Origin of the sequence: Geotalea daltonii FRC-32 (genome assembly GCF_000022265.1) — a bacterium.
In the GTDB taxonomy this organism is placed as follows: domain Bacteria; phylum Desulfobacterota; class Desulfuromonadia; order Geobacterales; family Geobacteraceae; genus Geotalea; species Geotalea daltonii.
On sequence record NC_011979.1, the window covers coordinates 230,686 to 461,371 of the forward strand.

At 56.6% G+C, this 230,686-nt stretch carries 199 protein-coding genes, 2 tRNA genes, 1 other RNA gene, 1 pseudogene and 3 riboswitches (2 of these 206 running past the window's edge); of the genes and pseudogenes, 112 read left to right on the forward strand and 91 right to left on the reverse strand.

Features of this window, described 5'->3' with window-relative positions; all coding sequences use genetic code 11:
• From GEOB_RS00935 to GEOB_RS00985, 11 genes are all read right to left on the reverse strand, one after another.
• Positions 1 to 673 carry the 5' portion of a type II toxin-antitoxin system HipA family toxin gene (locus tag GEOB_RS00935; RefSeq protein ID WP_012645292.1) on the reverse strand. The gene continues 575 nt to the left of window position 1, outside the view, so the window shows 673 of its 1,248 coding nt (coding positions 1-673); the start codon lies at positions 671 to 673; its stop codon lies off the left edge, out of view.
• A complete protein-coding gene (locus tag GEOB_RS00940) occupies positions 670 to 906 on the reverse strand; it encodes a helix-turn-helix domain-containing protein (protein WP_012645293.1) in 237 nt (78 codons plus the stop codon). The genes GEOB_RS00935 and GEOB_RS00940 overlap by 4 nt, the downstream gene beginning before the upstream one ends.
• Positions 907 to 1,124: 218 nt before the next feature.
• The gene (locus GEOB_RS00945) at positions 1,125 to 1,571 is read right to left on the reverse strand and encodes an acyl-CoA thioesterase (RefSeq protein ID WP_012645294.1); all 447 of its coding nucleotides are present in this window, start codon (positions 1,569 to 1,571) and stop codon (positions 1,125 to 1,127) included.
• Entirely contained in the window at positions 1,568 to 2,779 is a 1,212-nt protein-coding gene (locus GEOB_RS00950) for an MFS transporter (protein WP_012645295.1), read from the reverse strand. Before GEOB_RS00950 ends, GEOB_RS00945 begins: the two co-directional genes overlap by 4 nt.
• Positions 2,780 to 2,811: 32 nt before the next feature.
• Entirely contained in the window at positions 2,812 to 4,071 is a 1,260-nt protein-coding gene (locus tag GEOB_RS00955; protein ID WP_012645296.1) for a putative nucleotidyltransferase substrate binding domain-containing protein, read from the reverse strand.
• Positions 4,072 to 4,273: 202 nt separating this feature from the next.
• Positions 4,274 to 5,314: a TRAP transporter substrate-binding protein gene (locus tag GEOB_RS00960; protein WP_012645297.1), complete on the reverse strand. Its 1,041-nt coding sequence runs from the start codon at positions 5,312 to 5,314 to the stop codon at positions 4,274 to 4,276.
• Positions 5,315 to 5,334: 20 nt separating this feature from the next.
• Positions 5,335 to 6,666, reverse strand: a complete 1,332-nt coding sequence (locus tag GEOB_RS00965) for a TRAP transporter large permease (protein ID WP_012645298.1) — start codon at positions 6,664 to 6,666, stop codon at positions 5,335 to 5,337.
• A complete protein-coding gene (locus GEOB_RS00970; RefSeq protein ID WP_012645299.1) occupies positions 6,663 to 7,205 on the reverse strand; it encodes a TRAP transporter small permease in 543 nt (180 codons plus the stop codon). The genes GEOB_RS00965 and GEOB_RS00970 overlap by 4 nt, the downstream gene beginning before the upstream one ends.
• A gap of 281 nt (positions 7,206 to 7,486) precedes the next feature.
• Positions 7,487 to 8,836 (reverse strand): hypothetical protein, encoded by a 1,350-nt coding sequence (locus tag GEOB_RS00975; protein WP_012645300.1) that lies wholly within the window; start codon positions 8,834 to 8,836, stop codon positions 7,487 to 7,489.
• Between the two features lie 88 nt (positions 8,837 to 8,924).
• The gene (locus GEOB_RS00980) at positions 8,925 to 9,473 is read right to left on the reverse strand and encodes a hypothetical protein (RefSeq protein WP_012645301.1); all 549 of its coding nucleotides are present in this window, start codon (positions 9,471 to 9,473) and stop codon (positions 8,925 to 8,927) included.
• 36 nt (positions 9,474 to 9,509) lie between these two features.
• Positions 9,510 to 11,069, reverse strand: a complete 1,560-nt coding sequence (locus GEOB_RS00985; protein WP_012645302.1) for a benzoate-CoA ligase family protein — start codon at positions 11,067 to 11,069, stop codon at positions 9,510 to 9,512.
• Between the two features lie 541 nt (positions 11,070 to 11,610).
• Between GEOB_RS00985 and GEOB_RS00990 the strand changes: the two genes are divergently transcribed.
• Positions 11,611 to 13,470 (forward strand): bifunctional acetyl-CoA hydrolase/transferase family protein/GNAT family N-acetyltransferase, encoded by a 1,860-nt coding sequence (locus GEOB_RS00990; protein ID WP_012645303.1) that lies wholly within the window; start codon positions 11,611 to 11,613, stop codon positions 13,468 to 13,470.
• Between the two features lie 59 nt (positions 13,471 to 13,529).
• Here the strand turns inward: GEOB_RS00990 and GEOB_RS00995 are convergent, their stop codons facing one another.
• The 8 genes from GEOB_RS00995 to GEOB_RS01035 form a co-directional block, all read right to left on the reverse strand.
• Positions 13,530 to 13,733 carry a heavy-metal-associated domain-containing protein gene (locus GEOB_RS00995; protein WP_012645304.1) on the reverse strand — a complete coding sequence of 68 codons (204 nt, stop codon included), beginning with the start codon at positions 13,731 to 13,733 and terminating at the stop codon, positions 13,530 to 13,532.
• 155 nt (positions 13,734 to 13,888) lie between these two features.
• Entirely contained in the window at positions 13,889 to 16,966 is a 3,078-nt protein-coding gene (locus GEOB_RS01000) for an efflux RND transporter permease subunit (protein WP_012645305.1), read from the reverse strand.
• 20 nt (positions 16,967 to 16,986) lie between these two features.
• A complete protein-coding gene (locus GEOB_RS01005; RefSeq protein ID WP_012645306.1) occupies positions 16,987 to 18,366 on the reverse strand; it encodes an efflux RND transporter periplasmic adaptor subunit in 1,380 nt (459 codons plus the stop codon).
• Between the two features lies 1 nt (position 18,367).
• A complete protein-coding gene (locus GEOB_RS01010) occupies positions 18,368 to 18,664 on the reverse strand; it encodes a hypothetical protein (protein ID WP_012645307.1) in 297 nt (98 codons plus the stop codon).
• A gap of 91 nt (positions 18,665 to 18,755) precedes the next feature.
• Positions 18,756 to 19,991 (reverse strand): TolC family protein, encoded by a 1,236-nt coding sequence (locus GEOB_RS01015; protein WP_012645308.1) that lies wholly within the window; start codon positions 19,989 to 19,991, stop codon positions 18,756 to 18,758.
• 907 nt (positions 19,992 to 20,898) lie between these two features.
• Positions 20,899 to 21,129 carry a recombinase family protein gene (locus tag GEOB_RS19605; protein ID WP_456152152.1) on the reverse strand — a complete coding sequence of 77 codons (231 nt, stop codon included), beginning with the start codon at positions 21,127 to 21,129 and terminating at the stop codon, positions 20,899 to 20,901.
• Positions 21,130 to 21,146: 17 nt separating this feature from the next.
• Complete coding sequence (locus GEOB_RS01030; RefSeq protein ID WP_012645310.1) at positions 21,147 to 21,587, reverse strand: Rrf2 family transcriptional regulator; 441 nt, start codon at positions 21,585 to 21,587, stop codon at positions 21,147 to 21,149.
• 42 nt (positions 21,588 to 21,629) lie between these two features.
• Positions 21,630 to 22,076: a GNAT family N-acetyltransferase gene (locus tag GEOB_RS01035; protein ID WP_012645311.1), complete on the reverse strand. Its 447-nt coding sequence runs from the start codon at positions 22,074 to 22,076 to the stop codon at positions 21,630 to 21,632.
• A 389-nt stretch (positions 22,077 to 22,465) separates the two neighbouring features.
• Here GEOB_RS01035 and oah point away from each other — a divergent pair, with 389 nt between their 5' ends.
• The 9 genes from oah to GEOB_RS01080 all read left to right on the forward strand — a co-directional run bounded on the left by oah (position 22,466) and on the right by GEOB_RS01080 (position 34,560).
• A complete protein-coding gene (gene oah / locus GEOB_RS01040; RefSeq protein ID WP_012645312.1) occupies positions 22,466 to 23,611 on the forward strand; it encodes a 6-oxocyclohex-1-ene-1-carbonyl-CoA hydratase in 1,146 nt (381 codons plus the stop codon).
• 208 nt (positions 23,612 to 23,819) lie between these two features.
• Entirely contained in the window at positions 23,820 to 25,778 is a 1,959-nt protein-coding gene (locus GEOB_RS01045; protein ID WP_012645313.1) for an aldehyde ferredoxin oxidoreductase family protein, read from the forward strand.
• 47 nt (positions 25,779 to 25,825) lie between these two features.
• A complete protein-coding gene (locus GEOB_RS01050) occupies positions 25,826 to 26,368 on the forward strand; it encodes a 4Fe-4S dicluster domain-containing protein (protein WP_012645314.1) in 543 nt (180 codons plus the stop codon).
• 10 nt (positions 26,369 to 26,378) lie between these two features.
• Complete coding sequence (locus GEOB_RS01055) at positions 26,379 to 27,542, forward strand: (Fe-S)-binding protein (protein ID WP_012645315.1); 1,164 nt, start codon at positions 26,379 to 26,381, stop codon at positions 27,540 to 27,542.
• Positions 27,543 to 27,641: 99 nt separating this feature from the next.
• A complete protein-coding gene (locus GEOB_RS01060; RefSeq protein ID WP_012645316.1) occupies positions 27,642 to 30,701 on the forward strand; it encodes an FAD-dependent oxidoreductase in 3,060 nt (1,019 codons plus the stop codon).
• Between the two features lie 33 nt (positions 30,702 to 30,734).
• The gene (locus GEOB_RS01065) at positions 30,735 to 31,508 is read left to right on the forward strand and encodes a hydrogenase iron-sulfur subunit (protein ID WP_012645317.1); all 774 of its coding nucleotides are present in this window, start codon (positions 30,735 to 30,737) and stop codon (positions 31,506 to 31,508) included.
• 39 nt (positions 31,509 to 31,547) lie between these two features.
• Positions 31,548 to 32,000 carry a complex I 24 kDa subunit family protein gene (locus GEOB_RS01070; RefSeq protein WP_012645318.1) on the forward strand — a complete coding sequence of 151 codons (453 nt, stop codon included), beginning with the start codon at positions 31,548 to 31,550 and terminating at the stop codon, positions 31,998 to 32,000.
• Positions 32,001 to 32,010: 10 nt separating this feature from the next.
• Positions 32,011 to 33,915 carry an NADH-ubiquinone oxidoreductase-F iron-sulfur binding region domain-containing protein gene (locus GEOB_RS01075; RefSeq protein ID WP_012645319.1) on the forward strand — a complete coding sequence of 635 codons (1,905 nt, stop codon included), beginning with the start codon at positions 32,011 to 32,013 and terminating at the stop codon, positions 33,913 to 33,915.
• A 9-nt stretch (positions 33,916 to 33,924) separates the two neighbouring features.
• A complete protein-coding gene (locus tag GEOB_RS01080; RefSeq protein WP_012645320.1) occupies positions 33,925 to 34,560 on the forward strand; it encodes a 2Fe-2S iron-sulfur cluster-binding protein in 636 nt (211 codons plus the stop codon).
• A 365-nt stretch (positions 34,561 to 34,925) separates the two neighbouring features.
• Here the strand turns inward: GEOB_RS01080 and GEOB_RS01085 are convergent, their stop codons facing one another.
• The 4 genes from GEOB_RS01085 to GEOB_RS01100 form a co-directional block, all read right to left on the reverse strand.
• On the reverse strand, positions 34,926 to 35,501 hold the full coding sequence (locus tag GEOB_RS01085) for an acyltransferase (RefSeq protein WP_041267239.1): 576 nt from the start codon (positions 35,499 to 35,501) through the stop codon (positions 34,926 to 34,928).
• 214 nt (positions 35,502 to 35,715) lie between these two features.
• Positions 35,716 to 36,651, reverse strand: coding sequence for a 3-hydroxyacyl-CoA dehydrogenase family protein (locus GEOB_RS01090; protein ID WP_012645322.1), 936 nt, complete (start codon positions 36,649 to 36,651; stop codon positions 35,716 to 35,718).
• Between the two features lie 324 nt (positions 36,652 to 36,975).
• Positions 36,976 to 38,334, reverse strand: a complete 1,359-nt coding sequence (locus GEOB_RS01095; RefSeq protein WP_012645323.1) for a sigma-54-dependent transcriptional regulator — start codon at positions 38,332 to 38,334, stop codon at positions 36,976 to 36,978.
• Positions 38,335 to 38,336: 2 nt separating this feature from the next.
• Positions 38,337 to 39,839 (reverse strand): two-component system sensor histidine kinase NtrB, encoded by a 1,503-nt coding sequence (locus tag GEOB_RS01100; protein WP_012645324.1) that lies wholly within the window; start codon positions 39,837 to 39,839, stop codon positions 38,337 to 38,339.
• A gap of 303 nt (positions 39,840 to 40,142) precedes the next feature.
• On the opposite strand from GEOB_RS01100, the gene GEOB_RS01105 reads away from it, so the two are divergent.
• The 12 genes from GEOB_RS01105 (at position 40,143) to GEOB_RS01160 (ending at position 57,910) form a co-directional block, all read left to right on the forward strand.
• On the forward strand, positions 40,143 to 41,795 hold the full coding sequence (locus tag GEOB_RS01105; RefSeq protein ID WP_012645325.1) for a (2,3-dihydroxybenzoyl)adenylate synthase: 1,653 nt from the start codon (positions 40,143 to 40,145) through the stop codon (positions 41,793 to 41,795).
• A gap of 152 nt (positions 41,796 to 41,947) precedes the next feature.
• Complete coding sequence (locus GEOB_RS01110) at positions 41,948 to 43,324, forward strand: MFS transporter (RefSeq protein WP_012645326.1); 1,377 nt, start codon at positions 41,948 to 41,950, stop codon at positions 43,322 to 43,324.
• 156 nt (positions 43,325 to 43,480) lie between these two features.
• Positions 43,481 to 44,338 carry an IclR family transcriptional regulator gene (locus tag GEOB_RS01115; protein ID WP_154650437.1) on the forward strand — a complete coding sequence of 286 codons (858 nt, stop codon included), beginning with the start codon at positions 43,481 to 43,483 and terminating at the stop codon, positions 44,336 to 44,338.
• A gap of 413 nt (positions 44,339 to 44,751) precedes the next feature.
• Entirely contained in the window at positions 44,752 to 46,734 is a 1,983-nt protein-coding gene (locus tag GEOB_RS01120) for an aldehyde ferredoxin oxidoreductase N-terminal domain-containing protein (protein ID WP_012645328.1), read from the forward strand.
• A gap of 118 nt (positions 46,735 to 46,852) precedes the next feature.
• Complete coding sequence (locus GEOB_RS01125; protein ID WP_012645329.1) at positions 46,853 to 48,766, forward strand: aldehyde ferredoxin oxidoreductase N-terminal domain-containing protein; 1,914 nt, start codon at positions 46,853 to 46,855, stop codon at positions 48,764 to 48,766.
• A 56-nt stretch (positions 48,767 to 48,822) separates the two neighbouring features.
• The gene (locus tag GEOB_RS01130; RefSeq protein ID WP_012645330.1) at positions 48,823 to 49,359 is read left to right on the forward strand and encodes a 4Fe-4S binding protein; all 537 of its coding nucleotides are present in this window, start codon (positions 48,823 to 48,825) and stop codon (positions 49,357 to 49,359) included.
• On the forward strand, positions 49,359 to 50,531 hold the full coding sequence (locus GEOB_RS01135; protein WP_012645331.1) for a (Fe-S)-binding protein: 1,173 nt from the start codon (positions 49,359 to 49,361) through the stop codon (positions 50,529 to 50,531). Before GEOB_RS01130 ends, GEOB_RS01135 begins: the two co-directional genes overlap by 1 nt.
• A gap of 388 nt (positions 50,532 to 50,919) precedes the next feature.
• Positions 50,920 to 53,976, forward strand: coding sequence for a CoB--CoM heterodisulfide reductase iron-sulfur subunit A family protein (locus tag GEOB_RS01140; RefSeq protein ID WP_041267243.1), 3,057 nt, complete (start codon positions 50,920 to 50,922; stop codon positions 53,974 to 53,976).
• Positions 53,977 to 54,107: 131 nt separating this feature from the next.
• Positions 54,108 to 54,875, forward strand: coding sequence for a hydrogenase iron-sulfur subunit (locus GEOB_RS01145; protein ID WP_012645333.1), 768 nt, complete (start codon positions 54,108 to 54,110; stop codon positions 54,873 to 54,875).
• Between the two features lie 21 nt (positions 54,876 to 54,896).
• The gene (locus GEOB_RS01150) at positions 54,897 to 55,370 is read left to right on the forward strand and encodes a complex I 24 kDa subunit family protein (RefSeq protein ID WP_230199001.1); all 474 of its coding nucleotides are present in this window, start codon (positions 54,897 to 54,899) and stop codon (positions 55,368 to 55,370) included.
• 9 nt (positions 55,371 to 55,379) lie between these two features.
• Positions 55,380 to 57,293 (forward strand): NADH-quinone oxidoreductase subunit NuoF, encoded by a 1,914-nt coding sequence (locus GEOB_RS01155; RefSeq protein ID WP_012645335.1) that lies wholly within the window; start codon positions 55,380 to 55,382, stop codon positions 57,291 to 57,293.
• A gap of 2 nt (positions 57,294 to 57,295) precedes the next feature.
• Complete coding sequence (locus tag GEOB_RS01160) at positions 57,296 to 57,910, forward strand: 2Fe-2S iron-sulfur cluster-binding protein (RefSeq protein ID WP_012645336.1); 615 nt, start codon at positions 57,296 to 57,298, stop codon at positions 57,908 to 57,910.
• 115 nt (positions 57,911 to 58,025) lie between these two features.
• On the opposite strand, the gene GEOB_RS01165 is transcribed toward GEOB_RS01160, so the two are convergent.
• Positions 58,026 to 58,823 carry an IclR family transcriptional regulator gene (locus GEOB_RS01165; RefSeq protein WP_012645337.1) on the reverse strand — a complete coding sequence of 266 codons (798 nt, stop codon included), beginning with the start codon at positions 58,821 to 58,823 and terminating at the stop codon, positions 58,026 to 58,028.
• Positions 58,824 to 59,426: 603 nt separating this feature from the next.
• On the opposite strand from GEOB_RS01165, the gene GEOB_RS01170 reads away from it, so the two are divergent.
• From GEOB_RS01170 to GEOB_RS01265, 20 genes are all read left to right on the forward strand, one after another.
• Positions 59,427 to 60,584, forward strand: coding sequence for an acyl-CoA dehydrogenase family protein (locus tag GEOB_RS01170; protein ID WP_012645338.1), 1,158 nt, complete (start codon positions 59,427 to 59,429; stop codon positions 60,582 to 60,584).
• Positions 60,585 to 60,671: 87 nt separating this feature from the next.
• Complete coding sequence (locus GEOB_RS01175) at positions 60,672 to 62,429, forward strand: acyl-CoA carboxylase subunit beta (protein ID WP_012645339.1); 1,758 nt, start codon at positions 60,672 to 60,674, stop codon at positions 62,427 to 62,429.
• Positions 62,430 to 62,543: 114 nt separating this feature from the next.
• Positions 62,544 to 64,619 carry a sodium-extruding oxaloacetate decarboxylase subunit alpha gene (gene oadA, locus GEOB_RS01180; protein WP_012645340.1) on the forward strand — a complete coding sequence of 692 codons (2,076 nt, stop codon included), beginning with the start codon at positions 62,544 to 62,546 and terminating at the stop codon, positions 64,617 to 64,619.
• A 128-nt stretch (positions 64,620 to 64,747) separates the two neighbouring features.
• Positions 64,748 to 67,015 carry an NADP-dependent malic enzyme gene (locus GEOB_RS01185; RefSeq protein ID WP_012645341.1) on the forward strand — a complete coding sequence of 756 codons (2,268 nt, stop codon included), beginning with the start codon at positions 64,748 to 64,750 and terminating at the stop codon, positions 67,013 to 67,015.
• A 69-nt stretch (positions 67,016 to 67,084) separates the two neighbouring features.
• On the forward strand, positions 67,085 to 67,930 hold the full coding sequence (locus tag GEOB_RS01190) for a class I SAM-dependent methyltransferase (RefSeq protein ID WP_012645342.1): 846 nt from the start codon (positions 67,085 to 67,087) through the stop codon (positions 67,928 to 67,930).
• Positions 67,931 to 68,090: 160 nt separating this feature from the next.
• Complete coding sequence (locus tag GEOB_RS01195; protein ID WP_154650531.1) at positions 68,091 to 68,903, forward strand: enoyl-CoA hydratase-related protein; 813 nt, start codon at positions 68,091 to 68,093, stop codon at positions 68,901 to 68,903.
• Positions 68,904 to 69,149: 246 nt separating this feature from the next.
• On the forward strand, positions 69,150 to 70,325 hold the full coding sequence (locus tag GEOB_RS01200; RefSeq protein WP_012645344.1) for a thiolase family protein: 1,176 nt from the start codon (positions 69,150 to 69,152) through the stop codon (positions 70,323 to 70,325).
• A gap of 120 nt (positions 70,326 to 70,445) precedes the next feature.
• The gene (locus tag GEOB_RS01205; protein ID WP_012645345.1) at positions 70,446 to 71,291 is read left to right on the forward strand and encodes a 3-hydroxybutyryl-CoA dehydrogenase; all 846 of its coding nucleotides are present in this window, start codon (positions 70,446 to 70,448) and stop codon (positions 71,289 to 71,291) included.
• Between the two features lie 154 nt (positions 71,292 to 71,445).
• A complete protein-coding gene (locus GEOB_RS01210) occupies positions 71,446 to 72,228 on the forward strand; it encodes an enoyl-CoA hydratase/isomerase family protein (protein ID WP_012645346.1) in 783 nt (260 codons plus the stop codon).
• Between the two features lie 33 nt (positions 72,229 to 72,261).
• Positions 72,262 to 74,250, forward strand: a complete 1,989-nt coding sequence (locus GEOB_RS01215; RefSeq protein ID WP_012645347.1) for a heterodisulfide reductase-related iron-sulfur binding cluster — start codon at positions 72,262 to 72,264, stop codon at positions 74,248 to 74,250.
• A gap of 215 nt (positions 74,251 to 74,465) precedes the next feature.
• Positions 74,466 to 75,632 carry an ADP-forming succinate--CoA ligase subunit beta gene (gene sucC / locus GEOB_RS01220; protein WP_012645348.1) on the forward strand — a complete coding sequence of 389 codons (1,167 nt, stop codon included), beginning with the start codon at positions 74,466 to 74,468 and terminating at the stop codon, positions 75,630 to 75,632.
• A gap of 13 nt (positions 75,633 to 75,645) precedes the next feature.
• Positions 75,646 to 76,518, forward strand: a complete 873-nt coding sequence (sucD, locus tag GEOB_RS01225) for a succinate--CoA ligase subunit alpha (protein ID WP_012645349.1) — start codon at positions 75,646 to 75,648, stop codon at positions 76,516 to 76,518.
• Positions 76,519 to 76,663: 145 nt separating this feature from the next.
• The gene (locus GEOB_RS01230; RefSeq protein WP_012645350.1) at positions 76,664 to 76,852 is read left to right on the forward strand and encodes a hypothetical protein; all 189 of its coding nucleotides are present in this window, start codon (positions 76,664 to 76,666) and stop codon (positions 76,850 to 76,852) included.
• A 191-nt stretch (positions 76,853 to 77,043) separates the two neighbouring features.
• Positions 77,044 to 77,856 (forward strand): electron transfer flavoprotein subunit beta/FixA family protein, encoded by an 813-nt coding sequence (locus GEOB_RS01235; RefSeq protein ID WP_012645351.1) that lies wholly within the window; start codon positions 77,044 to 77,046, stop codon positions 77,854 to 77,856.
• Positions 77,857 to 77,910: 54 nt separating this feature from the next.
• On the forward strand, positions 77,911 to 79,260 hold the full coding sequence (locus GEOB_RS01240; RefSeq protein WP_012645352.1) for an FAD-binding protein: 1,350 nt from the start codon (positions 77,911 to 77,913) through the stop codon (positions 79,258 to 79,260).
• Between the two features lie 36 nt (positions 79,261 to 79,296).
• Complete coding sequence (locus GEOB_RS01245) at positions 79,297 to 81,279, forward strand: (Fe-S)-binding protein (RefSeq protein ID WP_012645353.1); 1,983 nt, start codon at positions 79,297 to 79,299, stop codon at positions 81,277 to 81,279.
• 118 nt (positions 81,280 to 81,397) lie between these two features.
• On the forward strand, positions 81,398 to 82,231 hold the full coding sequence (locus GEOB_RS01250; protein ID WP_012645354.1) for an IclR family transcriptional regulator: 834 nt from the start codon (positions 81,398 to 81,400) through the stop codon (positions 82,229 to 82,231).
• A gap of 186 nt (positions 82,232 to 82,417) precedes the next feature.
• Positions 82,418 to 82,549: a hypothetical protein gene (locus GEOB_RS20545; RefSeq protein WP_012645355.1), complete on the forward strand. Its 132-nt coding sequence runs from the start codon at positions 82,418 to 82,420 to the stop codon at positions 82,547 to 82,549.
• Positions 82,550 to 82,983: 434 nt separating this feature from the next.
• On the forward strand, positions 82,984 to 83,388 hold the full coding sequence (locus GEOB_RS01260) for a GNAT family N-acetyltransferase (RefSeq protein WP_012645356.1): 405 nt from the start codon (positions 82,984 to 82,986) through the stop codon (positions 83,386 to 83,388).
• A 61-nt stretch (positions 83,389 to 83,449) separates the two neighbouring features.
• Positions 83,450 to 84,292 carry a transposase gene (locus GEOB_RS01265; protein ID WP_195892559.1) on the forward strand — a complete coding sequence of 281 codons (843 nt, stop codon included), beginning with the start codon at positions 83,450 to 83,452 and terminating at the stop codon, positions 84,290 to 84,292.
• Between the two features lie 90 nt (positions 84,293 to 84,382).
• Here GEOB_RS01265 and GEOB_RS01270 read toward each other — a convergent pair whose 3' ends face one another.
• Positions 84,383 to 85,093, reverse strand: a complete 711-nt coding sequence (locus tag GEOB_RS01270; RefSeq protein ID WP_012645357.1) for a PilZ domain-containing protein — start codon at positions 85,091 to 85,093, stop codon at positions 84,383 to 84,385.
• Between the two features lie 549 nt (positions 85,094 to 85,642).
• Between GEOB_RS01270 and GEOB_RS19155 the strand changes: the two genes are divergently transcribed.
• Positions 85,643 to 88,483 carry a PAS domain S-box protein gene (locus GEOB_RS19155; RefSeq protein ID WP_012645358.1) on the forward strand — a complete coding sequence of 947 codons (2,841 nt, stop codon included), beginning with the start codon at positions 85,643 to 85,645 and terminating at the stop codon, positions 88,481 to 88,483.
• Between the two features lie 4 nt (positions 88,484 to 88,487).
• Here GEOB_RS19155 and GEOB_RS01280 read toward each other — a convergent pair whose 3' ends face one another.
• Positions 88,488 to 89,663, reverse strand: coding sequence for a hypothetical protein (locus tag GEOB_RS01280; protein WP_012645359.1), 1,176 nt, complete (start codon positions 89,661 to 89,663; stop codon positions 88,488 to 88,490).
• Positions 89,664 to 89,865: 202 nt separating this feature from the next.
• Here GEOB_RS01280 and GEOB_RS01285 point away from each other — a divergent pair, with 202 nt between their 5' ends.
• Entirely contained in the window at positions 89,866 to 92,070 is a 2,205-nt protein-coding gene (locus GEOB_RS01285; RefSeq protein WP_012645360.1) for an aldehyde ferredoxin oxidoreductase C-terminal domain-containing protein, read from the forward strand.
• A 66-nt stretch (positions 92,071 to 92,136) separates the two neighbouring features.
• Positions 92,137 to 92,601: a hypothetical protein gene (locus GEOB_RS01290; protein ID WP_012645361.1), complete on the forward strand. Its 465-nt coding sequence runs from the start codon at positions 92,137 to 92,139 to the stop codon at positions 92,599 to 92,601.
• Between the two features lie 81 nt (positions 92,602 to 92,682).
• Here the strand turns inward: GEOB_RS01290 and GEOB_RS01295 are convergent, their stop codons facing one another.
• The gene (locus GEOB_RS01295; RefSeq protein ID WP_012645362.1) at positions 92,683 to 94,644 is read right to left on the reverse strand and encodes a sigma-54-dependent Fis family transcriptional regulator; all 1,962 of its coding nucleotides are present in this window, start codon (positions 94,642 to 94,644) and stop codon (positions 92,683 to 92,685) included.
• 237 nt (positions 94,645 to 94,881) lie between these two features.
• On the opposite strand from GEOB_RS01295, the gene ercA reads away from it, so the two are divergent.
• On the forward strand, positions 94,882 to 96,045 hold the full coding sequence (gene ercA, locus GEOB_RS01300) for an alcohol dehydrogenase-like regulatory protein ErcA (protein ID WP_012645363.1): 1,164 nt from the start codon (positions 94,882 to 94,884) through the stop codon (positions 96,043 to 96,045).
• Positions 96,029 to 97,261: a PP2C family protein-serine/threonine phosphatase gene (locus tag GEOB_RS01305; RefSeq protein ID WP_012645364.1), complete on the forward strand. Its 1,233-nt coding sequence runs from the start codon at positions 96,029 to 96,031 to the stop codon at positions 97,259 to 97,261. Before ercA ends, GEOB_RS01305 begins: the two co-directional genes overlap by 17 nt.
• Here the strand turns inward: GEOB_RS01305 and GEOB_RS01310 are convergent.
• The 3 genes from GEOB_RS01310 to GEOB_RS01320 all read right to left on the reverse strand — a co-directional run bounded on the left by GEOB_RS01310 (position 97,245) and on the right by GEOB_RS01320 (position 100,097).
• Positions 97,245 to 98,387 carry an AAA family ATPase gene (locus GEOB_RS01310; RefSeq protein ID WP_012645365.1) on the reverse strand — a complete coding sequence of 381 codons (1,143 nt, stop codon included), beginning with the start codon at positions 98,385 to 98,387 and terminating at the stop codon, positions 97,245 to 97,247. The genes GEOB_RS01305 and GEOB_RS01310 overlap by 17 nt on opposite strands.
• 50 nt (positions 98,388 to 98,437) lie before the next feature.
• A complete protein-coding gene (locus tag GEOB_RS01315) occupies positions 98,438 to 99,778 on the reverse strand; it encodes a radical SAM/SPASM domain-containing protein (RefSeq protein WP_012645366.1) in 1,341 nt (446 codons plus the stop codon).
• A gap of 124 nt (positions 99,779 to 99,902) precedes the next feature.
• Positions 99,903 to 100,097: a hypothetical protein gene (locus GEOB_RS01320; RefSeq protein WP_012645367.1), complete on the reverse strand. Its 195-nt coding sequence runs from the start codon at positions 100,095 to 100,097 to the stop codon at positions 99,903 to 99,905.
• A 504-nt stretch (positions 100,098 to 100,601) separates the two neighbouring features.
• On the opposite strand from GEOB_RS01320, the gene mdh reads away from it, so the two are divergent.
• The 8 genes from mdh (at position 100,602) to GEOB_RS01360 (ending at position 108,902) form a co-directional block, all read left to right on the forward strand.
• The gene (gene mdh / locus GEOB_RS01325; RefSeq protein WP_012645368.1) at positions 100,602 to 101,765 is read left to right on the forward strand and encodes an iron-dependent methanol dehydrogenase; all 1,164 of its coding nucleotides are present in this window, start codon (positions 100,602 to 100,604) and stop codon (positions 101,763 to 101,765) included.
• Positions 101,766 to 101,979: 214 nt separating this feature from the next.
• Positions 101,980 to 102,094, forward strand: a riboswitch (molybdenum cofactor riboswitch).
• Positions 102,095 to 102,128: 34 nt separating this feature from the next.
• Positions 102,129 to 103,859, forward strand: coding sequence for an aldehyde ferredoxin oxidoreductase family protein (locus GEOB_RS01330; protein ID WP_012645369.1), 1,731 nt, complete (start codon positions 102,129 to 102,131; stop codon positions 103,857 to 103,859).
• A gap of 68 nt (positions 103,860 to 103,927) precedes the next feature.
• Positions 103,928 to 104,152 (forward strand): MoaD/ThiS family protein, encoded by a 225-nt coding sequence (locus GEOB_RS01335; protein WP_012645370.1) that lies wholly within the window; start codon positions 103,928 to 103,930, stop codon positions 104,150 to 104,152.
• 1 nt (position 104,153) lies between these two features.
• Entirely contained in the window at positions 104,154 to 105,002 is an 849-nt protein-coding gene (locus tag GEOB_RS01340) for a HesA/MoeB/ThiF family protein (RefSeq protein WP_012645371.1), read from the forward strand.
• A 74-nt stretch (positions 105,003 to 105,076) separates the two neighbouring features.
• Positions 105,077 to 105,505 (forward strand): TOBE domain-containing protein, encoded by a 429-nt coding sequence (locus tag GEOB_RS01345; RefSeq protein ID WP_012645372.1) that lies wholly within the window; start codon positions 105,077 to 105,079, stop codon positions 105,503 to 105,505.
• 58 nt (positions 105,506 to 105,563) lie between these two features.
• Positions 105,564 to 105,682, forward strand: a riboswitch (molybdenum cofactor riboswitch).
• 92 nt (positions 105,683 to 105,774) lie between these two features.
• Positions 105,775 to 105,892, forward strand: a riboswitch (molybdenum cofactor riboswitch).
• Positions 105,893 to 105,993: 101 nt separating this feature from the next.
• Positions 105,994 to 107,235, forward strand: coding sequence for a porin (locus tag GEOB_RS01350; protein WP_012645373.1), 1,242 nt, complete (start codon positions 105,994 to 105,996; stop codon positions 107,233 to 107,235).
• A gap of 122 nt (positions 107,236 to 107,357) precedes the next feature.
• Positions 107,358 to 108,170 carry a substrate-binding domain-containing protein gene (locus GEOB_RS01355; protein ID WP_012645374.1) on the forward strand — a complete coding sequence of 271 codons (813 nt, stop codon included), beginning with the start codon at positions 107,358 to 107,360 and terminating at the stop codon, positions 108,168 to 108,170.
• Between the two features lie 18 nt (positions 108,171 to 108,188).
• Positions 108,189 to 108,902, forward strand: coding sequence for an ATP-binding cassette domain-containing protein (locus GEOB_RS01360; RefSeq protein ID WP_012645375.1), 714 nt, complete (start codon positions 108,189 to 108,191; stop codon positions 108,900 to 108,902).
• 65 nt (positions 108,903 to 108,967) lie between these two features.
• On the opposite strand, the gene GEOB_RS01365 is transcribed toward GEOB_RS01360, so the two are convergent.
• Positions 108,968 to 110,191: a zinc-dependent alcohol dehydrogenase gene (locus tag GEOB_RS01365; RefSeq protein ID WP_012645376.1), complete on the reverse strand. Its 1,224-nt coding sequence runs from the start codon at positions 110,189 to 110,191 to the stop codon at positions 108,968 to 108,970.
• A 181-nt stretch (positions 110,192 to 110,372) separates the two neighbouring features.
• Here GEOB_RS01365 and GEOB_RS01370 point away from each other — a divergent pair, with 181 nt between their 5' ends.
• Complete coding sequence (locus GEOB_RS01370; protein WP_012645377.1) at positions 110,373 to 110,648, forward strand: DUF2795 domain-containing protein; 276 nt, start codon at positions 110,373 to 110,375, stop codon at positions 110,646 to 110,648.
• A gap of 76 nt (positions 110,649 to 110,724) precedes the next feature.
• Here GEOB_RS01370 and GEOB_RS01375 read toward each other — a convergent pair whose 3' ends face one another.
• From GEOB_RS01375 to galE, 7 genes are all read right to left on the reverse strand, one after another.
• Positions 110,725 to 111,183: a ferritin-like domain-containing protein gene (locus tag GEOB_RS01375; protein WP_230199002.1), complete on the reverse strand. Its 459-nt coding sequence runs from the start codon at positions 111,181 to 111,183 to the stop codon at positions 110,725 to 110,727.
• A gap of 19 nt (positions 111,184 to 111,202) precedes the next feature.
• Positions 111,203 to 111,712, reverse strand: coding sequence for a hemerythrin domain-containing protein (locus tag GEOB_RS01380; protein ID WP_012645379.1), 510 nt, complete (start codon positions 111,710 to 111,712; stop codon positions 111,203 to 111,205).
• A gap of 114 nt (positions 111,713 to 111,826) precedes the next feature.
• Complete coding sequence (locus GEOB_RS01385; protein ID WP_012645380.1) at positions 111,827 to 113,575, reverse strand: DUF4382 domain-containing protein; 1,749 nt, start codon at positions 113,573 to 113,575, stop codon at positions 111,827 to 111,829.
• Positions 113,576 to 113,595: 20 nt separating this feature from the next.
• Complete coding sequence (locus GEOB_RS01390) at positions 113,596 to 114,111, reverse strand: hemerythrin domain-containing protein (protein WP_012645381.1); 516 nt, start codon at positions 114,109 to 114,111, stop codon at positions 113,596 to 113,598.
• Positions 114,112 to 114,158: 47 nt separating this feature from the next.
• Positions 114,159 to 115,352: a zinc-dependent alcohol dehydrogenase gene (locus GEOB_RS01395; RefSeq protein ID WP_012645382.1), complete on the reverse strand. Its 1,194-nt coding sequence runs from the start codon at positions 115,350 to 115,352 to the stop codon at positions 114,159 to 114,161.
• Positions 115,353 to 115,386: 34 nt separating this feature from the next.
• Positions 115,387 to 116,139 (reverse strand): SRPBCC family protein, encoded by a 753-nt coding sequence (locus tag GEOB_RS01400; RefSeq protein ID WP_012645383.1) that lies wholly within the window; start codon positions 116,137 to 116,139, stop codon positions 115,387 to 115,389.
• Positions 116,140 to 116,350: 211 nt separating this feature from the next.
• The gene (galE, locus tag GEOB_RS01405) at positions 116,351 to 117,340 is read right to left on the reverse strand and encodes a UDP-glucose 4-epimerase GalE (protein WP_012645384.1); all 990 of its coding nucleotides are present in this window, start codon (positions 117,338 to 117,340) and stop codon (positions 116,351 to 116,353) included.
• Between the two features lie 278 nt (positions 117,341 to 117,618).
• On the opposite strand from galE, the gene GEOB_RS01410 reads away from it, so the two are divergent.
• The 10 genes from GEOB_RS01410 to GEOB_RS20025 all read left to right on the forward strand — a co-directional run bounded on the left by GEOB_RS01410 (position 117,619) and on the right by GEOB_RS20025 (position 126,485).
• Entirely contained in the window at positions 117,619 to 119,280 is a 1,662-nt protein-coding gene (locus GEOB_RS01410) for an N-acyl-D-amino-acid deacylase family protein (RefSeq protein ID WP_012645385.1), read from the forward strand.
• Positions 119,270 to 120,580 (forward strand): permease, encoded by a 1,311-nt coding sequence (locus tag GEOB_RS01415; RefSeq protein WP_012645386.1) that lies wholly within the window; start codon positions 119,270 to 119,272, stop codon positions 120,578 to 120,580. The genes GEOB_RS01410 and GEOB_RS01415 overlap by 11 nt, the downstream gene beginning before the upstream one ends.
• A gap of 31 nt (positions 120,581 to 120,611) precedes the next feature.
• Complete coding sequence (locus GEOB_RS01420) at positions 120,612 to 121,379, forward strand: tetratricopeptide repeat protein (RefSeq protein WP_012645387.1); 768 nt, start codon at positions 120,612 to 120,614, stop codon at positions 121,377 to 121,379.
• Positions 121,380 to 121,584: 205 nt separating this feature from the next.
• A complete protein-coding gene (locus tag GEOB_RS01425; protein ID WP_012645388.1) occupies positions 121,585 to 121,788 on the forward strand; it encodes a hypothetical protein in 204 nt (67 codons plus the stop codon).
• A 271-nt stretch (positions 121,789 to 122,059) separates the two neighbouring features.
• Positions 122,060 to 122,593, forward strand: a complete 534-nt coding sequence (locus tag GEOB_RS01430; protein WP_012645389.1) for a DUF4142 domain-containing protein — start codon at positions 122,060 to 122,062, stop codon at positions 122,591 to 122,593.
• A 330-nt stretch (positions 122,594 to 122,923) separates the two neighbouring features.
• Complete coding sequence (locus GEOB_RS01435; protein ID WP_012645390.1) at positions 122,924 to 123,703, forward strand: DNA-formamidopyrimidine glycosylase family protein; 780 nt, start codon at positions 122,924 to 122,926, stop codon at positions 123,701 to 123,703.
• 213 nt (positions 123,704 to 123,916) lie between these two features.
• Positions 123,917 to 125,071, forward strand: a complete 1,155-nt coding sequence (locus GEOB_RS01440) for a hypothetical protein (RefSeq protein WP_012645391.1) — start codon at positions 123,917 to 123,919, stop codon at positions 125,069 to 125,071.
• Between the two features lie 193 nt (positions 125,072 to 125,264).
• A complete protein-coding gene (locus GEOB_RS01445; RefSeq protein WP_012645392.1) occupies positions 125,265 to 125,591 on the forward strand; it encodes a hypothetical protein in 327 nt (108 codons plus the stop codon).
• Positions 125,592 to 125,727: 136 nt separating this feature from the next.
• Positions 125,728 to 126,321 carry a DUF1003 domain-containing protein gene (locus GEOB_RS01450; protein WP_012645393.1) on the forward strand — a complete coding sequence of 198 codons (594 nt, stop codon included), beginning with the start codon at positions 125,728 to 125,730 and terminating at the stop codon, positions 126,319 to 126,321.
• A 5-nt stretch (positions 126,322 to 126,326) separates the two neighbouring features.
• The gene (locus tag GEOB_RS20025; RefSeq protein ID WP_012645394.1) at positions 126,327 to 126,485 is read left to right on the forward strand and encodes a hypothetical protein; all 159 of its coding nucleotides are present in this window, start codon (positions 126,327 to 126,329) and stop codon (positions 126,483 to 126,485) included.
• A gap of 78 nt (positions 126,486 to 126,563) precedes the next feature.
• Here GEOB_RS20025 and GEOB_RS20030 read toward each other — a convergent pair whose 3' ends face one another.
• A complete protein-coding gene (locus GEOB_RS20030; protein ID WP_012645395.1) occupies positions 126,564 to 126,701 on the reverse strand; it encodes a hypothetical protein in 138 nt (45 codons plus the stop codon).
• Positions 126,702 to 126,866: 165 nt separating this feature from the next.
• On the opposite strand from GEOB_RS20030, the gene GEOB_RS19160 reads away from it, so the two are divergent.
• A complete protein-coding gene (locus GEOB_RS19160; protein WP_012645396.1) occupies positions 126,867 to 128,069 on the forward strand; it encodes a GGDEF domain-containing protein in 1,203 nt (400 codons plus the stop codon).
• Positions 128,070 to 128,093: 24 nt separating this feature from the next.
• Here the strand turns inward: GEOB_RS19160 and otsB are convergent, their stop codons facing one another.
• A complete protein-coding gene (otsB, locus tag GEOB_RS01460; RefSeq protein ID WP_012645397.1) occupies positions 128,094 to 128,924 on the reverse strand; it encodes a trehalose-phosphatase in 831 nt (276 codons plus the stop codon).
• 391 nt (positions 128,925 to 129,315) lie between these two features.
• Here otsB and GEOB_RS01465 point away from each other — a divergent pair, with 391 nt between their 5' ends.
• The 12 genes from GEOB_RS01465 (at position 129,316) to GEOB_RS01520 (ending at position 141,241) form a co-directional block, all read left to right on the forward strand.
• On the forward strand, positions 129,316 to 130,206 hold the full coding sequence (locus GEOB_RS01465) for a peptidylprolyl isomerase (RefSeq protein ID WP_012645398.1): 891 nt from the start codon (positions 129,316 to 129,318) through the stop codon (positions 130,204 to 130,206).
• 210 nt (positions 130,207 to 130,416) lie between these two features.
• On the forward strand, positions 130,417 to 130,659 hold the full coding sequence (locus GEOB_RS01470; protein WP_012645399.1) for a hypothetical protein: 243 nt from the start codon (positions 130,417 to 130,419) through the stop codon (positions 130,657 to 130,659).
• A 32-nt stretch (positions 130,660 to 130,691) separates the two neighbouring features.
• Positions 130,692 to 132,149 carry a PQQ-dependent sugar dehydrogenase gene (locus tag GEOB_RS01475; protein WP_012645400.1) on the forward strand — a complete coding sequence of 486 codons (1,458 nt, stop codon included), beginning with the start codon at positions 130,692 to 130,694 and terminating at the stop codon, positions 132,147 to 132,149.
• A 41-nt stretch (positions 132,150 to 132,190) separates the two neighbouring features.
• Positions 132,191 to 132,523, forward strand: coding sequence for a c-type cytochrome (locus tag GEOB_RS01480; protein ID WP_012645401.1), 333 nt, complete (start codon positions 132,191 to 132,193; stop codon positions 132,521 to 132,523).
• Positions 132,524 to 132,528: 5 nt separating this feature from the next.
• Positions 132,529 to 133,695, forward strand: a complete 1,167-nt coding sequence (locus GEOB_RS01485; RefSeq protein ID WP_012645402.1) for a 3-dehydroquinate synthase — start codon at positions 132,529 to 132,531, stop codon at positions 133,693 to 133,695.
• A 2-nt stretch (positions 133,696 to 133,697) separates the two neighbouring features.
• Positions 133,698 to 134,006: a hypothetical protein gene (locus GEOB_RS01490; protein ID WP_012645403.1), complete on the forward strand. Its 309-nt coding sequence runs from the start codon at positions 133,698 to 133,700 to the stop codon at positions 134,004 to 134,006.
• Positions 133,987 to 134,799: a TatD family hydrolase gene (locus GEOB_RS01495; RefSeq protein WP_230199003.1), complete on the forward strand. Its 813-nt coding sequence runs from the start codon at positions 133,987 to 133,989 to the stop codon at positions 134,797 to 134,799. Before GEOB_RS01490 ends, GEOB_RS01495 begins: the two co-directional genes overlap by 20 nt.
• A 44-nt stretch (positions 134,800 to 134,843) precedes the next feature.
• On the forward strand, positions 134,844 to 135,869 hold the full coding sequence (gene eboE / locus GEOB_RS01500; protein WP_230199004.1) for a metabolite traffic protein EboE: 1,026 nt from the start codon (positions 134,844 to 134,846) through the stop codon (positions 135,867 to 135,869).
• Positions 135,866 to 137,233, forward strand: a complete 1,368-nt coding sequence (locus GEOB_RS01505) for a nucleotide pyrophosphatase/phosphodiesterase family protein (RefSeq protein ID WP_012645406.1) — start codon at positions 135,866 to 135,868, stop codon at positions 137,231 to 137,233. The genes eboE and GEOB_RS01505 overlap by 4 nt, the downstream gene beginning before the upstream one ends.
• 4 nt (positions 137,234 to 137,237) lie before the next feature.
• On the forward strand, positions 137,238 to 137,936 hold the full coding sequence (locus GEOB_RS01510) for a UbiA family prenyltransferase (RefSeq protein WP_012645407.1): 699 nt from the start codon (positions 137,238 to 137,240) through the stop codon (positions 137,934 to 137,936).
• 102 nt (positions 137,937 to 138,038) lie between these two features.
• Positions 138,039 to 139,694: a hydroxylamine reductase gene (hcp, locus tag GEOB_RS01515; protein WP_012645408.1), complete on the forward strand. Its 1,656-nt coding sequence runs from the start codon at positions 138,039 to 138,041 to the stop codon at positions 139,692 to 139,694.
• A gap of 86 nt (positions 139,695 to 139,780) precedes the next feature.
• Positions 139,781 to 141,241 (forward strand): multiheme c-type cytochrome, encoded by a 1,461-nt coding sequence (locus GEOB_RS01520; RefSeq protein WP_012645409.1) that lies wholly within the window; start codon positions 139,781 to 139,783, stop codon positions 141,239 to 141,241.
• 2 nt (positions 141,242 to 141,243) lie between these two features.
• On the opposite strand, the gene GEOB_RS01525 is transcribed toward GEOB_RS01520, so the two are convergent.
• Entirely contained in the window at positions 141,244 to 141,645 is a 402-nt protein-coding gene (locus GEOB_RS01525; protein WP_012645410.1) for a phage tail protein, read from the reverse strand.
• Positions 141,646 to 141,810: 165 nt separating this feature from the next.
• On the opposite strand from GEOB_RS01525, the gene GEOB_RS01530 reads away from it, so the two are divergent.
• Complete coding sequence (locus GEOB_RS01530) at positions 141,811 to 142,116, forward strand: cytochrome c3 family protein (protein ID WP_012645411.1); 306 nt, start codon at positions 141,811 to 141,813, stop codon at positions 142,114 to 142,116.
• 81 nt (positions 142,117 to 142,197) lie between these two features.
• On the opposite strand, the gene GEOB_RS01535 is transcribed toward GEOB_RS01530, so the two are convergent.
• Together GEOB_RS01535 and GEOB_RS01540 are read right to left on the reverse strand one after the other, a co-directional pair.
• On the reverse strand, positions 142,198 to 142,581 hold the full coding sequence (locus tag GEOB_RS01535; RefSeq protein ID WP_012645412.1) for a DUF2267 domain-containing protein: 384 nt from the start codon (positions 142,579 to 142,581) through the stop codon (positions 142,198 to 142,200).
• A 19-nt stretch (positions 142,582 to 142,600) separates the two neighbouring features.
• Complete coding sequence (locus GEOB_RS01540; protein ID WP_012645413.1) at positions 142,601 to 144,052, reverse strand: lipase maturation factor family protein; 1,452 nt, start codon at positions 144,050 to 144,052, stop codon at positions 142,601 to 142,603.
• A gap of 320 nt (positions 144,053 to 144,372) precedes the next feature.
• On the opposite strand from GEOB_RS01540, the gene GEOB_RS01545 reads away from it, so the two are divergent.
• The 4 genes from GEOB_RS01545 (at position 144,373) to GEOB_RS01560 (ending at position 149,140) form a co-directional block, all read left to right on the forward strand.
• Entirely contained in the window at positions 144,373 to 144,708 is a 336-nt protein-coding gene (locus GEOB_RS01545; RefSeq protein ID WP_012645414.1) for a c-type cytochrome, read from the forward strand.
• 77 nt (positions 144,709 to 144,785) lie between these two features.
• Complete coding sequence (locus tag GEOB_RS01550) at positions 144,786 to 146,366, forward strand: TolC family protein (protein WP_012645415.1); 1,581 nt, start codon at positions 144,786 to 144,788, stop codon at positions 146,364 to 146,366.
• 14 nt (positions 146,367 to 146,380) lie between these two features.
• Entirely contained in the window at positions 146,381 to 148,162 is a 1,782-nt protein-coding gene (locus GEOB_RS01555; RefSeq protein WP_012645416.1) for a phospholipid carrier-dependent glycosyltransferase, read from the forward strand.
• Positions 148,163 to 148,177: 15 nt separating this feature from the next.
• Positions 148,178 to 149,140, forward strand: a complete 963-nt coding sequence (locus GEOB_RS01560; RefSeq protein ID WP_012645417.1) for a glycosyltransferase family 2 protein — start codon at positions 148,178 to 148,180, stop codon at positions 149,138 to 149,140.
• A gap of 8 nt (positions 149,141 to 149,148) precedes the next feature.
• Here GEOB_RS01560 and GEOB_RS01565 read toward each other — a convergent pair whose 3' ends face one another.
• Complete coding sequence (locus GEOB_RS01565; RefSeq protein ID WP_012645418.1) at positions 149,149 to 150,483, reverse strand: glycosyltransferase family 39 protein; 1,335 nt, start codon at positions 150,481 to 150,483, stop codon at positions 149,149 to 149,151.
• A 9-nt stretch (positions 150,484 to 150,492) separates the two neighbouring features.
• Positions 150,493 to 150,870: a GtrA family protein gene (locus GEOB_RS01570; protein ID WP_230199005.1), complete on the reverse strand. Its 378-nt coding sequence runs from the start codon at positions 150,868 to 150,870 to the stop codon at positions 150,493 to 150,495.
• 260 nt (positions 150,871 to 151,130) lie between these two features.
• Between GEOB_RS01570 and GEOB_RS20035 the strand changes: the two genes are divergently transcribed.
• Positions 151,131 to 151,772 carry a c-type cytochrome gene (locus GEOB_RS20035; RefSeq protein WP_012645420.1) on the forward strand — a complete coding sequence of 214 codons (642 nt, stop codon included), beginning with the start codon at positions 151,131 to 151,133 and terminating at the stop codon, positions 151,770 to 151,772.
• A gap of 128 nt (positions 151,773 to 151,900) precedes the next feature.
• On the opposite strand, the gene GEOB_RS01580 is transcribed toward GEOB_RS20035, so the two are convergent.
• A complete protein-coding gene (locus GEOB_RS01580; protein ID WP_012645421.1) occupies positions 151,901 to 153,292 on the reverse strand; it encodes a beta-galactosidase in 1,392 nt (463 codons plus the stop codon).
• A 132-nt stretch (positions 153,293 to 153,424) separates the two neighbouring features.
• On the opposite strand from GEOB_RS01580, the gene GEOB_RS01585 reads away from it, so the two are divergent.
• A complete protein-coding gene (locus tag GEOB_RS01585; RefSeq protein ID WP_012645422.1) occupies positions 153,425 to 155,239 on the forward strand; it encodes an ABC transporter ATP-binding protein in 1,815 nt (604 codons plus the stop codon).
• A gap of 207 nt (positions 155,240 to 155,446) precedes the next feature.
• Here GEOB_RS01585 and GEOB_RS01590 read toward each other — a convergent pair whose 3' ends face one another.
• Together GEOB_RS01590 and GEOB_RS01595 are read right to left on the reverse strand one after the other, a co-directional pair.
• A complete protein-coding gene (locus tag GEOB_RS01590; RefSeq protein ID WP_012645423.1) occupies positions 155,447 to 155,758 on the reverse strand; it encodes a type II toxin-antitoxin system RelE family toxin in 312 nt (103 codons plus the stop codon).
• Complete coding sequence (locus tag GEOB_RS01595) at positions 155,755 to 156,009, reverse strand: DUF6364 family protein (protein WP_012645424.1); 255 nt, start codon at positions 156,007 to 156,009, stop codon at positions 155,755 to 155,757. Before GEOB_RS01595 ends, GEOB_RS01590 begins: the two co-directional genes overlap by 4 nt.
• Positions 156,010 to 156,286: 277 nt before the next feature.
• Between GEOB_RS01595 and GEOB_RS01600 the strand changes: the two genes are divergently transcribed.
• The 4 genes from GEOB_RS01600 to GEOB_RS01615 all read left to right on the forward strand — a co-directional run bounded on the left by GEOB_RS01600 (position 156,287) and on the right by GEOB_RS01615 (position 159,082).
• Positions 156,287 to 156,529 carry a helix-turn-helix domain-containing protein gene (locus GEOB_RS01600; RefSeq protein WP_230199006.1) on the forward strand — a complete coding sequence of 81 codons (243 nt, stop codon included), beginning with the start codon at positions 156,287 to 156,289 and terminating at the stop codon, positions 156,527 to 156,529.
• A complete protein-coding gene (locus tag GEOB_RS01605) occupies positions 156,526 to 157,824 on the forward strand; it encodes a HipA domain-containing protein (RefSeq protein WP_012645426.1) in 1,299 nt (432 codons plus the stop codon). Before GEOB_RS01600 ends, GEOB_RS01605 begins: the two co-directional genes overlap by 4 nt.
• Positions 157,825 to 157,956: 132 nt before the next feature.
• Entirely contained in the window at positions 157,957 to 158,547 is a 591-nt protein-coding gene (locus GEOB_RS01610) for a DUF2059 domain-containing protein (RefSeq protein WP_012645427.1), read from the forward strand.
• 115 nt (positions 158,548 to 158,662) lie between these two features.
• A complete protein-coding gene (locus tag GEOB_RS01615) occupies positions 158,663 to 159,082 on the forward strand; it encodes a VOC family protein (RefSeq protein ID WP_012645428.1) in 420 nt (139 codons plus the stop codon).
• A 119-nt stretch (positions 159,083 to 159,201) separates the two neighbouring features.
• Here GEOB_RS01615 and GEOB_RS01620 read toward each other — a convergent pair whose 3' ends face one another.
• From GEOB_RS01620 to ku, 9 genes are all read right to left on the reverse strand, one after another.
• On the reverse strand, positions 159,202 to 160,401 hold the full coding sequence (locus GEOB_RS01620; RefSeq protein ID WP_041267035.1) for a mannosyltransferase family protein: 1,200 nt from the start codon (positions 160,399 to 160,401) through the stop codon (positions 159,202 to 159,204).
• Positions 160,402 to 160,673: 272 nt separating this feature from the next.
• Complete coding sequence (locus tag GEOB_RS01625) at positions 160,674 to 162,041, reverse strand: OmpA family protein (protein WP_012645430.1); 1,368 nt, start codon at positions 162,039 to 162,041, stop codon at positions 160,674 to 160,676.
• A gap of 35 nt (positions 162,042 to 162,076) precedes the next feature.
• Entirely contained in the window at positions 162,077 to 162,520 is a 444-nt protein-coding gene (gene mscL, locus GEOB_RS01630; RefSeq protein ID WP_012645431.1) for a large conductance mechanosensitive channel protein MscL, read from the reverse strand.
• A gap of 178 nt (positions 162,521 to 162,698) precedes the next feature.
• A complete protein-coding gene (locus GEOB_RS01635) occupies positions 162,699 to 163,226 on the reverse strand; it encodes a YbhB/YbcL family Raf kinase inhibitor-like protein (protein ID WP_012645432.1) in 528 nt (175 codons plus the stop codon).
• 10 nt (positions 163,227 to 163,236) lie between these two features.
• The gene (locus tag GEOB_RS19165; protein ID WP_012645433.1) at positions 163,237 to 163,893 is read right to left on the reverse strand and encodes a haloacid dehalogenase type II; all 657 of its coding nucleotides are present in this window, start codon (positions 163,891 to 163,893) and stop codon (positions 163,237 to 163,239) included.
• Positions 163,894 to 163,916: 23 nt separating this feature from the next.
• Positions 163,917 to 164,327 carry an FKBP-type peptidyl-prolyl cis-trans isomerase gene (locus tag GEOB_RS19170; RefSeq protein WP_012645434.1) on the reverse strand — a complete coding sequence of 137 codons (411 nt, stop codon included), beginning with the start codon at positions 164,325 to 164,327 and terminating at the stop codon, positions 163,917 to 163,919.
• Between the two features lie 233 nt (positions 164,328 to 164,560).
• Positions 164,561 to 165,400 carry a hypothetical protein gene (locus GEOB_RS01650; RefSeq protein WP_012645435.1) on the reverse strand — a complete coding sequence of 280 codons (840 nt, stop codon included), beginning with the start codon at positions 165,398 to 165,400 and terminating at the stop codon, positions 164,561 to 164,563.
• A 172-nt stretch (positions 165,401 to 165,572) separates the two neighbouring features.
• Complete coding sequence (ligD, locus tag GEOB_RS01655; protein ID WP_012645436.1) at positions 165,573 to 168,062, reverse strand: DNA ligase D; 2,490 nt, start codon at positions 168,060 to 168,062, stop codon at positions 165,573 to 165,575.
• Positions 168,063 to 168,268: 206 nt separating this feature from the next.
• Positions 168,269 to 169,048 carry a non-homologous end joining protein Ku gene (ku, locus tag GEOB_RS01660; protein WP_012645437.1) on the reverse strand — a complete coding sequence of 260 codons (780 nt, stop codon included), beginning with the start codon at positions 169,046 to 169,048 and terminating at the stop codon, positions 168,269 to 168,271.
• 84 nt (positions 169,049 to 169,132) lie between these two features.
• Between ku and GEOB_RS01665 the strand changes: the two genes are divergently transcribed.
• Both GEOB_RS01665 and GEOB_RS01670 read left to right on the forward strand, forming a co-directional pair.
• Positions 169,133 to 170,326 carry a glycoside hydrolase 100 family protein gene (locus GEOB_RS01665; protein ID WP_012645438.1) on the forward strand — a complete coding sequence of 398 codons (1,194 nt, stop codon included), beginning with the start codon at positions 169,133 to 169,135 and terminating at the stop codon, positions 170,324 to 170,326.
• A gap of 95 nt (positions 170,327 to 170,421) precedes the next feature.
• Positions 170,422 to 170,814 carry a rhodanese-like domain-containing protein gene (locus GEOB_RS01670; RefSeq protein WP_012645439.1) on the forward strand — a complete coding sequence of 131 codons (393 nt, stop codon included), beginning with the start codon at positions 170,422 to 170,424 and terminating at the stop codon, positions 170,812 to 170,814.
• 19 nt (positions 170,815 to 170,833) lie between these two features.
• Here the strand turns inward: GEOB_RS01670 and GEOB_RS01675 are convergent, their stop codons facing one another.
• From GEOB_RS01675 to GEOB_RS01685, 3 genes are read right to left on the reverse strand one after another with little or no spacing between them, the layout of a single operon-like run.
• On the reverse strand, positions 170,834 to 171,595 hold the full coding sequence (locus tag GEOB_RS01675) for a hypothetical protein (RefSeq protein ID WP_012645440.1): 762 nt from the start codon (positions 171,593 to 171,595) through the stop codon (positions 170,834 to 170,836).
• Positions 171,595 to 172,131: a hypothetical protein gene (locus GEOB_RS01680; protein ID WP_012645441.1), complete on the reverse strand. Its 537-nt coding sequence runs from the start codon at positions 172,129 to 172,131 to the stop codon at positions 171,595 to 171,597. The genes GEOB_RS01675 and GEOB_RS01680 overlap by 1 nt, the downstream gene beginning before the upstream one ends.
• Positions 172,098 to 172,496, reverse strand: coding sequence for a phage holin family protein (locus tag GEOB_RS01685; RefSeq protein WP_012645442.1), 399 nt, complete (start codon positions 172,494 to 172,496; stop codon positions 172,098 to 172,100). The genes GEOB_RS01680 and GEOB_RS01685 overlap by 34 nt, the downstream gene beginning before the upstream one ends.
• 253 nt (positions 172,497 to 172,749) lie before the next feature.
• Here GEOB_RS01685 and GEOB_RS01690 point away from each other — a divergent pair, with 253 nt between their 5' ends.
• Positions 172,750 to 173,157 carry a hypothetical protein gene (locus GEOB_RS01690; protein WP_012645443.1) on the forward strand — a complete coding sequence of 136 codons (408 nt, stop codon included), beginning with the start codon at positions 172,750 to 172,752 and terminating at the stop codon, positions 173,155 to 173,157.
• Positions 173,158 to 173,411: 254 nt separating this feature from the next.
• On the opposite strand, the gene GEOB_RS01695 is transcribed toward GEOB_RS01690, so the two are convergent.
• Complete coding sequence (locus GEOB_RS01695) at positions 173,412 to 173,591, reverse strand: DUF1328 domain-containing protein (protein WP_012645444.1); 180 nt, start codon at positions 173,589 to 173,591, stop codon at positions 173,412 to 173,414.
• Between the two features lie 192 nt (positions 173,592 to 173,783).
• Positions 173,784 to 174,077, reverse strand: a complete 294-nt coding sequence (locus GEOB_RS19175) for a hypothetical protein (RefSeq protein ID WP_012645445.1) — start codon at positions 174,075 to 174,077, stop codon at positions 173,784 to 173,786.
• A gap of 161 nt (positions 174,078 to 174,238) precedes the next feature.
• On the opposite strand from GEOB_RS19175, the gene GEOB_RS01705 reads away from it, so the two are divergent.
• The 3 genes from GEOB_RS01705 to GEOB_RS01715 are packed head-to-tail and all read left to right on the forward strand — an operon-like array spanning position 174,239 to position 181,082.
• Positions 174,239 to 175,321 carry an AI-2E family transporter gene (locus tag GEOB_RS01705; protein WP_012645446.1) on the forward strand — a complete coding sequence of 361 codons (1,083 nt, stop codon included), beginning with the start codon at positions 174,239 to 174,241 and terminating at the stop codon, positions 175,319 to 175,321.
• Between the two features lie 20 nt (positions 175,322 to 175,341).
• A complete protein-coding gene (locus tag GEOB_RS01710; protein WP_012645447.1) occupies positions 175,342 to 177,099 on the forward strand; it encodes an autotransporter assembly complex protein TamA in 1,758 nt (585 codons plus the stop codon).
• Entirely contained in the window at positions 177,096 to 181,082 is a 3,987-nt protein-coding gene (locus GEOB_RS01715) for a translocation/assembly module TamB domain-containing protein (protein WP_012645448.1), read from the forward strand. Before GEOB_RS01710 ends, GEOB_RS01715 begins: the two co-directional genes overlap by 4 nt.
• On the opposite strand, the gene hemG is transcribed toward GEOB_RS01715, so the two are convergent.
• Both hemG and GEOB_RS01725 read right to left on the reverse strand, forming a co-directional pair.
• The gene (gene hemG / locus GEOB_RS01720) at positions 181,079 to 181,606 is read right to left on the reverse strand and encodes a menaquinone-dependent protoporphyrinogen IX dehydrogenase (RefSeq protein ID WP_012645449.1); all 528 of its coding nucleotides are present in this window, start codon (positions 181,604 to 181,606) and stop codon (positions 181,079 to 181,081) included. The two genes, GEOB_RS01715 and hemG, sit on opposite strands and share 4 nt — an antisense overlap.
• Before the next feature lie 53 nt (positions 181,607 to 181,659).
• Positions 181,660 to 182,343, reverse strand: a complete 684-nt coding sequence (locus GEOB_RS01725; protein ID WP_012645450.1) for a WG repeat-containing protein — start codon at positions 182,341 to 182,343, stop codon at positions 181,660 to 181,662.
• A 247-nt stretch (positions 182,344 to 182,590) separates the two neighbouring features.
• Between GEOB_RS01725 and GEOB_RS01730 the strand changes: the two are divergent.
• Together GEOB_RS01730 and GEOB_RS01735 are read left to right on the forward strand one after the other, a co-directional pair.
• Positions 182,591 to 182,869, forward strand: a pseudogene (locus GEOB_RS01730) (type II toxin-antitoxin system RelE/ParE family toxin); the annotation flags it as partial.
• On the forward strand, positions 182,859 to 183,173 hold the full coding sequence (locus GEOB_RS01735; RefSeq protein ID WP_012645451.1) for a helix-turn-helix transcriptional regulator: 315 nt from the start codon (positions 182,859 to 182,861) through the stop codon (positions 183,171 to 183,173). The pseudogene GEOB_RS01730 and the gene GEOB_RS01735, both read left to right, overlap by 11 nt.
• A gap of 72 nt (positions 183,174 to 183,245) precedes the next feature.
• On the opposite strand, the gene GEOB_RS01740 is transcribed toward GEOB_RS01735, so the two are convergent.
• The gene (locus tag GEOB_RS01740; protein ID WP_012645452.1) at positions 183,246 to 184,412 is read right to left on the reverse strand and encodes a phosphoribosylaminoimidazolecarboxamide formyltransferase; all 1,167 of its coding nucleotides are present in this window, start codon (positions 184,410 to 184,412) and stop codon (positions 183,246 to 183,248) included.
• A 342-nt stretch (positions 184,413 to 184,754) separates the two neighbouring features.
• Positions 184,755 to 184,952, reverse strand: coding sequence for a hypothetical protein (locus GEOB_RS20380; RefSeq protein ID WP_041267036.1), 198 nt, complete (start codon positions 184,950 to 184,952; stop codon positions 184,755 to 184,757).
• Between the two features lie 294 nt (positions 184,953 to 185,246).
• Here GEOB_RS20380 and GEOB_RS01750 point away from each other — a divergent pair, with 294 nt between their 5' ends.
• Entirely contained in the window at positions 185,247 to 185,741 is a 495-nt protein-coding gene (locus GEOB_RS01750; protein ID WP_012645453.1) for a Slp family lipoprotein, read from the forward strand.
• Positions 185,742 to 185,869: 128 nt separating this feature from the next.
• On the opposite strand, the gene GEOB_RS01755 is transcribed toward GEOB_RS01750, so the two are convergent.
• The 15 genes from GEOB_RS01755 to GEOB_RS20040 form a co-directional block, all read right to left on the reverse strand.
• Complete coding sequence (locus GEOB_RS01755; RefSeq protein WP_230199008.1) at positions 185,870 to 186,511, reverse strand: NUDIX hydrolase; 642 nt, start codon at positions 186,509 to 186,511, stop codon at positions 185,870 to 185,872.
• Positions 186,512 to 186,832: 321 nt separating this feature from the next.
• Complete coding sequence (locus GEOB_RS01760; RefSeq protein WP_012645455.1) at positions 186,833 to 187,051, reverse strand: CDGSH iron-sulfur domain-containing protein; 219 nt, start codon at positions 187,049 to 187,051, stop codon at positions 186,833 to 186,835.
• A 21-nt stretch (positions 187,052 to 187,072) separates the two neighbouring features.
• Positions 187,073 to 187,663 (reverse strand): YceI family protein, encoded by a 591-nt coding sequence (locus tag GEOB_RS01765; RefSeq protein ID WP_012645456.1) that lies wholly within the window; start codon positions 187,661 to 187,663, stop codon positions 187,073 to 187,075.
• A gap of 660 nt (positions 187,664 to 188,323) precedes the next feature.
• Entirely contained in the window at positions 188,324 to 189,127 is an 804-nt protein-coding gene (locus GEOB_RS01770; protein WP_012645457.1) for an ABC transporter ATP-binding protein, read from the reverse strand.
• Positions 189,124 to 189,891 carry an ABC transporter permease gene (locus GEOB_RS01775; RefSeq protein WP_012645458.1) on the reverse strand — a complete coding sequence of 256 codons (768 nt, stop codon included), beginning with the start codon at positions 189,889 to 189,891 and terminating at the stop codon, positions 189,124 to 189,126. The genes GEOB_RS01770 and GEOB_RS01775 overlap by 4 nt, the downstream gene beginning before the upstream one ends.
• A gap of 31 nt (positions 189,892 to 189,922) precedes the next feature.
• Positions 189,923 to 190,876, reverse strand: a complete 954-nt coding sequence (locus GEOB_RS01780) for an ABC transporter substrate-binding protein (protein WP_012645459.1) — start codon at positions 190,874 to 190,876, stop codon at positions 189,923 to 189,925.
• Entirely contained in the window at positions 190,869 to 192,896 is a 2,028-nt protein-coding gene (cooS, locus tag GEOB_RS01785) for an anaerobic carbon-monoxide dehydrogenase catalytic subunit (protein ID WP_012645460.1), read from the reverse strand. Before cooS ends, GEOB_RS01780 begins: the two co-directional genes overlap by 8 nt.
• A gap of 158 nt (positions 192,897 to 193,054) precedes the next feature.
• The gene (locus GEOB_RS01790) at positions 193,055 to 194,572 is read right to left on the reverse strand and encodes a S10 family peptidase (RefSeq protein ID WP_012645461.1); all 1,518 of its coding nucleotides are present in this window, start codon (positions 194,570 to 194,572) and stop codon (positions 193,055 to 193,057) included.
• A gap of 112 nt (positions 194,573 to 194,684) precedes the next feature.
• Entirely contained in the window at positions 194,685 to 195,860 is a 1,176-nt protein-coding gene (locus GEOB_RS01795) for an HlyD family type I secretion periplasmic adaptor subunit (RefSeq protein ID WP_012645462.1), read from the reverse strand.
• Between the two features lie 3 nt (positions 195,861 to 195,863).
• Positions 195,864 to 198,011, reverse strand: a complete 2,148-nt coding sequence (locus tag GEOB_RS01800) for an ATP-binding cassette domain-containing protein (RefSeq protein ID WP_012645463.1) — start codon at positions 198,009 to 198,011, stop codon at positions 195,864 to 195,866.
• Between the two features lie 14 nt (positions 198,012 to 198,025).
• Entirely contained in the window at positions 198,026 to 199,285 is a 1,260-nt protein-coding gene (locus GEOB_RS01805; protein ID WP_012645464.1) for a TolC family protein, read from the reverse strand.
• Positions 199,285 to 201,864 carry a tetratricopeptide repeat-containing sulfotransferase family protein gene (locus tag GEOB_RS01810; RefSeq protein WP_012645465.1) on the reverse strand — a complete coding sequence of 860 codons (2,580 nt, stop codon included), beginning with the start codon at positions 201,862 to 201,864 and terminating at the stop codon, positions 199,285 to 199,287. The genes GEOB_RS01805 and GEOB_RS01810 overlap by 1 nt, the downstream gene beginning before the upstream one ends.
• Positions 201,864 to 205,253 (reverse strand): cadherin repeat domain-containing protein, encoded by a 3,390-nt coding sequence (locus GEOB_RS01815; protein WP_012645466.1) that lies wholly within the window; start codon positions 205,251 to 205,253, stop codon positions 201,864 to 201,866. The genes GEOB_RS01810 and GEOB_RS01815 overlap by 1 nt, the downstream gene beginning before the upstream one ends.
• Positions 205,254 to 205,607: 354 nt before the next feature.
• A complete protein-coding gene (locus GEOB_RS01820; RefSeq protein WP_012645467.1) occupies positions 205,608 to 206,642 on the reverse strand; it encodes a hypothetical protein in 1,035 nt (344 codons plus the stop codon).
• A gap of 8 nt (positions 206,643 to 206,650) precedes the next feature.
• Positions 206,651 to 206,803 carry a hypothetical protein gene (locus GEOB_RS20040; RefSeq protein WP_154650444.1) on the reverse strand — a complete coding sequence of 51 codons (153 nt, stop codon included), beginning with the start codon at positions 206,801 to 206,803 and terminating at the stop codon, positions 206,651 to 206,653.
• Between the two features lie 269 nt (positions 206,804 to 207,072).
• Between GEOB_RS20040 and GEOB_RS01825 the strand changes: the two genes are divergently transcribed.
• Complete coding sequence (locus GEOB_RS01825; RefSeq protein ID WP_012645469.1) at positions 207,073 to 208,371, forward strand: putative DNA modification/repair radical SAM protein; 1,299 nt, start codon at positions 207,073 to 207,075, stop codon at positions 208,369 to 208,371.
• Positions 208,368 to 209,117 (forward strand): TIGR03915 family putative DNA repair protein, encoded by a 750-nt coding sequence (locus tag GEOB_RS01830; protein ID WP_012645470.1) that lies wholly within the window; start codon positions 208,368 to 208,370, stop codon positions 209,115 to 209,117. Before GEOB_RS01825 ends, GEOB_RS01830 begins: the two co-directional genes overlap by 4 nt.
• A gap of 166 nt (positions 209,118 to 209,283) precedes the next feature.
• Here GEOB_RS01830 and GEOB_RS01835 read toward each other — a convergent pair.
• The 9 genes from GEOB_RS01835 to GEOB_RS01870 form a co-directional block, all read right to left on the reverse strand.
• Positions 209,284 to 209,359: transfer RNA gene (locus GEOB_RS01835), tRNA-Asn, on the reverse strand.
• Positions 209,360 to 209,410: 51 nt separating this feature from the next.
• Positions 209,411 to 209,998, reverse strand: a complete 588-nt coding sequence (locus GEOB_RS01840) for a GTP-binding protein (RefSeq protein WP_012645471.1) — start codon at positions 209,996 to 209,998, stop codon at positions 209,411 to 209,413.
• A 20-nt stretch (positions 209,999 to 210,018) separates the two neighbouring features.
• Entirely contained in the window at positions 210,019 to 210,510 is a 492-nt protein-coding gene (locus GEOB_RS01845; RefSeq protein WP_012645472.1) for a roadblock/LC7 domain-containing protein, read from the reverse strand.
• Between the two features lie 151 nt (positions 210,511 to 210,661).
• The gene (gene nifJ / locus GEOB_RS01850; RefSeq protein ID WP_012645473.1) at positions 210,662 to 214,243 is read right to left on the reverse strand and encodes a pyruvate:ferredoxin (flavodoxin) oxidoreductase; all 3,582 of its coding nucleotides are present in this window, start codon (positions 214,241 to 214,243) and stop codon (positions 210,662 to 210,664) included.
• Between the two features lie 54 nt (positions 214,244 to 214,297).
• The gene (gene recR, locus GEOB_RS01855) at positions 214,298 to 214,891 is read right to left on the reverse strand and encodes a recombination mediator RecR (protein ID WP_012645474.1); all 594 of its coding nucleotides are present in this window, start codon (positions 214,889 to 214,891) and stop codon (positions 214,298 to 214,300) included.
• Positions 214,892 to 215,065: 174 nt separating this feature from the next.
• Positions 215,066 to 215,380 (reverse strand): YbaB/EbfC family nucleoid-associated protein, encoded by a 315-nt coding sequence (locus GEOB_RS01860; RefSeq protein WP_012645475.1) that lies wholly within the window; start codon positions 215,378 to 215,380, stop codon positions 215,066 to 215,068.
• 68 nt (positions 215,381 to 215,448) lie between these two features.
• Positions 215,449 to 217,179 (reverse strand): DNA polymerase III subunit gamma/tau, encoded by a 1,731-nt coding sequence (gene dnaX / locus GEOB_RS01865; RefSeq protein ID WP_012645476.1) that lies wholly within the window; start codon positions 217,177 to 217,179, stop codon positions 215,449 to 215,451.
• Between the two features lie 83 nt (positions 217,180 to 217,262).
• An RNA gene (gene ffs / locus GEOB_RS19585) (signal recognition particle sRNA small type) lies at positions 217,263 to 217,361 on the reverse strand.
• Positions 217,362 to 217,415: 54 nt separating this feature from the next.
• A tRNA-Ser gene (locus GEOB_RS01870) sits at positions 217,416 to 217,506 on the reverse strand.
• A 163-nt stretch (positions 217,507 to 217,669) separates the two neighbouring features.
• On the opposite strand from GEOB_RS01870, the gene GEOB_RS01875 reads away from it, so the two are divergent.
• From GEOB_RS01875 to rdgC, 11 genes are all read left to right on the forward strand, one after another.
• On the forward strand, positions 217,670 to 219,910 hold the full coding sequence (locus GEOB_RS01875; protein WP_012645477.1) for an ATP-dependent helicase: 2,241 nt from the start codon (positions 217,670 to 217,672) through the stop codon (positions 219,908 to 219,910).
• Between the two features lie 155 nt (positions 219,911 to 220,065).
• Positions 220,066 to 220,353: an Asp-tRNA(Asn)/Glu-tRNA(Gln) amidotransferase subunit GatC gene (gatC, locus tag GEOB_RS01880; protein ID WP_012645478.1), complete on the forward strand. Its 288-nt coding sequence runs from the start codon at positions 220,066 to 220,068 to the stop codon at positions 220,351 to 220,353.
• A 53-nt stretch (positions 220,354 to 220,406) separates the two neighbouring features.
• The gene (gene gatA / locus GEOB_RS01885; protein WP_012645479.1) at positions 220,407 to 221,864 is read left to right on the forward strand and encodes an Asp-tRNA(Asn)/Glu-tRNA(Gln) amidotransferase subunit GatA; all 1,458 of its coding nucleotides are present in this window, start codon (positions 220,407 to 220,409) and stop codon (positions 221,862 to 221,864) included.
• Positions 221,865 to 221,886: 22 nt separating this feature from the next.
• The gene (gatB, locus tag GEOB_RS01890; protein WP_012645480.1) at positions 221,887 to 223,326 is read left to right on the forward strand and encodes an Asp-tRNA(Asn)/Glu-tRNA(Gln) amidotransferase subunit GatB; all 1,440 of its coding nucleotides are present in this window, start codon (positions 221,887 to 221,889) and stop codon (positions 223,324 to 223,326) included.
• 225 nt (positions 223,327 to 223,551) lie between these two features.
• Complete coding sequence (mtnA, locus tag GEOB_RS01895; RefSeq protein ID WP_012645481.1) at positions 223,552 to 224,592, forward strand: S-methyl-5-thioribose-1-phosphate isomerase; 1,041 nt, start codon at positions 223,552 to 223,554, stop codon at positions 224,590 to 224,592.
• Positions 224,589 to 227,762, forward strand: a complete 3,174-nt coding sequence (glnE, locus tag GEOB_RS01900; protein WP_012645482.1) for a bifunctional [glutamate--ammonia ligase]-adenylyl-L-tyrosine phosphorylase/[glutamate--ammonia-ligase] adenylyltransferase — start codon at positions 224,589 to 224,591, stop codon at positions 227,760 to 227,762. Before mtnA ends, glnE begins: the two co-directional genes overlap by 4 nt.
• Before the next feature lies 1 nt (position 227,763).
• The gene (locus GEOB_RS01905) at positions 227,764 to 228,150 is read left to right on the forward strand and encodes a YbgC/FadM family acyl-CoA thioesterase (protein WP_012645483.1); all 387 of its coding nucleotides are present in this window, start codon (positions 227,764 to 227,766) and stop codon (positions 228,148 to 228,150) included.
• A gap of 37 nt (positions 228,151 to 228,187) precedes the next feature.
• Complete coding sequence (locus tag GEOB_RS01910; RefSeq protein ID WP_012645484.1) at positions 228,188 to 228,436, forward strand: hypothetical protein; 249 nt, start codon at positions 228,188 to 228,190, stop codon at positions 228,434 to 228,436.
• A gap of 165 nt (positions 228,437 to 228,601) precedes the next feature.
• Entirely contained in the window at positions 228,602 to 228,877 is a 276-nt protein-coding gene (locus tag GEOB_RS01915; RefSeq protein WP_012645485.1) for a type II toxin-antitoxin system RelE family toxin, read from the forward strand.
• On the forward strand, positions 228,846 to 229,196 hold the full coding sequence (locus GEOB_RS01920; protein WP_012645486.1) for a helix-turn-helix transcriptional regulator: 351 nt from the start codon (positions 228,846 to 228,848) through the stop codon (positions 229,194 to 229,196). Before GEOB_RS01915 ends, GEOB_RS01920 begins: the two co-directional genes overlap by 32 nt.
• 126 nt (positions 229,197 to 229,322) lie before the next feature.
• Positions 229,323 to 230,498, forward strand: a complete 1,176-nt coding sequence (gene rdgC / locus GEOB_RS01925; protein ID WP_012645487.1) for a recombination-associated protein RdgC — start codon at positions 229,323 to 229,325, stop codon at positions 230,496 to 230,498.
• A gap of 12 nt (positions 230,499 to 230,510) precedes the next feature.
• On the opposite strand, the gene GEOB_RS01930 is transcribed toward rdgC, so the two are convergent.
• Positions 230,511 to 230,686, reverse strand: the 3' portion of a protein-coding gene (locus GEOB_RS01930) for a hypothetical protein (protein WP_012645488.1). 25 nt of this gene lie beyond the right edge of the window; only the last 176 of its 201 coding nucleotides appear in the window; its start codon lies off the right edge, out of view; its stop codon occupies positions 230,511 to 230,513.

The window sequence follows — 230,686 nt, forward strand, 5'->3', positions numbered from 1 at the left end:
GGTCATAGCGTTTGACTACGAATACGCAAGTCTCGCCATGCCGATGAATGAATGACTCGGGCACATCGAGGCCGACCGCCCGGGCCAGGGCCATGCAGAATGCCTCGTTTTCAACTGTGCCGTCCAGTCCTTCAATGGGAGGTTTGATAATATAGTTGCTGGGAGCGTCGCCAAGCCCAAGATGAAAGTGCTGCTCGTCATAGTAGACGGGAAGCTTCTTCTGGGCGCCGGCCAGAGACAGGCGAACACCTTTCTCACCGGCCAACAGAGGCCGTCTGGGAAGTTCTTCGATAATGGCATCCAGTTCATCCAGAGAAAGTTGTCGGTAAGCTGCAGGTTCCGGTTGAAATTCGTCGGTTGCAGGATAGAGCGAGACTGCGCCGGCACAGTCGCCACCGATTTTTTCCAGAAGGCCGTAATCGTTGTTCGGGGAAACGCTGAGGTTTCGGGAGATAACCGCCCGCATTCTTTCTTCGGGAAGGAGGTTGGCAAAAAAGGGGTGTGACTCATCGTCGAGATATGGTTCCCGGCGTAGTGGCAGGGAAAGGGATAACGGCATGTGTGATGTGGCGAGCCACCGCTTATCGTACTGAAAACAGAATCGTTTCCTGTCGTCCAGCCACAAGCTGCCGACAACAACTCCATCGACCCTTACCTGAAGAGCATTGCTCATGTTTCCTTCCCCGGTCCGCTCCAGGTGCGGAGATTGGCCTCAAGTTCGATGCTGAGGCAGCTAAGCACCTGCAGCACCTTGTTCAGACGCACGGTTTCCTTGCCGTTCTCCAGTGCCGAGAGAAAGGCGTAGCTCACCCCACAGACCGCTGCCGCCTCCTCCAGGGTTAGTCCGTCAGTTTTACGTTTCTGCTTGATGATGCCGCCCAGGTTTTTCACAGTTAAGATTTTCACTCTGCCCTCATTTATCTGCGTTCGTATATATATAACAGGTTTGGGGGGAATTGACAGGGGAAAATATAAGATCGCATATATTTAGCAGCCGACTGCTGGGATGAGCGAAAATTATATACGATATTATATGATTGACTAGGAAGCTGATGTTTTTGGCATGCTCACCCCTTCTTTGCGTCTCCTCTGGAAAAGAAAATGCTGCAGAAACTGTGCGATGATTAACGCTGCAGGTACCCGGCATGATCGACGACGGTATCGGGGGCTCCGTTGATGAGGGCCTGGCGGTGGCGCTCCAAAAGTGGGCTCTTCTCCATGGTCCGCTCGTCGATGAGTACGAGGACCGACTCAACCGTGGCGAGCAGTTTGTCTTCGCCGGCAAGGCGAAATTCTGTGGCGAGGGTGAAGGAGGTGGTCCCCACGTGAGTGGTGCGGACGGAGGCTTCGATGACGTCGTCGAAGCGGGCCGGCGCTTTCCATTCTGTGGTCTGCTTGACCCATTGAATGCCGTAGGTGCCGTCGGCAAATTCCCGGCGCAGGCCGATGGCGCGCATGAATTCAGAGATGGCTACGGCGGTGTAGTCACCGTAGCGGGCGTTGAAAACTACCCGCTGCATGTCGCACTCGGCGTAGCGGACGCGCAGGTAGTAGCGAAACGGTCTGTTCATGGTAATTCCTTTTCTGTGATTTCTTCGAGGGCATAGGTTTTTTCGGCCCTTGCCCGGCGGCGCATGGCGTAGTAAAAGCATGTGCAGGCCAGGGTCAGGAGCCCCAAGGCAAGATACACATTCGCGTAGCCGAAGGCAAGGATACTCCCGCCGAGGAGGTAGGCCCCCAGACCGACTCCCCCGTCCAGGCAGGTAAAGACGGTGGCTGTTACCTCACTGGCCCGGTGCGGGGGTGAGATTTGTATCGCCAGGGTCTGGATGCTGGGCACGGCCATGCCGTAGCCTACGCCGATCAGGGCTGCCGCCGAAAGCAGTCCTGCAGCGGAATGGATGCAGCCCATGAGCAACAGGCCGGCTGCCATGAGGACAATGGCCGGATAGATGGCGGCATCGGGACCGAAGCGGTCGTACATGCGCCCGGTCGTCACCCGGGCGGCGACGGAGGCCGCTGCCATAACCACAAAGAAGTAGTTGGCCGCAGCCGTCAGGCGCAGTTCCGCAGCATAGACGGCAACGAAGGTCAGTACTCCGCCATAGGCAATGGCAATTACCAGAATGATCAGCGATACCGGAACCGCCTTCCATTCATAAAGATCGTGAAAGGAAAATCCTCGCTTGATTTGCGGCCTTTCGTCGGGAATGGTCATGGCACAAAGAATCAACATGCCCAACAGGCTCACCAGAGCACTGAGGATGAAGACTGCCCGGTAGCCCAGTGTCTGTGACAGGGTCAGGCCGAGATAGGGACCTATGGCGCCACCGGCCAGAACCATGGTGGTAATGTAGGCCAGTCCTTCGCCCACTCTGGACCTGGGGATCAGGCGGCTGCCCATGGCCTGGATGCCGGTATTTGCCACGGCAAAGCAGGCTCCGCTGAAAAATCTGATCAGCATGACACCTGCCACCGTTGTGGCCGAAAGATAAAGGAGGTTGGTCGCCACGAAGAGAAATCCACTTGCCAGAAGCACGCGGCGGCTGCCGAATCGTCCTTCGAGCCGGGCCGTCTGGGCACGGAAGAGGACAGCGGCAATAAGAAAAATGCCGTTGACGGCACCGGCAGCCTCCATTGAGCTGTGCAGCTCTTTCAGCAGGTAGACCGGCATGACCGGAAGGTACAGGGCAAAGGGGATGAAGAGAAAAAACATCCCCAGCGTCGTCAGGGTGAAGGTTCGCGACCAAAGGATTTCTTTTGTACCGGTGTGTGCCATAAGTCCCGCACTTCAGCCTGTCTGGATGCTGGTCAGCGGCTGCGATTGATAAAACGGTCAGCCGAAGTCGCCATGGAAAACTCGCTGCGGATCATGTTCTGCAGGTCGTCGATGGAGCCGATGGCCTTTCTCAACCGTTCCCGTTCAGGTCCCGGGAGTTCGTGGGGATTGATGTAACAGGCGTCATCGATGATTCTTTTGCGCAGCCTGTTTTGCTGCAGAAGTCGATGGCCGGTGATGACATGATAGGCGTCGGCCAGCTCGCTTGCCATCTGGTCCGTCAGGCGGCCTGCGTCCCTCAGCCGGTCGATTCTGGCCGGGGTGGAGGTCTCCTCTATACCCACGTGGACCGCCAGCAGCCGGACGCACATCACGAGCGGCATCCAGGCCATGACCTTGATATTGAATTCTCCCCGGTGCAGCCCGTCGGCCTCGACGACAAATCGCCTGAGGAACCCTTTGGACAGCCGCATGGAACTGACGACTCTGGCCATGTGCCTGATGGCCTGGGGATTCTCTCTCACCCGTGACCGGACCGACTTGCCGAAGCCAAGGCCCAGGTCCCGGTCGCCGCAGATGAAGCGGACGTCCATCAGGGCGATGAGATTGACGATACTCTTTTCCCAGTCGCTCCTTTCCAGGCGGAGCATGTGGGAAAGTCGGCTCTCCCATTGCTGCACTGATCCACGCCATGCCTCATTGACCGGCATGATGCCGCCGCTGCATCTGCTGATGCCGACCGCCTCGAGTTTATTCACGAATACCGAGCCGAGGCTGGCGAAGTAATCGCCTGGCTCCTCCCCCATTTGCACGGATATGACTTCGCCAGAGCCATGTAGAAAGAGGTAATCCTGGTCCGAAAACAGCAGTTCTTCCCTTCGGCCGGCGCTGCCGACTGCGAAAAGCGATAGGGGTGCCTCGCAGTAGGACCCGGCGAAATAGAGCTCCCGGCGGGCCAACTCCAGCACCCGTTCTACAATCGCTTCCCTGGCGGCCGTACAGATCTCCTGAACCATCGGTGTCGAGCCTGTGGCGAGGAAAAGATCACTGGCCACGCCGACCAGCCGTTCATTGATGGAACGCAGGACAGCCAACTCTTCAGCAGCGGTAGCCATGGCAACCAGTGACCGAAGCTCGCTGCGGGCTGTAGCTATACTGCCCTGCAGCGGTTCCAGTGCCCCCCTGACCAGGGCCAGGAACTCCTCCCCCGGGGAGATATCCAGTCGCGCCAACCGTTCGCGCACTATCCGGTCCACCTGGGACAGGGACAGCTCCGTTGGGAGTCGGTCCACATTCACCTCATCGTTTTTTCACCAGGCTGTCTGTAACGTAAGTGTCACAGCCTCAATTTGAAGACATTGGTGACAGCGTCTGCAAGAGAGCCGATCATGGCCGGGTCTTGAACGGCAGGAGATGTGGTCATACGAATACGGGCGGGGCTTGAGCCGCCGCCCGTAGACAGACAAAATCAAATGCCCGTTCCCAGGCAGACAATCAATCATGATACTTTTTGAGCAGCGCCCTGGCATCCTTCAACAGGGCCACGCCGTTGCCCCCTTTGGCATTGACCTCCTTGATCCAGTCATTATCCACGTTTTCGCAGGCTTTCACCCAGCGCTTGTACTCGGCATCGGTCAAGACATTGAAGGTGTTGCGGCGCTCGACAGCGATCTTTCTCGCCGCCACCGTAAAGCTGTCGAAGGTCTTGCCTGCCCACTTGGATGCTGCAAGGCCACTGTTGTTGTCGATTACCTTCTTTAATTCGGGAGACAGACGGTTGTACTTGGCCGGGTTCATGGCGAAGGTGAAGATGGAGTAGGCATGCTTGGCCTGCCCGGGAGCGGTCTCCGTGTGGGTCTTGCAGATTTCCTGCAGCTTGAAGGCCGTGGTCACTTCCCAGGGGATACTGGCCCCGTCAACCACGCTCTTGGAGATGGATTCGGGAACGGCCGGCGCCGGCATCTGCACAGGCACTGCGCCGAGCGCCGTCAGGGTCTTGGAACCGATGCGGCTTGGTGCACGAAGTTTCAGCCCCTTCAGGTCTTCCAGGGTCTTGACCGACTTCTTGCCGAAGTGCATCTGGTTGCCGTCATGCAAATGGGTGAAGAGCAGTTTGGTGCCTTTGAATTCATCCTGGGCATTTTTCTGGACATATTCCCATAAGGCCTGACTCCCGCCTTCGGAACTCTTGGCCATGAACGGCAGTTCGAAGACCTCGGCCTTGGTGAAGCGTCCCGCCTGATAGGTGGGCAAGGTCCAGACGATGTCGGCTACCCCGTCACGGACCTGGTCCAGGAGTTGTGCCGGGGTACCCCCCAGCTGCATGGAAGGATAGATCTGGCACTTGAGCTTGCCACCTGACTCCTTGCTTATTTTCTCGCACCAGGGGAGTAGTATTTTTTGATGGAAATTGGAGCTGGTCGGCAGGAAGTGGGATACCTTCAGGGTAACCACGTCCGATGCGGCACCGGCCGGGACGGATACAAGCAACGTGGCGGCAATGGACAACATGATCAATTTTTTCAGCTGTTTCATGACAGGCCTCCTCTTTGGGGTCAGGGTTGGAACGTATGTACCAGGTACAGGGATATGATGGGGAAAAAGAGCAGCAGGGCAATGCGAACGAAATCGGAGAACAGGAACGGCATCACTCCCTTGAAGGTTTCCGTAAGGGGAACGTCCTTGGCCAGGCGGTTGATGATGTAGACGTTCATTCCCACCGGCGGGTGCACCAGGCCGATCTCCACTACCATAAGGGCCAGAATGCCGAACCAGATGGATTTGTCTTCCGGTGCCAGACCCCAGTAATTCAATCCCATGACGATGGGATAGAAGATGGGAATGGTGAGCAGGATCATGGCCAGGGAGTCCATGACGCAGCCCAGGAAGATGTAGATCAAAAGGATCATGATCATGATGAGAAGGGGAGACAGGCCGCAGTTCTGCACCCAGGTCGCCAGTTCGGTCGGCATCTGCGAGACGGCAAGCCCGGTGTTGAGCATGTCGGCGCCGAGCAGCACCAGGAAAATCATCGCCGTGGCCTGGGCGGTGCCGACCGCGCTTTCGATCACCCCCTGCAGACGCATGCCCCCGGTGATGACGGCGAGAATGCCGCAGGCAGCAGCGCCGATGGCAGCTGCCTCTGTGGGATTGGTCCAGCCGCCGTAGATGCCGACGATGACCACGACAAAAACAATCAGCACCGGCGTTACCAGCATCAGGCTGCGCAGGCGCTCCGACCAGGGGACGCTGGGACCGGCCGGACCGGCGGCAGGATTGATGGTGGTGAGAATCCTGACGACGATCATATAGCCGAGCATGGCGATGATGCCCGGCAGGACCGCGGCCATGAACAACTTACCGATGGACTCCTGGGTGAGGATGGCGTAGATGACTAGCGGCACCGAGGGGGGGATCATGATGCCCAGTGTCCCGCCGGCCGCCAGGCAGCCGGTGGCGAGCGAACCTGAATAGCCGTAGCGGCGGAGTTCCGGAAGGGCAACCTGCCCCATGGTGGCGGCGGTGGCCAGTGATGAGCCGCAGATGGCGCCGAATCCGGCACATGCGCCTATGGCAGCCATGGCGATCCCCCCCTTGCGGTGCCCCATAAAAGCGCTGACGCAGCGGAAGAGGGCGTTGCTGAGGCCGCCATGGGTGGCAAATTGCCCCATCAGCAGAAACAACGGGATCACCACCAGGTCGTAATTGGATAGCCTGGCATAGGCGAGATTCTTGAGAGTGGCCATGAGCGGCTGAAGCTCGCAGCCCGAAAGAAAGAAATAACCGCCTGCACCTACGGTGAACATGGCGATGCCGATGGGAATGCGGATGACCAGAAGGCCCATCATCACCGCGAACATGAGGAAACCGATCTGTGTGCCGCTCATAAGGACCTCCAGACGGCCAGGCGCAGCTGGTGGATGCTCATGTAAAAGCCGGCCACGGCCAGCAGCACGAAACCGGGTACCATGAGTGCCTGAGGGATCCAGACGGGCCAGCTGAGGATGGCCGAAGTTTCCCCAACCTCTTTCAGTGCCAGGGCTCCGGCGGCAGTCCGCCAGGCGATCAAGGCGCCGAACAGGCCTACCATCAGCGAACCCAGGCAATCGAGAAGCGCCACCTTGTGCGGCGCCATTTTATGGGTGAAAAAATCAACTTTGATGTCACCATGGATCAGGTGACAGTAAGCAAAAAAGGTCGACAGGGCCAGTGCTGCACACATTTGCAGGACTTCCACGTCTCCGGGTACAGCAAAGCTGAAGAGCTTGCGGCCGACAACGGAGACCAGAGACATTATCACCAGTCCCATGAAAATCAGTCCACCACCAAGGGCGAGGGCGCGAGACAGCTTCAACAGCAGGTTGCCGAAAGGCCCGAAACTGTCGGAAGTGGTGAAAGGGGCGTAAGATAGAGGTTCTTCCCGCATGGATTTATTCCTCCTAGTGTTGAACTGTTCCGATTACGTCTTGCACAGACCAGAGGGGTCTCAGTGTTCTGCATCGGCATTTTTAAGAATCCCCGACCAGTCGTATTGTTGCTCTTTCATTTGTAGCTCCTTTAGCTTTCGGATCAGCCTTGAATAAGGGTGTGCAGTCACAGTTGGATGAAGACGAACTTCTGGCGTTCCTTTCACAGGGAGGAGTCCGTGAAAGTGGGGGCACCCTGTGCAGAGTGCCCATGGTCATCACATTTCAAGCATTAAGGGTTTTAAAAGAAATAATAGGCAGCGAAACGGACAATATTGTTCTGGCCGCTGGCGGTGGTAGCTGCGCCGGTGGTTGTGGCCATATACTGGGTTTTATTGTGCTCGAATTCGGTGGCCAGCCTGATTGCCGCATTCAGATCATAGGTGATGTTGGCGTAGACAAGCTCGTTATACCGTTCGACTCCGTTTACGGCGCCCTGGCTGAGACCTATGGTGGCAGCGGAAAGGCCGTTGTAGTTATCGGAATTAAGCACACTACGGCGATTGTAGCCACCGGTGATCCCCATATCCTGGGTCGGATAGAATTTGAGCTGGCCATAATAGCCGTATCCCTTGGCGCCGGTCAGGTCAGGTTTAGATCCGACAACCGACAGGGCAGTTGCCCCCTGCATGTCCATCCCTGAGGCGATGTAGGCCTGGGTCTCAAGGGACATGGTCATGGCCCGGTTTTTACCGTCCTTGGACTTGAGGAGCGGGACAAAGCCGTAGACGCCGTAGCCGTACACATCAACCTGGTGGTTCCCTGCGATTTTTTGCCTGCCACCAAGGCCGAACAGCCCTGCCTGAAGCGGACTCATGCCGAGGCCCATGAATCCGGGCGAAACACCGAGCGCTTTGCTGGAGAACATGATTTGTCCTGCTGCATTAACCAGACTGCCGTAACCGCCAGTTTTGGAGAATGAGGCGGCAGCGCCAGAAGCGCTGTCCTGGCCCGGGTTCTGGAGGGAGAGGACCAGCTTCAGGGAGTTGTCTGCGTTCAGATTGTATTTCTGGGTCAGGCGGATCTGGGGTACCCGTGGATTGTTGGGAGCGCCGGTTGAGCTACCCTGGGAGAAATCGATGGTATCGGCTGCGGCCGGGCCGAAGACGTCCCAGAACTGACCGAATAGCACCTGGGTATTGGCCCAGTCAAGGCTGCCGTAAGCATGGCGCAGCCTGAAGTTGGGATTTTCGTTCGTTGTGGCGGCTGAACCTCCACCATAAAAGTCTGCCTCGACAAGGGCGTTGGTTTTTGCCCCCAGAAAGGTCGGACCCGCTACCTTGAACCAGAGCCGGGACTGCTTTGCGGTAAAGATCGATTCATCCTTGCTGCCGTTGATGGGGAGGTTTTGAAAAGCTACCGGGCTGCGGGGACCGACGGCATTGGTGTTATGGGCATAGTCGAGTTTGACATAGCCGCCGAGGGAAAGATTGAACTTGCTCTTTACCGGCGAAGCCATGGCGCCGTAGACACCTGGAGCCACTTCGCATGATGGTGAATAATCACAGTTGTACGGGGCTGTTTCTTCCGCCATGGCGGGTGCTGCAAAGAGCAAGAGTGTTGCTGCCGACAAACCTAATCTTTTAATCACAGTTGCCTCCTTCATTGCATCAGTGTCCAAACGTCACTGTGGTTAATAAACTGCCTCACCAAATTTCTTCTACTGCTCCCCCTTCGTGTCAATCTCCGCCAACCAGGTCGTTCATCTGTGCAGGGCCTCCCTGCTTCATGACTCCATAACCTCCTTTGCTACCGACAAAGCCAAGGACTTCAATCGTGCCCACCGCTTCACCCGGGGCCAGTCCAAGCCCTTCAACGACAGTTCCCCCACGGAATACCTTCAGTTTCTGCCCGATGTTAATTCCTGCCTCCCGGCCCAGGTTGAAGTAGACCTTGTCCTTATCCACCGCTACTACCATGCCGAAGCGTGGAATTAGTGCGGCCGGCTTGCCGCCCGGTGCAACTATGCCTGTCTCCCCGGCTGGTACAGGCGTCGAGCCCTTGATGGCCTCATAGCCTTGTTTAGCCAGCTCGCCCCCCCGGGGTACGCCGCTGTCCACATAGCTCCGCGGAACCCAGATGGTTTCGGGGGCATTGGGGGACATGGTGAAGGCAGGATTGGCAACCTCAACGTAGTCACGCCTGCTGGAGGAACCGGTGTTAGTGCCGGCACAGCCGGCCAGAAACAGCAGGCCGAGAGTGATCACTATCTTGTTCAAAGTCCGCATATCTTTCTCCTGTTAGCGCGAGTCGACATCAATCGGTCAGGCTGCCTGGCTATAGACCATGTTGCGTAGCTCAAAACGCTTGATTTTTCCGGTGGCGGTCTTGGGGAGCTCATCGAGAAAGCGGACCCACCGTGGATATTTATAGAGGGCGAGGGAGGATTTGACGAAATCCTGCAGTTCCGCTTCCATGTGCGTTGCGGATTGATCGGGCTTTTTCAGCACCACGAACGCCATGGGTTTGATCAGGTTGTTTTCGTCTGGGGCGCCGATGACAGCACATTCAAGAACGGCAGGATGCTTGATCAGGCAAGATTCCACTTCGTTGGGCGATACCCAGATCCCACCCACCTTGAGCATGTCGTCGGAACGGCCGGCACAGTAGAAATAGCCCTGTTCGTCCTGGTAATACTTGTCACCGGTGTTGACCCAGTGTCCCATCATGGTCTGGCGGGTCTTCTGGTGCTTGTTCCAGTAAAAGGCGGCGGCGCTGTCCCCCTTGACCAGCAGGGTGCCGATCTCTCCCGGCGCCACGTCGGTCATCTCCTCGGAAACGATGCGGGCTTCATAGCCGGGAACTACCTTGCCGGAACTGCCGGCATGGATGTCGCCGGGAAGATTGGAGATGAAGATGTGGGCCATTTCGGTAGAGCCGATGCCGTCGAGAATGTCCAGGTCAAAACGGTCTTTCCAGCGATTGATATAATCTCCGGGAAGTGCTTCTCCTGCCGAAACGCACAGCCTGACATTGTCCATGCTTCCTTCTGCTTCCAGCATCTGGCCATAGAGGGTCGGCACGCCGAAGAAGAGGGTGGGGCGATGGCGATGGATGGTGCCGTAAACCTGATCGGGGGTCGGCCTTTTCGGCAGGTAGATTGCTGTGGCGCCGACGCCGAAGGGAAAATAGAGGCCGTTACCCAGGCCATAGGCGAAGAACAGTTTTGCAGCGGAAAAGCAGTAGTCGTCTTCTTTGATGCCTAGCACCTGCTTGCCGTAGGTTTCGGTGGCATAGACCATGTCGTGCTGGAGGTGGACCGTGCCCTTGGGCGCGCCGGTGGAGCCGGAGCTGTAGAGCCAGAAACAGGCGTCATCGCTGCAGGTGGATGCTGCTTCCAGGTGAGTGGACTGATCGGCGGTCAGCTCGTCCAGGGAGAGATCACCGGCTGGCGCTTCACCATTGGCGACGATGATCTGTCTGACAAAGAGCAGGTTGTTGCGGATCGGCTCGATCAGTTCCAGCAGGGAGGCATCCACAACCAGCACCCGTGCCCGGCTGTCATTGAGATAATATTCGAAATCCTTGGGGCGGTTCATGGTATTGAGACAGATGGGTACGGCGCCGATTTTGATGGCGCCGAAAAAGGCCTGGGGATAAATTTCCGTGTCCAGGAGGAGCAGGGCGACCCGCTCTTCCATGCGGACGTCCAGGGATTTGAGGGCGTTGCCGAAGCGGTTGACATTTTCCTGAAGCTGCCCGTAGGTGAAAGCCCGCTCCTCACAGAGCACTGCCGTTTTATTGGCGCGTCCTTCGCGGACATTGCGGTCAATGAAATAGTCGGCGGCATTGAATTGTTCCGGCAGATTCAGGTTGTAAGGCATGATGCACCTCCTCGGATGTTGTTGCTGTTTTAGTAAAATAATGTTTTGCAAATTAGGAACCCAATAAATAAAAACAGGGAAGTAATTATTGTAACTTTGCGTAATAAAAGAATAATATGAGATATTATTTTTCTGTTACCTTGTTTTACTAAGCTGTAAATAACGGCGATATGTAAAATTTTGATCGAGGGATGTAAAGAAATGATCAGGTTGAAAAGGACGGGTGGATATGCAGGTACCTGATTGCAGAGGGGAGCAAAAGCTGCTTGGCTTTGGCTTACTAGGGTTTTACCCGAATCAGGGGGTGTGGAAGAACATTGTTTTATCTGCGCGGCGCTAATCAGGTTGTTTTTAAGATACGATGATAATGTGGCGACAGGCAGGGGCGGTCTGCTGTACAATCACAGGAGCACTGGTTGATTGTTAACGGGGGAACTTGTGCTATATAGTTTCCATCCGGAAACTCCGGATGAGAAACTATATAAGGATATAAGGATGTTGCCGTTACACAAGGGCTGGATGGAGTACAGCGGGGGGGCTGATGAATGGCGATATTTTGACGAAGTACGGACGCAGGGCGATAACTCCCGATGAGGCGGTTGCTCATATTCGATCGGGCTGGCGGGTATTCGTGGGGTCGGGCTGTGCTGCGCCCCAGGAACTGGTAGCGGCCCTCTGCCGTGCGGCTGACCGGTTGAATGATGTGGAACTCATCCAGCTGCTCACTTATGGTGATGCTGCCTATCTCCAGGAGGAATTTGCCGGCCATTTCCGGTATAATTCTTTTTTTATCAGCAAAAAAGTGCGGCAGACGGTCTGCGAGGGGAGAGCCGATTACACCCCGATTTTCCTCAGCGAGATCCCCGAACTTATCAGGAGCGGCCAGCGGGGAAATCAGGCCATGCTGCTGCAGGTCTCGCCTCCGGACAGGCATGGCTACTGCAGCATGGGGGTCAGCGTGGATATCCAGCGCGCCGCCCTGGATCGGGCACAACTGGTCATCGCCCAGATCAATCCCCGCATGCCCCGCACCCACGGCGACGCCCAGGTGCATCTGAGCCAACTTCACCACCTGGTGGCAGTGGACAGCCCCATTCTGGAATTGGAAATCCCCGAACCGGACGAGGTGGCCCTGCAGATCGGCTACCACATCTCCCGGCTGGTGGAGAACGGCAGTTGCCTGCAGATGGGCATCGGTACCAGCCCCGGCTCCGTCCTGAAATTCCTTCACGACAAGCATAATCTGGGCATCCACACGGAAATGTTCACCGATGAGCTCATTCCGCTCCTGGAAAACGGCAACATCACCAACAAGGCAAAGGCGGTGCTGCCGGGGAAAACCGTCACCAGTTTTGTCACCGGCACCCGCAGGCTCTACGATTTCATCGATGACAACACCTCGATCGCCTTCCATCCTTCTGACTTTGTCAATGATCCCCGGGTCATCGCCCAAAACGACAAGGTGGTGGCGATCAATGCGGCTCTGCAGGTGGACCTGACCGGCCAGGTCTGTGCCGACAGTCTGGGATACCGGTTTTACAGCGGCATTGGCGGCCAGGTGGATTTCATCCGCGGGGCGGCCATGAGCCGGGGGGGCAAGCCGATCGTCGCCGTGCGCAGCACTGCTGCAAACGGCACTGTCAGCCGGATTGTCCATTGCCTCGATGAGGGGGCGGGGGTGGTTACCAGTCGAGGCGATGTGCATTACGTGGTCACCGAGTACGGCATTGCCTATCTGCACGGCAAGACCATCCGGGAACGGGCACTGGCGCTGATTTCCATCGCCCATCCCGATTTTCGCCGGGAACTGCTGGAGTTCGTCAAAAAGAAACAGTATGTCTACGAGGATGAGCAGGTGTGGCAGCAGGCACTGGACCGTTACCCGAAGGAGCTGGAAGAACAGAGGCTGTTCGGCAAGAAGCGTCTCTTGGTGCGGCCGCTCAAGGCTACGGACGAACGGGCACTGCAGGAATTTTTCTACAGCCATTCGCCGGAGACCATCTACAACCGCTACTTTGGGCCAAAGCAGCAGCTTGCACATCTGGAGGCGGCAAAATTGTGCTGCGTCGATTACCAGAGCCGAATGGCACTAGCCGTTTTTGAGCAGGAAGATGAAAATGTGGAGAAGATTGTCGCCGTGGCTCGTTATGCGGCAAATCCGCGCAGCAATATGGCGGAAACGGCAGTGGTGGTCCATGAGGGCTTCCGCAGGCTGGGAATTGCGCGCTATCTGCTGGCACAGTTGCAGCGACACGCGGCGGGGCAAGGGATCAAGGGTTTCTGCTCGGAGATCCTCTCGGGCAATGAGGCAATGCTGGCTTACCACCGGCGGCTGGGGCATCCGCTCATCTATTGCCGGGACTCGGACACCTATGCAGTGCAGTTCGAATTCGAATCTTAGCCATTTGAGTTAAACGAAAGAATGAACAAGGTAAAGGTTCCGTAACCACAACCACTCTACTAGATCATGTACCCATCCGCAGGGCCGGCTTTTGCCGGATCAAAACTAAGGACCGCCTTTTGCGCAGAGAACAGGACTTCCGCTTCAGCCACACCGGGGACCGACTCTACGGCGCTCTTTATATGCCGTGCACAATCGGCACAGTCCATTTCTTTGATACCGATCTCGATTTTTTCCAAGTGGCCATTAATGTCTACGTTCATCTTTATTCCTTACGGTGCTGCCATCCCTTGTCACATCTTTCCGACGACTTGTTTCGACATTTCTATTATACCTGGCCCATGAACTGACTACTAATTGCCCTCATCTCAACATTAACCTTTTAATTACGTTACAGGATATTTTTCAAAAAATAGCCTCACTCTTCCCCCTCGTCCGGGGCCTTTGCCCTGCCGAATACTGCGTACAGCACGGGCAGTACAAGCAGAGTAAGCAGCGTCGATGAAACAACGCCGCCGATCACGACGGTGGCGAGCGGCCTTTGCACCTCGGCGCCAATGCCGGTGTTCAACGCCATGGGAATGAAGCCGAAACTGGCGACCAGCGCGGTCATAAGCACCGGGCGAAGCCGTTGTTCGGCGGCCTGCTTGATCGCGTCGATCAGCGGCGTTCCCTTGGCGAGCAGGTCCCGTACTGCGGAAACCAGCACCATGTCGCCGAGGACGGCAACACCCGAAAGGGCCACAAAACCGACCCCGGCCGAGATGCTGAATGGTATGTCCCGAAACCAGAGGGCAACGATGCCGCCGACTGCGGCGAAGGGGACTCCGGTGAAAACCCGGGCCGCATCCAGAACCCGCCCGTAGGTGAAATACAATAGGGTAAAGATCAGGGCCAGAGCTACCGGGACGACGATCATCAGCCGCTGCTGGGCACGTTGGAGGTTCTCGAACTGGCCGCCGTAGCGGACGTAGTAGCCGCTGGGTAGCTTGACCTCACGTTCGATGGACTTTTGGACATCGGCGACGAAGCTTCCCACGTCACGGCCACGCACGTTTGCCTGGACAACGACCCGCCGCTTGCCCCACTCACGATTGATGGTTGATGGCCCTTCGGACGATTTGATCTTCGTGAGCAGCGACAGCGGGATGCGCTCCCCACTACCTGCAGTGACCAGAATGCGGCCAAGATCTTCCGTTTCCGCACGATACTTGTCGGCAATGCGCACCGCGATGGGAAAGCGCCGGTCTCCTTCCTGGAGCATGCCAACATCCCGGCCGCCAAGGGCTTCAATGACTTCCAGCACCTCCCTGGCGGGAATACCGTAGCGGGCGGTAGCGTTGCGATCCACCTCCACCTGCACCAGCGGCTGGCCGGTCACCTGCTCGACGCTCACGTCTGCGGCTCCGGCTACTTTCTTGACGGCATTTTCGATTTCCTTGGCCTTGGCTTTCATGGTTTCAAAGTCATCCCCGAAGATCTTGATCCCCACATCGGAGCGGATGCCGGCAATCATTTCGTTGACCCTCATCTCAATCGGCTGGGTGAAGACCATTCTCATCCCCGGCATGTTTTTCAGTTCCTTCTCCATGACCATCACCAGTTCACCCTGGGTACGGGCACGCTTCCACTTATCCCGAGGCTTCAAGGTTAGAAAAATATCGGAGAGCTCCACACCCATGGGGTCGGTGGCGATTTCGGCGCTCCCGGTCCGGGTCCAGATCCTCTCAATCTCGTTGGGAAACTTTTCCAGCAAGGTCCGCTCAAGGTGACTACCGTAGCGCACCGACTCGTCCAGTGACACACTGGCAAGGCGAACGGTGTTGATGACGATGGACCCTTCCATCAGGCGTGGTACGAATTCCGAGCCGAGCCGGGTCGAGAGAATACCGGCAATACAGAGACAGCCGACAGCAATGGCAAGCACGGCTTTACGCCGACGCAGGGCAAAGCCCAGAACCGGGCGGTAGAGCTCTTTGAGCCTGCAGACGAGCCAGGGTTCCTTATGTTCTTTTTTGCGCTTGAGGCTGAAGCTGGCCAGCACCGGCATGAGCGTCAGCGACATGGCCATGGAGCCCAGCAGCGCGAAAATCACGGTCAGCGCCATAGGGCGGAAAAGCTTTCCCTCTACCCCCTCAAGGGCCAGAATCGGCAGGTAGACGATCATAATGATCAGCTCGCCGAACATGGTCGGTTTACGAACCTCGATGGCCGCTTCACGCACTACGTCGATGATGCTCCGGTCACTCTTGCCTTCGGCGAGACGGCGTTCCGCGTTCTCGATCATGATGACCGAACTGTCCACGATCAGGCCGAAGTCGATGGCCCCGAGACTCATCAAACTTCCGGCAATGCCGAAGCGAAGCATCAGGTCGAAGGCAAACAGCATGGAAAGAGGAATGGCCAGAGCAACGATCAGACCTGCGCGGAAATTCCCCAAAAAAACGAAGATAACGGCTATAACCAGGATCGCCCCCTCGAAGAGGTTCTTCTCCACGGTATGGAGGACCTTGTCCACCAGCGAAGTCCGTTCATAGGCAACGGCAACTTCCACGCCTTTGGGCAGAGTCTTCTTGACCTCTTCCAAACGGGCCTTGAGCCGAGTCGTGACATCGTGGCTGTTCTCGCCCATCAGCATGAAGCCGAGCCCGAGGACTGCCTCACCCTTGCCGTCGGCCGTTACTGCGCCACGGCGAATTTCGCGCCCCTCAACCACCCGTGCCACATCCGCCACCCGGACTGGAACCCCTTCCTTGGCGGTGATAACGATACCTTCAATATCCTGAGGCGTCGTGACAATGGCGACCCCCTGCACCAGACTCGATTCGCCAGCCTGGTCAATGGTGCCGCCCCCCACGTTGGCGTTATTCCGCTCCACCGCCGCGATCAGCCGATCCATGGTCAGGCCGCGCTTGGCCAGTTCCTCCGGATCGACGACGATCTCGAAGCGACGCTCGTCACCGCCCCAGGTATTCACCTCAGCCACACCGGGCACCGAGCGCATCTGGGGCTTCACCACCCAGTCGTGCAGCGTGCGGAGTTCGGCCAGCGACTTGTCCTTGGCGGTAAGCAGATAGTGGAAGACCTCACCCAGTCCTGTAGCCACAGGGCCGAGTTGCGGCTTTTCGATACCTGCAGGAAGCGCGACACCTTGGACCCGTTCCATGACCACCTGACGGGAGAGATAGATATTGGTCCCATCCTCGAAGATCACCGTTACCTGGGACATGCCGAAGCGGGAGGTAGAGCGCACTTCCTTGAGTTTCGGCAGCCCGGATATGGCCTGCTCCAGTGGTGCCGAGACCTGACGCTCGATCTCCAGCGGCGAAAGGGCCGGGGCCACCGTGTTCACCTGAACCTGGACCGGGGTCGTATCCGGGAAGGCGTCCAGGGGCAGCCTTAAGAAGGCAAGTATCCCGAGAACTGCAACCACGGACCAGGCCACGATGACCACCAGGCGGTGGTTAAGGGACCAGTTAATTATTTTATTCAGCATCGTATCTCCCTGTCTGATTGCTATTTAGTGTCCACTTCACAGCAGCCCGCGCCGATGGAGTCCTTGAGCGTTTCCGTCTTGAGCAGGAAGCTGCCGGCGACGACGATTTCTTCGCCGACCTCGACACCGGAGGCGATCTCCACCAAGTCACCGCTGCCATGGTTGGATGCCACCTGCACCCGCCTGGCCTCAAATTCATTGGGCGCCAGGCGGACGAAGGCGAGTTTTACTGATTTGGCCCTCTGGACGGCGCCTCGCGGCACGGCGGACGACGAACGGGAACCGCCGGCCGAGATACGGGCCTGACCATACATGTTGGCCCGCAGCAGCCCGCCCGGATTTGCGAGTTTGACCCGAGCCTTGGCGGTTCGGGTCTGAGGATCGATCACGGGAGCGATATGGGAAATGCTGCCGCGAAACTCGCGTCCGGACAATCCATCCATGGTGACAACAACGCTTGCTCCAGCCTTCACGGTGCCCAGTTCCGCTTCGGGCAGGGCAACCTCCGCCCACATGGATGAGGTGTCCACGATCTCGAAGAGTGGCGTCTGGGAGTCCACGTAGCGATCCAGTGAGACGGTGCGCTGAGTGACAACTCCGGAGACAGGGGCCTTCACTGTGTAGCGCCCGCCACTGCCGTTATGGGCGCCAACTCCGCGGAGGGTTGCCTGCAGCGACTCCAGTTCGGCGGTTGCTTCACGAAGGAATTGCTGTGCTGCCTGGACTTCCTTCTTGGCCGAAATCCCTTTTTTCTCCAGTTCCGCTTCGCGTCGGTAGCTCGCTTCTGCAGTCTGTACCCGTGAACGTGCCGCGGCAAGGCGCGACTGGTCACCGCTTACAGCAGAACTTTCAATAACGGCCAGCGGAGCACCCGCTGACACCCGGTCGCCGATGTCCGCCGATACGCGTTTGACCACACCGGTCGCGCGGGCACTCACCTGGGCAACCCTGGTGGCGTCGTAGTTGATGATGACCGGAGCGATGATCGCCGCGGTACCCCGACCGGCTACCGCCTTGGTGGTCTCGATCCCGGCCAGACGAGCGGTGTCATTTCCCTTGAGGATCACCTTGGTTCCGTCGGGTGGGGCGTCGTCACCGGCAACGTCCATAGCCGGTTTGCCACCCCGTTCAGGGTGACAGATCGGACAAACGGACTCAGGGAAACCGTGTTCGGCGCACCAGTCTCCCTTGGCTTGGAAGATTGGAGCAAGCTTCGGGTTGCATTTGGTGCAGAGGGCTTCGAGCACCCCGTGTTCCTTGCAGAGGCCCGCTTCAGCTTCCTTCTTTGGCTCGGCAGCAGCCTGCTTGGCCGCCTCCGGTGCTTTGGCAGCTTCCTTCTTGCCGCAGCCGGAGGCCACGGCAAGAGGAATGAGTATTACCAGGATGAGAAGACGGCGCATATCATTTGCTCCCTTTGGGCGGACGAACGATTTTCAATTTCGGGTTGCACTTCTTGCACTGGGACTTGGGCAGGCCGTGCTTCTCGTCCCAGTCGCCGGTAGCCTTGAAGGCCGGGATTAGAGATTTGTCGCAGCGGGTGTCAAGCGACTCCGGCACTCCGTGTTCACTGCACCAGTCTTCATAGGACCCGGGCTTAGCGCCCTTGGCACCATGGGCATCCTTGGCGGACTCGGCAGCGAAAGCGGAAACAGAGAGAGATACGAGCAGGGCAAGTGACAGCAGGATTGAACGTTTCATGATGTTTCTCCTTTTTAATAAGTTAGAAATTGTTTTCTGTGGATATAGTTCCGTGAACCCACGTATCCCGTTTAGCGGGCTTGTGGTGTGGTTAGTTTGTTGACCATCTTCCGTTGGCCGAGGCCAGCTCAACACCGGCATCGGCAGCTTCAAGCAGGCGCTCCAGATATTCCCGCCGTGTTTCCAGCGCATCGCGCCGGACCTGCAGCAGGGTTGAGAGATTGATCTTTCCGGCCCGGTAGCTTTCACCGGCCAAGGTTTCGTTTTCTTGCTGCAGAGCAAGTCCATCCGTTTCTACCCGACGCACTGCCTCAACTGCTGCATCATAGGTGTTGCGTGCTCCCTCTATCTCGGCGGAGATGGCAGACTGTCGGACTTCGGCAGCAATTTGCGCCCGCTGATTCTGCACACGGGCTTCCTGGATTGGGCCAGGACGTGGATTCAGGAAAGGAAGACTGACAGTGATGCCGCCGAGGGCAATGTTGTCATTCCCCTCACGTTTGTAGCTTACACGGAAAGCAAGATCGGGCAGCCGTTCCGCTTCGGCAAGGGAGATTGCGGCCCGGGAGGCCTCGACCTCGGCCCGGGCTGCCTGGAGATCGTCACGCTCCCTGGCTGTTTGGGCAGAGCGGATGGTGTCGAACAGGCTGCGCTCTTTGAGATCGCCGACAATCTGTATGTCGGCTCCTGAAGAAAGGCCAAGTGTTTTTGCCAGCGTTGTCCGTACCTGTGCAATACGTCCCCGGGCAGCGGAGATATCGCTCTCTGCCCTGGAGACCTCGGTCTGGGCGAGATTGACTTCGAATCTAGCCGCGTCACCAACGAGGAGCCGTTCTTTTGCAATACGGAGAAATTCCTCAGCCATTGTTTTGCGATCTGTGGCAAGCCGCAGCCGTTCCTCTGCCTGGAGAACCCGGTAGTAGGCGCCGACAGCCGCAGCCACCGACTGGCGCCGGACATCACCGGTTGCGTACTTCTCCCGCTGGATGCCAGCCTGGGCTACAGCTATCCGCTTGCTTCGTCTGCTTCCCAGTTCAAAGGGGATCTCAAACCCCGCCTCGACATCAACACTGCTCTCTGTTCCGTTTCGTGGACCTGTCGCCAAGTCCAGTTTAGGATTTTCCAGCGTTCGTATCTGTGCGCCGGCAAGTCTTGCTTCACCTTCGGCAATGCGGGTAGTTGACAGTCGAACTTCCGGCGCATTATCCGCTGCAAGCTCGATCACGCGAACCAGTGTAAGAGTCCCCTTAGCCTCATCCGCAGCAATTGCAAACACTGGTAGAGCGAGCGTTGTTAGTACGGCAAAGACATACTTCTTCATTTGCATGAATTTCTCCGTTAATCGTGGTCATAGAGACGACTGCTGCCAACAGGATCGCAATATACCTGGTAAACGCAATAGCTCTAAGGCTGCACGTTATTGCATAGATGCATGTATCCAGATATCCAATATCAACAAGACTCGATCTTGAATACACACAGGGTCAGACTGGCTGGCCGGCGTTATTTTTCAGATGAAGGTAATAGGATGGTTAAGCGAGGTTTTGCGGGGGAATGAATATGGGGATATGGACATCAGGCAGTTTTGTGAATTCTTCCAGAAAAATCAGTGGAGATACGGATGGGTCATAGTGGGTGGAGATCAGCGGGGCTAACGGCGCATAGTACGTGCAATAGCTACAGGTGGAACAAGTATCGATATTTGAATCGGACTTGTTCTCATCGGGGCAACAGGGGCATTCATTGTGATCAGCGTCAACCGCCCCCGAGGTTAGGCTGATGCCGGATTTTTCATGGTCTGATTCCAATTCATAACAGCAGACCGGCACCGCAAGCATCACCATTACTAAAAGCTGAACCAAAGCGACGGCCCTGCGACATGGAGGTCGGGATATGATGTTGTGGAGGCGGTTAAAAGCAAACATGTCAAAATAGAAGCACAAATGTCCTGAAAATGTCAAATCAAATAACCCCTGAGATGCGAAACATATGCAGACTTTCTTTTTTTGACGAACTCCCTCAACTTCGGACATGAATGTACCGCAAAGACCAGAAGGGCGGAAAATACCGGCCAAAACGTTAAGCCCGGCCGGATATCGGTTGCAGTATCGATATCAAGTTTGTCCGCAGGTCGCATTCCAGTCAGGATCATCGAATCAATTCATTACAGAGATCGACCACTTTAGTCTCTGGCTTACCCATTGCCGCCATGGCAAGTCGCAGTTTTGCTGCCGTCATTTTATAGGGCGCTCCACCTGTCCTTCCACAGGCACGAGCTGAGGCCAGTCCTGCTTTGTGCGTTCAGAAATTAGCTCCCGTTCAAACTCTGCGAGTGCTGCAAATATGCCGAACACTAACTTGCCAGCAGGTGTCGTAGTGTCAATCGATGCCCCATGCCCGGAAAGGACTTTAAATCCTATAACTCTATTGGCCAGGTCATGGATGGTGTTTGCCAGATGAGTTATGCTCCCAGGAGGTGCCGTTACTTGCCGTTACCAGCCTTTTGCGCTGCTTCACTACGCAGATGCATGTTTTTAAGGGCGGCGGACAGGGTGATGGTTTCCAGTATCGCCTTGGTCACATCATCGATCTCGTTGGTGATGCTTTGCAGCTCAGAAATAATAGGGTCGGCTGCCTTGCTCCAGTGGGGGAGATCAAGCTCTGATTCCATGGTCTCAAAGAGTTGGATTATATCGAGCAGGGTGGTGCGGTTCGGATTGCCGGCGAACCGGTAGCCGCCGCCAACGCCGCGCATTGCCTGTACCACTCCCTTATGCACGAGGTTCCGCATGACCTTTGCCAGGTGATGGGTGGAAATATCGTACTTCTCGGCGATGTCGGTAGTAGAAAGCTGTTGTTCCGGGTCATCGGCCAGTTCAAGCACGGCTATGAGCCCCAGTAGGCTTGCTTTATTCAGTTTCATACCAACTTTGCTCCTGTTCCGGCAGAGGTTAGTGCACTATCTTCAGTCAAGCTGCTTTTCCAGTTCGATGTAGCGGCCGGTACGCAATCCCATACTCCGAAGAAAAGACAGGGTCAGTTTCTGGTCCAGATTTGCCATGGTCCGGACCGTAGAGACACCTGTCTTTTCCAGGCGACTGCATATCTCATCGAACATCTGCTTACCCGTTCCTTGCTCTCGCGCATCGGGAGATACTGCAAGGGCAAAAACCCAGCCGCACGGTGGCGATCCGAACTCCCAAGCCCGTACCTCGCCGACTATGAACCCAATGACCGTGCCGGCCTTTTCGGCCACGAGAAAAATACGGTCGGCTCTTCCTTTTACCACATAGTGCTCGAAAATCCCCTGCCAGTAATCGGCCTTGTCTTTATCGGGGGTGGTCCGATCCAAAGAGATGATGGCTTCGAGATCGGTTGGCAGGGCATTTCTGATCAATAGCTTGTTGCTCATATAATCGCTCACTTCTGCAATGTTTGACAGGCTGTTAAAGCATTGGTCGCACCCTTCGAAGGGAGGGTGCCGACTTTAGAAAATTGTTAAACGTCCGGTAACAGGCATTTCATGTAACTTGGTAATTAGGTACCATAATTACCATTGGATGGCAAGCGGTTTGAGAAAATATCTGAGCAAGGGTAACAGGAACAATGGTCTAAACAAGAAAGGGAGCCGGTTTAATCCCGCTCGCTTCAGTCGGTGTGGAGCGCTGTTCGGGAAAAATAAAAAGCGCAAGAAAAAATGCTTGACAGTAAAATGGTATTGTAGTACCAATTTACATAAATAATGTAACGTTGTTTTGTAAATCGATGTTGCAAGCAACATAAAAATAAGGGGGAAAGATAATGGCCACAACAGATGAGATAATTGCCAGAACCGCACCGGGACACCTGATCGATCATAACCTGATCGACCGTGATGTGGAGAGCCTCTGCGACGGCATGGTCCGTTACGAGAAACGTCCGGCCAAGCGCCACGACGGCAGCGTCGCTGAAGGAATCTACAATGCCTGGATCATCTTCAACAACCCGAAGCAATACAACTCCTACACGACGGAAATGGTCAAGGCCACCATCCTCGCCTTCCGCAGAGCTTCCGCCGACCGTGAGGTAAATGCTGTCGTGTTTACCGGAGTTGGCGACAAGGCATTCTGTACCGGCGGCAACACCAAAGAGTACGCCGAGTACTATGCCGGCAACCCCCAGGAGTACCGTCAGTACATGCGGCTCTTTAACGACATGGTTTCCGCCATCCTCGGTTGTGACAGGCCGGTGGTCTGCCGGGTCAACGGCATGCGCATCGGCGGTGGCCAGGAAATCGGCATGGCCTGCGACTTCAGTATCGCCCAGGACTTGGCCAATTTCGGCCAGGCTGGCCCCAAACACGGTTCAGCCGCCATCGGCGGCGCTACCGATTTCCTCCCGCTGATGATCGGCTGCGAACAAGCAATGGTCTCCGGTACGCTGTGTGAGCCATTTTCCGCCCATAAGGCAGCACGGCTCGGCATCATCGCCGATGTGGTTCCCGCTCTCAAAGTGGGGGGCAAGCTGGTTGCCAACCCGACCGTTGTCACCGACCGCTTTCTTGATGAGTACGGCCGCATCGTCCATGGTGAGTTCAAGACCGGCGCCGATTTCAAGGCCGGGCAGGCCCAGATCAAGGAAGGAGAGGTTGATCTCACCCTCCTCGATCAGAAGGTCGACGAGCTGTGCGCCAAGCTGCTGGAAACCTTCCCGGAATGCATGACCAAGAGTCTGGAAGAGCTGCGCAAGCCGAAGCTTCAGGCGTGGAATCTCAACAAGGAAAATTCCCGCGCCTGGCTGGCATTGAACATGATGAACGAAGCACGAACCGGCTTCAGAGCTTTCAATGAAGGCACCAAGGAGACCGGCCGTGAGATCGACTTTGTCAAGCTGCGCCAGGGATTGGCCAAGGGCACTCCTTGGACCGAGGAATTGATTGAGAGCCTGATGCCGGCGGTGAAAAAATAACAGCGATATATGCGCCCGGTACCCTCTTTCACAGATTGGTCGCGGTGCCGGGCGCAAAGATAGAAACAGATCTTCTAAAAAAACAGCTCAAAATAAAATAACGTTTGACTTAAAATAAGCATTGTGGTACTAAATTACTTAAAGAACGTAAACGAGGCATCCTTCCTAGTCGGAGCCCGTATCAAGGTAACCTGCGAGGGGTAACAATATGAGGTATGCAGAAACAGGGTATGTATTAGAAGTTGATCTGACCAAGGGAAGCATCGAGAGAGTGGCGACAGATCCGAAAGACACCGAGCTGTATCTGGGCGGATTGGGCACCAATGCCAAACTGCTCTGGGACCGAGTCCCTCCTGAAGTTGATCCTTTTTCGCCCGACAATCTTCTCATATTCGCTGCGGGCCTTCTGTGCGGCACGCCGGCTACTGGGTGCAACCGGACCATCGTGTCCACCATTTCCCCCCAGACCCGGCTGATGGCTTTTTCCATGATGGGTGGGTTCTGGGCCCCGGAACTGAAATATGCCGGTTATGATAAAGTGATCCTCCGTGGCAAGTCCCCCGACCTGGTCTATCTTTACATCAACAACGACAAGGTGGAGATTCGCGACGCCTCCCACCTCAAGGGCAAAGGGGCTATCGAAACGGCGGAGATCATCAAGAAGGAGCTGGATGAGCCGCGGGCCCAGGTGGCGGCCATCGGTCTGGCCGGTGAAAACCGGGTGTACTATGCTTCCATCGAGCAGGGTCGCTCCAGTGCCAGCCGTGGCGGCATCGGCGCCGTCATGGGGGACAAAGGGGTCAAGGCGGTGGTCGTTCGCGGCACCAAGGATCTTTGTGTCGCCAAGCCACAGGAGTATATGGACCTTTGCAACGAGGTGCTCGATTACATCAAGCACCGGGAGGAGAACCCGATCCCGGACGTCATGCCGATTCTGGCCGGGCTGGGTTCGCCCCAGGAGATGAAGGTCCACGACGAGAAGTGGCATACGGAGAACTTCAACTGGGGCAACGCCCGTACCCGCCGCAAGGATTTCTGGACCGAAGAGGTCGATCATGCCTGGGCGGAGACCATGGAGAAGGCCCGGACTCGCCTGATCAGCTGCTATAACTGCCCCATGAAGTGCGGCGCGACCATTTCCATGGAGGGGCTTCCCACCTACATGATGAAATGCTTCACCAAGCTCACCTACACCATGGCTGCCTATTCGGACCTGGATTTCGGTTTGAGGATCGCCCAGAAGGCCACGGAGTACGGGCTGGACGGTTTCTCCGCTCCCCAGGTCATGGCCTTTGCCTTTGAACTGTTGGAAAAGGGCATCCTGACAGAAAAAGACTTCCCTGGTCTGCCCGAGGATAACGAAGAGAAGTTCTTCTACCTCTTGGACAAGATCGTCCGGCGGGATGGGATTGGCGATGTGCTGGCCAACGGCACCTATTGGGCGGCACAGGAGATCGGCAAGGGGGCGGAAGAATACGCCCACAACAATATCAAGAAGCATGAGCAGCTGCCGCTCAAGCTTTCCATGCTGAACCCCATCTACTACCTCATGTATTGCACCGGGGAGAAGATCAACATCACCCAGATCGAGGGGCAGTTTCCCCAGGCGCCTTATCCGAAGAGAGAACAGCGGGAAGAGTTCGTCAAGGATTGGTTCCAGGTGCCCGATGACAAATTCAAGCAGATCTTCCTGGACTGGGAGCCGCGCGGCGAAAAGTCCATGCCCCACTATCCGACCGTGGACATGTGCTGCGACATCGTCGACTGGCAGGAGCGGATGCATTACATCGACGACGCCCTGGGACAGTGCGCGGGTCTCTCTTCGTTCCCCCTCAAGCCCCCGTACCATATCCACAACTATCCCAAGTTCATTGAGGCTGGGGCAGGGATCGAAATGGATGAAGAGAAGCTGACCCTGGCGGCCAAGAGATACCGGACCCTGGTCAGGGCCATCAACATCAGAAGGGGCATGAGAAGGATCGATGAGACGCCGCCGGCGAACCACTGGAAGAACCGGTTCCCCGAGCTGGAAAAGGAGTTGCTGGATTCGTACTACAAGCTCAAGGGGTGGAATGACGACGGCATCCCCACCAAGGAAACCCTGGATGAACTGGGGCTGGGTTTTGTCAGCGAGGAATTCGTCAAGCGGGGCATCCTGACCGATTGACAGCCGGTTCTGCGGCAACAGAGATCTTAACGTGGAGGGCGAGAACCTTGAACAATGATACGAAAACAAGAACAGTCAAAACAATAAATATCGATGCGGATAAATGCAACGGCTGCCGGGCCTGCGAGGTCATCTGCTCGGCCTTCCATGCCATGCCCAAATACAGCAGCAACAATCCGGCACGGTCGCGGGTCCGGGTGGTCCGTGATCCGCTCAGAGACATCTATGTCCCATTGTATGCGGGCGAGTATACGGAATCCGAATGCATCGGCCGGGACAAATACATAATCGACGGCAAGGAGTACGATGAGTGCGGCTTTTGCCGGGCCTCCTGTCCGTCCCGGGACCTGTTCCGGGAACCAGATTCGGGACTGCCGCTCAAATGCGACCTCTGTGACGGCGAAGACGAGCCCCTCTGTGTCAAGTGGTGTCTGGTCGGCGCCCTCTCCGTCACCGAAAGGGAAGTGGCCGTAATACCGGAAGAAGAGAAACTGGGCGAGATGGAAATCGGCCTGGAATCGTTGATAAGCAGGTTCGGCATCGACAAGGTCGCCGATACGGTTGCGCAGAAATCCAAAGAGAAACGCTAACCAGAACAGGATGGGTGCTATCGTGGAAACCGTAACTCCATATAAAGAGATCATCGATGTCATAAAAGAAAAGGGTGGCGATTCGCTCAAGTACTGTTATCAGTGCGGTTTGTGCGATTCGGTCTGCCCCTGGAACCGGGTACGCAAGTTCAGTATGCGCAAGATCGTCCGTCAGGGAACATTCGGCCTGACAGAGATCGAGCAGGAAGATATCTGGCGCTGCAGTACCTGCGGCACCTGTCCCAGTCGCTGCCCCAGAGGGGTAAATCAGATCGAGGCCGGCGTTGCAATGCGCAAGATCGGTGCTGAATACGATGTCTATCCAGGCCATGCAGGTACCATCCGCAACGTGGTGGCCAGCCTGACCTCCGAGGGGAACTCGCTGGGGGGGGAACGGACCAAACGGGCTGAATGGGCAAACGATCTGCCCGTCAAAACCTATAAGGATGGGATGGAAGTTCTCTACTTTACCGGCTGTTACTTGAGTTACGACCCGAGAATGAGAAAGGTGGCTGCCGCGACGGCCCAAATTCTCAACAAGGCGGGGGTGGAGTTCGGCATTCTCGGTGAAAAGGAAAGCTGCTGCGGGGAAAGCATCCGCAAGACCGGCAATGAGGACCTCTTTAAGAAGCTGGCCAAGGAAAACATCAAGGCCTTCATCGACAACGGGGTGAAAAAGGTCCTGGTTTCCTCGCCCCACTGCTACCACACTTTCAAAAACGAGTATCCCGAGTTCATGGTCAACTTCGAGGTGGTCTTCATCTCCCAGTTCATCGCCCAACTCATCAACGAGGGACGGCTTACCATCAGCAAGGAATTTGCAAAGAAGGTCACCTATCACGACCCTTGCTACCTGGGACGCCACAACGGCATCTACGACGAGCCACGGGAGGTGCTGCAGAAGGTCCCTGGCCTGGAACTGCTGGAGATGGCCGATTCACGGGAAGCTAGCCTCTGCTGTGGTGGCGGCGGCGGAAGGATCTGGATGGAGACACCGAAGGAAGAACGATTCGCAGACCTGAGGCTCAGGCAGGCGGTCGATGTGGGGGCCGAGGTCCTGGCAACTTCATGCCCTTACTGCATCACCAACTTTACAGACAGCAGCCTGGATCTGGCGGAGCATGAGGCAGTCGAGATCAAGGATCTTACGGAAATCATCCTGGAAGTGATCTAACCCCCTCAGTCTCCCCTGACAAGGGGTTTGCGACGAAAGAAGTAGACTGGTCTGAACAACCGAGCATTGAAAAGCACTCAAGTCGAAGGATAAACTTCTATGAATACTGAAGACAGAAATATTGGCGATGTACTGATTGTCGGTGGAGGGATCAGCGGTATCCAAGCCTCGCTGGATCTGGCCAATTCAGGGTTCCGGGTTTTTCTGGTCGACAAATCGCCGGCCCTTGGGGGAAAGATGTCCCAGCTGGACAAGACCTTCCCCACCAACGACTGTTCCATGTGCATCGAGTCTCCAAAGTTCATCGAATGCGCCAGGAACCCGAACATCGAGATCATAACCTACACTGAAGTGGACCGGGTCGAAGGTGAGGCCGGCGACTTCAAGGTGACCCTGACCAAGAAGCCCCGCTATATCTCGGAAGAGAAATGCACCGGCTGCAACATCTGCGTCGACTACTGCCCGGTGAAGATTTCCGACCCGTTCAACCAGCACCTGTCAGAAAACAAGGCCGTGCATATCTACTTCTCCCAAGCAGTGCCCCTGGTCACATACGTTGACCCGGAAACCTGCTTATATCTCAAGGAAGGGAAGTGTCAGATCTGCGTTGGCGCCTGTAAGACGAATGCCATTGATCTCCATCAGAAACCGGAGACCATGGTGCTTGAAGTGGGGGCAATCATTCTTTCCCCCGGCTACGAAACCTTCAATCCCAAGCTGCGTGGAGACTTCGGCTATGGGCAGATGAAGAACGTGGTCACCAGCCTCGATTTCGAGCGCATCCTCTGCGCCACCGGTCCCTATGAGGGGGAGATCCTGCGCCCTTCGGACGGCAAGCACCCCCACAAGATCGCCTGGATCCAGTGCGTCGGCTCCCGCCAGGTAACCCCAGGCGGCAACAACTACTGCTCGGCGGTCTGCTGCGCCTACAGCCAAAAACAGGTGATCCTGGCCAAGGACCACGACGCCGACCTGCAGGCGACCATCTTTCATAACGACGTCCGCGCCTACGGCAAGGACTTCGAGCGTTTCCATCAGCGGGCGGAGCGGCTGTCTGACGTGCGCTTCATCCGCAGCTACGTGACGGTGGGACGGGAGATCGAGAGCAGCAAAAACGTCACCATCCGCTATTCCACCCTGGATGATGGGGTGAAAGAAGAGGAATTCGATATGGTCGTCCTCTCGGTGGGGCTCAATCCGCCCAAGGACGTGGAGATGCTGGCCCAGAAAATTGGAATCGAGCTCAGCGACCAAAAGTTTTGTAAAAATAACCCCTACAACCCCATCGAGACTTCACGCAAGGGGGTCTTCGTCAGCGGCGCTTTCCAGGGACCGCTGGACATACCGGAATCGGTCGTCACCGCCAGCGGTGCGGGTGCCCTCTGCGGACAACTCCTCTCCTACCGGCGCCACAGGTTGGAGCGGGAGAGGGTCTATCCGCCGGAGAAGGATGTCTCCAAAGAGGAACTGAAGATCGGGGTTGTCGTCTGTTACTGCGGCGCCAACATCGGCAGGGTCGTTGATATCCCAGCCGTCATTGAATACGCGGCCACATTGCCCAACGTTTCCTGGGCCGGTGAGAACCTCTTCGCCTGTTCCACGGAAAACGCCAAGCAGATTTCCGACGCTATCGTCGAGAAGGGGCTGAACAGGGTGGTGCTTGCGGCCTGTACACCCAGGACCCACGAGCCGCTCTTCCGGGATACCTGCCGTGAGGCGGGACTGAACCAGTACTTCTTTGAATTTGCCAATATCCGCGAGCACTGCTCCTGGGTCCACTCACGGGAAAAGGAGAGCGCCACCCAGAAGGCAAAAGAGATCGTCCGGATGTCGGTGGCCAGGGCCGCCCATCTGGAGCCGCTCCAGGAGTTCCAGCTGCCGGTGGATCACACCGGGCTCGTTGTCGGCGGCGGGGTAGCCGGCATGACCGCGGCGCTGAATATGGCAGAGCAGGGCTTCGAGGTTTATCTCATCGAAAAGGATGATGATCTGGGAGGGATGGCGCGCAGGCTCCACTATACCCTGGAGGGGCTGGACGTCCAGTCCTACCTGAAGGAACTGGTGAAGAAGGTCTACCGGCACCCGCAGATCCATGTCTGGACCGATGCCACCATCACCGAGGTTACCGGCTACGTGGGTAATTTCAACACCAAGGTTGTTTCCGAAGGGCGGACCAGGGAAGTGAAGCACGGGGTGGCGGTGATCGCCACCGGCGCCCAGGAATACAAACCGACCGAATACTTGTATGGCACCAGCGACCGGGTCCTGACCCAGCTGGAACTGGAAGGGGAGATCGTCGACAAGACAGACAAGGTGACCGGCGCCCAGAGCGTGGTGATGATCCAGTGCGTGGGTTGCCGCCAGGCGGACAGGAACTACTGCAGCCGCGTCTGCTGCAGCCAGGCCATCAAGAATGCCCACAAGCTGAAGGAGATCAATCCGGAGATGGAGATCCAGATCCTCTTCCGGGATATGCGCACCTACGGACTCAAGGAGACCTACTACCGCGAGGCTTCGGAGAAGAACGTCAAGTTCATCCGCTATGAGGCCGATACCAAGCCGGTGGTGGAAGCTGCCGGAAATGGGTTCAAAGTGACGGTGCCCGATCCGGTCCTGGGGCAGATGATGGAGCTTGAAGCGGACCTGGTGGTCCTGGCTGCAGCGGTCATTCCTTCCCCATCCAGCGCCGATGCCGGGAAATTCTTCAAAGTCTCTAACAACCCGGACGGTTTCTTCCAGGAGGCCCACGTGAAGCTCAGACCGGTGGATTTTGCCGCCGACGGGGTCTTCCTGGCAGGTACGGCCCATTATCCCAAGCATCTCACGGAGACCATCAGCCAGGCATACGGCGCTGCCGGACGGGCCGTGGGGATCCTCTCCCGTGAGACCGTCACCGCTTCCGGGGCCGTCTGCGATGTGACCGAGAGCGATTGCGTATCCTGCGGGGCCTGTATCACCGCCTGTAAATATGGCGCCATATCGTTCCACGATACACCGCAAGGGAAAAAGGCCAGGGTTGAGCCGATCCTCTGCAAAGGAGATGGCCTCTGCAATGCCAAGTGCCCGACCGGAGCCATTTATTTGAAGCACTACACCGATGACGAAATTTTTGCCCAGATCGATGCGGCCCTTCCGGCCCATCAGGAAGACCATTTATGAAAGGCAGGGACTACTGCCTGAAAGGAGGAAACAATGGCTGCCGGATTTGAAGATAAACCCAGAGTTGTCGGCTTTCTTTGCACTTGGTGAGCGTACGGCGCTGCCGACCTGGCTGGAGTTTCCAGACTGCAATATACAACTGAAACAAAGATTATCCGTGTAATGTGCACCGGCAGAGTCGACCTGGCCTTCGTGATCCGGGCTTTCTCCAAGGGAGCGGATGGGGTATTTATCGGTGGGTGCTGGCCTGGTGAGTGTCATTATGTCACCGAAGGAAACTTCGATGTATTGAAGAATGTACATATCGCCAAGAAGCTTTTGGAACAGATCGGGATCAATCCCGACCGGCTGAGGCTTGAATGGATTTCTGCCTCGGAGGGGATGCGTTATGCCGAGGTGATGAATGATTTCGGCAAAAAGCTGAAGGAAATGGGACCACTGGGCAAGGGGGAAGGAATAGAGGAAAGTGTCCTGAAGCTCAAGCTGGAAGCCGTCACCAAACTTGTTCCCTACATAAAGCTGGTGGAACGGGAACGGCTGCGGCAGCGGTTTGATACGGAGGAAGCGTACAGCCGGTTTTTTGCCAGTGATGAACTGAATAGGCTCTTTGCCGAGCTGGTGGGTAATAAGCTGGCGGTAAGTCAGATCACCCTGTTGCTGCAGGATAAGCCGCTTTCTACCGGCGAAATCGCCCAGGCTCTCGGTCTCAACGCATCTGAAGTGTCACGGCACCTGAAGACCTCCACCATGCACGGGTTGATAAGGTTCGACGAAGGGCTGAAGCGCTACGCCCTGGCTCAAGTGTAACGGTGGATCAAACGTAGGAACAATAAGAGGAATGGGACCATGGATATCGCCAAAATAGATCAGATCATTGACAAGCACAACGGTGAGGAGAGTTCCCTGATCCAGATCCTGCTGGATATTCAGAGCGAACATCACTGGCTCCCCAAGGAGGCGCTCAACCGGGTAGCCGAGAAGCTGCAGGTTCCCATGAGCCGCATCCAGCACATAGCCACATTTTACAAAGCCTTCAGCCTGGTACCCAAGGGGCGCCATGAGGTTCATGTCTGCATGGGCACCGCCTGTCATGTTCGAGGCGCCCAGCGTGTCCTGGATACGGTTCAGGACGCGACCGGCATCAAACCGGGGGAAACCGACGCAGAACTGAAGTTCAGCCTGGAGACAGTCAACTGCCTCGGCTGCTGCGCCTTGGGCCCGGTAATGGAAGTGGACGGCAAGCACCATGGCAATATCGCACCGTCCCAGATCGCATCCGTGTTGAATAACTGTGATTAAGGGTCAAATTATGACAAGGTTAAGCTCACCAGAAAAATTGGAATGCGCCAGGAAGGAAATAATCTCCAAGATAGACCCGGCCAAGCCTTGTATCTCAGTCTGCGCCGGTGCCGGCTGTCTTGCCTCGGGGGCGGCAGATGTCATTGCCGCTTTCAAGACGGAGCTTGAATTCCATAACCTGACGACGGAAGTGAACACCAAGGGAACAGGCTGCCCAGGCTTTTGCGAGCGGGGACCGATCGTGATGATCTATCCGGAGGAGATCTGCTATCTCCAGGTAAAGCCCGAAGACGTCCCCGAGATCGTCTCCCACACCATTAAGGAGAAGAAGGTGGTGGAGCGCCTCCTCTACGTGGACCCTGCGACGGGGAACAAGGCGACCAAAGAATCGGATATTCCGTTCTACAAGAATCAGCAGCGCAATATCCTCAGCGAAAACATCAGGATCGATTCCAAGAGCATCGATGACTACCTGGCCATCGGCGGCTACTCCGCACTCTCCAAGGTTCTTTTCAAGATGACCCCCGAAGAGGTGATGGGGGAAGTGAAGAAGTCGAACCTGCGGGGCAGGGGGGGCGGCGGCTTTCCCGCCTGGCGCAAGTGGGAGGAGTCCCGCAATGCTCCTGACCCGATCAAGTATGTGATCGTCAATGCCGACGAGGGGGACCCCGGGGCATTCATGGACCGGGCGCTTATTGAAGGTAATCCCCACTCGATCCTGGAGGGACTGATCATCGGTGCCTATGCTGTAGGCGCCCATGAGGGATTCATCTACGTCCGCCAGGAATATCCCCTGGCCGTGGTGAACATCAACCTGGCCATCAGGCAGGCTGAGGAGCGCGGTCTTGTGGGCAAGAATATTCTCGGCTCCAATTTCGATTTCACCGTCAAGGTCCACATGGGGGCCGGCGCCTTCGTCTGCGGCGAATCGTCGGCACTGATGACCGCCCTTGAGGGGCGGGCAGGCGAGCCAAGGCCCAAATACATCCACACCGCCGTCAAGGGGGTCTGGGACCATCCGAGCGTACTCAACAACGTGGAAACCTGGGCTAACGTGACACAGATTATCAACAAAGGGGCTGACTGGTTTACACAGTTCGGAACCGAGGGGAGCAAGGGGACGAAGATCTTCTCCCTGGTGGGCAAGATCACCAATACCGGCCTCGTTGAAGTTCCCATGGGCGTGACCCTTAAGGACATCATCCAGAACATCGGCGGCGGTATTCCCGGCGGCAAGAAGTTCAAGGCCGTGCAGACCGGCGGTCCTTCCGGCGGCTGCATCCCCGAGGCTCAGCTGGATCTGGTGGTCGACTTCGATCAGCTCACGAAAGCGGGCTCGATGATGGGCTCCGGCGGTATGATCGTCATGGATGAAGATACTTGCATGGTGGATATTGCCCGGTACTTCATCGACTTCCTCAAGGATGAATCCTGCGGCAAATGTACCCCGTGCCGGGAGGGGATCAGGCAGATGCTCAAGGTCCTGACCAACATTACCACCGGCAAGGGTAAGGAAGGGGACATCGAGCTCTTGGAGGAACTGGCAGAGTCCACGGGTGCAGCTCTGTGCGCACTGGGCAAAAGCGCCCCCAACCCGGTCTTGAGCACCATCCGCTATTTCCGGGAAGAGTACGAGGCACATATCCGGCACAAGAAGTGCCCTGCACTTTCATGCAAGGAACTGATCGCCTTTCATATCCAGCCGGACAAGTGCAAGGCCTGCGGCACCTGTTTCAAGCAGTGCCCCGCCGAGGCCATCGAGGGGGGCAAGAAGCGGATTCACATTATCGACCAGGATAAGTGTACCAAGTGCGGAACCTGTCTTGACGTCTGCCCGAAACAATTCGGTGCGGTGCGAAAAATTTCCGGGGAACCGGTTCCGGCCCCAGTCCCTGAAGAAAAAAGAGCCCTGTGAGAGAAAACTATGAGCGAAATCCACTTGCAGATCGATGGAAAAGAAGTTGTCGCCAGTGAAGGAATGACAATTCTGGAGGCGGCGAAGACGGTGGGCATCTCCATCCCTACCCTTTGCCACTCTGAAAAGCTGGAGCCTTACGGCGGATGCCGGATTTGTACCGTGGAAGTTGAAGTCCGCGGCTGGCCGAAGTTGGTCGCCGGCTGCATCTATCCGGTTGAGAAGGACCTGGTGGTAAGGACCAAGTCGGAGAAGGTGAACAAAATCCGCAAGGTGCTGATAGAAGAGATGCTGGCCCACGCTCCCGACGCCGAAGTATTGAAAGAGCTGGCCACGGAGTACGGAGCGGACAAGGATCGCTTCGAAAAACATCCCTCCTTCTGTATTCACTGTGGCCTGTGTGTCAGGTACTGCGCCGAGATCAAGAAAAAGAACGCTGTCGGCTTCGTCGACCGGGGTTCCAACCGGGAGATCAGCTTCATTCCCGAGATTGCAGCCAAGGAATGCTGGGACTGCAAGGAGTGTTTCCCCCTCTGCCCCACCTCTGCTCTGCAGGCGGCGTACGTGCTGGCCGAGTCGCTGATGACTCCGCCGGAGAGTGCAAGTGGATGTGGCTGCTCCTGCAGTAGCGGGAAAAAGGGATAGCCGGACCCGCTGAACCCTTGCAGTTGACCGGCAATATATTGGTCAGGCCTTGAGAGGAGCCGAATCGTCCGGTCTTCTTTCAAGGCCTTTTTTTGTGTTCTTCAGGCTTTACCGGGGAAGGCCGTCGTGGCGTCGGGAGTGAGCGACGAGCTACAGCGGCGAGCGGACGCCCGCCCCATGTTGAGCGGAGTTGATTCGTCACTTCAAGCATCAAGCGTCATGGTATGGGTGGCACTGCAAGGGCCGCAGCTGTGGCGACGGAGCGAACGGACGATGTCGCGACGGCCTTTTCCTGGAACTCCCGGATGAATCTTTTTTAGCCCCTGCTCACTGGCGTTCGCTTCCCCCGTATGGAATTGAGGAGATTAAGGGGGTGGACTTACCCTCCCGCGGTCGGGCTCTGCCTCCGTGAGCGGCTCTGCTTCCCTCATGGAGACCTTGGACTGGGCCGCCAGCCACTGATAGAGCAGGGTTCCTTGCGCTTTCCTGGTGATCTCTTCTTTTTCCAGTGGACGGATTTCCCTGGCGGGCATTCCCCCGATCAGCATGTTCGCCCCGGTCGTCATGCCCGACTTGACGAAAGCCATGGCGGCAACGAAGGAATTCTCACCAATGACTGCGTGGTCCATCACGACGGCGTTCATGCCGATCAGCGCATTCCTGCCGATGGTGCAGCCGTGCAGTATGGCCCCGTGGCCCACATGGCCGTTTTCCCCGACGATGACATCCACCTCCGGAAATGAATGAATGACACAGGTGTCCTGAATGTTCGCTCCGGCGCTGATGACGATACGGCCCAGATCGCCCCGCAGGCATGCGCATGCCCCGATGTAGCTGTTCGGCCCGATGATCACGTCGCCGATGATGACCGCATCGGGATGGACGAAAGAGGTCGGGTCGATAACCGGGATCACTCCACCCATTTCATATACTTTTGCCATGGTTATTATCCTCCGAAAAGCCATTAACCCCATTCCTCCTGTGCGAAGAAATGGGGCTGTTTAGGGGTTACTTGAGATGTAATCGTTACCCAATTCGCAACGAGGGATTTTTCGTCCTGGCAAGGAAATCGAGGGCTTGCGCGGAGGCGTACATCGGTACGCCGCACAAGCAAGCCTGAAGATTGACACCGCCAGGGCGGAAAAGCACCGTTGCCTAAGCTAAGGGCTGCAGCATCTCCTCGGCGGTGCCTATGACATACTTGGACATGTCCAGGGGCTTAGGGTTGCGGGGGTCGCTCCAGTCGTAGAATCCCTTGCCGCTGCTGGCACCGTACTCTCCGTTCTTCACCATCCGCATAAGCGTCAGGGGCGGATACATGCGGGGATCGTTGGACGCCTGATACATTTGCAGGGCCACCCGCAGCATGGTGGGGGCCGTGACGAAATCGTGCAGCTTGAAGGTCCCCTGGGGGTGCCCCAGACTGGTGTACAAGCCGGTATCCCCGTCCTCCACCGTAATCTTTCCCTGCTCCAGCAAGCGCACTGCATCCAGCATTTGGGGCACGAGCAGACGATTGACCCAGAACCCCGGAATGTTCGGCGCCAGGAATGGTGCCTTTTTCATGTTCAGCAGGGTCTGGCGGGTGAATTCAATGGTCTCGCTGCTGGTCTTGGCTCCCGGTACCACCTCGACCCCCGGCATCAGGGGCACAGGATTCATGCCGTGGGTGACGATGGAGCGATCCGGCCGGCCGCCGGCCTGGGCCATGGGGTCGATGTCGAGGCTGCTGCTGTTGGACCAGAACACCACCGATGGTGGAAGCTGGGGCAGGTAGTCGGCAAGCACTGAACATTTCAGCTTCAGATCTTCGAAGATCACCTCCAGAAATACGTCGCAACCCTTGGCTGCATCGATAAACGCTCCCTTTTCGTTGTGGACGCGTATCTTTCCCATGGCATTCGAGACAAAATTCGGGTCGTCGTGCTTGAACTTCTTGGCAGCTGTGGCAGCAAGCTTCTCACAGCCGGCGACCGTCCCGGCCAGTGTCTGTGGGCTGGCGTCGTGACAATGTACTTCATGTCCGCTCATGGCGCATTGGGTAATCCAGCCGCGTCCCATAATTCCCGTACCCAGAATGGCAAATTTCATAATCTTCCTCCTCCAGTGGATTTACAAATCGGCAACCTGATTGGAACATAGTGTGCCGCATCTAAATCGGTAATTAAGCACCATAATACATATTTTGTGCCAATATGGCCATCTGCCAGATGACGAAAGGCTGCAATCTTGTAACATGCAGGAATCAGAAGGTTATTTTGATGGCTGGGGGCGGGTTGGACGCTGGGGGAGAGGCAATCGGAAGGGCAACCAGAGGCGCTCATGTGAAACAAGTTTGCCTGCTGAAGGAAGATAAGGGGTAATCTGCAGCGTTTTCTTTCACTTTGTCCGTGGGGATGGAAAGATATTTTCACATCAGCTGTTTTTTCCCAGCCCATAGGTTCTTATCTTTGCGCGCAGGGTCGGACGGGAGATCTGCAGGGCCTGACAGGTTTTACCCAGACTCCATTCGTAGGATTCCAGGGCGAACAGGATATGGTCACGCTCGGCATCGGCCAGGCTCTTTACCGAGCGTTCAGTGGCCGGCTGGTAGCGGTCTCCGTCGAGAGCCGCTGCCAATTCTTCCTCGGACAACACCGTCGATTTGGTCATCAGGGCGGCACGCGTCAGGCTGTTTTCCAGCTCACGCACATTGCCCGGCCAATCACGCTTCATCAGCTCGCCGATCGCCCCCTCCGACAACATCCTGGGACGCAGGGCGGTGCGTGCGGCAATTTTTTCCAGGAGAAACCGGGCCAGGTCGGGAATATCGGAACGCCTGTCCCGCAGGGGGGGCATATGAATAGTAACGACCTTGAGCCGGAAGTAGAGGTCCTCGCGGAATGTTCCTTCGGCGACCATGGCCAGCAAGTCGCGATTGGTGGCGGCGATGATCCTGGCGTTGGACTGGATGGGTGCTACTCCCCCCACGCGCACGAATTGCCCCTCCTGCAGGAAGCGTAGCAGACGGCTCTGCAGGTGCAGTGGCAGTTCACCGATCTCGTCGAAAAACACCGTCCCGTCGCCGGTCAGTTCGATACGCCCGGCGCGGGTCCGGTCGGCCCCGGTGAATGCCCCTTTTTCGTAACCGAACAACTCGCTTTCCACCAGTGACGGCGCAAGGGTGGAGCAGTCCATGACGGTAAAGGGTTTGTTGTTCCACGGGCTGTTGCGGTGGATCGCCTGGGCGACCATGTCCTTGCCGGTGCCGCTCTCACCCTGCACCAGCATCGTAACCCGCGCCCCGGAAGCCAGGGCGATCTTCTTGAATACTTCCTTCATCGCCTTGCTTTTGCCGATCAGGTGCAGCGTGTCCAACCCCCCCAGCGGCTGGTTTGCCGACTCATCGTCAGCTGCCACCGGAGCGGCAGACATCATCGCACGCAGTCGCTTGAGGACGCTATCCATCTCGTCGATGTCAATGGGCTTGTGCAGGTAGTCGAATGCACCCGCCTTGATGGCCTTGATGGTACTCTCCATATCCTGGTGGGCGGTGATCATGATCACTTCGGCATTGGGCACCCGTGAGCGGAGTTCCTTCAGGACCTCCAGACCGTCCATGTCGGGCAGCCTGATGTCCAGAACCACCAGATCGGGTTGTACCCTCCTGGCCAGTGAAATCCCTTTTTTCCCATCGGGAGCGGTATGGACTTTCCATGACCGCAACTGGAAGAAGACCTCCATGGATTGGAGGATGGAGGGCTGATCGTCGATAACGAGAACAATATATGCCATGGTCACTGCTCCTGGGGCAACCGCAGGCAGACCCGGAGTCCCCGCGGCCGACGGATGCCGACTTCCACTACCCCGCCGTGCGCTTCAATGACTTTCTTCACATTATCCAATCCCAGGCCGATGCGCCGTTTCTGCTTCTCGTCGAAGTAGTAGGGCAGGAGTTCCGCGGGGATGCCGGGCCCGTTGTCGGCGACGCAGATAGTTCCCCACTGGCTCCCCTGGTGCTCAACCCGCCCTGAGGTGACGAAGATATGCCCCCCTCGTGGCACTGCCTCGATGGCATTGAAAAGAAGATTCACCAGGGTCTGCTCGATACGGTGGGGGTCGATTCGCAATCGGTCCAGCTTCGGGCTCAGCCGCAGGGAGGCCTTTACCCCCTTATGCTCCATGCGCGTCCGGAGCGCGTCCACGCAGTCCTGGATGAAGGGTCGCAGGAGCACGATTTCCCGGTTCAGGCGGAATGGCCGGGCGAGATGCATCATCTCCAGCACCGAACGTTCAATGCTCTCCACCTCTTTGCGGGAGATCTCCAGCAGACGATGATGGGTGGGATTGCCATCGAGTTCCGCTGCCAGCATCTGCACATTCATCTTGATGGCGGTCAATGGATTGCGGATGTCGTGGGCCAGGGAGGCTGCCTGCTGGGCGAGGGCATTGAGCGTCTCCGCCTCCCTTGTTTTCTGCTCCAGTTCCTTGCGCTCGCTGATATCACGGCAGATCCCCAGGCTGGCCGCCTTCCCCTCGTAGGAGGAAATCTTGGCGAGCGCCTCGGTCGGCAGTTTCCTGCCGTTCGACTGCAGGCGGAAATACTCCACAAGACTGGTCGACTGGCTGGTACGTGATTGTTCGGAGGAACGCTCCACATCCCCCCTCGATTCCGGGGCGACCAGCTCAAGAAACGGTATTCCCACGATTTCCTTCATGGGACGGCCATGCATGGCGCAAAAGGCACTGTTGGCGAAGACCACCACCCCGTCGTGGAGAACGTAATAGCCGTCACGGATGTCCTCCACCAGGGCCTTGTACTTGCTCTCCGATTCCGACAGTTCCCGTGTCCTTTTGGCTACTTCCTTTTCCAGCACGACGGTCTGCTGCCGCATATACTCTTCATGGAGCCCCTGGAAAAAATCGCTGAATTTTCCCACCGTCTGGGAAATACAACTCCCCAACCGGGCGATGGCCTCGTCCCGCTCGTCATCCCGGGCATTCCTGATGATAAAGGGCGTCACCACCTGCTGATAGAGCATGAAAGCCTTTTGCACGTCGGACAGTTTGTATCCCTGGGCAAGCCTCCTGCGCGCGATAAAGGTGATGAAGGCATCGAGCTCGTCCCAGCCCCCTCCGTCGAGAACCAGGCTATACGCAGCAGTCGCCTGACTGACCAACGGCCGGAGATTCGCCTCCGCTTCGCGATGATAGGGCGCTGACCGGTCGGAAAGCATCCTGCCGACCCACACATCGACGATCTCCCCGTGGTATTTCCCCAGTGTTTTGAAAACGTCCATTACGCCTCCCTGCTGTGGAACTCTTCTGCGACAATGGCGTGCATTGACTGTGGTGAAAATAATTTTCCCTGTCCCCTGGTGCAATCTCTTCTCATGAAGTCAATAACAGTGTTATTGAAAAAAATCATCACGCTCCCACTGTACCATTGAAAAATTCTTTCCACAACCATTTAAGAAAACCGCAAACAAACACTGTTTTTGTGTGGCATGATGCTTGCTGAATGGCACATATACCGCAAAAAACGGATGAATGACGATCCGGTAACGGTTTTAATAGACAATACTGAAAGGAGGATTAATGGCATGATAAAAAATGGTTTTACTGAATGGCCGGAGGATTTCGCGCAAGCGTACCGGGATGCCGGTTACTGGCGAGACCAGACAATCGGCGAGGTGCTTGCAGAACGCTTCGCACGTTTCGCGGACAGAACCGCACTTATCGCTGAAGACGGGGCACACTATACCTATGCCGATCTGGACCGGCTTTCCACCCGCCTTGCCCTGCATTTCAAAAACCTGGGACTCCAACCATACGATCGGGTCATCCACCAGATCCCCAACGGCCCGGTAAGCGTCCTGACTTTTCTCGGGCTGCTCAAGGCGGGCGCCGTACCGGTGATGACACTGCCCCCCCACCGGGAAGCGGAGATCGGCCACTTTGCCCGGCTTTCCGGGGCGCGTGGCTACGCCATAGCCAGCCAGGTGCGTGAGTTCGACTTCCAGGCCCTGGCCGGCACGGTGCAGGAACAGAATCCGTCCCTGGAATTTGTACTGGTAACCGGCGGCATGCCCGGTCCCGGCTATCAGTCCATCGATGCCATGCTGCTCGACCCCATCGAGGAACGGGCAGGCAGTACCAGCCTGCCGCGACCCGATCCGGATTTTCCTGCCGTGCTGCTCCTGTCCGGTGGGACCACCGGCATTCCAAAGCTCATACCGAGAACCCACAACGACTATGCGTACAACTTTCTTCGCTGCGCCGAAGTATGCGGGCTTGACGGGGAGACCTCCGTACTCGTCGCCGTGCCGCAGGCACACAATTTTGCCCTTGCCTGCCCGGGGCTGTTGGGCACCCTTGCCACCGGCGGCTGCGAACTGCTGTCGGCAAACACCGCTACCGAACAGCTCATGAAGCTGATAGAGACGCACCGGTTGACCCATTTCATTGCCGTGCCGACGATGATTCTCGGCCTCCTCGACCATCCCGAGCGTGGCAAGTACGACCTCTCCTCCCTGCGGATGATCCTCACCGGCGGCTCGAAACTCAACCCGGAAGTGGCCCTGCGTCTGCGTCCGGAACTGGGATGTGACGTCCTGCAGGTCCTGGGCATGGCAGAAGGACCTCTCTATTGGACACGTCTGGAAGACCCGGACGACGTGCGGCTGCATACCCAGGGCCGCCCCCAGTCCCCCGGCGACGAATTCCGTATCGTTGACCCGGAGAGCGGCAAAGAGGTGGCGCCGGGAGAAGTGGGAGAGCTCTGGTGCCGAGGACCCCACACGATCCGTGGCTATTATCGCGCCGACGAGCACAATACGCGGGCCTTCAGCTCCGACGGATTCTACAAGTCGGGAGACCTGGTGCGGCTGCACGAAAGCGGCAACATCGTTGTCGAGGGACGGAACAAGGACTGCATCAACCGGGGAGGGGAAAAGATCAGCGCCGAAGAGATCGAAAACCATCTCATCGCCCATGGGTCGGTGCTCAATTGTGCGGTCGTCGCCATGCCGGATGCCATTTTCGGTGAAAAATGCTGTGCCTTTGTCGTCCCCGCTCCGGGCGCTTCCCTGACCCTGGAGGGTCTGTGCGACTTTCTCATCAAGGAAAGAAAGATCGCCCGGTTCAAGCTTCCGGAGCGGTTGGAAACCTTGGACGCCCTTCCCCTGACAAACGTGGGCAAGATCAATAAAAAAGCCCTGCGTGAGATCATCGTGCAACTTCAGCAGGCTGCGTGATCATCTGCTGGCATGCCCGCAAAGAGGGCATGGCCGGACGTTGCAGCATTTTTTGTACATAGATCGCTTTCCGGCGATTCGGACCACCTTCAGACCATGGGGCGGTCGGCACATGAAAAAACCGATGCCGCCCGGAATTTGAGAGGATTAACATGACAACAAACGCGCAGACAAAACCCTCCGTAAGCTTTACCCAATGGTGCGACAGCTTGTCGTTCAACAGGTTTCACGCCATGGTCATGGCACTCGCCGCCCTGATCCTGGTCTTCGACGGTTACGACGCCCAGATCATCGCCTATGTCATGCCGCAACTGGTCAAGGAATGGCACCTGACCCCGGTGGAGGCTGGTTCCATGGCCTCCTACGGTTTCATCGGTCTCATGATCGGCGCGGCCGGCTTCGGCACCTTCGCCGACAGGCTTGGCCGCAAGAAGGGAGTGATGATCGCCTTGGTCGTATTCTCCGTCTTCAGCGGGGCGGCTTACTGGGCGCCCAATTTCAAGGTGTTCTGTCTCCTTCGTTTTCTCGCCGGCATCGGCATGGGGGGCGCGATGCCCCTGACCATTACGCTGGTGACGGAATTCGCCCCTGCCAAGGCACGGGCCAAGGCGGTAAGCGCCATGTTTGCCGGATTTACCCTGGGATGGGGCGTTGCGGCACTGGTGGCCATGGTCGGCATACCTGCCTTGGGATGGCGGATGGTGCTTCTTTTCGGTTTTCTGCCGGTGCTTATTCTTCCCCTTCTGCAGAAGGCCCTGCCGGAGTCGGTGCGCTTCCTGGCATCGAAAGGGCGTCACGAGGAGGCGATACTTGAAATACAGCGGATGGAAAAAGCCGCAGGACTGCCACCGGCTGCGTGGACCAAGGAGTCGTTTCAAACCGGACCGGTGGAGCCAGGCAGCAGCCTGACCCAGCTTTTCTCTCCCGGATTTTCATTCATGACACCGCTCATCTGGGCAACTTACTTCCTGAACCTCCTGGTGGTCTACGGGCTGGCTACCTGGCTCCCATCGCTTCTCGTCAAGGCAGGGTTTTCCCTGGTCAAGAGTTACAGTTTCGGCATGGTCCAGGCAATAGGCGCTTCCCTCGGCGGCTTTCTTCTCGGCTGGATGATGGACCGATTCGGCCGGAAGAGCGCTCTGATCTTTGCCTACATGGCCGGAGGGGTTGTCGTAGCCCTGTTCGGCACAGTATCGAGCAATACGGCCTTGTATATCATCGGCGCAGCAACGGGTGTCTTCGTCATCGGAGCGCAAATAGCCCAACATGTGGTGACCGGCGAACTCTATCCGACCAGCATCCGTTCCACCGGGGTTGGCTATGCCCTCACCGCGGGCCGTCTCGGTTCGATTGCAGGCCCCTTGCTGGGCGGAGCGCTCCAGATGGCCGGCGTTACCTTCAGCCAATACTTCCTGATCTTCGCGGTTCCCAGCTTCCTGTGCGCCGGACTGGTCTATTTGTATCGGGTCAATGTGAAAGACGAAGGACTTGAAACAGTCCATGAAAGACTGGTATCCGTTGAGGAGTAGGTAATCGCTTCATTGCCACCTGTCCTCGGCTGTGCCGGGGGCAGGTGCACCTGTCGCGGAAACAGCGGCGGCCCCGCCTGGGCTGCTATAGTGGCCTGTAATTCTTGCCCTCCTGCTGTTGTGTTCCACAAAAACAGTGGCGTTTCATGTGACGAAATGCTATTACAAGGGGAAACGCCGGGTGACTGGCAGGAAGGTCGACAGGTGCCGATGACCGAAAACAACTCCCCCACCAAGATCAAGGAAGACGAAAAATACAACATTCGCGCCATCGAGCGCGCCCTTTCAGTGCTGGAAGCCTTTTCCATCGAGCGCCGCAAGCTCTCCCTCGATGAACTCACCAAGCTGATCGGGCTTTCCAAACCCACCGTCTTTCGCATCCTTTCTACATTGCAGAGCAGGAAATTTATTTATCTGGACAAAGGCGACGGGCGCTATCGGCTGGGCTCTGTTTTTCTCACCCTCGCCTCTGCGGTCCACGGTTCATCCGGTCTCGGCGCCATTGCCCGCCCGCATCTGACCACATTGCGCAATTCCACACAGGCGACGGTCCTTCTTGGCGCCCTCCTGGAGGATCACCTTGTCTATCTGGACAAGACCGAGGGACGCGGGCCGGTCCGCCTGGCCAACGACATCGGCTGGCGGCGCGATCCTGCCCATTACGGCATGCTGGGCATGACGCTCATGGCCTTCCTTGATCCCGCCGAGGCCGAACGTCTGCTGGATGAGTTTCCCCTTGCTCCGTATACCGAAAAATCCCTGAATGATCGGCTGCTCTTCCTTAAACGCCTTGATGACATACGGCGGCTCGGTTATGCCCTGGAGTTCGAGGAGGCGATAGATGGCGTCTGGGGCGTCGCCGCTCCGGTTTTGAATGCGGCAGGAGAGATCATCGCTGCCGTCGGGGCTGCCCTGTCCATGTCTGCCTGCAGCGACGAACGCATTGCCGATACCATTAACAGCGTCACCGCCTGTGCCGGGGCTATTTCTTCGGATCTTGGCCACAGGCGATAAGGCCTCCCCTCACAGCGGTGTCCCGGCAGAGACTGCCTCACCCCTTCCCCTTATTTCTCACTTGTATCCCAGTTGCAAAAAGTATTGAACAGCTCTTGCCCTTTGTTGTGCACGTGGATTTGCCCCCCTGTTCTTCCCCTCCACCAAAAATATTCAATAGAACATTATTTTATTGACAACTTCGTGGCAGCGTGGATAATAATATCAAAAAATAAAATATAATTTCACACAGTGAAATAATGTGGTGCGGCAGTACCGGGAAGATGATGGTAACGATATTGGAGAAAAAGAAATCGCTGTTTTACCGCAGGAAGTACTGACGCAAGAACAGTTTTTTTGCCGAAATAATCGTATTGAAGTACCGGGTTGCATATTTAGATGGAGAAACTGGAAACCCGGGAAGGGGTAAGCTAATGAAGTACGCAGAGACAGGCTTTGCATTGGAAGTCGATCTGACTAGAGGAAATATCGAAAAAGTCCCCACCGACCCGAAGATGACCGGGCTCCATTTGGGTGGGGACGGTGTTGCCGCTGCCATTCTTTGGGAACGGGTGCCACCTGAGGTTGCCCCACAATCACCCGCCAACCTGCTCATTTTCAGCGCCGGTCTTCTGGCAGGCACACCGATCCCCGGCGCCAATCGTACCTGTGTCAGCAGCATCAGCCTTCAATCGAACCTCCTCGTAAATGCGAACTTTGAAGGGTTTTTCGCGCCGGAGCTGAAACATGCGGGCTATGACAGGGTCGTCATCCGCGGCAAGTCGACCAGCTTAGTTTATTTGTGGATTCACGACGACAAGGTGGAGATCTGTGATGCCAGCCATCTCCAGGGGAAGAGCGCCATGGAGACCACAGCCATTCTCCGCAAAGAGTTGAAGGACCCCAACGTCCAGGTGGCCACCATTGGCGTGGCCGGGGAAAACAAGGTCTCCCAGGCGAGCATTGAACATGCCAACAGCAGTGCTTCCCAAGGGCTTGGCGTGATAATGGGGGATAAGGGCCTGAAGGCCATAGCGGTCCGCGGCACAAAGGATCTGGGCATTGCCCGGCCGGATGAGCTTTTCGCACGTTGCAACGCGCTCTATGGGGAGATCTACGATAACCCGTCCTGTGGCGATCTCCTGTTGAGCGAGCACGATAATGCCTGGCATGTGGCCAACCTCCCCTGGACCGCAGCAGGCGAACGGGTCAAGGGGTTCTGGACGCCGGAGCTTGGACAGGAATGGGGAGTGCGTGTCGAACGGGAAGAGATCGGCTACCAGTGGGAAAACTATAGTCAGGAAATGGAAGAGGTACGAGAGACGGTTGTCGAGGAAAGCAAGCTAGTGCGCGGCACCGGCTGCTACAACTGCCCCAAGAATTGCCATAAGGTCCTGTCCCTGCCGGGCGAGCGCCAGTATTTTCTCAAGTCCTACAGCAGGCATGTTTACGCCATGGCTGCCTATGGAGACCTGAAGCTCAACTACGACGTTCTTTACGCCATGCAGGATTTTGGTCTGGATGAAAACGCCATGGTACAACTGTTCGCCTTCGTCCAGGACCTGCATCAAGCCGGCATTTTCACAGACAGTGATTTGCCCGATTTTCCGGCCGATCCTATTGGCCGATACCTCTACATACTGGAAAAGGTAGCAAACCGTCAGGGTATCGGAGCTATTCTTGCCGAGGGTCTTTGCCAAGCAGCAGGCCAGATTGGCAAGGGTGCGGAAGCATATGTCCGGGGAGTGAAAAAGACAGCACAGCTCCCCCTTAGGTGGAAAACTGCCAATTACGCATCTTTCCTCATGTATGCCGCCGGGGACAAGATGGATATCAGCCAGGTTGAAGGCTCCTTCCCTCAATTGCCGATACCCGACAGGAAAGAGAGGGAGGCGTTTGTCAAGGTCTGGGATGCAGCTCCCCAAAGGTTCAAGGAGTGGTTCCTGGATTGGGAGCCGGAGCAGCAGTTTTCTATTGAGGCCGCGGCAGAGATTGTTGGCTGGAATGAGGCCATGCATTATGCGGATGACATCCTGGGGATCTGTCCCCTGCTGTCGTCCTTCAGGGGCCAGTTTGGCGGCAAGCCTCCCTATCACCTGAACAACCTGCCGCAGCTCGTTTCGCTGGCGACCGGCATCGAGTTGGATGTGGCCGGCCTGCTGGAAATATCCCGCCGAAACCGGCAGCTGATCAGGGCCTTAAATGCCGGAAGAGGTCAGAGACGGGCCGATGACGAATTCCCTGCAGAACTCTGGGAGAACAGGGATACCGCAATGGAGCAGCAACACCTTGACGCGTATTACTCATTCATGGGATGGACTGCCGAAGGGATCCCGACCCGAGAGACATTGACCGGTGCGGGACTGGACCACGTAAGCAAGGTTTTGATGGCACGAGGGCTCCTGACGGGAGAATAGGGGCAGACCCATGTGTTTGCCCAACCCATGGCGCACACGCGGGTGCGCCCCTACACGACAAAAGGACATTCTGAACGCGGCGTCGAGTGCAGACATCAACAAACGGAAGAGGTAGACAATGAGGTACGCAGAGACTGGGTTTAATTTAGAGGTTGATCTGTCACAGGGAACCGTGAAGAGGGTGCCGACCGACCGGAAATTGTCCGAGCTCCACCTGGGGGGACAGGGAACGGCCGCAAGGATACTATGGGATCGCGTTCCGCCGGAAACCGATCCTCTTTCCCCCGAAAATATACTCATCTTCAGCACGGGGCTCCTCCATGGCACCCCGGTGCCCGGTGCCAACCGCACCTCCGTCAGCACCTTTTCCCCCCTGACCGGGCTTTATGTCAATTCGCTGATGGGGGGGTGGTTCGGGCCGGAACTGAAATTTGCCGGCTATGACAAAATCATCATCAGCGGCGAATCACCCAGTCTGGTCTATCTCTACATCAACAACGACACGGTCGAGATCCGAGATGCAGGCCATCTTCAGGGCAAGGGTTGCCAGGAGGTCGCAACCCTGCTGCAGAAAGAACTGAAGGAGCCGAAGCTACAGGTCGCAGCCATCGGGCTGGCAGGTGAAAACAAAGTGTTTCAGGCCACCATCGAACATGCCAACTCCAGCGCATCCCGTCACGGGGTGGGCGCGGTCATGGGGGCCAAACGGCTGAAGGCGATTGCGGTACGCGGGACAAAGGATGTGTATGTTTCCGGTGCGGCAGAGCTCTGGGAATTGTGTCGCGGCAAGTATCAGGAAATTTATGATAACAAGAACTGCGGCGACCCCATGGCCCATGACCACAATGAAAGTTTCCATGTGGACAACTTTGCCTGGGGCAATGCACGCACCCGGAGAAAAGACTATTGGAACAAAGAGCGCGAGGAACAGTGGGTGGGGCTCTGGAAAGAGGTCCGCACCCGTGATTCCGGCTGCTACAACTGTCCGAAGGATTGCCACTACACCATCTCCTATCCGGGGCGCCATACCTATTTTCTCAAGTGCTTCAACAAGCTTACCTACAGCATGGCAGCCTTCGAGGAGATCGACTTCAATTACAACATCCTGGGGCTGACCAGCGCCTATGGCATGGATGGGTTTTCAACGCCTCAGGTGCTTGCCTTTGCCATTGAGCTCTACGAGGCGGGCATACTGACCGAGAAGGATCTTCCTGATTTCCCTGCCGACGGTGCGGGAAGGTTCTTCTATCTCCTGGACAAAGTCGTGCATCGTGAAGGGATCGGCGACGTGCTGGCCAATGGCGTCTATCAGGCCGCCCGTATAATAGGCAAAGGTGCCGAGGCATACGACCACAACACTACGAAAAAGGTTGAGCAGGTGCCGCTCAAGCTGGGTGTGGTCAATTACCCTTTCTTCCTCATGTACTGCACCGGCGAAAAGATGAACATCACCCAGATCGAAGGCTCCTTTCCCCAGGCCCCCATTGCCAATCCGGAAAAGCGCAGGAAATTTGTCGAGAATTGGTCCGCCGCGCCGGAGCGGTTCAAGAAATGGCTGCTGGAGTGGGAGCCAAAGCAGCACATGCCCATTGAGGCCTCGGTTAATGTCTGTGACTGGAACGAGGCGATGCACTACGTGGACGATGCCATCGGCACCTGTGCGTGGCTGTCGTCCTTCCGCGGGCAGTTCGGCGGGTCCCCTCCATATCATCTGTTCAACCTCCCCCAGATCATCGGGCTGGCGGCCGGTATCGAGCTCGATTCCGACGGGCTCCTGGAAATATCCAGAAGGAATCGCAACCTGGTGCGGGCACTCAACATCAGAAGAGGACTGAGGCGGAATGTGGAGAAGCCGCCGGAGGACCATTGGAAGATACGGGACCCCGAGATGGAACAGAAGCACCTGGACGCCTATTACGAGTTCAAGGGGTGGACCAGTGACGGTATCCCCACCAGGGAGACGCTGGACCGATTGCAGCTTCAGTATGTGAGCGAAGACTTCATCGCTCGGGGAATCCTGCCGGCCGCCTGAGGGGCAGGGAGATCCCGGCAGTAAAATGTAGAACTACAGTCAAGAGGATAGCAGCCATGAGCGATCAGCCAAAGAAGAAGATGGTCAAGGAAGTAAAGGTGGATCTTGATAAATGCATCGGGTGCCGTGCCTGCGAGGTGGCATGCTCCGGGTTTCATGCCAGCCCCAAATACAGCAGCTTCAACCCGGCCCGGTCCCGCATCCGGGTGGTCCAGGATCTGGTCAATGATGTCTATGTGCCGCTACGGGCCGCTGAATATACGCCGGCCGAGTGCACGGGCAGACAGACCTTCAAGATCCATGGCAAGCAATACAGCGAGTGCAACTTCTGCCCGGCTTCCTGCCCTTCGCGGGACCTGTTCAAGGAGCCCGATTCCGGCCTCCCCCTGAAATGCGACATGTGTGAGGAGGAAGAAACGCCCCTGTGTGTCCAGGTTTGCCGACCCGGCGCCTTGACCTATGAAGTGCGTGAAGAGGAACGGGCTGAGGAAGAACCTGCATTGGGTGAGGTGGAGGTAGGACTGAAATCCCTGCTCCACAAGCATGGAGCCCAAAAGGTGCTGGATACCATCGCCCGCCTGCAGAATGACTGATGCACAAAAAGGAACTGAAAGTGGAAACTGTTGCTCCATTTAAAGAGATCATCGATGTCATCAAGGAAGAAGGCGGAGATCCCTTCAAGTTCTGTTACCAGTGCGGCAAGTGCGATTCCGTCTGCCCATGGAATCGAGTTCGCACCTTCAGTATGCGCAAACTGGTCCGTCAGGCCAGTCTGGGACTGACGGAGATCGAAAGCGAAGACATCTGGCGCTGCAGTACCTGCGGCAGGTGTCCCCAGAACTGCCCGAGGGGTGTGAAACAGATCGAATCGGGGGTAGCTTTACGCAGGATCGCCACCCAGAACGAGGTGTTTCCTGCCGCCGTGGAGCCGCTGCGCACGGTGAGCGTGGGGCTGATGGGAGAAGGAAACCCTTTCAATGACGAGCGGAAGAACAGGGGGGACTGGGCGCAGGGATTGTCGGTCAAACCCTTTACCAAGGAGATGGAGGTCCTTTATTTCTCCTGTTGCTACCTGAGCTATGCCCCCAGGTTGAAAAAGGTGGCTGCTGCCACGGCGAACGTCCTCAACAAGGCCGGGGTGAAATTCGGCATTCTCGGCGAAAGAGAGAACTGCTGCGGGGAAAGCATCCGCAAGACCGGCAACGAGGAGCTTTTCACCAAGCTGGCCAAGGAGAACATCCAGAACTTCATCGATAACGGCGTCAAAAAGATCCTCGTTTCCTCCCCCCACAGCTACCATACCTTCAAAAACGAGTATCCCGAATTCATGGTTAACTTCGAAGTCGTCTACGTCACCGATTACCTGAACCAGTTGATCAAGGACGGCAGGCTGAAACTCAGCAAGGAATGCCCAAAGAAGGTCACCTATCACGATCCCTGTTACCTTGGGCGCCACAACGGCATCTATGACCAGCCGCGGGAGATCCTGAAGCGGATAGCCGGGTTGGAGCTGGTGGAGATGGCCGATTCACGGGAAAACAGCCTCTGCTGCGGCGGGGGAGGCGGCAGAATATGGGTGGAAACGCCGAAAGAAGAGCGTTTTTCAGACCTGCGCGTGGGACAGGCGGTCAGTGTGGGGGCCGAGGTGCTCGCCACCTCCTGCCCCTATTGCATTACCAATTTTGAGGACAGCAGGCTCTCCCTCGATGAGGGGGTGGTCCTGGAAATCAAGGATATCACGGAGATTCTCGAGGAGCTGATGTAGAAAAATTCATGGAGGCTGACTTTTCCCCCTCACCCTCTCCCACTAGGAGGAAAGGGGATTTGAGCCCCTCTTTCTTCGATGGGAGTGGCCGGGGGAGGGTGTACGGTGTGGCTTCTAAACCCAAATAGCAAATTAAGGTTCTTCAGACATTTTCAGGGAAAGCAGTCGTGGCATCGGGAGAGAGTGACGAGCTACAGCGGCGAGCGGACACCCGCCGCATGTGGAACGGAGGCAGCCTATCAAATTTCAGCATCGTGTGCCCTCATGAGGACGGCACCGCAAGGTCCGCAGCTGTGGCGACAGAGCGAACGGACGATGTCGCGACTGCCTTTTTTCACAGAATTACCGGATGAACCAAACTAAAGGGATGCTTACGGTGGGAAATGACATGGCACAAAAAAAATTCATAGACGTTCTCGTGGTCGGCGGCGGTATCAGCGGTATCCAGGCTGCACTCGATCTTGCCAATAGCGGCTTCAAGGTCTATCTGGTCGATAAGGCGCCGGCCATCGGCGGCAAGATGTCGCAGCTGGACAAGACCTTCCCCTCCAACGACTGCTCCATGTGCATCGAATCTCCCAAGTTCAACGAATGCAGCAGGCATCCCAACATCGAGATCCTGACCTATACGGCGGTGGAGAGCGTCAAGGGAAAGGCGGGGAACTTCAAGGTCACCCTGGTGAAGAAGCCGCGCTACGTTGTGGAGGAGAAGTGCACGGGGTGCAACCTCTGCGTGGAATACTGCCCGGCCAAGGTCCCTGACAGGTACAACCAGAATATTTCCGACAACAAGGCCATCCATATCCATTTTTCCCAGGCACTGCCGCTGATTCCGTATGTGGACCCGGAGGCATGTCTTTATCTTAAAGACGGCTCGTGCACCATTTGCGTGGGGGTTTGCAAACCAAACGCCATCGACCTCCATCAGGAAGAAGAGCTGATGGAAGTGAACGCAGGGGCCATCGTCCTCGCTCCCGGCTTCGAGACCTTTGACCCCAAGCTCAGGAGCGACTACGGTTACGGTGTCTTCGAGAATGTGGTGACCAGCCTGGACTACGAGCGGATTCTCAGTTCCACCGGTCCCTACGAGGGGACGATCAGCCGTCCCTCGGACAAGAAACATCCCCACAAAATCGCCTGGATCCAGTGTGTCGGCTCTCGCCAGGTGAATCCAGAGGGGGGGAACAGCTACTGCTCGGCGGTCTGCTGTGCCTATACCCAGAAGCAGGTGATTCTCACCAAAGATCATGACCCCGGCATGGAAGCCACCATCTTCCACAACGACATCCGCGCCTTCGGCAAGGAATTCGAGCGTTTCTACCAGCGGGCCGAAAAGCTCTCCGACGTGCGCTTCATCAGAAGCTACGTCTCCATCGGCAGGGAGAACCCGGAAACCAGGAACGTCAGCATCCGCTATTCCACCTTCGACCAGGGGGTGAAGGAAGAAGAATTCGATATGGTGGTCCTCTCGGTTGGCCTCAACCCGCCGGCCGACGTCCAGACCATGGCCACCACCTTCGGTATCGAGCTCAACGAGTACGGCTTCTGCAAAACCAGGCCCGGCAACGCCATTGAAACCACCCGTCCCGGCATTTATGTGAGCGGCGCCTTTACCGGCCCGGCCGATATTCCAGAATCGGTGGTGACTGCCGGCGGCGCCAATGCCCTGTGCAGCGAACTCCTCTCCTATCGGCGCGGCGACCTTTCCCGGGAGCGGGTATATCCACCGGAGAAAGATGTAGCTAAAGAAGAGATCAGGATCGGCGTGGTCGTCTGCCTGTGCGGCGCCAACATCGGCCGGGTGGTGGATACCCCCGCCGTGGTCGAATATGCCGCCGGTCTCCCCAACGTGGTCTACGCCGAGCGCAACATGTTTGCCTGTTCCACGGAAAACGCCCAGCTCATAGCGGATGCCATCGTCGAGCACAACCTGAACCGCGTGGTGCTGGCAGCCTGCACCCCCCGGACCCACGAACCGCTCTTTCGGGATACCTGCCGGGAAGCGGGGTTGAACCAGTACTATTTCGAATTCGCCAACATCCGGGAGCACTGCTCCTGGGTCCACTCCAAGGACAAGGAAGGCGCCACCGAAAAGGCCAAGGACATCGTCCGCATGGCCGTGGCCAGGGCAGCCCACCTGGAGCCGCTGCAGGAGTTCCAGCTGCCGGTGAACAAGACTGCCCTGGTGGTTGGGGGTGGCATTGCCGGCATGACCAGCGCCCTGAGCATGGCCAACATCGGTTTCCAGGTGCATCTGGTTGAGAAGGAATCCGACTTGGGGGGAATGGCCCGCCGGCTCCACTACACTTTGGACGGGCTTGAGGTTCAGCCCCTTTTGGACGACCTGGTCCGCAAGGTATACCGCCACCCGCTGATTCACATCTCCCTTGACGCCACCATCACTGACGTATCCGGCTATGTGGGAAACTTTGTCACCACTGTCATCTCCGAAGGACGTCGCCGGGAGATCGCCCATGGCGCCGCCATCCTCGCCACCGGCGCCGATGAATACAAGCCCACGGAATACCTCTACGGGCAGAACGACCAGGTTCTTACGTCCCTTGAACTGGAGGAGCGGATCGCCAAGGGGGACGAACAGACCCTGGGTGCCCAGACCCTGGTCATGATCCAGTGTGTCGGCTGCCGGGAAGAATGGAAGAACTACTGCAGCCGTGTCTGCTGCAGCCAGTCCATCAAGAACGCCCTGAAGCTCAAGGAACTCAACCCGGAGATGGAGATCTACGTCATCTACCGGGACATGAGGACCTACGGATTCAGGGAAGACTACTACCGGGAAGCCGCCAACAAAGACGTGAAATTCATCCGCTATGAGCCCGCCGGCAAACCCCTGGTTGAAGCAGCCACGGAGGGGGGGCGCCCCATCATTCGGGTAACCGTACCGGACCCGGTTCTCGGCCAGAAGCTGGCCATAGATGCCAATCTGCTGGTCCTTGCCGCTGCCGTTGTCCCGTCGGCCGCGAGCCAGGAGATGGCCAAGCTGTTCAAGGTGGCCATGAACACGGACGGCTTCTTTCAGGAGGCCCATGTCAAGCTGCGGCCGGTCGATTTCGGCGCCGACGGCATCTTCCTCTGCGGCCTTGCCCACTATCCGAAACATATCACGGAGACCATCAGCCAGGCATACGGTGCTGCCGGCCGCACGGTCAACCTGCTCACCCGCGACTCGGTCACCGCCTCCGGTGCGGTCTGCGATGTGACCAGGAGCAACTGCGTGGCGTGCGCGGCCTGCATTACCGCCTGTAAATATGATGCCATAGAACTGGTCGACACACCTTTTGGCAAGGAGGCCACGGTGAATCCGGCCCTGTGCAAGGGAGACGGCTTGTGCAACACCAAGTGCCCGACCGGTGCCATCTACCTGAAGCACTACACGAACCAGGAGATTTGGTCCCAGATCGATGCGGCGACGCCGGGGTGGGAGTGAGAACAAATAACCAAGATGTAAAGTCCCCCTTTGAGAAAGGGGGATTTAGGGGGATTTGATTCATATTGCCCAAATCCCCCCAACCCCCCTTTTATAAAGGGGGGAGCTATTGTTTAGAAAGGAGAACGAGCATGACAGCAGCCCTTGAATTTAAACCGCGGGTCGTCGGTTTTTTGTGCACGTGGTGAGCGTACGGCGCTGCCGACCTGGCTGGAGTTTCCAGACTGCAATATACAACTGAAACAAAGATCATCCGCGTGATGTGCTCGGGCAGGGTCGACCTGGACTTTGTGCTGCGCGCCTTTTCCCGGGGTGCCGACGGGGTATTCATTGGTGGCTGCTGGCTTGGCGAGTGCCATTATGTCACCGAAGGCAATTACGATGCCCTGAGCATGATGCACCTGGCCAAGAGAGTCCTCGAAGAGGTAGGAATCAATCCCGACCGGCTGCGTCTCGAATGGGTTTCCGCCTCAGAGGGGATGCGCTACGCCGAGGTGATGAACGACTTCGGTCGCAGACTGAAGGAACTGGGGCCGATCGGTTCCAGCGAGGGCATAGAAAAAGAGGCCCTGAAGCTGAAATTTGCCGCAGTGAAGAAGATACTCCCCTTCCTCAAGCTGGTTGAACGGGAGCGGTTGCGGGTACGGTTTAAGACGGAAGAAGAATATACGAAATTCTTCAGTAGCCCGGAGGTGGATGCCCTGATCCGTGGGGTGATCGCCGAAAATCTGGCCATCAGCCAGATTCTCACGCTCCTGGGGAGAAAACCGCTGACGACCAGGCAAATTGCCGAGGTGTTGAGGCTGGAGCCGGCGGAGGTGGCAAGATGCCTCAATGTTTCATCGCAACAGGGCTTGATCCGCTACAACGAAACCGAGAAACGCTATGCCGTCGCCTGATCCGACCGGTGACGGGGCTAAATGAGAAAAGAGGGCACGACTATGGACAGGGACAGGATTGACCAGATTATCGACACCCATGGCTGCAAAGCCAGTTCGCTCATTCAGATATTGATTGCCATCCAGAGTGAAAACCACTGGCTCCCCAAGGAAGTTCTGGAACGGGTCAGCGAGCGACTGAACGTACCCATGAATCAGATCCAGCATATCACCACCTTTTACAAGTCGTTCAGCCTGGTCCCCAAGGGGCGTCACGAGGTCCATGTCTGCATGGGAACCGCTTGCCATGTCCGTGGTGCCCAGGGTGTTCTCGATACCGTTGAAGATGTGACCGGTATCAAGCCGGGAGAGACCGACGTCGATCTCAAGTTCAGCCTGGAAACCGTCAACTGCATCGGCTGCTGTGCCCTCGGACCGGTAATGGTGGTGGATGGCGATTACCACGGTAACCTGGCCGCAACCCAGGTGGAAGACGTGTTGAAAACCTACGAGTAAGGGAAGGCCATGGCAAAGATAAATTCGACTGTCGAGTTCGAAGCATTGAGGAAGGAAATCCTGTCGTCCAGGGATCCGAACCGCCCCTGCATTGCCGTATGCACCGGCTCCGGTTGCCTTGCCCTCGGCGCCGCCAAACTGGTGGCCGCCTTGAAAAGCGAAATCAAGGAGCAGGGGCTGGAACAGAGGATCGAAGTAAGGGAAACCGGTTGTCCCGGCTTCTGCGAGCGGGGTCCCCTGATCGTCATCTACCCGGAGGAGACCTGCTATCTCAAGGTGCAGCCGACTGACGCCAAAGAGGTCATCGCCAGCGTCATGGAGAAGAAGATCATCGACCGGCTGCTCTATGTGGATCAGGTGACCGGTGAGCGGGTCGTCCATGAGATGGATATCCCCTTTTACAAGAATCAGTTGCGGCTTTTGATCGGCAACAACATCAAGCTCGACCCGACCAGCATCGACGACTACATCGCCATCGGCGGTTACACTGCCTTGGAAAAAGCTGTCTGCCAGATGAAGCCGGAGCAGGTGGTGGGGCTGGTGAAGGAATCGGGGCTTCGGGGGCGCGGTGGTGGCGGCTTTCCCTCGGGGAACAAGTGGGAATTCACCCGCAATGCACCTGATCCGGTGAAATACGTGGTTGTCAACGCCGACGAGGGTGACCCCGGGGCATTCATGGACCGGGCGCTGTTGGAGGGGAGCCCCCATGCGGTCCTGGAAGGGCTCATTATCGGCGCCTATGCCATCGGCGCCCATGAAGGTTTTCTCTACGTGCGTCAGGAATACCCCCTGGCCGTGCACAATATCACCCTCGCCATCCAGAAGGCTGAGGAATATGGCTTCCTGGGGAAAAATATCCTGGGATCGGGCTTCGATTTCACGGTGGAGGTGGCCCAAGGGGCAGGCGCCTTTGTCTGCGGCGAAGAAACAGCCTTGATCCGCTCCCTGGAGGGGAAGACGGGGGAGCCGAAACCGAGACCCCCTTTTCCTGCCGTGAGGGGGCTGTGGAACAAACCGACCAACATCAACAACGTGGAGACCTGGGCCAATATTCCTCTTATTATCAACAAGGGCCCGGCCGCCTTCGCTTCCGTAGGCACCGGGGGGAGCAAAGGCACCAAAATATTCTCCCTGGTGGGCAAGGTCAAGAACACCGGGCTGGTTGAAGTGCCCATGGGGATAACCCTGCGGGACATCGTCTACAAGATCGGCGGCGGCATTCCCGGAGAGAAGAAGTTCAAGGCGGTGCAGACCGGTGGCCCGGCGGGGGGGTGCATGCCCGAATCGCTCCTGGACATGGAGGTCGATTTCGACCAGCTCACCAAGGCCGGCTCCATGATGGGGTCCGGCGGCATGATCGTCCTCGATGAAGAGACCTGCATGGTGGATTTCGCCAGGTTTTTCCTCTCCTTTCTGGCAGAAGAGTCATGCGGCAAATGTGTCCCCTGCCGCGAAGGCATTCAACAGATGCTTGCCATCCTGAATGACCTGACCCATGGGAAAGGGAAAAAGGGTGACCTGGAGCTTCTGGAGCAGCTTACCGAGGTTTCCAGCGCCTCGTTGTGTGCCCTGGGCAAGGGTGCACCGAACCCGGTGCTGAGCACCCTGAAACATTTCCGGGATGAATATCAGGCCCACATGGAGGGGAAATGCCCTGCCTTCACCTGCAAGAGCCTCTTCTCCTACTATATTGAGCCGGAGAAGTGCCAGGCATGCACGAGCTGCGGCAAAAAATGCCCGGCAGGGGCGATTGAAGGGGGAAAGAACCAGATCCACATGGTCGACCAGGCAAAATGCACCAAGTGCGGGGCCTGCCTGCAGGCCTGCCCCCCCCGCTTCGCAGCGGTGACGCGGATACTGGGCGAGGTAGTCCCACCCCCATTGCCGGAAGAGGCGAGAACAATAGTCAGGGGGAGCAAATAGCCATGAGCGAACTGGTCTTACAAATAGATGGCAGAGAGGTTACGGTAAAGGAAGGTGCGACCATTCTCGAAGCAGCCGAGAGCGTGGGAATAGCCATTCCCACCCTTTGTCACCACCACAAGCTGGAACCCTATGGGGGGTGCCGGGTCTGCTCAGTGGAGGTGGAAGCCAACGGCAGGACGATGGTCGTTGCCGCCTGCACCTATCCGGCCGAAAAAAATGTCGTCGTGCGCACCCGGAGCGAAAAGCTTTCCAGGATTCGCCAGGCGCTGGTGGAGATGATGCTGGCCCATGCACCCGATTCGGAAAAACTGGTGGCGTTGGCTGAGGAGTATGGCGCAGACCGGGATCGGTTCAAAAGAAACCAGTCCTTCTGCATTCATTGCGGCCTTTGTGTACGCTACTGCACCGAGGTGAAGAAGAAAAATGCCCTGGGGTTCATCGACCGGGGCGCCAAAAAGAGGATCTGCTTCATTCCGAAAATAGCGGCCGCCGAATGCTGGAAGTGCAGGGAATGTTTTCCCCTCTGCCCCACCTCTGCGCTCCAGGCTGCCTTCGTTCTCACTGAAGGGATGACCGCGGCTGTACCGACTGAAGCGGCCGAATCCGGACGGTAAGCAATTCCAAGTTTTGTAGCGCTGATCACAAAAAAACAGGCCTTGAAGGTGAGATTTCATCACCTATCAAGGCCTGTTGCATTTACGGTAGTACAGGCGAGGACTGGCCGGAAGTTCAGTTACGGGCAAAGGAGAGGGCGGTCCGCACGTTGCCAACGAGATTAATGAGCCGCGGACCGATGTCGCTTTCGATCAGCTGCCGCGACAGCTGAAAGGAGGCGCCGCTGCAGCTGAATCCCATGATGGTGCCGTCCTCGAGAACCAGGGGGACGGCAACGGCGTGCACTTCGGTGCGCCAGTTGCCGAGGCTGGTGCAGTAGCCGAACTGCCGGTACTCTGCCATTGCCTGGTCGAACCCTGCCTTTACCGTTGGCCAGTTCTGCTCGTCGCTGACCTTGATCTCTTCCAGCAGCTCGTTCCGCTCATCCTCGGGCATGACGCAGAGGTAGGCCCTCCCCATGGAGGTGGTGGCGATGGGAATCTGCGAACCCACATCCAGCTGCACCGTGAGAGTCGAAGTATTGCGATAGGTATCGATGTAGATCAAGTTCAGATGGTCGCGGATGCCCAGGTTGACCGACGCTTGGGTGTGCTCGGCCAGGGCCTGCATCAGGGGGCGGGAAATGCGGCGAATATCCATCTGCCCCAGTTTTGCGTAGCCGAGGGCAATGACCGCGTTCCCCAGTGAGTATTTGTTGGCGGATTTGCAGTAATTGAGATAGCCCAGCTCCGAGAGGGTGTAGGTCAGCCGGGAAACGGTCGATTTGGGGAGCTTCGTTCTCTTGGCAATGTCCTGGTTTCCCAGATAACGGTCGCTGGGATTAAAGCAGCTGAGCACTTCAAGCCCCCGTGCCAGCGCCTCCACAAACTTGCGCGCTTCCGCCGGGTCTCTGGTTTTCCGGTCCATGGTCATGCCGATTGTCTCCCTTGCTTGCAGATTTTGTGGTGCCGAAGCATCTGGTTCATAGAGTTGCATAATGGGGGGATGGTGTCAACAGCAATCAATGTAAAATGGTAGAAGAATTCCGCACAACGAAATTGCTGTTAGTGGTGAAACTGTCTCAGCGGATGGCCCCAATGGCCGAGTGACTGCCCAATTTCAGGGAATATTCAAGGCATCTGGTAAGGAAAAAGCCGACAAAAAAATTTTACTTGCAATTTATATTTTTTGGAATATCATAAATTTCAGAACAATTGTTCCGCATAGTGGAATTCGAATTTGCGGAAAAACCCCGCACTTTTGGAAAATGCAGGGGCATGGGCAGAAAAACATTTAATAAAACATAAGTTTGTACAAGGCAAGTAGCTGAAGGCAGCAGTTCATTTTCATTTACGTTAGATACTACGCCATATTAGCTCGATTTCTTAATAGCGCTTGACAAAAAATAAGCATTGCGGTACTTCTTTACCAAAAGAACAAACTGAGACTGTGTTTTAAAATAGCCACAAGGCCAGGCAAGATGGGCAGGTGGTGCAGGTTCTAAACCGGTAACTAACCATAGGCAAGGAGATTACCATGAGATTCGGACTTACTGACGAGCAGAAGATGATGCAGGACATGGCGCGGGATTTTGCCCAGAAGGAAATCTTGCCCACACTCAAGGAAGACGAGGCGAACCACACCTTTCGCCCGGAGCTGGTGAAGAAGATGGCCGATCTCGGCTTCTTCGGCTGTGCGCTCCCCGAGGAATACGGCGGTAACGGCTGCGGGTTCCTGGAGTCGGTCATCATCGCCGAACAGCTTGCCACGATTAGCGGGTCATCTCGCCTGCCTCTCAACATGCAGAACATCGGTCCATCCATCACCGTTAACCAGTTCGGCACCAAGGAGCAGAAAGAGCGCTTCATTCCTAAATGGGTCAGTGGTGAATATTTCGGCTTTTTCGCCATCACCGAGCCCAATTCCGGCTCCGACGTCATCAGCATGGGAACCACTGCCATCGATCGTGGCGATCATTGGGAACTGAACGGCCAGAAGATGTGGATTTCCAACGCCCATCTGGGTGACTACGGCCTGGTCTATGCCATGACCGACAAGAGCGCCAAGTACAAGGGAATGACCTGCTTCATCGTCAACCTGAAAGGGAATGAGGGGATCATCACCGCCCCCATCGAAACCAAGCTGGGGCTCCACTGCGCCCCCACCGGCGAGATATCCTTCAGCCAGGCGAAGATTCCCAAGGACTCGGTCCTGGGTGAAGTGGGCCAAGGTTTTCAGATCTGCATGTACCAGTTGAACAACACCCGCATCAGCTGCGCCGCCGGAGCGCTGGGCATCGGTGGCGGCGCCATCGAGGCTGCCATCGGTTACGCCAATGAGCGGACCCAGTTCGGTAAGAAGATCGGCTCCTATCAGATGATTCAGGCCTCCATCGCCGAAATGGTGGCGGAGCACGAGGCGGCCAAGCTCCTCGTCTACCAGGCGGCCTGGCTCAAAGACCAGGGACTGCCCAACCAGTACCAGACCTCCATGGCTAAGCTTTTTGCCTCCGAGGCGGCGGTGCATGCGGCAACCGAGACCATGAAAATCTTCGGCAGCTACGGCTTCTCCACCGAGTACCCGGCAGAGCGCTGGCTGCGTGATTCCATGTCGCTCCGGACGGTGGAAGGGACGAGCAACATCCAGAAGACGATTATCGCCGGCATGGCCCTCGGGGATACGGTCAATCGCTAGTAAGACAGGCAGAAGGCTGAAGGTGATTCATATCCTCAGCCTTCAGAACAGATATTTATTACCTGATTCATTGAAAGGGGTTTTGTTATGTCACGCAAGCAAACGCCGCTTCGTCCCTACTTCGAGAAAATGCCGGAGATTGGCAAGGCGCTCACTGAGGCAGAAATAAAGCGCGCTCAGGAAAACATCGATCTGGTTCGGGAGCAGGAGAAAATTCTCGCCCAGGAGGCGGAGCGGGTGAAAAACGCGGGAATCCCCGCCAAGAAGGTCCACGAGCGTGGTGGGATGACCATCTACGACCGCCTGGAATACCTGGTGGATCCCGGCACCTGGTCTCCATTGCACTCCCTTTACAATCCCCGTGACAACGAAGAGGGATGTACCGGGGTGGTAAACGGCATCGGCAAGATCGAGGGGAAGTGGGCGGTCATTATCGGTTTTGACAACAAGGTTATGGCCGGCGCCTGGATTGCCGGGCAGTCGGAGAATATCCTCATGGTCACTGACATGGCCAAGCGGCTCAACGTGCCGCTGGTCTGGCTGACCAACTGCAGCGGCGTCAAGCTCATGGAGCAGGAGACGGTCTACGCTGGCCGTCGTTCCAGCGGGGCACCGTTCTACCGCCATGCGGACCTGAACCATCTGGGAATTCCCATCCTGAACGCCATCTACGGCACCAATCCGGCCGGAGGCGGCTACCAGGGGATCAGCCCCACCATCCTGCTGGCCCATGAGGGAGCCAACATCGCTGTCGGCGGCGCCGGCATCGTCGGGGGGATGAATCCCAAGGGGTATATCGACGCCGAAGCGGCACGGGCGTTGATCGACGGAACCAAGAGCTTCAAGGCCAAGGATCCGGGGCGGGTTGAGACCCACTTCGACCATACCGGCTATTTCCGTGAGGTTCACGACAGTGAAACGGGGGTGTTGGACGGCATCAAGGATTATATGCGCATGATGCCCGCTTACGATCCGGCCATGTTCCGCGTTGCCCAGCCTGCTCCGCCGAAGTTTCCGGTGGAGGATCTGAACATGATCCTCCCGGCGAACCAGAAGCGCCCTTACGACGCTATTCAGATTCTGTCCCGGCTCACCGATAACAGCGAGTTCATGGAATATCGCCCCGATTACGGGCGTGAAGTCTTTACCGGCATTGCCAAGATCGACGGCTACCCGGTCGCCTTCATCGGCAACCGCCAAGGGGTTTTCCCCGGTTATCCGGAATATGCCAACGGCGCCTATCCGGCCGTGGGGGGCAAGCACTACCGCCAGGGGCTCATCAAGCAGGGAGAATTCGTCACCCTCTGCGGCCGTGATAACCTGCCCATCGTCTGGCTGCAGGACACCACAGGTATCGACGTGGGCGATCTGGCCGAAGAGGCGGAGCTGCTGGCCCTTGGCCAGTCCCTGGTCTACTCCATCGAGCAGACCGAGCTTTCCATGATGTGCATCGTCCTGCGGAAGGGTACGGCGGCGGCTCACTACATCATGTGCGGCCCCCAGGCCAACAACAACAATGCCTTCACCCTTGGTACGCCTCTCACCGAGATCTACGTCATGCACGGCGAGACCGCTGCCGCTGCTTCCTACGCCCGGCGGCTGGTCAAGGAAGATGAGGCGGGCAACGACCTGACCCCGACCCTGGACAAGATGAACCAGATGATCCAGGATTACGTGGACAAGTCACGGCCGGCATATTGCGCCAAGACAGGCTTCGTTGACGAGATCGTCTCGCTGCCCGACCTGCGCAAATACATACAGGCCTTTACCGGGGCCAACTACCAGAACCCACGATCGATAACGCCGGTGCATCAAATGCTTTTGCCGCGCATCATCAAGGGATAATTCATGCACCAGGAAAGCCCCGGACGACACTGCCGGGGCTTTTTGCCCATCGCCTGCTGAACGGTCATTTTTGAGTTGTTATTACTTTTAAACATATTGTGAAAGGAGCTGCACATGAGTAAAGGAAAGAACCCACTCGGTATTACCGAAGTCGTCCTCAGGGACGCCCATCAGTCCCTCTTCGCCACTCGTCTGCGTCTGGACGACATGCTTCCCATCTGTGAAAAACTGGATAAGGTGGGCTACTGGTCCATCGAGATGTGGGGGGGAGCCACCTTTGACTCCTGCATCCGTTTTCTCGGCGAGGACCCCTGGGAGCGCCTCCGCAAACTGAAGCAGGCCATGCCGAATACTCCGCAGCAGATGTTGTTCCGTGGCCAGAACATCCTTGGTTATCGCCATTATGCCGATGACGTGGTGGAGAAGTTCGTGGAGCGGGCGGCCTTCAACGGTATCGACGTTTTTCGCGTCTTCGATGCCATGAATGACCCCCGCAACCTGGATACGGCCATCAAGGCGGTCATCAAGCAGGGTAAACATGCCCAGGGGACCATGTCCTATACGGTCAGCCCGGTGGATACCATCCCCAAATGGGTAGATCTGGCCAAGCGCATCGAAGACATGGGCTCCCATTCACTCTGCATCAAGGACATGGCCGGTCTGCTCTCCCCCTATACCGCCTATGAGCTGGTGAAGAAGCTGAAGAAATCGATCAACATCCCGATCCACATGCAGTGCCACGCCACCACCGGCATGTCCACCGCCACCTATGTCAAGGCCATTGAAGCCGGCGTTGAAAATGTCGATACCTCCATTTCTTCCATGAGCATGACCTACGGCCACTCCGCTACCGAGGCTCTGGTGGCCATCATGTCCGAGACGGACCAAGCGACCGGCCTCGACATGTCGCTTCTGCAGGAGATTGCCGACTACTTCACCGTGGTGCGGAAGAAATATGCAAAATTCGAAGGGTCCCTCAAGGGTATCGATGCCAGGATCATCATGGCACAGGTGCCGGGGGGCATGTTGACCAATATGGAGAGTCAGCTCAAAGACCAGAATGCCGGCCACAAGATGGATCAGGTGCTGGCCGAGATCCCCAAGGTACGCGAGGATCTGGGCATGATCCCGCTGGTCACCCCCACTTCGCAGATCGTCGGCACCCAGGCGGTCATCAACGTCCTGACCGGCGAGCGCTACAAATCCATGACCAAGGAGACCGCTGCAGTTCTCAAGGGTGAGTACGGCGCCACCTCCGCACCGGTCAATAAGGAGCTGCAAGCGAAGGTCCTGGCCGGGGCCGAGCCGATCACCTGCCGTCCGGCAGACCTGCTTGACCACGAGATGGACAAGCTTACCGCCGAGCTGCGTGAACTGGCGAAGGGCAAAAACCTCAAGTTCGGGGATCATGAGGTGGAGGATGTCCTCACCTATGCCCTTTTTCAGCAGGTGGGGCTCAAGTTCCTGGAGCATCGTGATAACCCAGACATGTTTGAGCCGGTTCCCACCGGGGAAGAGGCCGCTCCGGCAGCCAAGGCCGCAGCTCCTGCGGTTGCAGGTGGAGAAACTTTCACCGTCACCGGCGGCGGTCAGACCTTTGTCGTGCAGGTTGCCAAGGCCACCGGCGCCGCAGCAGCCGCCGCGGCAGCTGCCGCCAATGCCGCAGCAGGGGCCGCAGCCGCAGCCCCGGCCGCTTCAGCCGGCGGATTCGATATCGTCTCTCCCCTGGCGGGCAATGTCTGGAAGATCGAGGTCGACCCCGGCCAGGAGGTCAAGGAAGGGGATCTGCTGCTGATCCTTGAGGCAATGAAGATGGAGAACGAGATTTTTGCCGACCGGGACGGCATCGTCGGCACGATCCACATCCAGGAGGGCAATGCCGTGGATATCGGCCAGCCCCTGGTGACCCTGATCAGCGACGCTGCCGCACTGGTTGCAACCGCTGCAGCTCCGGCCGCTGCAGGCGCGGCAGCACCCAAAAACGGCGTCACCGCTCCCCTTGCTGGCAATGTCTGGAAAATCGAGGTCAAACCGGGGCAGAAGGTGCAGGAAGGGGATCTCCTCCTCATTCTCGAAGCTATGAAGATGGAGAATGAAATATTTGCCGACAAGGACGGCATCGTCGGTCAGCTCCTCATTCAGGAAGGGCATGCCGTTGACATAGGACAGGTCCTGCTGACTCTGGACTAAGCTTTTGACCGATCTTCATTCGTTTCACAAATCCAAACTGAATCACCCCCTGATCCGTCGGGTCAGGGGGTGAGAAGCCCGACATTGACTCCATAAATATGCAGCAGTAAGGGCTGAGGAAGATAACGATGAGCAAAAAATCCGCAGCACTTGAATACCACTCGACCGGCCGCAAAGGGAAGATCGAAGTCATTGCCACCAAACCTTGCCAGACCGCACAGGACCTGTCTCTTGCCTATTCACCCGGAGTGGCTGAGCCCTGTCTGGCCATTGAGCAGACGCCTGAAGATGCATATCAGTACACGGCCAAAGGTAACCTGGTTGCGGTCGTCTCCAACGGTACCGCGGTCCTGGGCCTGGGCAACATCGGGGCTCTTGCCGGAAAACCGGTCATGGAAGGGAAAGGGGTGCTCTTCAAGCGCTTTGCGGACGTGGACGTCTTCGACATCGAGCTGAACAGCGAAAATCCGGATGAGATCATCCGCGCCGTGCAACTGCTCGAACCGACCTTTGGCGGGATCAACCTGGAGGACATCAAGGCTCCCGAATGCTTTTACATCGAGGAAGAACTGAAGAAGACCATGAATATCCCGGTCTTCCATGATGATCAGCACGGTACGGCGATCATCTCCGCAGCCGGTCTCATCAATGCCCTGGAACTGGTTGGGAAAAAGATAGAGGATATTCGCCTCGTGGTCAATGGAGCCGGTGCCGCAGCTATTGCCTGTGCAAACCTGGTAGTCTCCCTTGGGGTCAAGCGGGAAAACATAATCATGTGCGACACCAAGGGGGTCATCTACAAAGGCCGCACCGAAGGGATGAACAAATACAAGGAGCATTTCGCCGTCGATACGCCGCTGCGCACCCTTGAAGAGGCCGCCGTTAATTGTGATGTCATGTTCGGACTTTCCTCCAAGGGAGCCTTTACCCCCGAGATGGTGCGCACCATGGCGGTCAATCCCATCATCTTCGCCATGGCTAATCCCGATCCGGAGATCACCCCCGAGGAGGCCCGTAAGGTGCGCGGTGATGTACTGATCGCCACTGGCCGCTCCGACTACCCAAACCAGGTCAACAATGTGCTCGGCTTTCCCTTCATCTTCCGCGGGGCACTGGACGTGCGGGCTACGACCATCAATGAAGAGATGAAAAAAGCTGCCGTCTTCGCCCTGGCGGAGCTGGCCCGCGAGGAGTGCCCCGATTCGGTCTGCCGTGCCTACGGCAACGTCAAGTTCAGCTTCGGCCGGGACTATATCATTCCCAAACCCTTCGATCCGCGGGCGCTGATGCGTGTTGCACCGGCCATTGCCAAGGCGGCCATGGATTCAGGGGTGGCCCGGCAGCCGATCCCGGATATGGACAAGTACGTGGAGGCGCTGGAATCCCTGCAGGGAAAAGCAAAAGAAACCTTGCGCATGATCATCAACAAGGCGAAGTGCGATCCCAAGAGCATCGTCTTCCCAGAGGGCGAGAACGAGAAAATCCTCCGTGCCGCACAGGTGCTGGTGGAACAGGGGATTGCACGGCCGATTCTTCTGGGGAGTGAAAAGAAAATCCGTGCGACCCTGCAGGAGCTGGGGATTGACCTGAACGGCGGGGTGACGATCATCGACCCGGCCAACTCCGACAAGGCCAATGGCTATGCGGACGAATTTTACCGCTTGCGGCAGCGCAAGGGGCTCACCCTCTCCGAATCCCAGCGCCTCATGTCCCGCAAGTCCCGTACCCATTTCGGGTGCATGATGGTGCGTCAGGGTGATGCCGACACGCTCCTGGCGGGTATTGACGCCAACTACGCTGAGACCATCCGCCCCGCCTTGCAGGTGATCGGCAAGCAGGAGGGGCTCTCCAGTGTCCATGGCCTCTACATCATGGTCTTCAAAAAAGGACTCTACTTCCTGGCCGACACCACCGTCTGCATCGACCCAAATGCCCAGGAACTGGCGGAAACGGCCATTCTGACTGCTGAAATGGCACGCATGCTTGAGGTTGAGCCGAGTGTCGCCATGCTTTCCATGTCCAACTTCGGTTCCGTGCGCCATCCCCAGGCAGACAAGGTGAGACTGGCGGTTGAACTGGTCAAGGAAAAGGAGCCCGGGCTGATCATTGACGGTGAGATGCAGGCGGATACGGCGGTGGTTACGGAAATTCTGCAGTCGAGCTTTCCCTTCTCCACCCTGAAGAAAGCGGCGAATATCCTCATCTTTCCCGACCTGACTTCAGGAAACATCGCCTATAAGCTGCTCAATAAACTGGGAGAGGCAGAAGCCATCGGCCCGATCCTGATGGGGATGAACAAGCCGGTCCATATCCTGCAGCGTGGTGATGACGTCATGGATATCGTCAATATGGCTGCCATCGCAGTAGTGGATGCCCAGAACAATGGCAGACCATAGATCCCCTGCTCACCAAGGTTCGCTTTCCCCCTACTTATAGGGGGGATTGATGAAGAGGAGCGTGAAGCCATGCATTCGACAGCCGCATATTTCGATACCGTAGAAGCCCATTACGGACATAACGACCTTGAAACCACAATCTTGAACGCACTGGTTGCAGCCGGAAAAGATCCCGATCGTCTCAAGGCTGAAGACCTGGCCCCGATCGATCAGTTTCATGTTCGTGGTTTGAAGGCGACCTCTCAGCTTGCAATGGATATCAAGCTTGACAGGGATATGCAGGTGCTGGATCTGGGGAGTGGCCTTGGTGGGGCTTCCCGTTATCTTGCAAAGGAGTTTGGCTGCAGTGTCGTGGGCCTGGATTTGAATGCCCAGTATTGTCAGGTTGCCACCACTCTCACCCGGCGTCTCGGGCTTGACTCGCGGGTAACATTCATCCAGGGAAACGCCCTTGAGATTCCTTTTCCAGACGGGTCGTTCGACCTTGTCTGGACCCAGCACATGACCATGAACATCCCGGACAAATCCAGCTTTTATCGGGAAGTTTATCGTGTGCTTAAGCCGGGGGGGCGACTCGCCATGTATGATATTCTTGCCGGTCCGGGGGGAGAGGTGCTGTTTCCGGTTCCTTGGGCGAGGGATACCGCCACCAGTTTTCTGGTTGCTTCCCAGGTACTGGTGGACACGATAACCGAGACAGGGTTCGATATACATATCTGGCGAGACGTGACGGAAGCGGCCCGTCTATGGACCCGGGCAACGCAGGAAAGACTCTACCTCAATCCCGGCTTGTTGGGTCTGCAACTCTTGCTGGGCACGGACTTTCGCAAAATGGTGCACAATCAGTTTCTTAACCTGCAACAGGAGCGTATTGCCCTGGTTGAAGCTGTCGTCCGCCGCCCGCTGCTGGCATAATCATGGGGGTGTGCTATGATGTCAGGCAGCCAATGCAGACTCAGGGGGGAGTATGAATAAATCAGCAGCGAAAATGGTCCTGCTGCCCACGCTGAACGATCTGCCTGGTGAAATTGCCCAAGCAGACTCAGGGGGAAGTATGCAGACAACAGCCGAAAAAATGGTCTTGCCGACGCTGAAGGATTCATCCATTGCTGTGGAGAAGCGGATCGCCGTATTGACGTTGCAGCGCCATGACGTGCGCAATGCACTGACCGGCACGGCCCTGATCGACGATATCGTGCAGACGGTGAACTGGGTGAATAATGAACCAGAGGTCTCGGTCCTGGTTATCACTGGGGAAGGGACGGCGTTTTCTTCAGGCGGTAACGTCAAGGAGATGCAGTCGCAAAGCGGGAGCTTTGCCGGATCGCCCATGGAGATTCAGGACCACTACCGGCGTGGAATACAGCAGATTCCACTCGCCCTGCATAAGGCGGAGGTGGCGGTTATTGCCGCCGTCAATGGCCCGGCCATCGGTGCCGGGTTCGACCTGGCCTGCATGTGTGACATCCGCATCGCTTCAACAAAGGCCCAGGTGGGAGAGGCCTTCATCAATCTCGGTATCACTCCGGGAGATGGTGGCGCATGGTTCATGCAGCGGCTGATTGGCTATCAGCGGGCTGCCGAGCTGACTTTTACCGGAAGAATCGTCAAGGCCGACGAGGCGCTGCAACTTGGGATATTCCTCGAAGTGGTGGAGCCGGAGGAACTGATGCCGCGAGCAATGGAACTGGCCGGGCAGATTGCCGCCAAGCCACCCCTTACGCTGCGGTTGACCAAACGGATGATGAAACTGGCCCAGCGCAGCGAGCTACCGGATTTTCTCGATTTATGCGCCTGCTTCCAGACAATGGCCCATCACACGGAGGATCATCTGGAAGCGGTCAACGCTTTCCTGGAAAAGAGACCACCTTCCTACAGGGGGCGATAATGAGCCGATTTGCGGGAGAAACAAGGGCGGACAGTATCTCGGACCCGACGGCGATATTCTCTGGTGCAGAATTTTTTAGAATAGTGTTATACAAAGCAGATTTTTTCTTGACCGAAAATTAGTATTGTGGTACCTATTTACTTAATAGTTTGTATACTAAATTTAAGAACAACGTTACAAAAGGCATGGATATTTTAGTGGGGACTCTGGACCGGGAACCTCACCTACATAGCTGAGGAGGCTGATATGAGTGAAGTTTTTATCGTTGAGTCATTGCGTACGCCGCTGGGATCGTTTGGTGGTGCGCTTGCCGACGTGGATGCGCCGCGTCTGGCTGCTGCAGTCATCAAGGAGCTGCTGGAGAGAGCGGCTCTCAGTCCCGAAGCTGTGGATGAGGTGATTATCGGTCAGGTGCTTTCCGGGGGAAGCGGTCAGGCTCCCGCCAGGCAGGCTCTGCGTTATGGCGGCCTCCCCGACTCGGTACCGGCAATGACCATCAACAAGGTGTGCGGCAGCGGCCTGAAAGCGATTATGCTCGGGGCCGATGCAATACGTCTGGGAGACGCCCACGTTGTGCTGGCCGGCGGCATGGAGAACATGTCCCAGGCACCCTATGCCCTGCCCAAGGCGAGGAATGGTTTCCGTATGGGGAACGGTGAAGTGGTTGACCTGATGGTCAATGACGGCCTGTTGGATCCATACAGCGGCAACCATATGGGGGTCATTGCCGAGGCCAATGCTGCCAAAAACGGCCTGAGCCGTGCCGAGCAGGATGAATTTGCCGTCGCTTCCTATAAAAAAGCTCAAGCAGCGGTTAAAGATGGCGTGTTCAAAGATGAGATAGTGCCAGTGGTGAAAAAGGGGCGCCAGGGGGAGGTGGTGATTGCCGAGGATGAAGAGCCGCTCAAGGGTGATATCGGCAAGCTGCCCGGGCTGCGTGCCGCATTTGCCAAAGAGGGAACCATCACCGCTGGTAACGCATCCACCATCAACGACGGCGCCGGGATAGCCCTGCTGGCATCCGGCGAAGCGGTTAAGAAATACAACCTGAAGCCGAAGGCCCGTTTGCTAGCCTATGCCACCAACAGTATTCATCCCGACCTCTTTACCGAGGCGCCGGTGGGAGCCATTGAAAAAGCATTGGTCAAGGCAGGGCTCAAGGTGGGTGACATCGATCTCTTCGAGCTCAATGAGGCCTTTGCCACCGTGCCGCTTTTGGCTATCAAGAAGCTGGGCATCGATCCTGCCCGGGTCAACGTCAACGGTGGAGCGGTCGCCATCGGCCACCCCCTCGGAGCGAGCGGCGCACGCCTGGCAGCTACCCTTATAAGGGAACTGCACAAGAGGAATGCCCGTTATGGCCTTGCCACCCTTTGCATTGGCGGAGGAGAAGCGGTCGCAGCGATTTTTGAGCGGGTATAGCCCCAGCGCCCGGTTGTGGACAATTGACCCCCTCTCAATCCCCCCTGTTTTTTATAGGGGGGAAGCGAGCTACGGCGAGCAGGGGGGTGACCATTCTGACTATTGCAGAGGGAGACGAACATGATCAAGAAAGTAGGCGTTTTGGGTGCGGGGCAGATGGGGAGCGGTATCGCCCATGTCCTTGCGGTACAGGAGATAGAGGTAGTCCTTTTCGATATCGCAGAGGATCAACTTGCCAAGGCAGTTGCCGGCATCGAGAAGAACCTGGAACGCCAGGCAAAAAAAGGGGAAGTGGACAGCGCTTCCATCCCGGCCATTCTCAAACGGATCCATACCACCAAGGTCATGGGAGACCTGTCCGACTGCGACATGGCCATTGAAGCGGTGACCGAGCGGGAAACCCTCAAGCTGGATATCTTCCGCCAGCTGGACGGCATTGTCAAAAAGGGGGCGATCCTTGCTTCCAACACCTCCTCCATTCCCATTACCCGTATCGCTGCCGTTACCGGCCGTCCCGACAAAGTGATCGGCATGCATTTCATGAACCCGGTACCGGTGATGAAACTGGTGGAGGTGATCCGCGGCCTGGCCACCAGCGACGAGACTTTCGATGCTACCGCCGCCCTGGTAGCCAAACTGGGTAAAGAAATGGCGGTTTCAGCCGATTACCCCGGGTTCATCGTCAACCGCATCCTCATTCCCATGATCAACGAGGCAGCCTTTGCCCTTTTCGAGGGAGTCGCCACCGTCGAAGATATCGACAAGGCCATGAAGCTCGGCACCAATCAGCCCATGGGCCCCCTGACCCTGGCCGATTTCATCGGCCTCGACACCTGTCTGGCCATCATGAATGTGCTCTATGAAGGTTTTAAGGATACGAAATATCGCCCCTGTCCACTGCTGGTGAAAATGGTTGAAGCCGGCTACCTGGGCAAGAAGGCGGGGCGCGGCTTTTACACATATTGATAGAATCGCATGGGCGAAAATCGCTATTTGCCGGATCGTAGGGGCGAATCTTGTATTCGCCCGAACCAAGGCGGGTTACATTCGCCCAATCCCAAGGCGATCATGATCGGATAAACCTAGGGCGATCACAAGGATCGCCCCTACGGGGGAATTCATGGAATACAGAAATCTGCTTATTGAAAAACATGGCGCAGTAGCGGCCCTGACAGTCAACCGGCCAACGGTGCTCAACAGCCTGAACAGCGCCGTGCTGGATGAACTGCTCGCTGCCTTTAGCTCACTGGGCCAGGATGAGGGTGTCAGGGCGATAGTCCTTACCGGCAGCGGTGAGAAGGCCTTTGTTGCAGGGGCAGACATCGCGGAAATGGCTGATCTGTCCGCCATGCAGGCACAGGAATTCTCCCGGAAGGGGCAGCAGCTGGTCAACCTGATCGGCCGGCTGGCCAAGCCGGTCATAGCAGCCGTCAACGGCTTTGCCTTGGGTGGCGGGCTGGAGATGGTACTGGCCTGCGACTTTGCCTATGCCTCGGAAAATGCCAAGCTTGGCCTTCCTGAGGTGACGCTTGGCATCATCCCCGGATTTGGTGGCACCCAAAAGCTCGCCCGGCTCATCGGCCGCAGCCGTGCCAACGAGCTGATCTTCACCGGCAGGATGCTCACCGCAGCCGAGGCAAAGGACTGGGGCGTTGTCAATGCAGTGTTTCCGGGCGGGGAACTGGTTGCCAAGGCCATGGAAACTGCCGCCAAAATAGCGGCCAACGGTCAGCTCGGTGTGGCCCATGCCAAGGATGCCGTCAAAAGCGGCCTGGATATGGCAGAAGCAGACGGAATGAATTACGAATCGGTTCACTTCGGCGCACTTTTCTCTACTGCAGACCAAAGGGAAGGGATGCGGGCGTTTCTTGAGAAGAGAAAGCCGGTGTTTTCCGGCAGATGAGCAGCATAGACAGGAACTAATTGGGGAAAAGCTATGGAAGCGACACGCGAATTATACTGGAATATAGGCCATGGGGCACTTGTACTGTTGCCCATGTACCTCTTTACTTTTGTTGCCCTGGGACTTTTGGTCAAAAGCGGCCTGAAGCGGCTTGATATCTATCGTCAGGGAAAACCCCTGGATCGATTCGGCAACAGGGGCGAGCGCATCGCCAATCTCCTGAAGAATGTCTTTCTGCAGAGCCGGGTGCTGATGGTCAAGGGACCCGGTTATGCCCACGGTCTTTTCTTCTGGGGCTTCTTCGTCCTCTTTGTCGGCACCATACTCGTGGCCCTCCAGGCCGATTTCACCGACCTCCTCTTTGGCTTCAGGTTCCTGGACGGTGAGTTCTACAAACTCTTTTCCCTGGCGCTGGATCTGGCCGGTCTTGCCGCCGTCGTCATGCTGGCCGGTCTCTTTGTCCGCCGTTACCTGGTGCGCCCCAAAGGGCTTGAAACCAGCCGCGACGACGCCATCATGCACGGACTGCTCTTTGCCATCCTCATCACCGGCTTTGTCATCGAAGGGGCGCGGATGGCCGTCAACGAGCTGCCCAACGACCCGGCCCTGGCGGCATGGTCGCCGGTGGGACTAATGATCGCCAAAGCGCTTGCCGGCATGGGTGAACCATCCCTGCGTGCCCTGCACCAGGGGCTGTGGTGGGTCCATTTCTTCCTGGTCATCGGTTTCATCTGCGCCATCCCCTTTACCAAATTCCGGCACATTTTCACCACCGCCGCCAATTACTTCTTTGCCGACCTTGGTCCCAAGGGGGCGCTGGTGACCCTGGATATGGAAGGTGATGCCGAAAGCTTCGGCACCGCCAACCTTAAAGACCTCACCTGGAAAGACATCTTCGACACCGATGCCTGCACCAAATGCAAGCGCTGCCAGGACCGCTGCCCAGCCCACAACACTGACAAGCCCCTTTCCCCCATGAAAGTCATCAATCAGCTGGGAGAAGTGGCTTGCACCAACCCGGAAGCCAACCTTATCGAAACGGTGAGCAAGGATGCCCTCTGGTCCTGCACCACCTGCCGCGCCTGTCAGGAGATCTGTCCTGCCGCCATAGAGCACGTGGGCAAGGTAGTCGACATGCGTCGCAACATGGTGCTCATGGAAGGTGAATTCCCCGGCGAAGAAGTCATGGCCGCCATGGACAACACCGAAGTCAACGGCAACCCCCTGGGGATGGCCATGGCTTCCAGGGGCGACTGGGCCGAAGGGCTGCCGGTTAAAAAGATGGCCGAAGATGCCGACGTGGATATTCTCTATTTCGTCGGCTGCTACGCCTCCTTCGACAAGCGCAATATCAAGATCGCCACCAGCTTTATTCATCTCTGCGCCGCTGCCGGCATCAAGGTGGGCATTCTCGGCAAAGAAGAGAAGTGCTGTGGTGAACCCATGCGCAAGATGGGCAATGAATACCTGTACCAGTCCATGGCCGCCGAAAACATCGAGACTATCAAGGGCTATGGGGTGAAAAAGGTGGTAACCGCCTGTCCCCACTGCTTCAACACCCTGGCCAAGGACTATCGGGATTTGGGCTTCGATGTGGAGACCGAGCATTACACCGTCTTCCTCAATCGGCTGGTGGAAGAGGGCAAACTGAAGCTCAAAGCAGAAACCTTCGACTGCACCTACCATGACTCATGCTATATCGGCCGTTACAACGACCTGTATAAGGAACCGCGGGCGCTCATATCGGCGGCAGGCGGCACCATCCGGGAAATGGACAAAAGCGGCGCCGAGAGTTTCTGCTGCGGCGCCGGTGGCGGACGGATCATGGCCGAGGAGAAACTGGGGAGCCGGATCAGCGTCAGCAGGGCGAAAATGGCAGCCGGGACCGGAGCAGGAATGCTGGTATCCAACTGTCCCTTCTGCATGACCATGTTCGAGGACGGTATCAAAGGGGCAGAGCTGGAAGGGCAGCTGGTACCGCGGGATATCGGCGAGATACTACTGGAACGGCTGACCCTGTGAAATGAAGCAGTTGTCGTGAAGGACGGAGGGTATCATGTCCATGCGGGAATATGTGAAGCAGTTTCTTAAGATTGGCGGTACCGTGTGCCATTGTGCTCACGTCCTGTTGCACATTCCGCCATGAAAGATCGCCATGCTGGTTACTGGTCCTACTGTAATGATTAAAAGCGGGATGCCGCTGATGATGCGAGTTTTACTCGCGGGGAGAGGATTGCATGAATATACATGAGTATCAGGCAAAGGCAATACTGAGGGAATTCGGGGTGCCCGTTCCGGATGGGCACGTCTGCTACAACGGCGCCAGCGCCCGTGAATGGGCGAAGCGGCTGAGTGAGGGACCCTGGGTAGTCAAGGCCCAGATCCATGCAGGTGGCCGTGGCAAGGGGGGCGGTGTCAAGCTGGCCCGCACCGCCGACGAGGTACGAAACACCGCCCGGGACATGCTCGGCATGATCCTGCGCACCCACCAGACCGGACCGGAAGGGAAGGTGGTTACCCGGGTCCTGGTGGAAAACGGCTGCAATATCGGTACTGAACTGTACATCAGCCTTCTGGTGGATCGTGCTACCTCCAAGGTGACGGTCATGGCCTCCACCGAAGGGGGAATGGACATCGAAGAGGTTGCCGCCAAGACACCAGAGAAAATCTTCCGCGAGGCCATCGCCCCGCTGGTGGGACTTACCCCCTTCCAGTGCCGCAATCTGGCCTTCAGTCTGGGACTTACCGGCAAGCTGACCAACAAGGCGGTCAAGCTGCTGCAGGGGCTCTACGAAACCTTTATCGGCTGCGACTGCTCTCTGTTGGAGATCAACCCCCTGGTCGTGACCAAGGAAGGGGACCTGCTCTGTCTTGATGCCAAGTTCGGCTTCGACGACAACGCCGTCTTCAGGCATCCCAAGATCGGCGATATGCGGGATTATGACGAAGAAGACCCCAACGAGGTGGAAGCATCACAGCACGACCTCTCCTATGTCTCCCTGGCCGGCAACATCGGCTGCCTGGTCAACGGCGCCGGTCTGGCCATGGCCACCATGGACATTATCAAGCATTCCGGCGGCAATCCGGCCAACTTCCTGGACGTTGGGGGCGGGGCGACCATCGAGCGCGTTACCGAAGCCTTCAAGATCATCCTTTCCGACAAGAACGTCAAAGGCATCCTGGTCAACATCTTCGGCGGCATCATGAAATGCGATGTCATTGCCACCGGGGTTATCGAGGCCGCCAAGCAGGTTTCCCTCAAGGTGCCGCTGGTCGTTCGTCTGGAAGGTACCAATGTGGACAAAGGCAAAGAAATCCTTTCCGCCAGTGGTCTGAATATCATCGCCGCCGACGGCATGGCCGACGCCGCAAATAAAATCGTCCAGGCCGTGGCAGCTGCCTGAGGGGGGGAGAGCAATGAGCATACTTATCGATAAAAACACCAAGGTAATCACCCAGGGGCTCGGTGCAACCGGACTCTTTCACGCCAACGGCGCCAGGGATTACGGCACCCAGATGGTCGGGGGAGTCACCCCCGGCAAAGGCGGGACCACCATCGAAGGCTTTCCCGTATTCGACACGGTTAAAGAAGCCGTCTACAAAACCGGTGCAACCGCTTCGGTGATCTACGTACCGCCGCCATTTGCCGCAGACGCAATCATGGAAGCGGTCGATGCCGGCATAGATCTGGTCTGCTGCATCACCGAAGGTATCCCGGTGCTGGACATGGTCAAGGTCAAGCAGTACATGCAGGGGAAAAGGACCAGGCTGGTAGGGCCAAACTGCCCTGGCGTCATTACCCCCGGCCAGTGCAAGATCGGCATCATGCCAGGCTACATTCACAAGCCCGGTAAGATCGGCGTCGTTTCCCGCAGCGGCACCCTCACCTACGAGGCTGTCTGGCAGCTGACCAATGTGGGGCTTGGCCAGTCCACCTGCGTCGGTATCGGCGGCGATCCGGTCAATGGCTCCAGCCATCTGGATGTGCTGAAGATGTTCGAAGAGGATCCGGGCACCGAGGCGGTGATCATGATCGGCGAAATCGGCGGCACCTCCGAGGAAGAAGGAGCCTACTTCGTCAAGGAGCATATGACCAAACCGGTTGCCGCCTACATCGCCGGTGTTACCGCTCCGCCGGGCAAACGTATGGGGCATGCGGGGGCCATCATTTCCGGCGGCAAGGGTACGGCAGCCGAGAAGGTGGCAGTACTGGAAGACTGCGGTATCGCCGTAGCGGCCAGCCCGGCAGATATGGCCCAGGCACTGCTGAAGGTTTATAAACCGAAGTAATTGAGAAGACAGATAGTTTGTTACAGCATTGCCGAGGAAATGCCGTTTTTCGGGGTGAGGACTGCATTGTTTTGCTGCTGTAACAGGGTCATTGGCCATCCCTTGCGGGGTGGCCAGTGGCTCGCAGGTAAAGGAGGTACTTAAAATGGGTCTTTATAAGGAAAATCCGCGGTACAAATGTGTGTCGGCACGGTTGAGCGATGATGAATGGGAAGACTTGATGATCGTCTGCGGGCAAAAGAGAACAAGCATGTCCGAGTGCATCAGAGAAGCTTTAACAGCACTGTTGATGGAAAACGGTTTGAGAGGGGAAAGGGCGGAAACCGCAGGATGAGATGGCAATTTGCAGCAAAATCCGGTCAGGGAAATATGCAGAAAAGCAGGAAAACTTTTTCTTGCTTATAAAATAGTATTATGGTACGAATTTACACATAACGTTGTTTGGTTTTTAAAATCATGCCCGGTCATTAGCGGCTCCGTGACTGCTCGGGCGACGCTGTTCAATACCAGACTAGGAGTAGCCACATGCTTGTCATCTCCTGCATCAAACAGGTGCCTGATACTACCCAGGTAAAAATCGATCCGGTGACCAATACTCTGGTCCGGGAGGGGATTCCCTTCATCATCAACCCTTACGATACCCATGCCCTGGAAGAGAGTCTCAATCTCAAGGATCGTTTTGGTCTTCGTGCCGTGGCGCTCTCCATGGGACCGCCAAACACCGAGGCTACCCTGAGAAAGGCAGCCGCCCTGGGAGTCGATGAAGCTATTCTCCTTTCCGACCGCGCCTTTGGCGGAGCTGATACCCTGGCCACCAGCAAGGTTCTTTCTGCGGCCATCGAACGGCTCAATGACCAGGAAGAGGTGGGCATCGTCTTCTGCGGCAAGCAAACCATCGATGGCGACACAGCCCAGGTCGGGCCCGGCATCGCCACCCGTCTCGGCTTTACCCAGCTGACGCTGGTCGATCGCATCGAGAGTCTGGACCTGGTGAAGAAAAAAATCCGGGTGCGGCGCAAGCTGGAAGGGCGCCACGAGATCGTGGAAGCTCCCCTGCCGGTGATGATCACCGTGGTCCGAGAGCTGAATCGTCCCCGTTACCCGACTGTTCCCATGCGGCTCATGGCCCAGGAGACTGAAGTCAAGGTCTGGGACAACTCGATCCTCAAGCTGGATGCAACCACTGTCGGCCTCAAGGGCTCTCCCACCTGGGTAAGCAAGATCTTCTCCCCGGAACGGGACCAGGGGGAGATCATCGGCGATGGGATAAACGATCCGGTGGGAACGGCGAATCTGCTCATCGACAAGATGGTGGACAAGGACATGCTGGCGGTCTGAGAGTGAGGAGTGAGGAGTGAGGAGTGAGGGGAACAGCAAAGGAGGAGTCGGCAAATGACTGAGGCAAAGAAACCGATGAAGAAACCACGGGGCAAGGCGCGGGTCGTCGAGGGCAAATGCATTGCCTGTGGCGCCCGGTGCGAAAGCTCCTGCCCGGTAAACTCCATAGAGATGAGCGACGGAGGCGAACCTGCGGTTCTTGCCGAGAAATGCATCGGCTGCGAAAAGTGCATCAAGGTCTGCCCTGCCTCCGCCCTGGAGATGTTCTATTCGCCGGAGGATCTGGAGCTGCTCAAGCAGTGGGATAAGGAGCATGGGCCCGCCGGTGAAGAGATCAGTGACGAGGAGAAGCAGCTCAGGGAAATGCTGGCACGTTACCGGGGCGTCTGGGTTTTCATCGAGCAATACGATGGAGAAGCGGCCAAGGTTTCATGGGAACTCCTGGGGACAGGGGCCGGCCTGGCAAAGACCCTCGGTGTTGAACTTTCTGCGGTGGTTATTGGTGATCATGTGGGACATATCTGCGGCGAAGCCTTCGCCTACGGTGCCGATCAGGCCATTCTGCTCGATTCACCGGTCTATGCCAACTACCGCACCCAGCCCTATGCCGATGCCATCTGCCATTTGGTGGAGAAGCACCGGCCGGAAGTGATTCTCATGGGAGCGACCGGACAGGGGCGCGACCTGGCAGGGGCGGTGGCGACCGTGGTCAAGACCGGCCTGACTGCAGACTGCACCGGGCTCGGCATCGACGACAAGCGGAACCTGATGCAGACCAGGCCGGCTTTCGGCGGCAACATCATGGCCACCATCATGTGCGACAAGTTCAGACCGCAGATGGCCACCGTCCGTCCACACGTGATGCAGATGCCGGAACGGAAGGAAGGCAGGATCGGCAGGGTTGTCCGCGAGACATTTGCACCCCGGGAAGAGGATGTGCTGGTCAAGGTCATCGAGGTCCTGAATGACAAGGACGGCAAGGATCAGGTGGATGTGGCTGCTGCCGAGATCATCGTTTCCGGCGGTCGCGGCCTGATGAACAAGGAAAACTTCTCCATGCTCCAGCAACTGGCTGACGAACTCGGCGGGGTGGTGGGCGCTTCGCGTAGCGCAGTAGATGCTGGCTGGATGCCCCACGGCCGCCAGGTTGGGCAGACCGGCAAGACGGTGAGGCCGAAGATCTATATTGCCTGCGGCATCTCCGGTGCCATCCAGCACATGGTCGGCATGCAGGATTCCGATGTGATCATCGCCATCAATCGCGACCCCGAGGCTCCCATTTTCCAGATTGCCACCTACGGCATCGTCGGCGATCTGTTCCAGGTTGTCCCGGCATTGATCGGCAGAGTGCGCAGTATGAAGTCCCAGCGCGGCGGTACAGAGCCCGAGCGGGTCGCCGTCTGATTTCCCTGTTACCGGAAGAGATTTAGCGAGGTTACCATGTCAAACACCACAATATTCATACCGCTCTTCATCGTTGCCAGCCTCACCTTCATCTACAGCTGCTATCAAAGGCTGCAGCTGGTCGCCGTCGGCAGCGCCGAAGAGCGCTTAGATAACCCCTTGTCCAGGTTGGCAGGCACCTTTGCCTATGCTTTCGGACAGAAAAGGGTGCTGGCTCGCCCCTATGGGGTCAATCATTTCTTTCTTTTCTGGGCATTCATGTTCCTGCTCGTTGCCAACGTGGAGTTCCTGCTGGAAGGGCTCTTTCCCGGGATAAGTCTGTCGGCTCTGCCCGCCCCCCTCTACCACGTTCTGGAGCTGATCTTCGATCTGGTGTCGCTGGTTGCCCTGGCGTGCGTGGCTGTGGCCTTTATTCGCCGGTTATTTTTCGCTCCGGCCTACCTGGAGAATGATTACACCAAGGCGAGAAGCGGTGAAGCGCTGCTGATCCTGGCCATGATCGCCACCCTGATGCTGGCCTTCTTCTTCATGAATGGAGCAAAGCTCGTTCAAGGGGGAGATGGGATCTGGCAGCCGGTATCGGCCTTCTTCGGCAGCCTGCTCGTCGGTCTTCCCCCTTCGGCCCTGGAGAGTGTGGCCGGCGCAGCCTGGTGGGTGCATGCGGTAGTGCTGCTGGTTTTCCTCAACCTGTTACCGCGCAGCAAGCATATGCACATTCTCACCGCCATCCCCAACTGCTATTTCCGCAGCCTGGAAAAGCCCAATGTCCAGCCGCGGGAGACCTTCAAAAAAGGTGAACGTTACGGGGTCAGCCAAGTGGAGCAATTCACCTGGAAAGATCTCTTCGACAGCATGACCTGTACCGAATGCGGCCGCTGCCAGGATCTCTGCCCGGCCCATAACACCGGCAAGCCCCTCAATCCCAGGCGCATCGTCCACGATATCAAGCTGAACCTTTTCGGCAATGCTTCTGCCCTGAAAGAGGCGCAGCAAGGCAAAACTCCTTTGATAGGCGAGGCCGGGGAGGGAACCATCTCCGAGGAAGCCCTCTGGTCGTGTACCACATGCGGGGCCTGTCTCTCGGTCTGTCCGGTGCTCATCGAGCATATGCCGAAAATCGTCAAGATGCGCCGCCACCTGGTGGAAGAGAAGGCGAAGTTTCCCGAGGAACTGCTCAACCTTTTCGAAAATATGGAGCAGCGCAGCAACCCCTGGGGCATTGCACCGTCCGAGCGGACCAAATGGAGCACCCAGCTGGGTGAACGCCCCTTCAAAGCGGGTGAAACCGAATATCTTTTCTTTGTCGGCTGTGCCGGCGCCTTTGACAGCCGCAACAAGCACGTCACAGTAGCTCTGGCGACACTGCTCGACGCAGCCGGGGTCACCTGGGGCATCCTGGGCAAGGACGAAAAATGTTGCGGCGACAGTGTGCGGCGTCTCGGCAATGAGTTCGTCTTTGACAGGATGGCCAGCGAGAATGTGGCTACCTTCAAGGAACGGGGGGTAACGAAGATTGTCACCCAGTGCCCCCACTGCTTTAGCACCCTGAAAAACGACTATCGGCAGTATGGGCTTGAGGTGGAAGTGCTGCACCACAGCCAGCTCATAGCGCAGTTGGTCCGGGACGGAAAACTGAAGGCCGCCAAAGCAGCAAATATGGGCAAGGTGGTATTCCACGACTCCTGTTACCTGGGTCGCCACAATGACACCTTCGAGGCGCCCCGTCAGGTTATCGCCGCCGCCACCGGCCAAGCTCCGGGAGAATTCGGCCGCAATCGGGAAAGTGCCTTCTGCTGCGGCGCCGGTGGCGGGCGCATGTGGATGGAAGAGCAGACCGGCACCAGGATCAATCTTGAGCGGGTCAAGGAAGCCCTGCAACAGCAACCGGACACCCTTTGCGTCAGTTGTCCATACTGCATGACCATGCTGGAGGACGGCCTGAAGGACGAGGGGGCAAACCAGGTAAGGGTGAAGGATATTGCAGAGGTCATGGCCGAAAGCCTGAGACCGAATGCATAGCAGGGACACCTGTGGCACAGCCTCTGCTGCGCCTTGCCCGGTGGCCTCAATCAAACGAAAAAAAAGACCATCCATGAGTTATCCATCCTCAGGCAAAAATGGATAGAGGGATATGACCATGGCCAAGAATGTGAAAAAAAAGAATTATACCATTCGCTCAGTGTCCAACGCCTTCGATCTCCTCGAACAGTTCCACGGCGATGTGTCCGAGATGGGCCTCACCGATCTCAGCCAAAATCTGCAGCTGACAAAGAACAATGTCTTCCGATTGCTGGCAACCCTGCAGTCGCGCCATTACGTGGAACATGATTCCCACACGGAAAAATACCGCCTGGGTTTCAAGACGGTAGAGTTGGGACAGACGGTGATCCGCCAGCGGGGACGACTTAACAACTCCAGGGAAATCATCGAGGAACTGGTCAAGGAATGTAATGAGACCGTCTGCGTCTCGGTAATGAAAGACTTCTGCAGCGTCAACCTGGACGTGGTGGAGTGCGATCATCCACTGCGGGTCATCCCCCGCATCGGTGTGCGGCTTCCTGCCTATTGCACTGCGGCAGGCAAATCCCAGATCGCCTATTTTGCCGACGACATCCTCAAGAAGTATCTCAGCGAAAATCAGCTACAGCCCCATACCGAAAACACCATCATCATTCCCGAGCAATTGAAGAGGCACCTGCGGGAAGTGGCCAGTCAGGGCTATGCCATCGAGAATGAGGAGCTGGACATCGGCGTGGTCAGTGTCGCAGCCCCCATCCGCGATTACATGTCCAGGATCATCGGCGCGGTCACCCTGCTTGGCCCGTCCCAAAGGCTTTCCACAAAGCTCATGGAAAGCACCTTCATTCCGCTGGTCATGAAAGGCGCCGGGGAAATCTCCGCCAAGCTGGGCTACTGCGGCGGCCAGGCCGAGGAAATCCATCCGGTACTTCTGGGAAGGGCGCAGGGCTGATCACTGCGCCCCCAGAGCTCCATTTATCCTTTTCACACACAGTAGTTCCTTCCTGATAAGTCTATACAAACAAATTCATTTTAATAGTCGGACGTGGTATAACAGCCACAAGCTCTGACCCTGTGAAGACGGTGTCAATACGTACAGCGCGGCCAATATTCCTGAATTCTTTAGGGGGTAATCTCCATGCTCAAAGATATGAAAACGCAGACGCACCTGAAACCGGGGCAGAAGGGTACGAAGCGTCTTGTGGAGAAATATGGCGAATCGCTCCTTTGCATCGGTATCAGTACGATGAAAAGCGAGGGATTCGTTTAAAGACCGTCGAGATCATTGTGGAGGAAAGCCCCGGCAAGCGTTCCTCACGGCATCATGATGAAGATGTCGTCCCCGTAATCGTCGCATATACGGAGAAAGCACTTGAAGACAGCAGGTGGCAGGTGGGACCCACAGGGAAAGGTCTGGCTTGTCCAATATGGCCTAATTCGCGGCACAGAGTTGGAAGAGAGAATGTTGAAGGATTGAAAAGAATGCATTACCGATATAGGGAACAGGTTACCTATACAAGGAACAAATGGACAACAGGCAGAATGGTCAAAAGATGCCTATATAGGGAACTATGGCGGTTGCCTATATAGGTTACAAACTCCTTATATAGGGAACCGGTTGCTTATATAAGTAACTTACTCTAACTGGTCAATAACTAGTTGAAACATTAAACCAACTGACAAATCAAAAATCAGGAGGGGTTTATGAACATTGAGTACAAATACACACAAGATTTTGAACAGAGCCAATTACAAGACCTTTTTCTTTCTGTCCAATGGTCATCTGGACAGTACCCAGACAAGTTGCAAATCGCCATGAAGAACTCGGACTGCGTTATTTCAGCTTGGCATGGAGACACCTTGGTCGGACTCATAAATGCACTTTCAGATGGTGTGATGACAGCCTACTTTCACTATCTCCTTGTGCGTCCAGAGTATCAATCCCAAGGCGTCGGAAAACAGCTCGCCTCCCTCGCTCTGAGCAAGTATAACGACTACGCTCGGAAAGTACTCATTGCATATGATAAAGAAGTTGGATTCTACCAAGGATTAGGATTCGAGATCGGCACAGGAAAAACTCCTATGTTTGTCACGTACTTGACAACATAATCCGACAAAATTAACGGTGTAGACGGATCGTGAGCTATTTGTTAACCGGCTTGTCGGTTTGTTGAAATCTACCGGAACCGAATGTCTTGCATGGGCGCTTATCCCCAACCATTTCCATCTTCTGCTCCGTGCCGGCAATAGCGGCCTGCCAAATTTTATGAGACGGCTATTGACCGGCTATGCGATCACCTTCAATAAACGACATAACCGTGTCGGACATCTTTTTCAGAACCGCTACAAATCGATAGTTTGTGAAGAAGACCCATACCTTCTCGAACTGGTTCGTTACATACATCTGAACCAGCTGCGGGCGCGGATCGTAAAGAGTCTGGCCGAGCTAGACCGATATCCGTGGAGCGGTCACGCCGTAATCATTGGAAATCAGCAGTTGGAAGGAGAGCAAACGGAAGAGATTCTTGCTTATTTCGGCAAGCGCAAGAAAACGGCAATGAGCAAATATCGACAATTCGTTGCAGACGGCATAGGGCAGGGACGGCGTTCAGACCTGATTGGCGGCGGGTTGCGGCGCAGTCGGGGAAACACCATTGCGAGAGAACAAGTGGAAAGTTTCGACGAGCGGGTGCTAGGAAGCAGTGAATTTGTCGAATACCTGAGAAAAGAAAAGAACATGCATGAGCGCTTGTCTTCAGGCTTGTCACTGGAACGCGTTGCCGAAAGCTTTGGCCTGACAGCAGATTCGCTGAGGAGAAGTGGTCGCATGCCACAGGTAGTAGAAGCGCGAGGAATGGTCTGCTATTTTGCGGTGCGAGAATTGGGCAAGAGTGGGACAGAGGTAGGTTCAGTTCTTAACATGAAGAGATCTGGAGTGTGTCTGGCGGCAAGGCGTGGTGAGAAGATAGTAGAGGAAAAACCGGAGATAAGGGAAAGGGTATTGGGGTGCTAGCAAACCTTACTTCGCCCTTTACTTCCCCGTCCCCTTTACTTCAATGACAATGATCAAAGGTGGTAAGGCAGATTTGAGCCTCCATCAATGTCAACCTTCCCTGGCGCCGGGGCATTTACTCTGCAGGAGTTTTGACAGTTCCGTCATTTGCATTGGGGTTGTCTCTTCAACCTTGACTCCTATACCTGGAATAGTCAGCTGTTCTCCCCAAGCCAACTTCCAGCATATGACAGCCTTGATGGGAGTCTGATCTGAAAACTCGTGAATTTTCAGCCAAACCGTTTGGCCGTTTTCCAAGGGCCCTACCGTATGCAGGAAGCAGCCCCCTTTTGAGACGTTGACGGTAAATGTTTTTTCCGTCAGGCCTTCAGGGAAAGATGGGTCCGGCGACAAGAGTATATTCAAAATCAGCTCTTTGCGGGGATACATCCGCAATCTTCTCGACCTGAATGGCCTGCATTTTTCTTCAATGAATGTCCTGAGCGCTGCGACTGATTCGGTCTCGGACATCTGCCCAAGCAGGGAAAGGCTGATCGACTTATGCCGCGTGTCCCATTTGACGTGCGTGGCGGGAAAAAAATTCATCAGTTCATAGGCAATCCTCTTTTCGTCTTTCCCGGCGCGAACCAGGGTCAGCATGTCAACAATCATGCCATTGTATGCTTCTTTACGTACCATGGATGAAAGGTGGCGAAACGAGGAAGCAACGTCATAATTCACGCCGATCTGTTCCAGTGCCAGCCCATAAGCGTCCATGGCTTCCCCCTCCCTTGAGACGACCAGGACTTTGAGTGACTCCATCTTTGATACTCCGTTGATTACCCTGCAGTTTTGGAATATGAACGGCTTTCCCCCGCCTGCTATTGCAGCCATTATGCCAGCTGCGAAAGCAGAGGAGCACCTTCTACTCTGCCGCGTTTGATAACAGATATTCCTATGGTATCGGTAAGAAGATTGGAAACTTGAACGTTTTGTCACGCCTTTTCACATGTTCATGCCACTGAGAAGAAACTGTTAATATTGCCGAAGTCCCATTTCATCTGCTTATCCCTTTCCGTTCTCAGAGTAAAAGTCAGTTAAAAGGCGAATTTATTAGCATTGATCTTCCGCTTTGACTTTATACCAAGTTCCCTCTCTATGAGGGATAGGGGTAGGGTGAGGGGGGAATCACTTGGATTCATCGAGTTTCTGCGCCCCCTCAGTCATCCCGGCAGGATATCTGACTGTTGCAGGGGGCAAGGTCGTGGTATGGGACTTCCGCTTTTTGGTATTCAAGTAATCTCATTTGTTGCCGATAAATTAATGAGTTTTACGTTGAAACAGCACTGCCTGTGGAGGTAAGCTGTCGCCATGAATGCCAAAATATCTCCGGGAACTTTGACCCTTCCCGCCCCATCGCCGCTCAGATCCATTCTCGTCCTGCTGCTGGTTCTCTTTTTCGTAGAGATGCTGCTGATGTTTTCTTTCTCCCATCTGTTGCCGTCAAGAAGCATCATAATTACCAATATTACCGACGCGGCCCTGTTAACCCTCTTTTGCTCACCTTTTATCTATTGGCTTATCTTCCAGCCCTTTAAAAAAATGGCTCTCATGCAGGAAGCGCTGGCAGAAAATGTGTTGGGCCAGGTGGTTGACGGCGTGGTGCTTTTCGATGAAGAGAAGACTATCCGTTCATTCAATCCCGCTGCGGAAAAGATATTCGGTTACTTGGCGCAGGAAGTCCTTGGTTGCAACCTGCAACTGCTGTTCGAATCGGCATGTGGATCAGGTGGGAGCGAGGGCATAGGTGCCGCCATCTCTAAAGATACTTCCATTAACCGGGAATATACAGGCAAGCGCCGGGACGGCTCCCACTGCCACCTGGATATTTCCATCAGCAAGGTACGGGTGGGAGATTCCTGGATGCACATGGGGATTGTCCGTGACCTCTCCGAGCAGAAAAGGGCTGAAGCGGAATACCAGGCAATTTTGCGTACGGCCATGGATGGGTTCTGGATCACCGATGAAAAAGGCGGATTTCTCGACGTGAACGATACCTACTGCCAGATGACCGGCTACAGCCGGCAAGAGCTGCTGGCCATGCAGATAGGTGACGTGGAAGCCGTCCTGACGGCCGAAGAGATAAAGGCACGCATGGAAAGTATCAGGAACCCGGGAAGGATTCGCTTTGAGACCAGGCATCGGCGCAAGGACGGCAGCTCATTCGATGTGGAGGTCAGCGCCAATTACTTGCCGGCCGGGGGAGGGCGTTTTTTCGCCTTTCTGCGAGACATCACCTGTCGCAATGAGATGCTGGGAACTCTGGCCAAATCCGAGGAGAAATACCGGACCCTTGCCGACAATGTTACTGTCGGCGTCACCCTGATCAGTCCAAAAATGGAGATTATTTCGGCAAACAGGCAGAGCCGCCAGTGGTATCCGGAGCTGGATGAGAAATATTCTCCAATTTGCTACAAAACGTTCAACAATCCGCCGCGCGACAGCATCTGCCCGGACTGTCCCACCGTAAAAACCCTGGCCGATGGAGGAATCCACGAGGCAGTGGTGACAAATCCCTGGAAGGGTGTGGCGCGCCACTTTCGCATTGTCTCTTCACCCATTAAGGACAATGCCGGCAATATCACCGGGGTGATCGAATCGGTGGAAGAGGTGACTGCCTTAAAGCGGAGCGAAGATGAATACAGCGAGGCACTTTCCAGGCTCACCGCCACCCTGGAGGCAACAGCCGACGGCATCCTGGCTGTCGACCTGAATGGCCGGATCGTCAGCTATAATCAGAAATTAGTCCAGATGCTGAAAATACCAGGCCATATCCTGGAAACCGATGATTTCTACCTGCTGATTGCCAACATTTACTCTCAGTTGAAGGGCCACGACAAACTGGTCCGGGCAGAGTTCGAGGGTGATGCGGACAGGGATTTTCACGACCTGCTTGAGTTCAAGGACGGGAGGGTCTTCGAAAGGTTCTGCCGTCCCCAGCGTATCGGCGATACCATTGTCGGCAGGGTATCCAGTTTTCGCGATATTACCGGCGAAAGAAAAATGGAGGCGCAGCTCCGCCATGCCCAGAAAATGGAGGCAATCGGCACCCTGACCGGCAAGGTAGCCCATGATTTCAATAACATGCTGACGGCAATAATCGGCTACTGTCACCTTTCCCAGATGCAGATTCACAGCAACGATCCATTGATGCAAAACATCCGGCAGATAATAACGGCGGCGGAAAGGGCTGCGGGGCTGACCCAAAGCCTGCTGGAGTACAGTCGGAAAACACCGAGCAATCCCCAGGCCATGGAACTGAATCAGGTGGTGAGACAGGTGAATGGATTCCTCTCTCGCCTCATCGGGGAAGATATCGAACTTGTCACCTCCCCTGCCGACGAGCCGCTGGTCATCATCGCCGATGCAGGACAGATCGAACAGGTATTGATGAATCTGGCCACCAATGCCAGGGATGCCATGTCGGGCAAAGGAAGGCTGATAATCGGCACGGCAACCACAAGAATCGGCGAGGATTTCCTCCAGAGTCACGGCTTTGGCAATCCGGGTACCTATGCCCTGGTGTCGGTGTCCGATACCGGTTCGGGCATGGATGAAGATACATGCGACAAGATATTCGAGCCATTCTTTACCACCAAGCCTGTGGGGAACGGCACCGGCCTGGGTTTGTCCATCGTTTACGGCATCGTCAAGCAGCATAACGGTTATGTAACCGTTGAAAGCAAAAAAGGCTGCGGCACAACCTTCCGGGTTTATCTGCCCCTTACCGGCCAGGCTCCCCATGAAAAAGTGGAGAAACCGACTCTTCCGGCGAAAATGGGGGGGGAAACGGTTCTTGTCGCCGAGGATAACTCGGAAGTAAAGGCTTTGCTGGAGGATGTGCTGCAGGGTTATGGCTACAGTGTCGTCACGGCTCTGGATGGCCATGACTGCGTTGAATCCTTCAGAAAAAAACGGGACGACATCGACCTGATAATCATGGACGTGATGATGCCGAGGAAGAACGGCAAAGAGGCCTATGCCGAGATCGAAAAACTCAAGCCGGGCATGAAGGTGATTTTCATCAGCGGCTACACCGGGGATATTCTGCACAGTGCCGACCTTGCTGAAGAAAACCTCAACTTTCTTGCCAAACCATTGTCACCCAACCGGTTGTTGACCAAGGTGCGGGAGGTATTGGACAGGGACTAGCCGGTCACATTTTCCATTCAAACATCACATTGATCTGATGCCCTCCGAACCCGCCATGGCGCGGCCCATCGACGCCGTAACCATACCCCATGACGAGGGTGATATCATCCGGAAACCGGAGGATGATATCCGCTCCAAGCCCATTAAGGCTGCTGCGCGGCAGGTCATGTCCGGGCAGATAGCCGATCAGGGCGTAATCATAGTTCAATTGCAGCTGGAGGCGCTCCATGGCGGGAATGGGAGCGAACCTGTAGGAAGTGTTGAGCAGGAAAAAGCTGCGGGCGAAGATCTCCCGGAAGTAATACCCATGCAGGATTAAAGGCACTTCGTCCTGAAAACGGAGACCACTCCCCATGCGGTAGCAGGAGAACTCATCGGTCCTGCCCGAAGTGCCGGCGCTCATCATCACCGATCCGCTCTGCTCCCGCCACAGCGGCATGGTGCCGCCAAGGCTTCCCCAGGTTTGCTGGGTCAGGTGCTCAGTCTCCTGCCGCTGCCCGGGCAGTCCGTGAAGGCCGGTTTTTACCCGATAATCAACCTGATGCCAGAGTGAGACCTCCAGTGCCTTTTCAGGCAACAGTTCAGGCGGAACGCCACCCACTCGCACCCCCACCTTCACCGAATGAACGAAGCTGTCAGCCGGCAGCAGATAAGCCGGATCGGTGTCCCCACTGCGCTGGTAGATTGCATAGCGGGAGGCGAAACGCAAAATGCCGTCAACCGGCAATTCACCACCGATGGGGGGAGGCCGCAGGTAATAGGAGAAGGCGGTATCGGCACCATGTCCCCGGAACGATTCACGCCGCACGTAGCTGCCGTCACGGACCTGGTCGAAGTCGTTGATGAGAAAACCGCCGCCGATGCTGAAGCCAAGGGCATGCCCCTCTGCCGGCCACTTGTCGCGTATCACCTCGGCGAACAGATACGGGGAAAGGATGGCCAGGAGGTATGTGTCCTGGTCGCGAAAATGGGGCCGGTTGAAAAGCACCATGCCGTAACCGCCCAATGGGCCGTTGTTGTACAGCGGCCCGGCAAAACCCACTTCCATGTTGGTCCGGCGTTCCGGGTCAATCTCGCCGATTGCTTCCGTTGGCAAAATGAAGAAACAGAGGAGCAGAATAATAAAATGGCATTTATATACGCTTTTTCTCGTCGTAGGGGGCAGGTGGTCGGCCGACATGGAAAAGCTTCCTCCCTGGGAGCTGTATCCAGAAATATGAATCAGATCTAATTATTACCGCTGTCGACCATAAAGCAACTTTGCCATCCATGGCTGACCGCAAAAACATGGACTCATGGAAGAGGGATATGCTATATATCCAGTGTTCGCCGGTGCATCCCATTGATTCGCCGACTATATTTCCAGAGGCAGGAAAACAGCCATGCATTACGAAGCAACTAAGCTCAACCACGGCTATGCCGGCCGCATTCTTACCATCGATCTCCCGTCCCGTGCCATTGAGGCGCCGATGCTTGATGAGCACGTCAGGGATTACTTTCTTGGCGGCCGGGGCCTCGGTTTGTACCTGTTACACCAGAGTGTGACTTCAACCACCAGGGCCACTGATCCGGAAAACCCGTTGATTCTCGCCAACGGTCCTCTTGGGGGTATTCCCCAGTTTCCGGGCACGGCCAAGGCCATGGCGGTCTCCCTTTCCCCAATCACCGGCGTGCCCGGCGTTTCCAACTTTGGCGGCTATTTTGGCGCCTTCCTCAAATATGCGGGCTTCGATGCCCTCAAGGTTACCGGCAAGGCGGGGCGCGACGTGATGATCATCATCGATGGCCTGAAACATCAGGTGGCTGTTGAAGAAATCGCCCATCTGGATGAGGCCTTCGATCTGGAGCGGATGATCGATGAACGCTATACCGGCCTGGGGATTGACCGCCGCCACATTGCCTTCATGTCTACCGGTATCGGCGCCGACCATACCACCTTCGGCTGCATCAACAGCCATTATTTCGATATGACCAAGCCGACGCCGAACGGGCGAGGCATATACCGCACCAAACAGGCGGGGCGTACCGGCATCGGCTCGGTGATGAGCGGCAAGGGCATCAGGGCCATAGTCGTGCTGGCTGCTTACCCCCAGGGTGAAAACCCCTATGGGGCGGCAGACTGGGAGCGGGCAAAGGATGCGGGTAAACGGCTGCACCAGGTGGTCAAGGAGGTGGATCCCACTTCCCTGCGCATGTCGCGCAAGGGGAGCGCCGGACTGATCACCTTCATGAGCAAGGATGAGTATCAATCGCTCCCGGTCAACAATTTTCAGGCAGGTTCCGACCCGCGAGCGCCGCAGATCTGCGGCTCCCATTACGAGGAGCATCTTTTCGAGCATCGTGGCATGGATGGCTGTTTTCCCGGATGCAACCTGCAGTGCAACAAGGGGGGATGGGTGACGTTGGTTTCCGGAGCCCACAAGGGGAGTCGGGTCTGGGTTGACGGCCCGGAGTATGAGACGGCCGCCGGCTTCGGCTCCAACCTGGGCATCTGGAATCCCGAGTTCATCCTGGAAGCCAACTGGCACTGCGATAATTACGGCATCGACACCATCAGCACCGCCACCATCCTGGCCTTTGTCATGGAGTGCTTCCAGCGCGGGTTCCTGACCAGCGCCGCAGCCGATGGCCTTGAGCTTGCCTGGGGCAATGAGGGGGCAGCGCTGGAGTTTATCCACCGCCTGGCCCGCGGGCAGGGTGAGCTGTACAAGCAGGCAGGAGGGGGGATGCTTCCCCTGGTGGATTGGGTCGCCGCCGGTTGCAAGGCGAAAACCGGCAGGGATGTCAGGGGTGAACTGGACCTCTTCGCCATGCAGACCAAGGGCCTCCCCTTTTCCTTTTACCGCACCCATCGTTCCCTCTCCATGCAGGGATCCTACGCTGCCGCCAGCGACATCGGCGCCCACCACGCCGCTGCCTGGCTGATCAAGGCCGACCTGCTCGGCGCTTTTCCCACTTTCGAAGAAAAGGCCTGGGCTTTGATTTCCTATCCGCGGGTCAGGCTGGGGAACGACAACCTGGGACTGTGCAAGCTCCCATGGGTGGATGTCTTCAATCCCGAGTCGGCCAGGCGCACCGATACCGACATCCATATCAATCCTGCATCCCAGGAAATCTATGCCGACTTCTTCAACAGCATGCTGGGCACCGACATGAGCTGGGAGGAAATTTTCGCCCAAACCGACCGGGACATCAACCTGCAGCGGGTGATGAACGTGGTGCGCTTCGGCGACAAGACCAGAGCGTACGACTGGATTCCCGACCGGGCCATCGGGCCTACCGATGATGCCCTTTATGAAGGGGAAGGGGATTACAATGACGGCGAAGTGGCCGGTATACTCGGCGTATCCAGTGAGGAAGTGGCCGCCATGGCCACGTCCCGCAAGCGTATAGTCCTCATGGATTACCGCAAGCAGGAGCTGCAGCGGCTGATTGATGTTTATTACGCGGAGCGTGGCTGGAACCGTGCCGGCATCCCCTTCATCGACACTCTGCAGGAACTGGGGCTCTGGAGCTACCTGACGGCCGAGACCCAGGCAAAAATAGCCGGACTGCAGGAGATTGTCGAGATTGTCGCGCCGGCTTGACTATGGTCCTTGAAATGGTAAGCTATGCCCGGTTTGCTGTTATCAATTTTTTGAGAGGGAGGATTTATGAAGAAAATAGTTGCCGTTACAGCCGGTTTGGCCCTTCTGGCCTTTGCCGGGGTTGCCTCTGCTGCGGAGATTAATGCCGATTTTTCTCCAACTGATGCAATTATGAAAAAAGAACAGGCGCTGAAAGAGCAAGCTGCCAAAAAAGAAGCGGACCTGAAGGCAAAACAGACAGAGGCAGCGGAAAAGGCCAAGAAACAAGAAGCGGACCTGAAAGCCAAAAAGACCGAGCTGACCGATAAGGCGAAGAAGAAAGAAACAGAGCTGAAGGACGCCAAGAAGAAGCAGGATGAAAAATCTGCCGAGTCGAAGAAAAAGCGGCAGGAGCAGATCGATGCTGCCAAAAAGAAGAAGCAGGAGCGGATCGACGCACTGAAAAAGAAAAAAGAGCAGACGGTGAAGGATGTCAAGGATGCGAAGGAGCAGACCAGAAAGGATATCAATGAGCTGAAGGAAGTAAAATAGGCAAAGCTCACTGGATAGGATGAAAAAAAGAGCCCGTCGGCATTGTCGGCGGGCTCTTTTTTGCGGGATAGCAAAGACGCTTCAGAAAGAAATGCCGAATTCTCTCATTTTCCGATAAAGAGTATTGCGGCCGATACCAAGCTTGGCCGCGGCTTTCTGGATATTGCCCTGGTAGAAGGCCAGTGCATCGACAATCATATCGCATTCCACTTCGCGTAACGACCTGATTTCCTTCACCACCGGTGCGGCAATTACCGGCTTCACGGCCTGGGCTGCCTGCATCTCAAGCAGCTCTGCTGTCAGAACGCCGCCAATTCCCGCTCTAATGACAGCCCGCTCAATGGCATTTTCCAGCTCCCTGATGTTGCCGGGCCAGCCATGGGACACCACCTTTTCCATGAAGCTGTTGCCGACCGCCGGCACGTCCCGGCCAAGTTTTGCCGCCATTTTCTCTATCAGGTGTGCGGTAATCACGGGCAGGTCTTCTCTCCGCTCACGCAAAGGCGGAATATTGATTTCCAGTACGTTGAGCCGGTAGTAGAGGTCCTGCCGGAATCTGCCGCCACGGACCTCCTCCGCCAAATCCTTGTGGGTGGCGGCGATTACCCTAATGTCCACCGGCCGCTCGTTGGCGGAACCGATGCGGGAGACCTTCTTTTCCTGAATTACCCGTAAAAGCTTGGCCTGCACATTGGCGGACATGTCACCGATCTCATCGAGGAACAGCGTGCCGCCATCGGCGACCTCGAATTTACCGGCCTGGCCTCCCTTGCGGGCACCGGTGAAGGTGCCTTCCTCGTAGCCGAACAGCTCGCTCTCGATGAGACTTTCCGGCAGGGCGGCGCAATTAAGTGCGATGAACTGACGGTCACCCCTTGGGCTGGCATGGTGTATGGCCTGGGCAAATAATTCCTTGCCCGTACCGCTTTCTCCCCTGATGAGGACGGTGGAGAGGCTGGCGGCGGCAAGTTTTGCCCACTCCTTGACAGCAGTAATGGCCGGGCTGGCGCCGATGATGTTGTCGAAGGTGTAGCAGTGGGACTGGAGGATGGTGGGGCGCCTGACCGGCTGCCTGTTGTTCATTTCGCGAAAGACGGCAACGGCGCCGATGGTGCCACCGGTATCATCCCGCAGCAGCGTCGCCGAGCTGTAAATCTTCCGTCCCAGCTTCTCGATGATGATCTCGCGGTCCTCGTATTCGGTTCCCTCGGAGAGCACCTGCAGAAGGGTGTTCCGGGCATTATAGATCTGCTCCACGTGGCGGCCTTTGGCCAGTGTCGGATTGCAGCCGAGAATCTCGCCAGCCTTGGCGTTCATTTCCGTGATGATGCCGTTGTTGTTGATGGAGATAAGGCCGTCGGACATGTTTTCCAGCAGGGTATTGGAATAGCGGTAGGCCATGTAGAGCTTGTCGGTGGCCTTCTGCAGGCGGAGCTGGTTTTCGATGGCGTTGACCGCGGCCACAACCATGCCCAGGGTATGGGCATTGGCGACGCGATAATCGCCGCTGATGTCGAGGATGCCGATCGCCTCTCCTTCGGGATTGAAGATGGGGGCGGCGGAGCAGGTTAGGAAATGGTTGGATTTGCAGTAATGTTCCCAGGCATAGATCTGCACCGGCTTCTTCTCGACGATGGCGGTGCCGATGGCGTTGGTCCCCTGCTGGGACTCACTCCAGTTGCCCCCCGGGCAGAGCAGGACCTGGCGGGTGCGGTTGACTATTTCATTGTCCCCCAGTACCTCCAGCAGGTATCCGAGCTCGTCGGTGAGCACGACCTGGAAACCGGACCCCTTGACGAAATTGTAGAGGTTGTCCATGAACGGGCGGGCGACCTTGAGGAGATGCTGTTTGTGGTAGATCCGCTCCCTCAGTTCCAGTTGATTGACGTGGCCATCAGCTTCCTGGAAAGGATTGACGTTGAGATGGCGGCAACGCTGCCATGAACTGGCCACCTCCGGGCGCAACAGTTGAACGTCGAGCTCGTGAGTCTCAACGTAGCGATGCCAGGTTTTCTGCATTGTCAACAGTTTTTTTGGTGCCATCTGCTCCGGTTTCCTAATTATGCAGAAAGTCGCATGTTTTAATTAAATTATCGGCTTTTGCCGGTGAATTTGTCAACCGGATTCTTTTCTGGTTTTCTTCAGACTTTTGACGCTATTACAGTTAGTTATGCGTTACGACATTCCTTGTGCCTGCCCGGCCAGCTTTTTCCCTCACATTTGCTAAACTATAATTGTTTTCAGGCAATCTGTCCCAAGCGGGGGGGAACTTTAACCGTGATGGAACCAAGTGAGTTTCAGTTACGAAAGTTTGTGGCGCCCGAATTCATATTCGGCATCGATGCTCGAAAGCTGGCCGGCAGATACGCCAGAAATTTCGGCGCCCGCAAGGTGCTGGTAGTGACTGACCCCGGGGTTATTGCTGCGGGTTGGACGGAAGAGATCCTGGCCTCCCTTAGATCTGTGGACCTCGACTACACGCTGTTTTCAGCAGTGACATCGAATCCCAAAGCTGAAGAGGTAATGGTCGGAGCCGAACTATACCGCTCTTCGGGCTGCAATGCCATACTGGCCGTCGGCGGCGGCAGCCCCATGGACTGCGCCAAGGGGATCGGCATCGTCAGCTCCAATCGCCGCCACGTGCTGGAATTCGAGGGCGTAGACAAAGTGGATATTCCAACTCCTCCGCTTATCTGCATCCCCACCACTGCCGGGTCAGGCGCCGATGTCTCCCAGTTTGCCATCATTACCGACACGGGAAAAAAGGTTAAGATCGCCATCATCAGCAAGACCCTGGTGCCGGATGTGGCCCTCATCGATCCGGTGGTTACTACCACAATGCCCGCCGCGCTTACGGCCTTTACCGCCCTTGATGCCCTCTGCCATTCCATAGAGGCGTTTGTCTCCACCGCCCATTCTCCCATCACCGACGTGCATGCGCTCCATGCTATGCAACTGGTGACAGCCAATCTCCTGCCGACTTTGAAGGAGCCTGATAACATGGTGCGCCGAGGCAGGATGGTGCTGGGCAGCCTTCAGGCAGGGTTGGCCTTTTCCAATGCCAGCCTTGGGGCGGTGCATGCCATGGCCCACAGTCTGGGAGGATTCCTTGGTTGCGCCCACGGCGAATGCAACGCCATTCTTCTTCCCCACGTCATCGACTACAATTTCGAGAGTATGTCCGAACGCTATCTGGAAGTAGCTAAATCCATAGGACTCAACGTCGAAGGTATGCCCCCCGCCAATGGCAAAAATGCCCTGACCTCTTTTCTCCAGCAGCTGATCAGGGAGGCGGGCGTTCCCTATTGCCTTGGACAGCTGGGGATCAGCCGTGATGATATTCCCGAGCTGGCGAAAAAAGCGATGAATGACCCATGCATCTTCACCAACCCCCGGCAAATGAGACAGAGGGACATCGAGGCGATTTATGACAAAGCCTTCTGATGCGGGGGAGGACTGGGATGCCCAGCGGGAGAAGATCATCGGCCTGGGGGAACGTTCCCTGCGCAAGACCTATTACCCGGAGCTTCAGCAGAAGCTTGACGAGCTGGAAAGATTCCGCTCGCTCCTGGATGAGAGCAATGACTGCATCTTTCTTTTCCAGGTACCGTCCTTCGCTTTTGTCGATGTCAACGAATCCGCCTGTCGGCAACTGGACTGTCCCCGGGAAAAATTCCTCTCCCTCAGCCTCGAAAATCTCGTTCCCGTAGAAGACCTGCTGCGTATCAGGCAGCTGGCCACGGCTGCTATCACTGACGGTAGAGACAAAGGCACCATCATGACCCAGCTGAACAAGTGTTCCGGTGGCGAGTTTCCGGCAGAGATCACTATCAGAATCGTCAACCTGAATAAGGCCTGCTACGGCGTGGCGGTGGCTCGCGACATAACAGAGCGGCTGCAGGCCCAGAAGGTGCTGCTGGAGAATTCCCGCATGCTGCGCGACATGGAACTGGCCCGGCAGATCCAACTATCCCTGCTGCCCGGCGCTCCTCCCCGGGTGCCAGGAGTGCGGCTCGCAGGATGCTGTGTTCCGGCGACCCACGTGGGGGGAGACTATTACGATTACTACATACGGGAAAAAGGCACCCTCGATCTGGTCGTTGCCGATGTGTCAGGACACAGCATCGGTGCCGCGCTGATGACGGCAGAAGCCAGGTCCGTCCTTCGCGCCCAGTTTCATTCATCCCCTAGCGCCGGCAAGCTTCTGGCCTATCTTAACGACGTCCTCTATGACGACCTGAACCGGGCGGGGCTTTTCATCACACTCTTTTATGTGAAGTACGATCCGGAAAGCCGCATGCTTGCCTATGCAAATGCCGGTCATGTCTCACCGTTGCTGTTGCGTCCCCCGGAGGTTTCCTGCCGCAAGCTGGATGCGGAAGGGCTGATCATCGGTGTCAGGGAGGATGAGACTTACGAAGAAAAAGAGCTGCAGATGCAGCCGGGAGATCTGCTTGTGCTTTATACGGACGGTATCACCGAAGCACAGAACAGTGCAGGTGAAATGTTCGGGTTCAGCCGGCTGTGCAGTATCGTTTCTGCCATCAGCTCCAACCCCCCGGAGGATGTGGTATCCATCGTACTGGAGCAATTAGCCGGTTTTACCGGCACTACGGCCCTGGAGGACGATGTGACCATGATCGTCATGAAAGTGATCTGAGTCTCCTCGCCCCTTCATTTGCCCCAAGTCCTTCCTCTGCAATCCGGTCGATCCCATCGAAATCAATGACTTTCTCTGCCGAAGAACAGATCAGCTCGATTTTTTCCTCATCCTCAACGCTGATCTTGGAGATATGCCCGGTAATGGTGGAAAAAACATCGGCCGTGGACTGGAAAATTCGGATATAGGGGATGCCGCTGGCATCGAGGATGCGCTGGGTTATGGCCGATACCGGAGCCTGTCCGGGAATGACCAGGCCGGCGATCTTTTCCCGGTAGGCTGGGATGTGATAGAGGGATGACAGGGTAACGATCAGTTCATCCCTGGAGCTGGTGGTGATGAGAAGGGTCGATTGGGCCAGAAGATCAATGACCTTCTGGGAAGAGGCGGCGCCGAGCTGGACATGGTGGACGATGCGGCTGCGTGCCGCACCGTCACCGCAAAGTGGGTGATCGAGGAGCCTGGCGATGTGGTTGAGGGTCGGGTTAGCCAGGATCGGTGAGTAATCGAAAGCAGCCGTCACCGGCAGGTGAAGAGGGGCGAAGGCCTTGGTCAAATAGCCGAGGGAAATCTCCCTTTTTTCCGGCAGCAGCTTGTTGACCATGAGTAGCCTGACCGGGCTTGCCTCCGCCCGGTAGAGGGGGAGATTGAGCAGGACCGAATCGATGACGTTGCCGATGCCGCCGCCGCTCACCATCAGCACCGGCGCATTGCACAGACTGGCCACCCGGCCGTTGCTGAGTCCCACCACCGAGCCGACTCCGCCGTGCCCGGCCCCCTCGATTACCAGAAAATCGTACTTCCTTTCCATTTCCCGACAGGCAGCAAGTAGTCTCCCTTCAAGTTCGGCGGTGGTAAGTTGGCCGTCGAGAAAACGCTTGGTGGAGCCTCTGCCAAGGACAACCGGGGACATGAGGCGGATATCTTCCTCCATGTCGAACACCCGGGCCATCAGCGCCGCGTCCTTGTCAACGATACAGCCGTTGAATTCCTGGCACTTGGGCCCGATGGCCTTGATGAAGCCGACCCGCTTGTACCGCTGCCGTGCCAGGTGGACCAGCGAGAGGCTGATGGTGGTCTTACCGGTATTCTGGCCGGTTGCGGCAATAAAGATTTTTCTGCACATGGCTTCAGTGATTCTCCCTCTGACCGCAGACGGTTAAAATGTCGCCATCCTCAGTCCAAACATCTGAATACCCCCGAGCTCCATAGACAGCTCCCGCAGGGTTCCGTATTCACGTAGCAATCCCGCTCGAACTCGTCCTTCTGCACCAGGTCGCAGGGGGAACAGTTGCAGCCGGAGCACGAAGGGTAGTCATGGTGCAGGACGTTTTCCCGGAAGGTGCGGAACTCGCAGCTATTCCATATTTCCAGGATGCCCCGCTGGCTGACATTGCCGAACGACCTGGGCTTGATTGGATGCAGCCAGCCGTTGGCAAAGGACTGGCACCGGTGCCAGAGGTGATAGCACGGGTGCATCTTACCGTCCCAGGAGACGAAAGCTCCTCCCTGCTCAACAAAAGCGCAGCCTCTTTTTTCACGCCGCACCACTTCAGGAAGCCTCAGGTCCAGGCCGACCCTCCTGGCCACCCTCATCGCCTCATCAAAGACGGCCATGGTCACGCCGATCTGGCTATAATCCATGGCAAAAAGCCTTTTCAGATCAAGGGTAATGCCCCGGTCGCCGGCATCGGTCTTCATGGCGTCGACAAAATCAACGACCTGCTGCTCATCGGCAGTCTTGGCGTATTTCCAGAGAATTCTGAAATAGCTGAGCATGTCCACGCCGATGGTATCGGCCTTGGATTTCCAGGTCTGGAAGATCTGGATCGCCTCATCGGTGCAGGTGTCATAGGCACACTGCTCAAGGTGAGGCTCATGGAACGGGTGAAGGTGGGAGACAATGGCGAAACTTGCCCCACGTGCCGCAGCCCATTCCAGTGCCGGCGGAAGTTCCCGGATGTTGTCCCTCATGACAACGAATTCCACGCCAATTTCCAGGTCGTGGCGCCCGCAGACAGTCCTGGCTGCGGCAAGGGCCTCGAATGCCCACTGCAGGTCCAGCAGCTGACTGCCGGTGCGGATGCTGCCGAAGGTGGTACTGTCCACTCCGTCCATGGAGAGACAGATCCTGTCGAGACCGGCATCGAGCAGGGTCATGGCCCTCATGTTGGTTAGCAGAAGGCCATTGCTCTGGAAACCGATCCAGCCGTGGGACGGCATCAACTTTTTCGCCCGGGTGATGAACTGTTCCAGGCGGGAGTTGAGCAGAGGCTCACCTACACCATTGAGTACCAGGGCATTCAGATTGGGCAGGGCCGGTTCCAGGGCAGAAAAGGTGCCCATGTCCAGATCGCCATCCCCCGTGCCACCATCATTTTGTTTCATGCACATGACGCAGCTCAGGTTGCAGCGGCTGGTGGTCTCGACGAAAAGCCTGGACGGGTAAGGCAGCAGGGCCGAATCGACCGCCGGGTACCGTTGTTCAAGTGTCATGGCGGCAGTGCAGTTTTGCATGGTCATCCTTATGTCGATCGGGCAGAAACCTCCGGCCACTGTTTAGGCGATCATGGCCATGCAGTTGGGGCAGCTCACGCAAGTGGCGCCGGGTTCTCTTTGGAGGGCCTTGGGTAAGCAGCCCTCAGATGTGCAGCGACATGTCCGTGCCGTGGGACAACTCCCACTGCTGCCGCAGGAGGGTGAAAGCATCCCGCATGAGGTCCGCTGCGGACAGATTGGTCATTTCCATGATCTGGCGGAACTTGTCCATCTCCTCATCTGTGACGCGCATGGAAACGATATAGGGCTTTCTCGGGTTGTTGTACTTCCTTGCCATCTCTTCTTCCTCCTTCTCAGACAACCAGCAACCTTAAAATTGAAGATTGCTGCTGGAAATGGGCAGAGGCAATTTCGGTACCAACACCCATTACGCACGCAGACCGGGTGGCCGCCCAGATGGGTCGAGCCGTTGAATACAGGGGAATGGGACGCTTTTCCCGGGAGTGTTGAAAAGAAGGTAGGGGGAGTTTTTACCGCCGGCAAGAGTGAATGGGAGCGTTCCAGACTATGACATGTGCTCCATTATGGAACAGTCCACGTGTGCCATTTCAGAACAAAGTTCATTAAACAAAGATTGCCAGGGGGCAGTCGTTGAGGTCCAACCGCCTATTTTTACAGCTGCTTGCCCCATATGTTTCCAGAAATATGGTGGCTGGTAAAATTGTTGGTATAGGGTTTGCGGTATAGTAAAAAAACGTTTTAGAAAACCGTATGCAGGAGATGGTTCAAGGCACAAAAAACCAATGTGGTTGATTCCACAAAATACAAAGGAGGAGCAACAATGGCATTAGCAGAACAGACGTACGGATTTTTCATTCCAACAGTTTCATTGATGGGGATAGGTTGCTCCAAGGAAACGGGGGCCCAGGCCAAGGCGCTGGGTGCGACGAACCTGCTCATTGTCACTGACGCCGGTCTGTCCAAGATGGGGGTCGCCGACAAGATCAAGGCCCAGCTGGTGGAAGCCGGTCTGAAAGCGGTAATTTTCGACGGCGCCGAGCCCAACCCCACCGACAAGAACGTCCATGATGGCGTCAAGGTCTACCTGGACAGCAAGTGTGACGGGATCGTTTCCCTGGGTGGCGGCAGCTCCCATGACTGCGGCAAGGGGATCGGCCTGGTCATCGGCAATGGCGGCAACATCCGCGACTTCGAAGGGGTCAACAAGTCCACCAAGCCCATGCCCCCGTTCCTGGCCATCAATACCACCGCCGGCACCGCTTCCGAGATGACCCGCTTCTGCATCATCACCAACACCGATACCCATGTGAAGATGGCCATCGTCGACTGGCGCTGCACACCGAACATTGCCATTAACGATCCGGTCCTCATGGTGGGCAAACCCCCCGCACTCACCGCTGCCACCGGTATGGACGCCCTGACCCATGCCGTTGAGGCCTACGTCTCCACCATCGCCACCCCCATTACCGATGCCTGCGCCATCAAGGCAATTGAGCTGGTCGCCGCCAATCTGAGCGTGGCCGTAGCCAACGGCGACAACCTGGAAGCCCGCGATGCCATGGCCTATGCCGAATATCTTGCCGGCATGGCCTTCAACAACGCCAGCCTGGGCTATGTCCATTCCATGGCCCACCAGCTGGGGGGGTTCTACAATCTGCCCCACGGCGTCTGCAACGCCATCCTGCTGCCCGCCGTCAGCCAGTTCAACCTGATTGCCTGCCCGAAACGCTTTGCCGACATCGCCGTTGCCCTGGGTGAGAACATCGCCGGTCTTTCCGTGACCGAGGCGGCAGAAAAAGCCATCAGCGCCATCCGCAAGCTCTCCGCCTCCATCGGTATTCCTGCCGGTCTGAAAGAGCTGAACGTCAAGGAAGAAGATTTGAAGATCATGGCCGAGAACGCCAAGAAAGACGCCTGCCAGCTGACCAATCCACGCAAAGCGACGTTGGAGCAGGTGATCGACATCTATAAGGCAGCGATGTAAGCGGAGGCACAGAGGAAACCAAACCTCAATGCACCACTAAGGCACGAAGGACACGAAGAAAGGCAACAATTAAATAACAACCTAATGTTACGGTTTTTGATTCTCTTAGTGGCTCTTAGTGTCTAGTGGTGAATAAAAGATTCCGTATGTTCATGGTGAATTGGGTTTAGACCTTCCTTCGTGCTCTTCGTGTCTTCGTGGTAGGCGATTTTAATTCATGTATCATCTCCGAGCCGTGCAGCCTAACAGGTTCCCTCATGGTGCCCGGCCTACGGGTTTCGCTGGAAACGGCGGGGCCTCCCTTTCGGAAAGGAGTAAGCAAGCCCTTGCGGGTAAACACTATGATTGGGAGAAGATAAAGAAATGGACAAGATTTTACGCGTCAACATGACCGACCTCACCACCAGGACCGAGCCGGTACCGGCCGCCTGGGCCGGTTTGGGGGGCCGTGCCCTTACCTCCACCATTGTTGCGGCCGAAGTGCCTGCCACCTGCCATGCCCTGGGTGAGAACAACAAGCTGGTCTTTGCCCCCGGGCTTCTCACCGGTACCCCTGCCGCCAACTCAGGCCGCCTCTCTGCAGGGGCCAAGAGCCCGCTTACGGGCACCATCAAAGAATCGAACGCCGGCGGCACTGCGGCCCAGATGCTGGCCCGCCTTGGGGTCAAGGCCCTGATCATCGAGGGGCTGCCCAAAGCGGACAAGTGGTACAGCCTCCATGTCTCCAAGGACGGCGTCACTGTGCAGGAGGAGAGCGAGCTGATCGGCAAGGGCAACTTCGCCGTCATCGAGGCACTGGAAGCCCGCCTCGGCAAGAAGACCGGCATCCTCACCATCGGTCCGGCAGGTGAGCTGAAGATGACCGCCGCCAACATCTCGGTCAAGGACCCGGACAGCAAGATCCGCAGCCATGGCCGTGGCGGGCTGGGGGCCGTCATGGGTTCCAAGAAGATCAAGTTCATCACCATCAATGACGAAGGGGCACCGGGCGTGAAGATTGCCGACCCGGAGAAATTCAAGGTGGCCGCCCGCACCTTTGCCAAGGCGCTCCTGGATCATCCGGTCAGCGGCGAGGGGCTCCCCACTTACGGCACCAACGTTCTCGTCAACATCCTCAACGAGGCGGGGGGGCTGCCGACGAAAAACTTCACCCTCGGCCAGTTCGAGGGGCACGACAAGATCTCGGGTGAGACCTTGCACGATACCATCGTTGCCCGCGGTGGCAAGCCGAAGCACGGCTGTCACGCCGGCTGCATCATCCAGTGCTCCCAGGTCTACCACGACAAGGATGGCAAGTACGTTACCTCCGGTTTCGAATACGAGACCATCTGGGGGCTCGGCGCCGACTGCTGCATCGACAACCTGGATGACATCGCCCTGGCGGACAACATCATGGACGATATCGGCGTCGATTCCATCGAGACGGCGGTCATGTTCGGCGTGGCCATGGAGGCAGGCATTCTTTCCTTTGGCGACAGCAAGGAGATGCTGCGCCTGCTCAGGGACGAAATCGGCACAGGCACACCCCTCGGCCGCATCCTGGGTGGCGGCGCCGCCAGCGTCGGCAAGGCCTACGGCGTTACAAGGGTCCCGGTGGTGAAGAACCAGGCGATTCCCGCCTATGACCCCCGTTCGGTCAAGGGGATCGGCATCACCTACGCCACTTCCACCATGGGAGCGGACCACACCTCCGGTTACACCATCGCCACCAACATCCTTAATGTGGGAGGTTTCGTCGATCCGTTGAAGAAGGACGGCCAAGTCGAGCTTTCCCGCAACCTGCAGATTGCCACCGCAGCCGTCGATTCCACCGGCATGTGCATCTTCGTCGCCTTCCCGGCCCTGGATATTCCCGAATGCCTTCCCGCCCTGATCGACATGATCAATGCCCGCTTCGGCATCTCGCTTACCGGGGACGATGTCACCGACCTGGGAAAACAGGTGCTGAAGACCGAGCGCCAATTCAATATCGAGGCGGGCTTCACCAAGGAGCACGACCGTCTGCCCGAGTTCTTCAAGACGGAGCCGGTGGCGCCTCACAATGCGGTCTGGGACTTCAGCGATGAGGAAATCGACGAGTTCTGGAACTTCTAAACAATGGTAAAACCCCTGTCCCCCGGCGTCATCGATGATGCCGGGGGACACCAGTATGTGAGGCTATCGTGAATATTACCGTCAAACTATTTGCCACCTTCAGAAACGGCCGGTTCAAGATCGACAACCAGGAGTGGCCTGAAGGGACGGATTGCCGCAGGATCGTTGCCAGCCTGGGGCTTACGGAAGAGGAGATCGGCATCGTCCTGATCAATGGCCGGCATGTTCCCCTGGAGCAGCAGTTGGCGCAGGCCGATACTCTTTCACTTTTCCCGCTGGTAGGAGGGGGTTGATATGGATGCAGTGCTGCAGTACCTGTGGAGCAAGGCGGAAGGGGACCTTGTGCCCTGGTCTGCCCAATCGGAAGCGGTCCGGCAGTTCGGCTTGAGCTACGGGCAAGTGGAAAGCCTGATCCTGGAGAAGGGGCTGTTGCCAGCCCGCTACCAGCGCAACCGCACCACGGTTTCCACCATCGAGCAGCGACAGCTGTTCAACAGCCGGGTGGCGGTCATCGGCTGCGGCGGCCTGGGGGGCTACATCATCGAGGAACTGGCCAGGCTGGGGGTCGGGCAGATTGTCGCCATCGATCCGGACATCTTCGAGGAACACAACCTCAACCGACAACTGTTTTCGAGCCCCCATGCCCTCGGCAAGCCTAAGGTTGAGGCTGCTGCGGCCCGCGTCAGCGAGATAAATCCGGCGGTCAACCTGGTACCGGTCCAGGAGGCTTTCACCACCGCCAACGGGAAGCAACTCCTGCAGGGGGTGACGGTTGCGGTCGACGCCCTGGACAGCATCGCCTATCGCCTGGAACTGGCGGAAGTTTGCAGCGAGATGGACATCCCCATGGTCTACGGGGCCATCGGCGGCTGGTACGGCCACGTTGCTACCCAGCTGCCGGGGGACACCACCATCCAGCGCACCTATCGCAACTGGGTGGAAGGGAAGGGAATCGAAAAGCAGCTGGGCAACCCCTCCTTCACTCCGGCGGTGGTAGCGAGCCTGCAGGTGGCGGAGGTCTGCAAGATCCTCCTCGGCAAAGGGGAGCTCCTGCGTCATCGGAAGTTAAGCATCGACCTCCTGGAGATGGAGATTTTCGATGTCTCGTATGCGGCGCTTGCGGAGCTGGTGCGTGCGGCGTAATTACTCTCCTGTTGACATCAAGGCATACGGAGACATACTCAAAGTGGAAACTCCATTTTGAGGAGGATGTCACCATGAACATCAGTGCGAGAAATCTCCTGTCGGGCAAGGTTACAACGGTCAGAAAAGGGGCAATAAACTCCGAGGTTGAACTTTCCCTTGATGGAGGGGAAACGATTGCAGCGGTCATTACCAATGCCAGCCTGGAAGAAATGGGAATCAAGGAAGGCATGGAGGCATTCGCCCTTGTCAAGGCCCCGCTGGTTATTATCGCCAAGGGAAACACCGGGCTCAAATTCAGCGCCCGTAACGTCCTGCAGGGCACGGTCAAGAAAATCGCACAGGGCAGTGTCAATGCAGAGATCTCCATACAACTGCAGGGGAGTGGTATCATCACCTCCATCATCACCAAAGGGAGCGTCGCTGCCATGGCATTGCAGGAAGGGGATCAGGTCAGCGCCATCTTCAAGGCCTCCAGTGTCATACTTGCCGTAAAGGCATAGGGCCGATTTACTGCTTGACAGATTAATGACATAATGGTACTAGTTTACCACAATTGAATGCTCGAACTTTCTCCGAGCCTGTCCGCCTACCGGGAATATTCCCCATGGTGTCAGGCCTGTGGGCTCTGCTGGAAACGGCAGGACCTTCCTTTGAAAAGGAGAACCTCTCGCCACGCTATGATTGCGTTCTAGGGGCTCCTTTATCCAAAGGAGCCCTTTTTGTTTGTGGCTGATCACGTGCTTCGAACATGACTTCAAAACCAGATAAATGATTCTCAACTCTCCGAGCCACGCCGCCTAAAGGGTAGTTTTCCCATGGCGACCGGCTAGGGTGCCGCTGGAAACGGCTGTGCCTCCCTTTTGGAAAGGAGAGCCTCAAAGTACCGGACCTGTTCCTGTATCCAAAGGCCTCTTTCCATCTGCGGACAGACTCTTTGATGCATTTGGGGGAGACCTTTTCCCCTGTTATTAGAAAACAGGAGGGTACGATGAAGAAACGCAGCTTAGCAGCAACAGTGGTGGCAATGGGCCTGGTGCTCATCCCGGGTGTTCATGCCAAAACGCTTGAGGATGTGCTCAAGGAGAAAGGGGTCATCACCGAAGAGGATTACAAGGAAGTAACCAGGAGCAAGGCGCTGAATTACAAGCCGGGCAAGGGGTTCACCCTGACCTCTGCCGACGAAAAGTTTCAGCTTTCTTTGGGAGGAAGGCTCCAGACCCGTTACACCTTCACGGATGCCGACGACAACGGTACCAGCAGGGACTCCAACAAGTTTGAGGTCAAGCGCATGAAGTTCTGGCTGAATGGCTACGCCTACACCAAGGACCTCACTTACCTGCTCCAGGTGGATTTTGTTCAGGGTGGCTCATCGAAGCTCCTGGATCATGCCTACCTGAATTACCGGTTTGTCGACGAAGCTCAGGTTCTGGCCGGGCAGACCAAGGTGCCGTTCGGCCGGCAATGGCTGAATTCTTCCGGTTCCCAGCAGTTCGTCGACCGCTCCACCGCTTCGGACATGTTCCGCCCCGGTTATGAGGCTGGAGTCAAGGTTCACGGAGCTGTGGCCGGCGGCATCGCCACCTACGAGCTGGGTTATTATGGCGGCGCCGGCCAGAGTACCTTCCGTACCTCCAACGACAATGCCTATGCCGCCAGGATAACCGCAAACCCATTCGGTAAGATGGCCTATGCCGAAGGGGACCTGGATCAGAGCGAAAAACCTCTCCTTTCGGTGGGAGCCAACTATTATCGTAATACCCTGCAGAAAAGCACAGCTACCGCCTTCGAAACCAACAATGTTACGTTAGCCGGTTCAACCGGCTGGCTCGGCAAAGGAATTGGTACCTTTGCAAACGGGGAAAAGATCGACATCAACGGCTACGGCGTCGATGCCGCTTTCAAATGGCTTGGCGCCTCCACCCAGGCCGAGTACCTGTTGGGGCAGGCCGACGGCCACACCAGCGACAAGACCCTCCGTGCCCACGGCTTCTATGCTCAGGCCGGTTACTGCATCATTCCGAGGAAACTGGAGCTGGCCTTCCGCTACTCCTTCGTCGATCCCAACCGGGACAAGGCCAACGATCAGCAGGTCGACACCCAGGGAGCCATTTCCTACTATTTCAACAAGCACAACCTGAAGCTGCAGGGGGATGTCACCAACAGCCACGACCAGAGCAAAGGCCGAACGGATGATATGATCTATCGCCTCCAGGCACAGGTGATCTTTTAAAAACAGTTAAAAAGACAGGGGGCTTGCCCCCTGTTTCCCGGAAAACCTTACCCCTCCACTCCAGAACAAATACGGGCAGATTCGGATAAAATGTAAGTAACTTATGGGAAAAGGAGAAAACAATGAAACAGTGGCGTATCCTTTTATTAACATTGACCTCCCTTGCTTTCTTCTGCGCTTCGGCCGGAGCCGAAGAACGCCTGAAGATGTCCACTACCACTTCGACCCAGGATTCGGGGCTTTTGAAGGTGCTCCTGCCACCCTTCGAGAAGAAAAATAACTGCCAGGTGGACGTTATCGCCGTCGGCACCGGCCAGTCCCTCAAGCTGGGTGAAGCTGGCGACGTGGATGTGGTCTTCGTCCATGCCAGGAAGCTGGAAGACAAATTCATTGCCGACGGTTTCGGCGTCAACCGCCGCGACGTCATGTACAACGATTTCGTCATCATCGGGCCGAAGGATGATCCGGCCGGAATAGCCAGGGCCAAAACCGCTGCCGAGGCGCTGCAGATGATTGCCGCCAAAGGAGCCACCTTTGTTTCCCGTGGAGACAAATCGGGAACCCACATCAAGGAAAAGGATCTCTGGCAGGCGGCCGGAATTGCGCCGAAGGGGGGGTGGTATGTGGAGGCGGGCCAGGGGATGGGGCCGGTCATTACCATGGCAACCGAGCGCCGAGGCTACACCCTGACTGATCGCGGGACCTACAACGCTTTCAAGGGAAAGAAGACCGATCTGACCGTCCTCTTCCAGGGGGAGAAGGGGCTTTTCAATCCCTATGGGGTCATAGCCGTAAATCCCAGGAAACATCCCCATGTGAAGTACGACCTGGCAATGAAGTTTATCGAGTATGTGACCGGACCGGAGGGCCAGAAAATCATTGCCGGTTACAAGGCATACGGGGAGCCGGTGTTTTTCATCTACGGCAAGAAGTAGCGCCATAAAGGCAGGCCTATGCAGAACATCATCGAACTGCAAAACGTAGCGAAGAATTATGGCAACACAATTGCCTTGCAGCTGAACCGGCTGGCCATAGGGGAGGGTGAGTTGTATCTTCTTGCCGGGCCGAACGGCTCCGGCAAGAGCACTCTTCTAAACATACTGGGTTTTTTGACTCGCCCGGATCGAGGGGAACTGCTTTTCTCCGGCGAGCGGGTCGATTGGAAGAGGGGAACAATGACCCGTTTGCGCCGGCAAGTCACCCTTCTCCACCAGTCCCCCTACCTTTTTCGCGGCAACGTTTACGATAATGTCGCGTATGGCCTTTCCCTGCGAGGCATGGGAGGTGCCAAGGCACAGGAAGTTGTGTCTGAAACCCTGGCTACTGTCGGGCTTGACGGATTCCAATTGCGCAAGCACACGGAACTGTCGGGGGGCGAAGCCCAGCGGGTAGCCATGGCCAGGGCGCTGGCACTGAGGCCGAAGTTGCTGCTCCTGGATGAGCCGCTGGCCAACGTGGACCAGAAGAGCGCCCGCGTCCTTGAAGAAGTCATAGCCGGCCTCCCTTCCATGGGGACCACGGTGGTCATGTCTTCCCACGACCCGCAACATGAAAAAAAGCTTCCCTGCCAAGTGATCCAGCTGCAAGGGGGGCGGATGAATGCCGATCATCTGGATGAGACCGAGTCCCTTGGCAATCTGCTTGGCTATCCTGCTGTTCAGATCTGACGGCAATTCCAGCCCATAAAAGCTGGAAAACTACGGCAGCAATGGAATTACTGCCGTAGCTTTTTTCAGTGTGTCATCTCGCGTGTCTGCAACTCCACCTTCAGCCAGCCCGACTGGCGCATGTCGAAGGCTCGATAGGCATCCACCGCCGAGGTGAGCGGTTCCCTCCTGGTCAGTATCCTGACCGGATCGACCGTGCCGCTTCTGACCATGTCCAGCAGGAACGGAATATATTTGCGATGGTTGCAGTTGCCCATCTTGATGGTGAGGTTCTTGTTCATGGCCATGCCGATGGGGAAAAGGGTCACACTCTCCGGATAAACGCCGATAACGGAGAAGGTGCCCGCCTTGGCCAGGCACTCCACCCCCCAGATGAGGGTCATGGATGGAGCATCGCCGGGATGCCAGTTGTCACCGCTGATATTGGTCTGGGGTGCCACGTGGGCCACCTCCTGCCTGAATTCCTCTTCGTGTTCCTTCGCCTCCCTCACTGCCGGGCCAGTATGAGGCGCTTCAGCATCGACTCCGACGGCGTCGATGGCACGATCGCAGCCGATTCCCCCGGTCATATCCCGGATCATCTGCACCGGGTCCTCCTTGGAAAAGTCGATTACCTCGGCTCCCTGTTCCCGTGCCTTTTCCAACCGCGAGGGGATGCAGTCAACGGCGAAGATCCTGCCGGCCTGGAATAGTTTGGCGCTGGCGATGGCGAACTGGCCAACGGGTCCGCAGCCGAAGATTGCCACGGTGTTGCCCGGTTTTATCTCGGCCAGTTCCGCTCCCATGTATCCCGTCGGAAAGATGTCCGAGACCAGGATTGCCTGCTCGTCGGTGACACCGTCAGGAATTTTGACCAGGCCTACCCCGGCAAAGGGTATCCGCGCTTTCTCCGCCTGCAGGCCGTTGACGGGGCCGGATTTTTCTGGGCCGCCGAAAAAGCTGGTTCCGGCCTGCATGCCGTTTGGGTTGGCATTATCGCACTGGGCATAGTAGCCGTCCCGGCAATAGGAGCAATAGCCGCAGGCTATGGTGGATGGAATAAGAACCCGGTCGCCAGGCTTGAAGTTGCGCACGGCAGTACCGACCTCTTCCACCGTGCCGACCCCTTCGTGGCCGAGAATGGTCCCCGGCCTCATCCCGCTCATGGTGCCGCGCACCATGTGGAGATCGGTGCCGCAGATGGCGCTGGCAGTTATCTTGACGATGGCATCGGTCTGTTGTTCGATCCTCGGCTCAGCGACATCATCCAGCCGGATGTCGCCCACTCCGTGCCACACAACTGCTTTCATATCCGTACCTCCCTTCTTGGATTAGGTCCCGTTAACTGGTAGTGTAGCAGTTGTGGAGGGCATTGCAACGCGCTGAATCCGGGATGACCAGCGAAAAAAGCGGTTGTCAGGCCTTTGCACGGTGTTAAAATTGTTAAGAGCCGACAAGGCTGCGACAAATCTACGAAAAGGAGGTACGCTTATGGCTCCAGGTAATGTCGGACGTGGCGGCGGTCAATCTCCCGCCAATGTCACCAAGAATCTGAAAGGGATCAGCTTCCCTGCCAGCAAACAGGACCTGATCAAGCATGCCCAGCATGAACATGCGGACAGGGAAGTCATCAGTCAGCTCCAGAATTTCGAAGAGAGGGAATATGGCAGCATGGCTGACGTAATGAAGTCATACGGCAAGGAACATCAAGGCTCGTCCCGGAGTAAATCATCACAGCAGCAGAGCCAGCAAAGCAAAAAAGGCTGACCGGGACCAGCAAGGCAAAGAAAAAGGGCCTGAATCTATTGGATTCAAGCCCTTTTTTTAATTCCATCACCCGAAATCAGACATGGCCTCCCGAGAGTGCCTCGCGGATGAAGGAGAGATGGCGCTGCTCGTCGGCCCAATTTGAGCGGACGATTGCGGCAATGTCGGCTGGCCAGCCCAGGCCGCTTGATTTCTCATAGGTGGAGGTGGTAAGCCTTTCGTTGGTTTCCATGGCCTGCAGTGCCCCTTTGGTTCCCATCATGCTGCGTAGTGCCGTAAATCCCTTGATGAAAAAGCCCTTGAAGTCGGCAGTCAGGTCAGGTGGCGTACCCTGCAGTTCTCTCATCTTTTCCGAAAGCACATCGATGTGCCGGCGATGGTCTCCCTGGAATGAGAGAAGCTTGTCCCGGACGATGGATTGATCCATGTTCTTGATTGCCTGGTCATAGGCATGGGTGGCATCCACATCCAGCTTGATCAGTTTTTCCAGTTGGTCGAGGATCTCTTCACGGTCCATATATACCTCCTTTACCATGGTTTGGGCCCCCTGCTCGTCAGGCATGAGCTCTGGGTGGCCGTTTCTGCTGCCTTGGCGCCTTGGCTGCTGCTGGTTCGACCGTTTTGGCCTTTTCTGCAGCTATCTGCTCGCCGATCTGGTTCAAAACGCTAGCGTCCACCAGTTCCATGGCCTGGGGGAAGATCTCTTCCTCTTCCACATCCACGTGATCGTCCTTGGTATCCTCCAGTGCTTCGCAGTTTGCCTGCCACTCCTCTGAGTTGAAGTCCTGCTCGTTCATCTGCTGCAGTATCTGTCTGATGTCATCGTGATCGGCATAGGAATCCTGAACCAGGTCGGCCAGATCTTCGATTTCTTCCAGTTTGGGATAGAAAAACTTCTCTTCCTGGTTCATGTGGTTATTGAGTTCTTCCTGCAGTTGGGAAAACAGCTGCTGCTTCTGCTGTCCATCGGCCTGCTTGATCTTGTCCATAAGCTTGCTAACTTCCTGGTGGTCAGTGCGCAGGATCTGGAAAACGTCGGTTTCGGAGCTCTGTTTTCTGGCCATGTAATGCCTCCTTTTGTGGGTGTTGAGCATTGTCACGCCTACGGCTGTCAGTGCTGATCAGGCCGAAAGCACTGCCGGTAGGGAGGAGGAGCAGCTGCCCCTCCTCCGGCAGGTCTAGAGCTTTGACATGGTGATGTCGGCGGTGCCGTTGCCGGTCTTAAGGTTGACGCCGGTTGCGCTTCCGGTTTCGGTGGTGTTATCCGGCTGAGCTGCGCTCCAGCCTAGGACGAACAGGTCATAGAAGGCGCCGGGCAGCGGTGCAGCGGTTGTTCCGCCAGGCAGGTTGCCGGTGGTGTAAGGATTATCACCCACCTTGACCTTGTCGCTCAGATCCAGGGTGTCCACAAGGGTGCCGCCGTGGGTAATGAGCATGATTCCCTGGTCAAGCCCCGCATCCTTGACCGTGATCTTGCCGCTGATGGTTCTGGCCGTGGCCGGTGCCGAGATGGCCAGAGGGGTGAAAGCGATCAGCGGAGTCAGCGAACTGACATTTGTCAGCTGACTGGCGTTGAACAGCTCTGCGGTGGCAATGGCTCTGAAACCGCCCAGCCCTTCGTTGGGAGTAACGGGGTTGAAGGTGATCGGTCCCCCATTGGCGAATGCTCCCACATGGAGCGGGCCTGAGGACAGCTCGATGGGAGTGCTGAAACTGCCGGTGGCACTGAAGGGATCGATGTGCCTGAAGCGGATCTCGTAGGGAACCGGGTCTGTGGGCAGGGTCTGGTAGAAAGTTATGGCAGCCCCGGCGGGTTTTGCATTTACGTCTACCGCATATTCAGTTCCTGTTGTAAGCCTGATTGGCCGGGAACTGACGGCGGTAGCCTGCTGCGGGTTGCCACCCTTGTGGACTTTGACACCATTGATGATGATTGTTTCCACGTTGCGCCCTCTGATGACCAGGTCATAGGTGGCTGTGGTGGCGGTACCGAAAACCGGCAGCGGGTAAAGGGTGAACCGGCCGCTGCTGTCGATGCTCGTTGCGCGCCGGGCTTGGCGCAATGAGGTTGCCGGGTTTACCTGCTCGGCCTTGATGGTAAAATTCTTGCCCGTATAGTTCTGGAAGGCGGTCCTGAAGGAACTGCTCATATTGTTAAAGGCGCCGCTGATATTGCGGAAGGCACTGCTGGAATTGCCGAAAGCAGTTGCAGGAGGCACCAATGTGCCGGTTATGGCACCGGCGTTGTTCATGTCGAAATATCTCAGACGGGCCTTGAGAATGAATTCCTTGGCTCTGGTCGGCACGGCGGCAAGATTCTGCGCCGATGACATCCGTCCCTGGCGGAAGATCTGCACCACGTCTTCGCCGACGTTGAAGTCCAGCGCCAGCTTCAGGTCGCCGCCGGCGACGATGATCGGCGTTTCCGGCAGAACCTTGATCCCCTGTCCGGGGGATGGAATGCGCAGAGGTACTTTATGTGCGCCGGTGCTGTCGGTATAGTCAACTTCGTTGTTGAAGGTGACCCCGCTGGGTAAGGAAGCCCGGGCTGGACCCTCGGTGGGGGCCAGGAAGACCCTGATCTGTCCATACTCGCCGGCGGGCAGGTTTAGTCCGCTCCAGACCTCCTGGGTCTGGCCGGCGGTGAGGGCGGCAAGATCGATGGTTCTTGGCGTTGACAGGGGAAACTTGATCCATCCGGCATCGGTGAGGTCGTCGGTATCCAGCTTGTGGAACCACGCTTCCGTTACCGTAATCCAGACATGGTCGTAGTTCAGGTCGGGTGCGTCGGTTATATGAATGCTGGCGGTACCGCTGGGTGTTGCTGCTGCGCCCCCTCCACCGCCACCGCATCCTGCTGTTAAAAGAGTTGTCATGGCAATGAACAATAAAATCACTTCCATCAAGCCGGGTCGTGCTTGTTTCATGTGGTTTTCTCCTTTCATGCCTATGGGTGAATTTCTTTTCTTGTGGGTTTCCTCCTCGCTCCTGGCCTGGCTGAACTTGATTTGGCAGCGCGTGTGAGAAAATGCTCCTTTTCCTGTACCGATTTCCTGGCCATGTCGGTCAGATCCTGGTCCTTGAGAAACTGGGTGCATTTGGGGAAAATTTCCTGCTCTTCATCCTCGTGATGGTGTCTGATCCCATCCTCAAGCTTGCTGAAGGTTTCCTGCCAATCCTCGGCCCCAAAGCCGATCTTTTCCAGTTGTAAAAGCAGGTCTTTGGCCTCCTGATGCTCGTCCAGGGCATCTTCCACCAGTGCCTTCATGTCCTGAATGGGAAGCAGTTTCGGGTAAAAGAATTTTTCCTCGATCTGGAAGTGCGCCTGCAGTTCGTTGCGCAGGGTGATGAAAGGCTCCTGCCTTTGTTCGCGGGATGCGGCAGAGATCTGCTGCATGAGCTGCTCCGCCCGGCGGTGATCATTTTTGAGAAGCTCGAAGAACTGGTGAGATTGCTGTGCCATGGCCGCCTCCTGTAAGTGTTGAAACAGCTCGGTTGGCCCTGCTTCCATCAGTGTACGGTCTGGCTGGTCCCCTGGGGCCTGAGGACGATCTTGACGCAGCCGTCCTGCTTGCGGTCGAAGAGTTCGTAGCCCATGGGTGCATCATTCAGGGACATGCGGTGGGTGATGAGAAACGACGAGTCGATCTCCCCGGTCTCAATCAGTCGCATCAGCGGCCGCAGGTACTTCTGGACGTGAGTCTGTCCGGCGCGGAGGGTCAACCCTTTGGCGAAAATGGCACCCATGGGCATTTTATCCACAAAGCCGCTGTATACGCCCGGCACAGAAATAGTTCCTCCCTTGCGGCACGCCTTGATCAACTGGCGCAGGGCAATGGGGCGGTCATTTTCCAGGTGCAGGGTCTGTTTGACCGTGTCATAGGCTGCTTCGAATCCGGTTCCCTGGGCTTCCATGCCGACGGCGTCGATGCAGGAATCGGGGCCCCGCCCGCCGGTCATGTTGTGCAGCGCTTCCGTAATGTCGGTTTCTTCATAGTTGAGTGTTTCAGCTTTGCAGTGCATGCGGGCCATTTCCAGTCGCTCGGGGAAGCGGTCTATGGCGAATACCTTGCCCGCTCCCAGGTGCCAGGCGCATTTCATTGCCAGAAGCCCTACCGGCCCGCAGCCCCAGACGGCAACCGTGTCCCCTTTCCGAATATTGCAGTTTTCGGCGGCCTGGTAACCGGTGGGCAGGATATCGGTGAGGAAAAGTACCTTCTCGTCGCCCAATTCCGCAGGGACCTTCTCCAGACCGGTGTCGGCAAAGGGAACGCGGACGTATTCCGCTTGCCCACCGGCATAGCCGCCGTACAGATGGGAATAGCCGAATATGCCGGCGCCGGTGTCTCCATAGAGTTTTTCCAGCATCCAGGAATTGGGATTGGAGTTGTCGCAGAGGGCCCACAGCCCCTCCTGGCAGTACCAGCAGTCGCCGCAGGCTATGGGAAAGGGAACGATGACGCGGTCGCCGCGGCTGATTGAAGTAATGGCTGAGCCCACCTCGACAACCTCGCCCATGAACTCGTGGCCGAGGATGTCCCCTTCTTTCATGGTCGGGACCTTGCCGTTATAGAGATGCAGATCTGAGCCGCAGATGCCGGAGAGGGTGACTTTGACGATGGCATCACGAGGGTTGAGGATCTGGGGGTCCGGAACAGTATCTACCTGCACATTGTGCTTCCCGTGCCAGCAAACAGCCTTCATAGAGCCTCCTTTCCTGTAGTGTGAGGTGGCCGGATCAGTGGAAGGTTTCACTTCCCCTGTAGGCCGCCGTGGCGGTTTCTCCAGTCTCCATAATCTGTTTCAGGCGTTTCAGGTCTTCTTCGATGACCTGGGCATTGATGCCGTGGGCAACCCTGGCCGCTATTTTTCCGGCTGCTCCACCGGGGGGGCGATAGGACAGATTAACCTTCAGTTCGGTGCCGCGTCCACCGGGGGCTTCCATGAATTCCACCGACCCTTCGTTGGGGATATCGGCATTACCCAGGGATTGCCAGCTGATCCTCTGCCCCGGGTAGTCTTCCAGTATCTCCGCATCCCATTCAACCGTTACCCCGGCCGGTCCCTTTGCCTTCCAGTGGGAGGTGCGGCCGCCGGTAGTGCGGACGGTATCCAGGTGACGCATGAATCTGGGGATGTTTTCGAAGTTATGCCAGAATTCATAGACTTCCTGTGGAGAGCGGTTGATGGTCAGCACCTTCTCCACGCTCAGCCCCTTGTCTTCAGTTCCGGCGGTGTCAACGCCCATTGCCTCGAACAGATCGCAATGGCCGGTTTTGCCGCGGTAGAGGAACATCCCTCCTGCTGCCATCAGTGCCATTCCCGGCAGAATCCGCTTTTGGGCCAGCTTTGTCAGCCCTGAAACGGCAAGCGCCGCCCCACCGATCATGGATGCGGTCCTCTCGTTTCGGCCCACATTGATCCGCTCCTTTCCATGCTGTTTTGCCCCTCTTTCCAAGCCACTCCGGGTTGCTCCAGTTGCAGCTTCCATTGTGTCTCCTCCATCAGCCCCACGCTCAGGCTTCCGTTAGAATTAGCTAACTTGGTATTCCAAACTAATAACACACGGTTAGGAGAATGCAATCTATTGCCGTTATTTAGGTATTGCTGGAATGGGGTGGACGAAAAAGGCCCGGCGGAGGTAATTGGACCCCGTCCAAAAAGGTGGACGGGGCAGTGGAAGGTGATATTGGCGTTGGAAGTTACGGGAGCTTCCCTTTGAAGAGTTTCTGCTCCCAGCGCCAGGCATCGGTAACGATTTGCGTCAGGTTATTATGGCGAGGGGTCCATTTAAGGAGATTCCGGGCGTAATCTGCCCTGGCAATGAGGGAGGCCGGGTCGCCGGGACGGCGTGGCGACTCCACCGCCGTGAATTCCACTCCCGATACGCGGCGTACCACCTCGACCACCTCCCGGACACTTGATCCTTGTCCGTAGCCCACATTGATGATTTCGGATTGCCCTCCGTTTTCCAGGTAGCGCAAGGCGGCCAGATGGGCGGAAGCCAGATCCTCCACGTGGATATAGTCGCGAATGCCGGTACCGTCGGGGGTAGGGTAATCGGTGCCGTAGATGGAGACCTGCTGCCGCATTCCCAGGGCCGCCTGGCAGCATACCTTGATCAAATGGGTGGCGTCGGGGGTCCTCTGGCCCATGCGCGCTTCAGGGTCAGCCCCAGCAACGTTGAAGTACCGTAGCGCCACATATTTCAGCCCATGGGCCATTGAGGTGTCCCTGAGCATCCATTCGCTCATTAATTTGGAAGTTCCATAGGGGTTGATGGGGACTGTCGGGGACTCCTCCGAAGCAATACCCTCTTCAGGGAGACCATAGACGGCCGCGGTGCTGGAAAAGATAAAACGCTCCACACCGAATTTAACGCAGGTTCTGAGCAGATTCATGGTATTGCAGGTGTTGTTGCCATAGTATTTGAGCGGGTCGGAAACCGACTCCGGGGCGACGATGGCAGCGGCAAAATGAAGTACGGTCTTCGGTGAGTGAGCGCGAAAAACCTGTTCCAACATTTCCGCGTCGGACAGTTCGCCGACAATGAGTCTTTCGCCGTTGACAAGGGCCTCGGCAGAACCGGTGGAAAGGTTGTCATAGACAATTACTTCAAGCCCCGCTTCACTGAGCTGACGGACAACATGGCTGCCGATATAGCCGCAGCCACCTGTTACAAGGATAGGCATATGGATTCTCCTGACGCAAAGGGGTGTGATGCCGGATGGAAATAATGCCACACGGCGACCGGCTCGATAAAGAAAAAATTTACTCTTTCATTAAAGATTGGCGGACTATCCTGGCGGGTTCCAGTCGGACTCCGGTAAACATAAAGTGTTTTTAATGGTAACAGAGGTGACTGGTCATTTCAAGTGAAGATCTTGACTCTTTTTTCCCCTTTTATCTCCCTGTGATTTACCGTAGGATATGTTCGCCTCCTTGAAGGGAGGCTGTCGGAGGTGGATCGATGAATTCGCTGCTCATAAAAGGCGCAACGTTGGTTGACGGCAGCGGAGGGGCCGCCTGTCCGGCCGATGTTCTGATGGCAGAGGGGCGCATTCTTGCCGTCGGCCGAGGAAATTCCAGTCTCCCTGCAGACAAGGTAGTGGATGCGGCCGGCCTCGTGTTGGCTCCTGGATTCATCGACATCCACAGCCATACGGATATGACCCTGTTCCGATATCCGCTGGTGGAAAGCAAGGCTTTTCAGGGGGTAACCCTGGAGGTGACCGGTAATTGCGGGCTGAGCTTTTTCCCGGTGGCTGCAGGGGGAGAGCGTCAACTGGCCGAATATCTGGCGCTGCACGACTTCTGCCAGCCCGCGGGCGGCATTGCCTGGAATGACCTCGCCTCCTGGAGCGAAGCGGTCGAGCGGCCGGGGATGGGGATCAACGTGGCGCCGCTGGTGGGGCATGCTTCCCTGCGTATAGCTGCCATGGGCATGGAAAGCCGACCGCCGACCCCCGGCGAGCTGGAGCAGATGCAGGTAACGTTGAAAATAGCCCTGCAGCAGGGAGCATGGGGCATGTCCACCGGGCTTATTTATCCGCCGGGAAGCTATGCAGATCGGGACGAACTGATTGCCCTTGCCCGTACCTTGGCAGATCATGGCGCCCTGTACACGAGCCACATTCGCAGCGAAGGGGAAGGGCTGGCGGCGGCCCTTGAAGAAGCCATGGCCATAGGCAGGGAGAGCGGAGTGCGGGTGCAGATTTCCCACCTCAAGGCCATGGGGAGGAGCAATCGGGGACACGCCGGAGAAATATTGAAGAAAATTGCAGCGGCACGCGCAACTGGCCTGGATATCGCAGCCGATCAGTATCCCTATGCGGCTTCAGCTACCACCCTGGCGGCCCTAGTCCCACAGTGGGCCCACGAAGGAGGAGCTTCTTCCCTCTTGCTGCGGCTGCAGGCACCCGAGCTGCGGGCTCAACTAACGGCTGAAATCGACAGCGCCATGGCTGCCCGCGAGGGAGCGGCAGGAATCATGATCAGTAATTGCCGCTCCGGGCAAAACCGCCATTTCTCCGGCAAGACTATCGCCGAGATTGCCGACCGCTGGGGGTGCAACGGCGCCGCAGCGGTGATCAGGCTATTGGTGGAAGAGAAGGGGGAGGTGGGTGCCATCTTCTTTTCCATGGCAGAGGAAGATGTGGTGGCCATTCTCGCCGATCCGGCAGTCATGGTCGGTTCCGACGGGCATGGCCTCAATGCCGGGGATGCCTCTGGTGAAGCGACCCATCCCCGCTCCTATGGTACTTTTACCCGCGTCCTTGGGCGCTATGTGCGGGATGAAAACCTGCTGTCACTGGAGGCAGCCATCCACAAGATGACTGGACTGCCGGCATCCCGCTTGGGGCTGAGCGACCGCGGGCTGGTGCGGGAGGGTTATGTCGCCGATCTGGTCCTCTTCAATCCGGCAACGGTCAGGGACCAGGCGGATTACGCGGATCCCCACCGCTACGCCACCGGCATCGTACATCTTTTCGTGGCCGGGGAACCGGTGATCTGGGACGGCAAGCTTACCGGGCGAAGACCAGGACGGGTCCTGCGCAGGCTCTCTTCTAAAAAAGAGAACACCTTCCGTTTTGAACAAGCCATTGCTAAAGGAGAATCTAATGTCCCTTGAAACAGTACCCGGCATTTTCTGGGGCCTGCTCGGCCTGGCGCCGCTCCTGGTCTACATTATCCTGGTATTCCGCAATGTGGACATCCTGGCCGCCACCGTGATCTGTGTTGTCATCGGGGCCATTCTCAGTCAACAGACCCTGGTTTCCCTGGGAACGGCGTTGGCCGGCAGCATGGGATCCTTTCTGGCGCTGGTGGGGCTGATCATCATGCTTGGGCGGGGCCTGGGCGAGGTGCTCAATGCCACCAAAGTGTCCCACACCATCGTCCACGGCATCATCTACAGTATAGGGGTGGACACGGAGAGGAAGGCCATGCTGGGCATCATGGTTGCTTGTCTCGTCATTGTCGGTCTGCTGGGGACCATGGCGGGGGGGAATGCCATCATCGCCCCCATCGTCCTCCCCATTGCCGCAGCCCTTGGGCTGTCCCGGAGCACAGTGGGGGTCATTTTCCAGGCGGTGGGGGAGGAGGCGCTGATCCTGGGGCCCTTTTCCCCGCCGGTGATAACGCTGCTCGGCCTGACCAATATTGGCTACGGGGAAATGCTGCTCTATGTTTCCGGCCCGGTTGCCCTCATTACCCTCGCGGTGACCTGGTTGATGATTCAGCGCATCCAGCGCAATACTCGCCATTTGACGCCCTATGAACAACCGGAGGAGTTGGAGCGCTTCGAGCCGACTCGGCAGAACCGGCATGCTACCCTTGCCTTTACGGTGGCCTTTGTTGTCGCCGTCATCTATGGCATCGCGGTAAAGGCGCCGACTTCGTTTGTCGTGGTTATCATGCTGGGGCTTTCATTCATCACCGGTTTTACCGGGGGCCTCAGGTTCGAGCAAATCCTCAGGCACATCATCCACGGCATGGCCGGCAATGTGGGGCTGTTCCTACTCTTTCTCCTCCTGGACCCGTTTATCATCTTTGTGGAAAAGGCAGGTGGCTTTGCTGCCCTGACAACACTGCTGAAACCGATGATGGAGAGCGGCGGCAAGTCGGCCATTGTCATCACCGGCGGATTTCTCGGCGCCTTCGGCATCAGCGGCGCGACGGTGGCCACTCTCAAGCTGCTTCACGAGATGTTCAATCCGCTGCTTGCCAAATATGCCGTCTCTATGCTCGCCTGGTCCCTTGCCCTGGTGGTGGCAACGAGAGTGCACAATTTTGTCTTCCCAGGGGCTAATATGGTCAGTTCCCTCGGATTTGCCGAATCAACCGATATGAAGTCCATGCTGCGTAACGGCTGGCTGGTGGCGGCTTGTCAGCTCACCTTCCTGGTTCTCTTCAGCCTGTTTTTTGCCTGAAGATCATGAATCCATAAGGAGTGACTTTTGCATGTTGAAGAACATGTACAGGATTCCCTACAGTAATCTCACAGCTACCTGCCTGTTTCTCCTCCTTCTGATGGCAATGCTGCTTTTTACCGGCTGCGTGCAGAATTCCGGGCTCGTTTCTTACCAGCAAAAGGATTACGCCGGAGCACTGCGTCACTTTCAATCGGAAGGTGATTCGGCCGGTGATTTTGCTGCCGGCGTCATGCATTACAAGGGCGAAGGGGTGCAGCGCGACCCTGCCGAAGCTGCAGTCTGGTTCCAGCGTGCTGCTAACGGCGGTCACGCCAGTGCCCAATTCAATCTGGGTCTTCTCTACCTGAATGGTGAAGGGGTAGCCAAGGACCTGGGGGAAGCATTCTGCTGGTTCAGTCGGGCGGCGGCCCAGGGGGATGCCCGAGCCCAGTACAACCTTGGGTTGATGTATGCCAGGGGGGACGGGGTGGCCGAGGACATGGCCGCAACCCTGAACTGGTTCAGGCTGGCGGCAGAACAGGGCTACGTCAAGGCTCAGATTTATCTGGGGGGATTATATGCCCGCGGCGAAGGGGTAGAAAAGGACCGCCGGGAGGCGGTGCGCTGGTTCCGCATGGCGGCAGAGCAAGAATCCACCGAAGCCCAGGTGTATCTGGGGGTTATGTACACCAAGGGAGATGGAGTGGAAAAAGATAACGACGAGGCAGCTTACTGGCTGAATCGCGCTGCCCGCAAAGGCTCTATAACGGCTCAGCGCTACCTGGAAAAGCTCTCGGCAAAGACTACTAAAAAATGAAAACGCCTCTTTCATCCTCCCTGCGCGTACCGGACCCTGAAACCCTCAGCGTAAAATAATTCCATCCATGACCATGATGACGGCGCCGGCCACGATTACCCTATGCCCGAAAAAGGCGGATTTGCCGTACTCCCTGCCGTTGACATTGTGGAGTACTCTTTTATTCTTTTTAAATAAGCACTAATCCAACGCAAGGAGGCACATCATGGCTGAAAAGCTCAAGGACAAGGACTATGATCTCATCAGCGTCATCTACAATGCTTCACAGGCGGCGGATACATGTAACCAGTATATGAGGGATGCCGACCAGGAAGGGGACCGTGAGGCTCGCCAGTATTTCAACGAGGTGCTGGAGACGAACGCCAACCTGGTGCAGAAGGGGAAGGACCTGTTGAAGAACCGGCTGTAGCGATAACTAGTTTCCATCCGGAAACTCCGGATGAGAAACTAGTGGTTTCCGATTCGGAAAGAGGGGATTTTTTGTTCTGGCAAGGAAATCAAGGGCTTGCGCGGAGACGTACATCGGTACGTCGCACAAGTAAGCCCGCAGATTGACGCCGCCAGGGCAGAAAAGAACCCTTTCCGGATGGAAACTAACTGCGGCAGAGCGAAGGTAAAGGCCGCCTACGGCTGAATTAGATTCGACGGGATGTAGTTACCTACAACTGAAAGGAGCTGCCATGAAAAAAAGGGTATCGATAATTTTATTGATCAGTCTTTTTGTTTTAAGCACTGTGACAATGCTGGCCTTTGCTGCAGACAAGGGTTTGGCGGGTAAAGACAAGGATTTCATCAAAAAGGCGGCCAGTGGGGGCATGATGGAGGTTGAGCTGGGTCAATTGGCAGAGTCGAAGGCCCAGAACCCGGAGGTAAAAAACTTCGGCAAGCGGATGGTGACGGATCACGGCAAGGCCAATGAGGAATTGAAGACCCTCGCCCAGCAGAAAAACGTTACCCTGCCCACCAAGCTTGAGCGCAAACACAGATCCATGGTGGACAAGCTGAACAAGGCTTCCGCCGCCGAATTCGATAAGAAATACATGTCCGATATGGTCAAGGACCATAAGCATGATGTGGATGACTTCAGGAAGGCGACCCAGAAGGTGAAGGACCCTGAGGTAAAGGCGTGGGCGGAAAAGACGCTGCCGGTTCTCGAACAGCATCTGCAGCAGGCACAGGAACTGGCAGCGAAGGTGGGCGCCAAGGTCAAATAGCAACCCGATGGGGATCCTTCTCCTTGGGTGAGGGCTTGGCCGGATGAGAGGGCTTTTCAGTGCCAACCAGGAAAAATAGTGAACAACCAACGACCGGTATGATGACGATGGCCCGCTTCCTGCGGGCCTGAGTCTGATGAAAAAGCCCCATCTGCGGCGTTGCCCTTACCAGTCGTCGCTGCGGCGTACCGTTAAGTACGCCTCACTCCTCAGGTTTCGGGCGCCTTGCACTTAGGGCTTTTTGATCAGCCTTACATATTGTGACTTCGTCAGCAAACTGGGCCCGCTTCCTGCGGGCCTTCGATTTATTAAATGAAAAAGGAGTAGCAGATGCCGGAGTTGCCTGATCTGACTGTTTTTGCCGAAAACCTGGGTAAGAGGGTAACGAAGAAAATGATACGATCGGTGACGTGCGGGAGAAATTTGCGCCTGAATGTTTCTCCCCGGGAACTTGCAGAATCATTGCAGGATCAGGTGATAGAAGGTGTGGAACGCTGGGGAAAGGAGATCCGGTTTCTCCTTGGCAACGGCAAAATATTACACGTCCATCTGATGCTGACCGGCGGCTTCGTTATAACCGGCAAGCCGGACAAGGTTCCTTTTCCGCAGCTGGTGATCGGCTTCGAGGACGATACAAGCCTTGTCGTCACCGATGAAAAAGCCATGGCCATGGCGGCACTCGATCCGGAAAAGGCGGAAGCTTCACCTGATGCCCTGGCGGTAACCGTCGATGAGCTGAAACGCCTGATTTCCAGGTTTCCGAAGGCTAAGGCCAAGGCGTTTCTCATCGACCAGAAAGTGATGCGCGGCATAGGCAACGCCTATGCTGACGAGATCTTGTGGGAAGCCCGCATCTCACCCCTGTCTTTGATGGGAAAGCTGACCCCCCAGACCATTGAAGTGCTTGCGGAAAAAATACCGGCAGTCCTGCAGTGGGCCATTGTCTCCATCAAGGAGAGGAATCCCGGCATCACTGCCGGTGAGATCCGGGATTTCCTACAGGTGCATAACCCTTCCCGCAAAACATCACCCACGGGACGACCGATCATCAAGGAGAAGATTGCCCAGAAGACGACCTATTATACCGATGAGCAGAAACTATATGTATAGGATAGTACGAAGAAAATTTTTGACTTATTTGTGCGGTTTCAGGTAAATTGTTGAAGAAGTGTGGTGCTTGACCAACGAGTAGCCATCCGCAAAGGATGAACGGAAAACCTGCAGGCCTTAGGAATAGCCGGGTTGCCGAAGTCACACGAATCGGCCCCCGGCTATTTTTGCGTATCAACCATTTTCAACACAGTCAAAGGAGCAGAACAACTGATGAAAAGAATTCCGATCCTGGCCGGCAACCGAAAAGGCCTGACTTCCTTTCCTGTCGGTCTGGTATTCCTTGCCATGACCGCAACATTCAGCCTGTCTGGATGTACCGAGAGCCAATCTTCCCCTGCCCAAGCCAAGGCTTTTGCCGCAGCGACCACGGCAAAGCAGGCAGAGACAGTTGCTGCTCCGGCCGCAGCTGCATTTGCCACAGCCAGCTCAGCTGCCAAAACGGCTGCCGGTGCGACGAGCAAAACCTATACCTCTGCAAAGGCTGAGGCCAAATCTCCCAAGGGCAAGTACCTTGCCGGTGAAGACCCTGCCTATGCCAAGCGTTGCGGCTGGCCGGTCAAGTGTGCGGAGCCGCTGCCCGGCTCCATTCTGCCCAGGAAGCGCATCGTCGCCTATTACGGCAATCCACTTTCCAAACGGATGGGCGCCCTTGGAGAATTTCAGAAGGACGACATGCTGCGCCGTCTGAAGGGAGAGGCAGCGCGTTGGGAGAAGGCGGATCCGTCGACTCCGGTGCAGCCAGCCCTCCACCTGATTGCAGTAGTGGCCCAGGGTGAACCGGGCAAGGCAGGCAAGTACAGGATGGTGATGCCCGACAAAATTATCAACGAGGTCTATGGCTGGGCGAAAGAGGCCAATGCCGTTCTCTTCATAGATATCCAGACCGGTCATGACGATATCCGTAATATATTGCCGCGCTTCGAATGGATCCTGAAGAACCCGGACGTCCACCTGGGAATCGACCCGGAATTCAATCTGATCAAGAGCGGCAAGGTTCCAGGCAAAAAGATCGGCACCTATGACGCCGAGGACATCAATTATGCCTCCGGCTATCTCCGCGATCTGGTGAAGAAATATAACCTGCCGCCGAAGCTGTTCACGGTGCACCGCTTTACTCGCAACGGGGTCACCAACTTCAAGAAGATCGCCCTGCGCCCTGAAGTCCAGATAGTCATGCATATGGACGGCTGGGGGGCGCCATGGCTGAAACGCGATTCCTACAAGGACTATATCATCTCCGAACCGGTTCAGTATACAGGGTTCAAGCTCTTCTACCACAATGACACCAAAAAAGGGGATCCACTGATGACTCCACAGGACCTGCTCAAACTTGAGCCGAAGCCCCTTTATGTTCAATATCAATAGACGCTTATTTTTTCATTAAACAGAGGACCGGCTGCTGCCTGCCGGTCCTTTTTCATTGCGTGATCAGTATGAGTGGCGAGATAATGAATTCTGTTTAACTTTTTGGGTTGCCAGGTCCGATCTTCTTCTTTATACTTTCAGGGAGCAGTTTTTTGTAAGCTAAAAAACACTTTATTAATGGGGAGGAGTCGATATGAACAAAGTCAGAAGATCCATCGTTACCCTGACAGCCTTGGCCGCCCTGACTGGTCTCGTTTTTACTGCAGGTTGCCAAACAGGTAGAGGCACTGGCGGCAGTACCGGCAGCGATACCGGGAGCAGCACTTATGGGACAGGGACTGGCGGATCAACTGGATCGGAAACAACCGGCACCGGGGGCACAACCGGCACCGGCGGCTCGACAGACACCAGTGGTTCCACCGGCTCAAGCAGCGGCGGATCAACAGGCAGCGGCACAGGCGGAAGCATGGACAGCGGCACCAGCGGCACAAAGGGCAGTGGTGGGTCCGGTTGGTATTAATTCATTAGCATGAATGTACCCGATGCTGTAGTTACGCTGAAGACTTGTATAATTTATGAAGGGGGGGACAGGAAACCAAACGGTGCTGTCCCCCCTTTTTGGTCTCCGACAGATAAAAAGTTTAATGGAGTGCTGTATGGCGGCGACCGGACTGAACCATAGCGACGGGGCAAAAAACGGGGAAATGGCTGCCGTTGTCGACCGGAACATCGAGGCACTCCTTGCCCGGCGCCAGGTGGAAGAGCAGGAGAAAAAACGAGAGGACAGGATCGCCGATGCCATCACCCGTTTCACCGGCAGCATGCCGTTCGTCTACTTGCATGTTGTGGTTTTCGGTAGCTGGATTCTTATCAACACAGGATGGATGCCATTCATTCATCCCTTTGATCCCAGTTTCGTCATACTGGCCATGGCGGCATCGGTGGAGGCAATCTTTCTTTCCACCTTCGTCCTTATCAGCCAGAACAGAATGCAGGCCATATCCGACAAGCGGGCAGAGCTGAGCCTGCACATAAGCCTTTTGGCCGAGCACGAGGTGACGCGTATCATAACTCTGGTGACTGCGGTAGCGGAAAGAATGGGCATCGAGGAGTCACAGAACCCTGAACTGAAGGAGCTGGCAAAGGACGTGGCACCCGAGCAGGTCCTGGACAGGATGGAACAGGTGGGGGGCCAAGCGTCCGGGAAAAATCTGTCAGAACGGGAGGTAAAGACCGAAAAAGGGAGGTGAGAACCATGAACCAAACTGACTGGGGCTGGTTTAATTACGGATTCATCTTTGTTATCATCCTGCTCGTTGTGCTGGTGTTATTCAGCTACATATATTTCAATCCCAGGAAAAAGGGTAAACCACCCAACATAGACAAGAAAGCGGGGGATGAAGGGGAGGATTAACGGGAAATACAGCTTAACAGAAAAGGCTGCTTCCGGCGAAAGCAGCCTTTTTTCATGTCTGGTTGTTGCTGAAGGTTTCTATTTTCGCTGCATCCGCTCACCACAGCAGCTCAGTTGGCAGTCTTCCTGGCTGCGGCATTCCTGCAGCACCTGTACTTCAACACCACATTCCTTTCTTGAGCAGCGGTATGTGCTTCCCTTGGCCAATTCGGACATAGAGCCTCCTTTCAGGTTTTCGGCTGTCTCGCACAGCCTCCAGAATTAGAACCAGTTATAAAAAAGCATAGTCCAAAAGGATTGGGAGTCAAGGAACAACTACCTTTATGGAATATGAATTGCATCCGCATCTGTACGGTTCATTCCCCTTCAACAGGAGCTACCTTGCGCCCATTTACCCTGGTCTTCCGAGACCGTGATCTGGAAAAAGAATTCCGGAAAGCCAACTACGAAAAAAACCTGCCTCAGATCAGGGTGTGTCTGGCGCTGGGTTTTCTGCTCTATGCCTCGTTCGGAATTCTCGATCATTGGATTATCCCTGACATTGAGCAATTTGCCTGGACCGTCCGCTATTACATAGTCTGTCCACTGCTGGTCGGGGTCTTCTTTCTCGCCTATTCCGAAATCCGTTATCAGTACATGTATCCGCTGATGGTCCTTGCCGGTTTTGTTGCAGGTGTCGGGATCATAGCTATGATCCTGGGAGCGGGTGCGCCGGGGTGCTTCCTCTACTACGTGGGATTACTGCTCTGCCTGATGTTTTATTACACATTTTTCCGTCTGCCTTTCCTCGCAGCGACAGTCCTGTCCTGGACAATCTTTCTTCTTTACGAGGTCTTGGTCATCTGGACTAAAAGTATTCCCCTGCCGATTCTGACGAATAACACATTTTTCTTTATCGCCTTTAACATTACCGGTATGTCCGCCTCTTACTCCATAGAGCGTTACATGCGCCAGGACTTCCTGCAGCGGCGAAAAATAAGGGAGCAGACTGAGAATCTGAAGAAGGCTTTGCTGGATGTGGAAAAATCAAGGCATGAAGCGGAAGAAATGGCAAAGCTTGATCCTCTTACCAGTCTTTACAACAGGCGTCATTTTTTCTCCATCGCCGAACGTGAATTGGCGCGTTACCGGCGGTACCGCCACAGCCTGTCCATTATCATGATCGACCTGGACCACTTCAAGCGCGTAAACGACACCTACGGCCATTTCATCGGTGACCAGGTGTTGCAGGCCTTGGCCGCTGCCATTGATAAGCTGATGCGCAAGGCTGACACACCGTGCCGTTATGGAGGAGAGGAATTTGCCATTCTGATGCCGGAAACCGATCTGGCAGCAGCCCAAAATCTTGGTCGCAGGATCAAGGATGCCATCGAAAGCACCGAGATCGACACCCGCAAAGGCCCGATAAAAGTGACTCTGAGCATGGGAATTGCCTCACTTGACGGTGCCGAGGATGCTTGCATCGAGCAGTTGGTCGAAAGAGCCGATCATGCCCTCTACCAAGCGAAATATTCCGGCCGCAGTCTCATAAGGATCTGGGATAAATCATCCTCTGCAGAAGCACAGCTGGAACTTCTCACGTGATGCCCTATCCGAAAGTCCGGTCTTTCAGACGCGGCAAAATGGAGTAAGCTCAAGAAGAAACTCTCTTACTTCCTCCCAATCCCTGAGACCGTAACCTGCCGCCGATTCCACTGCCTCTTCTCCCACAAAAATGCCGAGACCGGTTCCCTGCAGGGCGCGAAAGGCATCTTCGTCCGTGGTGTCATCCCCAAGATATATGGGCAGCACCTCAGGGCCATTCATCTCCAGTATGTCCAGCAGAGAGAGAATGGCTTTTCCCTTGTTCCAGTCCGTGTTGGGGAGCAGCTCGAACATCTTTTTTCCCGCCGTTTTCCGGAGCTGGGGATGGCGGTGGATGGCCTGATCCACCGCCGCTTCGACAAGTGTCACTTCTTGTTCGGCAACCAGCCGATAATGGACGGTTATAACGAACCGTTTCCTCTCCACGATGGCGCCTTTTACTTCTGCCAACTGCCGTGAGATTTCCTGGTGGGTAAGGTCAAGGGTTGGCAGGCACTGAATGCCGATTGGCTGTTCAACGTGGAGCCCCTTCGGACCCCCGATCTCAAAGCCGTGGCTGCCGGCGTAGACGATCGAATCGATATTGACCCGTTGGCGCACATCGGGCAAATCGCGGCCGCTGATGACTCCCACCGTGCATTTTGCCGCCAGTCTGAGCATTGCCCGGTGCATCTCCGGGGTGATCAGCGCAGAGTCGGGGGTCGGCGTAATGGGTGCGATGGTGCCGTCATAATCGAGGAAGATGACCAACTGCCTGCCTCTGCCGAGCTGCAGAATTTCCTGCAGATTTGCCAGCGCCGAGGGAAGAGACTGATGTGATGTCTGATCAACAAATCCACTGCCTCTACCAGCCATTGATGCTCCTTCTGTCAAACTGTCAGCATATGGATTACACCCGCGGCATATTAACAGAAAGCCGCTTACCGGCTTCCCGGTAAGCGGCTTAAAAAAGCGATTTTCACCTGTTTCTTCGGTAGCCCGGCTGTCGATAACCTGAGATTAAATCGGAGATCTGATCAAAGATTATAAACCCGTGACTTTGTGCGCCAGGAGATTTCTCTCGAAGCTTACCTTTTCGGAAACAGGTTAAGTTAACTATAGCTAATATTGGTGGGGTGTCAATTGTCTACCCTGATAAATTTGTCCATGGCTACAATCGCCTGATTTTGCTTGATGGGGCAGGTGAAGTGGTGTAAAAATTACCCGTCGCTAACTTCTTAAGGATTTTGCAATAAAAGGAGGAGTCATGCAGGTCAGAAGTTATTTATTTGCTTTGGTTGCCGGAATGTTGTTGGCAGGAACGGTCCATGCCGAAGAAGTAAATCCGGTGGTGGGCAAAGTGGGGGATTTTGTTCTGCGTCAGGCCGACCTGGAAAGAGTTATCGCCAACCTGACACCGGAGGCGCAGCAGAAATTCCAGGGGGAGCAGGAGCAGGCAAGCCTCGTCAACCAGATCCTGCTGACCAAAGCCCTGGCAGCCAAAGCGCGAAAAGAAGGCTTCGAACGGAAGCCGGAGGTAAAGGAGCAGCTCAGCTACATTATCGACCAGTTCCTGGGACAGGAATACCTGCGCAAGGTGGTGACGGCAAATGTGGAAGTGCCGGACGCAGAGCTGAAAAAATATTACCAGGAGCACGAGAAGGACTTCGTCGTTCCCGAGAGGGTCAAGGTCAGGCACATCTACTTTGCGGCGGCAAAAGACGCGACTGCCGAGGTGAAGGCTCAAGCCAGGGCAAAGGCGGAGAAAATAGCAGAGCAGCTGAAAAAAGGGGGAGATTTTGCCAAGCTGGCCGGTGAAAATTCCGAAGATACCGAATCGGCAGCCAACGGAGGTGATCTGGGTTACCTGACCCCCGGCAAGACCAACTCCGAGGAATTCGAGAAGGCGGCGTTCAGCCTGAAGGCGGGGGAGGTTAGTCCAGTGGTGGAGACCCCCTTCGGTTATCACATCATCAAGGTTGACGAACGCCAGGAAAAGCGGACGGCAACATTTGAAGAGACTAAAGATTATATCAGCTCCACATTGAAGGCGCAGCTGGAGGAGAAAAAGGCCAGGGAATTTCTTGACGCGGTAGCCAAGGAGGGGGGGCTGCAGGTTTTCCCAGGCAAGAAGGCAGAGGAGAAAAGCGGGAAATAACCATAACCCTATGAACGTAAAATGGCCTGCCAGTGTGCAGGCCATTTTTGCTGTGTTGCAAAATCGACCCGCTCCTGGCGGGTTTTTTTGTGTCCGGTGTTTCACTTGAATAGACGGTCAGTGAACAACAAACCAAGGAGTGACATTGACAGGACAAAAAGAGAAAATAAACTGTATTAATAAAAGGTTGTTAATTTGATGGAGGCGGACATGAAAAACACACTTTCTGCAATAGCGCTCCTTTCTTTTTTTATTATGGCCGGCTGCGGTACTACCGGCGGCACTGCTTCTGTCGGGGCACTTGGTGGCGCGGCAGCTGGTGGAGGGGTGTATGAGTATCGGCTGCATAAGGCAAAGCAGAGAATAGAGAGCGAACATAAGGCAGGAAAAATGGACGACAAGGAGTACAACGCCCGCAAGGACGAGATTGAGCGGTTGCAGCTGCTCAAATAACGCCTGCAGGTCTAACATTATGGGGAAGCGGCATGGGCCAAATGAAATATATCTGCATCTTTGCTTTATACGCGTGTCTTGTCGGCTGTTACGCCATGCATCCCTCCAGCGGCGGAGGCGGGGCGACGGAACTGGCAGAGGATGCCAGAACCGTCGATCCTGAAGACATTGCCCTTCCTTTCGGCTATCGCATCGAGGCAGTTGCTATGGGACTGACCTTTCCCACCGGAGTGACCTTTGACGAAAAGGGGAACATTTATGTGGTGGAGGCGGGATATTCCTATGGCGAGGTATGGGAAACCCCCAGGCTTCTTCGCGTCAGGGACGGGCAGCTGGAGGTAATCGCCGAGGGAGGGAAAAACGGGCCGTGGACAGGAGCTACCCGTCACGGTGGGGCCTTCTTTGTTGCCGAAGGGGGGGAGCTCAATGGCGGCAGGATCCTGCGCATCACCGATGACGGCAAGATAGCTGTAATTGCCGACCAGCTTCCTTCCCGTGGTGACCACCACACCAACGGCCCTGCCGTCGGGAATGACGGGCTGATCTACTTCGGCATCGGCACGGCCACCAACTCCGGCATCGTCGGCGAGGACAACCTTCGCTTCGGCTGGTTGAAACGTTACCCGGATTTTCACGATACTGCCTGTCGCGACGTCAGACTTGCCGGCGAAAATTTCCGGACCAAGGATGTGGTCAAGGGGGAAGGTGAGGTTGCAACCGGGGCCTTTGTTCCGTTTGGCACGACCACCGTTAAAGGCCAGGTGATAAAGGGACGAATTCCATGCAACGGAGCGATTCTCAGGGTGAAGCCGGAGGGAGGGGATTTGGAGCTTTTTGCCTGGGGCTTCCGCAACCCCTTCGGACTTGCTTTTTCCCCCGATGGAGAGCTGTTCGTTACGGATAACGGCTACGACGACCGGGGGAGCAGACCGGTTTTCGGTGCCGGAGACCCGTTGTGGCTGGTGAAACAAGGCACCTGGTATGGCTGGCCCGACTACAGCGCCGGACTGCGGCTGGATGAGGGCAACCAATTCAAACCGTTCCTCCAGGAAAAACCGCGGCTCCTGCTCTCAGAGTACCCGAACCATCCCCCCAATCCGGCGGCCATCCTACCGGTTCATGCTTCGGCAAATGGTTTCGACTTTTCCCGTAGCGACAACTTCGGCCATCGGGGAGAGGCATTTGTGGCCGAGTTCGGGGATCAATCGCCGCCGACCGGCAAGTCTCTCGGGGCAGTGGGATTCAAGGTAGTGCGGGTGGATGTACGAACCGGGGTCATTCATGAATTCGCCGCCAACAAGGGGAAAACGACAGGGCCTGCATCGGCTCAAGGCAGTAAGGGATTAGAGCGCCCCGTTGCCGCCCGCTTCGATCCGTCGGGAGAAGCGCTTTACGTGGTGGATTTCGGGATCCTTAAGGAGACGGCAAAGGGTACCGTTCCCCAGCAGAAAACCGGAGTGTTGTGGCGAATAACGCGGGAACTGAAATAGTCAGACAGTGCCTGTCGATTGAAGAAATGTTAGGGGGCAAGATGCGGCTGATTCCACTGCTGGTCATATCGCTTCTCTTTCTGTCCGCTTGCGGCACTCCCCGGCGTGGCGAAAACGTTGCCGGTCCATTGACTCTTGTCACAGAGAAGGAAGTCAGAGGGGAAAGATATTTCATGACCTACTGCAACAAGTGTCATCCCCTGGGGGAGAGCGGCGTCGGCCATGCACTGAACAACAAACCTCTGCCCGGCCCTCTGATAAGGACCCAGGTCCGTCTGGGAGCGGGAGCGATGCCTGCTTTTTCCAAGGAGTTTCTCCCCGACGAGAAACTTGACGACCTCATAGTCTATCTGCAGACCCTGAGAAAGCACTGATTCTAATGGGACAGGACGACGCATGGCACAAGGAAAACCGGGAGCGGGTATTCTGGCAGGAGTTCAGCGTGCCGTGGCGCTTCCCGGTGATCTTCACCAGAAATGTCTTCGCCCCTGCCAATAATGCACTGGCGACCGTTTTCCAAGCTGCCGGTCCGGTCCCGGTTCTTGCCATTGCCGATAGTGGCGTTGCCGAGGCAAATGACGGGCTGGCCGATGCTGTCCAAGCTTACGCATCAAGCCACAGGAACGCGCTGAGGCTGCTTTCTCCTCTTCATGTCCTTCCCGGCGGCGAGAAATGCAAAAATGGGGCGGCCCAGGTGGATCGGCTGCACCGCCTTTTCCATAAGCACAAACTTTGTCGTCATTCGGTGGTGCTGGCTATCGGCGGCGGAGCATTCCTTGATATGGCCGGTTATGCTGCCGCCACCGCCCATCGGGGCTTGAGGCTGGTCAGGCTGCCGACGACGACACTGGCCCAGAACGATGCAGGCATCGGCGTCAAGAACGGATACAACTCCTTCGGCAGGAAAAACTGGGTCGGCACCTTCGCTCCCCCCTTTGCCGTCATCAGCGATCTGAACTTCCTCAGCACCCTGCCCAACCGGGAGTGTCGGGCAGGGCTTGCCGAGGCAGTAAAGGTGGCGGTGATAAAAGACGCCGGTTTCTTTCAACTGCTGTCCGGACAAAGGAAGAAGCTGGCAGCCCTTGAACTGGAGCAGATGGAGGAAATGATTATCAGGTGTGCCGCACTGCATCTGGAGCATATAGCTGCAGGAGACCCCTTCGAGCAGGGATCGGCACGTCCCCTCGACTTCGGCCACTGGTCTGCCCATGCACTGGAGGAGGCAAGCGGTGGGGAGATCCTCCATGGCGAGGCGGTGGCCATGGGAATGGCTCTGGATTGTCTCTATGCAGCAGAAAAAGGGCTCCTGAGGGAAGAGGAACGGGATCAGATCATCCACCTGCTCCAGGACCTTGGCTTCAGGCTGTCCCATCCGGTCCTGGCGGAACTGGATCTGGAAGGAGCTCTCGACCGTTTCCGCCAGCATCTGGGCGGAACGCTTTGCATAACCCTTCCGCTCGGCATCGGCTGCCGGGCTGAGTTTCACCAGATGGACCTGGAGGTCCTGCACAGTTCAAGGGACCGGCTGATGGCCCATAAAGGATGACGATGCGACAGAATATCAAACCAACGGCAATGGAGCTTCTGGAATGGGACTTTGTCAAGTGCCGTTCCCGGCTGCTGGAGATCGCCGCCTTCATCGATCGCATTGATCGCTTCGGGGGAAGTGAAGAGGCACGAAAGGATTTCCGTTATCGGGCACTTTTTCAGGCCCTGGAAATCATCTCCTCCGGTAAACAGAACCGGGTCAGGGAGATCCTGTTGCTCCTGAGCGATCCCACTTTGCAGCCCCTGGAGGACGTGTTGCCGCCGGAAATCGCGCAGGGTGCGTGGAGGAATGTTCCCGGTGATCATTGAGCCGCACATCCACATGGTTTCCCGCACCACTGACGATTACCGGGCCATGGCCATGCATGGGATCGCCATCGTCACCGAGCCCGCCTTCTGGCCCGGATATGACCGGAGAACTGCCGCAGGATTTGCCGATTACTTTGAACAGCTGACGGTCGCCGAACCGGTTCGGGCGGCAAAGTTCGGCATCAGCCACCACTGCTGGCTCGGCCTCAATCCCAAGGAAGCAGTCGATCTCGGCCTGGCTCTGGAGGTGCTGGAGATCCTGCCGGAATATCTTGATCGGCCGACGGTCCTGGGCCTTGGCGAGATCGGCCTGAACCGCAATGGCCGCAACGAGATCAAGGTACTGGAGTGGCAGGTGGAGCTGGCGGCGAGGCGAAATGAACTGATCCTTGTTCATACTCCCCATCTGGAAGACAAGCTGAAAGGGACCCGTCTTATTCTCGATATAATTGGTGCCGATTCCCGCATTTCCACCGACAGGGTGCTTATCGACCACGCCGAGGAACATACCGTCGACCTGATCCTTGAGAAGGGTTTCTGGGCCGGCATTACCCTCTATCCCCACTCCAAATGCTCTGCCGACCGGGCGGTGGACATCCTTGAGACCTCAGGTTGTGAGCGGATCTGGCTGAATTCTGCCGCCGACTGGGGGGTGAGCAATCCCCTGGCGGTGGTCGAGGCAGGAGAGGAGATGCGGCGTCGCGGCTTCAGCGAGGAGGCCATAAGCGGTGTGCTATTCCGCAATCCCGCCGCTTTTCTCGGCCAATCCCCGCGGTTCAAAGTCCAGTGCTGACCTACTGCACCAATATCCACCCCGGCCACAGCTGGGATGAGATTGTGACTAAGGTCTGGCCTCAGGTGCTGCAGGTGAAGGAAGTAGTTGCTCCCGATGCTGCATTTCCGGTCGGACTTCGGATTTCGGCACTTGCGGCCCGGCAGGTCACTCCGGCAGCAGCAAGAAGATTCGCCGACTGCTGCGCCGATGACGGGTGCTTTATCCCCACCATCAACGGCTTTCCCCATGGGCAGTTTTATGGCACTCCGGTCAAGGAAGGGGCCTATCTGCCAGACTGGCGCAGCCCGGAGAGGGTCCGGTATACCCTGGACCTGATCCGGCTGCTCAGACTCTGGCTCCCCCCTTCGCTGACCGGTTCCATCTCCACCCTGCCCATCGCCTACGGCCGGTACATGTGCAGAGATGATCTGGGGGTGGTGCGGAAAAACCTGCTGACAGTGCTCAGGGAGCTGGAGTTGTCCGCTTCGGCCGGAAAACCGGTCATCCTGGCCCTGGAACCGGAGCCGGGATGCCTGCTGGAAACCGCGCGGGACGTGGCCCACTTCCTGGAAGCGATGGCCTTTCCTGCCGATCTGCGTCGGCTGATCGGCATCTGCTTCGATTGCTGCCATGCTGCCGTTCTTCATGAGGAACCACGGCGAGCCTTTTCTTTGCTGGGCGAGGCGGGCATAGCCGTGACAAAGATTCATCTTTCCTCGGCAGTACGTTTCGCCACGAATCACCTCCAGGCAGCGGCACTATTCGGAGATGATTGTTACCAGCACCAGACGAGTGTCAGGAGCCATGCCGGTACCGTCCATTTTCCCGACCTGGCGGATGCCATCAATGATGTACCTCTGCTCCAGGGTGAGTGGCGCATACACTACCATCTCCCCATCTACGACAGCGGCAACGCCCTCTACGGGACAACAAACGATTTCATCGGCGAGGTGCTCACCTGGGCTCCGCCCCAGACCCTTCTGGAAATCGAGACCTACACCTACGCAAATCTTCCGCCGAAATTGCGCCAGGGTGGCGTGATCGAATCCATTGCCCGGGAGTTCGCCTGGCTTGGGGGAAAGCTGTGAAGCGGACAGTGGTCATCAATGTTGCCGGCCTCAGTTCCTCCCTTCTTGGACCCCATACGCCAAGGATCAATGAACTTGCCGACAGCGTTTCCCGGATCCATCCGGTCTGTCCTGCAGTAACCTGCACCATGCAGGCGACCTTTCTTACGGGAAGGCTGCCGGCGCAACACGGCATCGTCGGCAACGGCTGGTATTTTCGCGATCTGGCCGAGGTTTTTTTCTGGCGACAGTCGAACCGGCTCATTCAGGGGGAAAAGATCTGGCAGGTGGGGCGGGCCATAAATACGGCCTTCACCTGCGCCAACAGTTTCTGGTGGTACAACATGGCCACCGATGCGGACTGGAGCGTTACCCCCCGTCCCGTATATTGTGCCGACGGGCGAAAGCTGCCCGATTGCTATACCCAGCCGCCGCACCTGCGGCAGGTCTTTACCAGGCGCTTCGGCGCCTTCCCCCTCTTTCGCTTCTGGGGTCCCGCCACCTCCATCGCCTCGACCCGGTGGATCGGCGATGCTGCCATGGCTATTGAAGAGCTCTATTCCCCGGTCCTTCATCTTGTATATCTGCCTCACCTGGACTACGTCCTGCAGAAGGTGGGGCCGGAAGGATCAATCAGTAGAGATCTGCGGGAGTTGGACGAAGCCTGCGGCAGACTGCTCGACTTCTTCCGGAACCGTGGCTGCCGCGTCATCGTTCTCTCCGAGTACGGTATTTCTGCCGTTGACCGGCCGGTCCATCCCAACCGCATCATGCGGGAGGCGGGCCTGCTGTCGACTAAAACGGATCTGGGGCGGGAATACCTCGATCCTGGGGCCAGCAGGGCGTTCGCCGTGGCTGATCACCAGGTTGCCCATATCTATGTTCGCCAGAAAAGGGATGTGGAGGGGGTGGCCGCCCTGTTTCGCCAGGTGCCGGGGATCGAGCACATTCTCGACTCATTCCGGAAGAAGGAGTGGGGGCTGGGGCACGGCCGGTCGGGTGAGTTGGTGCTGGTTGCGGGCAAGGGAAGCTGGTTCAGTTATTACTTCTGGATGGATGACGGAAAAGCACCCGATTACGCAAGGACGGTGAATATCCATGCCAAGCCGGGCTACGATCCGTGCGAATTGTTCTTCGACCCCAAACTGAAATTTCCGGCGTTGACAGCGGGGCTCTCCCTATTAAAGCAGCGGATGGGGTTGAGGACGCTGCTGGATGTGATACCAATCGATGCCGGGCTCGCCAAAGGTTCACACGGCAGGATTCCCGAAGATCCCGGAGAACTGCCGCTGCTCCTGTCCTCGGACCCACAGCTGCTTAACTCTGACAGCGTGGCGGCCCAGGATGTATTTCATGTCATCCTCGATCATGTATTCAGGGAGTGAAACCATGAAGCCTGTTCGTATCTATCTCGAATTGTGCAGAGTCAGCAATCTGCCGACGATCTGGATCAACACCCTGGCCGCATGTCTGCTGTCGGGCAACTGGCAGCTGAAGAAGATATTCCTGCTACTGCTCGGCTTTTCATTGATGTACTGCGGCGGCATGGCCATGAACGACTGGCTCGATGCCGATATGGACCGGCAGACACGACCCGACCGGCCGATCCCGTCCGGTAGGATCGGTGCAGACGAGGCCAGGATCTGCTGGCTATCCCTCTTTGCCGTGTCACTTTGCCTTTTTTTTGCGGCCGGGGGCTATATCGCCTTCTGCGCCGCCGTAATCCTGCTGCTCTTCATCACAACCTACAACCTGGGGCATGGTCTTTCACCCCTTGCCGCCATCCCCATGGCTGGTTGCCGCTTCATGATCTATATGATCAGCGGCATTGTCTGCGCCGGAAAACCGAACCTTGTGCTCGTGCTTCTGGCTGCGGTGCAGTTCGGCTACATTCTTTACCTTACCATCAAGGCCCGGCGGGAAAAAGAAAACGGTCAGATCATATCCCAAATTCCCCTTTTTCTTGCCGGAGTGCCTCTCGTTGATGGTGTCGCCATGGCCCTCACCATGGGTATCGTTTGGCTCCTGGCCGGTTTTGCCGGGGGCATTGCCACCCTGGCCGCCCAGGCGAAAATAAGGGGCGACTAGCTCACGGACGGTGGACCAAGAACCGGGCAACAGCCGCAACAGCTTGAAATGGCGTCCGTTGCTGCCATACTGTTCATATAAAATATTCCTAAGGAGATGGTCATGGAAAAAGCGATGTTCTGCAGACAGTGCGAACAAGCGGCCCAGGGAGTGGGTTGCGAGGTGATGGGCAATTGCGGCAAGAATCCCCAGGTCGCTGCCCTGCTGGACCTGATGATCCATGGACTCGAAGGAGTCGCAGTCTATGCCCACCGGGCACGGGAATTGGGGGTGAAGGACCCGGAAGTGGACCGGTTCATGCTCGATGGTCTTTTCACCAGGGTTACCAATGTGAACTTTGACCCGGAAGATATTGCCGGCCGCCTGCGGCGATGCTACCAGATGAAGGATCAGGCGCGGTCCTTGTTCGAGAAGGCTTACCAGGAACGGAAAGGGGAGAAGGCTCCGGAGTTCCATAGCGGGCCTGAGGCATGGCAGCCTGCGGAAGATACGGCAGGGCTGATCACCCAGGGCCGACAATACGGGGTCTTGACCTGGCACCAGGACCCGGATACGCTGTCGGCCCTGGAGCTGGTCCTCTACGGTCTGCTCGGTATGGGGGCGTTTGCCTGGCACGCGGCGGAACTTGGCAAGGAGGATGATGAAATCTATGCCTTTATCCACCGTGCCCTGGCGGCTGCGGCTGATCGCCGGATCACCCTTCAGGATTTTGTCTCACTTGCATTGGAATGCGGCAAGATGAACCTGCGCACCATGGAGCTCCTTTACCAGGGGCATGCCGAGCGTCTTGCCGATCCGGAGCCGATGAAGGTAAACCTGGGAACCCGTGGCGGTAAGGGAATCGTCGTTTCCGGGCACGACCTGCCCATGCTGGAGGAGATCCTGAAACAGAGCGAGGGAAAGGGGGTCAATGTCTATACCCACGGCGAGATGTTACCGGCCAACGGTTACCCGAGGCTGAGAAAATACGCCCATTTCGCCGGCCACTTCGGCACCGCCTGGCAGAACCAGACCAGGGAACTCCCTGATTTCCCCGGTGCGATCATCTTCAATACCAACTGCATCCAGCGCCCCGACCCCTCCTATACCGACCGGCTTTTCACCTGGGGGGAAGTGGCCTGGCCCGGCATTACCCATCTGGAGGGGTTTGATTTTTCGCCGGTGATAGAAAAAGCCATGCAGCTTCCCGACCTGCCGGAAAAGCCGGGACAGGAAATTCTGGTCGGTTTCGGCCATGAGGCGGTCTTCAAGGTGGCCGGGGCAGTGGTGGACGCGGTAAAAACAGGTGCTATCCGCCGTTTTTTCCTCATCGGCGGCTGCGATGGGGCCAAGCCGGGACGCAACTACTTCACCGAGCTGGCACAACAGGTGCCCAAGGACTGTGTGATTCTAACCCTTGCCTGCGGCAAGAACCGTTTCAACCGGCTGGAATTCGGCGATATTGGCGGCATTCCCAGACTGCTGGACGTGGGGCAGTGCAACGATGCCTATTCGGCCATCCGCATCGCCCTTGCCCTGGCCGAGGCCTTTGAATGCGGGGTCAATGAACTGCCGCTGTCCATGATCCTCTCCTGGTACGAGCAGAAGGCGCACGTCATCCTCCTGACTCTTCTCCATCTGGGGATTAAGGGCATCCGGCTCGGTCCCTCCCTGCCCGCGTACGTTTCTCCGGGGGTACTGGATTTCCTCGTCCAGAACTATGATCTGGGGCCGACCACCACTGCCGAAAACGACCTGCGGCAGGCCCTTGGCGCATAGCGAAAAAATAGGGGACGGTCCTTTCCTCGATTGAATTTTGCGTTATTATTTAATGCATTGTCATGATTATAAAACAGGAGGGACTGATGAAACATCCATATGCTAAAGTTGCGGCTGCCATTGCCGGGGTACTGGCGCTGGCGGCTACCTCTGTTGCGGCGCCGGCGGTCTTCAACGTGGATCGGGAATTTTACCCGTTCTATCCGTCGCTTATCAAGTGGAACAAGTCGCCGGCGGAGTTCACTCCACCAGCCGACTGCGGCGGCTGCCATGAAAAACAGTTCCGGGAGTGGAACGGTTCCGTGCACCAGCTTGCCTTCCTTGACCCGGTCTACCAGGGGGAGCTGAACAAGGCGGTCAAGGCGGTGGGGCATGAGGTTACCCGCCAGTGCGAGGGTTGCCACTCCGCGGCGGGCATGGTAACCGGCGAAATTAAAGGGTCGGGACTGGCCGGATTAAGCCCCATGGCCCTGGGAGGCGTCTCCTGCGATATCTGCCATTCCATCAGCGATACTACCCACTGGCAGACCCCGTCCCATGAGCCTGAAAATGGCTCGATGATCCTCAGTCCCGGTCTTTCCGGCAAGGGGGGAACCGATCTCGTCAAGCGCGGACCGTGGAAGCCTTCTGCCGATTGTGGCGGTGGCTTCCACAAATGCGAAGAGTCTTCGCTGCACCAGCAAGCCGACCTCTGTGCCTCCTGCCACCAGGTCTACCATTACGATGCCCATTTCCCCCTGGAAGCCACCTACCTGGAGTGGAAACATGGCCCCTATGCCCAAAAATCAATCCTCTGCCAGGACTGCCACATGGTGGATACCGCCACCTTCAAACGCACGGCCGATGAATTCAGAAAGCCGGAAAGGGGTGAATACCACCACTACTTCAATGGTGCCAACTATCTCCTTTATTATCTGGCCGGGGCTGCAGCCGAGAGAACGGGTGACAGGGAGCTGGTCGCATCCCTGAAGGAAAAATACCAGATGGCGGTGGAGCATCTGAAGAGTGCCGCAGCACTGGAGATGACGCCGGTTTACCGGGCAGGGCAGCTCAGTGAGCTGAAGGTCAGGGTAAAGAATATCCGCGCCGGACACAACCTGCCCACCTCCCTGACCAACGTGCGGCAGATGTGGCTGGAGATAACGGCAAAAGACGAGAAGGGTAAGGTGGTATTGGCCAGCGGCGCCGTACAGAAGGACGGCACCTTGCCGGAAAACACACGCATCTTCAATTCGGACGGCATGGGAAAGGACTTCCATTTTGCCGTGGATCCATGGGTGGTAACGGCATTTTCCCGCCACGATACCATTCCTCCCCACGGCTACAAGGACGTTTTCTACGGCATGAACGGGGCGAAGGGGGCTAAGAAGGTAACGGTGGAGGTAAAGCTGCGCTATCGCCAGGCTGACCAGAAGGTGGCGGAGGCGCTTCTGGCCGCGGTGCCCAAGGACATGAACCTGAAGGAGATTTACGGCCTGGAGAAGGTGCCGCAGCTGCCGGTGGTAGATATGACCATGGAGCGGCAGACCTTCCAGGTAAGGAAATAGGGTTACAGCTGCTCGATGAGCTCTATCCCGCGGTGCTCCACTTCAATCAGCTCGATGACCACCTCGTGGCCCGAGGATTTCAGTTGAAGCCCTCTGACCTTGACCGGAAAGGCACTGCTGACTTGCCAGGCGGCAATTTTCTGATGGGTATCGTTGTGGAGAGTGATGCTGATGGTGCGGCGTTCGATGGTCTGGGGTTTGACACTGCACAGCCACTTGTAAAGATCGGTGCCGAAAGTGAGCATGCCGCTTGATAGAACCAGGTTAGCCGTCTGCAGTTTCAGCTTTTCCCGATCGTGGAGGGACAGGTCTTCCTGGTCAAGGGTAACCTGCGAAAATCCGGCAAAGATACCATGGCTCTCCACAAGGTATCTGAATTGGGGAAACGGCATTTCACCATCCATATGATTGCTCTCCTCAGGTAACGGGTAATGATTAAATTAAGATAATCTTATCATAAATATCTGGCAAATCAGCTGCACATATGGGAGAAAGAAAAACTTAAAGGCATCGGTAGTGCTGCAGTAACATGTTATCAGTGACTATTGTTGTGATGAAAGGAGGGAGAAATGAAACGAGCTGTTTTGATCATTCTGCTGTTGTCAATTGGTGCGTTGTCTGCGGTTGCATTTGCCGCAACGCCGAAAAATCCGGGTCCCGAGATCATCAATCTGAAAATGGGGGTGATGATACTGCCTTTTTCCCACAGGAAGCACCAACAGGACCTGAACAATGAATGCTTTCACTGCCATCCGAAAAAAACCGGCGGCAAGATTGACAACTGGAACAAGGAAACTGCCCACCAAATCTGCATCAGCTGTCATGATCTGGAAGAAAAAGGACCAGTGGAATGCAAGCAGTGCCATAAGAAATAATTGCTCGGACTGGCCTGTAGATTCTGAGTTAGTAGTCAAATGACATTGCAAGAGGCTGCCAGTTACCGGCAGCCTCTTTTTTTATGCCTGATCGACAATTGCCGCCCAGTCAGGGGGCAACTTCGTTTCTATCTCTCCCATGATGTCGGCCCCCTCCTCGCTCTCCTTGACACAGTGGAAAACACGCCCCACCAGATCCCTGGCTTGCTGCCAGTCCAGGTGCATCTGTTCCGCCACGGCGGAGAAGAAATCGTCGATGGATAGCTGGACCGGCGCTTGCTGCTGGCCGCGCAAGGTGCTGAAATCCAGCTCCGGGGGGAGGATGTTGGTCAGTTCCCTGGCCCAGTCTTCGTCAATCTTGCTCGCCAGAACCCCGAGAACGGTCTTGATGGCAGAGTCAGCAGCTTTTTCATCATTGATGAAGGGAAGTTCCATAACCTGATTCATGTAGCTGCGATAGTCCATTGGTGCCTCCTTTTAAGGGTTATTCCAGCTGGTAGACCTGCAGAATCCTGCGGAACGACGGGGACGAAAGTGAGACTTCAGGCAGATACTCGCCGATCAATTCCCTGCTCCAGTGCCGGCCGGTATGGCGATGCTCTTCCCGGGTGGTGAAACGGTAGCGGTAATAGAGCGCCCGCACCTTAAGCGGGGGCTTGTCGGGGAACGGGTTCTTCTTCAATAGTCCCAGCACTTGCCGGTCCCCCTGAAGAAGCTTGGCCAGGAAATGAATAAACCACAGCGGCCGGGACCGGGAAGGCATGGCTGCAAACCACATCAGCCAGTCGAGACGCAGATGGTAGGGGGCGATGAGCGGCGGTATTCCCTGCGGGTCCCCCGGTTTGCCGCGGAATTCATACTCTACCCAGCGGCTAGCAGTGCCGGGTGCGTTATCGGCCGTTCCCTCGACAACGATTTCGTAACGCTCACGGGTAATGCTGCCAAAGGCGCCATAGGTGTTAACCAGATGGAAGGGGTCAAAGCTGGTGTTCATGATCTGGGCCGGAGAGATCATGTTCAGCATCGGCTGGATGCTGCGAATTGCCACCAGAATCGCAACTCCCCAGCAGGCGGCATCGAACAGCGGCGGTGGCGGTGCAAAAGGTGGAACCTCCAGCGCCAGGAATGGAAGCTGGCCGGTGGTGACAGTGGAGAAGCAGAGGATGAAGGCAAGCCAGTTGAGCCAGGCAAAATTACCGCTGACGATGATGAAAAAGAGAAAGGCGGCAGAGACGACGCCGCCCGTCACTGCCAGCGGTTGGGGAGCGAAGTAGAGACAGGGCATGACCAGTTCGGCCAGATGGTTGAAGGCAACTCCGCATCGCCGCAGCACGGCAGGGAGGAGATGGAAAAAACGGCTGACGGGGTTCGGCATGGGCTGGGTTTCGAAGTGGTAGTCCAGGCAGCTCAGGTCACGCCAGCATGGGTCACCGCGCATCTTGATCAGCCCGGCGCCGAACATGACACGAAACAGGACCCAGCGGTAGAGCCAGATGATGACAATGGGCGGCTCAACGCCGACCGGTCCGAGAAAGATGGCGAGGAAACCGCATTCAAGAAGGAGAGATTCCCAGCCGAAGGCGTAGAAATCCTGACCGATGTTGACATAGGACAGATAGATGGCCCAGAGCAGAAACCAGACGATCATTGATACAGTTGTTCCATATGCCTCGGAAAGACCGGTCACTGCCGCAAGGGAGAGACCGGTGCCAAGCCGGGCAAAGAGTTGGAAGGCCCTGTCAGAGGGAAACAGGTAAAAGATGCTGGGGGCGGAACGGAACGGTACCAGCTGCATGTAGTGGGTAGCCGGTAACAGCCCCTTCTGGCCGCACAACGGCCGGAACTGGTTGAGTGCCACCAGAAAGCCCATCAGATAAATCAAGCCCAGACCCCGTTGCAGCAAGAGCCTAGGCACCCAGTATTCCGAGGATTCCATGGAAACCTCCGGAAGGCACAGCCGGGAGAAAATCGGTAATCAGGCTGCTGTTTTACCAGACCGATATCAGGCAGCAGAGGTCTCGCTGCACCCGGTCTGTTCCGGAACGTCTTCGATGAATTTATGGTAGTCCATTTCATCCTTCCTTACGTTCGATTTTCCCTTGGCCTATTAAAAAAGCATAACATAGCCGTGATGACGGTCAACGGCCCGGCAAGGCCGGGAATCAGGTCCCCGGTGACAATAATCACATATTAAAGGAGTTCTTTGTCGGTATCCTGAAGCAACGGTAAAACCGCTACAGTGCAAGGAGACGACAAATGCTGAAAAAAATGACAAACATGGTTTTCCCCATGGTCCTCATGCTGCAGGCCTGCTTATTCACATATGCCCATGCCGATGCTTCCGCCAGCCGAAAGAGTGCCATTCTGCAGCAGAGGGGTCCCATGCTGCAGAAGCATGCCTCTGCCGCCGTTGTGCCTGAAAGAACGGAAAACGGCATGCTGTATAAAGCAAATTGCGCCATCTGTCATGGACAGGCCAAACGTGGCCAAGCCAGCTCGCTGATCGAGAATGCCATCAGGAAAAACACCGGAGGAATGGGCTCGCTCAGGTTTCTGACCCAGGAGCAGATACGGACCATAGCTGATTTCTGATTACCGAAGGTTAATTGATAAAAAAATTTAATTAGATATAATCCTCTTAGAATTCGCACTTCCAAGGGGATTTTTTTATGCGCCGAGATTGGCTGAAATTGCCACTCCCCATCATCATCCTGGTGCAACTGCTAAGCATTGACGGTCAGTGTGAAAGCCTTCCCCAAGAACTCAACCTTTCCCGCACGGATGCCATAAAAATGGCCATAACTGGCAACATAGAGGTTCATAACGAATCTCTTTCCTCATTCATGGCAGAACTTGATTCCATCCGCAGCCGCAGCATTTACAACCCGCTACTGACACTTTCCGCAAACAGCGGCATAAATGCTTCACCGGGAGAGCCTTTTCGAACCAGAAACACCCAGACCACCATCGGACTTTCCCAGAACCTTCCCACCGGCGGAAGTATCTCCGTTACCACCCAGACCGGTTACGCTACCGCCGAATCGGAAGACCCGGAATTGACAAGCAGGAACTGGCAGACATCTCTGGGGCTTAACCTAAGTCAGCCGCTGTTACGCAACGCAGGCAGGGAAACGAACGAGTTTTCCATTTTTGCTGCCGACAGCAATCTACAGGATGCCGTGGAGAGGTTTCGCTCCATCATTATCGATACCGTTCACGCCGTCGTCACGTCCTACAACCGTCTTTATACCCTGCGTCGGATTCTGGAGACGCGCAAGGCTGCCCTAGCTTCTGCTGAAATGTTGCTTGAAGGTGTCAGGCAAAAGGTAACCCCGGAAACACCACTGGCCATGGAGGTGGCAGATGCCGATTTTGCCGTTGTCCAGCGTCGCAAGGAGCTGGTGGAGGCGGAACGCAATGTAAGGGACCATGAGGCAGGCTTCCGTTACCTTATCGGTCAGGAAGGGAAAGCCACCATAATCCCCGTTGATCCACCCTCCCGGGAGGAGCCGCAGGAGACGGAGGAACAGGCTGTAGTGGCTGCACTCGGTCTACGTCCCGAACTGCTGCAGTTGCAAATTTCATATAATGTGGCGCAGGTGCAGGAGCGCATCGCAAGGCGGCAGGCCTGGCCCGAGCTTTCCCTGACGGGTAGCGGCGGACTTAACGGCACTGGTGAGACTATGAGCAAAAACTGGAAGGAGATCATTGACGGCAGAAGACGATTTTGGACCGTCGGCATGCAGTTCAGCTATCCCATCGGCAATACGGCAGCCGTCAATGATTACCGCAGGAGCAAGATCAGGACCGAACAGTTGCTAAACCAGATCAGGTCGCTCAGCTGGAGGATCCGCAATGAGGTAGAGTCGGACATGCGGGCGTTGATTTCTGCCCGATTGCAGGTGCGGATGGCCGACATGTCCTTGAGGATAGCGGAGAAGCGTCTTGAAGAATACCGCAGGAACAATCAGGCCGGTACAAGCACAGTTCAGGATGTGATCGATGCGCAAAACGATCTGACCTTTGCCAGAAATTCACAGGTGGATGCGGTAGAAACCTTTGCCAGCGCGGTGTCAAGGCTCTGGAGGGACATGGGCACGCTTTTAGACCACCACGGCATTAAAATAGATGCTGAGCATGTGGGGAAAATAGCTGGAAAGACAGCCCTGAAAGAGGAATCGAAGCCGGAGGGGCTGGGCCTGCAACTACCCGACCTGGAATGGGCCATGGAAGCCTTCAGGGCCAAATAAATAATCAGGCTAACATGACAAAACCCGAAACCCACATGCCATCCCAGGCTGGATCCATATCGGCAGAGCCAAGCCGGGCGTGCTTCAGTCCCGGCAGGGAGGATGTCCTGATTATGGCCGCCATGGTCGTCATCTATCTGCTGATAGCACTCCCTAATCTGGGCAGCTTCAAGGTGCCTGCCACCGTCTGGCAACCCTTGCGGAAGGGAGAATCACTGGTCCTTGATCTGGGGCGTGAGGTTCCCGTTTCCAGGATTTATTATTACTGCGGTATCAACGACAAGCGATTTCAGCAGACAAGCTTTTCCCTTGATTATGAAACAAAGGGCAGATTCCGCCCCTTGGCCCATTTCGAAAAGAATGACTGCAATATCTGGAAGTTCCAGGACGCAGGCGTTACAACCTCCCGATTGCGGATAGTAGCGGATACTGCCGGCGGCGCCCTGAACGAACTGGTCGTTCTGGAAAAGGGAGCGCAGGTCCCGCTGGCCGGGATGAGGATTTCGGCTCTTAACTCCGCCGGTACTGAACCGCAGCATCTGCTGGATGAGCAGTCTACCTTCGAAGCTGGCCCCTCCTTTATCAACGGGTTCTATTTCGATGAGGTATACCACGGCAGGACGGCCTACGAGCATCTGCAGCGGATGGAGCCTTACGAGAACACCCACCCCCCCCTGGGAAAACTGTTCATTGCTTCAGGCATAGCAGTTTTCGGCATGAACTCTTTCGGCTGGCGCATAGCAGGAACCCTGTTCGGTGCGGCACTGCTGCCGGTCATGTATCTTTTCGGCAGGAAGCTGTTCGGCAGGTCTTTTTTCGCTTTCTGCGCCGCTTTTCTGATGATGGTGGACTTCATGCACTTCACCCAGTCGAGGATCGCACTGATCGACATTTTCGGCGTCTTCTTCATCACCGCGATGTATTATTTCATCCATGATTTCTACGTGAACAGCTGCCCCATGGCTCCCATAAAAAAGAGCGCGGTCCCGTTGATCCTGGGTGGGGTTTGCTTCGGGCTCGGCGCAGCATCCAAGTGGATCGCCATCTATGCCGGGGCAGGGCTGGCCCTGCTGGTGGCCCTGCAGCTCTTCCGCAGTTTCAGGAATTATCGGGGAGAACTCGGAACGCACCGCTTTTTCTGGTGTTACCTGTTGCCTGTCATCTGTGTCTGCCTGTTTTCCTTCCTGGTAATCCCGGCAATCATCTACCTTCTGTCCTACCTTCCCTATCTGATGGTTGAGGGGGAAACGCACGGGTTCATGGACATACTGCGAAACCAGCTGGACATGTTCGACTACCACAGCGGGCTTAAGGCCACCCATCCGTTTTCTTCCCCCTGGTGGAGCTGGCCGCTTGATCTTCAGCCGGTCTGGTTTTACACCGCGTCCGGTCTTCTTCCCGGCCGGACCTCGACCATCGCATCTTTCGGTAATCCCGCCATCTGGTGGACCGGTCTACCGGCAGTCATAGCCGCTGTCATCATTGCCGCCAGGAAGCGGGAGCGGCGGATGGCCGTCATCTTTACCGCCTTCGCCTTTCAGTATCTGCCGTGGATGTTCGTCACGCGGCTGACATTCATTTACCACTTCTTTTCAGCAGTGCCGTTCATGATCCTGTGTCAGGTATATGTAATCCAGCAGGCCATGGAGAGGTGGCCCAAGGCACGGTGGGCGGTCAGTGGCTATTTGACCGTTGCCGGACTGCTGTTCATTATCTTCTATCCTGCCCTGTCGGGAATGGAAGTCTCAACGGACTATATCGACAGGCTGAGGTGGCTCAAAAGCTGGATATTCTAAGGACCGGAGGTCACTATGTCTGAAGCGACAAAGTTTTCAATCGTGGTGCCGGTGTTTAACGAAGAAAAAGTCCTTCCCGAGACCTACAGACGGCTCCATGAAGTGATGGAGGGGCTGAACGAGCCCTACGAGATTATCTTCGTCAACGACGGCAGCTCCGACCGCACCATGTTCATACTCGACAATATCTGCGAGCAGGATCGGCACATCAGGATTATCGACTTCGCCAAGAATTTCGGCCACCAGACTGCCATCACCGCAGGGATGGACTATGCGGACGGCGACGCGGTAGTGGTCATCGATGCCGACCTTCAGGACCCGCCGGAACTGATACCGCAGATGATCGACCGCTGGCGGGAGGGGTATGACGTGGTCTACGGCAAGCGGAAAGAACGCAAGGGGGAAACCCTTTTCAAAAGGTTCTCGGCAGCCCTTTTTTATCGGCTGATGCGCAAAATGACCGATGTGGATATCCCCGTGGATACCGGCGACTTCAGGCTGATCGACCGCAGGGTCTGTGACGCCCTCAAATCCATCAAGGAGAGAAACCGCTATATCAGGGGCATCATCAGCTGGCTCGGTTTCAGGCAGATCGGCGTGGAATTTTCCCGCGAGGAGCGCTTTGCCGGCGAGACCAAATACCCCATGAAGAAGATGCTCAAGTTCGCCTTCGACGCCATTACCTCCTTTTCCTTTAAGCCGCTGAAACTTTCATCCTACCTGGGGATGTCCCTGTCATTTTTCAGCTTCGTCTACCTGATGGTGGTGGTCTACCAGAAGTTCTTCACCGACCGGACCGTTGCCGGTTGGGCCTCCAGCATGGTCATCAGCCTCTTTTTCAACGGTATCGTGCTGATGATGCTGGGCATTGCCGGTGAGTACATCGGCAGGATCTATGACGAGACCAAGGGGAGACCCCTCTACGTGGTGCGCCGGGTTAGGAACTTCGCCGTGGAGAAGGACTGCCGGGGAAGGTAAAACCTCCGTCATTCCGGCAGCAATCGACCTTCCTGGTTCGACCAGCTTCTGGCTATGCATCGCAACATGTAAAGAAACAGCAGCAGGTTAGCCATGGAAGTGCCGAGCAACAGTGGATCATTTCCGGGTATATGGGTAATCCCTCGGGTGCTGGCAATCAGCACATGGACCACATTAATGTAGTGAGTGATGCTGAAACCGGTGAAGATGACGAGCAGCTGCATGCTCCCCGCATAAAGAGCAGCCAGGAGGGCAAAGATCAGCACCGGAAACAGATAACGTTCGTGCATTCTGGCGGAAAAGATGAAAACGGCGGCAATGATGAACATGCCCATCAGGTACAATCTTGTTTCTTCGCTGGCGCAGAAATAGACTCTGAAAGCGAAAAGGGTTGCCAGGACGATAAAGAGGGTGCCCCAGCTCCGATAAGGGAAAAACAGCCAGGAGGCTGTTTCATTCGTGAAATTCGCTCCGCTCAGGGCGAACAGGTTGTAGGCATTCACCGTTGCATACGGATAAGAAGTCAGGGTGGCCCTGTAATGGTCGAAGACCCACAGGGGCCCTTCCTCCAGGGCGAAAGGCGCTACGCCCACCATGAATACCAAACCGCCTGCCGCAGCAGCCACTAATATCCGGGTCCATATCCCGTTGACCGGCTGCAGGAGCAGCCGGTCAACGGCCGAAGCGAGCAGCAGGGGGGTAAAGATAAGCGCTTGTGGTTTGATCAGCAGCGCGACGACGAACCAGCTGACGGAGGAAGCAAGGTGGTTTCCGGTGAGGAAGAAGATGGAGAGCACGATGAAGAGGGTAAAAACCGCATCCACCTGTCCCCACACCGCCGAATCGAGGATCACTGCCGGATTGAAGCCGTACATGAGGGCGACGGCAAGAGCCGCTTTTTTGCCGAAACGCAGATTCGCCAACCGGTAAAGCAGAAATGTGGTGAGCATGTCGGCAATGATCGCCGGCAGTTTTATAAGTGCCAGAAAACCTGAGCCTCCATCCGGCAGGTCCAGCAGTTCCTTTAGCTTTCCGATGAGAAACAGCACGTACATGTAGCCCGGCGGGTAATCGGCAAAGAACCCCCCGGAATAGAATCCGGACAGATTTTCGGCAGCTCGCACTGCCCAGGCCTGAAAGGTTTGCACGTCGCAGCTATAGCCTTCCATGGAGGCGGCCAGAAGCAGTCTGATCACCAGCATAGTTGCCATGGCGAGCCAGACAAGCCATGGTCTCGGTTTAACGTCCTGCGTGCCGCTGACATGGAAGGCGTATTTCCCGCCGATGCTCATACCTAGGGCAAACAGTACCGGAACCAGCCCGAGCAGGAGAAGCGATGCCATTTTAACACCTCATGGGTCAATGGGCTTGGTCTCGGGCCTGAAGACCAGCTGCCTGCTGCCGAAGAAGCTAAACAGCATTGTCAGAATGGTTGCGGCGATCTTTGATGTCAGGAGAGAAAAGTTCAGCGTGGAATGGAACAGATAGACGAGCAGCACCGATATTCCCAGGGCGGTCAGGCTGACCATGGCAAATCGTAGCATTTCTGCTGATTTGATGCCTGTCATGCCGAAAGTCCAGTATTTGTTGAAAAAATAGCTATTGGCAATGCCGCAGCTGTATGAGCAGGTCTGGGCCAGCAGGTAAGGCATGCCCAGCATGTCCAGGAGAAAGAACAGGCTGAAATCCACTGTCGTATTGAGGATACCGACCAGGTTGAAGCGGGTCAATTGCCTCACTAATGTTGACAGTGTCTCAGGCTGCCTGCTTGAGAATGCTTTCCCACCCTGTGCCCCCATTTTTAAACTATACCGCAACTTGGAAATGATACTATTTTAATATTATGTATTTAGAGCCACCCTTGACATGGAGTTGCCCGTCAGTAGAATGCATAGTATGGGTATATTCTAATTTTGCCTGCAACTGAGGAAACCGACGACAATCGGAAGCACGGCGCTACGGGGCCTACTAAAAAAAGGAGGTACACAGCATGCTGAGACTGAAGAAAACCCTGGCGATCCTGATATGCATGAGCTTCCTGCAATCAGGAGCAATGGCGGTGGCCAATGATGATGAAGATCGAGGTAAAGCTACAGGTGGCAGCACCTATGACCGTGATCGTGACAATGACCGGGACCGGGACAATGACCGGGAACGGGATGATGACCGAGACCGAGACAGGGATAAGAAAAAGGACCGACGTCATAGACCGCATAAGTCTCCGACACCAAGCCCAAAGCCAGTGGTAAGCCCGACACCAAAACCGAGTCCGACGCCAACACCGACGCCAACACCGACGCCAACGGCAACACCGACACCTAAACCAAGCCCGACACCAACTCCGACTCCAACGGCAACACCAACACCGGCACCAACGGCAACACCAACACCGACACCAACACCGACACCGACACCGACACCGACACCTAAACCAACTCCGACTCCAACTCCAGCCGCCTCCGGTGCAACCCTTTACCAGACCTACTGCTCAGGTTGCCATGGCTCACCGACAGGGAAAGGATGGAGTGCAAGCGCGATCCAGTCGGCCATAAACAACAACAGGGGTGGAATGGGCTTCCTTTCCACATTGACCTCAAGTCAAATCCAGGCGATTTCAACTGTAACCAAGTAAGAGGATCCGGGGAAAGCAACGGGGCTCCTGCCAGAGCCCCGTTTTTTATTTGTTCCGGTTGTATGACGCGTTGACAGCTACCACTAACCTCATGGTCCTCAAGGTCAGGCAACTGCAGGTCTGTTCCATCAGCTCTTTCCTGCTGCCTTGATCTCGAAGATGCGAACCAGACCCGGGGTCAGTTTTACCTTTTCCAGCGTTTTGCCGTTATACGACCTGAACGGCAACGGCGAGCCGTCCAGGGCATATTCCACGACCGCCGATCCCGGTCGGGGATGGAGCCGCAGCGTCGGTTCTCCCTTCTTGTCCCAGACAAAGAGGACCTGGCTTCCATCGGGCCTGACGAAGAGGTGGCTGTACAGTTCCACCTTTTTCCCGCTGGTAACCTCAACCTTCAGTTCCCGGTCGGCAATGGTCAAGTTGCCCACATCGAGCAGGCCGATCAGGCGTTTGATGGTGAAGAACGCCATTTTTCGCGTTCTGTCGGGACGACTGATACCAAGGTAATAGTTTTCCCCCCCGCCGATGACCGTTTCGGACTGTTTGCGCTCCTTGATCTGATAGATACCCAGATGTTCCACCCGGGGGGAAGCCAGGAATGTGGCGAAGGCCCGTGCCCACCAGTTAGCCTGGTCGGTTTCGCTTTTCCCCGGCGTGTTGGCGAAGCCGGCCTCATTGATCCAGATCGGCTTTCTGCCGCAGTACTGGTCGGCCCAAGGGATGAAGGTGCCCTGGAAATGATTGGGGTAACCCTGGTCAAGATAGTTTTCCAGCACGATATTCTTTTCCGTCCAGGTCTCAGGATAGGCATGGAAGGGAAGAATGTGAAAGCTGTCGCCGCTGCCGTACTCGTCACAGGCTGCTTTGACCCAGTCGGCGTCGGGGTAGACCATGCCGCCAAAGATAACCGGCTTGGTCCGGTCGCTGCTGCGTATGGCCTCAGCCCCTTTCTGCAGTACCTGGTTATACTGCTCCGCCGTGCCGTCCCACCACTGTCGCACGTTTTCCTCATTGTAAATTTCGTAGGAGAGGATGTTCTTTTGGCTGGCCAGGGCACCGCTAAGGTGTGAAACGAAATTGCTCCAGTCCTGGAGCCGGGCCGGAGGGTCGTTCCAGGCTTCCTTGTCGGTTCCTCCCCCTGCAGCCCATGGAGCGGTATAACCGATGTAGGGGCGCAGGCTCATGCCATGTTGCGTAGCGAGCTCGACAAACTGGCGCAGCCACTTGAAATCGTACTGCCCCTGAGCAGGTTCGTAATCACCCCAAGCCAGGCTTCCCCTCCAGGTGGTCAGCCCCAGTTCCTTCATCAGCCTGAAGTCCTTCGCCACCTCCTCCAGGTCTTCCCCCTTTACGTAATCCTGCAGGATGCTGAATGAAACCGGCTTGGTGAATGCTTGAGCGGCGCCGGCAGCAGTAGTGCTTCCACCACCGGCAGTGCCATGGGCGCCCATGGGGTGGTGACAGCAGGCGCTGGAGAACAGCAGAAACAATGAGACTACAACAGTCGTCACTTTTTGCATCTCATCACCTCGGCATTTTATTGGCATCAATAAGTTAAAGTATAGCAGAGACTAAAGGCGGCGCTGCTGTTACTGCTACCTGCGTGACGGGGCTCACTTCCTTCGTGACGGGATTCCTGCAGACTGTCGGGTATGGAAACGATAATACAAAAGACAAAAGACGGGATTCTTGCCAAGGTGGCCGGTCTTGCCGGACTGGATCGAGTGAAATTGACGCAGATGAGGCGTGCCATCGGTTTTGTCACCCCCCATCGCAGAACCGTTGCCATAATTCTGGCCATAATGCCGGTTATTGCCGCCCTTGGTGCCCTGGAACCGCTTATCTACAAGCTGGTGTTCGACCGCCTGGCAGGCAATAAAGGGCTCGCCAGCGTGCTTTTGGCGGTAGGCGCCATTATGCTGGCAGCGCTGATCAGGGAAGGATTCAACGCCATCTCCAACCGTCTCAGCTGGAAAGTGCGGCTTGCAGTGAATTATCAGCTCCTCGATGCCACAACCAGCCGCCTGCACGCGTTACCCCTTTCCTATCACCGTGGTGAGACGGTCGGCGGCCTGATGACCCGGCTCAATCATGGCATCAACGGCTTCGTCGCCGCCGTTGCCGATATTGCCTTCGGTATCCTGCCGGGGCTGATGTACCTGGCCATCTCGGTGGTGGTCATGGTTCGCCTGGACTGGCGGTTGTCGCTGGTGGTGATCCTCTTTGCGCCGCTCCCCGCCCTGATCGGCGTATTTGCCTCCAAAGAGCAGACCGCCCGGGAAAGCTCCCTGCTCTATCGGTGGGGGGTGGTCTTCTCCCGCTTCAACGAAGTCTTGGCGGGAATCGTCACCGTCAAGAGCTTTGCCATGGAAGACGCTGAACGGAAACGATTCATGGGCGACGTGTCCGAAGCCCACGGTATCGTCAGGAGAGGGGTGGCCACCGACACCAAGATAGGGGCAACCCAGAACCTTGTGGTGATGCTGGCCAAGGCATGTTCCATCGGCTGCGCCGTATATCTTATTTCCCGTGGTGAAACGACGGTGGGCACATTGATGGCCTTCCTCGGCTACCAGGGGGGTCTGTTCGGCCCGGTCAACAGCCTGACCAGTATCTACCAGACCCTGCGCAAGGCGACCATCTCCTTCGACATCATTTTTTCCATTCTCGATGCCGAAGACAGGCTGCAGGACGCGCCACATGCGGTGGCGGTGCAGCAGGTCAAGGGGGAGGTTCTTTTTCGCAATGTCCACTTTGCCTATAATGAGGACAGGACCATTCTCAGCAACATAAATCTTCATGTGCAGCCCGGGGAGACGGTGGCCATCGTCGGTCCGAGCGGTTCGGGAAAGACTACCCTCATCTCGCTGCTGCAGCGATTCTACGATCCCACCTCCGGCTCCATCAGGCTGGATGGGGTGGATCTGCGCTTCCTGCAGCAGCGTTCGCTCAGGCAGCAGATCGGCGTCGTCCTCCAGGACGCCCTGGTCTTCAACGACACCATCCGCAACAACATCGCCTACGGCAAGCCCGATGCGACCAAGGCCGAGATCGAAGCGGCGGCGGTGGCGGCCAACGCTCACAAGTTCATCTGCCAGCTCCCCGGCGGCTACGATTTTATAGTGGGTGAACGGGGCAGCCGCATCTCCGTAGGTGAACGGCAGCGGATCAGCATTGCCAGGGCCCTGTTGAAGAACCCCTCCCTTCTCATCCTCGACGAGGCGACCTCGGCACTGGACGCGGAATCGGAGGCCCTGGTGCAGGATGCCCTGGACAGGCTGATCAAAGGCCGGACCAGCTTCATCATTGCCCACCGCCTCTCCACCATCGTCGGCGCCGACCGCATCCTGGTCTTGAAAGACGGCCATATCATCGAGTCGGATACCCATCAAGCCCTCATGGAGCAGGGGGGCTACTACGCATCCCTGGTGGAATGCCAGTCGCGGGGGTTGCTGCTGGCCAGCTAAGAGAAATTTACCTGTTGAAGCACGAAAAAGGGACCGGCCATATGGAGGGTCCTTTTTTTTATGACCACAACATTAATTCTGTAAAAAAATTAATAGAAAACCACAAGTGAACATGAATAGAAAGTCTTGAAAGGGTGATGGTTGGCATTTGCCGGGGGGGCGAAGGACCCCCTTGCAAAAGTGGGTTATGTGAGATGAGGAATGAGATTAACCCCAATAAGCTTTATCGTGGGGACCTAGGGCAATAAATTTGAGAGTATCGTCTGGGCATTGCTGACAATCGGCACAGAGAACGATAGCATCATCACCTTTTTTCCGGCAAATCGAGCAGTACAGATAAATGATCAGAAAATTTCGACGAACAGAGCAACTGTAATAACCCCGGAAATTTCCTTTAAGGGGTTCACCCAAAGAAATCGGATTTGCGGTGATCATGTCAATTTTTTTACGGACGACATCCTTTATTGCGTTATGTTTTTTAAGTGATGTGACGAAATCATCACTAAACATGAGGTTCATTTAAATACCTCATCATAACTTTGCCATTTGACAGCACCTGATTTGATCCGTGTAATTGTCTCAATGAGGGAATCAGTGAAATCCGGATCGCTCAAAATTATTTCAGTAGGATCGTTTTCCTTGAGACGCTTCAATTTCAGGGCAAATTGGGTAAAAACCTCGGAGACGGTCGTTCTCTGGCTTTCCGCATATTCTTTGACAAACTCAATCAGATCACTATCAAGGGTGAGATTGATTCGGGCTTTTTGCATGGCACACCTCCTGTGAGTATATTATGCGTATATCATGCTCATTGTCAAGATGGTAGTCAAGAGTTGCATGGTTTGTCTACTGGAGACACCAAATCCCTACTTATGAATTATTCTATCATTGCAGTGATATTTTAGATTCAAAAACGCTTAAAAGAGTTATTAATATCACTGCAGTGATATTAATGTTGCATCAAGGCATATTTTCAATTATTGTAGCACTGCAATAGTATTATAGAGTGTAAAACTCACGATGGAGCAGAGTATGCGAAGAGTAATAATGCGGTCCCCTGTCCCAGAATCCCAGCCACTGCTTGATGCGGAGACTCTCGGTATCTTCGTACGTGCAAGTCGCACCAAGACAGGTATGGGAATCCATGAGGCAGCCGCTTTTTGTGGTGTGGCTGTAGGCACCATGCAGAAGATAGAGAAAGCCAGCGGCGATGTTAAGTTGAGTTCAATCCTGACTGTCTGCAAGATGCTTGGAATATCACTTACTATCGGCAGCAGGGTAAACTCATGACAGAAACCCTCCTGACCTACCTGGATGGCATCTATCTCGGAAAGATCATTCTCGATGGACCATTTGAGGCTTATGGCCTGGAATATGACGAAACCTGGATTGGGGGCGGAGGATTTCCGATCTCTCCACACCTGCAGTTTCACAAATCGCCTGATGATTCTGTCAGGCGTTTTCTTTCCAACCTCCTCCCTGAAGGGAGATGGCTTGAGGAATTGTCGTCATCTTCACATATTTCCAAGTCAAACACCTTTGGGTTGATCGCCGCAATCGGATCTGAAACTACCGGGGCACTCACCTTTCGTATTGGTGGTGAAGGGAGCGAGACAAACACGACTAATTTCCGGCCAATCGAGACACAGGAACTGGAGGAAAGAATTCGGGAGCGCAATGATAGGCCTATTAGTCTCTGGGACGGCAAGCAACGGCTTTCAACTGCAGGAGTGCAGGATAAATTACCCGTAATGATTATGCCGGATGGCACTTTTGGCTTTGGCGAAGGAGATCTCGCCTCAACCCACATCCTAAAATTCGATACCAAGCAAAACATACATCTTGTACTCAATGAATTTATTTGTATGACACTTGCTCACCTGGCCGGTTTACCTGCGGCCAACGTCAAGTTTGTGAGGATGGGGGAGCCGGTCCTGGTGGTGGAGCGCTTTGACAGAAAGTGGAGTGGTGACGAGTCGATTAAGCGTCTGCATCTGATCGATGGATGCCAGATGCTGGATTTGCTGCCAACATACAAATATGAGAGGCCGTTCGGCAAAACCGGACATGCTGCTGGATTGAGGACTGGCGCATCGTTGCAAATGTTATTTGATTCTGCCAAATCATGCAGAGTCCCTGCGCTGACGATGAGGGACATGTTGAACTGGACATTGTTTCAATTATTGATCGGCAACAGCGATGCTCATGCGAAAAATATTTCCTTTTTCCTTGGAAAAGAAGGAATTGACCTTGCACCGGCATACGACCTGGTCTGTCTAGATGTCTGCGGTGATCAGTATGATCGGAATATCGCGATGGCAATCGGCGACGTCTTCGACCCTGACGATATTCAGGCATGGCAGCTGGCAGAGATGTGTTTTGAGTGCAAGTTGCCACAACGTCAGACAGCCCGGATGCTCGACTCGCTCTGTAACAACATACTTCGCTCGTTGACGAAAATCTCTCTACCGGAACTTCTTACGCCTATTGAAGAAGAGTTTGCGCGGAATTTAATCCAGGTAATTACAAACAAGGTTCATAGATATCAGGAATATGCGAAGCAGTTACCAGGATTAAAAATATAGAATAAAATGGAGATGAAGCACCGCCATTCCGGAAAGCCAGAGATGGCAGCAAGTTTAATTTTGTCATGTGCAGGTCTTGACCCTTAATGTGATACTGTGTCCACATGACGTTGCCCTTCGAGGAAGTGAAAAATGTACAATATCAGGCTGAGAACAAGGATGATTTTTCTGGCCGTTACGCTTGCTGCGTTATGCCCGGCAATATTGTCTGCCGCAGAGAAGGCTTCGCAGACTGCCACATCTCTGGTGAACCTCGTGAAGCCGCACGAGAGAGAAGCGCAGGCGATCCGCTTCATGCTGGTGGTCGCACCGATGGGTTTTCCTGAGGGGCTTGCTGACTGCATGGTGGCGAAGACGACACCGGCTATCAAGGACTATTTTGCTGCGCTGTATGCTGCCCACCTGAGTGAAACCGAACTACGGCAAGCTGTTGATTTCTTCAAAGGAGAAGACGGCCGGGCAGCTGTTGCATTTCGTCTGCAGCACGAACAGAACCTGCTCAATGCATCAGCCAAGGGGGAGCAGATCACGAATGAGCATCCCGAATATCCACTGCAGATAAGGAAGGCGCTTGAAGCTTTTAGTGCTACGCCTGCAGGACGACACTTCGTTGGAGACGAACTTGAGGCGCGGCAGCCATTCGCTTCCGAAATTTCGGAATTGCGCAACGCCGGAATGGCCCAATGTTTAGCGGACCTCTCGGTCGGTGTCGGCAATCGGTAGTCTCGGGTCTCGTAAGTTTCTGCCGGAGATTGCCCCGGAAGTGGCAAAACAAACGAGACGATAGCAGGCTGGCACCGCTGCTGCGTCCCCAGTCCCGGAACATAGAGGCAAAAAAATGAAACCGCGCATAAACATGATTACTCTGGGTGTTGGGGATATGGAAAAGGCGGCTGCCTTCTACGAAAGAGGTCTCGGCCTGCCGCGAATGCCTTTTGAAGGAGGAGCGGCCTTCTTCATGCTAAACGGGTCATGGCTGTCATTGTATCCATTGAATGCACTTGCTGAAGATGCCACCGTAGCAGCTAATGGGACAGGTTTCCGAGGCATTGCATTGGCTCATGTTGTTTCCAGCAGAGAGGATGTGGATGAAGTTCTGAATCAAGCGGTCAAGGCTGGCGGAACCTTAATCAAGCCTGCGGCTGACGTCTTCTGGGGTGGGTACTCCGGGTATTTTGCCGACCCTGATGGGCATTTGTGGGAGGTGGCCTGGAATCCTCATTTTTGGCCGGGTCCCACAGACTGCGATGAAGCATGAGGAAACTGCTTGTGGGGGTGAACCCGCACAGGAGGGAGCGAAATGCACCGGGGCAAATTGCATTCGCGGGGAAAAACATGCCCAGGCTGTTTGGCCGTTTAAAGCCCAGGTGTCCGGCCTCAGCCGGCCCATTGATTGAACACGAAAGTGGTTAGTAAGATGATCATGAACGGCAGGTTTAGCATGATCCACGCCCGGTCGAATGATTTGTGTTGCCCAAGTGCCGCAGGTGCGAGAAAGAAAGATGGCAGGGCCAGCACGTAGCGGTGCATCCCCTGGGCGGCCCCTGATGTCAAAGAAAAGAGCAGTATGGCAGCACTGTAAAGTGTCAGGACCTTGTCGTGGCGGAACATCCAGACCAGGGAGGCTATTCCTGCCGTCAGGCACGCCAGCTCTACAGTGTAGTAGGCCAGAGACTGCGGGTTCGTCGCCATCAAGCCGACCGCTTCCTTCCACGCGGCCAATGTTCCCTGAATGTTAAGCAGATTGCGGTTGAAGTAATTGCTCTCGATGAAGTGGAACTGGCTGCTCATGGTCAGGGTGAAAATTCCGTAGGCAAGTGCGGGGGCAAGCATGAAGGCAAAATCCCTCAAGTGACGCCCCTTCCCCATTTGAAAAATAGCTCTTCTGCCGTCGCTTCCATACCAGTAGAGAAAGAGCGGCAAAAGAAGCAACACTCCACCGGCCTTGGTGAAGGTGGCCAGAAAGGCAAGGATTCCTGCCGGGACAAATCGCCGTTCACGTGCGAACATCAGGGCCGAAAAGGATAAAGCAAGGAACAGTCCCTCGGTGTAAACCATGGCCATGAACATGGAGGCGGGCGCGATCAGGAGGTAAAATGAAGCCCTAATCCCGGCGTCCCGATCCAGCATATCGCGACCCAGCCGGTACAGTGCCAGCATTGCTGCCAGCGTACCCCCCAAAGACACCAGAACCCCTGCTGAAGTGGCGGCTGCCAACTCCTCCATCCCCAGAAGCAAAAACGGGGTCATAAAAATCCGGATCAGCATGGGGTATCCCGGAAAGAAGGCATAATTCATTGACGTCCAGGAAGGTTTTTCAGCCAATGTCCGGATTACCTGATTCTTCCAATTGAAATCAGGGGGAATTGCACGCATGGCGGGGTCGTCATATCCGGCTACGGCGATTGAGAGGTAATACTCGGAGTCCCAGGCTACATGGCCATTCAGGAAGGCTCCGGTCAAGTAGGTGTGGCGTGTCTGACTTTCCGGCATGGTCGCGGCGGCGGTCCAAGCGAGCGTCCTGTCGGGAGCTACGAGGGTAAAACGGGCTCCCAGGTAAGGTACCAGAATGAGCATTAAGAAAACCCAAACAAGCCAGGTCAGAAAGATGGGTCGGTACTCGGTGATCAAGCGCATGATAAAATACTAACATATAACGGAAGAGTTACTATGACCCGTTATTCGACCTTTTTCCATCATAGTGGGTTTCAGACTCTTCTGCCTAAAACCGCATCCAACCCTAGCAGGCTATGTGCCCCGGCAACCGGTGAGGGCTGAAACCGTAAACAAAAAAAGTAGCCTTCCAAAGACTGGAAGGCTACTTTTTTATTACATGCAACTCATGTTGACTACTGTTTTTCGACCGTCACCGAATCGAGAACCGCGGTAATACGACGGTTCTGCTGACGTCCTGCCTCGGTTCCATTGTCGGCAATTGGGCGGGTCATGCCGTAGCCCTTGGCGGTGAGGCGGTCGGCGGCAATGCCGTGCTTTTTAATCAAGTAGCTGCGGACGGCTTCGGCGCGGCGCTGGGAGAGCTTCATGTTGGCGGCAGCTGATCCCACATTGTCGGTGTGCCCTTCGATCACCCCTTTAACCGTAGGGTATTTCTGCATATAATCGGCAACTTTCTTGATTTCGCCGGCATATTTGGGCTGAATGTCGTTCTTCCCGGTGACGAATTGAATGTTGATGGACATGCTGAGGGTTTCCAGGTCCGGGCAGCCGTCGGCTTTCACCTTGGTTCCCTTGGGGGTGCCTGGGCATTTGTCCAGGTAATCGGCAACGCCGTCGCCGTCGGAGTCGACTGGGCAGCCATCCTGGTCAACCTGAACTCCTGCGGGGGTACCGGGACACTTGTCCAGGTAGTCGGCGACGCCGTCCTTGTCGGAGTCAACAGGGCAGCCGTCCTTATCTACCTGAACGCCGGCCGGGGTGCCCGGGCACTTGTCCAGGTAATCGGCAACGCCGTCCTTGTCGGAATCAACGGGACAGCCGTCCTTGTCAACCTTGACGCCTGCAGGAGTGCCAGGGCATTTATCCAGGGTGTCGATAACGCCGTCATTATCGGAATCGGCGGGTGCAGGCGGAGGAGCGACAACAGGAGCGGGAGCCGGAGCCGGTTCGGGGGCTGGTGCTGGTGCCGGTTCGGCTTTGGCAACGGGAGCCGGTTCCTTGGCTGCGCCAAAGGAGTAGACGAGGCCGAGATTATATTCATAGTTACTGTAGGAGTCCCCTTCATGCTTGAAAATCAGGTGACGGAAATCGCCCCTCAGTGCCCAAGTATCGGAGATGAAGTACTTGATGCCGGGGCCGTAGTCGAATACGCCGCGGGTCAGCTTGGTGCCGTCATTGCTGTCAAGGGACATGCCGCTGTAGCCGGCGGCGATATAGGGCACCAGCCTGTTGTCGGGGAAAATGTGCAGCAATGCATCGGCGCCGTAGCGATAGAAATCGGTTTTCGTCGAGCTCCTGGTTCCTTCAGTGCGGGTATAGTCGAAGAGTGCCTCGGCGCCAAGGTGTTTGGTGAAGTTGTAGCCGGCCCGGATGCCTCCCACAGGCTGGGTCTCCAGGTGCTGTTTACCGTCAAAGGTGTATCCTCCCACGATGGGAGAGAGGTAAAAGGCCCCGGGTTCGACTCCTGCAGCCGAAACCGTGCCCACCGAGAGCAGCAGGGTGCCTGCTGCTGCCAACAGCATGCGGTTGAATAACTTCATTTTTTTCCTCCTTCTTCTGCATTGAATTTTACTTCCTATGTTGCCGTCGGCTCCACAGCAGAGGTGCACTGGGGGCAACGGGATGCTGCCAGAGGTATTGGGCTCAGGCAGAACGGGCACTGCCGGGTGGACGGTGGGGGAGGTGTTTCCGGCCGGCGGAGTCGATTGATCTGCTTTACCACGAGGAATACGGAGAATGCAACGAGAACGAAGTCGATGATGTTGTTGAAAAAGAGCCCGTAGTTGATGGTGGGGATGCCGGCGGCCTTTGCCTTGGCTACCGTGTCCACAGGGGTGCCGGAAAGATTGATGAACAGGTTGCTGAAATCCATTTTCCCGGTAAGCAGCCCGAGGGGGGGCATGAGGATATCATTGACGAGGCTGGTGACGATCTTGCCGAAGGCCGCACCGATGATGACACCGACGGCCAGATCAACGGCATTTCCCTTGACGGCAAATTCCTTGAACTCCTTGAACATGGAAAAATCCTTTAGTGAAGAGATTAATGATAATTGAGTTTATCCCTGGTGGTGGGGGTTGTCAATCGGGGTATTAACCCGTTAGTTGTTGGAGGGGCTTGTAGTGCTGTCGGAAACGGATGAGTCGTATGGGAAAAGAGCGGAGTGGAGAGGCTGCTGTTGAAGGCAGCCTCCGGGGCTATTTCTTCTGATACGTGCCCATGAGCTCGGCGGTCTCGATGATGTGCGGCTGAAGGGCTTTTTCCAATTCGGCCCTGGTGGCATGTCCGGCTGTTTGCAGAACTGCATCCAGGGCATAAAGCCTGAAGAAGTAACGATGGGTGCCCGATGGGGGGCAGGGGCCACCGTAACTGTTGTGATAGAAGTCGTTTTTGCCGACAATTGCCTCCCTTGGGGCGGCGTTCTCGGCCAGTTCCCGGGTGCGGGGGCTCATGTTCCAAACTATCCAGTGGGTCCATGTGCCCGCCGGCGCATCGGGGTCATCGACAATCAGCGCCAGGGACTTGGCCCTTGCGGGGATGTTTTCGAATCTGAGGGGCGGGCTGATGTTGTTGCCATTGCAGGTATATCGGTCGGGAATGCTCTGGCTGTCGGTAAAGGCAGGACTGGATATCTTCATTTTCATACCCCCTTTTTTTGCTCCGCCGGCAATAGCCAAGGCGGTACAGGCAAGGATAATCATCATGGCGGCCAATATCTTCTCCATCCGTTCCCCCTCATTTTCCCCAGGTGCCGATTACCTCGGGCAGTTCGCCGAGAGCGGATATGGTGGCGCCGGGGGGCAGCCCGGGGAAAGGCCAGCGACGGTCTCTGTTCATGACCCAGACCGTGTGGAAGCCGGCTGCTGCTGCGCCATAAATATCCCAACCGTGGGCGGCCACCATCCAGCAGTCTTCCGGTTCGGCACCCAGGCGGTCCATTGCCAGCAGGTAGGTGGAAGGGTGGGGCTTGCACTTTTCCACCTCGTCGGTGGAGACGATCATCTCGAAATGTGTTGCCAGGCCGGAACGTTCCAGCAGGGCAACCGCTGCCGGTTTGCCGCTGTTGGTCAATACCGCCAGCCTTGCCTTCTGGCCTTTGAGCTTCTTCAGGCACTCCACGGCTCCCGCCATGGGCTGCAGCTCTTTAAGTTTTTCCATGACGGCCGGTATGGACACCGCCGTCAATCCGTGGATCTCCACCAGATTGGTCAGGGAGAGTTCGACCACATCGCGAAAGGGGAGGTAGCGCTCGGCCAGTGTTGCTGCCATGGCGGTCTGGATGCTTTCCTGAAACCAGCTGTCCCCCTTCAGTCCTTCTTTTTCCAGAAGCCTGTTAACCGTCTCCAGTGAAAACAGCGTCCCCACCAGGTCAAAAATTACCACCTTGGCCATGGCTGCCCCCTTCCTTCAGACTCTTAAACGTCTTCCACCTTAAGCAACTTCACATGAAACACCAACCAGGCGCCAGTGGCCACTCGGGGTTTTGCCCAACGTGAATGCGGCTGGCTTGGTGTTACGGCATCGCCGTCTGCTCCGGGGGCGAATTCATAACCGTTGGGAGCCCGGCTGCTCCCTGCAGGGATTCCTGCCGTGGAAGAGGTGCCTGGCGCCACCAGGGGAAACGCGTCCACTTCCGTTGCGGGCAACCGGATCGTCCTGTGTTCGCCACGGCTCATGCCGATCACCCCTGCGTCGAGACTCGGCAGGGTATGACCTTGCCCCACGATAAAGCTGAGCATGGTCGCTTCGGTAAAGTCATAGAGGGTGCCGTCTTCCAGCCTGCAGACGAAGCTGATAGTTACCCTTTTACCCATTTCAGCCCGCATTGGTCACCACCTGGAGCACGTTAGTACAATGGTCGATGATATTTGTCTAATTTAATGTTACCCGGATGAGAGAAGGTTGCAAACGGGGAAGGAAAAATTAATCGCAGGTTGCGGGAGGGGTGCGGGCAGTGCAGGTGAGGTGGGGCAGGAAGTTTTGGTCGCAGGCGGGAAAATAAAAGGGCCGGAAGGAGGTCTTCCGGCCCTTGACTGGGGCCGATGCAGGTTTTTCTGTGTCACCCCCTATGAAAGATCGGACTGCGCCTTTTTATGGCAGCTTTTGAGCCGACAGCACCTCCTGCAATACCTAAGGCCATGGATAACAGCACTCCTCCGAACAGCCCCCACGAGACCTTGGTCAAGCCGGAAACGGCTGAAGATGCGGCTCCGCGAGCCTGCTCGGGAAGGTTCCGGGCAGAGCCGAACAAAGCCATGCCCTGGTTAACCATCGATTCAGCCCGATCCTGTGTAAAGCCCATGTCGCTGACCATGACGTTGACGGCACCTTCCCGGTCGCCGCTGGAGAGCCTTTGCTGGAGGGTGGCCACCGACTCTTTGCTGATGTCCCCTTTTCCGGAGGACCCTTTCAGTAGCGACTCAAGCTGGGTCTGTGCTCCCGGAGAACCAGATACTCCTCCCGCCGTTACTGCTGCTCCGCCTGTAATCGCTTTCGCCCCCTGACCGAACACGGAAAAGGCTCCACCGATCACTGAGCCGATGGAGGTGGTGATGACAAAAGCAAAAACGAGGGTACTGACGCTCCAGGCTACCAGGCCATGCAGCATCCCATCGGCTAGCCTGGTCAAACCGGACATGCGTGCCGCCACATAGCCGCCGACAAACGCCGACAGGACCAGACTGACACTGGTCCAGATGCCGGTAATGAGGGAAGCCTTGCCGACCGGCTCTGCGGATTGGGGATCCACTGCCGTAAGTCCTGCCGCCAGTCCCAGCAGGGCCAACAGCAAGTAGGTTCCCATGCCGCTGGCCAGCCCCCCGAAAATAGACCCCCAGCTGATCCAGGGGAAATAGGTTCTTTTCTCAGTTGTGCGGGTTTCAATTGTTCGAGTTTCCATTGGAACCTCCTTGTTTTCTAATGTTGCCTCCTGACGCCTCCATTATGGAAATGGCCTGCCCGCAATTTTTCAGCTAACACTTAAAGTTTAGGCCTTTCAGCATGCATTGCAAATGCTCCCGGACCACCGGCCCAGTCAGCGGTGGTTCAAAAAGAATGGTTCCTGGCACTGTTTACAAACGCTCCAGTGTTTCAATGCAGCGTTCCATATGGATGCCGGGGCCGAGCACACGGACGAAGATATCGCCCGTTTTTTCAATGCGCCGCGGCACGGTTCTGATGGTAAAATCCCGCGGTTCCAGCCCCGGCGCCACCTCGCTCCAGTAAAGGGGGGTGGAAACTGTTGCTCCCGTTCTGGGGCGGATGCTGTAAGGAGCGGCAAGGGTCTGGCCCCGCTTGTTCTGCAGAAAATCAAGATAGACCTTTCCCTGTCTCTTGGCCGGACTCCTTTCCAGGCTGGTGAAATCCGGCACCAGATGGTTGGCAAGGGTGGCGATGAGGTGGGCGAACCGCCCTGCTGTTTCATAGTCGTACCTGGCTCCGAGGGGAACATAGATATGCATGCCGGTGGCGCCGGAGGTCTTGGGAAAGCCCACGGCCCCGGCCCGGTCCAGAACCTCTTTTACCGCCAGGGCCGTTTCCACTACTTTCTCGAAGCCGATTTCCTCAGGGTCCAGGTCAATTACCAGGTAGTCCGGGTTATCCAGGCTCCCCAGCCGGGAGAGCCAGGGATTGATCTCGATACACCCCAGATTGGCCATGTAGATAAGGCTTTCTTCATCCTGACAGATGAGGAAGGTGATGGTTTTGTGCTGTGACTCGGAGTATATGGCCTCGGTCAACGGCCAGTCCGCTACCATGTCCCTGACGTCCTTCTGGAAAAACCCTGCTTCCTCGATGCCGTTGGGGGTGCGGTAGAGGGACTCGGGGCGGTCACGCAGATGGGGGAGCAGGTAGGGTGAAATCGTGCGGTAATAGTCAATGACGTCCCTTTTAGTGTAGCCTTCTGCAGGCCAAAAGACCTTGTCCAGGTTGGTCAGCTTAAGCCGCCTGCTGCCGATGGTCAGTTCTTTTTCCGCCAGACCGGCTTTTTCTGCGGACGGAGGTGGCGCCGCCATGGGACCGGGAAATGTTTCCCGGATTATAGTCACCGGGTCCTTGTCCTGACGCAGGCCGAGAAAGACAGGTTGCCGCATGACGCCATCGCTGGTCCATTCGGAAAAGGAGACTTCGCAGACCAGTACCGGCTTCACCCATTGGGCCGGCATCCTTGTCGCGGCCCTGGTTTTGAATGGAGAGTCCCCCTGAACCAACGGCAGCAGCATGTCATGGAGTTCATTAAGACTCGCCTCGTCAAAGCCGCCGCCACTGGTGCCGATGTATACCAGTTCTCCCTTGTCGTAGGCACCCAGCACCAGGGTGCCGAATTTTTTCCGGCTTCCCCTTGGCTCCGTAAAGCCGCAGATGATGGCCTCCTGCCGGAGCGTAGCCTTGACCTTTAACCATGCACTGCTTCTTTTCCCCGTTTCGTAGCGACTATCTGCCAGTTTGGCGACGATTCCCTCCAGGCCGTTATCCTGCGCGGCCTGAAAGAAGGCGATGCCGGTTTCACCGATATGTTCGCAATACCTCACCTGGGGGAGGTCGGGAAGTATTTCCTGCAGGAGGGTCTTTCGGGTAAGGAGCGGCAGGTTGCGCAAATCGCGGCCGTCAAGGTAGAGGAGATCGAAGATGAAGTAAAGGATCGATCCTTCCCCGGTGCGGTCATGGTTCTGCAGCAGCTGGAAATCGGACCTGCCGTTTTCATCCATGGCCGTCACTTCTCCATCAAGGATGGCCTCTCTACCTAATCCGGCAAGGGCGGCGGCAATGGTGGGAAACCTGTTGTTGAAAGGGAGCAGATTGCGGGAATAGAGGAGCACCGACCCGGCAGAGATTTCGGCGATGGTGCGGTAACCATCCAGCTTGATCTCGAAGACCCAGTCGGGGTGGTCGAAAGCATCCTTCACCAGCGTGGCGAGCATGGGCTTGACGTTGTGGGGCATGGGTGCGGCTTCGCCGGGCATATCGGCCATGACTGGCTCTTCCCCTTCCGGCCCCAGTTCATCCAGCCTTCGCCCCGAGACCACCGACCGGTCATGCCGTGTGATATCTGCCGCCGTGGCATGTTCATCGTCCTTTTTAACCAGCAGCCAGGAATTGCCCTTTCCACTTCGGATCTTGACCAGGGCAAATCTGCCCTTGAGCTTGTGGCCGTGGAGAATGAACTTCAGATCTCCCTTTGCCAGCCCCTGGCGCAAGATTCGTTCGCTTTCGCTACGCTCCTCCGTCCCATAGGCGTGGCAGGTCCCCTCATCCCAGATGATTACGGCGCCGGCACCGTAGTTGCCTGCCGGAATGATCCCCTCGAAATTCCTGTAGTCGAAGGGATGGTCCTCTACCATCATGGCCAGCCTTTTCACCGCCGGGTCGAGGGACGGTCCTTTGGGCACCGCCCAGCTCTTCAGCACCCCGTCCAGTTCCAGGCGAAGGTCATAGTGCAGGTGGGACGCGGCGTGTTTTTGCACGACAAAGCGGAGGGCCGGCTCCGATGGGCCTGCTCTCCCTTGAGGCTCCGGGGTACGATCGAAATCGCGCTTCTTTCGGTAGTCGTCCAAGGTCATGAAGTTCTCGAAAGAGGCTCAGTAGGCAGTCGTGGTTTCGGGAGTGAGTGACAGCGCCGGAGCGGCGAGCGGACACCCGCCATAGGTCATTGGACGAAAATAGCGGATAACGGCGTTTCCGGAGCTGGGAAAGACGTCACTGCCAGGTCCGCAGCTCCGGCGCAGAACGAACGGACGAAGCCGCGACTGCCGGCCGCACCCCTGTCCTACGCCGCCTTGCGCTTTTTCTCCTCCAGACTCTTCTTCAACAGGGCCATCATGTCCACCACATTGGAGGGCTGGGGGCGTTTCCCCTGGGGCTGGGGTTGAATGCCCTGTGCCTTCTCCTCGATGATTCTTTTCAGATCATCCATGTAGCTGTCCTTGTATTTGGCTGGGTCGAACCTGGTGGAGTACTGGTCGATAAGCATGAGGGCCAGGTCGATTTCCTGCTGGCGGAGGTTTTCACCCTGGGGAAGCTTCAGCTCGGCATGGCTTCGTACCTCCTCCTGGTAGCGCATCTGATTGAGAACCAGCACATCCTCCAGCGGCTTGACGATGCCGATGCTTCCCCTGTTGCGCAGGACGTAGGAGGCGATTCCCACCTTGCCCGATTTCTTCAGTGCTTCCCGCAGCAAGGCATACGGCTTGGCACCTGTCTTGTCCGGCTCCAGGTAATAGGGTCGCTCGAAGTATCTGCTGTCGATCTCCTGTTCGTCGACGAAATCGAGAATGTCGATGAGGTGGGTCTTTTCCACGCTGGCAATTTCAAAATCCTGCTCGGTAAGAACAATATATTCGCCGCTGGCATGCTGGTAGCCTTTGACGATCTCGCTCATGGGTACTTCCCGGTTCTCAGCCTTGCAGACTTTGATATAGTTTATGGGGTGCAGGTCGGTTTTGTGCAGCAGGTTCAGGTCCAGTGAGTTGCTTTCGGAACCGCTGAAAAGTTTCACCGGAATGTTAACCAGGCCGAAACTGATGGAACCGGTCCAGATGGCTTTCATAGGTGCCTCCCTGGTGTTATGAACAGCAGCTTGTCTGATAAAACATTACCATTTGCCATGGGCTTTGCAACGGGGAGGAGCAGGATGGAAACAATGGAAGTCGCCGACCTGGAGCTGATAGAAGTCTGCTATGAAAAGGCGGTTCTTCTGCTCCATGCCAATTCCAGCGAAGCGGGTATTCTGGCGGCAACCATAACCAGGAAAGCAGCAGGGCGCAACTACACGGCCATCTTCGGACGGGACGCGGCCATCTGCGCCCTCGGCATGCTGGTCTCCGGAGACGTGGAACTGGTGCGGGTCGCCCGGCAGGGGCTCGCCACCCTGGCACAGTACCAAGCGCCCAACGGGCAGATCCCCAAATATGTGAAGCCCGAGACCGGGGAGGTGGATTTCTGGTACACCGGCTGTATCGATGCCACCCTGTGGTGGCTGATCGCCGTCAGCTTTTACGACCGCCTCTGCCCGGAAGAACACCTTGGCGCAGGCCTCGCCGAAAAATCGGCATTGGCCTTGAATTGGCTCCAATGCCAGGAGCACCAGGCCTGGTACCTTCTCCAGCAGAATGAGGCCAGCGACTGGGCCGACATCATGCCCCGATCCGGGTTTGTCCTTTACAGCAATGTGCTCTGGCACTGGGTGAAAAGGCTCTACAACCTCCCCACCGCCTGTCACACCAGGGATTATGCTAACCTGCTCTTTAACCCATATGGCAACGTCGTTCCCGAAAAGCGCCGCCCCCGACTCCTTGTCCATTACATCCGCAACCGGTCCAAAGGTACCCCCTTTTACCTCAGCTTCGTCAATTTCACCGTCTGGGGGATGGAGATCGACGTCTTCGGTAACGTCCTTGCAGCCTTGACCGGGCTGGCCGCTCCATCGCGGGGATGCGAGCTGGTCAGGGCCATTCTGGCCCTGGAGGCGCACCGCCCCTTTCCGCTCCGGGTGGTGGGGCGGCCGATCCAGATCCGTGAGCCGCTCTGGCGGCTTTACATGCACCGCCACCGCCAGAACTTCCCGTGGCAGTACCATAATGGCGGCATCTGGCCCTTTGCCGGCGGATTCTGGGTAATGCTGCTGGCCCGCCTGGGCAAGAGGGAAAAAGCCCTGGTCGAATTGACCCGGTTGGCTCGGGCCAATCAGGTGAACGACTGGGAGTTTAACGAGTGGTTCCATGGCGTGACCGGAGAGCCCTTGGGCATGGTGGGACAGTCATGGAACGCAGCCATGTTCATCCTGGCCTTCCGCACGGTCATCGACAAAAAGCGCTACGTTTACTGAACGGATGGCGGGCGCGGTTGCCCCCCCGGCCGGGTCTGGTATGCTTCTAAAAAGACTTGTATATTCGCCACCGGTAAAATCTGCGGGAGGTAATCATGGCAAAGCTTTTGTCGGAACAGTTCGAGATCACGGCGGACGATCTTAAATCAAGGATGAAGAGCGGCAAGCCGGTTTTTCTCGTCAACCTGCGCCATCATGGGGACTGGGATGTCGGCCTGATCAAGGCGCGGGGGGCGCTGAGGGTTGCCGATGACGAGTTGGAGCAGCATCTGGGGGAAATTCCCCATGACCAGGAAATAGTCATCTGCTACCTGGGACCGGGAGATCGACCAAGCGTGGAAGTGGCGCAGATGCTGCAACGAAAGGGTTGGCGGGATGTGCATCCTTTGAGGGGGGGATTCAGCGCCTACCTGGATGCCGGGCTGCCGGTGGAAGACCTGAAGGGAAGAAGTATCGCCAAAAAGAGGATGCTGCTCAGCGGCGCCTGAGGGTCGAATTCAGCATCGGTTACTCCCATTTCCCTTCAAAAAGCGGCTTCACCGGATGCTCCTTCCTGTTCAGCTTGAGATCAGTGAAAATATCGGCCGAGGCCCCGGTTTCCTTATCGGTGCTGAGGCCGATCCCCAGTTCCTCCCCCGGTTTCTCCTCTGCCCCGATCAGCATCAGCTCCGTTCCCGGATAGTCCAGCAATTCGGGAGGGTCGGCATCGGCGAAGCGGCGATCGCGAAAAGCAGCCAACAGTTCCTGGGGATATCCCGCCTTTTGTCCGCTCTTGAGGCCGGTCCCGGGGGGTGAAGTCTTGCCGGGGTTCTTGACGCTGATGATGTAGCTCCCTTCGGTTGCGATGTTCAAGGCGCGCTGCACCTGACGCGGTTGCTCAGGGAGTTCGAGGGAATAGGCCAGATGGGTGTGGTTGTCGTGCCTGACGATAGCATAAATTCCTTCCCCGGCAGGCCTTGCCGCAGGCACCTCCCGTTCTCCCCGGGTCTTTGTGGAATATTCCAGCTCCCCAAACTCCTCTTCCAGTTCCTTGGCCTGCCGGGTGACATTTTTGACGAAAGCCCAGTTCCGTTCCTTTTTCCTGATGCCCGGCAGGGCCTTCTGACCGATGATTATCTCACGAAAGATGTTTTTCCCCTCAGGGCTCAGGACCATGTAGAAGCGCTCCACATCACGCTCCCCCCTGGCCTGCTCCTTTTGCACCTTGGGGCGGTAGAGGAAATAGATATTGCCCCGTTCGAGGATGCCCGTTCCTTTTATTTGAGCCATCAGTACACGTTCTCCCTCACTGTTTCGGGAAAGGCACCGGCACGGGGCACTTCCGTAACGGTGACTGCCTTCGCCCCGGCCGGTGTCCTTTGCCCGCTTTTAGACTGCAGATAAATAGCTCTGGCAGCGGTTCCGGCGGCAATGGCAATTCTCAGGATCGACAGGTAATGTTTCATGGTTTTGACCGGGTTCTTCTTCATTTTACGGGGCATTACCTCCATCAGTGCGGCACCTGGAAGTTCCGCCTCAGGCCGGGGTTTCTTTTTCTTGCGGAAGATGAGCCACAATGCACCCACTCCGATCAGGGCTGCGGGGACGGGTTTCTTTTTCACCGCCTCCGTTATCTTGACCAGCCCGGTAAGCGAATATTCCCTCAGTTTTACCTTCGCCTCAGCCTTCATATGGGCCGGTGCGAACCGTTTCTCGATGGTTTGCAGGGTATCCGTTATCTCTGCTTCCGTGTAACGGATCTCTTCCCGTATCCGGTCGGTCTGGTTCGGCGTCACCTGACCGGTTTCATCTGTGCTTTTGCCCATTGAGCAGTCTCCTTGAAGGTCTCTTTGGATTTTTCCGGCGCCAGCTTCATCTGCGACACATCTTTTTTTGCCTTGACCAGCAGCGCACCACCGATACCGATGAAGACAATGCTGATCAACAGGGCGGAGAGCCACAGGGGAATGAAGACAGCCAGACCGAAGACCATGGCGGCAATAAATGTCAACAGCCCGGCGTAAAGCAAGACAGCGGCGATACCTACGGCTACCAGATCCTTCTTGAGTCCTTCGACTTTCTCCGAGAGCTCGACCCTCATCAACTCTACTTCTTTTTTGAAGAGAGTCCTGGTTTCCTGGATCAGTTCCGAAAACAGATCACCTAAAGGCCTGTCTTTTTTTTCTGTCATAAGCGCCCCCTTTCTGCCAATGATAGCAGAGGCTTGGTTAGCTATATTTAATTTTATTGGCCGCAACAGGTAATGTCAATGAAGCTGCCTGACAAAAAGTTGGGAGGCTAAACAATTGTGTCTCTAATAAAAAAATACTAATTCTGCATTGACAGGCCAACGACGTCGATTACACTCAAAATTAGAAGTCAGTCCTCACTTTTCATCATTCCCAGCAGCCTGACGTTGCTATCAACATAAAAAGGAGAATCGGATGAAAAAATACATGTTATTGGCGGCAGCATCTCTCTTCCTCGGTCTGACCGGCTGCGCGAAAGAAGTTGTAGTTCCTCCTTCAGCGGAATTGCCCGCAGTAATTGGCGAGGCAAAGGCCACTAAAGACCCCAATGGTAATACCCGTGTCCGTCTAAGGGTGGAACACATGGCTCCGCCGCAGAATCTGCAGCCGCCAAAGTCCGTATATGTGGTCTGGGTCGAGACGCCGGAAAAACAAAGATTCAACCTGGGTCAGCTCCGGGTCGACGAAAAACGGCGGGGGCAGCTGGATGCCACAACTGCTTTCAAGGTTTTCAGGCTGGTTGTCACCCCGGAGGACTTCCCCACGGTTACCGAGCCGACCGGTCCGGAAGTGCTTGCAACCGGGGTGCTGGAAGCCAAATAAGGAGCATGAAAAACGACATCTTAGCTGTTTCCATCCGGAAAGGGTTCTTTTCTGCCTTGGCGGCGTCAATCTGCGGGCTTGCTTGTGCTGCGTACCGATGTACGCCTCCGCGCAACCCCTTGATTTCCTTGCCAGGACAAAAAATCCCTCATTTCCGGTCTGGAAACTGCTAGTGTCACATCCGGAGTTTCCGGATGGACACTAGCTAAAAACAAAGGCGGCCTGCGGGCCGCCTCGCAAATCGTGCCGGAAACTTAGTGCCGGGTGATCTTGGTTCCCGCTGTGATGCCGAGGATCAGCATGATGAGAGCAACCACCAGGAAGAGGATGAAGAGAAACTTTGCGATACCGGCAGCGGCAGAGGCTATTCCGGTAAATCCGAACACAGCAGCGACAATGGCTATGATGAAAAAGATAGCTGCCCAACGTAGCATGGCGATTCACCTCCCCATTGATTTGCCTTCATAATAAGTATATCACCGTGAAAGAAGATGCAGCAACAGGCTGAAATCTTCTGGGAAGGAAGGAGATGCATGTTCGATGCGATCATCTGGAGAGGCATTTTCGTGGGTTGCTGACATTTGCACCAAATGAGAGCCCTTCAATGAATTGAAGGGCTCCTGTAATTATCTTCCGCCACTGGTCATGACGCCAAACGTGCCACCGGCGCCAGTGCCGGTATCCGTGCCGCCGCCTGTGCCGGTACCTGTGCTGCCGCCGGTTCCGGTGCCGCTTGTCCCACCAGTATCAGTTCCGGTTCCTCCTGTCGATCCGCCGGTTCCGCTACCGGAGGTGCCACCTGTATCACCGCCGGTTCCACCACCGGTACCCCCCTCTTTTTTACACCCGGTGCTAAAGACCATTCCACCTAGAGCAATCAGCGCTGCAATTGTATAAACCGCTTTTTTCACACTTTTCATCGCTGTCCTCCTCTTTGGTATCGTTTGTCTTTTCGCTCATATGAAAGTCTAACTGATAATTCCGGACAGTAAATATATTTTAATATTGCCCGGCGCGATCTGAAAGATGTTGTAAAATTGCCTATTGAGAATCTGAGTTCAGGATGCTGCGAGGTACCTGTATGGATAAAAGAGTTTACCTCAGTATAATCGGCGCCATTGCCACTGCCGGAATTGCCGCCCTGCTCGGTCTTCTGGCAGCACCCATCCTGGAGCCCCTCGCCTGGGCACTGATCATAGGCATCGCAACAATACCCTATTACAACCGGTTGACACAGAGAATTCCAAATAGGCCAGGGAGATGCGCCGGACTGATGGTGCTGGCCGTAACCGTCTGTTTCGTCCTGCCCATTGCCGGACTTATCACCACCATTGCCCAGAATGCCCCGGCATGGTTTCAGACGGCCCAGGGGCTGGTAAGAGATTTTGCCACGTCGGGATCTACCATCCTGCACCGCATTCCCTTCATCGACAGAATAACTTCGTTGGTGGAAAAGAGTGGTATCGATGTGGGGGGCTATGCTGCCAAGTCTGCCGGGCCGATCTCCGGCGGAATCGTCAATGCTGCTACCAACATGGCCAAAGGTCTGGCAGAACTGATGTTCATTCTGGTCGTGGCCCTGTTCATTCTCTTCTTCGTTTACCGCGACGGCGAAAGAGTCATGTCCACGGCCGTAACCCGCTTTGCTCCGGATGGAAACAACATGCGCCGCTACCTTTCCCGGATCCGAGCCACGACAACCGCCGTAGCCGTGGGCACCCTCTTTACCTGCCTGGTTCAGGGAATCATCGCCGGCATCGGTTATTTTTTCGCCGACGTCCCGGCACCGGTTCTCTTTGCCGGCCTGACATCCGTTGCAGCGTTGGTGCCCGTGGTCGGGACAGCTATCATCTGGGTTCCCCTTGCCGCTTATGTGGCTTTCAAGGGGGCATACGTTACAGCCGGCCTTCTTGCCCTCTGGTGCGTCTTCATGGTCGGTCTTGCCGACAACGCCATCCGTCCCATCGCCGTTGGGGCCAAGGGGAACGTGCCTGTCCCGGCAGTGGTGCTGGGGGCAATCTGCGGTGTGACCACCATTGGTCTTCTCGGCCTGATTCTCGGGCCTATCATTTTTGCCACGGTTATCAATCTCTGGCATGAGCTGGCCACCGTTGAAAGGTCGGAGACCGCTCAAGGGGAAGAGACAAGACCCCCATCAGACTGAAATCCGGAAGTGCAGGTGTAATGGGAAACAAAGGTGCATACCTCATTGCCATGCTAATTGCCCTGCTTGCCTTTCTGCCGCCGGTTTCGATGGCGGCAGAGTCGGTGGAAATCGTCGTCACCGGGGTGGAGGATGAGGCGCGGACCAACGTGCAGGAAGCCCTCGCCTTGCCACCGGGAATGGTGCGGGAGGGAAAGGTCGATCGCCTGTGGCTTGAGCGCTTTGCGCGCCAGGCACCGGACAGGGTGCGCACGGCACTGCAGCCGTTCGGCTATTACAACGCCCAGGTTGAAACGAACCTTTCGGAGGAGAGAGGATACTTTCGCCTCATGGCACAGGTTTCTCTGGGGGAGCCTGTGCGTATATCGGCACTGGATGTGGCTCTGACAGGGGCCGGGGCAGGAGAAGGGCGACTGAAAGACCTTGTGGATGTCTTTCCCCTGGAGAAAGGGGATATATTGCTGCAGCAGCCCTATGACCAGGCCAAGGGGGGGCTGGAAGCGGCAGCCGAGGAATTAGGCTTCCTGGATGCCCGGTTCACAGCCCACGAGATCCGCATTGATCCTCCCAGAACATCGGCCCGAATCCGGCTCGTCATGGATACGGGGGAGCGGTATTTCTTCGACGGTGCGACCATCGAAGGTGCACCCGATTATCCCGAGTCCTTCCTGCGCCGCTATCTGAGCTTCAAGTCGGGGGAGCCTTTTTCCTACAGCCGCCTGGGTCAGACCCAGCTCAACTTCAATAACTCGGAGCGTTTCAAGGAGATCGTTGTTACCCCCCACAAGGAGGAGGCCGCCAACAATACCATACCCGTTTCGGTGCAGCTGAAACAGGCCTACCGCCGCAGCCTGAGGCCCGGACTCGGCTATGGAACGGATACCGGTGGCCGTTTCTCCCTCCGTTACCGGGATCTGAACATGCTGCACCGGGGCCACGAATACTATGCCAATCTCTTCATTTCCCAGCGCCTGCAAGGCTTTGCCAGTGGTTACGTCATCCCCGACGCCGACGATATCCGTAGCTCCACATCGTTGCAACTGAATCTGCAGCGTGAGGAAACCACTTACGTCAGTCGTCTCGTGGCACTGGAGCTGGACAAGAACCGCAGTTTCGGCAGGGGGGAGCTTGGAACTGCTTACATCAGACTGCAGCGGGAAAGCTTCACCATCGGCAGCGAAAATTCCAGTTCCAGGCTGGTCCTGCCCGGCCTGCGTTTCACCAAGGACCATTACGGCGACCTCATCAGGCCGGAGAGGGGCTTCCGTTATTTTTTCGATGTGCGCGGCACCCACCAACTGATAGGTTCCGACGTGGGGCTGATCCAGCTGATCACGGAGGGAAGCGATCTGATGCCGCTGCCGTGGCGACTGTCGCTCCACACCAGGGCCAAAGTTGGCCTTACCCTGCTTAATGATCCCATGGCTGATCTGCCGGCCTCGCTACGCTTTTTTGCCGGCGGCGATCAGAGCGTCCGCGGTTATTCCTACAAAAGTCTCGGCCCCCGCGATGCCACCGGCGAAGTGGTGGGGGGCAGGCATCTGCTGGTCGGCAGCATCGAGCTGGAGCGCGCCCTGTTCAAGGACTGGGGCCTCTCGGTGTTTTATGACATCGGCAATGCCTTCAACAGTTTCACTTCCGTCAAACTTTACAGCGGTGCCGGGGTGGGGGTCCATTACTATACCAGGGTCGGCGTGGTCAATCTGTCCATAGCCCGGCAGTTGGGGGTCGACAATCCTGCCTTCCACATCCATTTCACCATAGGGTTGGAACTGTGAAACGTGCCATCGCATACGGGCTGGCTGTTCTGCTGGCGGTGCTGCTAACTGCGGCCATTGTGGCAATGGGCTGGATTTTTGGCACCACAGCCGGTGCCCGCTGGACACTGCAAAGCCTTTCACGGTACACCCCGTTGCAGATATCGGCGGCAAGGGTGGAGGGGAGGCTGCTGGATAGCCTGCGGCTTGAGGGGGTAAAGATCCGTAGCGGCCTGAAACAGGCAACCATTGGCCAGCTGGAGTTCCAGTGGCGACCGGTTTGGCTAGTGACGGGAAGTCTGGTTGTTGATGAGCTGGTGTTAGCTGCCGTAGCTGTACGGGATGATACTCCGTCGACCAAAAAGCCGCTGGACCTGAGCTGGCCGCGACTGCCGGGGTTGGCGGACCATGTGGATGCGGAAATCAGAAGCTTGCGGCTGACGGATTTGCGCTATCGTCATGCGGATGCCGAGCCGGTACAGGTGAAAAACCTTGCAGCAACCATCTCCTGGCGCGATGGCGTTCTATCCCTTCCATCAATGACCATGACTACCGATGGGGGAAAGGTTAAGGGGAAAATGGCGGCTGGATTCCATCGGCCGTCACTGGCTATGGATCTGGTGATGACCCCGGCAAAGCCGGTGGCGCAAATGGACTCATTGTCAGTTTCCGGCCGTCTGCTGCCCGCCACTGCTCCGGAGCAACTGGTGGGGCCGGTTCTTGTTACCGGTCGCGCCAGGGGTGCTCCACAGCTGGAAATAAAGACCGAGCTGGGCTTGACCCGAAACGCCTTGAACCTGCGCCGGCTGAAGATAATCAGGCCGGGGAGCCGGGGAGCCATTACCGGTGAAGGAAGCATCAATCTGGCAGCTGTCGAGCCGGAGGTGAAGCTGTCTCTTATCGCTGCTGACCTGGACCTGTCCCGGGAACTGAAGATGCCGACCGATCTATCCGGCAGCCTGACACTGACGGGAAGCAGTAAAAGATATCAAGGGCAGTTCAGCATCGGCAATCGGGGGAAAGGGTGGCGGGACGCGTCCCTTGCCGCAACCTTCCGTGGTGGAGATAAAGGACTCAGCCTGGCGCCCCTCAATGGCTCAATGCTCGGCGGCACTGTGGCTGGTATGCTGGAAGTGGACTGGCTTGGCGGCATCACCGCCAAGGGCAGATTGCAGGGGAAAAACCTGGATCCGGCACGGCTGGCCAAGGACTGGACCGGCAACGTCAATTTCAATGCCGCTGCGGAAGTGGCAGTGCCGAAGCAGGGGAGCCTGCAGGGGAAGGCGGATGTGGTTTTGCTGGAGAGCCGCCTTCATGGACAGCCCCTCAGCGGCAGGGTCAAGGGGGAGCTTGCCGGGAAAAATCTGCAGATAGCAAATCTGGACCTGCACGGCAGGGGGTTTGATCTGCACGGCTCAGGGGATGTGAGCCGGCGGTTTGACTTGGCCGCGGTGGTGACCGATCTGTCCAGGCTGGTGCCGGAGACCGCCGGAGAGTTGCGGCTGGCAGGGTGGGGCGTCTGGAAGGATGGCAGCGCAGCCGGCTCCATCAGCGGCAGTGGTCGTAAACTCAAGGGACGCGGCCTGGGCATCGAAAACGTCAACTTTGAAGGAAGGGTTCCCCAGGGAAAGGACCAGCCGGTCCACCTTGCCGCTTTCCTGCAGAAGGCGGCGTACCGCCAGTTCCAGGCCGACTCGATCCGGCTGAAAATGGATGGCAGGATTTCCGACCATTTGCTCAGCCTGGAGATGACCGCCCCGGAGGCGAGTATTAACCTGGCCCTGGCCGGCAGTTACAGCGGTGGGTCATGGCAGGGTACCATCAACCGGTTTTACGGCCGGGATCGCATCGGCCCGTGGAGACTGCTTGCTCCCACCAGGCTGCAGGCAAGTTCGGCAAAGCTGTCGCTGGCACGGATGGCCCTTGCCGGAACAGGCCGGGAACGCCTTGAAGCCCGGGCCGAGTTCAGTCCGGGGCCGGTCACTGGAGACGTGGATGTGCAATGGGAGGCGATCAGCCTGAACAGGCTAACCCCATGGTTGCAGGGAGTGCAGGTTACGGGACTCAGTAACGGCGCCATGGCCGGTTCCGTCCTCTCCGGCGACCGGCTCTCATTCAACATCAAAGCAGGGGGGCAGGCAAAGGTAACCAGGGAGGGGCGTACCGTCACTATTGAACGGGCGAACCTCAATGGCGCTGGGAGCGAGAAGGGGATACACCTTGACCTTGATGTGAAGGCAGCCGAAGGGGTGCAGCTGGAGGCGAAACTTGCCACCGCCGCCCCTGCGAGACTTGCCCTGCCGGAGCAGGGAACCATGGAGCTGAAATGGAGAGTTGCCGATCTGGCATTACTGCAGCCCTGGATGAAGGGCAACATCAAGGTCGCCGGTGGTCTGGAGGGAGCGGCAAAGGGTAAGTTCCTGCCGGAAAACCGCCTGGAGATGACTGGCGATGTGACCCTTACCGGAGGCAATCTCCACTGGCAGAAACCGGAAGGAGAGGGAACCATGGCCCTGAAGGATGCCTCCCTCAAGTGGTCATGGCGTGGTGATACCCTGCGGGGCTCAGTGGGGCTGACCCTGGCGGAGTTCGGCCAAGCGAGGGGCAGTTTCACGTTACCGGTGCCCGCAGCCTTCCCGGTCTCCCCGGATCCCCATGGTGCGGTCTCGGCGGCCCTCTCCGGCCGGGTCCAGGAACAGGGGGTATTGTCCGCGTTCATGCCAGGTCTGGTCCAGGAAACCCATGGGCAGGTGGATGTGGATCTTGGAGTCGGCGGAGTTTGGCAGGAGCCGAGGCTCCATGGCAAACTGCAGCTTTCCCAAGCCGGCGCCTACCTGCCCGCAGCCGGCATCACCCTGAGGGATGTGACGCTGTCGGCCAATCTGGACAAGGACCAGGTGGGGATAACCCTTAGTGCAATATCAGGCCCCGGTCGGCTCAAAGGAGAGGGGGTGGCCCTTTTGAAAGGGTGGCAGCTGGACAGCTATCGGGGGATCATCACCGGCGACCGCTTTCAACTCATTCATCTGCCGGAACTGGAGGCTTCAGGTTCGCCACAGCTATCCTTCGATGGCACCCTGAAAAAACTGGCGGTGCGCGGCGAGGTGCGCCTGCCGGTACTTCTTATTCACGGGCAGCCTCCCCGTGCCGGCATCCAGCCTAGCAATGACGTGATCCTGGAAGGGGCGCCGGCAGAGAAAAAAGCGCCGCCACTGGCACTGGATATTCAGGTCCGGGTCACCCTCGGAGACCGGGTGCTGGTCAAGGCGGAGGGAATCGATGCGCAGATGGGGGGAAGCATGGACCTTACCCTTGCCAGCTTGGACAACATCAGCAGCAAGGGGGAGATCAAAGTTGTCAAGGGGCGCTACAAGGCCTACGGCCTTGATCTGGCCATCGCCCGTGGGCGGGTTTTCTATGCCGGCGGACCAGTCAATGAACCGCTGCTGGATATCCTGGCCCTGCGTACGGTCGGAGAGGTGCGTGCCGGGGTTACGGTTAGCGGCACTCCGCGGACGCCGGTGATAAAGCTCTATTCGGTCCCGGCGATGCCGGATATGGATATCCTTGCCTACATGGTACTGGGCCACCCTCTGGGTGCCAGCAGCGAACAGGCGGGTCTCATGGCCCAGGCGGCGGGGCTGCTTCTATCCACCGGGCAGTCGGTGGTGCTCCAGGACCAGATCAAGAACCGGCTCGGCCTCAGCACCATCGAGATCGAGAGCGGCAAGCAGGACGCGGCAGAAAAGATGGGCTACAAGCAAATTCCGGTCACCCCCAGCGGCGTCGCACCTGCCAAACAGGCCGATGCCGGTGTCTCCCAATCGATCCTCACCCTCGGCAAATACCTGACGCCACAACTTTATATCAGTTACGGCCGCTCCCTTTTTACCGGCGCGAACCTGTTCCGTCTCCGTTACGATATCTCAAGGCGGCTGCAGCTGGAGACGGAAACCGGCAGTGAGAGCGGCGTCGACCTCTACTACAAGATGAACTTCAATTAGATTTTTGCCATGCGCCGGCCGAATTGATCCACCTTTTCCCAGTCGGTGAACTCAATGACAGTCTTGGGATCGGTCGGCCCCTTGGTCATCCACATGATCAGCCTGATCATGAAACGATCGAAGGGAGTATAACTGGGGTAATCGATCTTGCCGGCGAAGACCGCAAGTTCCCTGGGCTTCCAGGAAATACGTCGGAGAAATTTTTGCAAGTAGGGGTTTTTTTCGGGGATGTTCTTCTCCGGCTTGCGGGCCACGACGTTGACGGAGAAAAAGGCGTTGGGCTTGCTCTCCAGGAGGGTGCGGTTCTTCTCGATGAAGCGGGTGATGAGCGGGCTGTGCTTGCCATAGCGGATGCTGGCGCCGATGACGATTTTATCGTAGGAGGCAAGGTCGATCCGGTCCGCATCCTCAACGGGTACCATGGCCACCTGATGCCCCTGCTGCTCCACAACCTGCTGCAGCCTGTGGCATATTTTCCTGGTCTGGCCGTCGGTGGTTGAATAGACAATGAGGAATTTTGCCATGGGTATCATCCTTTCTATTGTTGTTCCGGGAGTGTTCAAGAGGGCCGGAAGGGTCAATACTTGACCGGTCCCCAGACGAAGCGGCCGGAATGATCGATGTATCCCTTTTTCCCGTCGATTTCCACCAGCGCCAGTCCGTCGACGAAGGCATCGGCGTTTTCGAAGGCAGGCTGGATGGCGATTTTTCCGCTCTTGCCCACATAGCCCCATTTGCCGTCAGACTTGATCCTCGCCAGCCCTTCGGTAAAATCGTCCACATCCTTGTATTGAGCGGGAACGACCTTCCTTCCGGCTTTGTCGACAAAGCCCCAGCGGCCATCGATCTTCACTTTTGCCATGCCGTCCCTGAAATTACCCGCATCTTCGAATTCAAGGGGAATTTTTACCTTGCCGCCATGGTCCACAAAGCCCCACTTCTTTTTGCTCCTCACCTTGGCCAACCCTTCGGAAAACTCGTCGTTGTCGTCATAGACCGGTGAAACGACCACCTTGCCGCTCCTGTCCATGAAGCCCCACAGGTCATTTACCTGGACCCGGGTCAGCCCCTCGATGAAACCGCCACGCACGTCATCGAACCTTGGAGCGATAACCTCTTTGCCCTGGTGGTTGATAAAGCCGATTTTGCCGTCCCGCTTGATTTCGTAAAGGACAGCTCCCTGCTTCTTCTGCTGACCGCCAAAGGCGGGCAGCGCCAGGGAAAGCACGAGACAGGCAAGAGAGAAGATCAGTCGTTTCATGGGTGGACCTCCTGGATGAATTAAGTCTATTCTGGTTACTTTGTCAGCGATTAACGGGGCTGCGCTTGACCTGCGGGCGGTTTTATCGCCCGGTCACTGTCTGAGCGCGTGTTGGGCATTATATGCTCTCCGGATGGTTGGCGACTCCTTTATAATACTTTTATTTTTATAACATGTATGATATATTTGAGTCTTGGTTTTTCGACTTTAATATTACAACGAAGCTGTCGAGGCCGAGCTTGATGCTTGGCCTGTGGGCTTGCGTGCGCGCTTCCGAGCTTTGACCATACGCATGGAAGAATACGGCCCAAATCTGGGAATGCCCCATACACGGGCGCTTGGCAATGGTCTTTTTGAAATCCGCGCCAAAGCGGAAGAAGGAATCGGAAGAGCATTTTTCTGCACCATGGTTGGGAGAAAGATCATAATTCTACACAGCTTCATCAAAAAGACGGACAAGACACCAAAACGGGAACTCGGTGTAGCGCTTGCTCGTCAGAAGGAGGTAATCAATCATGAGCTATAAACCGGTTTCGTACCACCCCAAGAAAGAATTGGAGAAAGATCTTCAAGACCCCAATTTCAAACAGGCATGGGATGCCTTGGATGATGAATTTGCAGCCTTGGATGCCCTGCTGGCGGCACGCAAGCAGGCGGGACTTACCCAAGAGCAGGTGGCCGCTAAAATGGGTGTTTCACAGCCATCGTTGGCGAGGGTTGAGGCTTCGCTCGGTTCTCACCGCCATTCCCCATCTCTGGAGATGCTTCGCAAGTATGCAGCCGCTGTTAACTGTAAACTTGAGATAAAACTGGTACCACAGCGTTCATGACCTAACCAGGTTTCTTACGAGGAAGCCGCCTTTTAAGGCGGCCTGCATAGCGGAAAAGGGGTCAGCCCGGTCTCAATGCAGGAACAGCCGCAGTCCCGTATGCAGCATGGTCATGTCGTACTGTTTTGCCGCTTCGGTAACCTCTTCATCACGCAGGGAGCTTCCTGCATGCGCCACGAACTGCACGTTGCTTCTGTTCGCTCGGTCGATGTTGTCACGGAACGGGATGTAGGCATCGGAAGAGAGGCAGATACCCGGAAACTGTTTCACCCATTCCAGCCGTTCCTGTGCGCTGATCGGATCAGGTTCTTTCATGAACCCCGTACGCATCTGCTTCTTTTCCGCTTCCGATAGTTGATCCCACAGGAGGAATTGATCCACGATATTTGCCTTGTCCGGTTTCTTCAACCCTTCTCTGAATGCCAGATTGAGCGTCTTCGGGTGCTGTTGCAACAGCCACTTGTCGGCCTTGTCACAGGCGAGGCGGGTGCAGTGGACTCTGGATTGTTGACCGGCACCCATACCGATTACCTGCCCCTCGTAGGCAAGACAGACGGAGTTGGACTGCGTAAATTTCAGGGCAATTGTCGCCACAATGAGCGTTTCCGTAATATCAGGCGAAACCGACTTGCCGATTGTCACGCTGTTTTGGAACAGAGCTGCTGAAACCGGGGCGGTATTCCGTTTTTGCTGAAGCCCGAAGCCGAAAACCTCGCGCTGTTCAATTTCGGCAGGTTCGTAGTCAGGGTCGATCTGAAGGATAAGATACGTGCCCTGCTTTTTGGCTTTGAGTATTTCCAGGGCAGCCGGTTCGAAGCCCGGTGCGATGATGAGGTCAGATACCTCGCTTTTCAGGACGTTTGCCAGGGATACGTCAACAATGTCACTGACGGCGGCCACGTCGCCAAAGGAACACATCCGGTCTCCCCCTCTGGCTCTGACGTAGGCGGTGGCGACCGGTGAAAGATCGCTCTGCGACAGGAATTGCGATGCGCAGTATGAATCCGGAAGAGCCCCGGCAACGGCAGCTCCGGCGGGGCTGGTGTGTTTGAATGAGGCGGCACCCGGCTTGCTGGTGGCAATTTTGAGTTCACGGGCAAGTTGCCATGCACCGAGGGCGTCGAGGATATTGATGTAGCTCGGTGTGCCGTTCAGAACCTGAAAGCCGGAATTTTCGGGAATGATCAGGTTTGCTGGTGTTTGATGGGAGTTGCAGCCGTATTTGAGTTTGATTTCCATATGTTCGTCCTTTCAACTAGTTATTGACCGGTTAGAGCAGGTTCCTTATATAGGAACCCGCTTGCCTGTATAGGTGATTTGATCCTCATATAGGGAACTAGAGTGGTTCCTTATATAGGCCATTTTTAAACAAATTTTGCTTATCCGTGGGCTCCTTATATGGGTAATTTCTTGCCTGTATAAGGAGCTTCCTTCATGCCGGGATGATTCGCTCTTCCAACTTTGTGCCACGAATCTTACCGTAGGGGACAAGCCAGACTTTTCCCTGTGGGTCCCATTTGGCGCCCGTCGATTTGAGCTGGTTCCGAAAGGCCTTTTCCGTATAGGCCACGATGACGGGAACTACGTCTCATCCTGGTATGGTGAGCGTCTGCATGGCTTTTCTTCGACGATGTTCTCGACCGTCTTCAACCGAACTCCTCGCTTTTCATCATACCGGTACCGTACACAAAGGAGCGCATCGCCGTACTGCTCCACAAGCTGCTTTGTCCCCTTTTGCCCCGGTTTCAGGTGGGTCTGCGTTTTCATATCCTTCAGCATTGATTCCCCCGCCTCAGGCAGCTCAAATTTATGGGCTGCCGTCGCTATCCGGCATAATGGAAACATAATTAAAGCATGACAACATCTACACCAATAACTGGTCGCTTTCAATTGAAATATCGCCATTTTAGCGCAGCAGGGGTGTAAATTTTTTTTACAACTTCAAAGAAACTATAAGGAAATAAAGGGGATATACGGTGTTATTTTCTGCTCATGAGGAGTGCACTGCAGCATTGACATCGTCCCGTTTGCCGCCAGACTTAAATTGAACCATAGCTGCAGAGGAGGTCTGCGATGCGCCTATGTCTGTTGTTGGTGCTGATGATGATGAGTCTTTCCGGTTGTGCCGGGGTCTTCAGCGACGAGACCCTGAACAGGGTGGAGTGGGATGTGCCGTTCAGCGTGCTGCGGGTGCAGCCCGAGCAATATGAAGGGCGCCAGTTTCTCCTTGGCGGTGCGATTGTCGCGGTGCGCAACGGCCGGCATGGGGGAGAGCTGGAAGTGGCGCAACTGTCCACCGATGATAATGGCCACATTAAGGACAATCCCACCTCTGGAGGGCGCTTTCTCGCCAGGAGCGGCGATTTCCTCGATCCGGCCATTTTTCGGCGGGGGATGCTGGTGAGCCTGGTGGGTCCGGTGACGGGGAAGGAGGTCAGGGAACTGGCGGGGCGGGACTATGCCTATCCGGTGCTGGAGATCCGGGAAATCCACCTCTGGCGGCCGGAGGAACGAAGCCGCGAGCCGCGTTTTCATTTCGGCTTTGGCATCGGTACCTTCATCCATTAGCAGGTTGTTGAAAAACTGTTGCGGGTCCGATCTGCTGCGTTATCACTCGCTCAAAACCTCAGCGTACAGTGGGTACGCTTCGGCTTTTCGTTCGCTTAAGCCTTGCATATCGGCCTCCTCTCGACGTTTTACAACAACCTGTTAGGGGTCATGGCCTTTTTCAACTGGTGCAGCAGGTCGTAAGTGATTCCCCAGAGCTGCCGTTGCCGGGGTCCGGGGATAGAGACTGCCGGGAAGCTCCTCATGCGTCCCTTGAACAGGAACCTGATCCGGGCATGGCCCGCCGGGTCATCCATGTTCCGGAGGGGAAACCAGAAGGCCTCGGCCACCTCCTGGGGGGCCGGGTGCAGTACCGGCTCATCCCGAAGGGCGTAAACGAAGCAGGATACGACGATATTCAAACCGCTCGGGGCAATGTCGTTGAGGCGCCCCAGGTAGCGGGCGACGGACAGGTCCAGGCCGAGTTCTTCCCGGGTTTCCCGCTGGGCGGTGTTCATGGGGCCGTTGTCGGCGCTTTCCGTTCTCCCCCCCGGCAGGCCGATCTGGCCTGACCAGTAGTCCTTTTCGTTGACCGATCGCTGGATGAGCAGGACGCTCAGGCCGTCCCGCCGCTCGCGCAGGATCATGGCCACTGCGGCATGGTCGCCGGGCTTCCCTGTCCGGGGGCGATGGCGGCCGAGCACGCGCTGAATCTGCTCGAACGAGTCCATGCTGCCTGTCCTCAGCCCTTGCTGACGCTCTGGTCGTGGTGAAATGGCTTGTATCTTCATTGTATAACTCTTTGCTTTCATGGCTATGTCCAAAAAAAGGTCATCCGTGAATTACGTGGAATAAAAGGCAGTCGCACCATCGTCCGTTCGCTCTGTCGCCACAGCTGCGGACCTTGCGGGGCCGCCCGCGTTAATGGTGCACGATTCTTGAATTGGTTGGTTGCCTCCGTTCCACATGCGGCGGGTGTCCGCTCGCCGCTGTAGCTCATCGTTCACTCCCGCCGTCCCGACTGCCTTTCCTTAAAGTGTCTGAAGAACACAAAAAAGGCCGGACCGGCAATGCGCCCGGTCCGGCCTTGTCATGCCGCATGTTTTACTGCCCTACTTGGCGCAGCTCCCGTCGCAGAAGGGGGCGTTAGCGGTCTTGCCGCAGTTGCAGAGATATACCTGCTGCTTCTCCTTGACTTCAAAGGAGATGGGGGTGCAGTCGGTCACCTGGTGGGCGCCGTCACAGAAAGGTGTGGCGGCTTTTCCGCAGGTACAGCGGTAGTAGGTTCCCGGTTCCAGTTCCAGTACGATCGGTCCTTGTGCTTGGGTCATGGTAAGTTCTCTCCTTGGTGCTTATTTATTTTTGATCAGTTCGATTTCGAGAATTATGGCGATTTCTTCACCAACGGCTACCCCACCGGTTTCAAGGGCGGCATTCCAGACCAGGCCGAAATCCTTGCGGTTGATGGTAGTGGTTGCTGTGGTGCCGCGGCGGAAGTTACCCCAAGGGTCCTTGCTTTCTTTGGTCAGGGCATCCACATCGAGCACCACTGGACGGGTCACTCCGTGCAGAGTCAGATTGCCGGTAACTTTAAGCTTTTTCCCTGCTTTCGCCACGCTTTTGGAAACGAAAGTCATGGTCGGGTATTTGGCCACATCGAAGAAATCGGCGCTGCGCAGGTGTTCGTCACGCTTGGCGGCGTTGGTGTTGATGGATGCGGTGTCGATGGTGACGTCAACCTTGGACTTGGTGATGTCCTTGTCGTTGAGCTCAAGGACGCCAGCTACCTTCTCGAAGCTCCCCTTGACATTGGAGACCATCAGGTGGCGGACTTTAAATCCCACGTTGGAATGATCGGCGTCGATCTTCCAGCTGGAGGCCGAAGCGATGACCGGCAGGGACAGGGCGATGATTGCTGCGATGGATGTGACAATGCGTTTCATGGTTGTTTCTCCTTTTGTTGTGTTGATAATAAATTGTTTAATATTGAACTTATTGCCTAAAAAATTTTTCTGCCTGGATCTTATGGGTACTGTCGGTGTGCTCCTCCTTTATATTTTTTCGGGGTGATACGCTCGCAATTGATTTAAAATCATATCGTTTGAACTTAAACTATATTTTTCTGAAACAACTGTCAACTATTTTTTTCAGTTGGGCAAAAAAATTCTTCCAGACGTTTCCTGGGGACATAACAAGGCAGTCGTGGCGTCGTCTGTTCGCTCTGTCGCTACTGCTGCGGACCTTGCTGTGTCGCCCGCGTAACGGTGCACGATCCTTCAAGTGACGGATCGCCTCCGTCCAACATGGGGCGGGCGTCCGCTCGCCGCTGTAGCTCGTCGCTCACTCCCGACGCCACGACTGCCTTCCTCGGAAATGTCTGAAGAACAAAAAAATCGCCAACGGCTATGGATAGGCCGTTGGCGATTACAGCAGCACGGAAACGGGGGATATTTTGTCCTGGCAAGGAATACAGGGGATTGCGCGGAGACGTACGGACCCTCTCTCTATCTCTCTCTCATAGGGAGATAGCATTCTTTGCTTCCCCCTTTATGGGGGAAGATAGAAGGGGGGATGGGTACGCCCCGCAAGCAAGGCCGCAGAGACTAGATTGTGTATTCAGCGGCCATGGCCGCACGTTTATGCACCAGGTGGAATTCTTCGAAGAGTTCACGGCGAACGGTGGCGAAATCGTCCGAGGTACGGTCCCGGGGATGGGCGAGGGGAATGTTGAGCACCTTCTGTACCCGTCCCGGGCCGGAAGCCATCAGGACGACCCGCTGGCCGAGTGCTATGGCTTCATCCAGATCGTGGGTGACAAAGACGACGGTGGAGCGGGTCTCTTCCCAGATGCGCAGCAGTTCGTCCTGCAGATGCAAACGGGTGAAGGCATCCAGGGCGGCGAACGGCTCGTCCATGAAAAGGATGCTCGGCTCCACGGCCAGTGCACGGGCGATGGCCACCCGCTGCTTCATGCCTCCCGAAAGCTCATGGGGGTGCTTTTCGGCAGCATGGGCAAGCCCGACCAGTTCCAATGCGGCCAGCGCCCTTGGTCGGGCCTCGGCCGCGGAGATTCCGCGGGCCTGCAGGCCGAAGAGGACGTTGCCGAGGACCGAGCGCCAGGGATACAGGCCGTAGTCCTGGAAGATCATGATGTGGTCCGGGTCGGGGCCGCTGACCGGTTTGCCGTCTATGGTCACCAGACCGCTCGAAGGGCGCTCGAAACCCGCCATGAGGTTGATGAGCGTTGTCTTGCCGCAGCCGCTGGGGCCGACCAGGCAGACGAATTCGCCGGCTCCTATCTGCAAATCCACCTGGGTAAGAGCGGTCTGCATCTCTCCACGGGCAGAACGGAAGCGTTTTTCCACCCCCTCCAGAACAATCTGAGCAGTGTTTGCAGCAGCATTCATTGGCTTACCCCCCAGCGCCGGCCGATAATTCGCTCCAGCGATTTCATCCCCCTGTAGATGGCCAGACCGAGCAGGCCGACCAGCAGCATCCCGGCCATGATCTGGTCGGTACGCAGGAAGTTGCGGGCATCGACGATCATGAAGCCGAGCCCCGACTGGGCTCCCAGCATTTCCCCTGCCACCAGATGGATCCAGCCGGTTCCCACCGCTATGTGCAATCCAACCATGATCCCCGGAAACGCTGCCGGGACGATGACCCGTAGAAAGGTCATGTCTGCCCGGGCGCCGAAGTTGCCGGCCACTTTGAGATAAACCGGTGGAACGGCCCGTACTGCACTGATAGTGGCAAGCAGCACCGGATAAAAAGATGCCAGGAAAATGATGAAAACCGCCGGTGCATTGCCGATACCGAACCAGAGAACTGCAAGGGGAAACCAGGCAATGGGGGAAATGGGGCGGAGCACCTGGATAAGCGGGTCAATGGCTTTGTGGCAGCGGATGAAACGGCCAAGGAAAAGCCCCAGGGGAATCCCTGCCAGTACTGCCAGTAGATAGGCCGCCCCGAAGCGGGCCAGGCTGATGCCCATGTGGCTCCAGAGGGTGCCCATGTCTGCAAGCTCAACAATGGCGCGCACCACATCGCTCGGGGCGGGGAACTGTTCGGGTGGGTAGCGGCGGGCAGCCACCTGCCAGAGCAGGGTGAAGGCGATCAGGGAAGTCAATGGCAGTGCCAGTCGGGCCAATTTGCTGATGAAACCATTCATAAGCGTTTTTCTATCCTTTCACAACAGGCAATCAGGCAAAGCGGCCGTCCAGGTAGCCGGCTAGGTCGGTCTTGCTTTTGGCAATACCGAACTTGATCATGTAGTCCTGGGTGGCGGCAAAATCAGCCCTTGCCGGCGCCAGGTTCAGAAAGCTCAGCCGGTCGCGGGGAGAGGTGAGGACCTTCTCGATCAGTTCGGGACGCTGGCCGAGGATACGGGTAGATGCCTTGGCGGCCGCGGCGGGGTTCCCTTCGATGAAGGCGGCGGTGCGGGTGAAGCCGGTAACCAGTTCCTGTACCGCTTCGGGATGGGAGTTGATGACCGTCTCCCGCAGATTGAGAACGCAGCAGATGTGGTTGGGCCAGATGTCCTTGGAAAGGGTGAGGATCTTGCCCACGTTCCGGGCTTCGGCCTGGGCGCCGAAGGGCTCGGCGACGATATAGCCGTGGATTCGGCCGGTGGCCAAGGCATTGAGCATCTCCGGCGGGGCCATGTCGATGATCTTTACGTCCCGCGCCGGGTCCATGTGCTTATCGGTCAACAGCTTCCTGAGCAGTATGTTATGGGTGGAAAAGGGGCTGGGAACGGCAATGGTCTTCCCTTTCAGGTCTTCGACCCGGTTGATGCCGATGTTGTTTCTAACGGTAACGGCGCTGCCGTTGCGATGTCCCAGCAGCACTGCCTTCACAGGTACCCCCTTCTGCCGCAGGGTGAGGGCGATGGGGGTGAGGAGGAACGCGCCGTCGATAGCGCCATTTTTCAGTGCCTCGGCAATTTCGGGCCAGGAAGAGAACTTGACCGGTTTGATGCCAACGGTTCTGAACTGTTCACGCTCGGCGGCGATCATCAGCAGGTGGTCCGACAGGGGAAGGTAGCCGATCTTGAGGTTGACCTTGCTGCCGGCAAATACGCTGCCGATCAGTCCGGGGGCGGCGGTTGCCGCCAAGGCAAGGCCGGATGCCTTGAGAAATTGACGTCTATTCATGGTTGTGATCCTCCGTGTCGTTATGGGTATGGGGATGCCCGTGGAGATGGGCATGGCTATGTTCCTGTTGCCTCTGCAGCGCCGACAGGCGGGTTGTGGCAGGTTCACTCCCTTTGTCCCAGCCGAGGGCGGCCCTTCTTTCGTCAAAGTCGGCAACGATCCGCCGTGCCAGTGCGACCGGGTCTTGATCGATCACCATAACCGCACCGAGCAGTTCCCGGGTGTCCTCGTAAATGAAGCGGGCGACCTTTTCCGAACCATCCACCGGCGGGGCAATGCAGTGATAGGAGTTAAGGCCCAGCAGGCGGAAACCGAGAGCGGCCCCCAGCCCCTTTTCGTTGGACCATTCCGGGCTGGAAAAGGCCAGCGGCAGACGCTTGAGCGGTTCATTGGCGGCATTGGATATGGTGCGGAAAAAAACCGAGGCGCGGGCATTGTCCAGGCATTCACCCATGTGCCAGACCGGCGGCAGGTTGTGCTGCGTCAGGGCAGAGTTCAGCCCCTGGCCGGCTCCCGACAGCGCTTCGGGGAGGCAGAAACCCAGCTTCAGCAGGGCATAGGCTGCACAGCCATTGGTCAGGGCCAGGACATCGTGGGCGATCAATTCGTCTGCAACCTTGACCACTGCCTCTTCATAAACCACCTTGGGGTTGTTGCACCCCACCAGATTGACCACCCCCCTGATCCTCCCGCTGCGCAGGTGCTCCAGAAGAGTGTCGGCACCGCCAAAGGTGGCGAGGATATTTTCCACCGAAAAACCCACCTCCGCCTCCATGCGGGCAGCGGGGATGAAAACCTTGCCGCTCTGCCGCCCGCCATAGGCCTGGATACCGAGCCGGACGATTCTCTCGGCCAGGGTGTCGGCCTCACCCAAGTTGCTGTGGTGGTGATCGAAGGCAATATGTTCGGCGCCGGGCAAGCGGGTCGAATCGCTGGTGGTGACGACCCGGGTGTGAAAACATGCAGCCACGTCCATGATGCCGGGAAAGACATCCTGAACATCAGCCACCCACAGATCGATGGCGCCCGTTGCCAGCGCCAGTTCCGCCCCCACGGCGTTAGTCAGTGGTGTAATATCGCCGAACTTGGCCAGGGCCGAATGACCGGAACAGCAGATGCCATAGAGGCGGATAGTGGCGGCTCCCGCTTGTCGGGCGGCTGCAATCAGGTCGCTGCGCCGGGCGGCTTTGACAATGGCCGCCACCAGTACCGGTGAGTGCCCATGAACCGCGATATTGACCGTATCTTCGCTGATGGCCCCCAGATTGGTGCTGATTCTGCTCCGCTTGGGGAGGCCATAGAGGCAGTCCATGGCGATGGCCGACCCGACGACGCTGCTCCAGGCAAAGGCCAGGCCGCAACGCAGCATTTGGCGGGTGACATTCTCCCACTCGCCGTCGGTGCCGGTGGTGGTGCGGTGCAGTGCCTCGAAGACTTCGTGGTAGGCTCCCACTGGCAGGATGTCCAGCTCTCGCCAGACCTGCAATCGTTCCGGCGGAGCCATGGCCTCAAGGGTCCGGTGGGGCCCGGGAAGGGTGCGGCAGAGATCGTCCAGCAGTATCATGGCGATTTCCGCGGCCAGCTCTTTAATTGTTTTCCCGTCTTCGAAAATGCCGAAAGCCTTGGCAGTGGCAATCACCTTGTCCGGGCCGAGAATGGGCAGGTCCAAAGCACCATCCGCGGCACCCTTGAGGGCCAGCATCACTTCGCGGCCGCGTGCACCATGGGCAGCCACCCCTGCCGCGGTCCAGCGCAGGATGTTGCGGGCGACGACAAGATGAGCGTCGGCGCCGCAGACGCCACGCGGACTCTTGGCGGTGATGCGGCATGGGCCCATGTGGCAGTTCTTGCAGCAGGTACCCGAGAGGCCGAAGCCGCAGTGGGGTTTCTGGGTGTCAAAGCGATCAAAGGGGGTTTCAATGCCGATTTTTCCCATGTGTTGCAGCATTTCCCTGACTGCCCGGTCAGGAGTCCGTTCGATTACATCGGCTTTGCTGGGAAAACCTTGCCTGCGGGACATGGTAATAGCTCCTTATAAGATAATATATTAATACGATTAGTTTAGTAGTTTAATTAGATAGCAAACTATACCAAACCGGTCAACAAAAAATTAATAGTAAGCATACTGCTTCACTGGGCAAGGCTTTTTAGAGCCATGGGGGTGGGTGAGTTTTCTGGTTAGGGCGCTGCTGCCAAAGAATCATCGATGAAGGCGGTGACATCTTTGGTCAGCCGGGACAGTGCAGCCAGGTCGAGATACATCATGTGGCCCCCCTGGTAACGGCGGATAGTGAGGTTTTTGCGCAGAGCCGGTGTCAGTCCCAGATGGTTGAGGGTGTATTCGGTGGAGAAATGAGGTGTTGCCAGATCGAAGCAGCCCATGGCGACGAACAGCTTCATATAAGGATTCTTGGCCATGGCCTCCCGTAGATCCTCGCTGGTGTCGGCATAGCCGTTTTTTGCTTCCCAGTCCCACCTGCCGATGCCTCCGCCAAGAATGAAATACTCCATGTCCGACCGGAAACCGATCTCATTGCGGATGTAATCGTTGAACAGGGTCGTATAGGGGGGGCGGATGGCGGCCACGGTGGGATCAAAGCCGTGGGGGGAGGAGGGATCCACATTTGCCGCCAGGAAGCGGCTGTCCATGGTGCCGGTCACCAGCTGCCGGTCACGGAGGAGCTCCCTGACGAAAGTTCTGCTGTCGATGCGCAGGTTGTGGCCTTCGATAAAGGCCGGGCTAAGGCCGGTGAATTGGGAGAGCTTGCCGGCGATTGTCTTTCGTTCGTCCGGCGAGAGCCGGTCTCCCTTGGCCAAGGCGGTAAGATATTCGTTTTCGGTCCAGGCTTCTGCCTCTTGCAGGATTTTATCCGGATCGGCAGCCTGGGTAGCGAGTTTGCCATGGTACCAGGCGGTGGCGGTGTAACTGGGGAGGTAGAGGGCATAGGGGAGATCGTTGCCGGGATCGAAGGAGACGGTCTGCATGTTCATGATGGCGGAAATGAGGATGGTGCCGTTCATGGCGATGCCGTGTTCAAGGAGGTAATCGGCCAGGCCGGCGGCGCGGAAGGCCCCGTAGCTTTCTCCCACCAGAAACAGCGGTGAACTCCACCGCCCGTAACGCCCCAGGTAAAGGCGGACGAATTTGCCCACTGCCTCGATATCCCCCTGGACGGAGCTGAATTTCTTGGCCAGATCAGGCTTGGCCGCCCGGCTGTAACCGGTGCCGACCGGATCGATGAAGACCAGGTCCGCCTGATCGAGCCAGGTGTATTCGTTATCGGTGAGCCGGTATGGGGGGGGAGGCATGGTGCCGTCGGGGAGCATCTGCACCCGCTTTGGGCCGATGGTTCCCAGATGCAGCCATACCGAGGAGGAACCTGGACCGCCGTTGAAGACGAAAAGGAGCGGTCGGCGGTTTTCCGGCTGCCGGTTTTCCAGGGTGTAGGCGATGAAGAAGATCCGGGCCTCGGTTTCGCCGCTGTCGCTTATTACTGGCAGGTGGCCGGCGGTGACCTGGTAGTTTAGTTCTTTTTTCCCTATCGAGAGCCGATGACTGCTGACCACAGGTTTTTCCTCAACCTGTTTCATCTCTCTTGGCGGTGCTTCAGCTGCCGCTGCAGGTTCCTGATGCGCACCTGCCGGGTAAGGGGTGTTGATAAGCAGTGCTGCAACAAGAATGAAAAAACGAAACACAGGCCACCTCCAATGGAAATTGATTAAGTTTAGCCGATAATTCCCCCATTGCGAGCAAAAATTAAACGCCATCCTGGTATCATTAATAGTATTCCCGCTGACGGAAGGTCGGCTACCGTTCGCCCATTGATTCGGTGAGGGTCTTGCGCAGCGGCTTCAGGAGGTAATCGAGCACGGTCCGATCCCCGGTGCGGATATCCACCTGGGCGGTCATGCCGGGGAGAATTTCCAGGGTCCTTCCGGTTGTGGTCTTCACCGGTTTGGCGCTGGTGGCAACATGAACCCGGTAATAGGTCAGCTCGCCGGTTTTTCCCTCTTCCTTGATGGTATCCGCACTCACATAGGAAACCGTCCCGTCCACGGAGCCGTACATGGTATAGTCAAAGGCGTCGAAGCGGATGGTGGCCTTGAGGTCAGGCTTCACCAGGGCAATATCTGAGGGCCTGATTTTCGCCTCCACGATCAGGACATCATCCAACGGCACGATCTGTAGCAGTTCCTCCCCGGCACGCAGCACCCCCCCCTGGGTGGTGACCCGTACGTTCTTTACGATCCCCGACACCGGCGATCTCATGACACTGTCTGCCAGCTGCTGGGCGCGGGGCGTTCTTACCTGTTCGTTCTGGCCGATATCATCCTCGGTCTTGGCCAGTTCCGCCCTTGCGTCCTGGTAGTATTTGTTCTTGCGGTTTATCAGCTGCGCTTCGGCATCATTCAGGGCACGCTCCGCCTTGATGACCTCGGAGCGGCTCACGTCGCCGGTCTTTGCCAGCTCCGCCACCAGGCGCGCATCCTCTCTGGCCAATCTGACCGCCACGCCCAGTGTGCGCAGTTCCTCGTCCAGGCTCTGACGCTTCTGGGTGAAAAGGGCCTTCTGGACATCCAGCAACTCGGGAAATCTTCCCAGGTTGGTTGGAAAACGTATTTCCGATGCCCCGGTAACCTCTGCCCGCAGTCTGGCTGCCTGGCCATGCAGGGCGGCAAGCCGGGAATCAAGCTCCATGACCTGGGCGGCAAAGCGGGTCTGATCCAATACCGCAAGCACCTGTCCCTGCTTGACTGAATCCCCTTCCCGCACCTTCAGTGATTTAAGCACCCCCCCGTCGACCGCCTGAATCACCTGAACTCTGCTGGTGGCGATGACCGTACCGGCGCCCCTTGCACTCTGGTCGATCCGGTAGTGGGAAGACCAGAAAACAGTGACCGCCAGAGCGATAATGAGCACCCACAGAATCAGTGAATGGCCGCCGAGAGCGGGTCTTTTACCAGGTTCGGACAAGTGCGGCATATATCAGGCCCCCACCGTCTGTACCAGCCGCCGTCCCCGGCGCGGCTGCTGCTGAAGCACTTCTTCAGGTTTGCCGTCGGCTATGACCCGGCCCCGGCCCATGAGGATAACCCGATTGGCGAGCACCGCCAGCCGGGGCCGATGGGTGGCGATGAGGAGAATATCGGTGGGACGTACCGCCTCCCTTAAAGCCTCGATGATCCGGTTTTCTGATTCCAGGTCCAGTGAGGAGGTGGGTTCATCCAGCAGCCAGACCCGCGGCTGTGCCAGGAAGAGCCGGGCCAGCCCCACCAGCTGCCGCTGCCCTCCCGACAGTCCTGTGCCCCCTTCACTGATCTCAAGCTCCATGCTGCGCGGGTTGTCGGCGGCGATGCGGTCGATGCCGAGCAGTTGGGCCACCTCCAGCAGTTTCCCGTCACTGGCTCCCCCGCCCAGAAGCAGGTTGCTCTTCAGTGTGCCCTTGAAGAGGTGAATGTCCTGGGGGAGGTAGCCGATCCGTTCGTTGATCACCTGGCTGTCCAGCTCCCAGATATCAGCCCCTCCCAGCCGCACCTGCCCTTCGCTCGGCCGGTACAACCCGGCCGCCACCTTGAGGAGGGTGGATTTGCCGCAGCCGTTGGGTCCCAGCAGGACCACCCGGTCTCCGGCGGCGAAGTGGAGCTCGGGCAACTGCAGGCGCATGACCGGCGAGTTCGGGTAGGCGAAGCGGACTCCTTCCAGATCGAGCCGGTCGGTGAGTGTTTCGGGGGCGAGCAGGCTCCCGTCCTCCGGGCGGCCGGTTTCCAGGGCCAGTAGCCGGTTGACCATGGCCAGGGATTCGCGGACGTGGTACCACTGCACCTGCAACTGGACCCCTTGGGCAATGGGAGCGATGACCCGCCCCCCCAGGATGGTACAGGCGATGAGCCCGCCGGTGGTCAGGTCTCCCGCCTCGATCCGCGTCACCCCGACGACTATGGCCGCCACATAGGCCAGGGTGCCCAGGGTGCCGGTGGTCGTCAAGGTGGTACTGGTAATGGTCCTGCTTTGCAGCGCATGTGCCCCCATCGTCGCCGTGATGGTCCGCCACAATTCGGCAAAGCGCCAACCGGCGCCCGCTGCCTGGATGGTTTCCGCCCCCTGGATCATCTCCACCAGCAGCCCGTGACGCTCGTGCCCGCGGGTGATTTCCTGGCGGGCCAGCCTGCGCAGCTGTTTCTGGGCAACCCATCCCCATACCAGGGCGATGACCAACAGCACAAGGTACACGATGCTTACCCTGCCGCCGATAGCGGCAATGAGGCCAATGAACAAGAGGCAGAACGGCAGGTCGGCCAGGGCAAAGACGATGGTCGAAGAGAAAAAACCGCGTGCCGGTTCCAGGCCGCTCATCTGGGCCGCGAGCGACCCCAGGCTGCGCGGCCGCGCATCCAGCCGCAGCCCCATGACATGCTCGAACAACCGCTGGGAGACCGCCAGGTCCACCTGCTTCGCCAGGGTGTCCACGATGCGTGCACGGATGTGCTTCAGCATCCAGTCCACCGCCACCACTATGGCCATGCCGACACTGAGCGCCGTCAGGGTCGTATAGGCCATGGTCGGCACCACCCGGTCGTAGACCTGCATGGAAAAAAGAGAGCTGGCAACCGCCAGCAGGTTGACGGCGGCGGTGGCGATCAACACCTCCACCAGCCACCGTTTTTCTTGCAGCACCTCCTGCAACAGCAGCTGTGCCGCACTGCTTTTCAATACCTCCCCCACGGCGGGGTCGGGAGTCTCCACCTGCAGCCACAGGACCGGCGCATCCTCCAGCTCCGCCACCGGCACCGGTCCCGCGCTTCCCTTCTCTCCGGCAAGGGTTACGACGCGCCCGCTGCCATGGGAGGCGATTTGCCACTCCCCTCCATGCCAGACCAGCACCGGCAGATGCCGTCGGTCCAGTCGGCTCCAGCGCAGCTGGACAACCTGCACTCCATTTTTCTGGACAGTCCGGAGGATGCCCATGAGGCGTTCGGCAGGTAGTATATCCGCATCCTCAGGCTGCATGGTGCTGCACGCCTCAGCCAGCGCCCCCTTCGGGACAGGCAGACCATGCATGAGCAGCAGTTTTCCCAGTACCCCCGACGTGATTGCCGTTGCCTGGGGTCCTTTCAATCCATCCGAATTTGCCATGCCAGCATTCTCCATCAAGGGCCGATCACTATCGAATCCAGTTTTCCAATCTGCACCGCCAGGCGCAGGGTATTTTCCTGTAGAGAGCTTCTGGTCTGTTCCAAGGCGAGGCGGGCATCGGACAGCTCCCGTTGGGCGTTCAGCACATCGACCCAGGTCTTTCTCCCCGCGTCATACTGGCGCATGAAGGAAGCCAAGGTTTCCTCCGTTGCCGTCACCAGCAGCTCGTTGCTCTCCATGACGCTCTGCAGCGATGCCGTCACGGCAAGGAGCATTTCGGCGCGACGCCTGGCATCGGTGCGGGCAGTCTCCACATCCTTGCGGGCAGCGTCGATGCGGGCTTCAGCCGACTTGATCCGTTTCCATCCAGCCAGCCCGGCGCCCTCCAGGCTCCCTTCCAGAACCAGGCCTGCCTTGGTCGTCACCGGCAGGTCCCTTTTGCCATCCCTCCCGTAGATATTCTGGTCAAGTCGGGCGTAGAGACTCGGCATCAGGTCGGCCCGGCGCAGCTCGACCTCGGTCCGTACCACCTCCACATCGGCCTGACGCTGGTGGACGGTCGCCGAGGCTTCGACGATGCCTGTCGCAATCCCGGTGAAGTCGGGCAGCGCCAAGAGCCTGTCGGGGATGGGGAGCAGCGGGCCTACCGGCTCCTGGGTCAGGGCCTGAAGATCAGCCAGCGCCCGTTGCAGCTCCCCTTTCGCCTGTTCCCGCTGAGTAATGGCCAGGGTCAGCCGTGCGCGTGCCAGGCGCACATCGGCTTCGGAGGCGATGCTACCCGCCTGGCGGCGCGAGATGAGCCCCAGCAGTTTTTCTTGTTCGGCCACGTTCCTGTCGATGGCGGCCAGACGCCGGCTGAAGCCGATGAGCACCGCGTAGGCCGCCGCTGTCTCCTCCATCAGCTGGCGCTGCAGCGCCAGCAACGAGGCGTGGCCCGAGCGTAGCCGCATGCCGGCCTGCTCGATGGTGCCGTCAATCCGCCCGCCCACCCAGAGGGGTTGCTGGACGCGGGCGAAGACCTGGGACTGTTCGTCGGTCAAGGCCTGTGCCTGGAGGGACAGGGACGGGAGGCGCCGTGCCTTTTCCGACTGCAGTTCCAGGTCCAGGGCATTCAGCTCGTTGAGCCTGCTCTTGATACTGGGATGCAGGGCAACGGCATTGCGGAGCGCCGCGACGATTCCCTCCGTACGTGGCGCATCCTGGGCAGAGAGCGGCAGGGGCAGCAACGGGAGACTGAGCGAACAGACCAGCAGCGCGCGACACCATCCAGCCATCAGGCAGCTCCGCTGGCGAGGTGATCGGAATTGTTTCCTGGGGAGCACGGTCCGGTGTCGGAGCGCCCGGCAATCATCGCCGCCAGCTCTTCGGCCTCTCTCCTGTTTCCCAGCGCCTCTTCCACCGCCAGGAGATTCTCCAGCCATTGGCGGTGTATGGGGAGCAGTTCCACGGAGCGGCGCATGGCTTTTCTCGCCTCGACCGGTTTCTGCTGCTGGAGGAGAGCAGCGCCGAGAAAGTGGTGGGCCGCTGCATGTGCCGGACGGGCCGCTGTCAGCGTCCGGAAGGCGGCTTCCGCGTCCGTGAATCGGCCTGCCTGGAGGTGCGCCATTCCTTCGAGAAAGAGCCCTGCCGGCACGCGGGGAAGGGGAAGGGGGTCGGGCAGGGGGGGGATGTCAGCCAGGGTGCTTTCCAGCGGCTCCAGGTGTTCTGCATACCGCTTCCATTTTGCCTTGGAGGTGGTATACACCGGTTGGCGCACCTGCCAGACGGATGCGGTCTTCACCGGCCGGTCCAGTTGCCGGAACGAGAGGACCTCGTCCTCCCACGGCAGTCCCAGGTAATCGATGATCCGGCGTGCCCATCCCTCCACGTCCTCGACCAGGGCATCATAATCCACCTCCAGGATCTGCCCGGGAAAGACCCGGTGCCAGTGGTCCATCAGACGCTGGTGATCGACCAGCTGTTCACCGATCCAGGCAAGGTCGTAGGCGAAGCCCATGCCGCTGAATTTGCAGGCATAGTCCGTAAAGAAGTTGGAGACGGCCACGTCCCGCGGCTCGCGCTTGAGGTGCAGGATTGCCGCGTCGGGAAACAGCAGCTTGATCAGGCCGATGTGCTCGAAGTTGTGGGGAAGCTTGTCCACGATCCTCTCGGCTGTGGGGGCATAAGCCTGCAGTTGGGCCAGGTGTTTTTCGGCGAAGCGGCGGGATTCCTCTTTCCCCAGGTCATCGATGCATTCGGGATAGGAGCGCCTCGTTCCCAGCTTCATCTCCCAGGCATTGAACGTGCGGATCAGCTCGGGAATCAGCGAGAGCTCGCCGGCGCCGAATACCTTGCTGTGGCTCCCCAGGATCTGCTCCACGAGGGTTGTCCCGGAGCGGGGCATGCCGAGGACAAAGGTCGGAAGCCGGCTCCTTATGCCATAACCGGCGCGGCTCCCCATGAACGCAGCGGAAAACCGGGCCATCTCCCGTTCCACCCGGGCCCGGTGCTGCTCGGGGCGATAGGAGACGTGTTCCTGTGCCGCCCTGTTGGCCTCGGCCGCAAACTGCCAGGCCCTGTCATAGTCCTCTTTCTTTTCCCACGCTGCCGCCAGGGTAAAGAGCAGGTGGGACTGCACCGGCCCTTCCAGGCTTGGCCTGCGGGCCGCCAGGGCCAGCTGCTCCAGTACCGCAGTCTCCTCCGGCACCTCCCGGGCCTGGATCAACTGGCTCCACCCTTGCAGGGGAGCAATTTCCTTCAGCGTCTGGTAGAGGGCCGTTGCTTCCTCGACGCGCCCCCGCTGCATCAGCAGGTTCCCCAGTCCGGTGAGGGCCGGTGCGAAACGGGGCGCCAGGGCCAGCGCTTCCCGGTAGGCCCCTTCGGCCTCAGCACGTTGATCTCCTTCTGCCAACACGTGCGCATGGGCTGCCAAGGCATGGGCTCGGAGGGGACCACCCGTGTCCTCGGTCAGGGCAAGGGCCGTGTCGGCGGCTTCCCTGGCACAATTCACGCCAAGGTGGCGGCTGCTCAGCATGGCCAGGCACGACCAGAGGCGGGCGTTGTCGGGTTCCTTTTCCAGCGCCCGCTTCAGCCAGTGGGCTGCCTCGCCGAACTGTCCCCGCACCTGTGCCAGTTCAGCCGCAAGGCCCATCAGATCCGTTTCGTCAGGCATATCCCCCAGCGCATCCATCAGCAGATGCCATGCCTCCTCGTGCTGCCCGCGGGCGCCCAGCAGATGCACCAGCGCCGCTGTCGCTCCCCGGTCCCCCCGGTCGAAGGCCTGACGCATCATCGATTCGGCCTCTTCTTGCCGGTCAAGGCGAGAGAGGGCATCTACGCGGGACATGCGGTAGAGATGTTCATCCTTGCCAGGGAGGGGTGCCGCCCGATCCAGGGCTTCCAGCGCCTTTTCCGCCTCTCCCACTGCCAGGTATCCCCGCGCCAGGTTCAGCCAGGCTCCGCCCGAACCGGAGAGCAGGTCAACCGCCCGTTCCAGCACCGGCAAGGCTTCCGTCACGTGCCCTGCAGCCAGAAGGCAAGCGCCAAGCCGGGCGGCAACGATCGGATGCCGGTCGTTGCCCTGCCATGCCCGTTGGAGGAAGGGGATGGCCGTCTGTGGGGCTCCCAGTTTGAACCAGGCACTCCCAACAGAGAGCAGCGTCTCCCTGTCGTCTCGATCTCGGGGGGCAGGAAACTCGGCCAGTACAGCCAGTGCGGTTTTACGTTCGTTTTCCATGGCTGCCGTGAGGGCATGGGCGGCTCGGGTTCTCGGCGTCTTTGCCTGACTCGCGGCATTGCCGCACTGCAGACCTGCCGGAATCCGCCGCGAGTAATCTTCGCAGCCTGCGGGCTCAAGGAAAGAAGCATCGGTCATCAGGCGGGTCCCGCTCCGGAATCGACAAACATAACCTGATCGAAGTGATGGGCAAGGGCCCTGGCATCGAGGGCAATGATCCCTTCACGTTCCCCCGCTGCGGTGTACTGCAGGGAAACGGTACCGGTCCCCGGTGTGCCGTGGCCGAATTTGAGGGTGTTTCCCGCCAGGAATACCCCGGTTTTGCCGCCGGCTCCAGCGGTGCCGCCACTGAAACCGTAGCCGTCCGTCCAGGGGCGGCCGGCTGCGGTAAGCTGACTTGCCAGGACCCTTTGATCATTGCCGTGACGAAGGGCATCCATATCGACGACCAGTCGATCGTCGGAACCGAAACCGCTGAAATCCAGGGGGGTCGTCGGGATGCCGTTCACATGGACCGTAACGGGATTGGCTGCCAGATCGCCTTTCAGATCGACGGCGGTCGTCTCCCCCGCATCCCTGCGCCCGTCGCCATTGGCGTCGATCCAGGCGCCGCTGCCGTCAACCATCACGTTTTCCGGCCAGACAAAATCCACCAGCCCCCCATGGGGTGCGTTCGAGTTGAGTGTCTCCAGTACCCCCCCCTCATTGTTGCCCGTGTAACTTGGGAGGATGTGGCGGGCATCGTTGAGGGCATTGCCCGAGTCGCTCCAGTAGGCGAGTGCGCCATTCCCTTTGTTCGCTCCCATGTCGGCAATACCCATTACGGCGTTGGCATTGGCAGGCAGTCCGTTGAAAGGGATCGACAGCGGCGTTTCCCTGACAATAAGTCGTGCCGGGGAAGATCCGGCCGAATTGAAGGTATAACCGACCCTGATGGGGTTAAGGATATTGGTGATGGTGGTGAGGGCCGTGAGGCCGGCCAGGCGGGTGGCCGATCTGAGGACATTGTGCTGCTCCAGCGCCTGGACATCTAACTCGACCTTGTCGTCGGCGCCGAAGCCGGTCAGGTTGAGGGCGTTGAGGGGAACGTCGTTGAAATGTACCGTCACTCCTGCCGTGCCTCCCAGGTCCGCGCTTCCTCCTGCATCGAATACCGCCAGACGGTTTTCGCCGCTATCGCGCACGCCGTCGCCGTCGGTGTCTATGACGGCGCCGTCCCGTTCCACAACCACATGGATGACAGCCGGTTTTTCAGGAAGGTGGACGAAATCGACCACCTGCTGCAGCGGTACGCCGGATGGTAGCCCGGATGCCAGTTGCCCTTCAATGGCGGTGGGGCCGTCATTGCTTTTGAAGTGGAGGTTGCCTGCATCGTGCAGGGTCAGGCTCACCCCTGCGGTCCTCGGCGGGGCAGCCAGGGCTTCATAGGTATTGTGGTTGAAATAGCGGGTCCCGGTGGCCAGGTCCTCCAGGCCATTGTCAGTTTTGCCGCTATGGCTGATGGCAAATTTTGCAAAAGCATCGAGGGTCGTGATATGTGGTCGGGTGAGGATCTGCAGGCCTTCATGGCCGTTATCAATAAATGCCTGGGCATCTATCTCGATCCGGTCATCAGCGCCGAAACCGTTCAGGTCGATTGCCCCGCTGGGGATGTTGTTGTAATGGATGACTCCATGGACGGCCGCAAGGTCCACATTGCCCGTCCCGGGGGTGAAAACGGCCCGGATGCGGTCTTCCCCGTCCCGGATGCCGTTGGCATTCAGATCGAGCCATGTACCCGATGCCTCGACGACAACATGTTCCCTGACATCGGTGACGGAAACCGCCAGATCCTGCACATCCGAGAGCCCCCCCCGGTCGGTGACGGCGACCTGAACGTCATAGATGTTGTTGTGGTCGACATCTGCCGGTTTTTCACGGTCCGGGGCCGCCAGGAAGGTCAATGCTCCCGTTTCAGCATCGATAGCGAACAGTGCCGCATCGGCACCACCGGTGATGCTGAAGGTTCTGCTGTCACCGGCATCCACGTCGGTGGCGGTCACGGTGGTAACGGCGGCCTGGTTTTCGCTGACGCTTATGGCTGCGGTTGCCTCGCCGCCGTTGCTGGTGATGACCGGTGCTTCATTGACATCGGTGACGCTGACGGCTATTTCCTGTTCGGTGGTATGGATGCCGTCGCTGACGGCAACGGTGAAGCTGTAACCCGGCTTGCTCTCGAAATCGGCGAGGCTGCGGAGGGTGACCGCTCCGGTGGCAGAATCCACGTGGAGCAGATCGGCATCTCCTCCCGGCTTGAGGCTGTAAGTGAAGCTGGCATCGCCATCGGCGTCGCTGGCCGCTGCCTGATAGATGACGGTGCTGATGGGAGCGTTTTCGGCAACGCTGCCGCCTGCGCCAGAGGTCAAGATCGGGCTGTTGTCATTGAGGTTGAGAACGCTGACCGTGACCGCCTGCTCGCTGCTGTTGACTCCATCTCCGGCAATGACCGTGAAGGTGTAGGAAGTCTTTGTCTCGAAATCGGCGCTGTTATTGAGGGTGACTGTGCCGCTGCCGGGATCGATGGTGAGCAGGGAGGTGTCTTCTCCTGGCTTGAGGCTGTAGGTGATGGTGGTTTCGGTATCCGCATCCCGGGCTGCCGCTTGGTAGATGACGGTATCCGTTGGGGCATTTTCGGCGACGGTACCGCTGCTGCCGGAAGTGATGACCGGGGCGTTGTCATTGCGGTCGACGAGGTTGATGGTCACCGTGCCCGTATCGCTTAACCTGCCGTCCGATGCCTGGACAGTGAGAGTAAATTCTCGGGTGGCTTCGAAATCGAGCTTTGAGGCGTCGGCAACGGTGATTGCCCCACTGGCGGCATCGATGGCAAAGGCGCCATTGTCGTTTCCGGCGATTATGGTGTAGGTAATCGTATCGCCGTCGGCGTCGGTAGCGGATACCTTTCCTACCGGCGTACCCTTGGCGCTGTTTTCGGCAAGGGTAACGGCGTAGTTGCCCAGGTTCGGCATAAAATTGGCGAGATTGGACCCCGAGTTGGCAGGGCTGGACCCCGGGTTTGCGGGGTTGAACACCTCGGTGTCATTGCTGTGCATGCCCTGGGGCGAGCCATCGCTGTCATCCCCGGAAAAAGCGAGGCCGATCCCCGTGGCTACTGCCGCCAGGCCGGCTCCCCCCAGCAGCCACCAGCCTCCGTTGCCGCTGGACCGGTCTTCATCCTTATCGCCGGTCTTGGCTATGTCGCTGCCGGTAGCAGGCCGTGGTTCTGCAGTCTCTGCCTGTACCGGCATGGCTGCGGTCACGGCACCATCGGCTTCTTTTCCTTCGACAGCCGCAACGATCGTCTTCTTATCATCCTGCGGCTGGTCTTCAGGCTCGACGTTCCCGAAAGCCTTCTTGACCATGGACGGAGAAAATGCCTGCGCCCCTCTGTCGCCCGGCGCGACCGGAATGGCATGACCTCCCTTTTCCCTGACGGCGATCATTCCGGAAGTGAGCTTTGCCTCATCGGTGACAATTTTTTTTGCCATGACCATCCTCCTCAATGCATGGAAGCTCGTAGAAGGCCTACGTAGCGGACAAAAAGCTTTAACCGAGCCGGTCACCCAAAGGAGTGAGCGATAAGGGTGACGATAAAATTAAAATAGTATTAGTTAGAAACAAATAATAAAGTGTTAATACTAAATGTCAAAGGGAAAAATTACAGGAGGCTGCATGGGCAAAGCTGAAGGTGGGAGAGGTGATTGAAACCGCGAGACCGCTTCAGCGCAGGCCACAGCGAGCATCAACCCTGAGCAGTTTCACGCGACAGCGCAACGACGCAACGTTTAATCCGCAAGTGAGGAGAGAGGCTGATGGTTCGATCAGTCTTCCCCTTTTTAATTTTACGTTTTTTCATTGTTTTGCGGGGCAAGCCGAACTATGAGCCCGGATGTGACCAGCGCTACTACGAGCACGGCCGCGGATGCGACGGCACTCGCAAGCAGGTGTGGCTTAATGAGGAGAATGAGCCCGAGAAGGAACATCATCACCCCGGACAAAAGCTTGAGGACCCGCCCGTGCCGTTCGCTCAGCCTGTGGCTGCCAAGGGTGATGGCGAATAGGGCGACGATGCCGGCGAGGGGGATGACATACACCACGTTGTACAGGGCCAGGTAAAGATAATAGACCGGCATCGGCAGGGGCTGCAGGGTGAGTGCACGCGTATAGATCATGGGGAATCCGGCGGTACAGATCAGCTCGTAAAGGTTTGCGGTAAACGCCAGGAAGATTGTGGCGGCAAGCATGGCGGGCACCGACCCGGCGCGCATGATGTTGCGCATCCGCTCGAACAGCCTCGGCTTGGCCTGTTCCGGAATGGTCAGGGAGATGCCGCGCTTGAAGAAAAAGTAATCCTTGATGTTGATGGTAGCGATGACGATGGCGACGGCCCCGGCAACGGCGGCAATATACTTCAGCCGCCCCACCAGCAGAAAGAAATTGAGCCAGGCAGCCATGAAGACGAAGTAGAGGAGACCCGAGAAGAGCACGAAAATGCCGCCGATGATCACCATCCGCTTGCGGGAATGGGCGTGCAAAAGGAGCGAAAGGAGGAAGAAAAGCACGAAGAAGGCACACGGGTTGAAGCTGTCGAGCCCAGCAATGACAAGGGTCAGCACCGGCAACGACAGCCGGGAGGTCTCGACCGTACCGAGGAGCGGCAATGAGACGCTGTCTTCGGAATCGGAAAGGCCGTCCTGGATCGACTGCTCTGGGGCAGCGCCGTAGGCGGTGCCTTTCTCAAGCACCATGCCGGCAGGCGCTGACACGGCAGCAGCCTGACCGAGCATGAAAATGGCCACAGCCAGGATAGCAGCGCGGCAACAGGCAGCCAGGCCCGGTCGCGGCCGCCGATGTATCAGGGATGGACTATGGATCATGGCACTCGTTACTGCTCCGGGTTCTCACAGACCGGACAATGCTCCTCGCCGTTTTCCCTGTCCATGTCCAGCCTTTCCCCGCACACCTCGCAGTTGGCGGAGGGAATCGCTTCCTTTCTCCGCTTCCGGTACCTCTCGCCGAATCTTTTCAAGACTCCCATAATTGGCTCTCCTTTGCTAATCGGGAAGTGATCCTGCTTAGTCAGTACCAAGACGCATACGAAAAGTTTCCCACAGGATTGGGAATGCTCAAGGGGCTTTTTCAATGGCGCGGTGGGGAGGCTTGACGTGTTTACCGGAATTGTAACAGTTTCGGCCAGAGGCACCATGGTATACCTCCGCAACTAGTTCCTTGCTGCCTATCAATCTGCGACATATTGTGGCGCACATCTCTGCTAGGCTATGCCTAAAAAGCTGCGGGGGGACTGCCATGGCAGCAACTATTGATTTGATGGACAAACTGAAGACCCTTGCCGAGGGGGCAAAGTACGATGTTTCCTGCGCTTCCAGCGGCAGTCATCGCCGCAACCGGGACGGCATCGGCAATGCCGCTTCCTGCGGCATCTGCCATTCCTGGACCGCTGACGGCCGCTGTGTCTCTCTATTGAAGATCCTCATGACTAACTGCTGCATCTACGACTGTGCTTACTGCGTCAACAGGCGGAGTAACGATATCCCCCGTACCGGCCTGACACCGGCAGAGGTGGCGGAACTGACCATCGGCTTCTACCGGCGCAACTATATCGAGGGGCTCTTTCTCAGCAGCGGCGTCGTCGGGTCGCCTGACCGGACCATGGAACTGCTCATCGCGGCGGTGCGGACCCTGCGGGAGACGTATCGCTTCAACGGTTACATTCACCTGAAACTGGTCCCCGGCGCCGATCCGCTTCTGGTGCAGCAGGCCGGGCTGGTGGCTGACCGGGTGAGCGTCAACCTTGAGCTGCCGACCCGGGAGAGCTTGGCCCTGCTGGCGCCGGACAAGAGCCGGGAGGCGGTGGTGGAACCCATGCGCCAGGTCAGCAGTCTCATCGTCACCAACCGGGCGGAGCGCAAGGAATCGCGCAAAGTATCACCATTTGCCCCGGCCGGCCAGAGCACCCAGTTGATCGTCGGGGCCAGCGGCGAGAGCGACCGGCAAATCGTCACCCTGTCGGAGCAGCTTTACGGGAAGATGGACCTGAAACGGGTCTACTATTCCGCCTATATCCCGGTGAATGACGACCGGCGGCTCCCCGCCCGCCCCCTGTCGCCGCTGCGACGAGAGCACCGTCTCTATCAGGCCGACTGGCTGCTCCGCTATTACGGCTTCAGCGCCCATGAACTGCTGGATGAGCAGTGTCCCAACCTGGAGAGTGACCTTGACCCCAAAACCTGCTGGGCGCTCCGTCACCGTGAGCTGTTTCCGGTTGAGGTCAATCGGGCGGAGTATGGAGTGCTGCTCCGGGTACCGGGGATCGGGATCCGTTCGGCACAACGGATTGTCGCTGCCCGACGTCAGGGGAGCCTTTGCCTGGACGATCTTCCCCTGCTGGGGGTGGTAATGAAGCGTGCCCGCTATTTCCTCACCGCCCGGGGGCGCTACGCCGGCGACTGTTCCCCGGAGAGCGCCATGCTTCGCAGTCGGCTCATGGCGGCTCCGGCGAAACGGGACCAGGGCCAGCTCTCGCTGGCATTTCCCGAAGCAGCAGAGACGGAAGCCGTGGCCAGCGTCATCCGCGGCGAATTATGATGGGGGGTGACTACTGCTATGATGGCAGCGATGCTGGGCTGCTGACCTTGCTGGCCGACATCGTTCCCCGGGGGATAGAACCCCGAACCATCGGTGTAGAGCCGCCGCAGCAGGAGGATCTTTTTGCCGCACCCGTTTTGGTGGCTACCGATCAGGAGCTGGCGGAGCGGTTCTGGGTTGAACTAACCCGCCGACTGCCGCCGGTCTCCCTGGAACAGCTGCACCGAGCCTGGTACGCCGATCATCCCGGGCGGGAGCTGGTGATCTGCCGTTTCATGCTGCTGGTCTGGCGGGAAGGGGGACGGGCAGGCGCCATGCTGGCCCATCCATATGTGGTGCCTCTCTGGAAGCTGGCGCAGCAGGTGGGACGGGAAGCCCATCGCTACCTGGGCTTCGTCCGCTTCCAGGAAACGACCAGTGGCTACTATTATGCCTCCCTGGAGCCCGACCATCGCGTTCTATCCCTTATCGCCGGCCACTTTGCCGATCGCTTCCGTGACCAGCACTGGGTTATCCACGACGTGCGCCACGGGGAAGGAATCGTCTACGACTGCACGCGGCGGCGCTGGCTGCTGCTTCCTATGATGACCGAAGGTGATCCGGAGCTGACTCCGGCGGAGGAAACGTTCCAGAGGCTTTGGCGCAGCTATTTCGCCGTGCTGGCCATTGGGGAGCGGGAGAATCTCGCGATGCAGCAGGGGAAGGTACCGCTCAAGGTGCGGCCATGGCTGGTGGAGTTTCGGTAAAGCATGGCATTCCCCTGCCGAGGAGCGGTACCAGCGATGTTAATCAGGTGGGTAGGAGGCTCGGGAGTTCTAGACCGAAATCACTCCAGAGACCACGCCACAGACCACGTAGAGAAAGATGCCACAAAAAAAGGGCTTAGCTTTTCGAGCTAAACCCTTGTGTTTTTGGCTCCCCAACCCGGACTCGAACCAGGGACATGGTGGTTAACAGCCACCCGCTCTACCGACTGAGCTATTGGGGAATAAAGGAAGTCGTATTTATATTTGAAACAGCCGCTGCTGTCAAGCTATTTTTATTTGCCCTTTTTCAGGTCCACAAGAATCAGTTTGGCAACTGCTTTGAGAGTTTCAAATACCCCTTCACCGGTAGTAGCGCATGCTTCGAAATCAGGCACGTTGGTAGGATTCAGCTCTTTGCGAAGCTCTTCAATGCTGACAACATTGGGCAGGTCTCGCTTATTGTACTGAACAACGTAGGGAATCTTATCCAGATCATATCCCTGCTCGGTCAGGTTGATGCGCAGGTTTTCCACTGATTCGATATTTGCTTCCATCCTCTCTTCCTGGGAATCGGCGACAAACACAACGCCGTCAACCCCTTTCAGAATGAGCTTTCTGGATGCATCATAAAAAACCTGACCGGGAACCGTGTACAGATGGAAACGTGTCTTGAAACCTCTGATCTCGCCCAGTGCAAGGGGAAGAAAATCGAAAAACAGAGTACGTTCGGTCTCAGTGGCAAGGCTGATCATTTTCCCTTTAGCATCAGCGGCTGTCTTCTGGTAGACGAATTGCAGATTGGTTGTTTTACCGCAGAGCCCTGGTCCGTAATAAACAATCTTACAGTTTATTTCGCGGGATGCATAATTGATGAAGGACATCTGGCGTTACCCCAAGTCTGTTAGCTGAACAGGTTATCTATATCGTCATCGGTAATTTCTGCAAAGGGAAAATCCGTTTCGCCGCTTTTTTCCTTTTCTTCGGCTTTCTGCATCAATCGACCGAAGATGGTTGTCAATTCTTCAGAGGCTTTTTTAACCCGCAGACGGACCAGACCCAGTGATGATCTGTTGTCGAAGAGAACGACAAGAATAACCCTGCCGCCGACGATGGAGATGTGCAGGTTGTCTTTTTCGCCTTCATGGAAAAGAATGGAGAATTCTTTTTCGCCGATCAGCTTGGCAAGTCCACCGGTAGCGGCAATATTGCCGGCTGTAAGCGAGGCCAGTGAAGTGGTGTCGAATCGTTCCGTCTCACCTACACCTGTGATGAGCTGACCGTTTTTATCCACAAGAAAGATAACCTTGCTGTTGGCTTCCTTTAAAAGCTTTTCAATGACAGCATTTATCTGTTTGAATTCCTCATCGTACATAACCATCTGAGGATTCGACATGTAACACCCCTTGTGCTGTAGGAAGATTTTATTACAGCGCATTTTATATAACAGAATTGAAAGATACTTTCAAGCTTTAATGGGTATAAGGCACGGCACAAAAAAAGCTCCGGCTTAAGTGCCGGAGCTTTTTTTTTACAAAAAATGCCTGTTACTTTTTGTCTGCGTCATATGACATTGCAGCCATTTTTTCATAAAGTTCAAAGCGCCTGGATGTCCATTGGGTTGCCTGCTTCATCAAAGCGGCTGCAGCTTCGGGATTACTCTTTTTCAAAACACGATAACGGTTTTCACCATAGGCGTACTGTTCAAAGGAGATGGTGGGTGCCTTACTGTCAAGCTGCAGCGGATTTTTGCCCTCAGCAGCCAGTTCCGGATTGTACCGAATCAGCGGCCAGTGGCCGGATGCAACTGCATTTTTCTGCTCATCCACCGCGGTGGTCATGTCGATGCCGTGGGCAATACAGTGGGCATAGGCGATAATCAAAGAAGGTCCGTCATATGCTTCTGCTTCAATGAATGCCTTAACAACCTGGGCAGGGTTACTGAGTGCCACCTTGGCCACATAGACGTTGCCGTAGGCCATGGCGATCATGGCCAGATCTTTCTTGGGCATTGCCTTGCCGCCGGCGGCAAACTGGGCAACAGCCCCAAGAGGTGTCGATTTGGAGGCCTGCCCGCCGGTATTGGAGTAAACCTCGGTGTCCAGAACCAGCAGGTTTACGTTTTTGCCCGAGGCGATGACGTGGTCAAGGCCGCCGTAACCGATGTCATAGGCCCAACCGTCGCCACCAACGATCCACACCGATTTTTTCACGAGATAGTCCGCCAGCGAAATAAGACGTTTGGCCGCAGGCTCTGTGCAAGTTTCCAACCCTTTCTTCAGGGTTGCAACGCGCTCGCGCTGGGCTTCGATCCCTTCTTGTGTGGACTGATCGGCGTTCCGGATCTCTTTCATTGTGCCAATGAGGGATGCGCATGACTTGCAGCCGCAGTTCATAAGTTCATCGAGCAGCTCGGTAGCTGCTTCAGTGAATTTATCGACGGTGAGCCTCATACCGAAGCCGAATTCGGCGTTATCTTCGAACAGGGAGTTTGACCAGGCCGGGCCACGGCCATCGGCCCGCTTTGCCCATGGGGTCGTGGGCAGGTTCCCACCATAGATGGAGGTACAGCCTGTGGCATTGGCAATCAATGCTCTGTCGCCGAAAAGCTGGGACATTAATTTCAAATAAGGCGTCTCGCCGCAGCCGGCACAGGCCCCGGAGTATTCAAAAAGAGGCCTGATCAACTGGCTTCCTTTCAGGGTTTCACGTTTGACCAGTTTTGCCTCAGTTTCGGGAAGCGAGAGGAAGAAATCGTAATTTTCTGCCTCGGCTTCGCGGAGGGGCGGCTGGAACTGCATATTGATGGCCTTGTGATTCGGCTTTTCCTTGCTCTTTGCCGGGCAGTTGTGAACACAGGCAGCACAGCCGGTACAATCCTCCGGGGCCACCTGAAGAGTGAACTTTTTGCCGGCAAACTCGGCCCCTTTGGCATCAACAGACTTGAAGGTTTTAGGTGCCTTGCCGAGGAGCGAAGGGTCATAGGCCTTCATACGAATAGTGGCATGGGGACAGACGAAGGAGCAGATGCCGCACTGGATGCAGAGAGATTCATCCCACACGGGAATATCGACGGCAATATTGCGCTTTTCGTACTGTGATGTGGCAGTGGGGAAAGTGCCATCCGATGGCATTGCCGATACTGGCAGATCGTCGCCACGACCGGCGATGATCTCGGCTGTTACGTCCTGAACAAATGCAGGGGCGTGGCTGCCGACAACGGGGGGCTTCTTCAATTGGCTGGAGGCGGTCGCCGGGACAGTTACCTGGAAGACGTTTTCCAGGGCAGCGTCGACAGCTTTGTTGTTCATGTCGACGACTTTTTCACCAGCCTTTCCATAGCTCTTCTTGATGGCATCCTTGATGGCGTCAAGGGCAATTTCCAGCGGGATGATCGAGGATATCTTGAAGAAAGCGGTCTGCATGATGACGTTGATGCGCGCACCTAGGCCAAGCTCTTCGCCAAGCTTGATGGCGTTGATAACATAGAACTTAAGCTTCTTGTCTATGATCTGCTGCTGCACCTCGACAGGCATTTTATCCCAGACCTGATCCTTGTCGAAGGGGGAGCAGAGGAGGAATGTGGAGCCTTCCTTGGCCTTGGAGAGCATGTCGTATTTTTCCAGGAAGGTGAAGTTGTGACAGGCGATAAAATCGGCACGATCAATGAGGTACGGCGAGCGAATGATATTCTTGCCGAAGCGGAGATGTGAGGTCGTGACGCTGCCGGCTTTTTTGGAGTCGTAGACAAAATAGGCTTGCACGTTGTTGTCGGTCTTTTCACCGATGATCTTGATGGAGTTCTTGTTGGCGCCGACGGTGCCGTCAGAGCCGAGACCGTAGAACATGGCGGAATAGGTGCCGGCAGCAGCATTGGCGAAGCTGGGGTCGAAGGCAAGGCTGGTATTGCAGACGTCTTCCTTGATGCCGGTGACGAAGTTGCTCTTTGGCTTGTCCTCTTTCAGGTTGTCAAAGACCGACTTCGCCATGGCGGGGGTGAATTCCTTTGAACCCAGACCATAACGGCCGCCAACAATGACCGGATATTGAGTGAAGGAGGTCTTCTTATCTGCCATAGCTTCGCCGATGGCAGTGCGTATGTCCAGATAAAGGGGCTCGCCCAGGGAGCCAGGCTCCTTGGTGCGGTCGAGAACGGCTATCTTTTTCACACTTGCCGGAATGGCAGCGACAAAGGCATCAGTAGGGAAAGGCCTGAAGAGGCGAATCTTGAGGAGGCCTACTTTTTCGCCTTTGGCGACAAGAGTTTCCACTGTTTCGTGGATTGTATCGGCGGCTGAACCCATAACAATGATAACCCGCTCTGCATCAGCAGCGCCCACATACTCAACCAGCTTGTACTGTCTGCCGACCAGCTTGGCGAACTTGTCCATCTCCTCCTGAACGATGCCGATGGTTGGCCCGTAGTATTGATTGACAGATTCACGTCCCTGGAAATAGACGTCCGGGTTCTGTGCAGAACCGCGCATGACCGGATGGTCAGGAGATAAAGCCCGTGCACGGTGGGCCAGCACCAGGTCGTCATTGATCATGGCCCGCATATCGTCAAAGGTAAGCTCTTCCACTTTCTGAACTTCATGGGAAGTCCGGAAACCGTCGAAGAAGTGGACGAAAGGAACTCTGGCGCGCAGGGTTGCAGCCTGGGCGATCAGGGCGAAGTCCATAACCTCCTGGACATTGTTGGAGCAGAGCATTGCCCAGCCGGTTGAGCGGCACGCCATGACGTCCGAATGATCCCCGAAGATCGACAGGGCCTGTGCGGCAATGGCGCGGGCAGAAACATGGAAGACCGTGGAAGTAAGCTCACCGGCGATCTTGAACATATTGGGGATCATTAGCAGAAGGCCTTGGCTGGCCGTGAAGGTGGTGGTGAGAGCACCGGCCTGCAAGGCGCCATGAACCGCACCGGAAGCTCCGCCTTCCGACTGCATCTCGGTGACCAGCGGCACGGTGTCCCAGATATTCTTTTCGCCGTTGGCGCTTTTCTCATCGGAGATTTCACCCATTACCGATGATGGGGTAATGGGGTAAATGGCAATAACCTCGTTAGTGGCATGGGCAACGTGGGCTGCCGCGGTATTGCCGTCGATTGTAACCATTCTGCGACTCATACTGTTCCTCCCGATTTTTTATTGTTACTTATGCTATTCGTGAAGCTGAGTTATTCATAGTTCGGAGCGTCCTTCGACAGCCCGCTGAACGGTAGCTGCATCTATAAATTCAAGGTCGCTGCCCAGCGGTATACCGTGGGCAAGGCGAGTAACCCTTATGGATAAAGGTTTTATAAGTCTGGTAAGATAAAGAGCCGTTGCCTCACCTTCCACGGTGAAGTTGGTGGCAATGAGCACTTCCCGGATCGCGCCGCTTTCCAGACGTTTCATGAGTTCTGCGATCTTCAGGTCGCCGGGAGTGATGCCGTTCAGGGGAGATAGCGCCCCGTGCAAAACGTGATAACGACCCTTGAAAGCACGGGAGCGTTCCATGGCCAGAATGTCCTGCGGCTCTTCAACAACACAGATGGTGGTGCGGTCCCTTTCGGTAGAGCAGAGATGGCAGGGATCATCTTCAGTGATGCCGAAGCACACAGAACAGAATCGAACGCCTGCCTTGACCTCGAGCAGGCTTTCAGCCAGAGCAGTCAAATTGTCCGGTGATTTGAGGAGGTGAAAGGCGAGCCGTAAGGCTGTTTTGTCTCCAACACCCGGTAGTTTTTTCAGTTCCCCAAGTAGCCTCGTTAGCGATCTGGAAAAATGTATCATAGAATTCCCGGAATTAAAACAACTTTTTATTTTAATGTGAATGAAAGAGTTTGACTATGAATAAAAAAGCACTTAACGGGCTGAAATGACAGAGATTATAAAGGTGGGGAGAAGGTCCGTTCCCGATTCCCCACAAGCGGCGGAAAACGGACCTGATTCAACGGAAAACAACAATTAAAAAAGACCGGGTATGTTTATGCCGCCGGTGATTTTGCTCATCTGTTCGGCCATCTCCGATTGAACTTTCGTCAGTGCTTCGTTTACCGCTGCCACGACTAGATCCTGCAGCATTTCAACATCTTCCGGATCAACAGCCTCTTTTTTTATGGTAAGGGCAAGCAGCTGGTTTTTCCCGTTAACAACCGCAGTAACGGCACCGCCACCGGCAGTGGCTTCCACTGTTTTTTGAGAGGCTTCCTCCTGCAGTTTTCCCATTTTCTGCTGCATCATCTGCGCCTGCTTCATGATTGACGCCAAACCTTTTGACATGTTTACCTCCGTTGTTGGTGATGTTTTTTATTAACAATAAACTGGTTTTTGTTCAAACTAAAACGAAGTTATTTATTCAGCTCGGATACCTCGTTGACTTGGCCGCCGAAAACTTCCAGAGCGGCATTTATTGCCGGGTGTGCCAGGGCCTTCTCTTTTAATTGCTGCTTCCGTTTGGTTTCCTCAAGGCTTTTTTTTTCCTGCAGGGATGGTGGGGCACCGACGGTTTCTCCAGAGAGCGATTTAAATCTGATGGTGGGCTGAGAGCCGAAAAATGCATGGGACAGGGTTTTCAGGTCTTCCATGGAATCTGCATCCTGCATTTTGCTCAGCTCGAATGACCCCTCGGCATATCCTACTTCCACAAGCTTTCCGGAAACAGTGATTGGTCGGCCAACTTCAAGAAAAGTGGCAAGAACCGGTTTCTTGCCTTTGACAAAGGTGACAAAACCGGGCCAGGTTGAATCGACGTGTGGTGCTGCGGTTTCGTCAGCCGTTGGTGCAGATTGTGCGGCTGCTTCTAATGGTTCCCGCTTGGGCTGACGCTCTTCAATCTTTTGCGGTGGTGAAGGAGTTCTGGTGGTGGCATTCTGTTGTGCCGCAACTGGTTGGGACTTTTCCCACACCGGAGAGGAAGACGCGACTGATGGCAGTGTGGTGCCGGACTCCAACGCCTTGAGGCGATCAAGGATTTCATTTACCGGAATGACCGGGGCCAGTGCAGCCATTTTCAGCAGGGCCATTTCCAGGACCAATCTGGCAAAGTTGGAGTGGGCCATTTCGTTTTCGGCCTTGAGGAGAATGGTCAGGTGGCGTTGCAGATCGGCTGTGGCTACCGTCGCAGCAAGGTTTTTCAGTTCGCTGCATTCAGTTTCGGAAAGATCCAGAATATCCGATGCATTGTCAATGGCTCGGAGGATGGCCAGGTTTCGGAAGTGGTCGATAAGTTCCTGGCAGAACTGACGCATGCTGTAGCCGAAGGAATCCACCTGTTTGACTATCTCAAGCACTGATTTGTTGTCACGGGAAAACACTGCCTGAGAGGCTTCAAGGAGAAGGCGGCGGTCGACTACGCCAAGTAGGCTCGCCACATCATCGTCGGCGACGTTCTCACCACAGAATGCAAGCACCTGGTCGAGGGTGGAGAGTGAGTCACGCATGCTGCCATCACCCTTGCGAGCAACAATGGCCAGGGCGTCGCTACTTATGGAAACCTTTTCCTGATCGACGATGTACCGCAGGCGGTCAACTATTTTCTGCAGGGGAATCCGTTTGAAATCAAAGCGCTGGCAGCGGGACAGGATAGTGATCGGCAGCTTGTGCGGCTCGGTGGTGGCGAAGATGAATTTCACATGGGCGGGGGGTTCCTCCAGCGTCTTCAATAAGGCGTTGAAGGCGTTGTTGGTGAGCATGTGCACTTCGTCGATGATAAATATCTTGTAGCGGCTTTTCGACGGGAGATACTTGACATTGTCCCGCAACTCGCGGATGTCGTCAACGCCGGTATTGGATGCACCGTCGATTTCAAAAACATCGACTGAGTTGCCGTCGGTGATCTCGGAGCAGGATGGACAGCTGTTGCAGGGTTCAGTGGTCAGGCCATGCTCGCAGTTGAGGGCTTTGGCCAGTATCCGGGCGGAGCTGGTCTTGCCAACACCCCTGGCGCCGGTAAAAAGAAAGGCATGGGCGATCCTGCCGGTGTCGATGGCATTCTGCAGGGTACGGCTGACGTGTTCCTGGCCGATCAGGTCACTGAAAGTCTGGGGTCGCCATTTTCGTGCCAAAACGAGATATGACAAAATGGTTAACCTCTTTGCGCTGGTCACGGTTAGGGTTAATGGTTTGTGGGAGGGGCACAATCGGGGGAATTGCGGACACAACTGATAGCTGGGCGATCCCGCGGCACACGGGTTGAGTTACTGCCGCTGCTTCCTTCCGGACCTGACGGGGTTCATAACCTTCCGTTGCGAGGGGCCCAGCTATCAGTTGTGCCCGCAAAGGGCTAAGCGGGTACGCCAGTTTTCATGTTTTAATCTGGCGGAGAGAGAGGGATTCGAACCCTCGGTACGCTATTAACGTACACACGCTTTCCAGGCGTGCTCCTTCAACCGCTCGGACATCTCTCCACGGAAATCGTGATATTAGTATAGGCTACCATATTTTGTAAAGGTTTTTCTTGCCGCTCCCGGAGTGCCAACGTGGGAACCCATGGCCGGGCGGAAGAAAAACTTGATTTAAGGCGGCAAAAAATTTAGGATTTCGCCAATTAACATGCACGATGGGATATCTATGAATCTGCTCCACAATCTCAATCCACCCCAGAAGGACGCGGTGCTCCATGGCGAAGGGCCGCTCCTGATTCTTGCCGGCGCCGGTTCCGGCAAGACCCGGGTCATTGTCCACCGCATCGCCTATCTTATCACCGAGCGAGGCGTGCCGCCATGGCAGATCCTGGCGGTCACTTTCACCAACAAGGCAGCTGCGGAGATGCGCGGCCGGGTTGAAAAACTGCTCCCTGGCGGCGAAACCCCTCTCATTTCCACCTTTCATTCTGCCTGCGCCCGGATTCTGCGACGGGAGATCCATCATCTTGGATATGACTCCTCTTTTGCCATCTATGATGACAAGGATGGTGAGAAACTGATCAAGGAGATCGTTGCCGAGCTGCATCTGGATGAAAAGCGATTTCCGGCCAAACTGTTCACTGCTGCCATCGATGAGTGCAAGAACGCCGGCCGTACTCCGGACGATCTGCCGATGGGCGATTACATGGCCGACAAGATTGGGCAGGTCTATGCCGCATATCAGAAACGTCTGCAGCAGTGCAATGCCTTGGACTTCGGCGATCTGGTGCTGCTGACGGTCCGGCTCTTCGAGGAGTTTCCGGAGGTTCTGGCCCGCTACCAGGATCGTTATCGCTGGATTCAGGTGGACGAATACCAGGACACCAACCCGATCCAGTACCGGCTGGTGAAGCTCTTGGCCGGCAATCGACAGAACCTTTGCGTGGTGGGAGATGATGACCAGTCCATCTATCGCTGGCGGGGGGCGGATATCCGCAACATCCTCGATTTCGAAGATGACTTTCCCCGTGTCAAGGTGGTGAAGCTGGAGCAGAATTACCGTTCGACCAGCACCATTCTTTCAGCTGCCGGGGCGGTTGTGGCAAAAAACCGGGGCCGCAAGGCGAAGACCCTCTGGACGGAGAATCCACCGGGGGAGCCGGTCGTTTACCGGCGTCTGATGGACGAACGGGAAGAGGCGCGCTTTGTTTGCAGGCAGATCGAGCAGTATGTGCGTAAGGGAGGCGACCTGGCGGGTGTGGCAGTCTTTTATCGCGCCAATGCCCAATCCAGGGTCGTTGAGGATGCCATGGTGGCCGACGGCATCCCCTATCACATGATTGGTGGCATGCGTTTCTATGCCCGCCAGGAGATCAAGGACATCCTTGCCTATCTGCGGGTACTGGTCAATCCGGCCGATGAGGTCTCCCTGAAACGGATCGTCAATACCCCGGCCCGCGGCATCGGCCATGCTACAATGGAAAAAATCACCGAGCTGGCGCGGCGCAAGGGAATACTCCTTTACGAGGCCCTTTCCGAGGCGGCGGAGGGGGGATTGCTGGCGGCCGGTCCACGGGGCAAGATTGCCGGTTTTGTCGAACTTCTGGAGCAGTTCCGGCAGCTCATGGACGCCGTGCCGCTCACCGAACTTACTTCCCGCATCATCCAGGAGACCGGTTACGCCATGAAGCTGAAGGAAGAGCGCACCGATGAGGCCCAGGACCGACTGGCCAACCTTGAGGAACTCCTGTCTGCCCTGGAGGAATTCGAACGGCGCACTGAAGAGCGGACTCTGGCGGCCTTTCTCGAACAGGTGGCACTGATATCTGACCTGGAGCAGGAAGGGAAGGGAAGTGAGTCCGCAACGCTGATGACGCTCCATTCGGCCAAAGGCCTGGAATTTCCCCTGGTCTTCATGATCGGCATGGAAGAAAAGCTTTTCCCCCATTCCCGCTCCCTGGAAGAGCCGGAGCAGATGGAGGAAGAGCGCCGGCTCTGCTATGTGGGCATGACCCGGGCAAGGGAACGGCTGTTTCTGACCAATGCCAGGCGTCGCCGGATCTTCGGCCAAGAGCAATACAATCCTCCGTCACGATTTCTCGCCGACATCCCGAGAGAGTTGCTGGATGTGGAAGACGAAGGCTACCAGCAGCCCACCTTCGGCTTTGGTTCTGGACTGGGGGCAATGCCTCCATGTGAACCTGCTGTCGCAAAGGGACCGGTCCACAATCTGGCCTCGGTTTTCGAGATGGAGCTGGAGCCGGAACTTGCCAATGAGGTGCAAGTGGTTCCAGATGAGACGGTAGACGGAGTCTGGCTGGGAATGAAGGTGCGCCATGGCAAGTTCGGCGTCGGCACCGTCCGCCGCATCGAGGGGAGCGGCAATGAACAAAAGGTGATCGTCTGGTTCAATTCTATCGGACCGAAGAAGCTTTTGGTGAAGTTCGCCGGGCTGGAGCGAGTGTAAGGCAACGTTCGAAGTTCCCGGTTCGATGTTCGGAGTAAAGGAGCGTTCTAAGTTCGAGGTTCTACGTTAGAACCGGAATCCCCTTGGCTTGTCATTTGCCCTTGTTCATGGTACAAAGGCATGTTTTTCCTTAATAACCCCACTGGAGTCACTATATGAAGATCAACAAAGATGAGGTGGAGAAGGTCGCCCTGCTGGCCCGCCTGGAATTGACCGGCGAGGAGGCGGAAATGTTCACCGGACAGATGGATGCCATCCTTGCCTATGTGGATAAACTGAACGAACTGAATACCGACGGCATCGTGCCGACTGCCCATGCCGTGCCCATGGAAAACGCCTTCCGTGCGGATGAGGTCCGTGATTCCATCGGCATCGACAACGCCCTGGCCAACGCACCGAAGCGGGCGGAGAGCTTCTTCCGCGTGCCGAAAGTGATCGAGTGACTTTTGCTGCCGATCTTGGCGGCCCTTGAATGCATTATACACCTGGAGCAGATATGGAACTTTTCGAACTGACCATCCACGAGTTGCACGATAAGCTGAAGAAAAAGGAAGTCTCCTCGGTGGAGGCGACCGAGTCAATGCTGGCAAGGATCGAAGCGGTCGAACCTAAGGTGAATGCCTTTATCACTGTTACCGCCGATCAGGCGCTGAAAGATGCTGCGGAGGCAGACAAGCGTATTGCCGATGGCGACATGGACAAACTCACCGGTATCCCAGTGGCACTCAAGGATATCTTCCTCACCAAGGGAGTCCGTACCACCTGTGCTTCCCGCATTCTTGAGAACTTCATTCCCCCCTATGATGCGACCAGCGTCGCCCGATTGAAAGCCAGGGGAGCCGTGCTGGTCGGCAAGCTGAATCAGGACGAGTTCGCCATGGGTTCTTCCACCGAATCCAGTTATTTCGGCAAGACGAGCAACCCATGGAATCTGGAATGCATCCCGGGAGGATCATCGGGGGGCTCCGCTGCTGCCATTGCTGCACAACAGGCAACTGCTACCCTTGGTACCGATACGGGGGGCTCCATCCGCCAACCAGCCTCCCACTGCGGCTGCGTCGGCCTCAAACCCACCTACGGCAGGGTTTCCCGCTATGGGGTCATCGCCTACGCCTCCTCTCTCGACCAGGTCGGGCCGGTAACCCGTGATGTCACCGACTGTGCCATCATGCTGGAGGCTGTGGCCGGTTATGACGCCAAGGATTCCACCAGCGTCGATCTGCCGGTGCCTGAGTACACAAAAGCGCTGACCGGCCAGGTCAAGGGGCTGAAGATCGGCCTGCCCAGGGAATATTTCATCGAGGGGCTCGATCCCGATGTGCAGAAGGCCATGGATGAGGCTATCGCCACCTACCGGCAAATGGGGGCCGAATTTCAGGAGGTCTCCCTTCCCCATACCGATTATGCCGTAGCCACTTATTATCTTGTTGCCACCGCCGAGGCCAGCTCCAACCTGGCCCGTTACGACGGCGCCCGCTTCGGACACAGAAGCCATGAAGCCCAAAGCCTGCTGGACATGTACCGGAAAAGCCGTGCCGAAGGTTTCGGCGAGGAAGTAAAGAGGCGGATCATGCTCGGCACCTATGCCCTTTCTTCCGGTTATTATGATGCCTATTATCTCAAGGCGCAGAAGGTGCGCACCTTGATCATGCATGATTTCATCAAGGCCTTCGAGCAGGTGGACGTGCTGCTGACGCCGGTGGCCCCGACCCCGGCCTTCAGGATCGGCGAGAAAACCAGCGATCCCTTGCAGATGTATCTCTCCGACATTTTCACCATTCCGGTCAACCTGGCCGGCACCTGCGGCATCTCGGTACCTGCCGGTCTCAGCCGGGCCGGACTGCCAATCGGTCTGCAGCTGATCGGCAAGCCCTTCGGCGAGGAGAACATCCTCCGCGCTGCCCACGCATTCGAGCAGAATACCGATTGGCACAAGCGCAGAGCGGCATTGTAATAAAACAAACCGGAGAATCCCCATGGAATACAGAGCTGTCATCGGACTTGAGGTCCACGTCCAACTGAATACCAACACCAAGATCTTCTGCGGCTGCTCCACCAAATTCGGCGCCGAGCCCAACTCCCAGACCTGCCCGGTCTGTCTGGGTATGCCGGGAGCGTTGCCGGTTCTTAACCGCAAGGTGGTGGAATATGCCATCAAGGCCGGCCTGGCCACCAATTGCGAGATTGCGCCGCGCAGCATTTTTGCCCGGAAAAACTACTTCTATCCCGACCTTCCCAAGGGCTACCAGATCAGCCAGTACGAGCTCCCCATCTGCAGCGCCGGTCATCTGGATATCCAGGTGGAGGGCACGGCGAAAAGGATCGGCATCACCCGCATCCATATGGAGGAGGATGCCGGCAAACTGGTGCACGCTGATGTGCCGGGGGTGGGGGATGATTCCTGCGTCGACCTGAACCGGGCCTGCACTCCGCTCCTGGAGATCGTTTCCGAGCCGGACCTGCGCTCCGCCGACGAGGCGGTGGCGTATCTGAAGAAACTGCACCAGATCGTCGTCTACCTGGGGATCAGTGACGGCAATATGGAGGAGGGGAGTTTCCGCTGTGATGCCAATGTTTCGGTGATGCGGGTGGGAGCCGACAAATTCGGCACCCGTACTGAAACAAAGAACGTAAACTCCTTCAAGTTCGTCAAGCAGGCCATCGAATACGAGATCGAGCGCCAGATCGAGGTGATCGAGGATGGCGGCAAGATCGTCCAGGAGACCCGCCTCTTCGACCCGAACACCGGCGTTACCCGTTCCATGCGCGGCAAGGAAGAGGCACACGACTACCGTTATTTCCCCGACCCGGACCTGGTGCCGTTGGTGATCAGCAACGACTGGGTGGAGGATGTGCGGCTCGGGCTGCCGGAGCTTCCTGAAGCAAAGCGGTTGCGCTACATGGATGAACTGGGTCTGCCGGCCTATGACGCCGAGGTCCTGACCGCCAGCCGGGAGTTGGCCGACTATTTCGAGGCATGCCTTGAGTTCCATTCCCAGCCGAAGCCGGTGGCCAACTGGGTCATGGGGGAAGTGACCCGGGCCCTCAATGAAGAGAACCGATCCATTACCGATGCACCGGTCACCCCCCAGCTCCTTGCCGAGCTTCTGCAGCTGATCGACAAGGGGACCATTTCCGGCAAGATCGCCAAGACCGTTTTCGATGAGATGTGGCGGACCGGCAAGGCACCGGCCAAGGTCGTCGAGGAAAAGGGGCTGGTGCAGGTTTCCGATACGGGAGAAATAGAGAAAATCATCGATGAAGTGCTGGCCAGGGAAGCGGGGCAGGTGGCTGAATACCGTAGCGGCAAGGACAAACTGTTCGGCTTCTTCGTCGGCCAGGTGATGCGGGCTTCCAAGGGCAAGGCCAATCCGGCTGTGGTCAACGAACTGCTGCTGAAGAAGCTCCAGGGATAAACCTTGCCCAGACTAGCGACACGCCTGTCGTGACTTCGTCCGTTCGTTCGGTCGCTGCAGCTGCGGACCTTGCACTGTTCCTTATGTGATTGCCTGAGTATAAGGTGCCGACGAAGGTAATTCTTTCAATTTTCGGCGGGTGTCCGCTCGCCGCTGCAGCTCGGTCACTCACTCCCGAAGCCACGACAGGCTTTCGGCAAATTTCGCATTTAGAGGGAAAAACGGATGTCTTTCAGAACAATCGAATGGCGCGACAACAAGGTGGTGATGATAGACCAGACCCGACTGCCGGGAGAAGAGGTCTATAACGTCTATGAGGATTTCCAGAGTGTCGCCGAGGCAATTCGCGGCATGATCATCCGGGGAGCTCCCGCCATCGGCGTGGCGGCAGCCATGGGAGTGGCCCTGGGCGCACGCGAGATCATTGCCGATACCTATGAATCCTTTTCTCGCCAGCTGACCAACGTCTGTGATGTCCTGGCCCGTACCCGCCCTACCGCAGTCAATCTTTTCTGGGCCATAGAGCGGATGAAACGGGTGGCGGAAAGCAACAAGGACAGGGACCTTCACTTTATCCGCGAAACTCTCAAGGCGGAGGCAATCCGCATTGAAGAGGAAGACCTGGAGATCTGCCGCGCCATCGGCCGTCATGGCGCGCCGCTGATCCGGGAAGGAGCCACCGTTCTCACCCACTGCAATGCCGGCGGGCTGGCTACCGCCGGATACGGTACCGCCCTGGGGGTGATTCGTGCCGCCCATGAGGCGGGGAAGAATATCCAGGTCTTTGCCGACGAGACGCGCCCCTGGCTCCAGGGAGCCCGTCTGACCGCTTGGGAGCTGATGAAGGACGGCATTCCAGTCACCCTCATCGCCGATAACATGGCCGGCTATTTCATGAAGAAGGGGGCCATTACTGCTTGCGTCGTCGGTGCAGACCGCATTGCCGCAAACGGCGACACTGCCAACAAGATCGGTACCTATTCCGTTGCCGTGCTGGCCAAGGAAAACAAGATTCCTTTCTATGTGGCTGCTCCCGTATCGACCCTGGATCTCTCCCTCAAGAGCGGCGACGAGATCCCCATCGAAGAGCGCCATGCCTGCGAAGTGACCCACCTGCAGGGCTTGCCCGTTGCCCCCGAGGGGGTCAAGGTGCGCAATCCGGCTTTTGACGTGACTCCTGCCAAATATATTGCGGGCATCATCACCGAAAAAGGGGTGGTGCGGGGGGATTACGAGAGAGAACTGAAGGCGCTGGTGGGCCAATGATCCGCAATGGCCAGTTTGCGGATGAGCTCCAGGCTGCTCTTGCCTGTGACCCTGAATGCGACGGTGACCGGCTACTCATCGCCTTCCTCGAAAAAAAGGGGTATGCGTACGGACCCCGCTCAGCGACAAATCTCCGTCTTCTCGCCTACATCTTCGATACAGAAATCCTTTCAGCCATCGCCCTGGGTGCACTGGCCACTCCCACACCGGACATGGCCCTCAACAACCTGGAACGGATCAGCTGCATCGTCTCCAAAGATGAGCTGCTGACCATCTGCGGCAAAAAGGTGATGTTGGCACGGCTCCTCACCATTTGCGGCTCCTCTCCGTTTCTCACCAACATCATCTGTCGGGATCAGAGCTATTTTCACGAATTATTCACCTGCAAGGGAATCGACCTTCGCCGGTCCGAGGCGGACATGCTCGCTGCTCTCCGCCGACAGATGGGACCTCATGTAGCCTGGCAGGATATCTTTCCTCTGCTGCGTCGCTTCAAGTTAACCGAGATTCTGCGCATTGCTGCCCGTGATCTCAACGGACTTGCCCCCCTGGAAGAGGTTACCGCCGAGCTTTCTTCTCTGGCTGCTGCTTGCCTGCAGGTGGCCTATGAGGAAGCGCGCCGTCAGCTGGTTGCCGAGCATGGCTTGCCCCTTATGCAGACCCCGGAGGGCGAGGCAGACCTGACCATCATCGGCATGGGCAAATTCGGCGGACGGGAGCTCAATTTCTCCTCGGATATCGACATCATCTTTTTCTATTCCTCCGATCATGGGGAGACCAGTGGCATCGTCGACGGGCAAGGGCAGACCAGGGGGAATATTTCACTGCACGCCTTTTTCGTCAAACTGGCGGAGATGGTCAGCAAAGCGGTCTCCCAGGTCACCGAGGACGGTTTTGTGTTCCGCGTCGACCTGGGACTGCGTCCGGAGGGAAAAAGCGGCGATGTGGCCACCTCAATCAGGTCAGCCGAGATTTATTACGAATCGTGGGGACAGTCGTGGGAGCGGGCAGCCATGCTCAAGGCCAGGCCGGTAGCCGGGTCCCTGGAGCTGGGAGAGAAATTTCTTGCCGCCATCCAGCCCTTTGTCCACCGCAAGTATCTGGATTACAACCTGATCGAAGACATGATGGCCATGAAGAAGAAGATTGATGCTTCCCTGGCCCGTTCCCAGGAAGGTGAATACAACATCAAGCTGGGCCGGGGCGGAATACGGGAGGTCGAGTTTTTTATCCAGGCGCTGCAGCTGGTCTATGCCGGGAAAAATCCAGCCTTGCGGGTGAAGAATTCATTGCAGGCGCTGGAGACTCTGAGGGATGCCCGGATCATCACGGCTGAGGATTGCGCGGATCTGAGTGAGGCCTACCGTTTCCTTCGCTTTGTGGAGCACCGCATCCAGGTGGTCCAGGAGCGGCAGACCCACAGCCTGCCGCGCAAGGAAGATGAAATGCTGGCTCTGGCCAGACGCTGCGGTTACCTTCGTCCCAATGGTCTGGCCAAATTTAGCGAAGTTCTCGAATCCCACCGCCGCCGGGTCTCCGCCATCTATGGGGCACTGTTCCTTTCCCGGGACGAGCGCCTCAAGGAAGAAGTTCAGCCGGAGGTCTATTTCTTCTTTGACCGCAAGGCTGATCCGGACCTGATCAAAGATATGCTGGCAGAGCGCCGTTTCGAGAATGTGGATGCCGCCTACGAAAACCTGCTCATGCTCCGTGACGGTCCCCCCCGTGCCCATCTCACCGAGCGGGGAAGGCGAATGCTGGAGAACATCGCGCCGCTCCTGTTGCAGGAGATTTTCAGCTCACCCGACCCGGACATGGCACTGACCAACCTGGAGCGCTTTCTCTGTGCCGTCGGCTCCAGGTCGACCTTTTTCGCCCTGCTGGCAGAAAACAAGGAAATCCTCAAACTGATGGTTTCCCTCTTTGGCATGTCCGAATTCCTGTCGAAGATCTTCATCAGCCATCCTGAGCTTTTGGACAGCATGGTTTCCCGCAGCTACGCCACCTCCATGAAAAATCTGGCGGTTATGGAAGGGGAGCTTGCCTCGCTCCTGGAGCAGGCGGAGGATTTCGAAGAAAAGCTCGATACGCTGCGCCGTTACCGCCATGAGGAGTTTCTTCGTATCGGCCTCAACGATATCTACGGCAAAATGGGGCAGACGGAGATTGCCGTGCAACTCACCACTCTGGCCGATGTCTGTCTTGCCGCCGCCTGCCGCATGGCTAAGCAGGAGCTGCACCGCTTTGGCCGTCCCACTTATAAGGAACAGGATGATAGCGTGCAGCAGGCCCATTTTGCCGTCCTGGCCATGGGAAAGCTTGGGGGCAATGAACTCAACTACCACTCGGACCTGGATGTGATCTATATCTACGATCATCAGGGTATGACCGACGGCGAAAAACAGATCACCAACCATGAGTATTTCGCCAAGCTGGCCCAGAAGATCATCCTTATCCTCACCACCCAGACCAGGGAGGGGTACGTCTACAAGATCGACACCAGGCTCCGCCCCTCTGGCAATGCGGGGCCGCTGGTAACCTCCCTGGATTCCTTCGTCAACTACCACCGTGAAGATGCCCAGATCTGGGAGCGCCAGGCCCTGACCAGGGCGCGGGTTGCCTTCGGCATCGGATCGCTTAAATCAAAGGTGGAAGAAATCGTCCATCAGGCAGTTTACGGCACCGGTTGCGGGGATGAGGTGCGTAAAGAGATCCATCGCCTGCGCATGCGCATGGAGAACGAACTGGCCAAGGAGTCGGAGGGGAGTTACAACATCAAGACCGGCCGCGGTGGCATCGTCGATATCGAGTTCATAGTCCAGTATCTTCAGCTGAAGCATGGTGTTGCGTGTCCGGAGATCCGCAGCACCAATACCCTGGTGGCCATGAAAGGAATGAAGGCCTGCGGCCTTATCGGGGAAGAGCCGTTTAATGTGCTGCAAAGCGGTTACAAATTCCTCCGCCGCCTGGAAAACCGATTGAGGATCATTCATGATTATTCCATGAATGATCTTGGGGGGCCGGCCAAGTACCTGAACAAGCTTGCCCGCCGTCTGGGGTATGACCCGCAGCTGAAGCACCCCGGAGAAGCGCTGATCCGGGATTACGAACAGATTACCGGTGAAGTGCGCCGGGTCTACGATCACATTTTCGTGGTCGAAGGAGAATAGGGTGGAAATACGGGTCTATTATGAGGACACGGACGTCGGCGGTGTAGTCTATCATGCCAACTATCTCCATTATTTCGAGCGGGCAAGAACCGAATTCTTCCGGCGGAGGGGGTTATCGGTGCGGGAGCTCCATGAACGGGGCTGCATCTTTCCCGTCGTTCGGGCGGAGGTGGATTTCCGCGCTCCCGCCAGGCACGACGACCTGCTCCGAGTGGAGACTGAAGTGCTTGAAGTTGGGAAAAGCTCCTTTGTTCTGGGCCAGCAGGTGATCCGGGCAGTGGACGACATGCTTTTAGTGACAGGCACCATAAAGCTGGTCTGTGTCGGCCCCGGCATGAAGGCGAAACGCCTGCCGGCCGATCTGCTGGAGGCTTTCCGGGGGGAATAGCTGTGCGCCTTGGCAAGACCGAAAAAGGAGGTAATCCATGAAAACAATAATATTGCTGTGCGCCATCACCACCATCCTCGCCGGATGCAGCTCTTCCAGCCAGCCACAAGGCGGGGAAAAATACCAGGGGCGCGAGGAAACCAAGAAGCTGGAAGGTGCATCGGCGGTGGGCTACGACGGCACGGCCATCCGCAAGAATGTGGATAACACCCTCAACAAGAACGATGACCGCAATCAGGACCTGGACGAGGCGATGAAGTCGGCCAGTGATGGGCAGAAACCGTAACTAAGAGTGGTTTGTAACCTACAAGAAGACTGACTTCAGCCAGTAACCATGATGGGAGGCAGTACACAGAAACACCAAGAGGCGGCCTGATTGGCCGCCTCTGCTTTTTGTAGAGGTACTAATTTTAATTTTGAAAAATCCCTTTTATGGGTATATTATTCCCGCATGAAGTGGACCGTTACCTTTACCGGCAAAGCACGGAAGCAGAAGGAAAAACTGCCGCTTAAAATTCGTGAGCTGCTTTTCCAACTTGCAAAAGATATTGAGGCCTCAGGGCCGGTAAGGGGAGACTGGCCCAATTACGGCAAGTTGGTGAACAATCGGCACCACTGTCATCTGAAGAAAGGGCATCCAACGTATGTGGCTGTCTGGACTGAGGACCGTGGGGCCATAACTGTGGAGATCATCTATGCGGGTACACATGAAAAAGCACCCTACTGAAGAAATCGTAACCGTAACTTTGCGTGTTCCTCGAAGCAAGGTGCTTTTGTTGCGGCAGTACGCGGAGTCTATTAAGGCTGGGGATGAGAAAAACTTCTCCATTGCCGAGACATTTCCGGAGTACATGGGTAAGGAGCAGGAGGTGGCGTTACGGGCGTATCGCAACCGCGAAGGCCTGACCCAGAAGAGGCTCGCTGAAATGACCGGGATTCCCCAGCACCATATCAGCGAGATGGAAAACGGCAAACGCAGCATTGGTAAGGAAAGAGCTAAAAGACTTGCCGAAGCGCTGAACTGCGATTATCGCCGGCTGTTGTAGGTCAAGTTTGAAGATCGTGCGGTAACAGCCACCCTGCCTTGGAAATCCATAACAAAAATCTCCTTGCCCCGCGTGGGCAAAAGGTGTATCTCTGCAAGCTTCCAATTTTTTCCGAGGAGGTTATCGATGGGTATTTTGTCCAACACCGTCAGCATTTGTCAATTCCGGGTCGCCGGGGATTTTCCCGCTGGCGACCTTTTTCAATGGGCCTCCCAGCGCCTGGCCGGGAACGGCTTCAAGTCCATAGATCAGGGTACTGCCGAGCTTTCCGTTGGTTGGGTACATCTGGACGATCACCGGCAGAGCGATTTTGCCGCACCCGGCGCCTTCTGGCGCGACCACTACCTGGTCTTCACCCTGCGTCGCGATCAGCGTCGCCTTCCGGCTGCCCTGGTCAAGGCTTACCAGCAGGTAGCCGAGCATGAGTATTTGGCCGAAAATCCGGGACTGTCGCGGGTGCCGAAGCAGAAAAAGGAGGACATGAAGGAAGCGGTTCGAAGCATGCTGCTGGCCAAGACACTGCCGGTTCCTTCAACCTGGGATGCCGTCTGGGATACCAGGACCGGTCTCGTCACCTTTGCGTCCCTGTCACCGGCGATAATCGAGCTCTTCGAGGGGCAGTTCAAGAAGACGTTTGAGGGACTGCGGCTGGTGGCGGTGCATCCCTATGCACGGGCGGAGCAGGTCGTGACGGAGGCGCTCAAGCCGGCGCTTGCGCAGGCAAATCAGGCGGGGAGCGATGCGGCCCTCGATCTCATCAGGAGTAACCAGTGGCTTGGCTGGGATTTTTTTCTATGGGTAATGTTCCGTACCATGCATGACACTTCCGAGTACCGGATCACATGCGGGGGGCATGGGGAAATGAACGAGCCTTTTGCGGCCTATGTCAACGACCGCCTGGTCCTGCTCAGCAGTGGCGAAAACGGGCAGCAGAAGATCACTGTTGCCGGACCGCAGGATCATTTCAGCGAAGTGCGCACTGCTTTGCAGAATGGCAAGCGGATCACCGAAGCGACCCTCTACCTGGAAAAGGAAGAGCACACCTGGCGGGTGACACTGAAGGGGGAGCTGTTCCACTTTGCTTCGCTGAAAGCCCCGGCGGTAAGGCTGGAAAAGGATGACAGCGTTGATGAGCACAGCGAAAAGGAAGCGGTATTTTTCGAGAGGATGTTCGTGCTGGAGCAGGGGTTACAGCTGTTCGACAGCCTCTACTCCATTTTCCTCGAGCTGCGCCTGGGTAGCGGCTGGGAGGAGGAATCCACACGGATCGGCAAGTGGCTTGCCGAATCCGATGCCCTCTGAACCGTCACAGTCTTAACAGATATCAAATTCAGTGGCGGCCATGATGTCTGCCGGTATGTAGATGGTTGCCAAGGTGTCACCATTGACGATCTTGACGATGCTGAAGCATTCTTCGGCATAGTCATGTCTTGAAATTTTGAGCCAGTTTTCTCCATTCAGGCCATATCCGTACTCTCTGAGTTTTCTGA

What these genes read in the sequence shown, in the direction of transcription:
- sucC (WP_012645348.1), top strand. Translation starts at nt 74,466, where the DNA reads ATGAATATACATGAGTATCAGGCAAAGGCAATACTGAGGGAATTCGGG.
- GEOB_RS01260 (WP_012645356.1), top strand. Translation starts at nt 82,984, where the DNA reads ATGAACATTGAGTACAAATACACACAAGATTTTGAACAGAGCCAATTA.
- GEOB_RS01010 (WP_012645307.1), bottom strand. Translation starts at nt 18,664, where the DNA reads ATGAAACGTTCAATCCTGCTGTCACTTGCCCTGCTCGTATCTCTCTCT.
- GEOB_RS01095 (WP_012645323.1), bottom strand. Translation starts at nt 38,334, where the DNA reads ATGGCATATATTGTTCTCGTTATCGACGATCAGCCCTCCATCCTCCAA.
- GEOB_RS01070 (WP_012645318.1), top strand. Translation starts at nt 31,548, where the DNA reads ATGGATATCGCCAAAATAGATCAGATCATTGACAAGCACAACGGTGAG.
- GEOB_RS01605 (WP_012645426.1), top strand. Translation starts at nt 156,526, where the DNA reads ATGACAGAAACCCTCCTGACCTACCTGGATGGCATCTATCTCGGAAAG.
- GEOB_RS01690 (WP_012645443.1), top strand. Translation starts at nt 172,750, where the DNA reads ATGAAAAAATACATGTTATTGGCGGCAGCATCTCTCTTCCTCGGTCTG.
- ku (WP_012645437.1), bottom strand. Translation starts at nt 169,048, where the DNA reads ATGAAAGCCATCTGGACCGGTTCCATCAGTTTCGGCCTGGTTAACATT.
- GEOB_RS01555 (WP_012645416.1), top strand. Translation starts at nt 146,381, where the DNA reads ATGACAAAACCCGAAACCCACATGCCATCCCAGGCTGGATCCATATCG.
- cooS (WP_012645460.1), bottom strand. Translation starts at nt 192,896, where the DNA reads ATGTCCCGCAGGCAAGGTTTTCCCAGCAAAGCCGATGTAATCGAACGG.
- GEOB_RS19165 (WP_012645433.1), bottom strand. Translation starts at nt 163,893, where the DNA reads ATGGCCAAGGTGGTAATTTTTGACCTGGTGGGGACGCTGTTTTCACTG.
- GEOB_RS01280 (WP_012645359.1), bottom strand. Translation starts at nt 89,663, where the DNA reads ATGTCGGCCGACCACCTGCCCCCTACGACGAGAAAAAGCGTATATAAA.
- GEOB_RS01110 (WP_012645326.1), top strand. Translation starts at nt 41,948, where the DNA reads ATGACAACAAACGCGCAGACAAAACCCTCCGTAAGCTTTACCCAATGG.
- GEOB_RS01370 (WP_012645377.1), top strand. Translation starts at nt 110,373, where the DNA reads ATGGCTCCAGGTAATGTCGGACGTGGCGGCGGTCAATCTCCCGCCAAT.
- GEOB_RS20545 (WP_012645355.1), top strand. Translation starts at nt 82,418, where the DNA reads ATGCTCAAAGATATGAAAACGCAGACGCACCTGAAACCGGGGCAGAAG.
- GEOB_RS01860 (WP_012645475.1), bottom strand. Translation starts at nt 215,380, where the DNA reads ATGTCAAAAGGTTTGGCGTCAATCATGAAGCAGGCGCAGATGATGCAG.
- gatB (WP_012645480.1), top strand. Translation starts at nt 221,887, where the DNA reads ATGGAATACAGAGCTGTCATCGGACTTGAGGTCCACGTCCAACTGAAT.
- GEOB_RS01560 (WP_012645417.1), top strand. Translation starts at nt 148,178, where the DNA reads ATGTCTGAAGCGACAAAGTTTTCAATCGTGGTGCCGGTGTTTAACGAA.
- GEOB_RS01680 (WP_012645441.1), bottom strand. Translation starts at nt 172,131, where the DNA reads ATGGGCAAAAGCACAGATGAAACCGGTCAGGTGACGCCGAACCAGACC.
- GEOB_RS01295 (WP_012645362.1), bottom strand. Translation starts at nt 94,644, where the DNA reads ATGGCACCAAAAAAACTGTTGACAATGCAGAAAACCTGGCATCGCTAC.
- GEOB_RS01215 (WP_012645347.1), top strand. Translation starts at nt 72,262, where the DNA reads ATGGAAGCGACACGCGAATTATACTGGAATATAGGCCATGGGGCACTT.
- GEOB_RS01090 (WP_012645322.1), bottom strand. Translation starts at nt 36,651, where the DNA reads ATGAAATTTGCCATTCTGGGTACGGGAATTATGGGACGCGGCTGGATT.
- GEOB_RS01000 (WP_012645305.1), bottom strand. Translation starts at nt 16,966, where the DNA reads ATGCTGAATAAAATAATTAACTGGTCCCTTAACCACCGCCTGGTGGTC.
- GEOB_RS01760 (WP_012645455.1), bottom strand. Translation starts at nt 187,051, where the DNA reads ATGACCCAAGCACAAGGACCGATCGTACTGGAACTGGAACCGGGAACC.
- GEOB_RS01330 (WP_012645369.1), top strand. Translation starts at nt 102,129, where the DNA reads ATGGACAAGATTTTACGCGTCAACATGACCGACCTCACCACCAGGACC.
- GEOB_RS01080 (WP_012645320.1), top strand. Translation starts at nt 33,925, where the DNA reads ATGAGCGAAATCCACTTGCAGATCGATGGAAAAGAAGTTGTCGCCAGT.
- GEOB_RS01910 (WP_012645484.1), top strand. Translation starts at nt 228,188, where the DNA reads ATGAAAACAATAATATTGCTGTGCGCCATCACCACCATCCTCGCCGGA.
- oadA (WP_012645340.1), top strand. Translation starts at nt 62,544, where the DNA reads ATGAGTAAAGGAAAGAACCCACTCGGTATTACCGAAGTCGTCCTCAGG.
- GEOB_RS01270 (WP_012645357.1), bottom strand. Translation starts at nt 85,093, where the DNA reads ATGGAGTCACTCAAAGTCCTGGTCGTCTCAAGGGAGGGGGAAGCCATG.
- mdh (WP_012645368.1), top strand. Translation starts at nt 100,602, where the DNA reads ATGGCATTAGCAGAACAGACGTACGGATTTTTCATTCCAACAGTTTCA.
- GEOB_RS01780 (WP_012645459.1), bottom strand. Translation starts at nt 190,876, where the DNA reads ATGAATAGACGTCAATTTCTCAAGGCATCCGGCCTTGCCTTGGCGGCA.
- GEOB_RS01100 (WP_012645324.1), bottom strand. Translation starts at nt 39,839, where the DNA reads ATGGACGTTTTCAAAACACTGGGGAAATACCACGGGGAGATCGTCGAT.
- GEOB_RS01580 (WP_012645421.1), bottom strand. Translation starts at nt 153,292, where the DNA reads ATGCAAAAAGTGACGACTGTTGTAGTCTCATTGTTTCTGCTGTTCTCC.
- GEOB_RS01615 (WP_012645428.1), top strand. Translation starts at nt 158,663, where the DNA reads ATGAAACCGCGCATAAACATGATTACTCTGGGTGTTGGGGATATGGAA.
- GEOB_RS01395 (WP_012645382.1), bottom strand. Translation starts at nt 115,352, where the DNA reads ATGAAGGCTGTTTGCTGGCACGGGAAGCACAATGTGCAGGTAGATACT.
- GEOB_RS01750 (WP_012645453.1), top strand. Translation starts at nt 185,247, where the DNA reads ATGCGCCTATGTCTGTTGTTGGTGCTGATGATGATGAGTCTTTCCGGT.
- mscL (WP_012645431.1), bottom strand. Translation starts at nt 162,520, where the DNA reads ATGTTCAAGGAGTTCAAGGAATTTGCCGTCAAGGGAAATGCCGTTGAT.
- GEOB_RS01490 (WP_012645403.1), top strand. Translation starts at nt 133,698, where the DNA reads ATGCGACAGAATATCAAACCAACGGCAATGGAGCTTCTGGAATGGGAC.
- GEOB_RS01400 (WP_012645383.1), bottom strand. Translation starts at nt 116,139, where the DNA reads ATGGAAGCTGCAACTGGAGCAACCCGGAGTGGCTTGGAAAGAGGGGCA.
- GEOB_RS01775 (WP_012645458.1), bottom strand. Translation starts at nt 189,891, where the DNA reads ATGAATGGTTTCATCAGCAAATTGGCCCGACTGGCACTGCCATTGACT.
- GEOB_RS01055 (WP_012645315.1), top strand. Translation starts at nt 26,379, where the DNA reads ATGGGTGCTATCGTGGAAACCGTAACTCCATATAAAGAGATCATCGAT.
- GEOB_RS01550 (WP_012645415.1), top strand. Translation starts at nt 144,786, where the DNA reads ATGCGCCGAGATTGGCTGAAATTGCCACTCCCCATCATCATCCTGGTG.
- GEOB_RS01190 (WP_012645342.1), top strand. Translation starts at nt 67,085, where the DNA reads ATGCATTCGACAGCCGCATATTTCGATACCGTAGAAGCCCATTACGGA.
- GEOB_RS01340 (WP_012645371.1), top strand. Translation starts at nt 104,154, where the DNA reads ATGGATGCAGTGCTGCAGTACCTGTGGAGCAAGGCGGAAGGGGACCTT.
- GEOB_RS01815 (WP_012645466.1), bottom strand. Translation starts at nt 205,253, where the DNA reads ATGGCAAAAAAAATTGTCACCGATGAGGCAAAGCTCACTTCCGGAATG.
- GEOB_RS01445 (WP_012645392.1), top strand. Translation starts at nt 125,265, where the DNA reads ATGAACAAAGTCAGAAGATCCATCGTTACCCTGACAGCCTTGGCCGCC.
- GEOB_RS01755 (WP_230199008.1), bottom strand. Translation starts at nt 186,511, where the DNA reads ATGAAGATACAAGCCATTTCACCACGACCAGAGCGTCAGCAAGGGCTG.
- GEOB_RS01240 (WP_012645352.1), top strand. Translation starts at nt 77,911, where the DNA reads ATGACTGAGGCAAAGAAACCGATGAAGAAACCACGGGGCAAGGCGCGG.
- GEOB_RS19155 (WP_012645358.1), top strand. Translation starts at nt 85,643, where the DNA reads ATGAATGCCAAAATATCTCCGGGAACTTTGACCCTTCCCGCCCCATCG.
- GEOB_RS01200 (WP_012645344.1), top strand. Translation starts at nt 69,150, where the DNA reads ATGAGTGAAGTTTTTATCGTTGAGTCATTGCGTACGCCGCTGGGATCG.
- gatA (WP_012645479.1), top strand. Translation starts at nt 220,407, where the DNA reads ATGGAACTTTTCGAACTGACCATCCACGAGTTGCACGATAAGCTGAAG.
- GEOB_RS01820 (WP_012645467.1), bottom strand. Translation starts at nt 206,642, where the DNA reads ATGATCCATAGTCCATCCCTGATACATCGGCGGCCGCGACCGGGCCTG.
- GEOB_RS01510 (WP_012645407.1), top strand. Translation starts at nt 137,238, where the DNA reads ATGAAGCCTGTTCGTATCTATCTCGAATTGTGCAGAGTCAGCAATCTG.
- GEOB_RS01670 (WP_012645439.1), top strand. Translation starts at nt 170,422, where the DNA reads ATGGCAAAGCTTTTGTCGGAACAGTTCGAGATCACGGCGGACGATCTT.
- GEOB_RS01045 (WP_012645313.1), top strand. Translation starts at nt 23,820, where the DNA reads ATGAGGTATGCAGAAACAGGGTATGTATTAGAAGTTGATCTGACCAAG.
- GEOB_RS01435 (WP_012645390.1), top strand. Translation starts at nt 122,924, where the DNA reads ATGCCGGAGTTGCCTGATCTGACTGTTTTTGCCGAAAACCTGGGTAAG.
- GEOB_RS01375 (WP_230199002.1), bottom strand. Translation starts at nt 111,183, where the DNA reads ATGGTAAAGGAGGTATATATGGACCGTGAAGAGATCCTCGACCAACTG.
- GEOB_RS01540 (WP_012645413.1), bottom strand. Translation starts at nt 144,052, where the DNA reads ATGGAATCCTCGGAATACTGGGTGCCTAGGCTCTTGCTGCAACGGGGT.
- GEOB_RS01600 (WP_230199006.1), top strand. Translation starts at nt 156,287, where the DNA reads ATGCGGTCCCCTGTCCCAGAATCCCAGCCACTGCTTGATGCGGAGACT.
- GEOB_RS01290 (WP_012645361.1), top strand. Translation starts at nt 92,137, where the DNA reads ATGAAGAAAATAGTTGCCGTTACAGCCGGTTTGGCCCTTCTGGCCTTT.
- GEOB_RS01845 (WP_012645472.1), bottom strand. Translation starts at nt 210,510, where the DNA reads ATGTCGAATCCTCAGATGGTTATGTACGATGAGGAATTCAAACAGATA.
- GEOB_RS01415 (WP_012645386.1), top strand. Translation starts at nt 119,270, where the DNA reads ATGTCCCTTGAAACAGTACCCGGCATTTTCTGGGGCCTGCTCGGCCTG.
- GEOB_RS00985 (WP_012645302.1), bottom strand. Translation starts at nt 11,069, where the DNA reads ATGCCTTACAACCTGAATCTGCCGGAACAATTCAATGCCGCCGACTAT.
- GEOB_RS01685 (WP_012645442.1), bottom strand. Translation starts at nt 172,496, where the DNA reads ATGACAGAAAAAAAAGACAGGCCTTTAGGTGATCTGTTTTCGGAACTG.
- GEOB_RS01475 (WP_012645400.1), top strand. Translation starts at nt 130,692, where the DNA reads ATGGGCCAAATGAAATATATCTGCATCTTTGCTTTATACGCGTGTCTT.
- GEOB_RS01360 (WP_012645375.1), top strand. Translation starts at nt 108,189, where the DNA reads ATGCAGAACATCATCGAACTGCAAAACGTAGCGAAGAATTATGGCAAC.
- hcp (WP_012645408.1), top strand. Translation starts at nt 138,039, where the DNA reads ATGGAAAAAGCGATGTTCTGCAGACAGTGCGAACAAGCGGCCCAGGGA.
- GEOB_RS01675 (WP_012645440.1), bottom strand. Translation starts at nt 171,595, where the DNA reads ATGGCTCAAATAAAAGGAACGGGCATCCTCGAACGGGGCAATATCTAT.
- GEOB_RS19170 (WP_012645434.1), bottom strand. Translation starts at nt 164,327, where the DNA reads ATGCGGGCTGAAATGGGTAAAAGGGTAACTATCAGCTTCGTCTGCAGG.
- hemG (WP_012645449.1), bottom strand. Translation starts at nt 181,606, where the DNA reads ATGGCAAAATTCCTCATTGTCTATTCAACCACCGACGGCCAGACCAGG.
- GEOB_RS01705 (WP_012645446.1), top strand. Translation starts at nt 174,239, where the DNA reads ATGGATAAAAGAGTTTACCTCAGTATAATCGGCGCCATTGCCACTGCC.
- GEOB_RS01185 (WP_012645341.1), top strand. Translation starts at nt 64,748, where the DNA reads ATGAGCAAAAAATCCGCAGCACTTGAATACCACTCGACCGGCCGCAAA.
- GEOB_RS01135 (WP_012645331.1), top strand. Translation starts at nt 49,359, where the DNA reads ATGCACAAAAAGGAACTGAAAGTGGAAACTGTTGCTCCATTTAAAGAG.
- GEOB_RS01380 (WP_012645379.1), bottom strand. Translation starts at nt 111,712, where the DNA reads ATGGCCAGAAAACAGAGCTCCGAAACCGACGTTTTCCAGATCCTGCGC.
- GEOB_RS01320 (WP_012645367.1), bottom strand. Translation starts at nt 100,097, where the DNA reads ATGGCAAGGAAGTACAACAACCCGAGAAAGCCCTATATCGTTTCCATG.
- GEOB_RS01060 (WP_012645316.1), top strand. Translation starts at nt 27,642, where the DNA reads ATGAATACTGAAGACAGAAATATTGGCGATGTACTGATTGTCGGTGGA.
- galE (WP_012645384.1), bottom strand. Translation starts at nt 117,340, where the DNA reads ATGCCTATCCTTGTAACAGGTGGCTGCGGCTATATCGGCAGCCATGTT.
- GEOB_RS01165 (WP_012645337.1), bottom strand. Translation starts at nt 58,823, where the DNA reads ATGACCATGGACCGGAAAACCAGAGACCCGGCGGAAGCGCGCAAGTTT.
- GEOB_RS01565 (WP_012645418.1), bottom strand. Translation starts at nt 150,483, where the DNA reads ATGGCATCGCTTCTCCTGCTCGGGCTGGTTCCGGTACTGTTTGCCCTA.
- GEOB_RS01385 (WP_012645380.1), bottom strand. Translation starts at nt 113,575, where the DNA reads ATGAAACAAGCACGACCCGGCTTGATGGAAGTGATTTTATTGTTCATT.
- GEOB_RS01520 (WP_012645409.1), top strand. Translation starts at nt 139,781, where the DNA reads ATGAAACATCCATATGCTAAAGTTGCGGCTGCCATTGCCGGGGTACTG.
- GEOB_RS19175 (WP_012645445.1), bottom strand. Translation starts at nt 174,077, where the DNA reads ATGAAAAGTGTGAAAAAAGCGGTTTATACAATTGCAGCGCTGATTGCT.
- GEOB_RS01875 (WP_012645477.1), top strand. Translation starts at nt 217,670, where the DNA reads ATGAATCTGCTCCACAATCTCAATCCACCCCAGAAGGACGCGGTGCTC.
- GEOB_RS01015 (WP_012645308.1), bottom strand. Translation starts at nt 19,991, where the DNA reads ATGCAAATGAAGAAGTATGTCTTTGCCGTACTAACAACGCTCGCTCTA.
- GEOB_RS00995 (WP_012645304.1), bottom strand. Translation starts at nt 13,733, where the DNA reads ATGAACGTAGACATTAATGGCCACTTGGAAAAAATCGAGATCGGTATC.
- GEOB_RS01085 (WP_041267239.1), bottom strand. Translation starts at nt 35,501, where the DNA reads ATGGCAAAAGTATATGAAATGGGTGGAGTGATCCCGGTTATCGACCCG.
- GEOB_RS01495 (WP_230199003.1), top strand. Translation starts at nt 133,987, where the DNA reads ATGTTCCCGGTGATCATTGAGCCGCACATCCACATGGTTTCCCGCACC.
- GEOB_RS01120 (WP_012645328.1), top strand. Translation starts at nt 44,752, where the DNA reads ATGAAGTACGCAGAGACAGGCTTTGCATTGGAAGTCGATCTGACTAGA.
- GEOB_RS01350 (WP_012645373.1), top strand. Translation starts at nt 105,994, where the DNA reads ATGAAGAAACGCAGCTTAGCAGCAACAGTGGTGGCAATGGGCCTGGTG.
- GEOB_RS01195 (WP_154650531.1), top strand. Translation starts at nt 68,091, where the DNA reads ATGGTCTTGCCGACGCTGAAGGATTCATCCATTGCTGTGGAGAAGCGG.
- GEOB_RS01525 (WP_012645410.1), bottom strand. Translation starts at nt 141,645, where the DNA reads ATGGATGGTGAAATGCCGTTTCCCCAATTCAGATACCTTGTGGAGAGC.
- GEOB_RS01695 (WP_012645444.1), bottom strand. Translation starts at nt 173,591, where the DNA reads ATGCTACGTTGGGCAGCTATCTTTTTCATCATAGCCATTGTCGCTGCT.
- sucD (WP_012645349.1), top strand. Translation starts at nt 75,646, where the DNA reads ATGAGCATACTTATCGATAAAAACACCAAGGTAATCACCCAGGGGCTC.
- GEOB_RS01625 (WP_012645430.1), bottom strand. Translation starts at nt 162,041, where the DNA reads ATGAAGTTATTCAACCGCATGCTGTTGGCAGCAGCAGGCACCCTGCTG.
- GEOB_RS01150 (WP_230199001.1), top strand. Translation starts at nt 54,897, where the DNA reads ATGAGAAAAGAGGGCACGACTATGGACAGGGACAGGATTGACCAGATT.
- GEOB_RS01595 (WP_012645424.1), bottom strand. Translation starts at nt 156,009, where the DNA reads ATGCAAAAAGCCCGAATCAATCTCACCCTTGATAGTGATCTGATTGAG.
- ercA (WP_012645363.1), top strand. Translation starts at nt 94,882, where the DNA reads ATGGAACCAAGTGAGTTTCAGTTACGAAAGTTTGTGGCGCCCGAATTC.
- rdgC (WP_012645487.1), top strand. Translation starts at nt 229,323, where the DNA reads ATGGGTATTTTGTCCAACACCGTCAGCATTTGTCAATTCCGGGTCGCC.
- GEOB_RS01825 (WP_012645469.1), top strand. Translation starts at nt 207,073, where the DNA reads ATGGCAGCAACTATTGATTTGATGGACAAACTGAAGACCCTTGCCGAG.
- GEOB_RS01170 (WP_012645338.1), top strand. Translation starts at nt 59,427, where the DNA reads ATGAGATTCGGACTTACTGACGAGCAGAAGATGATGCAGGACATGGCG.
- GEOB_RS01250 (WP_012645354.1), top strand. Translation starts at nt 81,398, where the DNA reads ATGGCCAAGAATGTGAAAAAAAAGAATTATACCATTCGCTCAGTGTCC.
- GEOB_RS01355 (WP_012645374.1), top strand. Translation starts at nt 107,358, where the DNA reads ATGAAACAGTGGCGTATCCTTTTATTAACATTGACCTCCCTTGCTTTC.
- GEOB_RS01810 (WP_012645465.1), bottom strand. Translation starts at nt 201,864, where the DNA reads ATGACCGATGCTTCTTTCCTTGAGCCCGCAGGCTGCGAAGATTACTCG.
- GEOB_RS01765 (WP_012645456.1), bottom strand. Translation starts at nt 187,663, where the DNA reads ATGAAACGCATTGTCACATCCATCGCAGCAATCATCGCCCTGTCCCTG.
- GEOB_RS01710 (WP_012645447.1), top strand. Translation starts at nt 175,342, where the DNA reads ATGGGAAACAAAGGTGCATACCTCATTGCCATGCTAATTGCCCTGCTT.
- GEOB_RS01795 (WP_012645462.1), bottom strand. Translation starts at nt 195,860, where the DNA reads ATGCCGCACTTGTCCGAACCTGGTAAAAGACCCGCTCTCGGCGGCCAT.
- GEOB_RS01030 (WP_012645310.1), bottom strand. Translation starts at nt 21,587, where the DNA reads ATGAAACTGAATAAAGCAAGCCTACTGGGGCTCATAGCCGTGCTTGAA.
- GEOB_RS01075 (WP_012645319.1), top strand. Translation starts at nt 32,011, where the DNA reads ATGACAAGGTTAAGCTCACCAGAAAAATTGGAATGCGCCAGGAAGGAA.
- GEOB_RS01105 (WP_012645325.1), top strand. Translation starts at nt 40,143, where the DNA reads ATGATAAAAAATGGTTTTACTGAATGGCCGGAGGATTTCGCGCAAGCG.
- GEOB_RS01585 (WP_012645422.1), top strand. Translation starts at nt 153,425, where the DNA reads ATGGAAACGATAATACAAAAGACAAAAGACGGGATTCTTGCCAAGGTG.
- GEOB_RS01345 (WP_012645372.1), top strand. Translation starts at nt 105,077, where the DNA reads ATGAACATCAGTGCGAGAAATCTCCTGTCGGGCAAGGTTACAACGGTC.
- GEOB_RS01175 (WP_012645339.1), top strand. Translation starts at nt 60,672, where the DNA reads ATGTCACGCAAGCAAACGCCGCTTCGTCCCTACTTCGAGAAAATGCCG.
- GEOB_RS01915 (WP_012645485.1), top strand. Translation starts at nt 228,602, where the DNA reads ATGAAGTGGACCGTTACCTTTACCGGCAAAGCACGGAAGCAGAAGGAA.
- GEOB_RS01365 (WP_012645376.1), bottom strand. Translation starts at nt 110,191, where the DNA reads ATGAAAGCAGTTGTGTGGCACGGAGTGGGCGACATCCGGCTGGATGAT.
- GEOB_RS01620 (WP_041267035.1), bottom strand. Translation starts at nt 160,401, where the DNA reads ATGCTCATTCTGGTACCTTACCTGGGAGCCCGTTTTACCCTCGTAGCT.
- GEOB_RS01840 (WP_012645471.1), bottom strand. Translation starts at nt 209,998, where the DNA reads ATGTCCTTCATCAATTATGCATCCCGCGAAATAAACTGTAAGATTGTT.
- GEOB_RS00980 (WP_012645301.1), bottom strand. Translation starts at nt 9,473, where the DNA reads ATGCGGACTTTGAACAAGATAGTGATCACTCTCGGCCTGCTGTTTCTG.
- GEOB_RS01800 (WP_012645463.1), bottom strand. Translation starts at nt 198,011, where the DNA reads ATGGCAAATTCGGATGGATTGAAAGGACCCCAGGCAACGGCAATCACG.
- GEOB_RS20035 (WP_012645420.1), top strand. Translation starts at nt 151,131, where the DNA reads ATGCTGAGACTGAAGAAAACCCTGGCGATCCTGATATGCATGAGCTTC.
- GEOB_RS01610 (WP_012645427.1), top strand. Translation starts at nt 157,957, where the DNA reads ATGTACAATATCAGGCTGAGAACAAGGATGATTTTTCTGGCCGTTACG.
- GEOB_RS01480 (WP_012645401.1), top strand. Translation starts at nt 132,191, where the DNA reads ATGCGGCTGATTCCACTGCTGGTCATATCGCTTCTCTTTCTGTCCGCT.
- GEOB_RS01805 (WP_012645464.1), bottom strand. Translation starts at nt 199,285, where the DNA reads ATGGCTGGATGGTGTCGCGCGCTGCTGGTCTGTTCGCTCAGTCTCCCG.
- GEOB_RS00965 (WP_012645298.1), bottom strand. Translation starts at nt 6,666, where the DNA reads ATGAGCGGCACACAGATCGGTTTCCTCATGTTCGCGGTGATGATGGGC.
- GEOB_RS01235 (WP_012645351.1), top strand. Translation starts at nt 77,044, where the DNA reads ATGCTTGTCATCTCCTGCATCAAACAGGTGCCTGATACTACCCAGGTA.
- GEOB_RS01155 (WP_012645335.1), top strand. Translation starts at nt 55,380, where the DNA reads ATGGCAAAGATAAATTCGACTGTCGAGTTCGAAGCATTGAGGAAGGAA.
- GEOB_RS01470 (WP_012645399.1), top strand. Translation starts at nt 130,417, where the DNA reads ATGAAAAACACACTTTCTGCAATAGCGCTCCTTTCTTTTTTTATTATG.
- GEOB_RS01125 (WP_012645329.1), top strand. Translation starts at nt 46,853, where the DNA reads ATGAGGTACGCAGAGACTGGGTTTAATTTAGAGGTTGATCTGTCACAG.
- GEOB_RS00945 (WP_012645294.1), bottom strand. Translation starts at nt 1,571, where the DNA reads ATGAACAGACCGTTTCGCTACTACCTGCGCGTCCGCTACGCCGAGTGC.
- gatC (WP_012645478.1), top strand. Translation starts at nt 220,066, where the DNA reads ATGAAGATCAACAAAGATGAGGTGGAGAAGGTCGCCCTGCTGGCCCGC.
- GEOB_RS01230 (WP_012645350.1), top strand. Translation starts at nt 76,664, where the DNA reads ATGGGTCTTTATAAGGAAAATCCGCGGTACAAATGTGTGTCGGCACGG.
- GEOB_RS01285 (WP_012645360.1), top strand. Translation starts at nt 89,866, where the DNA reads ATGCATTACGAAGCAACTAAGCTCAACCACGGCTATGCCGGCCGCATT.
- GEOB_RS01305 (WP_012645364.1), top strand. Translation starts at nt 96,029, where the DNA reads ATGACAAAGCCTTCTGATGCGGGGGAGGACTGGGATGCCCAGCGGGAG.
- GEOB_RS01725 (WP_012645450.1), bottom strand. Translation starts at nt 182,343, where the DNA reads ATGAAACGACTGATCTTCTCTCTTGCCTGTCTCGTGCTTTCCCTGGCG.
- GEOB_RS01005 (WP_012645306.1), bottom strand. Translation starts at nt 18,366, where the DNA reads ATGCGCCGTCTTCTCATCCTGGTAATACTCATTCCTCTTGCCGTGGCC.
- GEOB_RS01530 (WP_012645411.1), top strand. Translation starts at nt 141,811, where the DNA reads ATGAAACGAGCTGTTTTGATCATTCTGCTGTTGTCAATTGGTGCGTTG.
- GEOB_RS01310 (WP_012645365.1), bottom strand. Translation starts at nt 98,387, where the DNA reads ATGTGCAGAAAAATCTTTATTGCCGCAACCGGCCAGAATACCGGTAAG.
- GEOB_RS01245 (WP_012645353.1), top strand. Translation starts at nt 79,297, where the DNA reads ATGTCAAACACCACAATATTCATACCGCTCTTCATCGTTGCCAGCCTC.
- GEOB_RS01920 (WP_012645486.1), top strand. Translation starts at nt 228,846, where the DNA reads ATGCGGGTACACATGAAAAAGCACCCTACTGAAGAAATCGTAACCGTA.
- GEOB_RS01545 (WP_012645414.1), top strand. Translation starts at nt 144,373, where the DNA reads ATGCTGAAAAAAATGACAAACATGGTTTTCCCCATGGTCCTCATGCTG.
- glnE (WP_012645482.1), top strand. Translation starts at nt 224,589, where the DNA reads ATGATCCGCAATGGCCAGTTTGCGGATGAGCTCCAGGCTGCTCTTGCC.
- GEOB_RS01485 (WP_012645402.1), top strand. Translation starts at nt 132,529, where the DNA reads ATGGGACAGGACGACGCATGGCACAAGGAAAACCGGGAGCGGGTATTC.
- otsB (WP_012645397.1), bottom strand. Translation starts at nt 128,924, where the DNA reads ATGGCTGGTAGAGGCAGTGGATTTGTTGATCAGACATCACATCAGTCT.
- GEOB_RS01735 (WP_012645451.1), top strand. Translation starts at nt 182,859, where the DNA reads ATGAGCTATAAACCGGTTTCGTACCACCCCAAGAAAGAATTGGAGAAA.
- GEOB_RS20030 (WP_012645395.1), bottom strand. Translation starts at nt 126,701, where the DNA reads ATGTCCGAATTGGCCAAGGGAAGCACATACCGCTGCTCAAGAAAGGAA.
- ligD (WP_012645436.1), bottom strand. Translation starts at nt 168,062, where the DNA reads ATGACCTTGGACGACTACCGAAAGAAGCGCGATTTCGATCGTACCCCG.
- GEOB_RS01115 (WP_154650437.1), top strand. Translation starts at nt 43,481, where the DNA reads ATGCTATTACAAGGGGAAACGCCGGGTGACTGGCAGGAAGGTCGACAG.
- GEOB_RS01425 (WP_012645388.1), top strand. Translation starts at nt 121,585, where the DNA reads ATGGCTGAAAAGCTCAAGGACAAGGACTATGATCTCATCAGCGTCATC.
- GEOB_RS01390 (WP_012645381.1), bottom strand. Translation starts at nt 114,111, where the DNA reads ATGGCACAGCAATCTCACCAGTTCTTCGAGCTTCTCAAAAATGATCAC.
- GEOB_RS00960 (WP_012645297.1), bottom strand. Translation starts at nt 5,314, where the DNA reads ATGAAACAGCTGAAAAAATTGATCATGTTGTCCATTGCCGCCACGTTG.
- GEOB_RS01650 (WP_012645435.1), bottom strand. Translation starts at nt 165,400, where the DNA reads ATGGAAACTCGAACAATTGAAACCCGCACAACTGAGAAAAGAACCTAT.
- GEOB_RS00990 (WP_012645303.1), top strand. Translation starts at nt 11,611, where the DNA reads ATGAATGGCGATATTTTGACGAAGTACGGACGCAGGGCGATAACTCCC.
- mtnA (WP_012645481.1), top strand. Translation starts at nt 223,552, where the DNA reads ATGTCTTTCAGAACAATCGAATGGCGCGACAACAAGGTGGTGATGATA.
- GEOB_RS01430 (WP_012645389.1), top strand. Translation starts at nt 122,060, where the DNA reads ATGAAAAAAAGGGTATCGATAATTTTATTGATCAGTCTTTTTGTTTTA.
- GEOB_RS01440 (WP_012645391.1), top strand. Translation starts at nt 123,917, where the DNA reads ATGAAAAGAATTCCGATCCTGGCCGGCAACCGAAAAGGCCTGACTTCC.
- GEOB_RS01140 (WP_041267243.1), top strand. Translation starts at nt 50,920, where the DNA reads ATGGCACAAAAAAAATTCATAGACGTTCTCGTGGTCGGCGGCGGTATC.
- GEOB_RS01535 (WP_012645412.1), bottom strand. Translation starts at nt 142,581, where the DNA reads ATGGACTATCGCAGCTACATGAATCAGGTTATGGAACTTCCCTTCATC.
- GEOB_RS01740 (WP_012645452.1), bottom strand. Translation starts at nt 184,412, where the DNA reads ATGGAAATCAAACTCAAATACGGCTGCAACTCCCATCAAACACCAGCA.
- GEOB_RS01635 (WP_012645432.1), bottom strand. Translation starts at nt 163,226, where the DNA reads ATGGAGAAGATATTGGCCGCCATGATGATTATCCTTGCCTGTACCGCC.
- GEOB_RS20040 (WP_154650444.1), bottom strand. Translation starts at nt 206,803, where the DNA reads ATGGGAGTCTTGAAAAGATTCGGCGAGAGGTACCGGAAGCGGAGAAAG.
- nifJ (WP_012645473.1), bottom strand. Translation starts at nt 214,243, where the DNA reads ATGAGTCGCAGAATGGTTACAATCGACGGCAATACCGCGGCAGCCCAC.
- GEOB_RS01770 (WP_012645457.1), bottom strand. Translation starts at nt 189,127, where the DNA reads ATGAATGCTGCTGCAAACACTGCTCAGATTGTTCTGGAGGGGGTGGAA.
- GEOB_RS01410 (WP_012645385.1), top strand. Translation starts at nt 117,619, where the DNA reads ATGAATTCGCTGCTCATAAAAGGCGCAACGTTGGTTGACGGCAGCGGA.
- GEOB_RS01205 (WP_012645345.1), top strand. Translation starts at nt 70,446, where the DNA reads ATGATCAAGAAAGTAGGCGTTTTGGGTGCGGGGCAGATGGGGAGCGGT.
- GEOB_RS01210 (WP_012645346.1), top strand. Translation starts at nt 71,446, where the DNA reads ATGGAATACAGAAATCTGCTTATTGAAAAACATGGCGCAGTAGCGGCC.
- GEOB_RS01590 (WP_012645423.1), bottom strand. Translation starts at nt 155,758, where the DNA reads ATGAACCTCATGTTTAGTGATGATTTCGTCACATCACTTAAAAAACAT.
- GEOB_RS01130 (WP_012645330.1), top strand. Translation starts at nt 48,823, where the DNA reads ATGAGCGATCAGCCAAAGAAGAAGATGGTCAAGGAAGTAAAGGTGGAT.
- GEOB_RS20025 (WP_012645394.1), top strand. Translation starts at nt 126,327, where the DNA reads ATGAACCAAACTGACTGGGGCTGGTTTAATTACGGATTCATCTTTGTT.
- GEOB_RS01830 (WP_012645470.1), top strand. Translation starts at nt 208,368, where the DNA reads ATGATGGGGGGTGACTACTGCTATGATGGCAGCGATGCTGGGCTGCTG.
- GEOB_RS01665 (WP_012645438.1), top strand. Translation starts at nt 169,133, where the DNA reads ATGGAAACAATGGAAGTCGCCGACCTGGAGCTGATAGAAGTCTGCTAT.
- GEOB_RS20380 (WP_041267036.1), bottom strand. Translation starts at nt 184,952, where the DNA reads ATGCTGAAGGATATGAAAACGCAGACCCACCTGAAACCGGGGCAAAAG.
- GEOB_RS01465 (WP_012645398.1), top strand. Translation starts at nt 129,316, where the DNA reads ATGCAGGTCAGAAGTTATTTATTTGCTTTGGTTGCCGGAATGTTGTTG.
- oah (WP_012645312.1), top strand. Translation starts at nt 22,466, where the DNA reads ATGGCCACAACAGATGAGATAATTGCCAGAACCGCACCGGGACACCTG.
- GEOB_RS01035 (WP_012645311.1), bottom strand. Translation starts at nt 22,076, where the DNA reads ATGAGCAACAAGCTATTGATCAGAAATGCCCTGCCAACCGATCTCGAA.
- GEOB_RS01450 (WP_012645393.1), top strand. Translation starts at nt 125,728, where the DNA reads ATGGCGGCGACCGGACTGAACCATAGCGACGGGGCAAAAAACGGGGAA.
- GEOB_RS01315 (WP_012645366.1), bottom strand. Translation starts at nt 99,778, where the DNA reads ATGCAAAACTGCACTGCCGCCATGACACTTGAACAACGGTACCCGGCG.
- GEOB_RS00950 (WP_012645295.1), bottom strand. Translation starts at nt 2,779, where the DNA reads ATGGCACACACCGGTACAAAAGAAATCCTTTGGTCGCGAACCTTCACC.
- GEOB_RS01160 (WP_012645336.1), top strand. Translation starts at nt 57,296, where the DNA reads ATGAGCGAACTGGTCTTACAAATAGATGGCAGAGAGGTTACGGTAAAG.
- GEOB_RS01420 (WP_012645387.1), top strand. Translation starts at nt 120,612, where the DNA reads ATGTTGAAGAACATGTACAGGATTCCCTACAGTAATCTCACAGCTACC.
- GEOB_RS00970 (WP_012645299.1), bottom strand. Translation starts at nt 7,205, where the DNA reads ATGCGGGAAGAACCTCTATCTTACGCCCCTTTCACCACTTCCGACAGT.
- recR (WP_012645474.1), bottom strand. Translation starts at nt 214,891, where the DNA reads ATGATACATTTTTCCAGATCGCTAACGAGGCTACTTGGGGAACTGAAA.